General features: G+C 63.3%; 210 protein-coding genes and 1 pseudogene (2 of these 211 only partly in view). 122 read left to right on the top strand and 89 right to left on the bottom strand.

Features of this window, described 5'->3' with window-relative positions; genetic code table 11:
- On the top strand, window positions 1–1222 hold the 3' portion of the coding sequence (locus NCS00_RS22710; protein WP_250441039.1) for an MFS transporter. 221 nt of this gene lie to the left of the window's left edge; only the last 1222 of its 1443 coding nucleotides appear in the window; its start codon lies off the left edge, out of view; it ends in the stop codon at window positions 1220–1222.
- Window positions 1223–1229: 7 nt separating this feature from the next.
- Here the strand turns inward: NCS00_RS22710 and NCS00_RS22705 are convergent, their stop codons facing one another.
- Entirely contained in the window at window positions 1230–2135 is a 906-nt protein-coding gene (locus tag NCS00_RS22705) for a LysR family transcriptional regulator (protein WP_008348350.1), read from the bottom strand.
- Between the two features lie 105 nt (window positions 2136–2240).
- Here NCS00_RS22705 and NCS00_RS22700 point away from each other — a divergent pair, with 105 nt between their 5' ends.
- From NCS00_RS22700 to NCS00_RS22690, 3 genes are all read left to right on the top strand, one after another.
- Window positions 2241–5777, top strand: a complete 3537-nt coding sequence (locus NCS00_RS22700; RefSeq protein ID WP_250441038.1) for an indolepyruvate ferredoxin oxidoreductase family protein — start codon at window positions 2241–2243, stop codon at window positions 5775–5777.
- A 762-nt stretch (window positions 5778–6539) separates the two neighbouring features.
- Window positions 6540–6683, top strand: coding sequence for a hypothetical protein (locus NCS00_RS22695; protein ID WP_250441037.1), 144 nt, complete (start codon window positions 6540–6542; stop codon window positions 6681–6683).
- 31 nt (window positions 6684–6714) lie between these two features.
- Window positions 6715–7653: a Gfo/Idh/MocA family protein gene (locus NCS00_RS22690; RefSeq protein WP_250441036.1), complete on the top strand. Its 939-nt coding sequence runs from the start codon at window positions 6715–6717 to the stop codon at window positions 7651–7653.
- 10 nt (window positions 7654–7663) lie between these two features.
- Here the strand turns inward: NCS00_RS22690 and NCS00_RS22685 are convergent, their stop codons facing one another.
- The 5 genes from NCS00_RS22685 to NCS00_RS22665 form a co-directional block, all read right to left on the bottom strand.
- Window positions 7664–10129 carry a glycosyl hydrolase 2 galactose-binding domain-containing protein gene (locus NCS00_RS22685; RefSeq protein ID WP_250441035.1) on the bottom strand — a complete coding sequence of 822 codons (2466 nt, stop codon included), beginning with the start codon at window positions 10127–10129 and terminating at the stop codon, window positions 7664–7666.
- Between the two features lie 69 nt (window positions 10130–10198).
- Window positions 10199–11203 carry a DUF1839 family protein gene (locus NCS00_RS22680; protein WP_008348339.1) on the bottom strand — a complete coding sequence of 335 codons (1005 nt, stop codon included), beginning with the start codon at window positions 11201–11203 and terminating at the stop codon, window positions 10199–10201.
- Window positions 11200–12267 (bottom strand): amino acid--[acyl-carrier-protein] ligase, encoded by a 1068-nt coding sequence (locus tag NCS00_RS22675; RefSeq protein ID WP_033536223.1) that lies wholly within the window; start codon window positions 12265–12267, stop codon window positions 11200–11202. The genes NCS00_RS22680 and NCS00_RS22675 overlap by 4 nt, the downstream gene beginning before the upstream one ends.
- A 2-nt stretch (window positions 12268–12269) precedes the next feature.
- Window positions 12270–13523, bottom strand: coding sequence for an acyl-CoA dehydrogenase family protein (locus NCS00_RS22670; protein WP_250441034.1), 1254 nt, complete (start codon window positions 13521–13523; stop codon window positions 12270–12272).
- Window positions 13520–13771 (bottom strand): acyl carrier protein, encoded by a 252-nt coding sequence (locus tag NCS00_RS22665; protein ID WP_008348335.1) that lies wholly within the window; start codon window positions 13769–13771, stop codon window positions 13520–13522. Before NCS00_RS22665 ends, NCS00_RS22670 begins: the two co-directional genes overlap by 4 nt.
- Window positions 13772–14186: 415 nt before the next feature.
- Here NCS00_RS22665 and NCS00_RS22660 point away from each other — a divergent pair, with 415 nt between their 5' ends.
- Both NCS00_RS22660 and NCS00_RS22655 read left to right on the top strand, forming a co-directional pair.
- Window positions 14187–14903 (top strand): YdcF family protein, encoded by a 717-nt coding sequence (locus tag NCS00_RS22660; protein WP_175981084.1) that lies wholly within the window; start codon window positions 14187–14189, stop codon window positions 14901–14903.
- Between the two features lie 59 nt (window positions 14904–14962).
- Window positions 14963–15502, top strand: a complete 540-nt coding sequence (locus NCS00_RS22655) for an HD domain-containing protein (RefSeq protein WP_008348331.1) — start codon at window positions 14963–14965, stop codon at window positions 15500–15502.
- Here the strand turns inward: NCS00_RS22655 and NCS00_RS22650 are convergent.
- On the bottom strand, window positions 15482–18166 hold the full coding sequence (locus NCS00_RS22650; RefSeq protein ID WP_250441033.1) for an excinuclease ABC subunit UvrA: 2685 nt from the start codon (window positions 18164–18166) through the stop codon (window positions 15482–15484). The genes NCS00_RS22655 and NCS00_RS22650 overlap by 21 nt on opposite strands.
- Before the next feature lie 146 nt (window positions 18167–18312).
- Between NCS00_RS22650 and NCS00_RS22645 the strand changes: the two genes are divergently transcribed.
- Window positions 18313–18561 (top strand): hypothetical protein, encoded by a 249-nt coding sequence (locus tag NCS00_RS22645; protein WP_409017423.1) that lies wholly within the window; start codon window positions 18313–18315, stop codon window positions 18559–18561.
- Between the two features lie 30 nt (window positions 18562–18591).
- Here NCS00_RS22645 and NCS00_RS22640 read toward each other — a convergent pair whose 3' ends face one another.
- Window positions 18592–19014: a hypothetical protein gene (locus NCS00_RS22640; RefSeq protein WP_008348325.1), complete on the bottom strand. Its 423-nt coding sequence runs from the start codon at window positions 19012–19014 to the stop codon at window positions 18592–18594.
- Between the two features lie 598 nt (window positions 19015–19612).
- Here NCS00_RS22640 and NCS00_RS22635 point away from each other — a divergent pair.
- Window positions 19613–20359 (top strand): FadR/GntR family transcriptional regulator, encoded by a 747-nt coding sequence (locus NCS00_RS22635; RefSeq protein ID WP_008348324.1) that lies wholly within the window; start codon window positions 19613–19615, stop codon window positions 20357–20359.
- Between the two features lie 15 nt (window positions 20360–20374).
- On the opposite strand, the gene NCS00_RS22630 is transcribed toward NCS00_RS22635, so the two are convergent.
- Window positions 20375–20785: a hypothetical protein gene (locus NCS00_RS22630; RefSeq protein ID WP_008348321.1), complete on the bottom strand. Its 411-nt coding sequence runs from the start codon at window positions 20783–20785 to the stop codon at window positions 20375–20377.
- Window positions 20786–21328: 543 nt separating this feature from the next.
- Between NCS00_RS22630 and NCS00_RS22625 the strand changes: the two genes are divergently transcribed.
- Window positions 21329–22414, top strand: a complete 1086-nt coding sequence (locus tag NCS00_RS22625; RefSeq protein WP_033536220.1) for a glycosyltransferase — start codon at window positions 21329–21331, stop codon at window positions 22412–22414.
- Entirely contained in the window at window positions 22411–23265 is an 855-nt protein-coding gene (locus tag NCS00_RS22620) for a polysaccharide deacetylase family protein (RefSeq protein ID WP_250441032.1), read from the top strand. The genes NCS00_RS22625 and NCS00_RS22620 overlap by 4 nt, the downstream gene beginning before the upstream one ends.
- Before the next feature lies 1 nt (window position 23266).
- Here the strand turns inward: NCS00_RS22620 and NCS00_RS22615 are convergent, their stop codons facing one another.
- Window positions 23267–24094 (bottom strand): alpha/beta fold hydrolase, encoded by an 828-nt coding sequence (locus NCS00_RS22615; protein WP_081851882.1) that lies wholly within the window; start codon window positions 24092–24094, stop codon window positions 23267–23269.
- Window positions 24095–24354: 260 nt separating this feature from the next.
- Between NCS00_RS22615 and NCS00_RS22610 the strand changes: the two genes are divergently transcribed.
- Together NCS00_RS22610 and NCS00_RS22605 are read left to right on the top strand one after the other, a co-directional pair.
- The gene (locus NCS00_RS22610) at window positions 24355–25002 is read left to right on the top strand and encodes a carbonic anhydrase (protein WP_175981073.1); all 648 of its coding nucleotides are present in this window, start codon (window positions 24355–24357) and stop codon (window positions 25000–25002) included.
- An 82-nt stretch (window positions 25003–25084) separates the two neighbouring features.
- Window positions 25085–26662, top strand: a complete 1578-nt coding sequence (locus tag NCS00_RS22605) for a SulP family inorganic anion transporter (RefSeq protein ID WP_250441031.1) — start codon at window positions 25085–25087, stop codon at window positions 26660–26662.
- Between the two features lie 49 nt (window positions 26663–26711).
- Here NCS00_RS22605 and NCS00_RS22600 read toward each other — a convergent pair whose 3' ends face one another.
- Together NCS00_RS22600 and NCS00_RS22595 are read right to left on the bottom strand one after the other, a co-directional pair.
- On the bottom strand, window positions 26712–27377 hold the full coding sequence (locus NCS00_RS22600; RefSeq protein ID WP_008348315.1) for an O-methyltransferase: 666 nt from the start codon (window positions 27375–27377) through the stop codon (window positions 26712–26714).
- Between the two features lie 118 nt (window positions 27378–27495).
- The gene (locus NCS00_RS22595; RefSeq protein WP_250441030.1) at window positions 27496–28779 is read right to left on the bottom strand and encodes a LysR family transcriptional regulator; all 1284 of its coding nucleotides are present in this window, start codon (window positions 28777–28779) and stop codon (window positions 27496–27498) included.
- Window positions 28780–28923: 144 nt separating this feature from the next.
- Here NCS00_RS22595 and NCS00_RS22590 point away from each other — a divergent pair, with 144 nt between their 5' ends.
- Together NCS00_RS22590 and NCS00_RS22585 are read left to right on the top strand one after the other, a co-directional pair.
- The gene (locus NCS00_RS22590) at window positions 28924–29424 is read left to right on the top strand and encodes a universal stress protein (RefSeq protein ID WP_250436680.1); all 501 of its coding nucleotides are present in this window, start codon (window positions 28924–28926) and stop codon (window positions 29422–29424) included.
- A gap of 266 nt (window positions 29425–29690) precedes the next feature.
- Window positions 29691–30380, top strand: coding sequence for a L,D-transpeptidase (locus tag NCS00_RS22585; RefSeq protein ID WP_250441029.1), 690 nt, complete (start codon window positions 29691–29693; stop codon window positions 30378–30380).
- A 32-nt stretch (window positions 30381–30412) separates the two neighbouring features.
- On the opposite strand, the gene NCS00_RS22580 is transcribed toward NCS00_RS22585, so the two are convergent.
- The 3 genes from NCS00_RS22580 to NCS00_RS22570 all read right to left on the bottom strand — a co-directional run bounded on the left by NCS00_RS22580 (window position 30413) and on the right by NCS00_RS22570 (window position 33856).
- Window positions 30413–32170, bottom strand: coding sequence for an IlvD/Edd family dehydratase (locus NCS00_RS22580; RefSeq protein ID WP_250441028.1), 1758 nt, complete (start codon window positions 32168–32170; stop codon window positions 30413–30415).
- Between the two features lie 77 nt (window positions 32171–32247).
- On the bottom strand, window positions 32248–33078 hold the full coding sequence (locus tag NCS00_RS22575; RefSeq protein WP_250441027.1) for a siderophore-interacting protein: 831 nt from the start codon (window positions 33076–33078) through the stop codon (window positions 32248–32250).
- 13 nt (window positions 33079–33091) lie between these two features.
- The gene (locus NCS00_RS22570; RefSeq protein WP_502801595.1) at window positions 33092–33856 is read right to left on the bottom strand and encodes a PadR family transcriptional regulator; all 765 of its coding nucleotides are present in this window, start codon (window positions 33854–33856) and stop codon (window positions 33092–33094) included.
- Window positions 33857–33977: 121 nt separating this feature from the next.
- On the opposite strand from NCS00_RS22570, the gene NCS00_RS22565 reads away from it, so the two are divergent.
- The 3 genes from NCS00_RS22565 (at window position 33978) to NCS00_RS22555 (ending at window position 36067) form a co-directional block, all read left to right on the top strand.
- The gene (locus tag NCS00_RS22565; RefSeq protein WP_008348308.1) at window positions 33978–34559 is read left to right on the top strand and encodes a flavin reductase family protein; all 582 of its coding nucleotides are present in this window, start codon (window positions 33978–33980) and stop codon (window positions 34557–34559) included.
- A 106-nt stretch (window positions 34560–34665) separates the two neighbouring features.
- Window positions 34666–35265 carry a LysE family translocator gene (locus tag NCS00_RS22560; RefSeq protein ID WP_250441025.1) on the top strand — a complete coding sequence of 200 codons (600 nt, stop codon included), beginning with the start codon at window positions 34666–34668 and terminating at the stop codon, window positions 35263–35265.
- 34 nt (window positions 35266–35299) lie between these two features.
- Window positions 35300–36067, top strand: coding sequence for a class I SAM-dependent methyltransferase (locus NCS00_RS22555; RefSeq protein WP_175981054.1), 768 nt, complete (start codon window positions 35300–35302; stop codon window positions 36065–36067).
- Here the strand turns inward: NCS00_RS22555 and NCS00_RS22550 are convergent.
- The 5 genes from NCS00_RS22550 to NCS00_RS22530 form a co-directional block, all read right to left on the bottom strand.
- Window positions 36040–36492 carry an ApeP family dehydratase gene (locus NCS00_RS22550; protein ID WP_008348304.1) on the bottom strand — a complete coding sequence of 151 codons (453 nt, stop codon included), beginning with the start codon at window positions 36490–36492 and terminating at the stop codon, window positions 36040–36042. The genes NCS00_RS22555 and NCS00_RS22550 overlap by 28 nt on opposite strands.
- Window positions 36492–37289 carry a beta-ketoacyl synthase chain length factor gene (locus tag NCS00_RS22545; protein ID WP_175981052.1) on the bottom strand — a complete coding sequence of 266 codons (798 nt, stop codon included), beginning with the start codon at window positions 37287–37289 and terminating at the stop codon, window positions 36492–36494. The genes NCS00_RS22550 and NCS00_RS22545 overlap by 1 nt, the downstream gene beginning before the upstream one ends.
- Window positions 37286–38491 (bottom strand): beta-ketoacyl-[acyl-carrier-protein] synthase family protein, encoded by a 1206-nt coding sequence (locus tag NCS00_RS22540; RefSeq protein ID WP_033536216.1) that lies wholly within the window; start codon window positions 38489–38491, stop codon window positions 37286–37288. Before NCS00_RS22540 ends, NCS00_RS22545 begins: the two co-directional genes overlap by 4 nt.
- An 80-nt stretch (window positions 38492–38571) precedes the next feature.
- Window positions 38572–39294, bottom strand: a complete 723-nt coding sequence (locus NCS00_RS22535; RefSeq protein ID WP_250441024.1) for a class I SAM-dependent methyltransferase — start codon at window positions 39292–39294, stop codon at window positions 38572–38574.
- Between the two features lie 181 nt (window positions 39295–39475).
- Window positions 39476–39844 carry a hypothetical protein gene (locus NCS00_RS22530; protein ID WP_144403678.1) on the bottom strand — a complete coding sequence of 123 codons (369 nt, stop codon included), beginning with the start codon at window positions 39842–39844 and terminating at the stop codon, window positions 39476–39478.
- 353 nt (window positions 39845–40197) lie between these two features.
- Between NCS00_RS22530 and NCS00_RS22525 the strand changes: the two genes are divergently transcribed.
- Both NCS00_RS22525 and NCS00_RS22520 read left to right on the top strand, forming a co-directional pair.
- Window positions 40198–41469 (top strand): MFS transporter, encoded by a 1272-nt coding sequence (locus tag NCS00_RS22525; RefSeq protein ID WP_008348295.1) that lies wholly within the window; start codon window positions 40198–40200, stop codon window positions 41467–41469.
- A gap of 46 nt (window positions 41470–41515) precedes the next feature.
- Window positions 41516–42718, top strand: coding sequence for a mandelate racemase/muconate lactonizing enzyme family protein (locus tag NCS00_RS22520; RefSeq protein ID WP_250441023.1), 1203 nt, complete (start codon window positions 41516–41518; stop codon window positions 42716–42718).
- A 19-nt stretch (window positions 42719–42737) separates the two neighbouring features.
- Here NCS00_RS22520 and NCS00_RS22515 read toward each other — a convergent pair whose 3' ends face one another.
- The 7 genes from NCS00_RS22515 to NCS00_RS22485 form a co-directional block, all read right to left on the bottom strand.
- A complete protein-coding gene (locus tag NCS00_RS22515) occupies window positions 42738–43424 on the bottom strand; it encodes a GntR family transcriptional regulator (protein ID WP_160172879.1) in 687 nt (228 codons plus the stop codon).
- 183 nt (window positions 43425–43607) lie between these two features.
- Window positions 43608–44420, bottom strand: a complete 813-nt coding sequence (locus tag NCS00_RS22510) for a polysaccharide deacetylase family protein (protein ID WP_250441022.1) — start codon at window positions 44418–44420, stop codon at window positions 43608–43610.
- The gene (locus NCS00_RS22505; protein WP_250441021.1) at window positions 44417–46789 is read right to left on the bottom strand and encodes an MMPL family transporter; all 2373 of its coding nucleotides are present in this window, start codon (window positions 46787–46789) and stop codon (window positions 44417–44419) included. The genes NCS00_RS22510 and NCS00_RS22505 overlap by 4 nt, the downstream gene beginning before the upstream one ends.
- Window positions 46790–46796: 7 nt before the next feature.
- Complete coding sequence (locus NCS00_RS22500) at window positions 46797–47381, bottom strand: LolA family protein (protein ID WP_250441020.1); 585 nt, start codon at window positions 47379–47381, stop codon at window positions 46797–46799.
- Window positions 47382–47385: 4 nt separating this feature from the next.
- Window positions 47386–48288, bottom strand: coding sequence for a lysophospholipid acyltransferase family protein (locus NCS00_RS22495; protein ID WP_051079015.1), 903 nt, complete (start codon window positions 48286–48288; stop codon window positions 47386–47388).
- Between the two features lie 68 nt (window positions 48289–48356).
- Window positions 48357–50039 carry an ApeI family dehydratase gene (locus NCS00_RS22490; RefSeq protein ID WP_250441075.1) on the bottom strand — a complete coding sequence of 561 codons (1683 nt, stop codon included), beginning with the start codon at window positions 50037–50039 and terminating at the stop codon, window positions 48357–48359.
- 20 nt (window positions 50040–50059) lie between these two features.
- Window positions 50060–50713 (bottom strand): COG4648 family protein, encoded by a 654-nt coding sequence (locus NCS00_RS22485; RefSeq protein ID WP_250441019.1) that lies wholly within the window; start codon window positions 50711–50713, stop codon window positions 50060–50062.
- Between the two features lie 454 nt (window positions 50714–51167).
- On the opposite strand from NCS00_RS22485, the gene NCS00_RS22480 reads away from it, so the two are divergent.
- Genes NCS00_RS22480 through NCS00_RS22460 form a run of 5 tightly spaced genes read left to right on the top strand, consistent with a single transcriptional unit; the run spans window position 51168 to window position 55160 of the window.
- The gene (locus NCS00_RS22480; RefSeq protein ID WP_008348277.1) at window positions 51168–51428 is read left to right on the top strand and encodes a phosphopantetheine-binding protein; all 261 of its coding nucleotides are present in this window, start codon (window positions 51168–51170) and stop codon (window positions 51426–51428) included.
- 4 nt (window positions 51429–51432) lie between these two features.
- Complete coding sequence (gene fabG / locus NCS00_RS22475) at window positions 51433–52149, top strand: 3-oxoacyl-ACP reductase FabG (protein WP_175981033.1); 717 nt, start codon at window positions 51433–51435, stop codon at window positions 52147–52149.
- 21 nt (window positions 52150–52170) lie between these two features.
- Window positions 52171–53499 (top strand): NAD(P)/FAD-dependent oxidoreductase, encoded by a 1329-nt coding sequence (locus tag NCS00_RS22470; protein WP_250441018.1) that lies wholly within the window; start codon window positions 52171–52173, stop codon window positions 53497–53499.
- 21 nt (window positions 53500–53520) lie between these two features.
- A complete protein-coding gene (locus tag NCS00_RS22465; RefSeq protein WP_250441017.1) occupies window positions 53521–54330 on the top strand; it encodes a lysophospholipid acyltransferase family protein in 810 nt (269 codons plus the stop codon).
- Window positions 54331–54389: 59 nt separating this feature from the next.
- Window positions 54390–55160, top strand: a complete 771-nt coding sequence (locus NCS00_RS22460; RefSeq protein ID WP_250441016.1) for a glycosyltransferase family 2 protein — start codon at window positions 54390–54392, stop codon at window positions 55158–55160.
- Here NCS00_RS22460 and NCS00_RS22455 read toward each other — a convergent pair.
- From NCS00_RS22455 to NCS00_RS22440, 4 genes are all read right to left on the bottom strand, one after another.
- Window positions 55144–57138, bottom strand: coding sequence for a glycoside hydrolase family 28 protein (locus NCS00_RS22455; RefSeq protein ID WP_250436645.1), 1995 nt, complete (start codon window positions 57136–57138; stop codon window positions 55144–55146). The two genes, NCS00_RS22460 and NCS00_RS22455, sit on opposite strands and share 17 nt — an antisense overlap.
- A gap of 147 nt (window positions 57139–57285) precedes the next feature.
- On the bottom strand, window positions 57286–58617 hold the full coding sequence (locus NCS00_RS22450; RefSeq protein ID WP_175981026.1) for an ATP-binding protein: 1332 nt from the start codon (window positions 58615–58617) through the stop codon (window positions 57286–57288).
- Window positions 58614–59357: a response regulator gene (locus tag NCS00_RS22445; protein ID WP_008348266.1), complete on the bottom strand. Its 744-nt coding sequence runs from the start codon at window positions 59355–59357 to the stop codon at window positions 58614–58616. Before NCS00_RS22445 ends, NCS00_RS22450 begins: the two co-directional genes overlap by 4 nt.
- Window positions 59344–59487, bottom strand: coding sequence for a hypothetical protein (locus NCS00_RS22440; protein ID WP_167561844.1), 144 nt, complete (start codon window positions 59485–59487; stop codon window positions 59344–59346). The genes NCS00_RS22445 and NCS00_RS22440 overlap by 14 nt, the downstream gene beginning before the upstream one ends.
- A 250-nt stretch (window positions 59488–59737) precedes the next feature.
- Between NCS00_RS22440 and NCS00_RS22435 the strand changes: the two genes are divergently transcribed.
- The 4 genes from NCS00_RS22435 (at window position 59738) to NCS00_RS22420 (ending at window position 61464) form a co-directional block, all read left to right on the top strand.
- On the top strand, window positions 59738–60277 hold the full coding sequence (locus tag NCS00_RS22435) for a thioredoxin family protein (protein WP_008348264.1): 540 nt from the start codon (window positions 59738–59740) through the stop codon (window positions 60275–60277).
- Window positions 60278–60484: 207 nt separating this feature from the next.
- Window positions 60485–60703, top strand: coding sequence for a DUF4148 domain-containing protein (locus tag NCS00_RS22430; protein WP_250441015.1), 219 nt, complete (start codon window positions 60485–60487; stop codon window positions 60701–60703).
- Between the two features lie 35 nt (window positions 60704–60738).
- Entirely contained in the window at window positions 60739–61011 is a 273-nt protein-coding gene (locus tag NCS00_RS22425; RefSeq protein ID WP_250441014.1) for a hypothetical protein, read from the top strand.
- A 36-nt stretch (window positions 61012–61047) separates the two neighbouring features.
- On the top strand, window positions 61048–61464 hold the full coding sequence (locus tag NCS00_RS22420) for an organic hydroperoxide resistance protein (RefSeq protein WP_008348258.1): 417 nt from the start codon (window positions 61048–61050) through the stop codon (window positions 61462–61464).
- A 91-nt stretch (window positions 61465–61555) separates the two neighbouring features.
- On the opposite strand, the gene NCS00_RS22415 is transcribed toward NCS00_RS22420, so the two are convergent.
- Complete coding sequence (locus tag NCS00_RS22415; protein WP_008348256.1) at window positions 61556–61774, bottom strand: hypothetical protein; 219 nt, start codon at window positions 61772–61774, stop codon at window positions 61556–61558.
- A 192-nt stretch (window positions 61775–61966) separates the two neighbouring features.
- The gene (locus NCS00_RS22410; RefSeq protein ID WP_008348254.1) at window positions 61967–62170 is read right to left on the bottom strand and encodes a cold-shock protein; all 204 of its coding nucleotides are present in this window, start codon (window positions 62168–62170) and stop codon (window positions 61967–61969) included.
- Between the two features lie 233 nt (window positions 62171–62403).
- Here NCS00_RS22410 and NCS00_RS22405 point away from each other — a divergent pair, with 233 nt between their 5' ends.
- The 11 genes from NCS00_RS22405 to NCS00_RS22355 all read left to right on the top strand — a co-directional run bounded on the left by NCS00_RS22405 (window position 62404) and on the right by NCS00_RS22355 (window position 75129).
- Complete coding sequence (locus tag NCS00_RS22405) at window positions 62404–63696, top strand: NRAMP family divalent metal transporter (protein WP_250441013.1); 1293 nt, start codon at window positions 62404–62406, stop codon at window positions 63694–63696.
- A gap of 354 nt (window positions 63697–64050) precedes the next feature.
- Entirely contained in the window at window positions 64051–65337 is a 1287-nt protein-coding gene (locus NCS00_RS22400; RefSeq protein ID WP_250441012.1) for a quaternary amine ABC transporter ATP-binding protein, read from the top strand.
- Window positions 65334–66221 carry an ABC transporter permease gene (locus NCS00_RS22395; protein WP_008348250.1) on the top strand — a complete coding sequence of 296 codons (888 nt, stop codon included), beginning with the start codon at window positions 65334–65336 and terminating at the stop codon, window positions 66219–66221. Before NCS00_RS22400 ends, NCS00_RS22395 begins: the two co-directional genes overlap by 4 nt.
- 55 nt (window positions 66222–66276) lie before the next feature.
- Window positions 66277–67158: a glycine betaine ABC transporter substrate-binding protein gene (locus tag NCS00_RS22390; RefSeq protein ID WP_008348248.1), complete on the top strand. Its 882-nt coding sequence runs from the start codon at window positions 66277–66279 to the stop codon at window positions 67156–67158.
- A gap of 85 nt (window positions 67159–67243) precedes the next feature.
- Window positions 67244–68131, top strand: a complete 888-nt coding sequence (locus NCS00_RS22385) for a dihydrodipicolinate synthase family protein (RefSeq protein WP_008348245.1) — start codon at window positions 67244–67246, stop codon at window positions 68129–68131.
- A 12-nt stretch (window positions 68132–68143) separates the two neighbouring features.
- The gene (locus NCS00_RS22380; protein WP_250441011.1) at window positions 68144–69475 is read left to right on the top strand and encodes an NAD(P)/FAD-dependent oxidoreductase; all 1332 of its coding nucleotides are present in this window, start codon (window positions 68144–68146) and stop codon (window positions 69473–69475) included.
- 17 nt (window positions 69476–69492) lie between these two features.
- Window positions 69493–70986: an aldehyde dehydrogenase gene (locus tag NCS00_RS22375; protein ID WP_250441010.1), complete on the top strand. Its 1494-nt coding sequence runs from the start codon at window positions 69493–69495 to the stop codon at window positions 70984–70986.
- Between the two features lie 17 nt (window positions 70987–71003).
- Entirely contained in the window at window positions 71004–71774 is a 771-nt protein-coding gene (locus NCS00_RS22370; protein ID WP_008348239.1) for a pyrroline-5-carboxylate reductase, read from the top strand.
- A 45-nt stretch (window positions 71775–71819) separates the two neighbouring features.
- Window positions 71820–72821, top strand: a complete 1002-nt coding sequence (locus NCS00_RS22365) for a LysR family transcriptional regulator (protein ID WP_250441009.1) — start codon at window positions 71820–71822, stop codon at window positions 72819–72821.
- 7 nt (window positions 72822–72828) lie between these two features.
- Window positions 72829–73755: a LysR substrate-binding domain-containing protein gene (locus NCS00_RS22360; RefSeq protein WP_250441008.1), complete on the top strand. Its 927-nt coding sequence runs from the start codon at window positions 72829–72831 to the stop codon at window positions 73753–73755.
- A 117-nt stretch (window positions 73756–73872) separates the two neighbouring features.
- Window positions 73873–75129: an aromatic ring-hydroxylating oxygenase subunit alpha gene (locus NCS00_RS22355; RefSeq protein WP_250436619.1), complete on the top strand. Its 1257-nt coding sequence runs from the start codon at window positions 73873–73875 to the stop codon at window positions 75127–75129.
- A gap of 3 nt (window positions 75130–75132) precedes the next feature.
- Here the strand turns inward: NCS00_RS22355 and NCS00_RS22350 are convergent, their stop codons facing one another.
- Window positions 75133–75828, bottom strand: a complete 696-nt coding sequence (locus NCS00_RS22350) for a GntR family transcriptional regulator (RefSeq protein WP_250441007.1) — start codon at window positions 75826–75828, stop codon at window positions 75133–75135.
- A 155-nt stretch (window positions 75829–75983) separates the two neighbouring features.
- Between NCS00_RS22350 and NCS00_RS22345 the strand changes: the two genes are divergently transcribed.
- From NCS00_RS22345 to NCS00_RS22330, 4 genes are all read left to right on the top strand, one after another.
- Window positions 75984–77258: a glucarate dehydratase family protein gene (locus NCS00_RS22345; protein ID WP_008348230.1), complete on the top strand. Its 1275-nt coding sequence runs from the start codon at window positions 75984–75986 to the stop codon at window positions 77256–77258.
- A 41-nt stretch (window positions 77259–77299) separates the two neighbouring features.
- Window positions 77300–78616, top strand: a complete 1317-nt coding sequence (locus NCS00_RS22340) for an MFS transporter (RefSeq protein WP_250441006.1) — start codon at window positions 77300–77302, stop codon at window positions 78614–78616.
- 55 nt (window positions 78617–78671) lie between these two features.
- Window positions 78672–79904 carry a phosphatidylserine decarboxylase family protein gene (locus NCS00_RS22335; protein WP_250441005.1) on the top strand — a complete coding sequence of 411 codons (1233 nt, stop codon included), beginning with the start codon at window positions 78672–78674 and terminating at the stop codon, window positions 79902–79904.
- Window positions 79905–80011: 107 nt separating this feature from the next.
- Window positions 80012–82330, top strand: a complete 2319-nt coding sequence (locus tag NCS00_RS22330) for an FdhF/YdeP family oxidoreductase (protein WP_175981004.1) — start codon at window positions 80012–80014, stop codon at window positions 82328–82330.
- Window position 82331: 1 nt separating this feature from the next.
- Here NCS00_RS22330 and NCS00_RS22325 read toward each other — a convergent pair whose 3' ends face one another.
- On the bottom strand, window positions 82332–82916 hold the full coding sequence (locus tag NCS00_RS22325) for a hemerythrin domain-containing protein (RefSeq protein WP_250441004.1): 585 nt from the start codon (window positions 82914–82916) through the stop codon (window positions 82332–82334).
- Window positions 82917–83090: 174 nt separating this feature from the next.
- Here NCS00_RS22325 and NCS00_RS22320 point away from each other — a divergent pair, with 174 nt between their 5' ends.
- The 4 genes from NCS00_RS22320 (at window position 83091) to NCS00_RS22305 (ending at window position 85016) form a co-directional block, all read left to right on the top strand.
- Window positions 83091–83531, top strand: coding sequence for a DUF3597 domain-containing protein (locus NCS00_RS22320; protein ID WP_034470889.1), 441 nt, complete (start codon window positions 83091–83093; stop codon window positions 83529–83531).
- 181 nt (window positions 83532–83712) lie between these two features.
- Window positions 83713–84258 carry a low affinity iron permease family protein gene (locus NCS00_RS22315; protein WP_008348216.1) on the top strand — a complete coding sequence of 182 codons (546 nt, stop codon included), beginning with the start codon at window positions 83713–83715 and terminating at the stop codon, window positions 84256–84258.
- Between the two features lie 81 nt (window positions 84259–84339).
- A complete protein-coding gene (locus NCS00_RS22310; RefSeq protein ID WP_008348214.1) occupies window positions 84340–84714 on the top strand; it encodes a phage holin family protein in 375 nt (124 codons plus the stop codon).
- On the top strand, window positions 84711–85016 hold the full coding sequence (locus NCS00_RS22305) for a hypothetical protein (protein WP_008348212.1): 306 nt from the start codon (window positions 84711–84713) through the stop codon (window positions 85014–85016). The genes NCS00_RS22310 and NCS00_RS22305 overlap by 4 nt, the downstream gene beginning before the upstream one ends.
- A 21-nt stretch (window positions 85017–85037) precedes the next feature.
- Here NCS00_RS22305 and NCS00_RS22300 read toward each other — a convergent pair whose 3' ends face one another.
- The 11 genes from NCS00_RS22300 to NCS00_RS22250 form a co-directional block, all read right to left on the bottom strand.
- Window positions 85038–85217, bottom strand: coding sequence for a hypothetical protein (locus NCS00_RS22300; protein WP_175981000.1), 180 nt, complete (start codon window positions 85215–85217; stop codon window positions 85038–85040).
- 29 nt (window positions 85218–85246) lie between these two features.
- Window positions 85247–85789 (bottom strand): hemerythrin domain-containing protein, encoded by a 543-nt coding sequence (locus tag NCS00_RS22295; RefSeq protein ID WP_250441003.1) that lies wholly within the window; start codon window positions 85787–85789, stop codon window positions 85247–85249.
- Window positions 85790–85888: 99 nt separating this feature from the next.
- Window positions 85889–86905 (bottom strand): LacI family DNA-binding transcriptional regulator, encoded by a 1017-nt coding sequence (locus NCS00_RS22290; protein ID WP_250441002.1) that lies wholly within the window; start codon window positions 86903–86905, stop codon window positions 85889–85891.
- Window positions 86902–88005 (bottom strand): glycerol dehydrogenase, encoded by a 1104-nt coding sequence (locus NCS00_RS22285; RefSeq protein ID WP_250441001.1) that lies wholly within the window; start codon window positions 88003–88005, stop codon window positions 86902–86904. Before NCS00_RS22285 ends, NCS00_RS22290 begins: the two co-directional genes overlap by 4 nt.
- Window positions 88002–88763 (bottom strand): SDR family oxidoreductase, encoded by a 762-nt coding sequence (locus NCS00_RS22280; RefSeq protein ID WP_239294834.1) that lies wholly within the window; start codon window positions 88761–88763, stop codon window positions 88002–88004. Before NCS00_RS22280 ends, NCS00_RS22285 begins: the two co-directional genes overlap by 4 nt.
- A gap of 1 nt (window position 88764) precedes the next feature.
- On the bottom strand, window positions 88765–89784 hold the full coding sequence (locus tag NCS00_RS22275; RefSeq protein ID WP_008348200.1) for an NAD(P)H-quinone oxidoreductase: 1020 nt from the start codon (window positions 89782–89784) through the stop codon (window positions 88765–88767).
- A complete protein-coding gene (locus tag NCS00_RS22270) occupies window positions 89781–90317 on the bottom strand; it encodes a 2,4'-dihydroxyacetophenone dioxygenase family protein (protein ID WP_008348198.1) in 537 nt (178 codons plus the stop codon). The genes NCS00_RS22275 and NCS00_RS22270 overlap by 4 nt, the downstream gene beginning before the upstream one ends.
- 48 nt (window positions 90318–90365) lie before the next feature.
- Complete coding sequence (locus NCS00_RS22265; RefSeq protein ID WP_008348196.1) at window positions 90366–91070, bottom strand: ABC transporter ATP-binding protein; 705 nt, start codon at window positions 91068–91070, stop codon at window positions 90366–90368.
- Window positions 91054–92838 carry a branched-chain amino acid ABC transporter ATP-binding protein/permease gene (locus tag NCS00_RS22260; RefSeq protein ID WP_008348195.1) on the bottom strand — a complete coding sequence of 595 codons (1785 nt, stop codon included), beginning with the start codon at window positions 92836–92838 and terminating at the stop codon, window positions 91054–91056. Before NCS00_RS22260 ends, NCS00_RS22265 begins: the two co-directional genes overlap by 17 nt.
- Before the next feature lie 18 nt (window positions 92839–92856).
- On the bottom strand, window positions 92857–93729 hold the full coding sequence (locus NCS00_RS22255; protein ID WP_034470891.1) for a branched-chain amino acid ABC transporter permease: 873 nt from the start codon (window positions 93727–93729) through the stop codon (window positions 92857–92859).
- Window positions 93730–93812: 83 nt separating this feature from the next.
- On the bottom strand, window positions 93813–95030 hold the full coding sequence (locus NCS00_RS22250; RefSeq protein WP_175980990.1) for an ABC transporter substrate-binding protein: 1218 nt from the start codon (window positions 95028–95030) through the stop codon (window positions 93813–93815).
- A gap of 290 nt (window positions 95031–95320) precedes the next feature.
- Between NCS00_RS22250 and deoC the strand changes: the two genes are divergently transcribed.
- The 8 genes from deoC to NCS00_RS22210 are packed head-to-tail and all read left to right on the top strand — an operon-like array spanning window position 95321 to window position 104940.
- On the top strand, window positions 95321–96328 hold the full coding sequence (gene deoC / locus NCS00_RS22245; protein WP_250436587.1) for a deoxyribose-phosphate aldolase: 1008 nt from the start codon (window positions 95321–95323) through the stop codon (window positions 96326–96328).
- A gap of 26 nt (window positions 96329–96354) precedes the next feature.
- Complete coding sequence (locus NCS00_RS22240) at window positions 96355–98745, top strand: aldehyde dehydrogenase family protein (RefSeq protein ID WP_250441000.1); 2391 nt, start codon at window positions 96355–96357, stop codon at window positions 98743–98745.
- Window positions 98746–98805: 60 nt separating this feature from the next.
- Window positions 98806–99288 carry an RbsD/FucU family protein gene (locus tag NCS00_RS22235; protein WP_008348185.1) on the top strand — a complete coding sequence of 161 codons (483 nt, stop codon included), beginning with the start codon at window positions 98806–98808 and terminating at the stop codon, window positions 99286–99288.
- Window positions 99285–100217 (top strand): ribokinase, encoded by a 933-nt coding sequence (rbsK, locus tag NCS00_RS22230; RefSeq protein WP_008348182.1) that lies wholly within the window; start codon window positions 99285–99287, stop codon window positions 100215–100217. The genes NCS00_RS22235 and rbsK overlap by 4 nt, the downstream gene beginning before the upstream one ends.
- A complete protein-coding gene (locus tag NCS00_RS22225; protein WP_008348180.1) occupies window positions 100214–101257 on the top strand; it encodes an ABC transporter permease in 1044 nt (347 codons plus the stop codon). Before rbsK ends, NCS00_RS22225 begins: the two co-directional genes overlap by 4 nt.
- Before the next feature lie 52 nt (window positions 101258–101309).
- Window positions 101310–102314, top strand: a complete 1005-nt coding sequence (locus NCS00_RS22220; RefSeq protein ID WP_250436582.1) for a substrate-binding domain-containing protein — start codon at window positions 101310–101312, stop codon at window positions 102312–102314.
- 47 nt (window positions 102315–102361) lie between these two features.
- Window positions 102362–103882: a sugar ABC transporter ATP-binding protein gene (locus NCS00_RS22215; RefSeq protein WP_250436581.1), complete on the top strand. Its 1521-nt coding sequence runs from the start codon at window positions 102362–102364 to the stop codon at window positions 103880–103882.
- 38 nt (window positions 103883–103920) lie between these two features.
- Window positions 103921–104940 (top strand): ABC transporter permease, encoded by a 1020-nt coding sequence (locus NCS00_RS22210; protein ID WP_235366231.1) that lies wholly within the window; start codon window positions 103921–103923, stop codon window positions 104938–104940.
- Between the two features lie 74 nt (window positions 104941–105014).
- Here NCS00_RS22210 and NCS00_RS22205 read toward each other — a convergent pair whose 3' ends face one another.
- Both NCS00_RS22205 and NCS00_RS22200 read right to left on the bottom strand, forming a co-directional pair.
- A complete protein-coding gene (locus tag NCS00_RS22205; RefSeq protein ID WP_008348173.1) occupies window positions 105015–105737 on the bottom strand; it encodes a DeoR/GlpR family DNA-binding transcription regulator in 723 nt (240 codons plus the stop codon).
- A gap of 112 nt (window positions 105738–105849) precedes the next feature.
- Window positions 105850–106530 carry a dihydrofolate reductase family protein gene (locus NCS00_RS22200; protein WP_250440999.1) on the bottom strand — a complete coding sequence of 227 codons (681 nt, stop codon included), beginning with the start codon at window positions 106528–106530 and terminating at the stop codon, window positions 105850–105852.
- A gap of 125 nt (window positions 106531–106655) precedes the next feature.
- On the opposite strand from NCS00_RS22200, the gene NCS00_RS22195 reads away from it, so the two are divergent.
- From NCS00_RS22195 to NCS00_RS22175, 5 genes are all read left to right on the top strand, one after another.
- Complete coding sequence (locus NCS00_RS22195; protein ID WP_008348170.1) at window positions 106656–107870, top strand: YeeE/YedE family protein; 1215 nt, start codon at window positions 106656–106658, stop codon at window positions 107868–107870.
- 79 nt (window positions 107871–107949) lie between these two features.
- On the top strand, window positions 107950–108201 hold the full coding sequence (locus NCS00_RS22190) for a hypothetical protein (RefSeq protein ID WP_250440998.1): 252 nt from the start codon (window positions 107950–107952) through the stop codon (window positions 108199–108201).
- A 262-nt stretch (window positions 108202–108463) separates the two neighbouring features.
- Window positions 108464–108751 (top strand): DUF3649 domain-containing protein, encoded by a 288-nt coding sequence (locus tag NCS00_RS22185; RefSeq protein WP_175980978.1) that lies wholly within the window; start codon window positions 108464–108466, stop codon window positions 108749–108751.
- Complete coding sequence (locus NCS00_RS22180; RefSeq protein ID WP_502801594.1) at window positions 108718–110376, top strand: PepSY-associated TM helix domain-containing protein; 1659 nt, start codon at window positions 108718–108720, stop codon at window positions 110374–110376. The genes NCS00_RS22185 and NCS00_RS22180 overlap by 34 nt, the downstream gene beginning before the upstream one ends.
- The gene (locus NCS00_RS22175) at window positions 110373–110669 is read left to right on the top strand and encodes a DUF3325 domain-containing protein (RefSeq protein WP_034470898.1); all 297 of its coding nucleotides are present in this window, start codon (window positions 110373–110375) and stop codon (window positions 110667–110669) included. The genes NCS00_RS22180 and NCS00_RS22175 overlap by 4 nt, the downstream gene beginning before the upstream one ends.
- On the opposite strand, the gene NCS00_RS22170 is transcribed toward NCS00_RS22175, so the two are convergent.
- Complete coding sequence (locus tag NCS00_RS22170) at window positions 110657–111781, bottom strand: DSD1 family PLP-dependent enzyme (RefSeq protein ID WP_250440996.1); 1125 nt, start codon at window positions 111779–111781, stop codon at window positions 110657–110659. The genes NCS00_RS22175 and NCS00_RS22170 overlap by 13 nt on opposite strands.
- A gap of 22 nt (window positions 111782–111803) precedes the next feature.
- A complete protein-coding gene (locus tag NCS00_RS22165) occupies window positions 111804–112100 on the bottom strand; it encodes a hypothetical protein (RefSeq protein WP_250440995.1) in 297 nt (98 codons plus the stop codon).
- Between the two features lie 166 nt (window positions 112101–112266).
- Between NCS00_RS22165 and NCS00_RS22160 the strand changes: the two genes are divergently transcribed.
- From NCS00_RS22160 to NCS00_RS22100, 13 genes are all read left to right on the top strand, one after another.
- The gene (locus NCS00_RS22160; protein WP_250440994.1) at window positions 112267–112572 is read left to right on the top strand and encodes a non-heme iron oxygenase ferredoxin subunit; all 306 of its coding nucleotides are present in this window, start codon (window positions 112267–112269) and stop codon (window positions 112570–112572) included.
- Between the two features lie 14 nt (window positions 112573–112586).
- The gene (locus NCS00_RS22155; RefSeq protein ID WP_250440993.1) at window positions 112587–113831 is read left to right on the top strand and encodes an NAD(P)/FAD-dependent oxidoreductase; all 1245 of its coding nucleotides are present in this window, start codon (window positions 112587–112589) and stop codon (window positions 113829–113831) included.
- Complete coding sequence (locus tag NCS00_RS22150; protein WP_034470908.1) at window positions 113818–115110, top strand: aromatic ring-hydroxylating dioxygenase subunit alpha; 1293 nt, start codon at window positions 113818–113820, stop codon at window positions 115108–115110. Before NCS00_RS22155 ends, NCS00_RS22150 begins: the two co-directional genes overlap by 14 nt.
- Window positions 115111–115620 (top strand): aromatic-ring-hydroxylating dioxygenase subunit beta, encoded by a 510-nt coding sequence (locus NCS00_RS22145; RefSeq protein WP_034470910.1) that lies wholly within the window; start codon window positions 115111–115113, stop codon window positions 115618–115620. It begins immediately after the preceding gene.
- Between the two features lie 20 nt (window positions 115621–115640).
- Window positions 115641–118046, top strand: coding sequence for a xanthine dehydrogenase family protein molybdopterin-binding subunit (locus NCS00_RS22140; RefSeq protein WP_250440992.1), 2406 nt, complete (start codon window positions 115641–115643; stop codon window positions 118044–118046).
- Window positions 118043–118879 carry an FAD binding domain-containing protein gene (locus tag NCS00_RS22135; RefSeq protein ID WP_250440991.1) on the top strand — a complete coding sequence of 279 codons (837 nt, stop codon included), beginning with the start codon at window positions 118043–118045 and terminating at the stop codon, window positions 118877–118879. The genes NCS00_RS22140 and NCS00_RS22135 overlap by 4 nt, the downstream gene beginning before the upstream one ends.
- A gap of 10 nt (window positions 118880–118889) precedes the next feature.
- The gene (locus NCS00_RS22130) at window positions 118890–120080 is read left to right on the top strand and encodes a xanthine dehydrogenase family Fe-S subunit (RefSeq protein WP_250440990.1); all 1191 of its coding nucleotides are present in this window, start codon (window positions 118890–118892) and stop codon (window positions 120078–120080) included.
- 71 nt (window positions 120081–120151) lie between these two features.
- Window positions 120152–121117 (top strand): amidohydrolase family protein, encoded by a 966-nt coding sequence (locus NCS00_RS22125; RefSeq protein ID WP_250440989.1) that lies wholly within the window; start codon window positions 120152–120154, stop codon window positions 121115–121117.
- 34 nt (window positions 121118–121151) lie between these two features.
- Window positions 121152–121904 (top strand): maleate cis-trans isomerase family protein, encoded by a 753-nt coding sequence (locus NCS00_RS22120; RefSeq protein ID WP_034471022.1) that lies wholly within the window; start codon window positions 121152–121154, stop codon window positions 121902–121904.
- A gap of 11 nt (window positions 121905–121915) precedes the next feature.
- Window positions 121916–122764: an alpha/beta fold hydrolase gene (locus NCS00_RS22115; protein ID WP_250440988.1), complete on the top strand. Its 849-nt coding sequence runs from the start codon at window positions 121916–121918 to the stop codon at window positions 122762–122764.
- On the top strand, window positions 122751–123785 hold the full coding sequence (locus NCS00_RS22110) for a 2,5-dihydroxypyridine 5,6-dioxygenase NicX family protein (RefSeq protein WP_034470926.1): 1035 nt from the start codon (window positions 122751–122753) through the stop codon (window positions 123783–123785). Before NCS00_RS22115 ends, NCS00_RS22110 begins: the two co-directional genes overlap by 14 nt.
- An 18-nt stretch (window positions 123786–123803) precedes the next feature.
- A complete protein-coding gene (locus NCS00_RS22105; RefSeq protein ID WP_250440987.1) occupies window positions 123804–124427 on the top strand; it encodes an N-carbamoylsarcosine amidohydrolase in 624 nt (207 codons plus the stop codon).
- Window positions 124428–124474: 47 nt separating this feature from the next.
- On the top strand, window positions 124475–126070 hold the full coding sequence (locus NCS00_RS22100) for an MFS transporter (RefSeq protein ID WP_250440986.1): 1596 nt from the start codon (window positions 124475–124477) through the stop codon (window positions 126068–126070).
- On the opposite strand, the gene NCS00_RS22095 is transcribed toward NCS00_RS22100, so the two are convergent.
- Window positions 126071–126577 carry a MarR family winged helix-turn-helix transcriptional regulator gene (locus NCS00_RS22095; protein WP_200889168.1) on the bottom strand — a complete coding sequence of 169 codons (507 nt, stop codon included), beginning with the start codon at window positions 126575–126577 and terminating at the stop codon, window positions 126071–126073.
- Between the two features lie 290 nt (window positions 126578–126867).
- Between NCS00_RS22095 and NCS00_RS22090 the strand changes: the two genes are divergently transcribed.
- Together NCS00_RS22090 and NCS00_RS22085 are read left to right on the top strand one after the other, a co-directional pair.
- Window positions 126868–128190, top strand: a complete 1323-nt coding sequence (locus NCS00_RS22090) for an MFS transporter (RefSeq protein WP_239294831.1) — start codon at window positions 126868–126870, stop codon at window positions 128188–128190.
- 75 nt (window positions 128191–128265) lie between these two features.
- On the top strand, window positions 128266–129474 hold the full coding sequence (locus NCS00_RS22085) for a benzoate/H(+) symporter BenE family transporter (RefSeq protein WP_250440985.1): 1209 nt from the start codon (window positions 128266–128268) through the stop codon (window positions 129472–129474).
- Between the two features lies 1 nt (window position 129475).
- Here the strand turns inward: NCS00_RS22085 and ptsG are convergent, their stop codons facing one another.
- Both ptsG and ptsP read right to left on the bottom strand, forming a co-directional pair.
- The gene (ptsG, locus tag NCS00_RS22080) at window positions 129476–131260 is read right to left on the bottom strand and encodes a PTS glucose transporter subunit IIBC (protein ID WP_250440984.1); all 1785 of its coding nucleotides are present in this window, start codon (window positions 131258–131260) and stop codon (window positions 129476–129478) included.
- A 23-nt stretch (window positions 131261–131283) separates the two neighbouring features.
- The gene (ptsP, locus tag NCS00_RS22075) at window positions 131284–133815 is read right to left on the bottom strand and encodes a phosphoenolpyruvate--protein phosphotransferase (RefSeq protein ID WP_250440983.1); all 2532 of its coding nucleotides are present in this window, start codon (window positions 133813–133815) and stop codon (window positions 131284–131286) included.
- 320 nt (window positions 133816–134135) lie between these two features.
- Here ptsP and NCS00_RS22070 point away from each other — a divergent pair, with 320 nt between their 5' ends.
- Both NCS00_RS22070 and NCS00_RS22065 read left to right on the top strand, forming a co-directional pair.
- Window positions 134136–134348: a DUF6900 domain-containing protein gene (locus NCS00_RS22070; RefSeq protein WP_250440982.1), complete on the top strand. Its 213-nt coding sequence runs from the start codon at window positions 134136–134138 to the stop codon at window positions 134346–134348.
- 152 nt (window positions 134349–134500) lie between these two features.
- Window positions 134501–135412 carry a LysR family transcriptional regulator gene (locus NCS00_RS22065; RefSeq protein ID WP_008348147.1) on the top strand — a complete coding sequence of 304 codons (912 nt, stop codon included), beginning with the start codon at window positions 134501–134503 and terminating at the stop codon, window positions 135410–135412.
- Between the two features lie 9 nt (window positions 135413–135421).
- On the opposite strand, the gene NCS00_RS22060 is transcribed toward NCS00_RS22065, so the two are convergent.
- Entirely contained in the window at window positions 135422–136726 is a 1305-nt protein-coding gene (locus NCS00_RS22060) for an MFS transporter (RefSeq protein ID WP_175980928.1), read from the bottom strand.
- A 100-nt stretch (window positions 136727–136826) separates the two neighbouring features.
- On the bottom strand, window positions 136827–137636 hold the full coding sequence (locus tag NCS00_RS22055) for a class II aldolase/adducin family protein (RefSeq protein ID WP_008348142.1): 810 nt from the start codon (window positions 137634–137636) through the stop codon (window positions 136827–136829).
- Window positions 137637–137973: 337 nt separating this feature from the next.
- On the opposite strand from NCS00_RS22055, the gene NCS00_RS22050 reads away from it, so the two are divergent.
- From NCS00_RS22050 to NCS00_RS22005, 10 genes are all read left to right on the top strand, one after another.
- Window positions 137974–139206, top strand: a complete 1233-nt coding sequence (locus NCS00_RS22050) for an urea ABC transporter substrate-binding protein (RefSeq protein WP_008348141.1) — start codon at window positions 137974–137976, stop codon at window positions 139204–139206.
- Window positions 139207–139278: 72 nt separating this feature from the next.
- A complete protein-coding gene (locus NCS00_RS22045; RefSeq protein WP_008348139.1) occupies window positions 139279–140148 on the top strand; it encodes an ABC transporter permease subunit in 870 nt (289 codons plus the stop codon).
- An 8-nt stretch (window positions 140149–140156) separates the two neighbouring features.
- Window positions 140157–141239, top strand: coding sequence for an ABC transporter permease subunit (locus NCS00_RS22040; RefSeq protein ID WP_008348137.1), 1083 nt, complete (start codon window positions 140157–140159; stop codon window positions 141237–141239).
- Entirely contained in the window at window positions 141236–141946 is a 711-nt protein-coding gene (locus NCS00_RS22035; RefSeq protein WP_250440981.1) for an ABC transporter ATP-binding protein, read from the top strand. Before NCS00_RS22040 ends, NCS00_RS22035 begins: the two co-directional genes overlap by 4 nt.
- Window positions 141943–142650 carry an ABC transporter ATP-binding protein gene (locus NCS00_RS22030; RefSeq protein WP_250440980.1) on the top strand — a complete coding sequence of 236 codons (708 nt, stop codon included), beginning with the start codon at window positions 141943–141945 and terminating at the stop codon, window positions 142648–142650. Before NCS00_RS22035 ends, NCS00_RS22030 begins: the two co-directional genes overlap by 4 nt.
- Window positions 142651–142662: 12 nt before the next feature.
- The gene (locus tag NCS00_RS22025; protein ID WP_008348131.1) at window positions 142663–143649 is read left to right on the top strand and encodes an acetamidase/formamidase family protein; all 987 of its coding nucleotides are present in this window, start codon (window positions 142663–142665) and stop codon (window positions 143647–143649) included.
- A gap of 81 nt (window positions 143650–143730) precedes the next feature.
- On the top strand, window positions 143731–144885 hold the full coding sequence (locus tag NCS00_RS22020) for a transporter substrate-binding domain-containing protein (RefSeq protein WP_008348129.1): 1155 nt from the start codon (window positions 143731–143733) through the stop codon (window positions 144883–144885).
- A gap of 1 nt (window position 144886) precedes the next feature.
- Window positions 144887–145537 (top strand): ANTAR domain-containing response regulator, encoded by a 651-nt coding sequence (locus NCS00_RS22015; protein ID WP_008348127.1) that lies wholly within the window; start codon window positions 144887–144889, stop codon window positions 145535–145537.
- Between the two features lie 46 nt (window positions 145538–145583).
- The gene (locus NCS00_RS22010; protein ID WP_250440979.1) at window positions 145584–146348 is read left to right on the top strand and encodes an SDR family NAD(P)-dependent oxidoreductase; all 765 of its coding nucleotides are present in this window, start codon (window positions 145584–145586) and stop codon (window positions 146346–146348) included.
- Window positions 146349–146377: 29 nt separating this feature from the next.
- Window positions 146378–147919: an amidase gene (locus tag NCS00_RS22005; RefSeq protein WP_250440978.1), complete on the top strand. Its 1542-nt coding sequence runs from the start codon at window positions 146378–146380 to the stop codon at window positions 147917–147919.
- A 63-nt stretch (window positions 147920–147982) separates the two neighbouring features.
- On the opposite strand, the gene NCS00_RS22000 is transcribed toward NCS00_RS22005, so the two are convergent.
- On the bottom strand, window positions 147983–148855 hold the full coding sequence (locus tag NCS00_RS22000; protein ID WP_250440977.1) for a DMT family transporter: 873 nt from the start codon (window positions 148853–148855) through the stop codon (window positions 147983–147985).
- A 134-nt stretch (window positions 148856–148989) separates the two neighbouring features.
- On the opposite strand from NCS00_RS22000, the gene NCS00_RS21995 reads away from it, so the two are divergent.
- On the top strand, window positions 148990–149841 hold the full coding sequence (locus NCS00_RS21995) for a LysR family transcriptional regulator (RefSeq protein WP_008348117.1): 852 nt from the start codon (window positions 148990–148992) through the stop codon (window positions 149839–149841).
- A gap of 21 nt (window positions 149842–149862) precedes the next feature.
- Here the strand turns inward: NCS00_RS21995 and oxlT are convergent, their stop codons facing one another.
- From oxlT to NCS00_RS21955, 8 genes are all read right to left on the bottom strand, one after another.
- Complete coding sequence (oxlT, locus tag NCS00_RS21990; RefSeq protein ID WP_250440976.1) at window positions 149863–151143, bottom strand: oxalate/formate MFS antiporter; 1281 nt, start codon at window positions 151141–151143, stop codon at window positions 149863–149865.
- A gap of 101 nt (window positions 151144–151244) precedes the next feature.
- Window positions 151245–152864 carry a gamma-glutamyltransferase family protein gene (locus NCS00_RS21985; protein WP_250440975.1) on the bottom strand — a complete coding sequence of 540 codons (1620 nt, stop codon included), beginning with the start codon at window positions 152862–152864 and terminating at the stop codon, window positions 151245–151247.
- Between the two features lie 134 nt (window positions 152865–152998).
- Window positions 152999–153757, bottom strand: a complete 759-nt coding sequence (locus tag NCS00_RS21980) for a GntR family transcriptional regulator (RefSeq protein ID WP_250440974.1) — start codon at window positions 153755–153757, stop codon at window positions 152999–153001.
- 127 nt (window positions 153758–153884) lie between these two features.
- The gene (locus NCS00_RS21975; RefSeq protein WP_008348110.1) at window positions 153885–154340 is read right to left on the bottom strand and encodes a RidA family protein; all 456 of its coding nucleotides are present in this window, start codon (window positions 154338–154340) and stop codon (window positions 153885–153887) included.
- Between the two features lie 105 nt (window positions 154341–154445).
- Complete coding sequence (locus NCS00_RS21970) at window positions 154446–155540, bottom strand: SMP-30/gluconolactonase/LRE family protein (RefSeq protein WP_241484849.1); 1095 nt, start codon at window positions 155538–155540, stop codon at window positions 154446–154448.
- Between the two features lie 79 nt (window positions 155541–155619).
- Window positions 155620–156792, bottom strand: coding sequence for a zinc-dependent alcohol dehydrogenase (locus NCS00_RS21965; protein ID WP_034470938.1), 1173 nt, complete (start codon window positions 156790–156792; stop codon window positions 155620–155622).
- 11 nt (window positions 156793–156803) lie between these two features.
- A complete protein-coding gene (locus NCS00_RS21960; protein WP_250440973.1) occupies window positions 156804–157565 on the bottom strand; it encodes an SRPBCC family protein in 762 nt (253 codons plus the stop codon).
- Between the two features lie 167 nt (window positions 157566–157732).
- Window positions 157733–158881, bottom strand: coding sequence for a glutathione-independent formaldehyde dehydrogenase (locus tag NCS00_RS21955; RefSeq protein WP_239294579.1), 1149 nt, complete (start codon window positions 158879–158881; stop codon window positions 157733–157735).
- A gap of 732 nt (window positions 158882–159613) precedes the next feature.
- On the opposite strand from NCS00_RS21955, the gene NCS00_RS21950 reads away from it, so the two are divergent.
- Complete coding sequence (locus NCS00_RS21950; protein WP_175980901.1) at window positions 159614–160783, top strand: zinc-dependent alcohol dehydrogenase; 1170 nt, start codon at window positions 159614–159616, stop codon at window positions 160781–160783.
- 119 nt (window positions 160784–160902) lie between these two features.
- On the opposite strand, the gene NCS00_RS21945 is transcribed toward NCS00_RS21950, so the two are convergent.
- From NCS00_RS21945 to NCS00_RS21935, 3 genes are all read right to left on the bottom strand, one after another.
- Window positions 160903–162735 (bottom strand): hybrid sensor histidine kinase/response regulator, encoded by a 1833-nt coding sequence (locus NCS00_RS21945; protein ID WP_250440972.1) that lies wholly within the window; start codon window positions 162733–162735, stop codon window positions 160903–160905.
- A gap of 447 nt (window positions 162736–163182) precedes the next feature.
- Complete coding sequence (locus NCS00_RS21940) at window positions 163183–164622, bottom strand: aldehyde dehydrogenase family protein (protein WP_175980896.1); 1440 nt, start codon at window positions 164620–164622, stop codon at window positions 163183–163185.
- A complete protein-coding gene (locus tag NCS00_RS21935) occupies window positions 164619–165560 on the bottom strand; it encodes a LysR family transcriptional regulator (RefSeq protein WP_008348104.1) in 942 nt (313 codons plus the stop codon). Before NCS00_RS21935 ends, NCS00_RS21940 begins: the two co-directional genes overlap by 4 nt.
- Window positions 165561–165836: 276 nt before the next feature.
- Between NCS00_RS21935 and NCS00_RS21930 the strand changes: the two genes are divergently transcribed.
- The 9 genes from NCS00_RS21930 (at window position 165837) to NCS00_RS21890 (ending at window position 177910) form a co-directional block, all read left to right on the top strand.
- On the top strand, window positions 165837–167330 hold the full coding sequence (locus tag NCS00_RS21930; protein WP_250440971.1) for a UbiD family decarboxylase: 1494 nt from the start codon (window positions 165837–165839) through the stop codon (window positions 167328–167330).
- Window positions 167323–167937 (top strand): UbiX family flavin prenyltransferase, encoded by a 615-nt coding sequence (locus NCS00_RS21925; RefSeq protein ID WP_175980894.1) that lies wholly within the window; start codon window positions 167323–167325, stop codon window positions 167935–167937. Before NCS00_RS21930 ends, NCS00_RS21925 begins: the two co-directional genes overlap by 8 nt.
- Before the next feature lie 4 nt (window positions 167938–167941).
- Window positions 167942–170974, top strand: a complete 3033-nt coding sequence (locus NCS00_RS21920) for a xanthine dehydrogenase family protein molybdopterin-binding subunit (protein WP_008348101.1) — start codon at window positions 167942–167944, stop codon at window positions 170972–170974.
- Window positions 170971–171792 (top strand): FAD binding domain-containing protein, encoded by an 822-nt coding sequence (locus tag NCS00_RS21915; RefSeq protein ID WP_175980890.1) that lies wholly within the window; start codon window positions 170971–170973, stop codon window positions 171790–171792. The genes NCS00_RS21920 and NCS00_RS21915 overlap by 4 nt, the downstream gene beginning before the upstream one ends.
- 5 nt (window positions 171793–171797) lie before the next feature.
- Window positions 171798–172325 (top strand): (2Fe-2S)-binding protein, encoded by a 528-nt coding sequence (locus NCS00_RS21910; RefSeq protein WP_085955302.1) that lies wholly within the window; start codon window positions 171798–171800, stop codon window positions 172323–172325.
- Window positions 172318–173880: an AMP-binding protein gene (locus NCS00_RS21905; RefSeq protein ID WP_008348097.1), complete on the top strand. Its 1563-nt coding sequence runs from the start codon at window positions 172318–172320 to the stop codon at window positions 173878–173880. The genes NCS00_RS21910 and NCS00_RS21905 overlap by 8 nt, the downstream gene beginning before the upstream one ends.
- Before the next feature lie 6 nt (window positions 173881–173886).
- On the top strand, window positions 173887–174693 hold the full coding sequence (locus NCS00_RS21900) for an enoyl-CoA hydratase/isomerase family protein (protein ID WP_250436534.1): 807 nt from the start codon (window positions 173887–173889) through the stop codon (window positions 174691–174693).
- Window positions 174694–174726: 33 nt separating this feature from the next.
- Window positions 174727–176448 carry a GMC family oxidoreductase gene (locus NCS00_RS21895; RefSeq protein ID WP_250440970.1) on the top strand — a complete coding sequence of 574 codons (1722 nt, stop codon included), beginning with the start codon at window positions 174727–174729 and terminating at the stop codon, window positions 176446–176448.
- Window positions 176449–176533: 85 nt separating this feature from the next.
- On the top strand, window positions 176534–177910 hold the full coding sequence (locus NCS00_RS21890; RefSeq protein ID WP_008348091.1) for an MFS transporter: 1377 nt from the start codon (window positions 176534–176536) through the stop codon (window positions 177908–177910).
- Between the two features lie 15 nt (window positions 177911–177925).
- Here NCS00_RS21890 and NCS00_RS21885 read toward each other — a convergent pair whose 3' ends face one another.
- From NCS00_RS21885 to NCS00_RS21840, 10 genes are all read right to left on the bottom strand, one after another.
- Window positions 177926–178834: a LysR family transcriptional regulator gene (locus tag NCS00_RS21885; RefSeq protein ID WP_008348089.1), complete on the bottom strand. Its 909-nt coding sequence runs from the start codon at window positions 178832–178834 to the stop codon at window positions 177926–177928.
- A 125-nt stretch (window positions 178835–178959) separates the two neighbouring features.
- Window positions 178960–179313, bottom strand: coding sequence for a RidA family protein (locus NCS00_RS21880; protein WP_008348087.1), 354 nt, complete (start codon window positions 179311–179313; stop codon window positions 178960–178962).
- A 37-nt stretch (window positions 179314–179350) separates the two neighbouring features.
- Window positions 179351–180514 carry an NAD(P)/FAD-dependent oxidoreductase gene (locus NCS00_RS21875; protein WP_008348086.1) on the bottom strand — a complete coding sequence of 388 codons (1164 nt, stop codon included), beginning with the start codon at window positions 180512–180514 and terminating at the stop codon, window positions 179351–179353.
- A complete protein-coding gene (locus NCS00_RS21870) occupies window positions 180507–181922 on the bottom strand; it encodes an NAD(P)/FAD-dependent oxidoreductase (RefSeq protein ID WP_008348083.1) in 1416 nt (471 codons plus the stop codon). Before NCS00_RS21870 ends, NCS00_RS21875 begins: the two co-directional genes overlap by 8 nt.
- Window positions 181912–182280, bottom strand: coding sequence for a (2Fe-2S)-binding protein (locus tag NCS00_RS21865; RefSeq protein WP_033536269.1), 369 nt, complete (start codon window positions 182278–182280; stop codon window positions 181912–181914). Before NCS00_RS21865 ends, NCS00_RS21870 begins: the two co-directional genes overlap by 11 nt.
- Window positions 182281–182291: 11 nt before the next feature.
- A complete protein-coding gene (locus NCS00_RS21860; protein ID WP_175980880.1) occupies window positions 182292–183419 on the bottom strand; it encodes an NAD(P)/FAD-dependent oxidoreductase in 1128 nt (375 codons plus the stop codon).
- On the bottom strand, window positions 183416–184213 hold the full coding sequence (locus tag NCS00_RS21855; protein ID WP_250436532.1) for an ABC transporter permease: 798 nt from the start codon (window positions 184211–184213) through the stop codon (window positions 183416–183418). The genes NCS00_RS21860 and NCS00_RS21855 overlap by 4 nt, the downstream gene beginning before the upstream one ends.
- A gap of 16 nt (window positions 184214–184229) precedes the next feature.
- A complete protein-coding gene (locus NCS00_RS21850) occupies window positions 184230–185102 on the bottom strand; it encodes an ABC transporter permease (protein ID WP_008348076.1) in 873 nt (290 codons plus the stop codon).
- Window positions 185089–186168, bottom strand: a complete 1080-nt coding sequence (locus NCS00_RS21845) for an ABC transporter ATP-binding protein (RefSeq protein ID WP_175980874.1) — start codon at window positions 186166–186168, stop codon at window positions 185089–185091. Before NCS00_RS21845 ends, NCS00_RS21850 begins: the two co-directional genes overlap by 14 nt.
- A gap of 36 nt (window positions 186169–186204) precedes the next feature.
- Entirely contained in the window at window positions 186205–187275 is a 1071-nt protein-coding gene (locus tag NCS00_RS21840) for an ABC transporter substrate-binding protein (protein WP_008348073.1), read from the bottom strand.
- A 176-nt stretch (window positions 187276–187451) separates the two neighbouring features.
- On the opposite strand from NCS00_RS21840, the gene NCS00_RS21835 reads away from it, so the two are divergent.
- From NCS00_RS21835 to NCS00_RS21760, 16 genes are all read left to right on the top strand, one after another.
- Window positions 187452–188351, top strand: coding sequence for a LysR substrate-binding domain-containing protein (locus tag NCS00_RS21835; protein ID WP_250440969.1), 900 nt, complete (start codon window positions 187452–187454; stop codon window positions 188349–188351).
- A gap of 175 nt (window positions 188352–188526) precedes the next feature.
- Window positions 188527–189084, top strand: a complete 558-nt coding sequence (locus NCS00_RS21830; RefSeq protein ID WP_250440968.1) for a (2Fe-2S)-binding protein — start codon at window positions 188527–188529, stop codon at window positions 189082–189084.
- The gene (locus NCS00_RS21825; RefSeq protein WP_250440967.1) at window positions 189081–190091 is read left to right on the top strand and encodes an FAD binding domain-containing protein; all 1011 of its coding nucleotides are present in this window, start codon (window positions 189081–189083) and stop codon (window positions 190089–190091) included. Before NCS00_RS21830 ends, NCS00_RS21825 begins: the two co-directional genes overlap by 4 nt.
- Window positions 190088–192352 (top strand): xanthine dehydrogenase family protein molybdopterin-binding subunit, encoded by a 2265-nt coding sequence (locus NCS00_RS21820; RefSeq protein ID WP_250440966.1) that lies wholly within the window; start codon window positions 190088–190090, stop codon window positions 192350–192352. The genes NCS00_RS21825 and NCS00_RS21820 overlap by 4 nt, the downstream gene beginning before the upstream one ends.
- A gap of 168 nt (window positions 192353–192520) precedes the next feature.
- On the top strand, window positions 192521–193429 hold the full coding sequence (locus NCS00_RS21815; protein WP_250440965.1) for a PilZ domain-containing protein: 909 nt from the start codon (window positions 192521–192523) through the stop codon (window positions 193427–193429).
- Window positions 193430–193638: 209 nt separating this feature from the next.
- A complete protein-coding gene (locus NCS00_RS21810; protein ID WP_250440964.1) occupies window positions 193639–194709 on the top strand; it encodes an SDR family oxidoreductase in 1071 nt (356 codons plus the stop codon).
- A gap of 182 nt (window positions 194710–194891) precedes the next feature.
- Window positions 194892–195842, top strand: a complete 951-nt coding sequence (locus NCS00_RS21805; RefSeq protein ID WP_250440963.1) for a ketopantoate reductase family protein — start codon at window positions 194892–194894, stop codon at window positions 195840–195842.
- Window positions 195839–196231 (top strand): VOC family protein, encoded by a 393-nt coding sequence (locus tag NCS00_RS21800; RefSeq protein ID WP_250440962.1) that lies wholly within the window; start codon window positions 195839–195841, stop codon window positions 196229–196231. Before NCS00_RS21805 ends, NCS00_RS21800 begins: the two co-directional genes overlap by 4 nt.
- Before the next feature lie 2 nt (window positions 196232–196233).
- Window positions 196234–196701 (top strand): MaoC family dehydratase, encoded by a 468-nt coding sequence (locus tag NCS00_RS21795; RefSeq protein WP_250436525.1) that lies wholly within the window; start codon window positions 196234–196236, stop codon window positions 196699–196701.
- Complete coding sequence (locus NCS00_RS21790; RefSeq protein WP_250440961.1) at window positions 196701–197921, top strand: CaiB/BaiF CoA transferase family protein; 1221 nt, start codon at window positions 196701–196703, stop codon at window positions 197919–197921. The genes NCS00_RS21795 and NCS00_RS21790 overlap by 1 nt, the downstream gene beginning before the upstream one ends.
- Window positions 197921–198766, top strand: coding sequence for a shikimate dehydrogenase (gene aroE, locus NCS00_RS21785; RefSeq protein ID WP_250441074.1), 846 nt, complete (start codon window positions 197921–197923; stop codon window positions 198764–198766). Before NCS00_RS21790 ends, aroE begins: the two co-directional genes overlap by 1 nt.
- Window positions 198767–198847: 81 nt before the next feature.
- Complete coding sequence (gene aroQ / locus NCS00_RS21780; protein WP_033536205.1) at window positions 198848–199285, top strand: type II 3-dehydroquinate dehydratase; 438 nt, start codon at window positions 198848–198850, stop codon at window positions 199283–199285.
- A 77-nt stretch (window positions 199286–199362) separates the two neighbouring features.
- Entirely contained in the window at window positions 199363–200268 is a 906-nt protein-coding gene (locus tag NCS00_RS21775) for a LysR family transcriptional regulator (protein WP_008348049.1), read from the top strand.
- Between the two features lie 100 nt (window positions 200269–200368).
- Window positions 200369–203104: an ATP-dependent Clp protease ATP-binding subunit gene (locus NCS00_RS21770; protein ID WP_034470945.1), complete on the top strand. Its 2736-nt coding sequence runs from the start codon at window positions 200369–200371 to the stop codon at window positions 203102–203104.
- 136 nt (window positions 203105–203240) lie between these two features.
- A complete protein-coding gene (locus tag NCS00_RS21765) occupies window positions 203241–203963 on the top strand; it encodes a GntR family transcriptional regulator (protein WP_175980857.1) in 723 nt (240 codons plus the stop codon).
- Window positions 203964–204105: 142 nt separating this feature from the next.
- Window positions 204106–205491 (top strand): GntP family permease, encoded by a 1386-nt coding sequence (locus NCS00_RS21760; protein ID WP_250440960.1) that lies wholly within the window; start codon window positions 204106–204108, stop codon window positions 205489–205491.
- Window positions 205492–205832: 341 nt separating this feature from the next.
- Here NCS00_RS21760 and NCS00_RS21755 read toward each other — a convergent pair.
- A pseudogene (locus NCS00_RS21755) lies at window positions 205833–206879 on the bottom strand (glycosyltransferase family 4 protein); the annotation flags it as partial.
- An 896-nt stretch (window positions 206880–207775) separates the two neighbouring features.
- Here NCS00_RS21755 and NCS00_RS21750 point away from each other — a divergent pair.
- The 4 genes from NCS00_RS21750 (at window position 207776) to NCS00_RS21735 (ending at window position 214467) form a co-directional block, all read left to right on the top strand.
- Window positions 207776–210553, top strand: coding sequence for an ATP-dependent Clp protease ATP-binding subunit (locus NCS00_RS21750; protein ID WP_250440959.1), 2778 nt, complete (start codon window positions 207776–207778; stop codon window positions 210551–210553).
- A gap of 310 nt (window positions 210554–210863) precedes the next feature.
- The gene (locus NCS00_RS21745; protein ID WP_175980829.1) at window positions 210864–212159 is read left to right on the top strand and encodes a sugar efflux transporter; all 1296 of its coding nucleotides are present in this window, start codon (window positions 210864–210866) and stop codon (window positions 212157–212159) included.
- Window positions 212160–212218: 59 nt separating this feature from the next.
- Window positions 212219–213124 (top strand): LysR substrate-binding domain-containing protein, encoded by a 906-nt coding sequence (locus NCS00_RS21740; RefSeq protein WP_250440958.1) that lies wholly within the window; start codon window positions 212219–212221, stop codon window positions 213122–213124.
- Window positions 213125–213207: 83 nt separating this feature from the next.
- Window positions 213208–214467 carry an MFS transporter gene (locus NCS00_RS21735; protein ID WP_250440957.1) on the top strand — a complete coding sequence of 420 codons (1260 nt, stop codon included), beginning with the start codon at window positions 213208–213210 and terminating at the stop codon, window positions 214465–214467.
- Between the two features lie 61 nt (window positions 214468–214528).
- On the opposite strand, the gene panS is transcribed toward NCS00_RS21735, so the two are convergent.
- On the bottom strand, window positions 214529–215488 hold the full coding sequence (gene panS, locus NCS00_RS21730) for a ketopantoate/pantoate/pantothenate transporter PanS (RefSeq protein WP_008348034.1): 960 nt from the start codon (window positions 215486–215488) through the stop codon (window positions 214529–214531).
- A 314-nt stretch (window positions 215489–215802) separates the two neighbouring features.
- Between panS and NCS00_RS21725 the strand changes: the two genes are divergently transcribed.
- The 3 genes from NCS00_RS21725 (at window position 215803) to NCS00_RS21715 (ending at window position 218117) form a co-directional block, all read left to right on the top strand.
- Entirely contained in the window at window positions 215803–216312 is a 510-nt protein-coding gene (locus NCS00_RS21725) for a DUF6622 family protein (RefSeq protein ID WP_008348033.1), read from the top strand.
- A 149-nt stretch (window positions 216313–216461) separates the two neighbouring features.
- A complete protein-coding gene (locus NCS00_RS21720; RefSeq protein WP_250440956.1) occupies window positions 216462–217235 on the top strand; it encodes a DUF899 domain-containing protein in 774 nt (257 codons plus the stop codon).
- Between the two features lie 219 nt (window positions 217236–217454).
- Window positions 217455–218117 carry a hypothetical protein gene (locus tag NCS00_RS21715; protein WP_008348031.1) on the top strand — a complete coding sequence of 221 codons (663 nt, stop codon included), beginning with the start codon at window positions 217455–217457 and terminating at the stop codon, window positions 218115–218117.
- Window positions 218118–218146: 29 nt separating this feature from the next.
- Here the strand turns inward: NCS00_RS21715 and NCS00_RS21710 are convergent, their stop codons facing one another.
- From NCS00_RS21710 to NCS00_RS21680, 7 genes are all read right to left on the bottom strand, one after another.
- A complete protein-coding gene (locus NCS00_RS21710; protein ID WP_250436518.1) occupies window positions 218147–218998 on the bottom strand; it encodes an alpha/beta fold hydrolase in 852 nt (283 codons plus the stop codon).
- Window positions 218999–219001: 3 nt separating this feature from the next.
- On the bottom strand, window positions 219002–220723 hold the full coding sequence (gene poxB / locus NCS00_RS21705) for a ubiquinone-dependent pyruvate dehydrogenase (protein ID WP_033536202.1): 1722 nt from the start codon (window positions 220721–220723) through the stop codon (window positions 219002–219004).
- 302 nt (window positions 220724–221025) lie between these two features.
- Window positions 221026–221823, bottom strand: a complete 798-nt coding sequence (locus NCS00_RS21700; RefSeq protein WP_008348028.1) for a transporter substrate-binding domain-containing protein — start codon at window positions 221821–221823, stop codon at window positions 221026–221028.
- Between the two features lie 47 nt (window positions 221824–221870).
- The gene (locus NCS00_RS21695; protein ID WP_250440955.1) at window positions 221871–222599 is read right to left on the bottom strand and encodes an amino acid ABC transporter ATP-binding protein; all 729 of its coding nucleotides are present in this window, start codon (window positions 222597–222599) and stop codon (window positions 221871–221873) included.
- Window positions 222583–223236 carry an amino acid ABC transporter permease gene (locus NCS00_RS21690; protein WP_175980817.1) on the bottom strand — a complete coding sequence of 218 codons (654 nt, stop codon included), beginning with the start codon at window positions 223234–223236 and terminating at the stop codon, window positions 222583–222585. The genes NCS00_RS21695 and NCS00_RS21690 overlap by 17 nt, the downstream gene beginning before the upstream one ends.
- Entirely contained in the window at window positions 223233–223979 is a 747-nt protein-coding gene (locus tag NCS00_RS21685; RefSeq protein WP_175980815.1) for an amino acid ABC transporter permease, read from the bottom strand. Before NCS00_RS21685 ends, NCS00_RS21690 begins: the two co-directional genes overlap by 4 nt.
- Before the next feature lie 105 nt (window positions 223980–224084).
- Window positions 224085–224930, bottom strand: a complete 846-nt coding sequence (locus NCS00_RS21680) for an NAD-dependent epimerase/dehydratase family protein (RefSeq protein WP_008348024.1) — start codon at window positions 224928–224930, stop codon at window positions 224085–224087.
- Window positions 224931–225074: 144 nt separating this feature from the next.
- Here NCS00_RS21680 and NCS00_RS21675 point away from each other — a divergent pair, with 144 nt between their 5' ends.
- Window positions 225075–225836: a FadR/GntR family transcriptional regulator gene (locus NCS00_RS21675; protein ID WP_250440954.1), complete on the top strand. Its 762-nt coding sequence runs from the start codon at window positions 225075–225077 to the stop codon at window positions 225834–225836.
- Window positions 225837–225879: 43 nt separating this feature from the next.
- Here NCS00_RS21675 and NCS00_RS21670 read toward each other — a convergent pair whose 3' ends face one another.
- From NCS00_RS21670 to NCS00_RS21660, 3 genes are all read right to left on the bottom strand, one after another.
- Complete coding sequence (locus tag NCS00_RS21670; protein ID WP_008348022.1) at window positions 225880–227226, bottom strand: MFS transporter; 1347 nt, start codon at window positions 227224–227226, stop codon at window positions 225880–225882.
- 231 nt (window positions 227227–227457) lie between these two features.
- On the bottom strand, window positions 227458–228366 hold the full coding sequence (locus NCS00_RS21665; protein WP_250440953.1) for an SMP-30/gluconolactonase/LRE family protein: 909 nt from the start codon (window positions 228364–228366) through the stop codon (window positions 227458–227460).
- Window positions 228363–228959 carry the 3' portion of an NAD-dependent epimerase/dehydratase family protein gene (locus tag NCS00_RS21660; protein ID WP_250436510.1) on the bottom strand. 234 nt of this gene lie beyond the right edge of the window, so only the last 597 of its 831 coding nucleotides appear in the window; its start codon lies off the right edge, out of view — the gene reads right to left on this strand; the stop codon is at window positions 228363–228365. Before NCS00_RS21660 ends, NCS00_RS21665 begins: the two co-directional genes overlap by 4 nt.

Below are 228959 nucleotides of genomic sequence, written 5' to 3'. Positions count from 1 at the left end.
CGGCATTCTCACATCGACGACCGCGGGTCTCTTCGGCACGACGGGCGTCGCGAGCTTCATCGCCGCGCTGTTCTGCGGCTTGTTCATCGGCACGATCGCGTGCGGCTTTCTCGCCGATCGCTACGGACGTCGCGCGATCTTCACGTATTCGCTGCTCTGGTACGTCGCGGCGAATACCGTGATGGCGTTTCAGGACACGGCACTGTGGCTCAACTTCTGGCGCTTCGTGTCGGGGCTCGGCATCGGTGTGGAACTCGTGACCATCGGTACTTATATGTCCGAGCTTGCGCCGAAACATCTGCGTGGAAGGGCGTTCGCCGTGTGTCAGGCGATCGGCTTTTCCGCCGTGCCGGTGGTCGCGTTCCTTTCGTATCTGCTCGTGCCGCGCGCGCCGTTCGGCTTCGATGGCTGGCGCTGGGTCGCATTGGCGGGGGGCGTGAGTGCGCTGTTCGTTTGGTACTTCCGGCGCAATCTGCCGGAAAGCCCGCGCTGGCTCGCGAGCAAAGGCCGCATCGACGAAGCCGACGAAGTGCTGCGCCGTCTCGAAGACACGGTCGCGCTTCAGTACGGCAAGCCGTTGCCCGCGCCGGGTCCTTCCGATCCCATTGCAAGAAAGGCCGGGTTCGCCGATATGTGGAAGCCGCCGTATCGCAAGCGCACGCTCATGCTGATCGTCTTTCATATCTGTCAGACGGTCGGTTTCTACGGCTTCGCGAACTGGGTGCCGACACTGCTCGTCAAGCAGGGCGTGACAGTCACGTCGAGCCTGCTCTATACGACGGTGATCGGGCTTGCCGCGCCCATCGGTCCCTTGCTCGGCTACTGGATCGCCGATCGTTTCGAACGCAAGCATGTGATCGTGTTCATGGCGGCCGTGAATATCGTCGCGGGCCTGCTGTTCAGCCAGGCGTCGGCGGCGGTGACGATCGTCACGCTCGGCGTGTTGCTCACGCTCGCGGGCAACATCATTTCGTTCACGTATCACACGTATCAGCAAGAGCTTTATCCGACGACGATCCGCGCACGCGCTGTCGGCTTCGTCTATTCGTGGAGCCGGCTATCGGCGGTGTTCAGTTCGTTCGTGATCGCGTTCGTGCTGAAGGAAGCGGGCGTGACCGGCGTGTTCGGCTTCATCGCGGGCGCGATGCTGATCGTGATGATCTGCATCGGATCGATGGGACCGCGCACGCTCGGCCGATCGCTCGAAAGCATTTCGCATTGAGTTCGAACTAAGCACCACAGGCATGAATCAGGAACTGCTGCACGGCGGTCGACGGGGCGCTCAACGTCGCGCCCTTGCGCCAGATCATGCCTGCTTCCATATGAGGAATCGCGTCGTTGACGGGCCGCGCCTCGATGCGCTTGCCTTCGAGCGACCACGGCCGAAACACCATATCCGATAGCACGGTGACGCCGAAACCATGCGCCACGAGTCCGCGCAGCGCTTCCATCGAACTCGTGCGAAACGCGATGTTCGGTTCGATGCGCTTCTTGTGCCAGTAGCGCATCGTCGATTGCTCGCCTTCATCGACGGTAATCAGAATGTAGGGATGCACGGCGATATCCTTCAACGATACCGCGTGCTGCTGCGCGAGCGGATGCATCGGCGCGACCCACAGTTGCCGGCGCGAACGCATCAAGACCTGGCTGTCGAAACGATTCGGACGCTGCAGATTCGATAGCAGCACCACGCCGATATCGACATCGCCATTCGCGACTGCTTCTTCGATTTGCGGCCGCTCCATGTCACGCAGATCGAAATCGATGAACGGATACGTCGCACGAAAGCGCGCGAGCAGTTCCGGCAAAAAATACCCGAGCACCGTATAGGACGCCGCGATTCGCGCGACGCCGCGCATGTCGTGCGCGCGAAACGGCGGCATGTGCATCGCATCGCGCGCGGCGTCGAGCACGCGACGCGCATGGTTATGAAAATCCTGACCGTCGGGCGTCAGCGCGACGCCTTGCGGCAGGCGCTCGAACAGCTTCGTGCCGAGCGCGCTTTCGAGCGCGAGCACCGCATTCGTGATCGCCGACTGCGATACGTGTTCGTTGGCCGCCGCCATCGAGAACTGGCCCGTTTGCGCGGCGGCGACGAAGTAGCGCAACTGCCTGAGCGTGAGATCGAACGCCATCTGATTTTCAGATACCGGAGTTGTGTATTCGTGATTTTACGATCGCAAATCGGCTTCCTATACTCGGCAAAAAAACTAATTCCCGAATTCCGGAGACATGCCCTCATGAACGCACCCGATCGCGCCGCACTAGCCGCTGCAACCGTAACGCTCGACGATAAATACACGCTGGAGAAAGGCCGCGTCTATATCAGCGGCACGCAGGCGCTCGTGCGTCTGCCGATGTTGCAGAAAGCGCGCGACCGCAAGGCGGGGCTGAACACGGCGGGCTTCGTTTCGGGCTATCGCGGATCGCCGCTCGGTGCGCTCGATCAGTCGCTATGGAAGGCGAAGGCGCATCTGAAGAATAACGACATCGTGTTTCAGCCGGGCGTGAACGAGGATCTCGCGGCGACGTCGATCTGGGGCACGCAGCAGATCAATCTGTGGCCGGGCGCGACACGCGATGGCGTGTTCGGCATGTGGTACGGCAAGGGACCGGGCGTCGATCGCACCGGCGATGTTTTCAAGCACGCGAATTCCGCAGGCACCGACAAGCATGGCGGCGTGCTTGTCCTCGCTGGCGACGATCACGCGGCGAAGTCGTCCTCGGTCGCGCATCAGTCGGATCATGCGTTCATCGCGGCGGGCATTCCGGTGCTGTATCCGTCGAACGTACAGGAGTATCTCGACTACGGTCTGCACGGATGGGCGATGAGCCGCTATTCGGGCCTGTGGGTCGCGATGAAATGCGTGACCGATGTGGTCGAATCGACGGCATCGATCGATCTCGATCCGGATCGCGTGGAGATCGTCACGCCGGACGACTACGCGATGCCCGAAGGCGGCCTCAACATTCGCTGGCCAGATTCGCCGCTCGCGCAGGAAGCGCGTCTGCTCGACGAGAAGTGGTACGCGGCGCTGGCCTACGTGCGTGCGAACAAGCTCAATCGCGTCGTCATCGATTCGGACAAGCCGCGCTTCGGCATCATCACGGCGGGCAAGGCGTATCTCGATGTGCGTCAGGCGCTCGTCGATCTCGGTCTCGATGATGACACCTGCGCGCAGATCGGCCTGCGCGTGCTGAAAGTGGGCTGCGTGTGGCCACTCGATGCGCAGGACGCACGCGCGTTCGCGACCGGTCTCGAAGAGATTCTCGTCGTGGAAGAGAAGCGGCAGATTCTCGAATACGCGCTGAAAGAAGAGCTTTATAACTGGCGTGAAGACGTGCGCCCGCGCATCTACGGCAAGTTCGACGAGCGCGACAACGAAGGCGGCGAATGGTCTGTGCCGCGCGGCGACTGGTTGCTGCCGGCGCATTACGAGCTATCGCCCGCGTTGATCGCGAAGGCTATCGCGCGTCGTCTCGCGCGCGCGGATCTTCCCGAAGACGTGCGTGCGCGCATGTTGTCGCGCGTCGAAACGATCGAAGCGAAAGAGCGCGAGGCGACCAAGCCGCGCGTCGATGTCGAGCGCAAGCCATGGTTCTGCTCGGGATGTCCGCATAACACATCGACGCGCGTGCCCGAAGGATCGCGCGCGCTCGCGGGCATCGGCTGCCATTACATGTCGATGTGGATGAACCGCAAGACCGAGACGTTCAGCCAGATGGGCGGCGAGGGCGTCGCGTGGATCGGCCAGATGCATTTCTCCGGCGATAAACACGTCTTCGTCAATCTCGGCGACGGCACATACTTCCATTCGGGCCTGCTCGCGGTGCGCGCGGCGATTGCGGCGAACGCGAACATCACGTACAAGATTCTCTATAACGATGCGGTTGCTATGACGGGCGGCCAGCCCGTCGACGGCATATTGACGGTGCCGCAGATCGCGCATCAGGTCTATGCGGAAGGAGCGAAGCGCATCGTCATCGTGACCGACGAGCCGCAGAAATACGATGCGAACGTTGCGTTGCCCCAGGGCGTGAACGTGCATCATCGCGATGAGCTCGATCACATTCAGCGCGAGTTGCGCGATACGCAAGGCACGACCATCCTCATCTACGACCAGACTTGCGCGACGGAGAAGCGCCGTCGCCGCAAGCGTGGCACGTATCCCGATCCGGCGCGTCGCGCGTTCATCAACGATGCGGTTTGCGAAGGCTGCGGCGAATGCTCGGTGCAATCGAACTGCCTGTCGGTCGAGCCGATGGACACGCCGCTCGGCACGAAGCGCAAGATCAACCAGTCTTCGTGCAACAAGGATTTCTCGTGCGTGAAGGGCTTTTGCCCGAGTTTCGTCACCGCTGAAGGCGCGCAGGTTCGCAAGCCCAAGGCGGCCGCAGGCGTGAAGCCGGACTTCGATAATTTGCCGATCCCTTCGTTGCCTGCCTTGTCGAAGCCTTACGGCATTCTCGTGACGGGCGTCGGCGGCACGGGCGTGGTGACGATCGGCGGATTGATCGGCATGGCCGCGCATATCGAACGCAAGGGCGTGACCGTGCTCGATATGGCGGGTCTCGCGCAGAAGGGCGGCGCGGTGCTGAGTCACGTGCAGATCGCGCCGAAGCCGCAAGCGCTGCATGCGACACGCATCGCAACGGGCGAAGCGCGGCTCGTCATCGGTTGCGATGCGATCGTGTCAGCATCGAACGATGTGCTGTCGCGCACGCGTTACGGCATCACGCACGCGGCGATCAACAGCGGCGCGACGCCGACCGCCGAGTTCGTCACGAATGCGCAATGGACCTTTCCCGCTGCGCAGACGGAGCAGGCGTTGTCGGAGAGCATCGGCGCGGGATGCGAGTTCGTCGAAGCCAATGCGCTCGCGTTGAAACTGCTCGGCGACACGATCTATTCGAATCCGCTGCTGCTTGGTTTCGCGTGGCAGAAGGGCTGGTTGCCGCTCGAACTCGCGAGCCTCACGCGCGCGATCGAACTGAACGGCGTGGCCGTCGACAAGAACGTGCTCGCGTTCAACTGGGGCCGCTTCGTTGCGCAGAACGGCGCCGGCGATCTGCTCGAGTCCACGCAGCACGCGGTCATCGTGAAGATGCCGGAGTCGCTGGAGAACGTGATCGCGACGCGCGAAGCGTTGCTCACGGCGTATCAGAGCGAAGCGTATGCGCGTTCGTATCGCGATGTCGTCGAGCGCATTCGCGAGAAGGAAAAGCTGCTGAACGCGAAGTTACCCCTTACGCGCGCCGTCGCGGTGAATCTCGCGAAGCTGATGGCTTATAAGGACGAGTACGAAGTTGCGCGTCTCTATGCCGATCCCGCGTATCTCGACAAGCTGCGTGAGCAGTTCGAGGGCGAACCGGGCCGCGATTACAAGCTGATGTTCCATCTCGCGCCGCCGCTTTTCGCTAAACGCGACGAGCATGGCCATCTCGTGAAGCAGCGTTTTGGTGCGTGGATGCTGCCGGCGTTTCGCGTGCTCGCGAAGATGAAGGGTTTGCGCGGCACATCGTTCGATGTGTTCGGCAAGACGGAAGAGCGCCGCACCGAACGCCGGATGATCGCGGATTACATTGCGCTCGTCGATGAATTCGTTGCGACGCTCGATGCGCAACGATGCGATGCCGCGTTGAAGCTTGCGAAACTACCTGATGAAATCCGCGGCTTCGGACATGTGAAGGAGCGCAACATCGCGGCCGTCGCGAAGAAGCGCGAACGGTTGATCGAAAGTTATCGCGCGCCGGTGGAGGTGGCGGCGACTGCGTGAGCGGGCGATAGGGTATCGCGAGCTGACGAATCGGAAGCTGTATCGCGGATTCGTCACCGTAACTTCAAGTGGCGAATCAATTCGGATGGCAAAGTATTCTGTTGGCTCGCTATGTTCGAGAGTCAGAATATGCAATCGTCGTTGCCCGTATAGCACAGACGAGCCGTCGTTCGATTGGAAGCCTGCAAAGAAGCCGATTGAGGTGGGTCGCTTCGAAATCCGTCCACCGTCCGTGCCCTTCAATGCGAAGCCAATCTATGACGCGGAGCTGGATGCCGTCATTGGCTATCGCGAGGAAAACGCGGACGTATCGCGCATCTATGCGCTCGACGGGCGTATCGCGATAAGCGAGAGGCGTATAGAGTCGCCGCTTACCGTCGTTCGAGAGCGCGACTACACCATTCTTCACTTCGCTTACAGACACATCCTATGAAGCAGCCCACCGTTCATACCACGGCGCATATTGATTCCAGTGCGACAGTGCAATGGGACAGCGATTGCTTCACTGTGCGCTGCGCAATCGAGTATGCGGCTTCGTCCACTTCCGTCGAAAGACGGTCAACCTAAGCGAAGAGATCGACCGGCGCTGCGATATCCATCCGCCGGTGTATTTCATTACTGCGGGAACGCTATCGATGGTGTTAGATTCGGATAAGCGTCTCAAGGGGTTCGACCTCTACACAAATCCCGAAAAGTGGGTTGCATGCTCGCTGCCTTTGCGCGGCGCGGTTCAGGAAACGCCGCATATCGAGACGTCGTTCGATGCAAACGGTCACGGGAACGGGCATCGGGGTCGATGAGAATCTGGCGCAGATTTGCGTAGAGGATTTGTTTCTGGAAATAGCGAAGCCGAAGCATGAAACGCTTTGGGCCGCGCTGTTCGGCCGCGGTCACGCGGGAACGTGATTCGGTTCCACGGAAAGGAGGAGACATTCGCATGAAAGCCGTACACAAGCTCGCCGTCGTCGGCATCGGCAAGATCGCGCGGGATCAGCACTTGCCCGCGATAGCCGCGCAGCCGGGGTTCGAACTCGTCGCGTGCGCGAGCCGCAATGCAAGCGTCGAAGGCGTGCGCAACTATCCGGATATCGGCGCGCTGCTCGCCGCCGAGCCGTCGATCGATGCAGTGTCGCTCTGCGCGCCGCCTCAAGTGCGTTACGCGCAAGCGCTCGCCGCACTCGACGCAGGCAAGCACGTCATGCTCGAAAAGCCGCCAGGCGCGAGCGTGAGCGAAGTCGAAGCATTGCGCGACGTTGCACGCGCGAACGGCTGCTCGCTCTTCGCCTCGTGGCATTCGCGCGCGGCGAGCGCAGTCGAACCGGCGCGCGCCTGGCTCGCGTCGAAGGAACCGGGCGCGATTCGCTCGGTAGAAGTGCGATGGAAGGAAGACGTGCGGCGCTGGCATCCGGGGCAGCAATGGATCTGGGAGCCGGGCGGTCTCGGCGTATTCGATCCGGGCATCAACGCGCTATCGATCGTCACGCGCATCCTGCCGCATGAAGTCGCGCTGCGCGCCGCCACGCTCACGATGCCGGCCGATACATCCACGCCGATCGCCGCGGAACTCGATTGCGTCGCGACGAACGGCGCGCCGGTGCGCGCGGTGTTCGATTGGCGTCACGGTCCCGTCGAGGAATGGGACATCGACATCGAAACGGACGCGGGCCGCCTCTCGATGCGCGAAGGCGGCAAGCGTCTGTCGATCGCGGGCAAGGAGATCGATGTCGAAGCCGAGCGCGAATATCCCGCGCTGTACGAGCACTTTCACACGCTCATCGAAACGAAAACGAGCGATGTCGATGTGCGACCGCTGCGACTCGTCGCCGATGCATTCCTCACCGGACGGCGCATCGAAACGGAAGCATTCGGCCGCTGACGCGCGCGCATCACGAAGCGCGATACGTCGCGCTTCGAATCGCATTGATCGCGAATACATCGCCCTCGGGCGCGGCGCTCACGTTCCCGTGCCGCGCGACGAGCGGAATGCGACGCGTGCTTCCCGGCGCGAGATGAAACCAGTCGATGCGTGCGAAGTAGTTCGGATCGGCGATATGCACCCAGCGCGCGAGCTGCGCCGTTTCGACAATGAGACTGAAGCCCTCGTCGTCCTTCTCGACGGTGACGCTCAAGCCGATATCGCGCCGCTCGGCGATCGACGGATCGGGGAAGTGGAACGCTTCCGACAGCACTTCGTTCGTGTCCGCGTCGCGCAGAACGACATGCGTCGCATCGTGCGCGCGCGGGCCGAAGCGATACGCATATGCGATATCGAAGAATGCGCCGATCAGCGCATTCGACGACACACGTTGTACGCTGCGCGGTTGCAATACGACATCGCGCGAACCGCTCGCCACCTTGATCGCGCCTTCACGCAGGCACGCCAGTTCGACGCGCGCGCGAATCTCGCGCGCGGTATCGTTGACGAGATGAACGTCGAGTCCGTCGAGACCTTCATCGAGGATCAACGCCTGCACGGGTTGAAGCACGCGCGCGAGTCCATGCAGCGCGCTCTTCGGTGCGCCGAGAACGTCGATGATGCCCCAGCCCGCGCCCGGACGCACATCGAGCAGATTCCATACGATGCCCCCCGCACAACTCGATCCTTCGCGACGCCATTCCGAGAACACCGCGCCGATCACATCCGCGACGACCGCGCGCGACAGTTCCAGATAGCGCTCGGGATTTTCATAGCGCAAACGCGGCACGTCCATGCGATAGAGCGATCGCATGTAATGCTCGCGTACATCGTCGAAATCCCACGCCGAGCCGGGATCGCGCGGCACGCCTGCTTTCCAGCGCGGTTCGTGCGCGCGCGCATTCGGTATCGCGCGCAGGGCGACATCGTCGGGAACGTTGGCGAACGCGAGACATTCGGAGGCGAAGCGCACGTGCGCGCGACGCACATCGTCGAACGGGCGCTGATACGCCGGCACGCCGTAGTAATGCGTAATGCCGCCGCGCGTGCCGAAAGGCATCGACTCCTCGTCGCCGGGCGCCGCGCTCGGCGAGTTCACGACATACGCGACGTCGGGCCGCTGCGCTGCAATCGCATTCGGCAAGAGTTCGGTGAAGAGGCGCTGCTGATACGCGTCGAAGGGCAGGCCGAGCATCGCCGCCTGCTGATGCACTTCGCTTCCGCCACACAGCACCGCGAGCGATGCGAAGCGTCGCGTGCGTGAAAGGAACTGCTCGGCTTCGCGTTGCGCGCTCTCGCGAAATGCTTCGTCGTCCGGATAATCGAAGTTCGCGAACGCGAAGTCCTGCCACACGAGCACGCCGTATTCGTCGGCGAGTTGGTAGAACGTGTCGGATTCATAGAGCGTGATGCCGCTCACGCGAATGATGTTCAGGCCCGCATCGCGAATCAGGCGGAAGACGTTCTCGAGTTTCTCGCGCGGCGCATCGAGCGCGACGATGTCGGCCGATGTCCAGCACGCGCCGCGCGCGAATACAGGCACGCCGTTCACGACGAGCTGAAAGCCTCGGCCGTCCACACCACGATCGACTTCTATCGTGCGAAAGCCGACTTCGCCGAGATCGATATCGCCGAGCTTCACGGCATAGCGCGATGGCTCGCCATGCGTGTGCGGATACCACAAGCGCACATCGGGCACGCGCACGCGGCCTTTGAGCGTGCGCGCGTCGTGCCATTCCAGCGTGGCGTGCGCGTCGCCACATTCGATGCGAACCGGCGCCTGTTCCTGTGCATGAAAGTAGCGCACGGTGACATCGAGCATGCCATCGTTGCCGTCGATGCTCGTGCGCAGATCCACGTTGTCGATGCACGCGCGCGTTTCGCCGATCAATTCGATGGGGCGCCACGGACCCGCCGGTTGAATCGTCGGACACCATCCGGACATATGCCCGAGCAGCGTCGTGCGAACGTTGCGCAACGTGGCGGGTTGCGCGAGCTTCGGACGCCAGCGCGCACGTCCGCGTTTGGCGGCAAGCGCGGGCGCGATCGAACGGAAGCACAGATGAAGCATATGCTCGCCGTTGAGTTCGACGTCGAGATCGTGCGCGACGAACATCGAATCCGATTCGAGCAGCTTGCGATCGTCGAGCCATATTTCGGCGACGGTCGCGAGCCCATTGAAGCGCAAGCGCCGCATGCCGTCGCCCGCGAGCTTCACGCGATACCAATGATCGGAATGCGCGAACGGCTGCGCGAGCGCTTCATCGCTGACGCCTTGCGCGCGCAATGCGGATGCGATCGTGCCCGGCACGGGCGCGTCGATCCATTGCGTGACGGTGTCGAGCGATGCGGGCGTCGCGCATGAACCCGCTGGCGTGCTCACGCATTGCCAGCCTTCTGAAAGACGCCGCGCCGCGTGCGCGCACTGGTCGTGCATGAACCTACCTCGTCGATGGAATGCGAAGAACGACGCCAAAGCCGCGCGGCATGCGCGCGGCTTCGGCGTTCACAGAAAGCGCGCGGCGAGCGGCTCGATAACCTTGTCGTACGAAGCTTGCATCGAATCGAGGCAGTCTTCGCACAGGTCCGAGCGCGAGCGCATGCGGGCGCGCGCGAGTCGAAACTGCATGACCATCGCTTCGCTCGCGATCGCTTGAGCGCTCGTCTGAATATCGCTCGATACTTCCACGCCGTGCCGGTTCAGCCAGCCGAGATACTTCGACAGCAACTCGAAGTTCGAGCCGAGCTGACGCATCACGTTGAACGTGTAGAGGTGATAGTACGCGGGATCGCGTTCGAGCAACGCACGCAGATGCTCGGGAAATTCCGCGCGCCATTGCGCAACGGGATTCACCGCGGGACGTTCCGCGAGACGCAGCTTGAGCAGCTCGACCGAGCGTTGCACCATCGCATCGCCTTCGAGCGGCGCACGCGCGCGCTTCACGAACTCGACGTACGGGAAGAGCGCGTGCACATCGCTTGCGAGGCCCGGCATCAGACGGAACACGCCATCGTAGTCCTCGCCCGCCAACGCGAAGTAACCCGCATTATGGAAGTACGTGATGCGCTTCGCTTCCGTGTCGATGGCGTCGATCGCGATGGTCGTCTTCGTATGCGTCTGCCGATACGCGGTCGCGCGTGTGTCGGGCAGATAGTACGAGTCCATCTCGACCACCACGATCTGCCCGCGGCGCGTCTGCTCGCGCACGTGCGCTTCCAGCGTGTCGTAGATCGCGAGCTCTTGCGCCTGCAGGCCATAGAGCCGCGCGATATCGTCGAGCGAGAACTTCGGGAACGTGAACTGATCGCCCTCGAATGCCTGCGTCACCGTGAAACCGAGCGCCGCATGCGGATCGCAGCCGTAGTGATGCAGCAGCTCGATCCACAAGTCGACATAGCAGTTCGTCTCCAGCCAGACGCGCTCTTCGCGATGCAGCGCGTGCTGGATGTAGGCGGTGTCCGCAGGCATGGACGTGTCGGTCACGGCTTCTGCCGGCGAGCGTGCGTTCATGCCTTGTTTCCCAGGTTCGCGAGGCCTTCCTCGATGAGCGGCGCCTTGTCGCCCCAAAGCAACTGACGCACTTTCTCCGGCCACGCCTTGACATCGAGACCGTGGTGACGGAAGAGCGCGAGCGTCGTGCGCTCCATGCCGAAGCCGACGCACGCGGTATGCGCGACCTGATCGTCGGCCTGACGGATGTGCCACAGCTCGCCGAAGTGGTCCTGGTGATAGTTGAACGACAGGCACGCAGTCGGACGGTCGGGCGTCGCGACGGGCACGAGCAGTTCGAACTTCAGTTGCTGCGCGCGCTGGCTATCGGCGACGATCATGCCGCCGCGACCGAAGAACGGATCGTTGGCGAGATCGATTTCGAAAGGCAGTTGCAGCAGATTGACGAGCAGCGAACCGCGGTCGATCCACTTCTGACGGAACGCCATCACTTGCTCGGGGCTGCCGACGCGGATGTATTCGCGCATCCGGAACATCTGCATGCGGCCCGGATCGATCGACGGCTCGTGGCGGAAGCAGTACGAGAACGCATCGAAGATCGCGCCGTCAGCCGCGAGATTGCCGCGCTTCGCGACGAGCGGATAGATCGGATAGCACGCGGCCGGCGTGAGCACGAGGCGCGTCGGCTTTTGCTGATCCATCCATTCGTCGGAGCGCTCTTCCTCTTCACCGATATGCACGATCTTGTCGAGCGCTTCGAGCAGGCGATGATGCCCGCGATCGTTGCCCTGGAACGAGTGGATCGTGCCCGCCAGATTCGGGAAGCTCTTCAGATACTCGCTGTCCTCGAAATCGCGGCGGCGCATCGCGGGCGGAAAGCGCAGCACTTCCGCGTGTTGATCCGCGCCGAGCATCGTGATGGCCTGATTGAGCCGTTCGACGACATCCTCGAATACTTCGCTGCGGCCATAGAGACCGTCTTCGCCGGTATCGAGCAGAATGCCCGCTTCGATCAGGCGATCGCGCAAGGTCAAGTCCGATTTGTCGTACGGTGCCTGTGTCTCTTGTGATTGTGCTTGTGCTTCGGCCTGCATCATGGCGGCCTGTTCCGTCGGCATGTTCATCGTCAAATGGTCCCCGTTGCGGCGCGCTGCGCAAGCAGCAGGTTCGCCGTGTTCAATTCGATGCGATCGTTGCTGATCATGAGCGGCGCCGAATGCAGATCGCGCAGATGGCGCCCCACGCTGAACGGCGTGTCATTCTTGTAGCCCGCCATGCCGCAGATCATCAGCGTCTCTTGCACGACATGCAAAGCCGACTGCGAGATCGCCAGCTTGAGCATGTTCAGATCGGCGTTGATGCCGATCGACGCCGCGAGCGGTGCGTCGTCGTCATTGCTCTGGTTCGCCTTGCGCGCCGCGCGTTCGGTCTGCGCCGCTTCGACATTGGCGAGCGATTCGCGCAGCCGCGCCTGCATCATCTTGATGAGCGTGAGCACTTGCGAAAGGCGCGCGGCCGAAGGCGGCAACGCGGGCTTGCCGCGCGCCTGATTGCGGAAGAACTGATGCCCGCGATTCGCCGCGTCGCTCGCGATGCCGCACCATACCGACGACCACAAGGTATGGGATACGGGCAGCATGCTTTCGTCGGCGATCTTCGAGAACGGCGTCGGCAGAATCTGTTCCGCGATGCCCGTCGCGACCAGTCGATGTCCTTCGCTGCATGTCCCGCGCATACCGAGCGTGTCCCACGTCCCACGCTGCTCGAGCGTGAACGTTTCGCGCGGCGCGACGATCAGCACCTGATCGGAGGGCGGCGCGTCCGGATGACGGCGCGCCGTCACGAGAATGGCGTCGGAATACTTGCCGTACGAAATGGTCGGTGCGAGCTTCTCGATGCGAAACGCGTTGTCGACGAGATCGACCGCGCACGCGCTCGTACGCATGTTGCCGCCGATGTTCTCTTCCGACGTCGCCGATGCGAGCAGCAACTGTTCGTTGACCATGCGAGCAAGGAAAGCGCGCTGCCACGGCACGTTCACGCCATGATCGACGATGCAAACGACCTGGCTCTGATGCATCGCATAGATCATCGCGGACGATGCGCAGCCTTGCGCCAGTGCCTCGCACAAGCGCGCGACGCCGGTGAGCGACAGACCGTCGCCGCCGTATTCCGTCGGGATCATCGCGGAGAAGAGACGCTCCTTGCGCATCGCTGCAACCGCTTCGGCGGGAAAGCGCGCTTCGCGATCGACCGCGTCGGCGTACTGGGCCGCGACGGCCGCGACGCGCTTCGCGGCTTCGATCAGTTCGCTTTCGCTACGCAAGATTGCGCTCTGCGCGAGCTCGGCGACTTCAAGCTCCTGAGCGGGCGCGTTCATGCTGCCGCCTGCGAACGACGCAGTTCGTCGACCGCCGATGCGAGCGAATCGACGCTCGAAAAGAGACGGCGCGTGAGCATGTGATCGGGAATTTCGATGCCGAACTCGTCTTCGATCGCCAGCATCACATGGACCGTGGCAAGCGAAGAGAGACCGGCGGCGTAGAGATCGTCGCCGTCGGCGAGCGTATCGATGGGCACGTCGAGACGAGCGGACTCGGCGAGGATGCGGCGCAATTCAGTTTTCATTGTCTATGTTTTCCCTTGTACCCGGCCATTGGTGCAACTAACCCGGGTCGCGACGATGAGTTCTTATCGAATGTCGCTGACCCCGGTGCGAATCGGCAGTGGTGTTGTTGTTGTCTCGCGAAGACGGTTCCACGAGAGCCCTCGCACGCACTGTTTTCTTATAGCTATTGTTTGATCGTATTTAACGAATTTGCGGGCCTATGCGTCCGTGCGATGGCGCACGGAGGGCTTCGTCGAGAAAGCATCGTTTTGTGCGATATCAAGCACGTCGCGATCGGATGCGATGATTCACACTCACGTCAGCGCTTCATATTCGATAAATAGGTAACTCCTTCGCATGGTCGAATGAGTGATAAGCAAAAACGATGCGTGCACTGAAAGCATTTTGAAACGATAACTTTCCGGAGTGAATTGATTGGTTCTGATATCGCTGCTGCTTCTATTCATCGCGCTGTTCCTCGTTTGGAGAAAACGGCGCGGCATGATTCTGGTGATGACGGCTATCGTCTTCTGGGGGCTCGGAAGCTGGTTTCCGGGGCCGCTCGTGCGGCTCGCGAACGATCACTACGCGTCGATGAAGGATCCGACGTTCGGCCCGCGCACGGCGATCATCGTGCTGGGCGGGGGGACCTGGTACGACCATAACCGGCGTCTCGTGCCCAAGGGTGACGCGATGACGCGCATCGATCTTGCGGCGTCGCTCTACAAGCGTTGCGTCGAGATGGAGAAGGCGTGTTTTGTCATCATGAGCGGAGGCAACCCGCAGCATCACGAGCAAAGCGAAGCAGACTTATATGGAAGCCTGCTTCTCGACGCAGGCGTGAAGCGCCAAGATCTCATCCTCGAAAATCAGAGTCTCGACACTTATGAGAACGCGCGCAATACGGAGAAGATACTGCGGTCGCGGCCCTACGATACGTCGGTTTTGATAACGTCGTCGCTTCACATGCGTCGCGCGATGCTCGCGTTCGAAGCCTTCGGTTTGCATCCACAGCCGACCGTCGCTTATGTTCGTCCGCAGTTCATGTGGTGGCGTCCGCATCGAAGAGGATGGTTCGATTCGAACAGCGCGTTGCATGAGCTGGTTGGTATCGTGCGGTTTTATGTATGGAGGTGGGTCGGGTTGTATTGAGACTGGCGCGTCGGCGCAAGACCTATACTTCCGGTAAAGACGACACGGAAGGCCATCCAGTGAATCAACTCATCCACGCCGTCGCGTTCGCGGCCGACAAACATCGCAAGCAGCGCCGCAAGGATGCGGACGCGTCGCCGTACATCAATCATCCGATCGCGCTCGCTCATGTGCTCGCGAACGAAGGCGGGGTCGAAGACGAGCGCGTGCTGATCGCCGCCATATTGCACGACACGATCGAAGACACGGACACATCGCGCGATGAACTCGTGCGGCGGTTCGGCGCGGAGATCGGGCGCATCGTCGACGAAGTGACGGACGACAAGTCCTTGTCGAAGGCCGAAAGGAAGCGTTTGCAGGTCGAACACGCGGCGCATATCAGTCACGGCGCGAAGCTCGTGAAACTCGCCGATAAGATTTGCAATTTGCGCGATATTCTCGCCGCGCCGCCGTCCGGCTGGAGCGATGAGAGAAAGCGCGAATACTTCGATTGGGCGAAGCGTGTCGTCGATGAATTGCGCGGCACGCACCGGGAACTCGAAGCCGTGTTCGATGAGGTCTATCGCAAAGGCATCCCTTCAGGACACGTGGTCGCCTGAGGCCAGCGCGTCGCTCAAATAACGCGCCGTGCGGCTTGCAGCATGTTCGGCGATACGTTGCGGCGTGCCCGTCGCCACGATCCGGCCGCCATCTTCACCGGCGCCCGGGCCGATGTCGATGACCCAATCGGAAAGCGATGCGACGCGCATGTCGTGCTCCACGACGACGACCGTATTGCCCGCATCGACGAGCCCTTGCAGTTGCGCCATCAGGCGATCGACGTCGGCGGGATGAAGCCCCGTCGTCGGCTCGTCGAGAATGTAGAGCGTGTCGCCGCGATGCGCGCGCTGCAGTTCCGTTGCGAGCTTGATGCGCTGCGCTTCTCCGCCTGATAGCTCCGTCGCGGGCTGCCCGAGCCGCAGATAGCCGAGGCCGATTTCGCGCAACACGGCGAGCGCGCGCATGACGCTGGCTTCATCGGCGAAGAAGTCGCATGCGCTATCGACGGTCATGCCGAGCACATCCGCAATGTTCTTCCCATGCCATTCGATTTCCAGCGTCTGCGGGTTATAGCGCGATCCGTGGCATGTCGCGCACGACGTGTAGACGCTCGGCAGGAACAGCAACTCGACGCTGACGAAGCCTTCGCCTTCGCATGTCGGGCAGCGTCCTTGCGCGACGTTGAAAGAGAAGCGTCCTGCGCCATAGCGGCGCTTTCGCGCGGCCGGCGTGTCGGCGAAGAGCTTGCGAACGTGATCGAAGAGGCCGGTGTAGGTCGCGAGATTCGAACGCGGCGTGCGGCCGATCGGCTTCTGGTCGACGCGCACGAGACGCCGGATCGTCTCCATGCCTTCGACGATGCGTCCGCCCGCCGAAGCGTCGGCTCGAGCGAAGAGCGGGTCCTGCTCGTCTTCTTCTGCATCGTCGAGCGCGCGTCCGAGCCGCTCCGCGACGAGTTCCGGCAACGCCTGACTCACGAGGCTCGACTTGCCCGAGCCCGAAATGCCGGTGACGGTCGTGAAGGCGCCGAGCGGAAACGCGGCATCGATGCCATGCAGGTTATTGCGCGTGATGCCTTCGAGCCGCAACCATCCGCGCGGTTCGCGTGCGACGCGTTCGATCGTTTGCTTCGGCGCGAACAGATGCCTGCGCGTCTGCGATTCCTCCACCGATGCGAGGCCTTCCGGCGGCCCGCTATACAGCACATGTCCGCCTCGTTCACCGGCGGCCGGACCGACATCGATCAGCCAGTCCGCGCGCCGCATGGTGTTCAGATCGTGCTCGATGACGAACAGCGAATTGCCTGCTGCCTTCAATCGCTGCAACGCGGCGAAGAGCGCTTCGCTGTCGGCCGGATGCAAGCCCGCGGATGGCTCGTCGAGCACATAGACGACGCCGAAGAGCTGCGACGCGAGTTGCGTCGCGAGCCGCAATCGTTGCAGTTCGCCGGATGAGAGCGTCGGCGTCGCGCGATCGAGCGAGAGATAGCCCAGGCCCAGATCGATGAGCGTGCCGAGCCGCTCCAGCAAATCCGCCGCGATGCGCTCGGCGGCGGCGCGTTTCTCCTCGGAAAGATTGGCCGTGCGGCGCACGTCCGGCGCGGCCTTGTGCGCCGAGCCGCCTGCCGCGACGCGCTTGGCCGTCGCCGCGATGCGGTCTTTCCTCGCGAGCGCGGGAGCCGGCGCTTCATCACTGGCGGGCCATTCTCCGCGTGCGATGGGCGCAAGTAGATCGGCAAGTCGGATGAGCGGCAGACGCGCGAATTCGGCGATGTCGAGCCCTGCGAACGTCACCGATAGCGCTTCCTTCTTGAGCCGCTTGCCGTGACATGCGGGACAATCGCTGCCGACCATGAAGCGCGACACGCGCTTTTTCATGAGCGCGCTTTGCGTGTGCGCGAAGGTATGCAGCACGTAGCGGCGCGCGCCGGTGAATGTGCCCTGATAGCTCGGTTCGGCGCCGCGTTTCAGCGCGGCTTGCGTCTCTTTCGGCGTGAGACCGGCGTACACCGGCACCGTCGGCTGCTCTTCGGTGAACAGAATCCAGTCGCGATCCTTCTTCGGCAAGTCGCGCCACGGCGTGTCGACGTCGTAGCCGAGCGTCACGAGTATGTCGCGCAGATTTTGTCCGTGCCACGCGGGCGGCCAGGCCGCGACGGCGCGCTCGCGGATCGTGAGCGAGTCGTCGGGCACCATCGACTTTTCCGTGACTTCGTAGACCCGGCCGAGGCCATGGCACACGGGACACGCGCCCTGAACCGTGTTCGGCGAAAAATCTTCCGCGTACAGCATGGGCTGCTTCGGCGGATAACTGCCGGTGCGCGAATAGAGCATACGCACGAGGCTGGAGAGCGTCGTCACGCTGCCCACCGACGAGCGTGCATTCGGTGCGCCACGCTGCTGCTGAAGCGCGACGGCGGGCGGCAAGCCTTCGATCGAATCGACCTGCGGCACGCCGACTTGTTCGATGAGCCGCCGCGCATACGGCGCGACCGATTCGAAATAGCGGCGCTGCGCCTCGGCGTAGAGCGTGCCGAATGCGAGCGAGGACTTCCCGGAACCGGATACGCCGGTGAAGACGACGAGGGCGTCGCGTGGCACGTCGACATCGACGTTTTTCAGGTTGTGCTCGCGCGCGCCGCGCACGCGCACGAAACCTGCTCTCGATGCAGGCGCGGCATCGTCGCGATAGGCGGATTCGCGTTGGGTTTTGCGGGCATCCATGAGTCGGGCGGGTTGTCTGGCCGGGCGCGGCGGCGGAAGTAAGGAATTCGCATGCAGCATGCCAGATACCAGATGGCATTTTGAATTACGCATCATGCATGCGATCGCATTCAGACCCGTGGTGAACCTGATCGACGAGGGAAAAAATGAGGACAATGCCGGTGCGGGTTCCGGTCGCGCTGACGGCAGGTGTGACGATAGGCGGGTCGGGCGTTGCGATGGCGCAGTCGGGCGGCAACGGCAATGGCGGATCGGGCAGGGGCAACGCTCACGGCGCGGCAACGGCCGGGCCGACCGTCGGCGGCGACAACACGTCCACGCCCGGCAGTACGCGCCAGGGCAGCTTCCACTCCAAGCACAAAAAGAAAGCGAAGCCCGCGACGACGACCCAGTGACGGGCCGATCGTAGCGGCGGGCGTTGCCGATCAGACCGCGACGCTTTCGATGTCGATATCGTCGGTGCCGAGGCGCGAGAAGATGTCGCAAACGGCCCGCATCTCCGCTTCGTCGCGAATGCTCACGATGACGCGTGTAATGCTGCATGCCACGTCAGCGTCGCCGCCGTCCGCGCCGAACGAGGGGAGGATGTCGTCGCTCGACATGTCGAGTCCGTAGGGATAGTCGTGCGTATCTACCACGCCCAGATGTTCCCCGTGCCCCGCGTATTCCGCCGCGATCCATTGTGTCTGCGCATTGTTGCTCTGCGTTTGCGAAGTATGGAAATCCGCGAAGCCGCTCATGCTCGCCACGCGCACGCGGTCGGCCGCGATTCCTTCCGCGCGCAGGTCTTCGAGTGCTTCATCCAGCTTACGGGAGCCGTAGAACGCTCCGCTTACTTCACGCATCATTTGCTCGTCTCCTTGCCTGCCAACCTCGATGCCGCGTCTCAGTATCGCTGTGAAAATTGCGAATGTGAATACGGATGTCCACCGGTTGAGCGCCTGTCCGATGAGTGACTTGCGCGAGAGGCGAAAGACGTGTGGTGCAACGCATAGACATGCGTGGCGATTAACCGGTGAACCGCTGTGATCGGGCTCGCGACTGCGCGAGTTGATGGCGAATCCAACGGATGCGGCATGGACTCGCGAGCCGGACGATGAAGCGAACCGCCAATGCGCGGACAAAAAGGATATTTGCCGACGTGCGGCTGATGCCGTCTGGCGGGCGCGTTTCACTTCATGCGGTACATGAACTTTACGCCGCAACGAACGGTTTATCAACGCTTTGCTTTGTCCCTATTCGGACGTTTTCGATAGGGATTTCCATCATGACCGGCACAGCGTCGAACAGAGCTCGCCGCGTTATGCGGCTCGCTCAATGAAGCGATTGTTGGTTCTAGAAATTGCCTCGATGGATCGTCGAGTTTCGCGCTGAAAACGATAGTCATCGTACAAGCTGTCCCGCGCCCTATAATTGCTCATCGAGCATACAAAGATCGGCCTTTCAATGTCCCAAGCACTCGCGTCCGGCGCGCTTCGCCGCTCCCGAAATCTCACCGAGGAAGTCGTCGCCGAGTTATCGGAGCGGATTCGCAGCGGCGCGCTTCAGCCCGGCGACAAGCTGCCGACCGAATCGGAAATCATGGCGCAACTCGGCGTGAGCCGGACTGTCGTGCGCGAATCCATTTCGCGATTGCAGGCTGCGCGCCTCGTTCAGACGCGGCACGGCATCGGTACATTCGTGCTCGAAGCGGGCGATCAGGAGCGGTTCCAGATCGAGGCCGCGGGCGATCTCACCGTGCGCGACGTGATGGCGATTCTCGAATTGCGCATCAGCCTCGAAGCCGAGGCGGCCGGTCTCGCGGCCATGCGCCGCACCGATGAAAACCTCGCGCAGATGCGCCGGGCGCTCGACGAATTCGAGCGGCTCATCGAAGCGGGCGAAGGCAGCGCGGTCGCGGCCGATGTGGCCTTTCATCTCGAGCTTGCGAAGGCTACCGGTAATCGTTACTTCCATAGCATCCTGAGCCAGCTTGGCAACACAATCATTCCGCGCACGCGCGTCAATTCGGCGGCGCTTGCGCATAACGATCCTTCTGGCTATCTCGATCGCGTGAATCGCGAGCATGAAGATATTTTCGATGCGATCGAACGCCGCGATCCCGAAGCAGCACGCGCGGCCATGCGGATGCATTTGTCGAACAGCCGGGAGCGGCTGCGGCGCGCGCATGAGGCGGCATCGAAGAATGACTGATCGCAGTGGCGTCGTTTAATCTTCTTCAAGCATGATCGAAAGCGTGCCGGCTTCGCTTTGCACGCCGGCATCGAGATCGATCTCGTGCGGCGCCATCCTGGCGATCGCGCGCAGAAGACGCGGCGAGAAGCGCGCGCCGAAACGCGCGATCTCGGCTTCGCGTGTAGCGTCATCGGCATGTGAGAGCGCGCGCAACTCATTCAGCGGCAAGCCAACGAACAGATCGAGCGCGTAAGGCGGCGCATCCGAAGCGGCCGTCGTCCGCGACGAATCCGGCGCGCGTATGCGCAGGCCCGGTTGCAAATGCGATTCGAGCTCCATCGTCACTTCATAGTTCGCTTCCAGCTCGAGTGCCGCGTGCGCTTCGTTTCGTAAAAACGGCGCGACGGATTGCAAGCGGGCCAGTTCATCGTCTGAGAGCAGCATGATTTTTTCCTCCGGATATCGGTTGAAGTTATCACGCTCGAATGATGCTTGCCGGCCGAGAAAAATCGACCGAAAGACCGCGTTGCGGTTCGTTCTAAACGCGCCTAATTACTGTTTCAATGGGTTGTCGATCTATCGTCCAAAAGGCTTGCTTAAGCGCGTGCGCATCAAACGTTTGCGCAATCGGCCCAATTCTTATCGCATGCTTAAGCACCCGCATGTCCGACGGGTTAGTTCGGAATCCCCCAATTCCACGCTAGGATCCGAATAGCTAAGCTGACGAAATTGCCAGCTACGAGTCAACCGAACGCGTAAGTGAGCCGTTAGCCTTTCACGCACTCGGTTCACTTCGTCGAAGAATCGTTATCGACGGATCGCCACTTCGGCGCGCGTTCATCTGCTTGCATTCTTTCTTTCGATAAGCCTCGGTCGAGGCCATATCAAATTCCTTGCGTTTTTTTACGAATCGCCAAGGCCAGTAAGGTAATGTGAATATTACGAAATATTTCCGACAGGAATGTGTCGGACGTGGAGACCAGGCGTTTGAAGATCCTACATAGCGAGTCCTCGAAGGGATGGGGCGGTCAAGAAATACGGACGTTGAAGGAGATGGTCGCGTTGCGCGAAAGCGGCCATACCGTCGAGCTGATTTGCCCGAGCGATGCGCGGCTCGGGCAACGTTGCGCCGAACTTGGGTTCGCCGTTCACCACGCGCGCATGCGCAGTGGCGGCGACATGCGATCGATTCTGGCCATCAAAGCGCTTCTGCGTCGCCGCGCGTTCGACGTGCTCAACACGCATAGTGGCCACGACAGTCTCGTTGCCGGCGCGGCGGGGCGGCTGGCGCGCACGCCGCTCATCGTGCGTACGCGGCATCTGGCATTGCCCATCTCGTCGCTCGCAACTTATACATGGCTTCCGCATCGCGTGATCGCCGTCAGTCATTACGTGCGCCGCTATCTGATTTCGGCGGGTGTTGCGGAGAAGCGCGTGCAGACTATTTACGATGGCATTCCGAAACCTCAGCATGTCTCGCATTCGACTTTGCGCGCGGAACTCGGTCTCGGTGAGGACGCATTCGTTGCGTGCATGGTTGCGATCATGCGCGACAAGAAGGGACATGAAGATCTTATTGCGGCAGTGCGCCCGCTCGTCGACACGCATCCCAACCTGCATGTTGTGATGGCGGGCGATGGTCCTTTGTTCGAACGCATCAAGGGAATCGTCGATAGCTTCGGCCTCGCCGATCGCATTCACCTGCTGGGCTTTCGCACCGATATCCCCAATATCTTTCGCGGTTCCGATCTATTCGTTCTTCCCACGCATCAAGAAGCGCTGGGCCAGGCTTTCATCGAAGCAATGGCGGCGGGCTTGCCGGTCATCGGCACGCATGTCGATGGCGTGCCGGAACTGATCGAAGACAACGTGAATGGACTGCTCGTGCCGCCGCACGATCCCGTTGCATTGCGTGCGGCGATTGTCCGCATGATCGACGATCCGGCGTTGCGCCAGCGTCTGCGCGACGAGAGCCTTCGCATCACCGAACGTGGCTTCACCGTAAGCGATATGGCGGACGAAACGGCCAGTTTCTATCAGCGCGCATTGCACGAACGAGGTCATCGCAGATGAGCGCGAAGTATGCACGCGCCGTTCCCGTGCTGATGTACCACCACGTCAGCACATCGCCCGGCATGATCACAGTGACGCCCGATAACTTCGCCGCGCAAATGGACCACCTTGCGCGCGCGGGTTATCGCACCATCGGCGCGGCGCAACTCGCAGGTTTTCTGAGCGGCGAGGACGTGCCCGCGAAATCGTTTGTCATCACTTTCGACGATGGTTATCTCGACAACTGGGTGCACGCGCATCCGGTATTGAAGCGCCATGATTTTACGGCGCTGTGCTTTCTTGTCAGCAGTTGGCCCGGCGAAGGCGGCGTTCGTCCGAATGCATCGGACAACTTGGCAACGATGCCGAGATTGCTCGATCATCGTGCGGGGGAGCGCGCAATCGAAAATGGATACGCCGATGATGTGATCGTGCGCTGGTCCGAAATCGAAGCGATGCGTGAAGCCGGCACGTTCGAATTTCATAGCCATACGCATTCTCATGTGCGCTGGGATCAGGTTGCGGGTTCGCGCGACGAGAAACGCAAGGCGTTGCAGAACGATCTGAGCGCCGCGCGTGGGGCACTGCGCACGCGTCTCGGCGAAGTATCCGATCATCTGTGTTGGCCGCAAGGTTATTACGACGACGACTATCGGGAAGTCGCGTTGAATGCGGGATTCAGGCACTTCTACACATGCCACACTGGAACGAACGTCGGCGCGAATCCGCTGGATCGCGCTGCATCCGACGATACCGAACGCACGATCAAGCGGCTCGAAGTGCGCGACCGGCCGGCTTCGTGGCTGGCATCGCGTTTATGGGTGCATACGCGGCCCGCGATAAGCCGAGCTTATCTGAAGATCAAACGCTGATTCACTGCTGATGCGTTCGCACGAAAGCGGCGATCGCATCGTTCACTGCATCGGTCGCATCGCGATGCGGCGAGTGGCGGCACTGCGGGAGCTTGACGAGCTGCGCGTGCCCGACAGCCGCCGCGATCTTGTCGAGTTGCAGCATCGACGCATATTCGTCGTCCTGGCCTTGAATGGCGAGCAATGGCCGTTTGATCGACGATATTTGTTCCGTGATGTCCCAATGCAAGAACGCGGGATTCAGCCACGCATCGTTCCATCCGTAAAAGGCTGAATCCACATCGTCGTGATAAGCCTCGAGCTTTTCTCGGAACGACGTCGTTTCATACATTTCACGCGCCTTTGTGATGCCTTCCACGGTCATCGGTTCCACGAACAAATGCGGAGCGAGGACGGCGAGACCGGCAAGCGATTCGGGAAATGCGCGGGCGTAGAGCAGGGCGATCGTGCCGCCATCGCTATGCCCGACGAGCCACATGCGCGCACGTTCCCGTGCGTCGATGTGGAGCGCATCGAGCAATGCGGGCAATACTTTTTGCGCTTGCAGATGCAGAAACTCGACCGGCCACTTTTCTTCGGCGCGCCGTGGCGTGGATCGGCCATAACCTGGCCGCGAATAGACGAGTCCCCTGCAGTTCAGGCGATCGCAAAGCATTTGCGGCCAGCCTTTCCATAGCGCGATCGAGCCCAGTCCTTCATGCAGGAACACTGCGATAGGCGCATCGGCGCGCTCCGGATTCAGCCACTGATATTCGATGCGCACCGAGGAAGCGGCGCCATTCAGTTCGACGAAGCGCGTCGTGTCGATGCTTGCTGCAGGGTCGGTCATCTGTTTGCGAATGCTGAGCGTGAAGTACAAAGATTATCAGACGGCGCGCCTGCAGCTTTGAACCCGACTGGCGAATACATCATTGGTCCTGCGCGATCTTTCAAAAAATAAATTTATTTGTCTGTTTTTTTCTCTGGACAGCGCTGAACTTTTTCTGCGAAAGTTATTCGTAAGAATCTCGCTGCACTGCAACGCAGATGCGGCCCTTATTCGAATACTTGCGTGTGCAACTATGGCGCGCCCGTTCTGGAGAGATCTGCATGAATCGACCGAAACGAATGCTTCTGGAAAACATTGCCTGGGCACGCGAGACCGCGCACGCCGACGCGCAATTTTTTCCGCGTCTCGCCCAAGGACAGAGCCCTAAAGTGCTGTGGATAGGCTGCGCGGATAGCCGCGTGCCCGCCGAGACTGTGACGAACGCCAATCCTGGCGACCTCTTCGTACATCGCAACATCGCTAACCTTTTTTCTCCATCCGATGACAACACGTTGAGCGTGCTCGAATACGCGGTGCGCGTTTTGAAGGTCGATCACGTAATCGTTTGCGGCCATTACGGATGCGGTGGCGTGCGCGCCTCGCTCCTGCCGAAATCGAGCGACTTGCCGCATGTGAATCGCCGGATCGCGCCGCTGTGCGCGCTGGGCGAACGGCATCGGCACGAACTCGATTCATTCGGCGAGCTCGACGCGCGCGCAAATCGACTCGCCGAACTGAACGTGCTCGAACAAGTGCGGCTTTTGCGAGAACACGCCATCGTGCGAGAGCACGACGTGCCGCCACGCGTTCATGGCTGGATCTTCGGCCTGCACGACGGGCTCATCAAAGTGCTCGCTTCGGGCTATGCCGAAGAGAGCGACAGTCGCGACATTGCGAGCGCGCAGGTCACATCGCTTCGGGCCGCCTAAGCCCGCTCATTTCTAACGATCGCTTATCGATGCGAGGTCGCTTTCGCGGCATTCGCAGGACCCAACTCGTTCGAAAAAAACCATGAACTCGAATAACCGTCTAGCCACTTTTCCGCGAGACATGTTCGCGGGCACTGTCGTGTTTCTCGTCGCGATGCCCTTGTGTCTCGGCATCGCCAATGCATCCGGCGTGGAGCCGTTCGCCGGTCTGCTGTCGGGCATTATCGGCGGCCTCGTCGTCGCGTTGCTGAGTGGCTCGCAATTGAGCGTGAGCGGCCCTGCCGCGGGCTTGATCGTCATCGTCGTCGATGGCATCGCCGGGCTTGGCAGCTTCTCCGCGTTTCTGCTCGCGGTGCTGCTTTCAGGCGCGATTCAATTCGGCTTCGGCATGTTGAAAGCGGGGCGCTTCGCGGCCTATGTGCCTTCGTCGGTTATCAAAGGCATGCTCGCGGCTATTGGCCTATTGCTCGTCATCAAGCAGATTCCGCTTGCTGCGGGATTCGCGAATGCAGGCGCGCCTGCAGCGAACGGTCCGGGCATGCTCGACACGCCCTTCGGTCCGATATCCGCAGCGGCGTGCATTGTCGCCGTAGTCTCGCTTGCGATGCTCGCAGGCTGGGAAACACGCTCGATGCGTCGCTTTGCGCTCGTGCGCGCCGTGCCCGCGCCGCTCGCAGTGGTCGCGTTCGGCATCGGTGCGACTCTGCTGCTCGATCTGTTCGCGCCTGGCTTCGCACCGCCCGCGCAACATCGCGTCGCGCTGCCGTTGCTGGAGTCGTTCACCGCGTTCACGAATGCGCTCGAATTGCCGAACTTCTCGCAGTTCGCGAACCCCGATGTGTGGCGGCTCGCATTGACGCTTGCTATCGTCGCAAGCCTCGAAACGCTGCTGAGCCTCGAAGCTGTCGAGCAACTCGATCCCAAGAAGCGCGCGGCGCATCCGGATCGCGAGCTGAAAGCGCAGGGCATCGGCAATATGATGGCAGGTGCGATTGGCGCGCTGCCGATAACTTCCGTCATCGTGCGCAGTTCGGCGAACGTGCATGCGGGCGCGCAGAGCCGATGGTCGTCGTTCATGCATGGCGCATTGCTACTCGTGAGCGTGTTCGCGCTGACGAGCGTCATCAACCTGATTCCGCTGGCCTGTCTCGCGGCGATCCTGATCTTCACGGGTCTCAAGCTCGCCAAGCCTTCGTTGTTCGCAGCGGTCGCGAAACAGGGCATCGAGCGCTTCGTGCCGTTCATCGCGACGATTGCCGGCGTGCTGTTGACCGATCTGCTGATGGGCATTCTGCTCGGCATTGCATGCAGTCTTCTGCTTGCCATGCGCGCGAACCTCAGCCGTCCCATTACGATTGCGCAGCACGACGATCACTATCTGGTGTCGTTCAGAAAGGACGTTTCATTTCTTGGCAAGGTCACGCTGAAACATCATCTGCGCACGATACCCGACGGCGCGACGGTGATCTTCGACGCTTCACGCGCGGACTATATCGACCCCGACGTGCGCGAGGAGATCGACAGGTTCGTGGCCGCGGCGGCTTCGCGCGACATGCATGTCGAATGCAGAAAGCTGCCGCATCCTCGCTCGCAAAGTGGTGCGCCCGCATTGCGAGGCAGATGGCTCGGCTTGCGCAGGCAGGAGATGTCGTCGGAGTAAGAAGAAGTCGAACGAGGCGTCTCGATGCACCAACCGTTGCGGGCGCCGTTCACGAGACGATCGAGATCGAGAATCCGTCCCACCCTTTGCTGCCGACCGTTTGAATCGCCGTGGACGTCACGTGGGTATCGGCTGCGAGCATGTCGAAGAACTTGCGCACGCCGATGACGTCCGGGTCGGCGCTGCCGACGTCCGCCACGCGGCCACTGCGGATCACGTTGTCCGCGACGATCACCGTGCCGGGCCGGCTCAGGCGCAACACGAGGCGCAAATAGGCGGGATAACTTTTCTTGTCGGCGTCGAGAAAGATGAAATCGAAAGGCGGAATGCCGTCGCGCACGAATGATTCGAGCGTATCCACAGCGTCGCCGACAATCACCGACGCAACGCCCGACAATCCGGCGCGTTCAATGTTCTTGCGCGCGACGGAAGCATGATGCTCGACAGCTTCGAGCGTGATGAGCGTACCGTCCGCAGGCAGGGCACGCGCGAGCCAGATCGTGCTGTAGCCGCCGAGCGTGCCGAGTTCGAGAATGCGTCGCGCGCCGCGCAACTGCGCGAGCATCTGCAGCAGCTTGCCCTGGTTTGGCGCGACGTTGATCGCAGGCAGCCCTTCGTCCGCGCTGGATTTCAATGCGGCTTCGAGTGCGGCGTCCGGCGTTTGCGTTCGATCGCACAAGTATTCGTCCATCGCCAGCCATTGCTGTTCGTTCATGGCATCTCCTTGCCGTTGCGGTTATCGCGTTCTCTCGAACGATACAACACGAATGGAGCCCAGTACAAAACGCGTCTGCGCGATAAACAATTCAGATGACCTTGAAAGCAGTTCGCAATCAAGGTGACACATTTGCGCCGACTGTCTTGACGATACTGCGCGACTCGCGCCGCAACTCATGCCCGAGTTGATCGACGGTCAAGCGGATTGCGTCGATCAATGCACGCGCGGCCGGCGAGGGCGTGCCGCCTGCGCGCATCGTAAGCCCGATCTCGCGGCGCGTGGCTTGCAGCGGAATGTCCATTACGGTTAGCTGACCCGACTCGCATTCGTAGTGCAGTTGTTGTGCGGATACGGCAGCGAGCATGTCGGTATGCATCAGGAGCCCGCGAATGACCGCGAGATCGGCGGTCTCGACGGTCGGCATCGGCGGTTTCAGTTTCCATCGCTTGAACTGCGCTTCGAACATTCCGCGCGCGGGTGCCTGGCTACGCGGCAGAATCCATTGCGCAGCGATCAGCTCCTTGAGCGTCAGGGCACTTCGCGCTGCAAGCGGATGCCCGCGACGCGCGATCACGACGATATCTTCCGACATGAGGCGCTCATTGACGAGTCCGCTCGACGCATCGTTCTGACGTAACGCGCCGAGCACGAAATCGATATCGCCGGCACGCAGTCCCGCGACCAGCGTTTCATACGAGCTCTCATCCGTCACGACGCGCACGCCTGGATATTGCGCGGCAACGCGCGCGATCGCGCCAGGCAGGATCAACGTTCTGCCGAGCGGCAGCGCGCCGACCGTGACATAACCTTGAATCGTGCCGCGCAGCGCCGCGAGATCATCGGGAATGTGGCGCAGTTCGTTCAGCGCGCGCCGCACATGCAGCACGAAAGTTTCGCCTTCGCTGGTGAGCAGCAACCCGCGCGGACTGCGATAAAACAGTTGCATGCCAGCGCCGGTCTCCATGATGCGGATCGCGCTGCTGACGGCCGGTTGACTGAGCCCCAACGTCTGCGCTGCGCTCGGCATATGCCGATGGCGCGCGAGTGCCGAGAACAACTGAAGCCGCCGTGTATTGAGCAGAAAGGCCGGGAGCGTGCCGCCTGTCGCGGTCCGACGCCGTGACTGGCGCGTGGCGCACCACTGCGCCAGTTCTTCGAGTTCGGCGAAGATGCGCTGGCAGCGCAACAGCACAGCGCGTCCCGCAGGCGTGGGCAACATGCCCGACGGACGACGCTCCAATAAAGTTTCCCCGACCGCCGCTTCGAGTTCCTGCAGCGAGCGTGTGACCGCCGATTGCGCGCGGAACAGTGCCGCGGCGGCGCGCGTGGCGCTGCCCGTTTGCGCGACGAGCCGAAATGCGCGCAGATACGCGAGATTGAGCAGTTCCCGATTGTCCATATGAAGGTGCCCGATGCCATCAGTTTGATTTATCGCATCGTACAGGCTCGTGCGCTTCGCGCTCACTTTCCCCTAATTGTCGTCGCCGATCATGATGTCATGCATAGAGCGATGGATGTCATCGATTGATCGGAGGGTTGCGCCATGTATCAACATATCCTCGTCGCAGTGGGCCCGAGTTTCAGCGAAGCCGCTCTGTCGACCGCGATTGCGCGGGCGCGCGAAAACAACGCGCGTCTGACCGTGCTGTATGTGATCGAATCGTCGCCGTGGTGGGCGGGATGGCAGATGGAGTGTCTATCGGACCTGCCCGCGCTCGTGAATCAGCTCGCGCTCTTGATTCGCGGCAGCAGCGAGAAGATGCTTCGGCGTGCGGGCATCGATGCGGACTGGCAAACGCGCACGTTGCCGCGAGACGGGCGCAGCGTCGGCCGCATCATCGCCGATGAAGCCAATCGCCTCGATGCGGATCTCGTCGTGCTCGGTGCAAGGAAGCGCGGCGTCTTCAGCTTCGGCATGGACCGTGTTCGTAACGTGGTGTGCCGCCATACGAATCGGGAAGTGCTGATCGCAACCGTATGCGTCGCTGATTCGGCGGACGTGATGGAAATTCGCGGCGCGGCGTTGCAAACGCATCACGCCTGATGCGTTTATGCGACGGTATCGGAAACCGTTTCACCCACGCGTAGAGAAACGCGTGCTGCGATATGTCGCGGTACAACCAGAAGTGGCTGATCGACAACCCCTCGGAGAGCGTTGATAATCGCATCGCTTCAATTTTTGCGACGACTTCGTTCTAAGAGGGATAGGGAGTGCGTAGTTTCTGTTTGGGCCAGCGCCGTTGGAAATGGCTGGCTGTAGGTGTCGTAGCTGTGCTGGCGTTAGGCGCGCTAGCCGCAAGCGTCAATGTCATGCCTTCTGACGCGGCGGCAAATGTATCGATGGAAGCGGTCGCGTCGAGCCCGGTGCTCGCTTCGGATCCCTTGAAAGGGCTGTCTGTAGTCGATGCAATCGAGGTGATTCAGGCTCAGGCCAGTGCATCGTTTGCTGCGAATCCAGCCATTGAACCTCACGATGGAAAGACGGCCGGCCCCGTCGTCCCGGATGGTTTCAGCTTCGATAGGGCACCGACACCCGCATCCACGACGGTGCCTTCCATTTGCTCCAAAGCCAAGCACATCATTTGTGTCGATAAGACGACTTTCACTGCAACGGTTTATAAAAATGGCATAGCGCAGTGGTCGTATTATGTGCGTCCCGGCGATGCCCGCGGTGCGCGATATGCCACAGGCGAAGGTCGCGGACGCATAGCTTTCAAGAGCCGCCATCACGTTTCAAAGGCCTATGGAACGCCCATGCCCTATGCGATGTTCATTGCATGGGACAAGGATCAAGACAAGCACTCCGGTCAGGCCTTCCACCTCTCATACGATTTTCAGAACCAAGGATATGAGGGCGCCAGCCATGGCTGCATGGGAGTAGGATCAGAGGCAGTCATGCAGCGACTGTGGGAGACAAGTCCTGTGGGCACGCAAGTGTATGTCTATCGCAGTTCCAAAGATCCTTCGGAAGCCGTGGCTGACGGATCGAGTCCCGGTTGAAAAAAAGGCCACGCTCAAGTGGCCTTTCGAGCCTATCGGCGCGGTATCACCCCGCGGGTCTGCGTAGCTCGAAGAAAGTCGAAGTCGACGCCTTTGTCCGCCTGGGTGACGGTGTCATAGAACAGCTTGCGATAACCGCGATCCGCAGTGGGAATCGTGACCGGCGATCCTTTAGCGCGCGCTGCGAGTTCTTCATCGCTGATGAGCAGACTGATCTCGCGTTTCGACACGCTCAGGCGAATGCGGTCGCCCGTTCGAACATGCGCGAGCGGACCGCCCACCGCCGCTTCAGGCGTCACGTGCAACACGATGGTGCCGAACGCAGTACCGCTCATGCGTCCATCCGAGATGCGGACGATATCCTTGACGCCCTTTACCGCTAGCTTGCGCGGGATAGGGATATAACCCGCTTCGGGCATGCCCGGCGCACCCTTCGGCCCGATGTTCTTAAGCACGAGGATATCGTCGGGCATGACATCGAGATCATCCGAATCGATGCGGGCCGCGAGATCGGCGCCGTTCTCGAACACGACCGCGCGCCCTTCGTGTTCCATCAACTTCGCATTTGCCGCCGATTGCTTGATGATCGCGCCGCCCGGCGCGAGATTGCCGTCCAGCACCGCGATACCGCCTTGCGGATAGATCGGCTTGTCGAAGGGGCGCACGACATTCTGCGCGAAAGCGGGGCCCGCAGCATCGATCTCTTCGCCGAGCGTGCGGCCCGTCACCGTCAGCGCGTTCAGGTTCAATAGCGGCTTCAATTCGCGCAACAGCGTAGCCATGCCGCCGGCCTTGTGAAAGTCCTCCATGTAATGCGATCCGGACGGCTTCAGATCGACGAGCACGGGAGTCTCGCGTCCCATGCGATCGAGCGCTTGCAGATCGATGTCATAACCCATGCGTCCCGCGATCGCCGTGAGATGCACGATGCCGTTGGTCGAACCGCCTATCGCGAGCAGCACGCGCATTGCGTTCTCGAATGCTTCAGCCGTGAGGATCCTGTCGATGGTGAGATTCTCGCGCGCCATCTGCACGGCCTGCGTGCCAGTGAGCTCGGCAACGCGCATACGATCCGACGTCACCGCAGGCGGCGAGGCGCCGCCTGGCACGGTCATGCCGAGCGCTTCGGCGATGCACGCCATCGTGCTCGCCGTGCCCATCACGGAACATGTCCCCACGCTCGCGACGAGTTGATTGTTCACCGCTGCGATTTCCGCTTCGTCGATCTCCTCCGCGCGAAAGCGGCCCCAATAGCGCCGGCAATCGGTGCATGCGCCGACGCGCTCGCCGCGATGGGCTCCCGTAAGCATCGAGCCGGTGATGAGTTGAATCGCGGGAATGCCCGCCGATGCCGCGCCCATCAACTGCGCGGGCACGGTCTTGTCGCATCCGCCGATCAGCACGACCGCGTCCATCGGTTGCGCGCGGATCATCTCTTCGGTGTCGATCGACATCAGATTGCGCAGATACATGCTCGTCGGTTGCGAGAACGATTCGGCGATCGATATGGTCGGGAAATCCATCGGCAAGCCGCCCGCGAGCATCACGCCGCGTTTGACGGCTTCGATGAGTTGCGGCGCATTGCCATGACACGGGTTATACGCGCTGCCCGTATCGACGATGCCGATGACGGGCCGATCGAGCGCACTATCGGTATAACCCGCGCCCTTGATAAACGCCTTGCGCAGAAAAAGCGAGAAGCCATTGTCGCCATAGCTCGTCAGCGATTTGCGCAGGCCGCTCGGTTGCGCGGGTTCGTCATCGGACTTTTTCTTGAACGTGTCGGTCATGGTCGCCCTGCCGTGTGATAAGCGTTGAACGTCTCCGTGCCTCGATTATCACCGGTTTATCGTCGGGCGATCACGAATCAACCGTCGATCGTTTCGTGCACGCCTTGTTCGCCGCGTTTCCAGTAAGCCGAAGCGCGAATGCGTTTCTTGTCGATGCCGCGTTCGTCGCATAGCAGCTTGCGCACTTCGCGCATGAGCGTGGCTTCGCCCGCCGCCCACACATAGCCTTCGCCATCGGGCACATAGGTTTCGCGAAGGGCGAGCAGCAACGCGCCGCCGGGATGTGAGCTTTCGTTGCGATAACGCCATTGCGCGTACAGATCGGCGCGCGTGTCGAATTCAATACGCGCGGAAGGATCGGCCACTTCGATGAGCGTCGCGACGCGCGTGCCTTCGGGCAGTTCTTCGAGACGACGCGCGATGGCGGGCAGCGCGGTTTCATCGCCGATCATCAGATGCCAGTCGAAGTTAGTTGGGATGACGAACGAACCGCGCGGTCCACCGATACCGAGATGCTGACCGGGCGCGGCCTGCGCGGCCCAGGCCGTTGCGGGACCGGCTTCGTGGAGTGCAAATTCGATATCGAGCTCGCGCGCATCACGGTCGAAACGACGCGGCGTGAAATCGCGCGCAATCGGACGCGGTTTGGCCGGATCGAACTCGGGACCGTTCGGACCCGCTTGCGGCAGCGCGGGCAGGGTCTCGCCCGGCGCGGGGAGAAACAGCTTGACGTGATCGTCGAACGATGCGCTGACGAAATCGTCGAGCGAGTCACCCGTGAAGGTCACGCGCACGAAGTGCGGATTGAGCGCCTGGACGCGCGTGACTTTCAGCAGCCGAAACTTGAGCGCGTGGCGCACACGCGTGACTTCGAGATCGGGCCGGTCTTGCAGGATGGAATCGGTCATCGTCTTTGGCTCCTTACGCCTGCTTCGGCGCCGGGTTTTGTTCGATTTCGGCCGTCGCGCGCGCGAGGATCGCGGCGATGCGGCGTTGTTCTTCCTGCGATGCGTCGGTGCGCAAGAGCAGCGCCTTCTTCAGCGCGCGGCGAGCGACGATCAGCTCGGGCGCCCAGCCGTTGTCGGCGGCGGCGTCATCGACTTCTTCGCCCATGTACGCGCGGCGCACGAGATCCATCTTGCGGGCGAAATGCGTGAGCTTCGCGAGCATGATGTCCACGCGTTCGCGATTGGATGCGAGGTATTCGCGGCCCGCGTCGGAAAGGGCATAGCGCTTGCGGTTGCCTTCCAGCTCGACGGTCGTATAACCGAGCTCTTCGAGATAGGTGAGCGCCGGATAGACCATGCCGGGACTCGGCGCGTAGAAGCCGTTGGAGCGGTCTTCGAGCGCCTTGATGAGTTCATAACCATGACGCGGTGCTTCGGCGAGCATTGCGAGCAGCAACAGTTGCAAGTCGTCCGACGAGAACTTGCGGCCGCGCGGCATGCCGTCTTCGCCGCCGAACCCGCCCATGCCGCCCATGCCACCGGGGCCGCCGCCGAAGCGGCCGCCGCCGCCATGGCGATGACGGCCGATCATTCCCCAACGTTCGAAAGCGAATCGTTCGTGCCACTCTGGGGCGTCGAACGCAGAACCATCAAAGCCGAATGCGCGGAAACCGCCGTCACGCGCACGTTGAAAGCAGCGGGATTTCATAGGTAACACTCCAGATATGTCGTAAAACATATCTAAAGATATATATCGTAAGAGTGTCTGTCAAGAAGATCTTCTTAGGATCGATCGGCGGACGCGCGCATTTTGAACGCCGCATACAATGGCCCGCATTGTCTTTTGCACACATAAATCCATGAGCCATTTCCGTCCCGTCAAGCTGGAGCACGCCAGCCGCCTCATCAACCACGGTCCGACCGTTCTCGTCACCAGCGCGCACGGCGCGCGCCGCAACGTGATGGCCGCCGCCTGGTCGATGCCGGTGGAGTTCACGCCGCCGCGCATCGCCGTCGTGATCGACAAGCGCACCTACACGCGCGAGCTCGCCGCCGCGAGCGGCACCTTCGGCATCGTCGTGCCGGGTGCGGCGATGATCGATCTCACGTACGCCGTCGGCTCGACGAGCGGGCGCGAGATCGACAAGTTCGAGGCCTTCGGAATCGACATCGTGGAAGGGCCGGTGCTCGGTCTGCCGCTCATCGAAACGAATTGCGCGGCTTGGCTCGAATGCAGGCTGATCGACGAGAAGCACACGGAAGACGCCTACGACACCTGTTTTGCCGAAGTCGTCGCAGCCGCTGCCGATTCGCGCGTGTTCGTCGACGGCCACTGGATCATCGACGAATCGAATCAGCCGCTACACACGATTCACCATCTCGGCGCGGGGAAGTTCGTGCGCGCGTCGTCGATGGAGCAGGCGAAGCCGCTTGCGCGCTGACGCCGTCGATGCGCCCCTGGACACGGCTAGCAAACCTTGCCGCGCGGCAGAAACGGCATCGAATTATGGTATTAAGCACGTTGCATCCAATATTCAAAACCGTTCCATGCATTCGAGCTCCCAGGCCGCGCTCCTTTTGCTCGGCATCGTCATCATCCTGATCACGCCCGGACCGACCAACACACTGCTCGCGACCGCGGGCTTGCGTCGCGGCGTCAGGCGCGCCACGCCGCTCATGGCCGCCGAGCTCGCCGGCTACCTCATCGCAATTTCCGTCTGGGGCTATCTCGTCACGCACGCGGCCGGCTTTCTCACCTGGCTCCCGACATTTCTGCGCGTCGCGTGCAGCGTCTACATCGCCTATCTCGCCGTCCTGATGTGGCGCACCGCCGTCTCCCTGCCGACGTCCGCGCAAAAGACGGTCGGCATGCGCACCCTCTTCGTCACCACATTGCTCAATCCAAAGGCGATGCTCTTCGCGAGCGCGATCTTTCCGGCCAGCGCCTTCGGCAATGCCGTCGTTTATCTTCAGACGATGTCGATTTTCGCCGCCGCGCTGATTCCGATCGGCTTTCTGTGGATCACCTTCGGCGCGGCGCTCGGCACCGGGCGTCTCGCGTGGCTGAGTCCCGATCGCGTTCAGCGCGGGGCATCGATCGTGCTGGCCACGTTCTCCATCGCGCTTGCGTGGACGACGCTCCACTGAAGCGATAAAACGAACAGCGAAATCTGGAGACTGAATGACCTCTCATCGGCGCGATCCCCTCGACAAGAAAGCTCCGCACGAGCCGCTCACCTCCTACTACGCCGACGAATCGAAAAGGCGCGTCTGGCTGCGCGGCATCTTCGACCGCACCGCATCCGACTACGACGCGATCGAACGCGTGATGGCGCTCGGTTCCGGTTCGTGGTATCGAAATCGCGCGCTGCGATCGGCGGGACTCGCGCGCGGCATGCGCGTGCTCGATGTCGGCATGGGAACGGGGCTCGTCACGAGGGAAGCGGTCGCGATCACCGGCGATCCGGCGCTCGTGACCGGCGTCGATCCGAGTCCGGGCATGGTCGGCGAGGCGCATCTGCCGATCGGCGTGCAAACGCGCATCGGCACGGCGGAAGATCTGCCGTGCGAGAACGCCGCCTACGATTTTCTGAGCATGGGCTTCGCGCTGCGTCATGTAAGCGATCTTTCGAAGGCCTTCGACGAATACTTCCGCGTGCTCGCGCCTGGCGGACGGCTCTGCGTGCTGGAAATCACGCGGCCCGGGCATGGTATCGGCATCGCTGCGCTGAAGTTCTATATGCGCGGCGTCGTGCCGACGATCGCGCGCATCGTCGGCAAGAAAGGGGAAAGCGTCGAGTTGATGCGCTATTACTGGGACACGATCGAGGCCTGCGTGCCGCCCGCCGATGTGATCGCCGCGATCGAGCGCGCCGGTTTCATCGACGTGCGCCGCGACGTCGAGCTCGGCATCTTTTCCGCTTATTGCGCGACGAAACCGGCGCGCTGAGCGGCGTCGAGAATCACCGCAGCGCGGCCGCTCAGCAGCAGCCGGCCTGCGCAGTGAACGGTGAAGCGGTAGAGTACGGTGTTGTCGTCGCCGCCCATGCGTTGGGCTTCGATATCGAGCGGGGCGTCGAGCGTGTCGAGCCGGTCGATGTGCGTTTCCACGCCACGCACGCTGGTCAGCATCCCGACGCGCGGTCTCGCTTCGTTCGATGCGACGAGCGCGCCATGCGCCGCCATCGCCTGCGCCGCGTATTCGATGCCGCATACCGACGCGAGACGTCCCTTCGAGCGCAAAGGATTATCCGGCGAAACATGACTCGTCGCGGTGCAGCGGATGCGCTTTGCATCCCACGCGACGACGCCATCCAGCAGACACATGGAGCCGCTATGCGGAATGCGCGCGGCGATCCAGTCGCGGCCGAACATCATGACGGCTCGACGCTCACGGCGAGCTGCGTGCCGTCGAGATAATCCAGCACGACGTTCGCCGCCCGCCGATGCGCCAGCGCGTCGAGCAACGGCAGCGCGCGCGCGGCGGGATTCGACAGGCGCAGCGCTTCGAGATCGGCATCGGCGAAAGCGGAAGCGTCCTCGTCCGACAGATGCGCTTCGATGCGCCCGAGCGTCCGCTCGCTCTCATGCGGCGCGAGCACCAGCGCGACGCCGAACGCATCGACGATGGGACGCACCTGGCGCAACGGCTCGGGATAGTCCGTGTCGTAGGCGACGAGCAGCGTCGCGGCGCCATCGACGCTCACTTGCGCGAGGCTTTCCAGCAAGCCGGCCGCGAAGCTGCCGTCGTACGCGCACAGCACGTTCGATGCGGCCATCGCGCGTGTCGCGATGCTCCAGTAGCCCGCGGGCGCGTTGTGGACCGAGTTGTGGAAGCGCGTCGGCGAGAGCTGCGGTTCGGCGCTCGCGAGGGTTTCGCAGATCGCGTGGAAATTCCCGCCATCGCCGCCGGATGCCGCGAACACGGCAGCGAGCGTCGCGGCGTCGCGGCCGCTCTGCGCGACCGCTTCGTGCGCGGCAGCGAGCGCCGCGCGCACGACCGGCCCGGTGCGGCGGCGTTCGGCCGGCGGCAGACCGGCGGGCGCGGGCAGCACGGTTTGAGCGGCGTCGCGAACGGCGCGCTGCGTCAGCACGTCGGCGGCATGGGGCCAGCCGGCCAGGCCCGGACCAATCACGCCGATGCCTTCGATAAATGCACGCAATGGAGTCATGCCGATGCCGCTCCCTTGCGTCCGAACACGAGACTGCAGTTCGTCCCGCCGAAGCCGAACGAGTTCGACAGCACAGCCCGCAACGGCGCGGCGCGCGTCGTCAGCACGTAGTCGAGGCCGAGCGCCGGGTCCGGCTCGGTGGTATTGGCGCCTGCGGGAATCATCTGGTGCTGCAGCGTCAGCGCGGCGATCACCGCTTCGAGCGCGCCGGCCGCGCCGAGCGTATGCCCCGTCGCGCCCTTGGTCGAGCTGCACGGCACGCGCGCGAACAGGCTCGTAAGAGCGCGGCTTTCGGCGGCGTCGTTGCTGGGCGTCGCCGTGCCGTGCAGATTCACGTAGCCGATGTCGCTCGCATCGAGACCGGCGCTCGCGAGCGCCTGTTCCATCGCGATGCGCGCGCCGAGTCCCTCCGGATGCGGCGACGACATGTGATACGCATCGCTCGATTCGCCGATGCCGAGCAGGCGGATCGCGTCGTCATCGGCGGGATCGGCCAAATCGCGTTCGAGCAGCGCGAACGCCGCCGCCTCCCCGATCGAAATGCCGTCGCGCTTCACGTCGAACGGCTTGCACGGACCCGGCGCGAGCAGTTCCAGCGAATTGAAACCGTAGAGCGTCGTGAGACAGAGCGTATCGACGCCGCCGACGATGGCCACATCGATCACGCCGCTTTCGAGCATGCGCCGCGCCGACCCAAACACCTTCGCGCCCGACGAACACGCCGACGACACCGACGCCGCCGGCCCGCGCAGCCCGAAATAGGCGCGCACGAAAGCGGCGAGCGAATAGGGGTTGTGCGTGTTGGCGTAATTGAAATCGGCGGGCAGCGCGCCCGTCCGGGTGTCGCGACGCCGGTAGGCGAGTTCGGTTTCGAGGATGCCCGCCGTGCTCGTGCCCATGAACACGCCGACGCGCTCCAAGCCGTAACGCGCGATCGCTTCGCGGACGCGGTCGTCGAAGCCGTCCTGCGTCATCGCGAGTTGCGCGAGCCGGTTGTTGCGGCAGTCGAACGCGGCGAGATCCGCGGGCACCGGCGCATCCTCGATGCCCGCGACGCGGCCCGTATAAGTGGCAAGCGCGGCGCCCTCGAAGTCGCACGGCGCGAGTCCGCTGCGTGCGTCCGAGAGCGCGGCGAGCGTCGCGTCGAGCCCGCGGCCCGCGCAACTCGTCGCGGTGAAATGCGTAAGCAGAAGAGGATTCACTACGGGCTCGTTTCCCTTGAGTCGGGAGCGTTCGAAAACGATGAATTGTAACAAACGAGGCCTTTGGACGATGCTGCCAATCAGCCGGCGGGACGCGCAATCAACAGACGATTGGCGTCGTGCGCGCCATGGCCCATCTGACGGATGGAGACCGCGAATCGCAGATCGCCGAGCAGCGCGAGCCATTGCGCCTCGCTGCGGACCGTCAGACCGTTCGCGCGCCCCGAACGCGCGATCTGCATGCCGAAATCGATGGCGCGATCGAGGCGCGCGTGCCAGCCGGCGGCGGCATCGCTGACGCGCAGCAGGAGCACGCCGTTCGCCGCGAGGCTGGCGCGCGCGCGGCGGAGGATCGACACCTGCGCGTCGGCATCGACGTAATGGAGCACATCGCAGGCGACGACGACATCGGCATCGGGAAACGGCGCGGCGCGAATGTCGTCGCACACGAATCGGATGCGCGCCTCGTGCGCCTGCAACGCGATGCGCGCCCAGGCGACGTCGCGCGGCGTCAGATCGATGCCGTGAATCGAGCGCGGCACGGGCGGCGCGGGCCAGCGCGCGGGCCACGCACGCTGGGCGTGTTCGCCATGCCACGCGTGCGCGCCGACGAGGCACGCGGCGAGCAAGCCCTGGCCGCTGCCGAGATCGAGGATGCGCGCGCCATCCGGAATCAGGCCGTGCGCGAGGATATGGGCGAAGAACGGATCGCGACGCAGCTTGGCCGATGCGAAGTGCCACGCGAACCGGCCCGCCGCGCGGTAGGGGCGGCTGGCGGTTTCGATGAGCGCGGCGGGCAGCATTCGGGCGAGGGTGAGTTCACGTATGCAACGGCCCCTGACGGGTCAGCCCTCGACTATAGATTCAATCTTTCGAGAGCGCCGGAGATCGTTGAACATGTTCGAGTCTGAACACGTTTTTTTTTCCGCATCGCGACGAAGCACATCCGCGCGCGGATCGATCGTTGCGCGAAGATTTCGGCCCTCACAGACCGTCTGCGCTCGCGGGATTCTCGAAGTGATCGACGCAAAAGAACCTGACGTTTATTCCGTTTCGCGACGCGTCAAGTGCAAGTTGCACGCGGTTTTCGACGGTCCTGCTAACGGCGGTCGTTGCTTGCTCGACTGCCGCGTCTATATCCGCTTGCGCGGCCCGTTTTTGCGTGGCCAGCATCCTGAGCGAGCTCCGCAGATGCAAGAGATCCGCCTCGGCTCTTGCGAGATATCCGTGACTTTGATGCAAGCGTTCAATGATGCTGTCGAGCTCAGGCGTCGCTTCAAGTATGGCGACGGCTTTTGCGTCGAGCAAAGACGACAGCCTCGCTTCGGCGACGGCATCCGGATTCTGAACCACGTTGCCTCGAGTGCGAAGGGGCACTGGAAATCGTGATGCTTCTTGCGCTGGCACCTTTCATTCTCCTGTTTCGGTTTTGGCTTCGAAAAATTCGCTGACTGAAGGTCTTCGCTCAAATAGGACGTTGTCTATCGATCGTTCTTGGATGTTTAGAATTGCGAAGATTTAACAAAGCGAAGCGTGACACGCTACGGCACACAAATTGGTATCTCATACATCAGATACTTCGGGTTGACGGAGAAAACGCTGCTGGATACCGTGTTGTCAATATTAAATAGGTATGTTGACCATTCGATATTCGGGAGGCATTTTTGGAGCGTCAGGAATTTGGGCCGCAGGTCATTCGAACGGTGATGTGGAAGATCGTGCCGTTCGCGTTCATTCTTTACTTCTTCAACTATCTCGACCGGGTGAATGTCGGTTTCGCGGCCCTGCAAATGAATCGGGAGTTGGACATTTCCCCGACCCAGTTCGGCACGATCGCATCGATGTTTTTTGCGTCGTATCTGCTGTGCCAGATTCCGGCCAACTTCGCGCTTCAGCGCTTGGGCGCGCGCCGCTGGATCAGCTTCATCGTCATAGTGTGGGGCGCGGTTACAGCACTGACATTCTTTGCCCAGACTGCGACCCACGTCGCGATCGCGCGCCTGCTGCTCGGCGTGTTCGAAGCGGGTTTCTTCCCCGGCATGATCTTCTATCTCGCCTGCTGGTTCCCTGCTCGCGAGCGAGCCAAGGTCACGTCGTTTTTCATGATGGCGATTGCCTTTTCCTCGGTCGTCGCGGGGCCGATGTCCGGCTGGATCGTCGAGCACGTCCACATGGCCGGGTATGGCGGCTGGCGCTGGCTATTCGCGATCGAAGGCGTGCCGACCATTCTGCTGGGCGGTCTGGCTTTCTTCATTCTGGTCGACGCGCCTGCGGATGCCAAATGGCTGAACAAGGATCAAAGAGCGTGGCTCGTAGCGGAGTTGCAGCGGGAAAGAAGCGCGCAGGGCGCCGACGAACAGCCGACGCTGAAGATGGTGTTGGGCAATTCGACGATCTGGAAACTGGCGCTCTCATACATGCTGATTCAAGCGGCCTCGCAAGCATCGAATTACTGGCTTCCGGGGCAGGTGAAGGGATTCGCGGCGTCCCTGACCGATACGCAAACCGGGCTCATCATGGCGCTGCCGTATGTCTGCGCGATGATATCGATGCCGCTTTGGGGCGCGCACTCCGACCGCACGGGCGAACGCAAATGGCACGCCGCGCTACCGATGCTGCTTGCGGGTGTCGGCTTCTTCGTCATCGCGAGCGTTCCGTCCATGTCGCTTCGCATGGCTGGCATGGCGTTGTTTGGCGTTGGCATTCTGAGCTTCTACGGCCCGTATTGGGCCATTCCCCCTGCAATGCTGTCCCCGGCCGGTCTCGCGTTGAGCATCGCTTTTATCAACTCGTGCTCCAGTCTCGGCGGCTTTCTCGCGAACCAGGCGCTCGGACATGTCTCTCAGGCTTACGGATCATATGGCGTGTTCATGGTCGAGGCGGCTTTGTGCGTCGCCGCGTTCTGTGTGCTGGTCACGATGAGCATTCCTCGCCAGACACCGAAGGTCGGTCCGTCGGCGCAAACCGCGAACGCTTGACATCGTCGCATCGGGCTCCATCGAAGTCTCTCTGGAATATTGATAAATGAAAATAACGAACGTCGAAATATTCGATTGTGAAGTCAGCCGAACCGATCCGCGCATGGCGCGCTTCAATCCGGTCCTTATCCGTATCAATACCGATGAGGGAATCAGCGGCATCGGCGAAGTCGGCCTGGCCTATGGCGCGGGCGCAAAGGCGGGCGTCGGCATCGTGCGCGACCTGGCCCCGCGCATCATCGGCAAAGATCCGATGAAGGTCGAAGCGATCTGGGAAAACCTGTTCCGCGCAACGTTTTGGGGCATGGGCGGCGGAAACGTCTTCTACGCGGGCATGAGCGCGATCGATATCGCTCTGTGGGACATTCGCGGCAAAGCCCTGCGCGCGCCGGTCTATCAGTTGCTCGGCGGCAAGACAAACGAGCGGTTGCGCGCCTATGCCAGTCAACTTCAGTTCGGTTGGAGCGACACGCATCAAATGCTTACACGCCCCGAGCAGTACGCCGACGCAGCACGCAAAGCCGTCTCGCAGGGTTATACGGCGATCAAGGTCGACCCGTTGCAAGTCGACCGCAACGGCGGCCCGCCGCTCGATTGGGAAGTCAACCAGAACTACTTCGGGCTGTTACGAGCGGACCAGTTGCGCATGGGTGAGGAACGGATCGCGGCCATGCGCGGAGCTGTCGGGCCGGACGTCGACATCATCATCGAAGCGCATGCGCTGCTTGGGGTCAACGCAGCAATCCAGTTCGCGCGGACTGTCGAGCCGTACAACATCCTGTTCTATGAAGAGCCGGTTCATCCGCTCAACATGGACAACATGGCGATGGTCGCGCGCAATACGTCAATCCCGATCGCAACCGGCGAACGCTGCTATACGCGTTGGGGTTATCGCGATCTGTTCGAAAAACAGGCCGTGGCCGTGATACAGCCGGATATTTGCCTTTGCGGCGGACTGACGGAGGCGAAGAAAATCTGTGACTATGCAAACCTGTACGACGCGACGATGCAGGCACATATTTGCGGCGGGCCGGTCTCGACTGCGGCAGCGCTCCACCTCGAAGCCGCGGTACCGAACTTCATCATTCACGAGCATCACACGCACAGCCTGAAGGATTGCGTGCGCGAGTTGTGCATTCACGACTATCAACCCGAGCGCGGCGACTTCTCAGTCCCGGATTTGCCGGGGCTTGGGCAACAACTGAACGATGACGTCGTGAAGCGGTATCACGCCTTCACGATCGAATAAGCACACCACGCGCCCAGCGTTACTGCATTCGCGCGATGTCTGTCAACAGACGTCGCGTGCGCTCCGTGAAGCCACAGTTGACGTGTTCTGCAAGAATGATGCAGGCTCCGTCGACATCGTTTTCGACCAGCGCGCGGGTGACTGCACGATGCTCGTCAATCGATTTATTGATGTACTCGCGCGAGAACGTCAGGCGATTGCGCATCGCCAATACCTTCGTGCTTATCGTCGAGTAGCAATCGATCAGATAAGGGTTGTCCGAATGCCTGACGAGAATCTGATGAAACTCATGATCGAGCGCGCGATACGTTGCCAACTCGAACGTTGCGTGCAAGGCGCGTGCAGCGTCGAGGTTCCGGTTCAGTTCTTCCATGAGGCGGGCAGCGTTCTCGCGCATGGCGGAGCGAATGGCGGCCTGTTCGAGCGTAATGCGTAGCGTACTGATGTCGCAGATGTTCTTGTCCGTCAGCGAGAACACATAGGTTCCCGACCGCGCTTTTATCTCGACGAGGCCGGCAATGCTCAACCGAAGGAGAGCTTCACGGACGGGCGTTTTGCTCAAGCCAAAAAGGTCGGACAGCCTGGATTCCGTGACTTGTTCCCCAAACTCCAGTTCTCCATTGACGATCAACTGTCGTAGCCGCTCCTCGGTGATCTCCGCCAGTGACTTCGGTGCATCAAAAGCAATTCGTTCAAGCCCTCTCACAGTCACCCCTTATCTTCGTCATCCGACATATTGTTTACGGAAAAAGACACATCGCTTCGGATCCAAGCATACTTTGCGACTGTGGCTTTTCTCTTCCGGAAGATTCTTATTTGCAATCCGAAACAATAGTGTGCGCGGAGTGAATGGGGTGCTCACCAGAATCGAGCGGAGGGGCCGCGCCGTCTATCCGACGATCGCCTCGCGCAATGTGACGGTGACAAGCCCGCGATCCGCCGCCGCGCGCAACGCGGTGTCGAGCGCGGCGAGCACGATGGGCGCGCCGTTCGCGTCCCTTGCGGCGTGGCCATCGTGGACGAGCAGAATGTCGCGCGCAGCGAGTCCGTTCAGCAAACGTCGCGAAACGAGCGATGCGTCGCCGGTGCGCGTATCGAAACCGCGCCGCGTCCAGCTGGCGAGCTGCAGGCCGAGCGCGCACAGCACCGGTTCGAGAAACGGATTGCGCAAGCCCGCTGGCGCGCGAAAGAAAAGGGGCCGCGTGCCTACGATTTCCTCGAACGTGGCTTGCGCAGCGTCGATCTCGCGCCGCAACGCGCCCGGTCCCATCAGCGAAAAATCATGCCGATGCCGCTGGCTGTGATTCTCGACGGCATGTCCGCGCGCGACGATTTCCCGAACGATGTTCGGATAGGCGCGCGCCCGCTCGCCGATGCAGAAGAACGTCGCCCGTACGCGATGCGCGTCGAGCAGATCGAGCACGCGCGGCGTCACGTCGGGATCGGGGCCATCGTCGATGGTGATGGCGATGCACGCACCCGCCGATTCGGGGAGCGTCGTCCAGTTGTGGCCGAGCAGGGCGCTTCGCGGCCAGAGTCCCGCCGCCGTCAGCGCGAGATGCGACGCGATCACGCCGCCCGCCGCCCACGGCCACGTCGCGGGCGCGACGATCAGCGATGCCAGCGCGCCCGCGTGCACGGCCGCCGCGCCGCCGATCAAGGGCGTCGGCGTCCAGCGGCGCGGCTCGCCGGGCGCGTTCATCGCGACAATCCCGAGCGCGGCGCGAGAATCGCCGAGAACAGCAGCGCCAGAATCGCGCCGGGACCGACCGTCAACCCGAAGGTCTTGAGCATCGGCACGTTCGACAGCGCGAGCAGCCCGAAGCCGAGCACGGTCGCGAGATTCGCGATCACGAGCGAGACGAGCGTTTGCGGCGAAACCGCGTCGTTTTCGGCGTGCGCGCGATAGTTGAAGAAGAGCGCGTAATTCGAGCCGACCGCGACAATCAGCAGCATGCCGATCAGATGCAGGATCGTCAGCGACTTGCCCGCGAGCGCGAGGCCCGCGATCACGACGATCACCGCCGCGACGAGCGGCGCCAGCGTGCGCGCCGCGCGCACCGGTGAGCGCAGCGCGAGCACCAGCAGCACGACGATCGCGGCGAATCCGCCGAGCGACAGGCGAATGTCCTCGTGCACGTAGTTCCGGTAGAGGCGATCGGCTTCCGCTTTCATGTCGACGAAAAGCGCGTCCGGCACGCGCGCCGCCGCGACCGCCGCGCGAATTTGGTGCACCTGCACGTCCGAGCCTTCGGCCGCGCGCAAAGGCAGCATCGCGGTCCAGCGGCCGTCGCGTTCGGTGAGAAGCGAATCCACGGCGAGCGCCATCGACGTGCCGCGCAGATCGGCGCGTCGCAAGAGCGGCTGCGCGCGCGCGGCTTCGACATCGGCGATGAAAGGCTCGAAAACCTCGGGCTTTACCTGGATCGTCTGATTGCGCAAAGCGGGCGCGAGACGCGCGCGCAAGGTATCGGCATCCGGCAGGCTCGCGATGCGCGCGCGCTGCGCGGCGTCGCTCGGCAGATACGTCGCCGGGCTTTCGAAACCGGCGATCACGCGGGCATCGACGAGCGGCTGCAATTGCCGGGCGACGGCTTCGGCGCGCTCGAGCGCGGCCTGCTCGCTCGCCGCCGACACCACGACGAGATAGCGCACGTCCGGCGCGCCGACATCCGCGCGCAGGCGTTCGTCGAGATCCTGGCTCGCCTTCGGAACCGGGCTGAGCGACGACAACTCCTGGCTCCACAAGCCGTGCCGCTGCATGAGCAGCGTCGCGAGCGCGGCGAAAAGCAGCACCGCGAGCGCCACGCGCAAGTGCGACGCGCGCGCGGCGAAACGCGCGAGCACATTGCCGAGGCGCGAGACATCGCGAATCGCGAAGCCTTGCGGCAGCAGATGCGGCAGCACGAAGCGCGTGACGATGCCCGCCGTCGACAAACCGACGATCGAATACAGCCCAAGCTGCACGAGGCCCGGAAAGCCGGAGAAGAGCATCGAGGCGAAGCCGCAGATCGACGTCAGCACGCCGAGACGGATCGTCGGCCAGAAGCCCGCGACCCAGTCCTTCAGCGATTCGCGCCGTTGAACGCCCGCCGATTGCACGAAGAGATAGATCGAATAGTCGACCGCCTCGCCGATGAGCGTCGTGCCGAAACCGAGCGTCAGACCGTGGACCGTGCCGAACGCGAGGCTCACGGCGGCCACGCCCGCCGCGACGCCGGAAAGCACCGGCATCAGGCCGAGCAAGAGCGTCGGCACCGACCGATACACCGCGAGCAGCAGCACGACGATCAGCACGATGCTCGCCGCCGACAGCCAGCGCACGTCGCGCATGATCGTGTCGCGCGATTCGACGGCGATGACGCCCGGCCCCGTCAGCAGCAGGCGAAAAGGCGTCGCGCCCGGCGCGGCCTTGTCGAACGCGGCGCGGATCGCGGCCATCGCGCTCGCTTGCGCGTCGGTGTCGGAACCGGGGCTCGCGGTCTGCGCGAGCAACACGGCGCGCTGGCCGTCGCGCGATGCCCACACGCCGCCGTGCATCGCGGGCTGCGCGCCGCTGTCGAGACGGCTGACGAGCGCGGTGACTTCGCCGGTCGGATCGTGCGGCAGCAAGTCCTTCGTCATCATGCCCGCGGACGAGGCGAGCAGGTCGAGACTGTCGGCGAGCGCGTCTTTCAGGCCGGATTCGCTGAAGCGCTCGGGCGTAACCGATGGACTCAGTCGATAGCGATGCTCGAACACGAAGCGCTCGTCGTGCGCCTGTCCGACCGGCTCGCCGTTGTTGATCGCCGAAAAGCGCTTGTCCTCGCGCAGCGTCGCCGCGATTTTGCGCGACAGGCCGGCGCGCGCGTTGGCATCGCCGCCCTCGATGCCGACGAGAATCAGCCGCGACACGAGCCCGTCGCGCAACTGCTCGACGAGCACGCGCTGCTGCTCGCTCGGCGTGCGCGGAAGGAAAGCGGAGAGATCGGCGGAAAAGCTCGCGCGCGCGATGATCGCCGCGCACGCCGCGAGAAAGCACAGCCAGACGATGACCGCCGGCTGACGCAAGGACCGCGAGACCGCGCGCATGCCGCGGTCAGTGCGCCGACGCGTCTTGCAGGCGCATCAGCGAGCGGTCGCCGTCGGCCTGGCGAATCTCGACGCGCGCGAGCGCCGCGCCCGTGCCTGCGAGCGTGATCGAGCTGACTTTCTGCTGCATGCGCGAATCGATCGGCACGAGCGTCATCGTCCAGTCGTTGCCTTTGCCGTCGATCGAAACCTTGTACGCATTTTCGAGCGCGAAGCGGTTGCCCGCGAGCGTCGCGCGAATGCTTTCGATGAACGCGCCCAGTTCCGGATAGTTGCGCAGCGGGATCGTGATTTTGCGGCCGTTGCGGTCGACGGTCAGCATGTCGCCATCGACGACGAGATTCTCCGGCTTCGGACTCGTCGTGTGCTTTTCCAGATGATCGGGCGCGACGAACACGAGCTCGCCCGACGATTCGAGCGGCGCCTGCGCGATCTTCAGATAACGCGTCTCGGTGAAATGCGCGCGGCCCGATTTCTTCGCGCCGAGCGTGTTCATCAGGCGATCGAGCGTCCAGGGGGCGTCGGCGGCGACACTGATCGTCGATGCAGCCGACAGCAAGGCGGCCGTCAGAACGGCGGCGAAAATTCGCATGAGTTCAGGAATCCCTCGTCGCTTCCCGCAGCGGCGCCGCGCTCGCGGGCGCGTGGTCCTGCGCGGCGCTCGTCTGCCAGAAATCGAAATAGTTGAACCAGTTGTACGGCGCGGCGCGGCAATACTTGTCGAGCAGCGCGACATAGCGCGTGAGCGCGGCATCGACGGCGGCGGCGCGCTCGCCGCGCTCGATCGTCGAGAAATCGGCGAGCGTTTCGAAATGGATGTCGTAGCGATTGCCGCCGAGATACAGCCCCGTCATGAAGACGACCGGACGGCGCAGCACCGCCGCCATATGCAGCGGCCCGAGCGGAAACGCGGCGGGCGCGCCGAGAAAGTCGCGTTCCCTGAGCGCGTCGCCGGCCTGGGGCAGCGTGCGGTCCGCGAGAATGCCGACGAGGCTGCCCGCATCGAGCCGCTCGCGCACCTTGAGCATCGCATCGACTTTGCCGAGACCGATCACATCGTGATGCGCGGCCGGATTCACGGCGGCGAGAATCGCGTTGATCTTGCGCGCGTTCTCTTCATACATCGTGATCGCGATGCGGATATGCGGCTGCGCCCGCCCGATCGCGCGCACCACTTCGAAGCTGCCGAGATGCGCGCCCATCAAGAACGCGCCGTGTCCGCCGGCGAGCGCCGCTTCGACATCCTCGACGCCGTGCGTGCGGATATCGAACAGATCGAAGCGCTCGTTGAGCAGATAGATGCGGTCGTGAATCGTCGATGCGAACGAAAACACATGCCGATACCCGTCGCGCCAGCCCGCATGCCGCCCGAGCGCGCGATTCAGATAGCCGCGCGACGCACGCCGCGCGCGCGGCGCGAACACGACGAAATACGCGGTGATGATCCGCAGCAGCACGCGCCCGATGCGCCGTCCGAAGCGCAGCGATATCCACGTCATGAAGCGCAGCAACGCGAGGTTGCTGCGTTCCTGGCGGTCGGCCCAGTCGTCGCGGTTGCGCGGCTTGTTCACGATGCTCGAGCGTCCCCGGCGGACGGCGCCGCGAGCGCGCCGCTCGCCACCGCGCGTGCGCCCGCGCGAATCGTGAAGCGGATCGCGCCGCTCGCCGCCGTTTCGTAGGCGATATCGAGCGCCTCGCCCGGTTTCGCCGGACTCAGGAATTTCGCCGATTCGATCCTGCACGCGTCAACGCTCGTGCCGAGCGCGGCGCCGATCGCGTCGAGCGCGTGATCGAGCAGGACGACGCCCGGCACGATCGGATGGCCGGGGAAATGTCCGGCGAGCGCGGGATGATCCGGCGGCACGGTGAAGCTCAACGCCGCGCGCCGCTTGCGTTCCTGCTCGATCAGTTGCGTGAGCACGTCGCGCGGCAGCTTGCCGGTCGCGTTGCGCGGCAGCGTTTCGACGAACAGCAGCGGACGCGGCATGAACGCGGCGTCGATGCGCTCGCGCAACGCGCGCTGCAAGTCCGCCACGGCAAGCCTCGGCGCGACGACGAGCGCCATCAGACGGCGCACGGGTTCGCTGTCGGCTTCGGTTTCGTCGGGCATGTAGAACACGCCGTCGACCACGCCCGGCACCGCGTTCAGCTGATGATTCAAATACGCGAGCGACGTGCGCTTGCCCGCGATGTTGATGAGATCCGCCTTGCGCCCGTGCAGCAGAAAATGCGTCTCGTCGATGAGTTCGAGCGCGTCGCCCATCGGCACCGGCGTTTCGACGTGTCCGCCCGACGCCCACATGGTCGGTTCGCCGGCATCGTCGGCATCGTCGGCGCGTGGCGTCAGCGCGATGTCGGGAAACAATTCCCACGCGGCGGTGCGCGCAGTGCGGCGCGTCGCGATCTGGCCCGTTTCGGTGCTGCCGTAGATTTCCATCAGCGGCGCGTCGAGGCGCGCTTCGGCGTCGAGCGCGAGTTTTTCCGAAAGCGGCGCGGTCGCCGACAGCACGAGCGATGCGCGTGGCAACGCTTCGTCGTTGGCAAAGAGCGCGCGCAGATGGATCGGCGAGCTGACGAGCACGCGCGGTTCCGGCACGGCGTCGAGTTCCGCGCGGATATCGACGGGATAGAACGGCTGACGGTTGCTGAACGCGAGGCCGCCGATGAGCGCGAGCAGCACCGTCGATTCGAAGCCGTACATGTGCTGCGGCGGCACCGTGCCGATGAGCGTCGCGCGGGCTTGCCCGAGCAGGCCGAGCCGGTCGGCGGCGGCGCGCACGTTCTTCACGAGAAAGCCCCACGTCTTGCGATGCGGCACCGGCACACCGGTCGAGCCGGACGTGAACACGTACGCGACGACGCGCGCCCCGTCGATATACGGAACCTGCGCTTCGCCGGAAACGTCGACGTGCGCAACCTCCGGATAGCGAAAGCGCGGCAGATCGATCGCGCAATCGTCGCTGTCGTGCAGGCAAAACGCGTCGGGCGCGAACGAGGCGAGGGCGCGCACCATTTCCGGCGTGTGTGTCGAAGGCAGCAGGCTCGTCTTGCCCGCGACGAGCGTCGCGCACAGGCTCACCGTGAAGCGATACCGGTCCGTACACACGTTGAACACATGCCCGCCTTCGGGAAGCGCATCGGCGAGCGCGCGGACATCGGCGAGAAAGTCGCGCACGGAGACGCTCGCGCCGTCGCGCCAGGCGATGGTCTGATCCGGCGATGTGTGGAAAACCAGCGGAAAAGTCTGCATGTGCGATGAATTCGACGGCATCACTGCGCTCCGCTGCGACGCATCTGCATCGAATGCGCGTAGGCGCGAACGGCGTCCATGATGCTCGACGGCTCCATCTCCGGCAGCGCGATGCGCCGGCACGCGTATTCGGCGACGAACATGAGCCCGACGAGCGGCAGCGCGAGATAGTTGGCGAACGTGGACCACGTGACGATCGATGCGAACGCGAACAGCATCGTCGATACGAACGCGGTCGCGACGAAGAAGAGCGTCCATGCCAAGGTGACACGCCGCGTGTAGCGCGCGACGCGCGGCTCCAGCTTGCCGTGGACCATCGTCGCGAACTGCGTGCAGAGCGGCTCGCGGCCCGGTCCGAGCGTGCGGCCGAACATCCACGCGAGCGCGAGATTGAAGCTCGTGTGTTCGATCCACAGCCCCCAGCCGAAATGCGCGGTGAGCGGCGCACGCGCGAGCCAAAGCGCCATGCAGCCGAGCGCCCAGAGCGGCAAGAGCCACGCGCGCGCGCTCGAGCGCACGGCGGCGTTCAGCGCGATCAACAAAAGGGGTGCGAGCACGAGCGCGAGGCCGAGTCCGTGGGCGCCGGGCGTGGACGCGGCATGGTGCGCGCCAAGCTGATACGCGACGATCGCGGCAACGACGCCCGCCGCGCGCAGAAAGCGGGTGGCGTTCATCGGCACGCTCCCGCGGGACGCGACGGGCGCTCGAAAACCGCTGGTCGATGAAAAAAGGTACGCAACATGGGATGCGGCTGCGGCGCTCTTTAGTGAACGCTCGGTTGTTGAAGAAAACTCGGCAGTCGCCCGCCTGACGATCATTTTCCCGCGCCGGTGCGCGGGCGGTCTGTAACCGATTGTTCGATGATCTTACATTCGTCAGACGCGCGAATTTTACCCTACCGACGCAGGGGTCCCGTCACGCGGCGAACTCCCTGATTTTTCTCAAAATTACACCGGTGCCGGATGCCATGCGGCCAGTTACCTTTCCTACTAGGCGTCCCAAGGGGCATCGTCTAGAATTTCGCCACTGCAATTATCTCGATAACAGGCAGCCGACGACGTGCGGATAAGCGGGGCGCACGTTTTCCGAGCCGCCCTTGGCGCCTCCCTGCGCTGGCCTGTACACACGATGAATGAACTGGAAAGAGAGCTCGCCGAGCTGATCGTCGCCGAACTGAATCTCGAGGACGTCGATCCCAAGGCCGTCTCGGCCGATACGCGGTTGTATGAAGAAGGTTTCGGGCTCGATTCCATCGATATTCTGGAGATCGCGCTCCTGATCTCGAAGAAGTACGGCTTCGAACTGCGCTCGGACAATCCGGACAATCAGAAGATTTTCGCGAGCCTCGGCGCGCTCGCGGCGCACGTCGCCGCGCATCGCACGCGATAAGGCCATGCGCGCGCTCGTGACAGGCGGCAGCGGCGCGATCGGACAAGCCATCGGACGGTCGCTCGGCGCGGCCGGACACGAAGTCTGGATTCACGCGAACGGCGGCATCGAGCGTGCTGAAAGCTGCGTGCAAGCCATTCGCGCGGCGGGCGGCACGGCGCATGCCATCGGTTTCGACGTGACCGATCCCGACGCCACCGACGCCGCGCTCGCGCGCATCCTCGCGGACGGCCCGGTGCAGATTCTCGTGAACAACGCGGGCATCCACGACGACGCGCCGATGGCCGGCATGACGCGTGAGCAATGGAAACGCGTGCTCGACGTCACGCTCGACGGTTTTTTCAACGTCACGCAGCCGCTTCTGATGCCGATGATCCGCACGCGCTGGGGACGCATCGTCAACATGTCGTCGCTGTCGGGTTTAATGGGCAATCGCGGGCAGGTGAACTATGCCGCCGCGAAGGCCGGGCTGATCGGCGCGACGCGTGCGCTCGCGCAGGAACTCGCGTCGCGCGGCATCACCGTGAACGCGGTGGCGCCCGGCGTCATCGATTCGCCGATGCTCGGCAGCGCCTTTCCGCCCGAGCGCATCAAGCAACTGGTGCCGGCGCAGCGCGCGGGCACGGCGGAAGAAATCGCGGGCATGGTCGCGTATCTGGTGTCGGATGCGGCGGCTTATGTCACCGGGCAGGTCCTGTCGATCAACGGCGGGATCGCCTGAACAGCACACCGAGGGACGCAGATGAGTGAAACGACGCAAACCTGGGATGTCGTCGTGATCGGCGGCGGACCGGCCGGATCGACCGCCGCGACCCTGCTCGCGGACGGCGGCTATCGCGTGCGCGTGCTGGAGAAGGCGCGGCATCCGCGTTTTCATATCGGCGAATCGCTGTTGCCGGCGAACTTGCGGCTGTTCGAAAAGCTCGGCATCGCGGATGAAGTGCGCGCCATCGGCATGGTCAAGCTCGCGGCCGAGTTCGTATCGCCGCAGCACGACAATCGCATGCAGCGTTTCCTTTTCGCCGATGCGTGGGACAAGTCGATGCCGAGCGCGTATCAGGTGCGCCGCTCCGAGCTCGACGACATCCTCTTGCGCAACGCCGCGAAGCACGGCGCGCAGGTGAGCGAAGGCTGCCGCGCGCGCGATGTCGCGTTCGCGCCGGATGGTTCGAGCGCGACGATCGACGCCGAACACGACGATGGCCGCATCGAGCACGTGCGGGCGCGTTTCGTCGTCGATGCTTCGGGGCGCGACACGCTGCTCGCGAATCACTTCAAGACGAAGCGCCGCAACGAACGGCACAACTCGTCGGCGCTGTACGGCCATTTCCGCAACGCGCGCCGCAACGAAGGCGAAAACGAAGGCAACATCACCGTGTTCTGGTTCGAGCACGGCTGGTTCTGGTTCATTCCGCTCGCGGACGGCGCGACGAGCGTCGGCGCGGTCGTGTGGCCTGCGTATCTGAAGCAGCGTCCGAAGGGCACGTCGGTCGAGACGTTCTTTCGCGAGACCATCGCGATGTGCCCGCCGCTCGCCGCGCGCCTGAAGGATGCCGAACTGATCAGCGAAGTCCACGCGACCGGCAACTACTCGTACACCGGCGACATGACGCACGGACGCAACTTCCTCTTGCTCGGCGATGCGTTCGCGTTCATCGATCCGGTGTTCTCGTCCGGCGTGATGCTTGCGATGCAGAGCGCGTTCGCGGGCGCGGATGCGATCGACGCCGCGCTGACGAATCCCGCGAACGCGCAAGCCGCGCTCGCGAAGTTCGACCGCGACGTGCGTCACGGTCCGCGCGAGTTCTCGTGGTTCATCTATCGCATGACCTCGCCGACGATGCGCAATCTCTTCATGGGCCCGAGAAATCCGCTGCGCATGAAGGAAGCGCTGCTGTCGCTGCTCGCGGGCGATATCTTCGGCTCGACGCCGATCTGGCATTCGCTGCGTGCATTCAAGGGCATCTATTACATCTCGGCCGCGCTCGACTGGCGCAATTCGCTGCGCGCGTATCGTCAGCGCCGCCGCAATCTGCGCGATGCGCAACGCGCGGAGCTATCGGCCAATTGATGATGCTCGATCGGTGCCGCGATGAGTGAGGCTCATCGGAAATTCGGCGCGGCGGACGGCAAGGGTTCGCTTGCCGGCGCGCTCGAATCCGCATGGCAATGCGTGGCGTTCTATTTCGCGCTCGTCGTGCTCGCGCTCGTCTGTCTCGCGTGGTTTCCGTTCGCGTGGATTCTGCGCCGCGTATTGAGCGTCGATGCGGGCCGGCGCGTCGGACGAGCCGTCGTGCAGCGCGTGTGGCACGGCTATTTCGTGCTGCTGCGCACGCTCGGCGTATGCCGCTTCGATCTCTCCGGACTCGATGCGCTCGCGGGCCAGCCCGCGATGATCCTCGCGCCGAATCATCCGTGCCTGCTCGATGCGCTGCTGATCGCGTCGCGCGTGCCCGACACCTGCTGCGTCATGAAGGGCGATGTCGCCGGCAACGTGTTTCTCGGGCCGGGCGCGCTGCTCGCGGGTTATATCGTCAACGATACGTCCGTCGGGCTGATTCGCGCCGCCGTCGCCGAACTGCAGCGTGGCAGTCCGCTGTTGCTTTTTCCCGAAGGCACGCGCACCGAAAGCGCGGCGGTGAATCCGCTGAAGGGCGGCATCGCGCTGATCGCGGCGCGCGCGCAGACGCCGGTCCAGACGTTGATTATCGAAACGAATTCCGGTTTTCTCGGCAAGGGCTGGCAGATCTTCAGGAAGCCCGCGCTGCCGATCACCTATCGCGTGACGCTCGGCCGCCGCTTCGCGCCGCCGGGACGCGATCACGCTGCGCTGCAGGCGTTCATCGCCGAATTGCAGCGCTTTTATGCGGGCGAACTCGACGCGCATCGCATCCGCGACTGAAAGCATCGGCGTCGGCAGACTTTAAAATTCGTCGCAACTCATTCCGCTTTTTTTTTGCAATGCCTTCCACACGCGCATCGTCCACGCACTTCGTCCTCATTCCGAGCTACAACCCCGGCGAGAAAGTCGATGAAACCGTGCGCGGGGCGCGCGAGCAGTGGAATCCGGTGTGGGTGGTCGTCGACGGCAGTACCGACGGCAGCGCCGAACGCCTCGTCAAAATGGCCGAAGCCGACGACGGGCTGCGCGTGATCGTGCTGCCACAGAATCGCGGCAAGGGCGCGGCAATTCTCGCGGGCATCGACGAAGCGGCGAAGCTCGGCTTCACGCACGTCCTCACGATGGACTCCGACGGACAACATCCCGCCGCGCTGATCCGCACGTTCATGGAAACGTCGATGAAGGCGCCCGATGCAATGATCCTCGGCCGCCCGAAATTCGATGCGAGCGCGCCGCAACTGCGCGTGCAGGGACGGCGCATCTCGAACGGCTGGGCGAATCTCGAAACGCTGTGGATGGGCATCGGCGATTCGCTCTACGGCTTTCGCGTCTATCCGATCGCGCCGCTCGCCGCGCTCATGCATACGCAGACTTTCATGCGCCGCTTCGACTTCGATCCGGAAGCGGTCGTGCGCCTGTGCTGGCGCGGCGTGCGCCCGATCAACGTCGACGCGCCCGTGCGCTACTTCACGGCCGAGGAAGGCGGCGTCTCGCACTTCCACTACGGCCGCGACAACGCGCTGCTGACGTGGATGCACATGCGGCTTTTCCTCGGCTTCCTCGCGCGCCTGCCCTGGCTTGCGTGGCGTCGTTTCAGCGCGCGTCGCTGACCGTCGAGTTCATTGCGACGCCCGCGATCAGCGTGTTCGCAAGCACGATGTCGTGAACGTTGTACGCGTAGATCGGGCCGGGCGTCGTCGCCGTTGCGGGTCCGGCCGCGACCGGTGTGCCGAAATCGCAATCCGTGATCGTGACACCGGTGATCGCCGGAATCGCGGGCGTCGGCGCGGGGCCGTTGTAATCGAACGCGACCGGGCCTTGCGCGACGATTGCCTGAAAACACGATCCGCTCACGCCGTTCAGCGACACGTTGCTCGCCTTCAGGTTCGAGATGTTCACGTTCTGCACGAGCGCGGGCCGCGTGCGGATCGCGTCTTTCGACGGCTGATAGTCGCAATCGAACGTGATGATGCCGCCCTGCGCCGCCGATGGATTCGCCGCCGTCGCCGTCGCCACGCCGAGCGGCACCGTCGCGTTGATCGGGCTGCCCGCGAGCAGACTGCTGCCGTAACCGGAAGGCGTGAGGCTCACGCCGTTGGGCAGCGTCACGTTGTCGACGTAAAAGTCCTTCACGAAGCCGCCGCGATTCATGTTCGTCTTGATGCGGATCGCGATGTTCAGCGAATTCGTCGCCCAGAACTTGTTGAGCATCTGCAGGTTGCGCGCGTAGATTTTCTGCACGCCGCCGCCCATTTCGCTGCCGAGCGTGATGCCGCCGTGGCCGCTGTTCATCGTGCAGTTCTGGATGACGTGGTTCTGCGCCGGGCCGTACTGCGTGTCGAGATCCTTGCCCGACTTGATCGCGATGCAGTCGTCGCCGGTGTTGAACGTCACGTTCTCGCAGAGGACCGTGTCGCAGGCGTCGGGATCGAAGCCGTCATTGTTCGGGCCGATGCTGTCCACCGTCACGCTGCGCATCACGACGTTGCGGCAATCGGTCGGATGATGCTGCCAGAACGGCGTGTTGTTCGTGCGATAGCTTTCCATCAGCACGTTCGTGCAGCCGATGAATTCCACCATGCACGGCCGCAGATAATGGCCGATGCCGAAGATGCGCTTTTCGATGGCGACGCCCGCTTCCGATAGCGCCGGCAGATAGTTCTGGTCCTGCTGCCACGGCGTGGCCGGATCGGTGAGCTTGGTGTAGAGCGCATCGGCGATGCCGGGCACGGCGGTCTTCAGATCGACGTTGTTCGCATTGACCGATGCCTGCGATGGCGTCGACGAATTCACGCAGCCGTAGACGCCGCTATTGCCCTTCCACGTCCACCAGCACGTCGCGGTGTTGCCGCTGCCGGCGAATGGCGTCATCGCCTGGCCGTTGAGCACGGAGCTGTCGCCTTCGCCCGTCACCGCGATGTTCGTCTGATTGCGCGCGTAGACCGGCGGGCCGTAGTTGAGGCAGTCGTTCGCCTGCCAGCGGCTGTAGTAGAGCTTGCCGTTCGCGCCGCAATCGACCGGGCCATCCTTCGCGTAGTCGGCGGGATTCGGGCTGAAGTAGATCGTGCAGTTCGCGGACAGATGAAAGTCGACGTTCGACAGCAGCACGATCGGTCCCGCGCAATACCACGTTCCCGACGGCACGACGACGTGTCCGCCGCCCGCCGCGTTGCAGGCCGCGATGGCCGCGAGAAACGCGGGGCGCGAATCGAAGGAGCCGGGCGCGTGGGTCTGGTCCGCGCCGGTGCTCAGTGGCGACTTCGCCGGATCGGTGTATGGATTCGCCGCCGCGACGACCGCGCACGTTTTCGCGCCGTAATCGGTGACGAGGAACTGGCGGCTCGGAAACATCGACGTCGAGACGCTCTGCAGCGCGTTGACGATCTGCGTCGCGGAGCCGGACGGGCCCCAGATCGGGTCTTGCGCGGCGGGCGGCGTCGGCGAGCCGGAGGCGGAATCGGAGTCGTCGTGGCCGCCGCAACCGGCGAGCGCGCCGAATGTGCTCATCGCGCCGAGCAGCGGGGCGCCCGCCGACAGCCCCGCGAACTTCACGAACGCGCGGCGCGCGCGGTTTTGTGGGTGCTTCATCGATCGTCTCCTGATCGTTTATTTATCGGATGTCGTATCAGTTTGCGTACAAGGCAAACGTTATCCAAGACGCAGGAGACGCGTCAACTCGGTGCAAACGCGTAAGGAAATATAAGACGTCGTATGTGATGGATCGGAAAAAATGTCTCAAGCGGTCTTCTTGAGCGCGAGCCGCGCTTCTAGCCCGCCGCCTTCCCGATGATGCAGCGTGAGCGACGCATCCATCGCGAGCGTGAGCTGGCGCGCGATCGCGAGCCCCAGTCCGGTGCCGCCCGTTTGCCGGTTGCGCGAATCTTCGAGCCGCACGAAGGGCTCGAACACCGCGTCCAGCGATTCTTCCGGAATGCCCGGCCCGCGATCGAGCACGGAGATGACCGCGCGTCCGTCGTCGCGCGTCGAGACTTCGATTTCCGCCTCGCCGGCATACTTGATCGCGTTATCGACGAGATTGCCGATAACGCGCTTCAAGGCCTGCGGCGGCGCCATCAGTGCACCGCCGATGTTGCCCGACAACCTCACCGATTGTCCTGCATCGAGATAATCGTCGACCATGGTTTCGATGAGCGCGTCGGCATCGATGCGGCGCGGCGCTTCGTTCGTGCCGTGCAGCGTGCGCGCGTAGGTCACGCCTTCCTTCACGAGCGATTCCATCTCCTTCAGATCCTGCTGCAGCTTCGCGCCGGTCGATTCGTCGTCCATCACGTCGACGCGCAGCCGCATACGCGTGATCGGCGTCTGCAAATCGTGCGTGATCGCCGCGAGGATCTGCATGCGTTGGGCCATGTACATCGAAACGCGGTCCTGCATCGCGTTGAACGCTTTGGCGGCGCGCGCGACTTCCTCCGGTCCCGATTCCGGCAGACGCTCGGCCTTGAGATCCGGGCCGAGCGTATCGGCGGCTTTGGCGAGGCGCTTGAGCGGGCCGGTTGCGAGGCGCACCGCGAGCCAGCAGCACGCGCCGAGCACGATCAACTGCAACGTGAGCACGAGCGGGAGCCAGCCGGACATCGGCATGCCGGCGACCGGACGCATGTCGATGGTGAGCGGCGAGCCATCCGACAGCTTCAGATGCACCTGAAAACGCTCTCTGGGACCGGGAACGGCATTGACCGTCATCGGATAACGATTGGCGATGCCCGCGCCGATCGAGTTCGCGAAGCGTTCCGACAACTCTGCATCCGGCTTCGCGCCGGTCTGATCGCCCGGTCCGAGGATGAACTCGTAGCTGCGACGCGCGAGACGCGGCAGCCACTGCGCACGCTCCTCCGGCGGCAGATGATCGAGCAGCGCGACCGAGCTCGCGACCTCGCGCTCGACGTAACCGACCATCATGTTGGTCATCGATTCGTCGCGCTCGCGCATGGTCAGAAGAAACGAGAATGTCTGGGCGAGCGCGAGCCCGACGACGAGTATCAGCGCGAGGCGCGCGAACAGCGTGCGCGGCCAGTGCAGCGGTGAACTGGAGGAAACGGTGCTCATTGAGAAGACTCGACCGGTTTGACTTCGGCGGAGAAGACGTAGCCTTCGCTGCGCAAGGTCTTGATGTAACGCGGCTCGCGCGCGGTGTCGCGCAGCCGTTGACGCAAGCGCGACACGAGCAGATCGATGGAGCGATCGAATGCATCGGCTTGGCGGCCTTGCGTCAGGTTCAGCAACTGATCGCGCGTGAGCACGCGCTGGGCATTGTCGAGAAACACGCGCAGCAGACGGTATTCCGCGCCCGAGAGCGCGACCATCGTGCCTTCCGCGTCGAGGAGATGGCGCGCGGTCGTGTCGAGACGCCAGTCGCCGAATCCCAGCATCTGCGAGGTTTCGGTGACTTCCATGCCCGGCGGCAGCATGCGCGTGCGGCGCAATACGGATTTGATGCGCGCGAGCAATTCGCGCACGGCGAAGGGCTTGGGAAGGTAATCGTCGGCGCCCATTTCGAGGCCGAGAATGCGGTCGGCTTCCTCGTTGCGCGCGGTGAGCATCAGCACCGGCACATGGCGGAACTTGCCCGCGCGCAGCTCGCGGCACAGCACGAGGCCATCCTCGCCGGGCAGCATCAGATCGAGCACGATCAGATCCGGCGCGCCTTGCTGCTCCAGCACGGCGCGCATCTGCCGGCCGTTCGCGGCGAGCGATACACGCATTCCGTTTTTTTCGAGGTATTCGGCGAGCAGTTCGCGGATGCCGCGATCGTCGTCGACGATCAAAACGTGATCAGTGGTTTCCATCGATGGATCGTTGTCGTTGACGCTTGAGTTGCATCCGGCTCGGGCTGACCAGCAGACACTGAACCGGATGGGCCATTTCCGTCGCGATCCCGCCGATGAGAAAGGCGAAGACCGCCAGCATGCGTTTCATTCGAAGCTCCCGCCGATTGCGATGACTGCGTTATAGCGCGCTTCGGCGGACGTTTTGTATCGCAGTGTATCCCGCATGTCGCGCGATACATAACATTGCGCAGCGCGCCTTTATCCGACACAAGCGGGATACGCGCGCGCAGTCCAATGCGGTCATGCCGATGCGAACGTCGGCCTGCCGGAGCGGTGTGGCGATCTCACCAGCCATCTCACGCCGCTCCGATATTCACCGCATTCAAGAGGACTTCGTCATGCTCGACGCCATCAGAAACGCCGCCGTGTGCGCCGGAATCGCCGCGTGTGCGGCCATCGCGCCCGCGCAGGCCGCCGCACCCGCAAGCGCTCACACGAGCGACAACGTCGCGCCGGAGTTCGCCGGCATCGACAAGTGGATCAACAGCGAGCCGCTCTCGCTCGCGCAATTGCGCGGCAAGGTCGTGCTCGTCGATTTCTGGACCTTCGCGTGCGGCAATTGCCTCAACACGCTGCCGGCCGTGAAATCGTGGAATCAGAAGTACAAGGACAAAGGACTCGTGGTCGTCGGCGTGCATACGCCCGAGTTTCCGTTCGAGCGCGATACGAACAACGTCAAGCGCGCGATCGAACGCAACGGGATCACGTATCCCGTCGCGCTGGATAACCGCTACGCGACGTGGGCCGCGTACGGCAATCAGTACTGGCCGGCGTTCTATCTGATCGACAAGCACGGGCGCGTGGCCTACACGCATTTCGGCGAAGGCGATTACGCGCAGACCGAAGCCGCGATCGGCAAGTTGCTGGCCGAGCGCTAGGCGGGGTTCTGTATCGCAATGTATCTGCAACGTGCGCGATACAAAACATTGCACAAGACCCGCATCGCCGACACAAGCCAGATACGTGCGGGCCTTCAAATACACACAACGACGGCTCACGAGTGACACCCAAGACCGACACCCGCGATGCCCGATCGCCGTAACTCACTCAACCGACCGAATCATCAGCATTCAAGGAGAAACACCATGAAATCCACGATCGTTGCTTTCGCTCTCGTCGCCGGCGCCATGACCGGTGTTGCTCACGCCGCCGTGAAGAACGTGCCGCTGAACGTGCAGTCCCAACAGGCCGTCGCGAACCACGCGTATGCCGGCAAGACGCGCGCCGAAGTGAAGGCCGAGCTGGCACAGGCGCAACGCGATGGCGAGATCGCGGCGTTGTGCAGTCTCTATCAAGGTAGCTAATCCATTTCCTGAATCACGCAAACGAGGTTCGAATCATGATCAAGCAATTCGTCACCGCCGCAGTCTTCGCCGTCAGCGCCGTCGCCGCCGGTTCCGCCTTCGCCAGCAGCGGCTACGGCCCCGCGCCGCACTACGATCCGCTTGCCGGCGCGCCTTCGTCGCAGCGCGGCGTGAGCGCGCAGACCATCGCCAGCGAAAGCGCCGCCGCGCCGATGCAGGCATACGGCGGCATGAGCGACACGGTTTCGCAATCGGGCGCGCGCGGCGTGGCCACGAACGACGTCGCCCGGCTCTTCGCGCATCACTAAGTCAGTCAACTTTTCGAATTCAAAGAGGAACGCATCATGACCCAGATCGACACCGTCCTGTACACGGGCAAAACGCGCGTCGTCGGAGGCCGCGAAGGCCATGCGAAGAGCACCGACGGCCGTCTCGACGTCAAACTCTCGCCGCCCGGATCGGCCGGCGCGGGCACCAATCCCGAGCAGATGCTCGCGGCGGGCTGGTCGGCGTGTTTCATCGGCGCGATGGGCAAGGCCGCGGCGAAGCTGAAGACGCGTCTGCCGGCCGACACCGCCGTCGATGCGGAAGTGGACCTCGGCATGAACGGCGATGCGTATCTGCTGCGTGCGCGCCTGAACGTGAGCCTGCCGGGAATCGAGCGCGCGGTGGCGCAAGAGATCGCGCAGATGGCGCATCAAACGTGTCCGTACTCGAAGGCGCTGAAGAGCAATATCGATGTGACGATCACGGTGGTCTGACGCGTTCATCCACGCGATGCGGTCCGGTCGACCGGTGCTTGATCGATCAATCGAAAGCACTGGGCCGACACGGGCCGAATCGTTGCGGCTGTCAGCCTCGCGTGTCGATCCATTCGCGCGCCCATCGGCGCGAGAATTCGACCGCCTCGCTTTCCTTCGCGAAATAGTCGAGCGAGTAGAAGCGATACTGCGCATCCGTCGGATGTTCGCTCGAACGCTCGAGCATCAGATTGGCTGAAAACGTCTTGTCGCGGAGCCGATGCGCGGACGCGTGCACCGTATAACCACGGTAGTGATTGAGTGATGTCATTTTAGTTTTAGATGTAAATGCTTTGCGGCCAGATGCCGAAAGCGCAGGAGCGATGCGCGCTGATAACGCGATCGTCGAAAGGCTGTCAGAGCCTGGGAGAAAAGGCGGGAAACGGAGGCGGACAACAAGAGCGCGGGAACCGGCGTTGCGGTTCCCGGCGTGATGCGGATCTACAGCGCTACAGCGGCAGATTTACAGCGGCTTGATGTTCGAAGCCTGCATGCCCTTCGGGCCGCGCTTCGTTTCGAAGCTGACCTTCTGACCTTCGGCCAGCGTCTTGAAACCGTCCGAACGAATTTCCGAGAAGTGCGCGAAAAGATCGTCGCCGCCATTATCCGGGCTGATGAAGCCAAAACCCTTGGTGTCGTTAAACCATTTAACCGTACCGGTGTCCATAAAAATCCTGAAATGAATAGATAAGTTGCTCGATCGAGCGGGATGAAGCGGCAAGGAGGGGAATGGACAACGAATACCGGGGAAAATCGGACTATTGATGAGCAGCAATCGACTTCTTGTACTTCAACGACCATTATGCCAATTCCAAGAGAAATGGTCAACTATTCGTTTCGAAGCGAAGGTGAGCGGAACGATTCGTGCATCGCGTGTGCATCTCGTCATCGGGTTGGCACATGCGTTTTCGTCAGAAGAAGACGGCGCTCGACGGCCGCATGTTCGGCGCCGCGCGGCCCGCGCACTCATGGGCGGCGGACGTCGGACCGAGCCTCGTCACGATTGCATCGGATAACGATCCGAGCGGCCTCGCCACCTATACGCTCGCCGGCGCGTGGTACGGATTCGACCTATTGTGGGTGTGCGTGCTCTCGTACCCGTCGACCGTCGCGCTTCAATTGATCGCCGCTCGCGTCGCCGCCATCACGCGACAAGGCCTGACGACGAACATGCGCGAACACTATTCGCGGCTGTTCTTCTACTTTGCGGTCGCGCGTTTCGTGATCGCCAACACGTTCAATATCGCGGTCGATGTTCTCGCCATGGGCATCGCGCTCAGTTCGCTCGTCGGCGGTTCGCTCCTGTGGCTCACGCTTGCTTCGGGATGCGCTTCGCTCGTGTTGCAATGGAGCGTCGCTTATGCGCGATACGCGCGCGTCCTCAAGTGGCTGACGCTCGCGATGTTCGCGTACGTCGGCGTGATCCTGCTCGTCGACGTGCCGTGGCGACTGGTTGCCATCCGCTCGGTGATTCCACGCGTCGAGTGGACGGAGGGCTACATGTCGATGCTGATCGCGGTGCTCGGCACGACCGTCAGCCCTTACTTGCTGTTTGCGCAAGCGGAGCAGGAGGTCCGCGACGCACGAGAGAGCGGCGATCGTGGAGAAGCGTTGGAGCGGACGATGCGCGGCGTGCGTCGCGACACGCTCTGGCGAACGGCGTGCTCGAACGCGATTGCGATCTGCGTGATGATCGCCGCGGCCGCGACGCTCCATCTGCTCGACCATGCATCCGCCGGCGATACGGTCTCGATGTCGCGTGTACTCGAGCCGCTCGCGCACGGTTACGCGCGGCAGGTTCTCGCACTTGCGCTTCTCGGATCGGCCTTGCTGGCGCTGCCGCCGCTCGCGGGCTCGGCGGCTCAGGCCGTAGCCAGTTCGTTCCGCTGGAAACGCGGCGAACGGCGAGACCGGCGGATCGCGTATGTGCTCGTCGCCACGATCGCGCTCGGCACGATCGCAGCAGTGGTCCTCACGCACTATCACGTCGACCCGGTGCGCGCGCTCTACTGGAGCGCGGTGGTCAACGGCATGACCGTGACGCCGGTCCTCGTGCTGCTCGTGCTGCTCAGTTCGAAGCGCGAAGCCGTGGGCGACCTCGCCGCGCATTGGGCGCTTCGCGCGCTGAGTTGGCTCGCCACGATAGCGACCGCGGCGGCTGTGATCGCCCACTTCATACTTGAAGTGCAGTGACGGCATTCGCGTAAATCTCCGCCCCTACCATCCGAAAAAGTCATGCGAAGGGCGTCGCTTAGGGGCATTCCCTAGCGTCGCTTTCGAGCGGTCTCGCGGCAAACGGCGGCCACGCGCGCGCCCGTCGCCTGCAAAGCCGCGCCCGTGCTGGCTCTACGGCATTCACGCTGCGTTCCGTTTTTTTCAGGCATCGAATGCGACGGACACATGCATTACCAGAAGTATCGAAAAGGGCTCAGAAAATGTCGGTGGATGATCGAAATTGGCCATGTACGCTTCATTCAACGCAAAGAACGCCGGGTTGTTTCCGGCAGCGACAAACTCCTTTTTGAACCTGCTAGGTGGAATGACCCGATGATTCCCAACCTGACGCTCGCACCGAACGAAGTCACGAGCACGGCTTCCGCGCAGTCCGGCACCGTATCGCCGGCGCGTCCTGTCGCGGCATCCACGACCGAGATTCTCACGGTCAAGAACCTTTCGAAGATTTTCGGCGCGAAGCCCGAGCGCGCCCAGGAGCTCTTGAAACAAGGCCTCGGCCGAAACGAAATCTTCGCGCAGACAGGCAATATGGTCGCCGTCGACGATGTCAGCCTTGCCGTCAACGCGGGCGAGATCTTCGTCATCATGGGCCTCTCCGGTTCCGGAAAATCGACGCTCGTGCGTCTGCTCAATCGCCTGATCGAGCCGACTTCGGGGCAAGTGATTCTCGAAGGCCGCGACATCGCGCCGATGAGCACGCCCGAACTGCGCGCCGTGCGCCGCGAAAAAATGGCGATGGTGTTCCAGTCTTTCGCGCTGCTGCCGAACCGCTCGGTCATCGACAACATTGCTTACGGGCTCGAAGTCGCGGGCAAGAAAAAATCGGAACGTTATGACATCGCACGCGCCGCATTGACGCGCGTCGGTCTCGCTTCTTACGAGAAGCTGCTGCCGAGCGAGTTGTCGGGCGGCATGCAGCAGCGCGTGGGTCTCGCGCGCGCGCTGGCGGTGAATCCCTCGGTGCTCTTGATGGACGAAGCGTTTTCCGCGCTCGATCCGCTCATCCGCTTCGAAATGCAGAACGAGTTGTTGCGTTTGCAGAAGGAAGAGCGGCGCACGATCGTCTTCATTTCGCACGACATCGAGGAAGCGGTGAAGATCGGCGGGCGCATCGGCATCATGAAGGACGGCCGTCTGATGCAGGTGGGCACGCCGGCAGAACTCATCCAGTCACCCGCCGACGCCTACGTGCGCGATTTCTTCCGCAACGTCGACGTGTCGCGCTTCCTCGAAGCATCGAGCCTGATGACGAAGGTCGAGCGCGGTCTCATCGCGTGCAATACCAGCGCGCCTTCCGAGCGCTATCTGAACAGCCTCATCGACAGCGGCGCGGAGTGCGGATACGTCTGCGATGAAGCAGGGCGCTATCAGGGTTGCGTGACGCCTGCATCGCTGCACAAGAGCGGCAACCGGCCGATCAGCGATGCATTGCTTCGCGATGTCGCGGCGGTTCCGCTGACAGCCGATCTGCATCAGCTCGCATCCATTGCACTGGGGCAGGAGCACGACGTGCCGGTCACGGATGAACAAGGCAGGCTCGCGGGCGTGGTGTCCTGCCGCACGATTCTCAAGCAGGTCATGGAGCGGAGAGCAGCATGAATTCCTCGATTTTTGGACGATTCGCCGAAGACGCGGTCAACTTCCTTTTCTCGCACTTTCGCGGCGGCTTCGATGCCTTCTCGGCTGCGCTTGGCGCGGTCATCAAGCTCCTCGAAGACGGTCTCGGCGCGGTGCCGTTCATCGCGATGCTCGCGATCCTCATGGCGCTCGCGCTGTGGAGAAAGGGCGTCGTGTTCGCGGTGTTCGTCGGCGCGGCGCTCTATGTCATCAACTACATGGGCCTGTGGACGCAGACGGTATCGACGCTCGCGCTCGTTGTCGCGGCGACGTTCTTCAGTCTCGTGATCGGCGTGCCGCTCGGCATCTGGGGCGCGCGCAACAGGCGTGTCGAAGTCGTGCTGCGTTCGCTGCTGGACTTCATGCAGACGATGCCCGCGTTCGTGTATCTCATTCCCGCGGTCATTCTCTTCGGCCTCGGCCGCGTGCCCGCGGTGATCGCCACGATCGTGTTCGCGATGCCGCCCGTCGTTCGATTGACGACGCTCGGCATCCGCCAGGTGCGCGAGGAATTGCTCGAAGCCGGCCGCTCGTTCGGCAGCACCGATGCGCAACTGCTCTGGAAAATTCAGTTGCCCAACGCGCTGCCTTCGATCATGGCCGGCGTGAACCAGACCATCATGATGGCGCTGTCGATGGTGGTGGTCGCTTCGATGATCGGCGCGGGCGGCCTTGGCGAGTACGTGCTGAGCGGCATTCAGCGGCTCGATATCGGCATCGGTTTCGAGGGCGGTCTCGGCGTGGTGCTGCTTGCGATCATTCTCGATCGCCTGACGGAAAGCTTCGGCGTGAAAGCGAAGAAAAAGAAGAAGGTCATCTCCACGCCGGCAAAGCCCGCCGCGGCGCAAGCGAACGCGCAGACCTGAGCGATACGAGCATCGATTACTCAACCACAATGCTATGAAAGATACGGAGTCCGTAATGAAAAACAACCTGATCAAATCCTTGATCGTCAAGATAGTGACGCCGGCCATTGTGGCGTTCGGGGTCGGCGCGAGCCCGGCGATGTCCGCCGAGCCGATCAAAGTGGCGGTCACGAACTGGGCCGACGTGCTCGCGGTCGCCAATGTCGCGAAGTACGTGCTGGAGACGAAGCTTCAGCAGCCGGTGCAATTCGTTCAGGCGGATATCGGCATCCAGTATCAGGGCGTATCGCGCGGCGATCTCGACATCATGGTCGGCGGCTGGCTGCCGGTGACGCACGGTCAGTATGTCGCGCGCTACAAGGACACGCTCGACGACGTCGGCATCATCTATACGGGCGGCAAGAACGGCTGGGCGGTGCCCGCGTATGTGCCCGAGTCGCAGGTTTCTTCGATCGAGGATCTGAAGAAGCCTGAAGTGCAGAAGCAGCTCAACGGCGTGATCCAGGGCATCGAGCCGGGTGGCGGTCTCATGCAGGCGTCGGAGAAAACCATCAAGGCGTATGACCTGTCGGGCTACAAGCTGCAATCGGCGAGCGAGGCCGGCATGCTCGCGGCAATCCAGCGCGCATACGGATCGAAGCAATGGATCGTCGCGACCGTTTGGAGCCCGCACTGGTTGTTCCAGAAGTGGCAGATGCGCTATCTGAAGGACCCGAAGGGCACGCTCGGCGGCGAAGAGCAGGTCCATGCATTCGCCTCGAAGCAGTTCGCGGGCAAGTTCCCCCGCGCAGACGTGTTCTTCAAGCATTTCAAGCTGACGCTCGCGGACGTGGAATCGATCGAATTCGAAGGCAATTCGACCAACGACTACGCGACGGCCGCGAAGAAATTCGTCGACGCGCATCCGGACAAGGTCAAGGCGTGGCTGACACAGTGAAGGCGTATTGCAGGACGCTTGCAAAGCGCACGTTCGACGTGCGCCGCGCATGACTTCGCACGATCCATCCATCAGAGAGACAAACATGAGCTTCGAAGGCGTACATACACCGCTCGTCACCCCGTTCAAGGCCGACGGCGAAATCGATCACGACATGCTCGGCAAGCATGCTCAGAGTCTCGTTGGCCGCGTTACGGGCATGGGCGTCGGCGGCACGACCGGCGAATACTATGCGCTCAGTTTCGAAGAGCGTGTGAAGACGCTCGAGACGGTAGCGTCGGCGGTCGGCGGCAAGACCTATCTCACCGCTGGCATCAACGCGACGACGACGAAGGAAGTCGTGCGTCTCGGTAACGAAGCGAAGCGCGCGGGCTACGACGCATTGCTGGTCGCGGCGCCTTACTACGTGCAGCCGACGCAAGACGAGCTGCTCGATCACTTGCTGAAGGTCGACGACGCGCTCGACATGCCGATCATGCTCTACAACTTTCCGGCGCGCACCGGCACGGCCATTGGCGATGAAGTGCTCGACAAGCTGCTGCAACGCCCGAACTTCGCCGCGATGAAAGAGAGCACGGGCGACATCGCGCATCTGCATCATCTGGCCACGCAACTGCCGGAGCGCTTCGTTCTCAGTTGCGGCATGGACGATCAGGCGCTCGAATTCTTCGCATGGGGCGCGCGTAGCTGGGTCGCGGGCGCGTCGAACTTTCTGCCGGAAGCGCATACGGATTTGCTCGAAGCGTGCGTTAAACGCGGGGATTTCAGCACCGGCCGCAAGCTGATGACGCAGTTGCTTCCGGTGCTCGAATTGCTGGAGCGCAGCGGCAAGTTCATCCAGTACGTGCGCTATGGCTGCGAGCTCGCGGGCACGAAAGTCGGCATCGCGCGTGCGCCGCTCGGCACGTTGAACGACAAAGAACGCAGCGCCTTCGCGAGGCTCGTTCAACCCTTGCTGCGCAACGCTCAGTAACGCGATACGTGAATGGCCTCGAAACTGGATTTCATGCGGCTTCCCGCACCTGATGGCGTCAACGGATGGTGGGAAAGCCTGCCGCCCGCCGCGCCCGCGAACTGCGTGACGGGCGAGCTGCGCTTCGACTACGTAGTGGTGGGCGGCGGCATCACCGGTTTGTGCGCGGCGCGGCGGCTCGCCGAGCTTGCGCCGGATGCATCGATCGCGCTCGTCGAGGCCGATCGCATCGGGCGCTCGACGGCGGGCCGCAATTCCGGCTTCTTCGTCGATCTGCCGCACGACATCAGCAGCGAAAGCTATTCGCGCAGTGTCGAGGCAGACAAGGCGGACGTGCGCTTGCAACGGCACGGCATCGGCTATGTGCGCGATACGGTGAAGCGGCACGGCATCGATTGCGACTGGCGCGACGACGGCAAGTATCACGCGTCGGTCAACAAGAAAGGCCACACGGCGCTGACGCATTTCGCGGACGGACTCGCGCGTATCGACGAGCCGTGCGAATGGCTCGACGAAGCCGCGATCGCGAAGGTGACGGGCACGCGCTTCTATCAAAGCGCGCTCTTCACGCCGGGATGCAGCACGGTTCAGCCGGCGGCACTCATGCGCGGTCTCGCGGCCACGCAGCCGTCGAACGTGACGGTCTTGGAACTGAGCGCGGTGAAGAACATGGAAGCGCGCGGCCAGACGAAGCTGCTGACGTTCGCGAACGGCAGCATCGAAGCGAAGCGCGTCGTGCTCTGCACCAACGCGTATGCGGCGACGTTCGGCGGCCATCCGAATGGCTTGCTGCCGGTCTACACGTTCGCGTCGATGTCGCGCGTGATGACCGACGATGAAATCGCGCGGCTCGGCGGAACGGATTCGTGGGCGCTCATTCCCGCGGACCCGATGGGTACGACCGTGCGACGTCTCGCGACCAACCGTATTTGCGTACGCAACCATTTCGCGTTCCGGCCGAATCTGTCGGTCTCGGAACATGATCTGACGAAGGCGAAGCATCTGCATCGACGTTCGTTCGATCGACGTTTTCCGATGCTCGAGGATGTCGGGCTGCAATACACGTGGGGCGGCGCGTTGTGCCTCTCGGCGAACAATGGCGCGCTCTTCGGCCAGCGCGACGACGGCGTGTACGAAGCAGTCGGCTGCAACGGACTTGGTTTGAGCCGCGGATCGGCGGCGGGCAAGCTCATCGCCGAACATGTGCTCGGGCGCTCGAGCGAGCTGATCGATCAACTGCTGAAACAACCGCATCCGCGTTCTCTGCCGATGCGGCCGATCGCGGACGTGGCGGTATCGGCGGCAATCTGGATGAAGGAATTCTCGGCGGGCGCCGAGCTTTGAATCTTTGAGGACATGACATGACGACGCATCAGGAATGGAAACGTCAGGCCGAACATCTGTCGCTCGATGGCCGCGCGTTCATCGCGGGCGCACGCTGCAACGCGGCATCGAATGAAACGTTCGATACGTTGAATCCGTCGACGGGCAAGGTGCTCGCGCAGATCGCCAGGTGCGAAGCGAAGGACGTGGATCGCGCGGTCGTCGCGGCGCGCGAGTCGTTCGAATCGGGCGTGTGGTCGAAGGCCGCGCCATCGCAGAGAAAGGCCGTCTTGCAGCGTCTCGCGCAACTCATCGACGACAACGCCGAAGAACTCGCGCTGCTCGAAGCGCTCGAAGCAGGCAAGCCGATCAGCGAATGCATGGGTCTCGACATTCCGGAATCGGCGGCGTGCATTCGCTGGCATGCCGAGGTCACGGACAAGCGTTACGACGCGCTGTCGCCATCGGGGTCGAGCGTCGTGAGCATGATCACGCGCGAGCCGATTGGCGTCGTCGGTGCGGTGCTGCCGTGGAATTTCCCCGCGCTGATGCTCGCGTGGAAAATCGGGCCGGCGCTGTCCGTGGGCAATAGCGTCATCGTGAAGCCCGCGGAGCAGACGTCGCTATCGACGCTGCGTATTGCCGATCTCGCGCTCGAAGCCGGCGTCCCGCCCGGCGTGTTCAGCGTGGTGACGGGCTTCGGCGAAAGCGCGGGGCAGGCGCTCGGCACGCACGCCGATGTCGATCTCATCGCGTTCACGGGTTCCACTGAAACGGGCAAGCGCTTCCTGCGCTATTCCGCCGAAACGAACATGAAGCGCGTCGTGCTCGAATGCGGCGGCAAGAATCCGCAAGTCGTGTTGCCCGATGTCGCCAATCTCGATGCCGTCGCGGAGCAGGCCGTCGCCGCCGCGTTCTGGAACATGGGCGAGAACTGCAGCGCGGGATCGCGCATTCTGGTGCATTCGAGCCACAAGGCCGAACTGCTGCAAAAGATGCAGGCCGTGCTCGAAGGCTGGAAGACGGGCGATCCGCTCGATCCCGATGTCAAGCTCGGCTCGCTCATCGAGGAAGCGCATTACCGCAAGGTGCTCGGCCACATCGAAAAGGCGAAGGCAGAAGGCGCGCGCGTCGCTTGCGGCGGCAACGCGACGCTCGCGGAAACGGGCGGCTGGTTCGTCGAGCCGACCATCTTCGATAACGTCACGCCGGACATGAGCATCGCGCGCGACGAGGTCTTCGGCCCGGTCGTGTGCTTTATCGAATATGCTGACGTCGACGAGGCCGTGCGGATCGCAAACGATACGTGCTACGGACTCGCGGCTTCGCTGTGGACCGACAACGTGAGCCAGGCGCACAAGGTGGCGGCGCGCATCCGCGCGGGCACCGTGACCGTCAACTGCTTCGGCGAGGGCGATCTGTCGACGCCGTTCGGCGGCTTCAAGCAGTCCGGTTTCGGCGGACGCGACAAGTCGGTCTACGCGCACGACCAATATTGCGAGCTGAAGACGACCTGGCTGAAGCTCGACTGATTATCGGACGAGGCAACATGCGTATTGGCTTTATCGGCACGGGCACGATCACGGAGGCGGTCGTGACCGGCATGATTCGTTTCGATGTTCCCTTCGAGCGGGTCGCGCTGTCTCCGCGCAACGCGCAGACCGCCGCGCGTCTTGCGAAACTCGACGCGCGCATCGAGGTTTGCGTCAGCAATCAGGGCGTGCTCGATGCATCGGATGTCGTGTGTCTCGCGGTCTTGCCGCAAATCGCGGCAGACGTGCTGGGCGAACTCACGTTCGATGCGCGGCATCACGTCATCAGCTTCATCGCGGCCAAGTCGCTCGATGAGATGCGCGCCCTCGTGCGCCGCGCGGCCAAGGTCGTGCGCGCGATTCCGCTACCCGCTGTTGCGTCGGGCAAGGGCAGCACGGCGCTCTGTCCGCGCGATGACATCGCACGCGCGCTCTTCGCGCCGCTCGGCGAAGCGGTCGAAGTGGACGACGAACACCAGTTCAATGCGTTATCGGCCGCCACCGCGACGATGGCGGCGTTTTTCGCGTTGCTCGAAGAGCAGGCGTCGTGGCTCGCGCGGCAAGGCGTGCCGTATGCGTCCGCGCGTTCGTTTTTGTCGGGCTATCATGTGGGCCTCGCTCATGAAACGACGCTCGATACGCAACCCTTCTCGTCGATGATCGGGCGTGTCAGCACGCCAGGCGGCCTCAACGAGCAGCTCAATCGCGAACTGTCGGAGCGGGGCACCTACGCGCACTACTCGAAGGCGCTCGACGCGATCATGCGCCGCGTGCAAGGGCGCGAGTGAACACGAAGAACAAGCGCTGATCGCGAGCCCTCGAAGGTGAGTCACATGCAGAAGAAACAGCAGTTCGCGGACAGGCTTCTCGCCCAGATGCCGTCGCTGCGCGCGCTTCGGTGCTTCGTCACCGCGGCGCGTTACGAGAGCTTCACGCAAGCCGCCGAAGTGCTGTGCGTCACGCAGGCGGCCGTCAGCCGGCAGATCAAGGAGCTGGAGGACACGCTGGAGGTCGCGCTCTTCGAGCGCACCGGCAGGCACATCGCGCTGACCGACGCCGGCCGCATTCTCTACAACGCGTCGTATCTGTCGATCATGAACATCGCGGAGGCGGCGCAGGCGGTGCGGCGCGTCGACCGGCATGCGCTCACGCTCTGCATCTCTCATACGTTTTCGGCGCTCTGGCTCTCGTTCCGACTACCCGCGTTTCGCCAGCGTTTTCCGAACATCCGCCTGCATGTGATGGTGACCGAGCACTTCATGGAGCTCGACGATCTGATGGAGCCGGATGTCATCATCACGAAGAATCCGCCGCGCGAAGCGGAGTACGAAGTCGAGCCGCTTTTTCACGACATCGTTTATCCGGTATGTAGCGTTCCGTTTTTCGAGCGCTATTTTCATGGCCGTACGCTAAAGCCGCTCGATCTGCTCGCGCATCCGACGCTGAGCCTGTCGCTGCTCGGGCGCGCGCAGGTGTGCGAGCACGTCGACTGGCGCGTGTGGAAAAACTGGTATCAGCAAGGCGACGGTTCCGAGCGGCTCGATCAGCACGACGATTTCGAAAGCAACGACTATCGCCTGCTTGTGGCTCAGGCCGAAGCGGGCGAGGGCACCTTGCTCGGCTGGCATCACCTCGTGCATCGTCAGGTGGAGCAGAAAAAGCTGGTGCGTCCCGTCGACGATGCGCTGGTGTTCCACGATCGTCATCACTACATCATCACGCATCGCAACGCGAAAGCACGCCCGGAATACATTCAGTTTCGCCAATGGCTCGACGAGGAAATCGGCACGATGATGCACGGATGGCCGGCCGCCGAATCGAAGGCCGTTCTATGAGCGCCGCATGAAACCGGCAACCGAAAAAACGAAGGGTTATCGGCGGCTCATTCCGTCGGTGACGGCGCTAGTGGAGTTCGAGGCCGTCGCGCGGCTCGGCAGCTTCACGCTCGCGGCGCATGAACTGGGCGTTACGCAGGCCGCCGTGAGCCGGCAGGTGCGCTTTCTCGAAGAGACGCTCGGCACGCGGCTATTTCGCCGTCTGCATCGCGCGATCGAACTGACCGACGAAGGCGAGGCGCTGTATCGCGTGGTCGCGGAATCGATGCAGAAGATCGCGAGCGTGTTCGATCGCCTCGCGCGCGGGCCCGTTCAGCAGGAACTCGTGCTCGCGGCGACATCCGCGTTTTCGCATTTTCGACTGCTGCCGCGGCTTGCGTCGCTCAAGGCGTTGCAGCCCGACCTGCAGCTGCGGCTGTCGACGCAGATGTTCACGGCCGACTTGCGGCACAAGGAAATCGACGTCGCCGTGCGCTTCGGCAACGGGCTGTGGCCGGACGGCACGGCGACTTTGCTGTTCGACGAGGAGGTGTTTCCGGTCTGCGCGCCTTCATGGCTCGGAAAGCAGCCCGCGCCCGCGACGCTCGACGAACTGGCTGGCGCGGTGCTCGTCGAGTCGGATTCGACGACCGAAGGCTGGATGGGCTGGGAAGAGTGGTTCCACGCGCTCGGATGCCGGCCGATGCGCCTGAACTTCGCGCTGCGTTGCAGCCTCTATACCGATGCGATTCAGGCCGCGCGCTACGGCCAGGGCGTCGCGCTCGGATGGGGCCGGCTCGTTCAGGATTTTATCGAGAGCGGGGATCTCGTCAGGCTGGAAGTGGCATCGCTCAGGCCGACCGATTCGTACTTCGCCGTGGTGCCGCATGGCCGCGCTTTCACGCCTGCCATCGGCGGTCTGATCGAATGGCTGCGCGACGGCGCGCTCGCATAAACCAAAGTCATGCGACACCGAAAATAAAGCGCATTGACGCTATTTTTCAGCGATCCAATACTCGGAATATGGCGGGACCATTCGAAGTCCCGATACCCTGAACGTTGGAGAGCGACGATGTCCGAAGTGCAAATGAAGACGCATGGCGAACTGATCCGCAGCCGCGAGCCCGGGCATGGCTTGCCCGGCGAGCTGTTCGGACGGCAGGACGTGTTCGAGACGGACGTCGAGGTCTTCTTCCAGAAGCACTGGATGCTGGTCGGCGTGACGGCCGACGTGCCCGAGCCGGGCGATGTGTCGACCGTCGATATCGGCCGTGCTTCGATCATCATCGTTCGGGATGACGACGAGAACATCCGCACTTATCGGAACGTCTGCCGGCATCGCGGCGCGCGCCTGAAGGAACCGGGGAAATCGACCGTCGGCATGCTGGTCTGCCCGTATCACCAATGGACTTACGATCTCGACGGCAGCCTGCGCCACGCCGCGCACATGGGCAAGGATTTCGACGCGAAGTGCCGCAGTTTGTTGCCGGTGCATACGCGGATCGTCGGGACACATATTTTCGTGTGCCTCGCCGACGAGCCGCCGGCGGACATCGCGAAGCTCGAAGACACGATGGCGCCGCGCTTCGCGCCCTACGACCTCACGAACACGAAGATCGCGTTCGAATCGGAGATCATCGAAAACGGCAACTGGAAGCTCGTGATCGAGAACAATCGCGAGTGCTATCACTGCGCCGCGACGCATCCGGAACTCACTGCCTCGTTTTTGCCGGAAGATTTCGGTTTCTGTCCGGAGAATCTCAGCGAAGAATCGCTGCTCGAAATCGAAGCCTATAAAAAACGGAACGCGGCGTGTCAGGCGAGCTGGGAGAACGACGGCTTCACGAGCGCGACCGTCGAATGGCTGGACGAAGATGCGGTCACGCAATTCCGGACGCAACAACTCGTGATCGCGGGCTACGGCGAGTCGCAGACGATCAGCACGAAGGTCGCGAGCCAGAAGCTGCTCGGCAATCTGCAGCGCCGCGATCTCGGCGACACGCATCTCTGGACGCACAACTCATGGACGCACGTCATGAGCGATCATGCGGTGATTTCGTACATCATCCCGCTCGCGCCGGATAAAACGCTCGTGCGTTCGAAATGGCTCGTGCACGCGGATGCCGTCGAAGGCGTCGATTATCAGCTTCAGGATCTGACGGAAGTGTGGGTCGCGACGAACGCGCAGGACAAGCATCTCGTCGAAATCACGCACGAAGGCACGCAGGATCCGGCGTATCGGCCAGCGGTGTTCTCGCCGTTCACGGAAAGCTACGTGGAGCAGTTTTCGCGCTGGTATTCGGCGCGCCTGAGCGCGCATGGCGTTTGAACATCAGTGATCCGTGACGAAGGTCGGGTGGCGCGTGCGGATCTCGTCCACCTGACTGAGCGTGCCGGAAAGATGCTTGCGCAACGCGGCATCGGCGGCATCGGCATCGCCTTTTTCGATGGCATCGACGATTTCCGTGTGGTCGCGCACCACGGCCATCGTCTTGCCCTCGACCGGCAGATGCAGCCGCCGCAACCGGTCGATATGCCCGCTGAGTCTGCGCACGAGATCCCACAACTGCGGCACGCCCGCGGCTTCATACATCTGCCGATGAAACGCCTGATCGAGCGCTGAGAACTGCTCGACGTCCTGCGGCTCCATCCATTCCATCTGTTCCGCGATCGTCGCGCGCAGCCGCGCGATCAGCGACGCCTTATGCTCCCGCGCGAGCGTGCGCACGATTTCCAGTTCGATCGAGCGACGCAGAAAGTGCGCCTGCATCGCCGATGCCACGCTGATCTGGCTTACGACCGTCGCGTGCTGCGGAAAAATATCGACCAGTCCTTCTTCGCCGAGCTTCATCAGCGCGTCGCGCACCGGCGTCTGGCTCAGGCCGTAGCGCGTCGCGAGTTCGGTGCGCGACAGCACCGTGCCCGGTTTCAGTTCGAGCGACAGGATCATGTCGCGCAGCCGCTCGAACACCTGCGGCGCGGCATGACGAGAACGGTCCAGGCGATGCACGGAAGCGGAATTATTCATTTCGGATTGAAAGGAAGGCGACTGAAACATTAGTACTATAGCCGCGCCCATGCCCGATGAGTAAGCCGTTGGCGGGTCGGCGTTTACCCGACTGACACACTAATATATTAGTGCTTTACCATTCGGCCATTCCATTAATTTTCGGAACGCCCGACATGACCCGCGATATCGCCATCACCCAGATTCGAATCACGCCGATCGCATTCCGCGACGGTCCGTTGCTCAACGCCGCGGGCATCCACGAACCGTGGGCGTTGCGCGCGATCGTCGAACTGGAGACGAGCGACGGACGCGTCGGCATCTCGGAGACTTACGGCGACGAGCCGATGCTGCGGGTGCTCGATCAGGCGAAGGAGCTCGTCATCGGCCTGTCTCCTTTCGATCTGAATGTGATGGAAGAACGCGTGCGCGCGACGATCACCGCGACGCCCGGCGCGGTCGAATTCGAACTCGCGCCCGGCTCGCACGCCGCGAAAAACGCGCCCAAGGTCATCAGCACGCTCGAAGTGGCGATGCTCGATCTGCAAGGCCAGATCGTCGGCGCGCCGGTCGTGGACTTGCTCGGCGGCAAGGTGCGCGACGCCGTGCCCTACAGCGCGTATCTGTTTTTCAAGTACGCCGAGCACATCGACAAGCCGTATGCGCCCGATGCGTGGGGCGAGGGCATCAGCCCGGAGCAGATCGTCGCGCAGGCGCAGCGCATGATCGACCTCTACGGCTTCCAGAGCATCAAGCTGAAGGGCGGCGTGTTCGAGCCGGCGCATGAAATTGCGTGCATGCAGGCGCTCGCGAAGGCGTTCCCGGGCATGCCGCTGCGTCTCGATCCGAACGCGAACTGGACGCTCGAAACCAGCATCGAGGCCGCGCCGCAGCTCGATGAAATTCTCGAATACTACGAGGATCCGTGCCCCGGCCTCGAAGGCATGGCCGAACTGCAGAAGCACACGAAACTGCCGCTCGCGACCAACATGGTCATCACGACGATGGACGACTTCCGCCGCGGCTGCAACATGGGCTCGATCAAGGTGCTGCTTTCGGATCATCACTACTGGGGCGGCCTGCGCGCCACGCAGACACTCGCGCGCATGGCGAAGCTCTGGGGCTTCGGCATGTCGATGCATTCGAACTCGCACCTCGGCATCAGCCTCATGGCGATGACGCATGTCGCCGCGAGTGTGCCGAACCTCACCTACGCATGCGACACGCATTACCCGTGGCAGGAAGAGGAAGTCATCAAGGGCGGCCGCGTGAAGTTCGATAACGGCGCGGTGCGCGTGCCGACGACGCCCGGTCTCGGTGTCGAGCTCGATCGCGAGAAGCTCGCCGAATTGCACGAGCAGTACAAGACGTGCGGCGTGCGCAATCGCGACGACCTTTCGCAGATGCGCAAATATCAGCCGGAATTCTCAGGCAAGAATCCGCGCTTCTGAGCCATAGAACAACAACACAAGGCATTCAAGGAGACACCCTCATGAGCAGTTCCAGCGCGCTGTCGAGCGCCGTTCGCAAGATCAAGTGGCATGTGCTGCCGCTTTTCGTCGTGATGTTCATCGTCAATTACATCGACCGGGTGAACATCGGATTCGTGCGTCAGCATTTGAGCGCGGACCTCGGCATCGGCGCGGCCGCTTATGGCCTCGGCGCGGGCCTGTTCTTCGTGAGCTATGCCGTGTTCGAAGTGCCGTCGAACATGCTGATGCAGCGCTTCGGCGCGAAAGCGTGGCTCACGCGCATCATGATTACGTGGGGACTCGCGGCCGTGGGCATGGCCTTCGTGCAGGGCGAGACCTCGTTCTATGCGATGCGTCTCTTGCTCGGCGCGGCCGAAGCGGGCTTCTTTCCGGGCGTCGTGTTCTATTTCACGCAATGGCTGCCGCGCGATGAACGCGGCAAGGCGATGGCCGTCTTCCTGAGCGGTTCCGCGCTCGCTTCCGTGTTCTCCGGCCCGATCTCGGGCGGGCTGATGCTGATCGAAGGCGCGGGCCTGCGCGGCTGGCAGTGGATGTTCATCATCGAAGGCATGGCGTCGGTCGTGCTCGCCGGCTTCGTCTGGTTCTGGCTCGATTCGAAGCCGCGCGATGCAAAGTGGCTCACGCGCGCTGAGCAGGACGCGATCGTCACGGAGATCGAAGACGAGCAGCGCCGCCGCGACGCCGCGCATGTGAAGACGCCGTCGTCGTGGAGCCTGATGCGCGATCCGCAGATCCTGATCTTCTGCCTGATCTATTTCTCGGTGTCGCTGACGATCTATGGCGCGACGTTCTGGCTGCCGAGCATCATCCGCAAGATGGGGCACCTGAACGATTTCCAGGTCGGATTGTTCAACTCGATTCCGTGGCTCATTTCCATCGTCGCGATGTATCTGTTCGCAGCGCTCGCGGCGCGCTTCAAGTTTCAGCAGGCATGGGTCGCGTGCGTGTTGCTCATCGCGGCCGCCGGCATGTACGCAGCGGGCCAGGGCAGTCCGGTGCTCTCGTTCGTTGCAATCTGCTTTGCCGCTATCGGGTTCAAGGCTGCATCGTCGCTGTTCTGGCCGATTCCGCAAGGCTATCTCGATGCGCGCATCGCCGCGCCCGTGCTTGCGCTGATCAATTCGATCGGCAATCTCGGCGGCTTCGTCGCGCCGGCCACCTTCGGCTTTCTCGAGCAAAAGACGGGTTCGATTCAGGGCGGCCTGACAGGCCTCGCCGTGATGTCGATTCTCGCTGCGGGCGTCGTGTTCCTCGCTCGCATGACGCCTCGCGAAGGGCGCGACGTCGCGGCGCTGCGGCCGGGCGTGCAGAAGTAAGGGAGGCATACAAACTGCTGGCCGTCTTCGATCGGTACATCGATCGGAGACGACAATGGCGACGAATCAGCGCCACAGACTGGGCGAATGGCTCCCGCGTGAAGAGCAGGCGATCGCACGCTTTCGCGAGACATTCGCCGAGTACGCCCGGCAGCGCGCGGGCAGAACGAAACGCAACAGCGTCATCGAAGAGATGGCGGCTTTCATCCACGACGATCCGGTCGTGCGCATGGACTTCACGCGCGCGATCCGTCAGGCGCATGAAGCCGGATTCAAGCTCGGTTATGCGAGCATCGACGAATTCATCGTATTGCTCGATGCGATGCTGACGTACGCGCCGCCGTTCAGCGAATCGAGCCTGGTCCATTGCCCCATCAACGCATTGCTCGACTGGCCGATGGTCATGCCGTCGGGCTATGCGCTCTTTCACGATCCCGCATTCAACGCGCATCTGAAGCGCGTGCTGAACGTGTGGTCCGGCTTTCTCAGCGGACCGTATTCGCGCACGCATCTGAACACCGACGCGCCCGATGGCTGGTTCAGCAAAGAGGCCGATAGCAAGATCGGACTGCACCAGTTTCTCTGCGATCCGCATAAGCCGTATTGGGGCTTCGCGTCGTGGAATCATTTCTTCACGCGCGAATTCAAGCCTGGCGCGCGGCCTGTTGCAGAGCCGGATAACGCCAAGATCATCGTCAGTGCGTGCGAGGCTTCGCCCTATAACGTCCAGGACGATGTGCAACTGGAAGACTCGTTCTGGATCAAGTCGCAGCCTTATTCGCTGATGGACATGTTCACGGCGAAAGAAGCGGAACTCGCGAAGCGATTCGTCGGTGGCACGGTGTATCAGGCCTTTCTAAGCGCGTTTTTCTATCATCGCTGGCATGCGCCGGTGAGCGGCACGATCGTGAAGGCATATCTCGTCGACGGCACCTACTTCTCGGATGCCGACTCGGAAGGCGAAGATCCCGGCAGCCTCAACGATTCGCAAGGCTATATCACTGCGGTCGCGGCGCGCGCGGTCATCGTCATCGATTGCGACGATCCGGACATCGGCGAGGTTGCGTGCGTGTTCGTCGGCATGGCGGAAGTGTCGTCATGCATGATCGAGGCGTTGCCGGGCCAGCGCGTGCGCAAGGGCGAAGAGCTCGGCTACTTCCAATACGGAGGTTCCACGTATTGCCTCATCTTCAGGCCCGGCGTGATCGAAAGCTTCGAGCGCCAGAAGCCATTCGATGACGATGCGCCGCCCGTGCAGATCAACGCGCATCTTTGCACGGCGCGCTGAATTGCGGCCAGGAAACTGCGTTCGCTTAAGCAATCAGAAAGGAACGGCAATTGCTCGCGCATCAGGCAAATACATGCAGATAAACGCACAACGCGCGAGGCAAAGACATGGCCGAATCAGACAATGCCGTTCGCAAGAACGACGCTTATCCCTATTCGTCGGGCGGTTGGGGTTCGCTCAAAGCCGTCACCGGCGCGCTCGTTCACGAGAAGGTGCCGCTCAAGGCGAGCACCGTGCTCATGAAGCAGAACAAGCCCGAAGGCTTCGCGTGCGTGAGCTGTTCGTGGGCCAAGCCCGCCGATCCGCACACCTTCGAGTTCTGTGAAAGCGGCGCGAAAGCAACCGCATGGGATCTGACGGCGAAGCGCATGACGCCGCAGTTCTTCGAGCTTCATACGGTGACGCAGCTATGCGCGTGGCATGACCACGATCTCGAGGACGCGGGTCGTCTCACCGCGCCGCTGCGTTACGACGCGGCCACCGACAAGTACGTGAGCGTCTCGTGGCAGGAAGCCTTCGAGGACATCGGCCGCGAACTGCGCGCGCTCGATCCGAAAAGCGTCGTGTTCTATGCATCGGGCAGAGCATCGCTGGAAACGTCGTACATGTATCAGCTTTTCGCGCGCATGTACGGCACCAACAATCTGCCCGACAGTTCGAACATGTGCCATGAAAGCACGAGCGTCGGACTGAAGGAAGCGATCGGCGTGGGCGTCGGCACCGTCAGGCTCGAGGACTTCGAGAAGACCGACCTCATGTTCTTCCTCGGACAGAACGTCGGGACCAACAGCCCGCGCATGCTGCATCAGCTGCAGGAAGCAAGAAAGCGCGGCGTGCCGATCATCACGTTCAATCCGCTGCGCGAGCCGGGACTGCTGAAGTTCGCCAACCCGCAGTCGCCCGTCGAGATGATGACGCCCGCGCATACGCTCATCAGCACGCAATATCATCAGCTGAAAACGGGCGGCGATACCGCTGCGTTGCTCGGCATCTGCAAGGCCGTCATTCACGCCGACGACCGCGCGAAGGAAGCGAACGAACCGCGCGTGCTCGATGTCGATTTCATCGAAACGCATACCGTAGGCTTCGAAGCCTTCGCGAATTACGTGCGCGCTGCATCGTGGGACGATATCGAGCGCGTGGCGGGACTGCCGCGCGCTGACATGGAAGCCGCCGCCGACGAATACATGCGCGCGAACGCAGTGATGGCCCACTACGGCATGGGCATCACGCAGCACAGGCAGGGCGTGCAGAACGTACGCATGCTGTGCAATCTGCTCTTTCTGCGCGGCAATGTCGGCAAGCCGGGCGCGGGACCGTCGCCGGTGCGCGGGCATTCCAACGTGCAGGGGCAGCGCACGGTCGGCATCACCGAGAAGCCGGAGCTCGCGCCGCTCGACAAGCTCGCGAGCCAGTTCGGTTTCGAGCCGCCGCGCGAGAAGGGCATGAATATCGTCGAAGCGTTCGAAGCCATGCTCGATGGCAAGGTCAGCGCGGTCATCAATCTTGGCGGCAACCTCGTGCGTTCGGTGCCCGACCGCATGCGCATCGAACCGGCGTGGCGCGGTCTGAAGCTCACCGTCAATGTCGCGACAAAGCTCAATCGCAGTCATCTCGTGCATGGCGAGAAGTCGTACATTCTGCCGTGTCTGAGCCGCATCGAGATCGATACGCAAGCGAGCGGCGCGCAGGCTGTCACGATGGAAGACAGCACCGGCTGCATTCACGGTTCGCGCGGCGTCGCGGAGCCCGCGTCGCCGGATGCGCGCTCGGAGCCGTATATCGTCGCGGAACTGGCGAAGCATACGCTCGGCGAGCGATCGACCATCGACTGGGATCGCTGGCGCAACGACTATGCGCTGGTACGCGATGAAATCGCGAAGACGTATCCCGAGAGCTTTCACGACTTCAACGAAAGAATGTGGACGCCCGGCGGTTTTCCTCGCGCTCTGCCCGCGCGCGAACGCAAGTGGCAGACGAAGAGCGGCAAGGCGGAATTCTTCGTGCCGGAAACGCTCGGCGAAGACCCGGACATGCCCGAACGCGAACCCGATTCGCTGCGCCTCATGACGCTGCGCAGCGACAGTCAGTTCAACACGACGATCTATAGTCACGACGATCGCTTTCGCGGCGTCAAGGGCGATCGCATGGTGATCTTCATGTGCGAAGCCGACATGGCGCGACACGGCCTGAAGAAAGATGACCGCATCACGCTGCGCACCATTGCCGACGATGGTTTCGATCGGCGTGTGGCGGGCCTGCGCATACATCCGTATGACATACCGGAAGGATGCATCGCGGGTTATTACCCCGAGTGCAATCCGTTGCTCCCGCTATGGCATTGCGCGAAGGAAAGCAAGGTGCCGGGCGCGAAGTCGATTCCGGTGTTCATCGTCGAAGTCAACGGCGCGCCGCGCGAACACTGAATCATGCAGATCGACGGATGCGGCGCGCGGAAGCGGGCCGCAAGCAATGCGCGATCGCAAGCGCGCCAAGGGACATCACGGCGAGCGATGCGAGCGGAAACGTTCCGAACGTATTCGCCGCAATCGCAGACGGACGACTCTGTGCGACGAGTTGCATGCGGCGCTTTGTCATGCGCGCACCAAGTTCCGACAACTGCGAAGCGAGCGCGCGTTCGGCAGTGGGCAGCAAGACGGTTTCCTCATCGGCGACGTGATGCATCACTTCACGCATGAGCTGCATGAAACGCGCGTCGTAGGCGGCGTCCTGCGGACCCATCGCGCGCAGCTTCGCGATGTCTTCGCGCATCTGGTCGTGCTCGGGCTTGCTTTTGGCGAGATGCTCGTCGCCTGCCATTGCCTCGCTCAACGCGGGATAAAAGATTTCTTCCTCCAGTTGCGCGTGAATTTCAAGTGCAGTACACGCAAGCTCGACGATCGCGCGCTTTCTCCACCACGATGTCTCCGCGTGATAGCGATGAAACGCCGCCATGACATGCGTGTGATCCATGCGGATCATCGTCGTGATGGAAGGGGAACAGGAAGGCATATCCACGGTGACTCCTTGGCGGCTTTGCAGCTCTGCTGTGGTGGTGGGGAAAGACGCGTTATCGTGCTCGCTCCGGCACGACATGCGATCAGCAAGCGTTATTCCGCATCGCATGCGCGGCGGTAGCGGCACGGGACTTGCATCGTTCGTGAACTCACTTCTGAAGGAGGGGCCATGAGTATTTTTTCCAATATCCTGAACAAGATCTTCCACCACGACAGCGCACCGGCGAGCACCGGCACGGGCACGGCTGCGGGTCAGGCCGCAGCGCCGGCCGGAGGCGCTGCCGCCGCGCCGACGACGTCCACCGCCGCGTCCACGCCCGCACAACCGGCCGCACAAGCCGCCGCGCCGATGCAGGAAGTGGACGTCGAGGCCGTGCTGACGAAGATGCAGGCGAATCACGGCGAGCAGCTCAACTGGCGCACGTCGATCGTCGATCTGATGAAGCTGCTCGGTCTGGACAGCAGCCTGTCCGCGCGCAAGGAACTGGCTGCGGAACTGCACTACTCGGGCAACACGGAAGATTCCGCTGCAATGAATATCTGGCTTCATAAGCAGGTCATGCAGAAGCTCGCGGAAAACGGCGGCAAGGTGCCCGACGAACTCAAGTAAGCGACGCTTTTCATCAGACGGAAGACGCGCGCGATGGCAGGTCGAAGCGTGCGTCGTCCGCCAGACGGTCGAAACAACAAGAAAAAAACGATACGGACGACGCATTTCCGGGAAGGCACGACGCGTCCATCGAAAGGCACGGTAGCTCGAACCTTTCTTTTGCAGTATGCAGGGGAGAAACATGAACGACAGAGACCAGATTTCCGACGCGGCGCCGCTGGACACGGTGCCCAACACGTCCAGCCCGGCCTATGCGAACGCACATCCCGTCACTCGCGCGTTCGATGCTTTCGCAAGCGCAGTCACGAGATGGGCCGGCTCGCCGGTCGCGTTCGGGCTGGCGGTCATTTGCATCGTGGTCTGGCTGATATCCGGACCGCTATTCAAGTTTTCGGACGGGTGGCAACTCGTCATCAACACGGGCACGACCATCATCACGTTTCTGATGGTGTTCCTGATCCAGCAGAGCGCGAACAAGGACAGCGTGGCGATGCATCTGAAGCTCAACGAGTTGCTCGCGTCGCATCGCACGGCGAGCAATCAGCTGATCGGTATCGAAGATGCAACGGAGGAAGAACTGCGCAAGCTGGCCGCCGCTTATTTGCAACTCGCATCGGAAAAGCAGGGCGGCGAAGCTCCAGCGCGGACCGACGACGGCGCGGCCGCCGACATCGCGCGGCGTCTCGCGCGCGCTCACGCCAAGACCGCGGCCAAGCGGACACGATGAAGTTGCGTTGCGCTGGCATGCACACTGCTGTTGGTCATCGGTAACACTCCGTTTCGACAAAAACTCGCCGGAGAAGTAACGATGACAATTCAGAGAAAAATCGCCAACTGGCGCAGGGTCGGCCATTTCTGCACGAGACGCCTCGTCGACTACGGCGAGTTGATTCCGATCGAACTCGCTGAAACCAAGAAGCGCGTGCTGCATGAAGTCGTCGCGCTCGTCGCGCTCGCGATCGGCGCGCTGTTCACGCTGTCGTTCGTATCGATCGCGGTGATCGTGACGGCTGTCGGCACGCCGCATCTCGTGCTGACGGCGTGGTGCGTCGCGGCTGCGTGGCTCGCGGTTGCGGTGATCGCGGTCATCGTGATGATGTCGCGCAAGCCGGCCGAGCCGTTCCAGTTGCTGCGCAGCGAGTTGCGCCGCGACGTCGATGCCATCAAGGAGGCGACGCAATGAAGCACGCCGAAGCTCAGAGCGTCGTGCTCGCGCGCATGGCGGAATCGCGCGCGGAGCTGATCGCCGCGCATATGGCCGACGAACCGATGCGAATCGCGCGTGCGCCGCGCCGCGCACTGCCGGCGAGCGCCCGTCCCGCGCCATGGTTTCTGCGCACGCCCAATGCGGAACTCATCGCGCTCGCGCTGGTGGGTGTCGCGATTCTTGGCTTGCGTCGCACGGTGCAGACGGCGGTCGGCGCGGGATTGAGCGCGTCGACTCACCGGGCGTTCGGCGATCTGCTCAACGCGCTGCGCGAATGATCGTTCGCGGATGGATCGTGTTCAACGCCGCGCGCGCCGCTTCTTCGGCTTGCGCGGCGGCGTGAGCGCGGCCGTCAAAAGAGTCGACGCTTGCCGTTTCGCTTGCGTAGTCGCGCGGCCGCGCGTCGCCCCGATGACCGCGTTCGCACCGGAAAGCCACATGCTGAGGAAAGGGTTCTTCTTCGCCCAGGGGTTTTTCATGATTCGGCTCCGGTGCGCGCTCAAGAGCGTCAATGCAGGCGCATCGTGTTATCGCCTGCGTCCTTCGGGATTTTCGCTTCGAGCTGTTCCTTGCGCTGCATCAGCTTGCTGCCGAGCGCGTCCAGATCGGCTCCGGACTTGCGCAATTTCGGAAACAGTTCCGATTCTTCTTCTTCGATATGGTGATTCACCATTTCGGACAGCACCTTGAACGTGGCGTCGAAACCCTTGTCGGACGGCTTCAGCTGCGTGAACTTCTCGATCAGCACCTTGACGAGATAGTGCTCGACGTAAGCCTCTTCGACATCGGGCCGGTCGTCTTCGTCCAGCGCTTCCTGCGCGGCCGGGTACAACAACTCTTCTTCGATCATCGCGTGAACCGTCAGTTCTTCGCAGGCGCGGCGCACGAGCGTGGCTTTTGCGTCGAGATCGTCTTTCTCCGCTTTTTCGAACGCGTCGAACAGCTTTTGCACGGCGCGATGATCGTCGGTCAGCACCCGAATCGCGTCCTGGCTGCGGGCGGCGCCGGACGGGGCGGTGGTCGTCGGCTGGGTGGAGGGTTGGCGCGGCATCGTGAACTCCTTTTCGGAATGTGGGGTGTCACGATAACGAGCAAAGAGCGGGCCTACGACGCATCGCGGGCGATGAAACCAAAAATCGGAACGATGCGTTCAGGCCGCGGGTTTGGCCAGCGTGCCGCGTTCCACGACGGGCGCATCGAGCACGAGCTCGTTATCGCCGTCCTTGCCGTCGATCAGCGCCATGAGATGCCGCGCGGCGCGCGTGCCGATCTCCAGCGACGGAACGCGTACCGTCGTGAGCGGCGGCTGGGTGAGCCGCGCCTGTTCGATATCGTCGAAGCCCGTTACCGAAAGATCGTCGGGAACCCGAATGCCCTTCGCGCGGCATTCGTCCAGCAGACCGATTGCCTGTAGATCGGTGCCGCATATGACCACGCTGGGCCGCGCTTCGCCGTCCCACAGTTCGCGCAGCGCCTGCCTGCCGCCTTCAAAGGTGAACGGCGCTTCGACGATCCATTCGGGTCTCAGATCGAATCCCGCTTCCCTGAGCGCGGCGCGCGTGCCGGCCTGCCGTGCGCGCACGCGTTCGTTGCCGAAGGTCGAGCCGCCGCACATCGCGACATGCCGATGCCCGAATCCGACGATGCGTTTCGCCAGCCGGTAAGCCGCGTCGAAATTGGAAAAGCCCACGCAATGCGGATACTGCGTTTCATCCACCGACCACGTCAGAACATAAGGCAACGCGTACAGGCGCGTGAGTTCGAAAACTTCAGGCGGATGATCGGTGCCGACGAGCACGAGCCCGTCGACGCCGCGTTCCAGAATCGCACGGAGCAATTCGAGTTCGCGCGCCGGTTTGTATTCGTGACTCGCGATCAGCAACTGATACCCATAACCCCATAACGTCTGCTGAAGCGCCTGAATCGAATCGGCGTAAATGGGATTGTTGAGCGTGGGATAGATGGCCGCGACCGTGCGCGTCTTGCGCGAGGCAAGCGCCTGCGCCGCGCCGTTGCGCACGTAGCCGAGCTGTTCGACCGCGCGCTGCACATTGGCGAGCGTTTGCGGCTTGACCTGATCCGGCACGGACAACGCGCGCGACGCGCTGCCGAGCGAGACGCCCGCCAGCCGCGCGACATCCGCGAGCGTAGCGCGCGTGGGTTTCATGATGGGCTGCGCGCGCGTCCATAGGCATCGGCGCGGGCGATGCCTTCGATCAGCCGCGCAGCCGTCAGCGGCGGCGACATGTGCCGGCTATAGCGCGTGGCGAGCGTGGCGTTTGCGATGAGTGTTTGCTGTGCCGATGTAAGCGGGGCGTGCTGCCCCAGTTCTGCGAGCGTGAGCGGCAATCCGGTTGCGGTCATGAGCGTGGCCAACGGTTCGATCTCTTCGGGCGATGTATCTTCGACGAACAATTGTACAAGCGTGCCGAAGGCGACCAGTTCGCCGTGCATCATCGAGGCCATCGCGGGAATCGCCGTGAGTCCGCGGATCAGCGCATGCGCGAGCGACAGGCCGCCGCTCTCGAAGCCGACGCCGCTCAACAGCACGGTCGCTTCGATCACGCGTTCGACGGCATCGGTGAGTTCGCCGCGCCGGATGTCGGCGTAGGCGCGCGCGCCGTCTTCGAGCAGGATCGAGAGCGTCGCGCGCGTGAGCAGCAGCGCGCCCGGCAGCGGCGGCGTGCCGTACGAGTTCAGGCCATCGGCGCGTTGGCATTGCGCGGCTTCGTACTTCTTGCTGAGCGCATCGCCGATGCCGGCCGCGAAGAGACGCGCGGGCGCGGCGGCGATCAGCGCGGTATCGACGATCACCGCGTCCGGATTGCGCGGCAACATGTCGATGCCCGCGACGCGATGCGCGTCGTCGTACAGGATGATGAGGCGGCTCGTCGGCGCATCGCTCGAAGCGGCGGACGGCGCGATCACGATCGGCACGTTCAGCGCCCGGGCGACGCCTTTCGCCGAGTCGATCGTCTTGCCGCCGCCGATGGCCACGACGGCATCCGCGTTGAGTTCGCGCGCATCGTCGCTCAGCTTCGCGATGACCGCGGCCGTGCATTCGCCGGGAAACGTGACGATGTGCGCGTCTTCGATCGATCGCGTGACTTGCGCCGACACGCGATCGATGACCGCGCCATCGACGAGCACGAACGCGCGTCGCGCGCCGAGTTCCGCGAGCGTCGATCCGAGCGCGGACAACGCGCCCGGCCCTTGCGTGTATCGCCCCGGAAAGCCGATGGTTCTCAACGGCGCGTGCGTCGTCATGTCATCAGCCATCCGCCGGCCACGTCGATCACCTGGCCGGTGACGAACGCGGCTTCATCGGATGTGAGGAACAGGCACGTCGATGCCACTTCGTCGGGCGCGCCGAGCCGCCGCAACGGCGTTTCTTGCGCGACCTTTTCGTTGGCCTCCCGCGCGACGCCGCGAACGAGCGGCGTATCGATGCGCCCCGGCGCGATCGCGTTCACCGTGATGCCGTGCGGCCCGAGCTCCCCCGCGAGATGCCGCGTCATGCCGATCAGCGCGGCTTTCGTCGTGCTGTAATGCGCGGCGACGATGTCGAGGTACGCCTTGCCCGCCACCGACGACATCGACACGATGCGTCCGAAGCGCCGCTCCACCATGCCCGGCGCAAGAATGCGGCAGAAGTTGAAGACGCTGTTCACGTTCACGTCCATCACGCGGCGCCATTCGTCGGGCGACATCTGCCAGACGGGCATCGGCTTGCCCGCGTGTTTCGGCGAAATGCCCGCGTTGTTGACGAGCGTATCGACCGGACCGAGCGCGGCCTCGATCGCACGGCACGCGGCTTCGCACGCGGCGAAATCGCCGACGTCGGCATGGGCGAAATGCACGCGCAGGCCCGCATCGGCGAGACGTCTTGCGAGCGCCGCGCCTGTTTCTTCGTTGACATCGACGATGCCGACGGCCGCGCCATCGCGCGCATAGCGCTCGACGAGCGCCTCGCCGATGCCGCCGCTGCCACCCGTCACCAGGACCACACGCTTGTCGTGCCGCACGTTATTGGTCTCCCACTTTTAGCATGATTTTGCCGATATGCCTGCTCGACTCCATCAGCGCGTGCGCGGCCGCGACGTCGGCGAGCGGCAGCACGCGATGAATCACGGGCAGCGCGCGGCCCGCTTCGAGCAGCGGCCAGACGTGCGCGTGCAGCGCTTTCGCGATCGCCGCTTTCTGTTCGATGCCGCGCGCGCGCAGAGTCGATCCGGTAAAGGTGAGACGGCGCAGCATGATCGGCATGGCATCCAGTTCGATGCGGCTGCCTTCGAGAAACGCGATCTGCACGAGCCGGCCTTCGAGCGCGAGCGCGCGGATATTGCGCGCGATGTAGTCGCCGCCGACCATGTCGAGGATGATGTCGACGCCTTTTCCATCGGTGAGAGTCGCGATGGCATCGACGAAATCTTCGTCGCGATAGTTGATCGTATGATCCGCGCCCGCTTCGCGACAGGCCTGCGCTTTTTCCGCATTGCCGACGGTCGTGATGACGCGCGCGCCGAATGCGTGCGCGAGCTGGATCGCCGTCAGTCCGATGCCGCTCGATCCGCCGTGCACGAGAAACGTTTCGCCCGCCTGCAGGCGGCCGCGCTCGAACACGTTGGTCCAGACGGTGAAGTACGTTTCGGGCAAGGCCGCGGCCTGCAGCAGCGTGAAACCTTTCGGCAGCGGCAGACAATGCGATGCATCCGTGATGCAGTATTGCGCGTAGCCGCCGCCGGGCACGAGCGCGCAGACTTCATCGCCGGCGCGCCATTGCGTGACCTCCGCGCCCGTCGCGACGATGCGCCCCGACACCTCGAGTCCCAGATGCGGCGATGCGCCCGGCGGCGGCGGATACGAACCCGAGCGTTGCAGCACGTCGGGACGGTTCACGCCTGCGTAGGCGACTTCGATCAGCACGTCGTTCGGGCCGGGCGAGGGCAGCGGTCCCTGCGCGAGCCGCATGCAGTCGGGCGCGCCGCCCGCGCCGTGATCGACGTATTGCATCGATGCGGGAAGAGTGGATGTCATGGCGTTCATCGGATGATGGATTCGATGTAATCGGCGGGCAGACCGATCGACGCATAGTGCCGGCGCGCCGCCTCGATCTTCGTGAAGACGTCTTCGTAACCCTGCGCGACGCCTTGCGGATCGACATAGGTATAGCCGCCCGTGACATGGAACCAGGTAATCATCTCGGGCACGTCTTCGGGCACGAAGAGCGTGTGCGTTTCGCCCGCGGGCTCGAACGCATAGCCGCCTTGCTCCGCGACCCAGTCGTGTTCGAGGTAGTACCAGCGGCCCTTGAGCACCATCGCATGAACGGCGCCGCTATGACGATGCCGCGAGATCACGCCGCTGCGGCGCACGCGCAGCAGATTCACGTAATAGCCCTGGCTCGCGTTGAGAATGAGCGGCTTGAACGACACGGTTTCGGTCGCGGGCACCCACAGGTTGTCGTCTTCGAGCCAGTCGGTCATGACGCCGCCGTGCACGAGATCCTTCGACATGTACGGCACTTGCGGCAACTGATAGGCGATGACTTGTTCGTCGGGTTTCACTTCGGTTTGCATGAGTTTTAATCTCCGTGGTTTCTGGATGCGATGCGCCGGTTCGCTGAATCAATGACCGAGATAGGCGCGCCGCACGTGGGGACTATCGAGCAATTCTGCGCCCGTTCCGGAAAGCGCGATGGCGCCGTTTTCGAGCACGTATCCGCGGTTCGCGAGCTTGAGCGTGTGGAACACGTTCTGTTCGACGAGCAGCACCGTCACGCCGCGCGCCGCGACCGTGCCGACGACTTCGAACATCTGCTCGACGAGCAAGGGCGAAAGACCGAGCGACGGTTCGTCGAAGATCAGGAGCTTCGGCGCGGACATCATGCCGCGCGCGATGGCGACCATCTGCTGCTCGCCGCCCGATAGCGATCCGGCAAGTTGCGTGAGACGCTCGCGCACGCGCGGAAAGAGTTCGAGCACTTCGTCCATGCGTTCGCGCCGCGCGCTTCGTGCGGCGTGACGAAACGCGCCCATCAGCAGGTTCTCTTCGACGCTCAGGAACGGGAAGAGCTGACGGCCTTCGGGAATCATCGTGACGCCCATCGCGACGATGTCGTGCGAGGACTTGCCGACGAGTTCCTGTCCCTGAAACGTGATGCTGCCGCCGCGCGCCGCGACGATTCCGCATAGCGTCTTCAGCGTCGTGGTCTTGCCCGCGCCGTTCGCGCCGACGAGCGTGACGATCTCGCCTTCCTGCACATCGAGCGAGACGCCGCGCAGAACTTCGCTCTTGCCGTAGCCGGCCGAGACGTTATGCAGCTTGAGCATCGAGATACCCCTTGCCGAGATAGGCCTGAATCACCTCAGGATCGTTGACGACATCGGACGGCTTGCCTTCCTTCAGCATGCGCCCGGCATTGATGACGATGATGCGGTCCGACAGCGCCATCGTCGCCTGCATCATGTGCTCGATCATCAGCACGGCGATTCCTGAATCGCGGATGCGCCGCACCATGTTGATCGCGCGCGCGATGTCGGCGGGATTGAGACCGGCCATCACTTCGTCGAGCAGAAGCGCGCGCGGGCGCGTGGCGAGCGCGCGCGCCACTTCGAGACGCTTCATGCCGCCGACCGTGAGGCTGCGCGCTTCGGTATCGAGCAAGGACGTGAGATCGGTGATCTCCGCGACTTCGCGTGCGATCGATTCCGCTTCGACGCGGACCCGCGTATGCATGAACGCGCCGAGCATGATGTTCTCCAGCACCGAGAGACCCGCGAACGGCTGCGCGATCTGGAACGTACGGCCGACGCCGTCCTTCGCGAACGCATCGGGCGTGCGCGGTTCGGCCCAGGTGCCATCGGCGAGGCGAATCTTCACGATGCCTTCGTTCGGCCGGATGAAGCCCGAAAGCTGATTGAAGACCGTCGTCTTGCCCGCGCCGTTCGGGCCGATCACACCGAGAATCTCGCCGGCGTGCAGCGTGAGGGAAACATCGTCGGTCGCGACGAGTCCGCCGAAGCGCTTCTTCAGATGCTCCGCGACGAGCAGCGGCGTGCCGAGCGGCAACGCATCGGCGGGCGCGATCGACTTCGCCCGTGCGGGCGGCGGCGTGCGCGCGCCGGGCAGACGGTCGATGAAGCGCAGCACGAAGCCGCCCAGATGCCCGACGAGTCCGCGCGGAATGAACAGCACGACGAGCACCAACACGACACCGTAGACGAAGCCGTGCGTGCCGCTGCCGAACGAGCTGAGCCAGCCGCGCGCAAGCTCGGCGATCGGCAGCACGAGGACGGTGCCCGCGAGCGGCCCGGCGACGCTGCCGAGTCCGCCGATCAGCGCGAACATCGCGATCTGCACCGACAGTTCCAGCGAGAACGCCGCGGACGGATCGATGAAGGTGAGATACATCGCGTGGAAAGAGCCGATGAGACTCGTCAGCACCGCCGAGATCACCGCCGCGCCGATCTTCACCTTCACCGCGTTCACGCCGACCGCGCGCGCCGCATCTTCACGTTCGCGCACGGCGATCAGGTAGAAGCCGAAGCGCGAGCGGCGGATGAGCCACGCGGCCCACAACGTCACCAGAAGAAAGCCGAACGCGATCAGCAGATACGCCCACTTTTCGCGGAACACCATCCATTGCAGGCCGATGTTGAGCGGCACGTTCAGGCCCGCCGAGCCGCCCGTCCAGCTTTCCTCGTGCACCGTGAGCAGGCGGCACACTTCGAGGAACGCGATCGTGGCGAGCGCGAAGAACGGTCCGCGCAGACGCAGCGTCGGATACGCGATGACGATCGCCGCCATCGCCGAGATCACCGCGCCCGCGAACATGCCGAGCCACGGCGTGATGCCGAAGTTGATGACGAGCAGCGTCGCCGCGTACGAGCCGATGCCGTAGAACACCGCGTGTCCGAGCGACAACTGCCCGGCGAATCCGCCGACGATATTCCACGCCGTCGCGAGCGCGCCGAAGATGCACACGAGCACGGCCAGGTGAAACGCGAACGGCGATTGCAGCGCGAACGGCACGGCGAGCAGCGCGACGAGCGCCAGCGCGCCCATGTAGCCGCGCGGATGCAGGAGATTGGGAAACATCGAATGCCTCGCTGAACGTTATTCGGAGCCGCGTCCGAGACCGAAGAGACCGGTCGGGCGCACCACGAGAATCACGAGGAAGATCGCGAAGTAGACGACTTCCTTCATGTCGGGCGAGATGTAGTAGCCCGCGAGACTGTCGATGAGCCCGATCACGATCGAGCCGACGAGCGCGCCCGGCAAGCTGCCGAGACCGCCCAGCACGACGATGACGAACGCGGTCAGCACGAAGTACTGGCCGACGGTCGGGAACACCGGATACTGCGCGACCAGCAAGCCCGACGCGAGCCCGACCAGCGCCGCGCCGATGCCGAACGCGAGCACGTACGTCGTCTTCACGTTGACGCCCATCAGCGAGGCCGCGTAGCGATGCTGCGCCACCGCGCGAAACGCGCGACCTGTGTAGGTGCGTTGCAGGAACAGATGCAGCCCGCCCGCGACCGCGAGCGCGGCGGCAAACGTGATCAGTTGCCCGCTCACGATGTTGATGTCGCCGAACTGCAGATGCTCGGTGCCGAAGCTCACATCGACGGGATGCACGTCCGCGCCGAAGATCATCAGCGCGAGATTCACGAGCGCGGTCGACACGCCGACGGTCGCGAAAATCTGAATGTGCGCGTCGGCGGAAAGCAGCGGCTGGATGATGAAGCGCTGGATCAGCACGCCGAATGCGAAGAGCAGCAGCGCGACCGGCACCGCCGACACATACGGATGCCAGCCGAGCTTCGCGGCGAGCAGCCAGACGGCGTACATGCCGACCATCAGCAGCTCGCCGTGCGCGAAGTTGACCACGCGCACGACGCCGAAGATCAGCGTGAGGCCGATGCTGATGATCGCGTACGCGCCGCCCAGCAACAGGCCGTTGACCAGAAGTTGCAGAAGAATGGACATGCTCGTTTCCTGGACACCGCGCAGCGCGTGTCACGCGCCGCACGGTTCGAGTGAAAGAGAAATGCGGGTGAACAGCGGCGGTTTTACTGCGCCGCGACGGGCTTCGCGATCGCGACCGCTTCCGGATAGACGGTGACGAGCTTGCCGCCTTGCCACTGCATCACGTTGGTGGTCGCGAGCTGGTTCTGGCCGTTGTCGGCGAACTGGAAGCCCCAGCCAGCGGCGGTCGTGCCCGTCGGCTTCTTGTAGGCGAGCACGGCGGCGCGGATCTTGTCCTTGTCGGTGGATTTCGCGTTGGCGAGCACATCGAGGAACGCTTTCGCGCCGACATAGTTCACGAGGCTATGGCCCGAGCGCGGCGCCATGCCGAAGTGCTTCTGATATTCGGCGGTGAATGTTTCGAGGCCGGGTGCGCCTTTCTCGTTCATCGCGACTTGCGGGAAGTCGATGTCATATACGCCGTTCATTTGCGCGCCGACGGCCTTGGCCGTATCCGAGAGCGAGTAGCCGCCGCCCGCGCCGATGACCGCCTTCGGCTTGAAGCCGGCCTGCGCGGCCTGGCGGAAGAACAGGATCGAGTCGTTCTGATACGAGGTCTGCAACACGATATCGACGTCCGCGCCCTTCAGACGCAGAATCAGCGACGACAGATCGACGCTCTTCGCCGAATACGGCAGCACCTGCACGACGTTCAGACCGAGCTTCTTCGCGCCTTCCTTCTGAAAGCCGGAGACGAGCGTGCCGTACGGCCCGTCTTCCGCGATGATCGCGATCTTCAGCGTCTTCGGATCCGCCTTGAGTTGCGGCGCGACGACCTTGGTCAGCGCTTCGAGCGTGCCGTCCGCGAAGGTCTTCGTGGTCGAGTTGCTGCGATACAGATACTTGAAGCCGCGGCTCGTGATGGTGTCCGCCGTCGCGCCGAGTTCGAAGAACGGCACGCCCGCGAGCTCGGTCACTTGCGTCGCCGCCGACGACACCGCCGACGAATAACTTCCGAACACCGCCGACACGTTTTCCACCGACGTCAGACGCCGCGCTTCGCCGACGGCCTGATTGGCATCGACGGCATCGGCCTTGACGAGCACCACTTTCTCGCCGTTAATGCCGCCCGCCGCGTTGCGCTCGTCGACGGCGAGTTGCACGCCGCGATAGCTTTCGTCGCCGAGCAGCGCGAGTCCGCCGCTGAAGGGGAAGAGCGCGCCGATCTTGATGTCGGCGGCGTGCGCGGCAGTGAGACTCGATGCTGCGACGCACGCGGCGGCGAGCGCGCGCAGGACAGTGCGGGGAAAGTGCGAGGACATGCGGTGTCTCCTTGTATCGTTCGAAATTGAAGCGCTTCAAATCGAAAGCAAGAAAGTTCGGTCGCGTTGCCGAATTTGCTCTGTTTGGGTTGATCGATTGGATTTGAAGCGCTTCAAGTTTGCGTCGATGAACGCAAAGACGTCAACCGAGGGTTTGCACGGAAGAGTGAGACTCGGCGCGGTCGTCTCCGAACTTTCCCTATGTCACGATCCTAACAAGAATGCTATAAACTGAGATCAATCTATCAAAAACTGTTGTGCGTCGCACAAGACGCTGGCATACCGATCTCATGCTGGAAACTGCATCGAAGTCCATCGTCGCGTGGCCCGGCAAGGCCCAGGTTCACGCCAGCGCGCGCAATCCCGGCGTGCCGTTCGATCTCGCCTGGCTCGACGGCCTGCGCGTGAATCAGTCGGCGGTGACGCGCCGCGCGTCGACGCTCGGCACGCGCCGCGCGGTCAAGAAAGACGCGCAGGCGGCGTGGCTGCTCAAGGCCATCACCTGCATCGATCTCACGACGCTTTCCGGCGACGACACGCATGGCCGCGTCGAACGTCTCTGTGCGAAGGCGCGCCGTCCATTGCGCGACGATCTGCTCGACGCGCTCGGCATGCCGCCTCTGTCGATCAAAACCGGCGCGGTGTGCGTCTATCACCGTTACGTCAGGACGGCAGTGAACGCGCTCGAGGGCAGCGGCATTCCGGTCGCGGCCGTATCGACGGGCTTCCCCGCTGGCCTCAATCCGCACGAACTGAAGTTGCGCGAGATCGAAGCATCCGTGAGAGATGGCGCGTCCGAGATCGATATCGTCGTCACGCGCGAGCATGTGCTGACGGGTAACTGGAAAGCGCTCTACGACGAGATGCGCGATTTCCGCGCGGCATGCGGCGACGCGCACGTCAAGGCGATTCTCGCGACCGGCGATATCCGCACGCTGTCGAATGTCGCGAAGGCATCGATGATCTGCATGATGGCCGGCGCCGATTTCATCAAGACATCGACGGGCAAGGAAAGCGTCAACGCGACGCTCGACGTGTCGCTCGTGATGGTGCGGATGATCCGCGACTATCTCGCGCGCACGGGCGTCATGATCGGCTTCAAGCCGGCGGGCGGCGTGTCGACTGCGAAGTCGGTGCTCGAGTATCAGATCCTCATGAAGGAAGAGCTCGGGCGCGAATGGCTCGAAGCGGATCTGTTTCGCATCGGCGCATCGAGCCTGCTCGCGGATATCGAACGCCAGCTCGAACACCATGTGAGCGGACGTTATTCGTCGTTCAATCGCCATCCCGTCGCCTGATCCAACAGACTTCACTAAACAGCCTCATGAGCGTTGCCGAATACTTCTCTTCGATGGAATACGGACCCGCACCGGAAGACGATCGCGCCGCGCGCGCATGGCTCGATCAGCATGACGGGCGCTTCGGTCACTTCATCAACGGCGCATGGCGCGACAGCGACCACGCCGCGCGCTTCGACTCACGAGAACCCGCGACCGGCCGCGTGCTCGCATCGATCGCGCAAGGCACGGGAGCGGATGTCGATGCCGCTGTGCAAGCCGCGCACGATGCGCTCGAAGGCTGGCAAGCCATCGGCGGAGCGGGGCGCGCGCGTCATCTCTATGCGCTTTCGCGCATGGTGCAGCGGCACAGCCGTCTCTTCGCCGTGCTCGAATCGCTCGACAACGGCAAGCCGATCCGCGAGTCGCGCGATATCGATATACCCCTCGTAGCAAGGCATTTTCTGCATCACGCGGGATGGGCGCAACTGCAGGACAAGGAGTTCGCGGACTGGGCGCCGCTCGGCGTGATCGGCCAGATCGTGCCGTGGAATTTCCCGCTGCTGATGCTCGCGTGGAAGATCGCGCCGGCGCTCGCGCTCGGCAATACCGTCGTGCTGAAGCCCGCGGAATTCACGTCGTTGACGGCGTTGCTGTTCGCTGAATTGGCGCATCGCGCGGGCTTGCCGAAAGGCGTGCTCAACATCGTCACCGGCGATGGCAGCACGGGCGCGGCGCTCGTCGAACATCAACGCGTCGCGAAGATCGCATTCACGGGATCGACCGAAGTGGGCCGTCAGATCCGCGCGAGCACGGCGGGTTCGGGCAAGTCGCTCACGCTCGAACTCGGCGGCAAGTCGCCATTCATCGTGTTCGACGATGCCGATATCGACAGCGCCGTCGAAGGCGTTGTCGATGCGATCTGGTTCAATCAGGGACAAGTGTGTTGCGCGGGCTCGCGTCTGCTCGTGCAGGAAGGCATCGAAGCGCGCTTCGTCGAGAAGCTGAAGCGCCGCATGGATACGCTGCGCGTCGGCACGTCGCTGGATAAGGGCATCGACATGAGCGCGGTCGTCGACGACATTCAGCTCGAACGCATTCGCGCGCTCGTCGACAAGGGCGAGCGCGAAGGCTGCGAAGTCTATCGATCGCCGCGTGCCACGTTGCCCGAGAGCGGTGCATTCTTTCCGCCGACGCTCGTCACCAACGTCGCGCCCGCATCGACGCTCGCGCAGGAAGAGATCTTCGGGCCCGTGCTCGTGACGATGAGCTTCCGCACGCCGGAAGAAGCCGTTGCGCTCGCAAATAACACGCGCTACGGCCTTGCCGCGAGCGTGTGGAGCGAGAACATCAGCCGCGCGCTCGACGTCGCGCCGCGCCTGCAATGCGGCGTCGTGTGGATCAACGCGACCAATCTCTTCGATGCGGCCGTCGGCTTCGGCGGATATCGCGAGTCGGGCTTCGGACGCGAAGGCGGACGCGAGGGCATCTACGAATACCTGAAGCCGCGCGCATGGTCCAAGCTTCCGGTGCGCGGCGAAACGAAATCGTTGCAGGCGCAACCGGATTCGCTCGTCGATGCGCGCAATGTGAGTGCGCTCGATCGCACGGCGAAGCTCTTCATCGCCGGCAAGCAGGCGCGGCCCGACAGCGGTTATTCGCGGCTCGTGCATTCGCCCGCCGGTGAGATCGTCGGCGAAGTGGGCGAAGGCAATCGCAAGGACATACGCAATGCGGTCGCGGCCGCGCGCGGCATGACGAAATGGTCGTCGGCGAGCGCGCACAACCGCGCGCAAGTGCTGTACTACCTCGCGGAAAACCTGAGCGCACGCGCCGATGAATTCGCGAAGCAGCTCGTCACGCGCGCCGGTTCGAGCGAGCGCGATGCGAAGCGCGAAGTCGATGCATCGATCGCGCGGTTCTTCACGTATGCCGCTTGGGCCGACAAGTACGACGGCGCCGTGCATGCGCCCCCGCTGCATGGCGTCGCGCTGGCGATGCACGAAGCGCTGGGCGTGATCGGCATCGTGTGTCCCGATGAAGCGCCGTTGCTCGGGTTCGTGTCGCTCGTCGCGCCCGCGCTCGCGCTGGGCAATCGCGTGGTCGTCGTGCCGAGCGAGACGTGTCCGCTGATGGCGACGGACTTCTATCAGGTCGTCGAGACATCGGATGTGCCGGGCGGCGCGCTGAACATCGTCACCGGCGATGCGCGTTCGCTGGCGCAAACGCTCGCGCAACACGATGACGTCGATGCGCTCTGGTGCTTCCACGGCGCGGCGCTATCGGCGATGGTGGAGCGCGAGTCGATCGGCAATCTGAAGCGCACGTTCGTCGATCAGGGCCGCGTGTTCGACTGGCACGATGCCGCAAGCGAAGGGCTGCCTTTCCTTCGACAGGCGGTGCAAGTGAAGAACATCTGGGTGCCGTACGGAGACTGATCAAGGAATTGACTCGGCGCGATTCCGATACGGAACGCGCTCATGCATGGAGGAGACGCTGTGCTGAAGAACATCGATCCGCTCTTGAACGCCGATATCCTGTACGCGCTTGCCGCGATGGGCCACGGCGACGAAGTGGTGATCTGCGATGCCCATTTCCCCGCTGACTCTGTCGCGCGCAAAACGGTGCTCGGCCGCGTGCTGCGCATGGACGGCGTGAGCGCGCCGCGTGCGGTGCGCGCAGTGTTGTCGGTGCTGCCGCTCGATACGTTCGTCGACGATCCCGCGGGCCGCATGGAGATAGTTGGCGATGCAACTACCTTGCCCGCCGTGCAACGCGAAGCCCAACGCGAAGTGGACGATGCCGAAGGCCGCGCGCTGCCCTTCGCGCCGGTCGAACGCTTCGCGTTCTACGAGCGCGCGAAGAACGCATATTGCGTGATCGCGACGGGCGAAGCGCGCGGCTATGGCTGCTTCATCTTCAAGAAGGGCGTGCAACTCGCGCCGGATGCGCCCGAAGCCGCGCACGGAGGCACGCGATGAAAAGCGTCGTCATTCTCGGCATCTATGTGACGGACCTCGCGTTTCGCGCGCAACGCATGCCGCTGCTCGGCGAAACGGTCGCGGGTTCCGCGTTCCAGATGGGACCGGGCGGCAAGGGCTCGAATCAGGCGGTGGCCGCCGCACGCGCGGGCGCGGACGTGATCTTCTGCACCCGCATCGGCGCGGATGCGTTCGGCGATATCGCGCAGGCGACATGGAGCGCCGAAGGCATCACATCGCGCGCAACGGTAATGAACGATGTCGCGACGGGCGCCGCGCATATCTATGTCGATGAGAACACGGGCGGCAATGCGATCATCGTCGCGGCGGGCGCTGCGGGCACGCTCGCGCCCGAAGACGTCGATGCGATCGAAGACGATATCGCGCGTGCCGGCGTCTTCGTCACGCAGCTCGAACAACCGATTCCGGCCGCGCGCCGTGGACTCGAACTCGCGCGCAAACATGGCGTGACGACGGTGTTCAATCCCGCGCCCGCCTTGCCGCTGACGGACGATATCTATCCGCTTTGCGACTACATCACGCCGAACGAAACCGAAGCGCAGGCGCTCACCGGCATCGAGATCGCTTCGGCGGACGACGCACGCCGCGCCGCGAACGTACTGCTCCAAAAAGGCGCACGCGCCGTGATCGTCACGCTCGGCGAAGCGGGCGCGCTCTTGCATACGTCGAACGAATCGACGCTCGTGCCTGCTTTCGAATGCGGCCGCGTCGTCGAGACGGCGGGCGCGGGCGATGGCTTCACCGGCGGCTTCGCGGCGGCCCTCGCACGCGGCGAAAGCCCTGTGGATGCAGTGCGCTTCGGCTGCGCGCTCGCGAGCATTTCGGTGACGCGTCCGGGCACCGCGCCGTCGATGCCGCGTCTCGACGAAATCAACGCGCTGCTAGCGGAAAGGAGCGTCACGCAATGAAAGCGTCGAAGTGGCTCGCGGATCGCCAGTTCAACTTTCTGATCGGCGTGAACGTGCTCGTGGTGATCGTCGCAACGTGGATGTCGCACGGCCAGTTCCTCGACATCGACAATCTTCAGTCGATGGGCGGCCAGTTGCCCGAGCTCGGCCTGCTTGCGCTCGGCATCATGCTGTCGATGGTGTCGGGCAACGGCGGCATCGATCTGTCGGGCGTGGGCCTTGCGAATCTCTCCGGCATGGTCGCCGCGATGATGCTGCCGCATATGGTCTCCGCCGACGATTCGCCCGCGCTCTATACCGCGGTATTCGTATGCATCGTCATGGTGATGGGTGCGCTCGGCGGCTTGCTCAATGGCGTCGTCATCGCGAAGCTGAAGCTCACGCCGATTCTCTGCACGCTCGGCACGCAGTTGCTCTTCACCGGCATCGCGGTGGTGTTGAGCAACGGCGCATCCGTGCGCGTGGAATACGTCGATCCGCTGTCGAACATCGGCAACGGCACCTTCCTGCAAGTGCCTATTTCACTGTGGATCTTCATCGCCGCGGTTCTGCTGCTCGGCTGGATTCTGAAGCGTACGCCGTTCGGCCTGCGTCTCTATCTGATGGGCACGAACCCGAAGGCCGCGTTCTACGCGGGCATTCCGCGCGCGCGCATGCTGATTCTCACGTATGGGATGTGCGGCGTGCTCGCCTCGCTCGCGGGTCTCATCAGCGCGACGCATACGTCGAGCGCGAAGTGGGACTACGGCAATTCGTATCTGCTGATCGCGATCCTGATCGCGGTGATGGGCGGCGTGAATCCGGCGGGCGGTTATGGACGCATCGTCTGCGTGTTTCTCGCCGCGACCGTGTTGCAATTTCTGTCGAGCCTCTTCAATCTGCTCGGCGTATCGCAGTTTTTCGGCGATTGCGCGTGGGGCTTCCTGCTGCTCGCATCGCTTGCATTCGCGGGCGGCGATCGCGTGCGCGCGATCTTCGGCATCGGCGGAGCCGCGCCCAAGAGCAATGTTCCACCGCCGCCCGCATCGACCGGACGTTAGTGTTGCGTGTGATGTTCAAAGAGACCAATGGATAGATAAAGGAGACAACGCAATGAAGCTGAGCAAACTGGGCACCGCACTCACCGCGATCGCACTCGCGGCGGGCGCGATCGCAGCGGCGCAGGCCGCGACCAACGAAACCATCGTGACGGTCGTGAAAGTGACCGGCATCAACTGGTTCAATCGCATGGACGAAGGCGTGAAGGAGTTCGGCAAGGAGAATCCGAACATCAACGCATATCAGACGGGTCCGGGCCGCGCCGACGCCGCGCAGCAACTCAAGATCATCGAGGATCTGATCGCGAAGAAGGTCACGGCGATTGCGGTAGTGCCCTACGATCCGCCGACGCTCGAACCCGCGCTCAAGAAAGCAATGGATCGGGGCATCAAGGTCGTCACGCATGAAGCGGACAACGCGAAGAACACGATGGTCGACATCGAAGCCTTCGACAACACCGCATACGGCGCGGGCCTGAACGAGCGTCTCGCGAAGTGCATGAACAATCAGGGCAAGTGGGCGGTGCTGGTCGGCTCGCTCGGCTCGCGCTCGCAGGTGCAATGGGCCGATGGCGGCATCGGCAATGCGAAGGCCAAGTATCCGAAGATGGATCTGGTCGAACCGAAGCTCGAAACGAACAACGATGGCGAGCGCGCGTATCAGGTCGCGAAGGAAGTGCTGCGCAAGCATCCGGATCTGACGGGCTTCCAGGGTTCGTCGTCGCTCGACGTCATCGGTATCGGCCGGGCGGTCGAAGAGGCCGGCAAGGTCGGGAAGATCTGCGTGTACGGCACCGGCTTGCCGACGGAAGCGGCCAAGTTCCTCGAAAGCGGCGCGATCAACGGCATCGCGTTCTGGGATCCGAAGCTCGCCGGTCTCGCGATGAACAAGGTCGCGCAGATGCTCGTCGACGGCAAGGAAGTGCAGAACGGCGCAGACCTCGGCATCACCGGCTATAACAAGGTGACGGTCACGAAGGGCCCGGGCAAGGGCGTGATCGTGCGCGGCACCGGCTGGGTCGATGTCGACAAGTCGAACTACAAGCAATACAACTTCTGATGCCATTCGCGAGGCGCACTGCGGTGTGCCTCGCTCGACTACACGATATGACACCGCTCCTCGAAGTCGTCGATATCCATAAACGTTTCACCGGCGTCTATGCGCTGCGTGGCGTAAGCCTCTCGTTCGAGCGCGGCCAGATCTATCACTTGCTCGGCGAGAACGGTTGCGGCAAGAGCACGCTCATCAAGATCATCTCGGGCGCGCAACCGCCCGATGAAGGCGAGCTCGTGATCGAAGGCGCGCGTCACAAGAAGCTTTCGCCGCTCGAATCGCTTTCGGCGGGCATCGAAACCGTTTATCAGGACTTGTCGCTGCTGCCGAACATGAGCGTCGCGGAGAACGTCGCGCTGACATCCGAACTCGCGGAACATGCGGGCAAGCTCGCGCGCACGTTCGATCGCAAAGCGCTCGCACAAACCGCCGCGCGTGCGCTAGAAGCCGTCGGACTGCCGGGCGACGCGGATTTCCAGAAGACGCTCATCGAGCAACTGCCGCTCGCGACGCGCCAGCTCGTTGCGATCGCGCGCGCCATTGCGAGCGAAGCCAAGTTCGTCATCATGGACGAGCCGACGACATCGCTCACGCAGAAAGAAGTCGATAACCTCATCGCCGTGCTTGCGCGTTTGCGCGCGGATGGCGTCGCCGTGCTGTTCGTGAGTCACAAGCTCGACGAGTGCTATGCGATCGGCGGCGAAGTGATCGTGCTGCGCGACGGCCAGAAGATGGCGCAAGGTCCGATCGAAAACTATACGAAGGCGCAGATCAGCGAGCTCATGACGGGCAAGCATCTGTCGACGGAACGCTATCGCGCGGAAGGTGACGGAGGCGCGTCGCAGATCGTGCTCGACGTGCAAGGTCTCGGCCGCAAGGGCCAGTTCGCCGATGTGTCGTTCAAGCTGCACAAGGGCGAGATTTTAGGCGTGACGGGGCTGCTCGATTCGGGCCGCAACGAACTTGCGCGTGCGCTTGCGGGCGTCGCGCCTGCGGATACGGGCACGGTGACGCTCGACGGTATGCGCGTGCGTCTGCATTCGCCCGCGGATGCGAAGGCGCAACGTATCGGCTATGTGCCCGAAGACCGCCTGAACGAAGGGCTTTTTCTCGACAAGCCGATTCGCGACAACGTCGTCACCGCGATGATCGCGAGCCTGCGCGACCGCTTCGGTCAGATCGATCGCAAGCGTGCGCAAGAGCTTGCCGAGCGCACCGTGAAGGACTTGCAGATCGCGACGCCCGATGTCGACAAGCCGGTGCAATCGCTTTCGGGCGGCAACCAGCAGCGCGTGCTGATCGGCCGCTGGCTCGCGATCGATCCGCGCGTGCTGATCCTGCATGGTCCGACCGTGGGCGTCGATGTGGGATCGAAGGACATCATTTATCGCATCATGCAGCGGCTGTCGAAGGAGGGCATCGGCATCATATTGATCAGCGACGACCTGCCCGAACTGCTGCAGAACTGCGACCGTATTCTGATGATGAAGAAAGGCCGCGTCGCGAACGAATATCGCGCGGATCGCTTGAACGAGGCCGATCTTTATCACGCGCTACTTTCAGAGGCAGCATGAGCATGAGCGAATCCATCCGCCGCACGGGAAGCGAGACGATGCCGCAACACGCGGCCCAGGTCGCGCCGCGCGTGCGCAAGGGCAATCTGTATGCGCAACTGATGCGCAATCCGGAGTGGTTCACGGTCGGGCTGATCGTGGTGACGTGTCTAGTCGTGGGCAGCATCAATCCGCGCTTCTTCCAGTTCGCGACACTGTTCGACATGCTCCATTCCGCGACGACGGTCTCGCTCTTCGCGCTCGGCACGCTCGTCGTGCTGGCGTCGGGCGGCATCGACGTGTCGTTCACGGCAATCGCCGCGTTGACGATGTATTCGATCACGAAGGCTGTCTTCGCTTGGTGGCCGGAGTGCCCGTTCGTGCTGATTCTGCTTGCGGGCGCAATCGGCGGCGTGATTCTCGGCGTCATCAACGGCATGCTCGTGCATCGATTGAAAGCGCCCTCGCTGATCGTCACCATCGGCACGCAATATTTGTATCGCGGATTGTTGCTGACGTTCGTCGGCACGCAGTTCTTCATGAACATTCCGCACAGCATGGATACGTTCGGGCGCCTGCCGCTGTTTTTCTATCACACGCCGGATGGCTTGCGCGCGGTTTTGCCGGTGTCCGTGCTCGCGCTCGTGATCGCGGCGATCGTGACCTGGTGGCTGCTCAATCGCACGATGATGGGCCGCGGCGTCTATGCGATGGGCGGCTCGCTCGCCATTGCAGAACGTCTCGGTTATAACTTGCGCGCCATTCATCTTTTCGTGTTCGGCTATACCGGCTTGCTGGCGGGCGTGGCGGGCATCCTGCACGTGTCGACGAACCGGCTTGCGAACCCGTTCGATCTCGTCGGCACGGAACTCGATGTGATCGCGGCGGTGATTCTCGGCGGTGCCCGCATCACGGGCGGTACGGGAACGGTGGTGGGTACGCTTTTGGGCGTCGTGCTGGTGACGCTCATCAATAGCGTGCTGATTCTCATCGGCGTGCCGAGCACCTGGCAGAAGGTCATCATCGGCGCGTTCATTCTCGTTGCGGGGACGTTGTTCGCGCTGGGACGCAGACAGTAACGCCCTTCGAAAAGCGGAACAAAAAAGGCTCGTTCGAAACCTGAACGAGCCTTTCTGATTTTTAGCGGAACGATTCAGACGCGTTTGCGGAGCTTCTGACCTTCCTCGGTAATCACCGAATCGAACTCGGAAAGCTGCGAGAAGCGCACGGCCTTGACCTTGCCGAACTTGCTCGCATCGACGACGAGATGACGTTCCACCGAACTCGCCATCGCGGCTTGCTTGATGGCGACTTCATGAAAGTTCCAGCACGTCACGCCGCGCGCTTCATCGACGCCGCCCGCCGACATGAACGCCTTGTTGATGCCCATGCGCCGCAAGGTTTCGACGCTCTCGTCGCTGGCGAACGATTCCGATGACGGCACATAGACGCCGCCGAGCAGGATCATCCGCACGTTGGGCTTGCGCCGCAAAATTTCCGCGACATTGAGCGAATAGCACACGACAGTGAGATGCATCTCCGTGGGAATCTGCCGCGCGAGCGTGGTCAGCGTCGTGCCGCAATCGATGAAGATGGTTTCGCTATCCGCGAGCAGACGCGCCGCGTGATTCGAAGCGACCGCCTTCGCTTGCGCGAAATGGTCTTTCTCTTCCTCGATCGTGTAGCCCGCGTTGGGGACATCGGCGGCGCTGACGATATAGCCGCCGAGATAGGTGAACTGGCCGGGATGCGCGGCGATATCGCGGCGCACCGTCATCTCCGAAACGCCGAGCAGCGCGGCCGCATCGCGCAGACGCATCACGTTCTGTTTTTCGAGCGCGCCGGAAAGGGCACGCAGGCGGTCGTTCTTGGCCATCGGAGCGGCGCGAGGAATGATGTTAGCTTTTATTCGCGAGATGAAAGAATTATAACAATGGAAGCCGCATTTTTAACGGCTTGCATGCGGTGGCGCGGGTAAATCCCGAGGTTCAGGACTTGCGCGTATAGCGCAGCCAGACGACGTCGTGTTCCAGTTTTTCGATGGAATCCAGCTTGAGGTAGGCGGGCGTTTTCCACTTGTCCATCGCGACTTCGAACGACGACGTATGCGCTTCGCGTCCATCGACGAGCGGCATGATCAGCACGCTGACTTCATCGGCAAGCTGCGCATTGACGAACGCGCCCGACACATGTCCGCCGCCTTCGACGATCAGCTTCTTGATCTTCAACTCGCGTTCGAGCATTTCGACGACGCGCTTCAGTTCGATATCGTCCTTGCCGCCGAACGCATACGATGCGTCGATCGATTGCAGATACGCGAGGTAATCGTCATCGACGCTCTCGCTCAGCACTTCGACGATATGCGATTCGAGCGCCGTATTGCTCTTCCAGGCGACACGTCCCTTCGGATCGATGGAAATCGCGTACTGGCTCGCGTCGCGTTTCGCGAAATGATCGGTGCGTGGAATCGGACCCTTCGCGAGCCCGCGCGGATAGTCGCGGTCCTTGCCATGCGAGATTTCCTGCATCGTGACGCGGCCGCATACCCACGCATCGGCGTTGAAGCGCGCGGCGGTGTCTTCGTAGGTGGACGACGCGAAATCGAGGTTCCAGTTATCGGTGAGACTGCGGCCGTCGATCGACGACATCATGTGACAGACGATATGCATCTTCTTCTCCGTGCAGGAAAGGGCTTCGATGCAACGGCCGATGCAAGCGCTGTGCCGCCTGCGAAGATCAGCCAAACGCGAGAAAATAAGTAGCTCTTCCGCATTTTTTCGAAACGCTTATCGTCATGTCAGATCTCGCTACTCCTCTTGCACGCCGCGCGGATATCGATCCGAAGCCGCTCGGCATCGCCGCGTTGTTGATCGTGCTCGGCGCGGTGTATCTCGGGCAAACCGTCGGCGCGCGCCAGGCTGCGCTTTACGTGGTCGGCGCGCTGCTCGGCGTCTCGCTTTATCACGCGGCGTTCGGTTTCACGTCGGCGTGGCGCGTGTTCATTTCCGATGGCCGCGGCGCCGGGCTGCGCGCGCAAATGCTGATGCTCGCGGTCGGCGTCGCGCTGTTCTTTCCCGCGCTCGCGGCAGGGTCGCTGTTCGGTACGCCGGTGACCGGGCTCGTGTCGCCGGTAGGGACGTCGGTGGTCGTGGGCGCGTTCATCTTCGGTATCGGCATGCAACTGGGCGGCGGCTGTGCGTCGGGCACGTTGTACACGGTCGGCGGCGGCAGCACGCGAATGATCGTGACGCTCGCTGCGTTCATCGCGGGTTCCGTCATCGCGACCGCGCACATGCCGTTCTGGACCGCATTGCCGCAAATGCAACCGGTATCGCTCGTGAAGACGCTCGGCGCGGGGCCCGCGCTCGCCGTCAACTGGATCGTGTTCGCGCTGATCGCGGCGGTCACGGTCGTCATCGAGAAGCGCCGTCATGGCAAGCTCGTCGCCGCGCACGTGCAGCCGGCGCATACATCGCCATGGCTGCATGGACCGTGGCCGCTCGTGGCAGGCGGCATCGCCCTCGCCGTGCTCAACTTCGCGACGCTCGCACTGTCCGGGCGTCCGTGGGGCATCACGTCGGCGTTCGCATTGTGGGGCGCGAAAGCGGCGGCCCTGTTCGGCGTCGATACCGCGAGCTGGCCATACTGGATGAGCAAGGCCAACGCGGCCGCGCTCGCCGCGCCGATTTCTCACGACGTTACATCCGTGATGGATATCGGCATCGTGCTCGGCGCGATGCTCGCCGCCGCGCTCGCGGGCCGCTATGCGCCCGTCTGGCGCGTGCCGATGCGCTCGCTGATCGCGGCGATCGTCGGCGGCTTGCTGCTCGGTTATGGCGCGCGGCTCGCGTACGGCTGCAACATCGGTGCGTATTTCAGCGGCATCGTATCGGGCAGCCTGCATGGCTGGCTGTGGCTCGTCGCGGCCTTCTTCGGCAATGTAGTCGGCACGCGACTGCGTCCGTTTTTCGGACTCGAAGTCGAGCGCGTGCGGCCGACGGCTTGCTGAGAGTCACACCGCGCGTGACACGTTCGTTCCGTTTTTTTGCGGAACGGAGCGGTCCGCGCGATATGCGAAAATCGCCGGCATGAAAAAGACTACCTTGCTCATCGTTCCGGCCTTGCTGATCGCGCTCGGCCCGTTGGCACATGCGAGCGTCGAATCGGGCGCCCATCAGTTCAAGGAAGACGTGAAATCGGCCGGGCGCCAGACCGGACGTGCCGCGCGGGATGCGGCGCACGCCATCGGCGACGGCGCGAAATCGGCCGGACATGCCATCGCCGATACGTCGAAGCGCGGCTATCACGCGACGAAAAAGTGGGTCACGGGCAAAGAATAAACGCCGCCAGTTCGTCCATTTTGTGCTCGCCGATGCGCCACACGCGGATCGCATTCTGTTCGCGCGATCACGCCACAGCGTTCCACTTTTAAGCGTTGCTTGACAAGCTTGCGGAGCGTTATTGATAATTATTATCGTTTACGCCGCGCAACGCGCACCTCAACGCGCCTGATTCCGTCTCGTCGTTGCAGACGTGCATCCGGCCAATCTTTCGCATAAGAACGCCTTGAAAGCCTATGACGCGCCGACGCGTACACGACCAATGAGCGCGCTCGTCCGGCACGGCCCGCTCGTCTCTCGCATCGTGGCCGCGATATTCGGCGGATACGCGCTCGCCGCGCTCGCGAGCGTCGCGGCACTCGCCCTGCCGATGAGCAAGCCACAAGCCGTGCTCGCCGGCATGCTCGTGAGCTTCGTCGTCTACGTGTGCGCGGTGATCTGGGTGTTCGCGGTTCGCAGCGCGCGTCGGGCATGGAGCGGGCTCGCGTTCATCGCCGTGCCGCTGTTGATGGCCGCATGGACGGTATGGCCGGGAGGACACGTCTCGTGAGAAGCGCGCGCGATTCCAAAGCGAAAGGCCGCGGCATTCGCCAGAGCATGTCCGATCTGCATACGTGGGCGGGCCTGCTCGCAGGCTGGATTCTCTACGCGATGTTCCTTACCGGGACCGTCAGCTACTTCAAGGACGAAACGTCGCAATGGATGCGGCCCGAGCAAGCGCAGCAGCGCGACATGCCGGATGCGGCGCTCGTCGCGCAACGCGTCGTCGAGACGCTCGGCAAGATCGCGGCGGGCAGTACGCAGTGGAGCTTCGCATTGCCGGACGAACGCACGAGCGTCATCGATTCGTTCTGGCGTGCGCCGGGCACATCCAAGGGCAAGCGCGCATTCGAATCAGCCCGTTTCGATCCGGTCACGGGCGAGCGCACAACCGCGCGCGAGACCCTCGGCGGTGAATTTTTCTATCGCTTTCATTTCCAGTTTTATTACATGCCGGTGTTATGGGGGCGCTGGCTCGCGGGCCTGTCCGCCATGTTCATGCTCGTCGCGATCGTGAGCGGCGTCATTACGCACAAGAAAATTTTCGTCGACTTTTTCACATTCAGATGGGGCAAGGGTCAGCGTTCTTGGCTCGACGCGCATAACGCGCTGTCGGTATTCGGTCTGCCATTTCACGCGATGATCACCTACACCGGCCTCGTCACGTTGATGGCGATGTACATGCCGTGGGGCGCGCAGACCGCCTTCAGGACACCCGCCGAACGCGCCGCAATGACTTCGCAACTCAGCGCGTTCATTCAGCCTCGCGAGTCTTTCGGACAGAACGCGCCGCTTGCACCCGTCGATGCGATGGTGCGCGAAGCGCAAGCGCGCTGGGGCCGCGACAAGGTCGGTCGCGTGACGATCACCAATCCCGGCGACAGCACCGCGCGCGTGGCTGTTTCGCGAGGTGAGGCGTCGCGCGTGTCGATGAGTCCGCAGTACATGCTCTTCGATGGCGTGACGGGCAAGCTCATCGAATTGAAGGACAGCGTGGGCGGCGCGGCCGAAACGCGCGGCGTGCTGTATGCGCTGCATCTCGGACGCTTCAGCGATATGCAACTGCGCTGGCTGTACTTCATCGTCAGTCTCGCGGGCACGGCGATGGTCGGCACGGGGCTTGTCATGTGGACGGTCAAGCGCCGTCAGAAGCTGGCCGACCCGGCGCGGCCGTACGTCGGCTTCTGGCTCGTCGAACGTTTGAATATCGCGAGCATCGCGGGACTTTCCATCGCGATGACGAGCTTTCTGTGGGGCAATCGGCTGCTGCCGCTCGGCATCGCCGCGCGTGACGATGCCGAGGTCAATGTTTTCTTCGCGATGTGGGGCGCGACGCTGCTATATGCGTTCGTGCGTCCCGCAAGGCGCGCGTGGATCGAACTGCTTTGGCTCGCCACGGCGATGCTCGCGCTCGTGCCGGCGCTCAATGCGCTGACCACGAACCGGCCCTTGTGGCGCAGCATCGCGCAAGGCGATTGGGTGTTCGCCGGCTTCGATCTGATGATGTGGGCATTCGCCCTGCTGCATGCGGTATTGGCGATACGCGTGACACGCCATCGTCCGCGCACGAAGCCCGTTGGCAAGCGCATCGCGGCGCGTGCCGTCATGCCCGAGCGCGAAAAGGAAAGCGCATGACGCATCTCTTGAGCATCGTTTTCTGCCTGATGGCCTTCGCTTGCCTCGCGGTCTCGATGGATCGTCATCAGATGATGCTATTCGGCCGCGCGCTTCGCGCAGGGCAAACGCGCGGCTTTCGAATAGCAGGATGGTGCGGTCTCGTGCTCGCGCTGCGCTTCATCGTCGACTATCAAGGATGGGCGCTCGGCCTCGTCAGCTATAGCGGCTGCACGAGTGTTTCGGCGGGAATCGTGTTTGGCGGTCTCATCGTTTATGAGCGGCTTTCCGCTCGTCGATCTCACCAGCCGTGAAAGCGCGGCCATGCGGTGGTGCTGCCGTCGGCGGCTAACGCCTGGTACTCGGGGTATTGCGCGCCCGTCGCGCATGCATGATTCGGCAGGATGCGCAGCTTCGTGCCGATCGGAAACCGCTTCGTGATCTCATCGCGACATTCGACGGCGAGAATGCCGTGCTCCTGATTCGCACCGACGAGTTCGCAGCCTTCGAGAGGCGTACCGTCGAGCGCGCATGCAAGTCCATAACCGTAATCGTGCGTCTGCTTCGACGTGCCGCGGTCGCGGCTCATCGCCATCCATCCCGCATCGACGATGACCCAGCCCTTGTCGGGTTGATGACCGATGACGCTCGTGAGCACGCTCAACGCGATATCGTTTGCATCGCAAACACCGACGTTCGCCATCACAAGATCGAAGAACACATAAACGCCGGCGCGCACTTCGGTGACGCCTTCGAGATGCTTCGCGGCGAGCGCGGTCGGCGTCGAGCCGACGCTCACGGTCCTGCATGCGATGCCCGCAGCGCGAAGCCGTTCGGCCGCGCGCACGCATCCCGCGCGCTCCTGTTCCGCGAGCGCGGCGAGCGCTTCTTGATCGTTCAATTCGTAGCTGGAGCCAGCGTGCGTCATCACGCCGCCGACTTCGATGCCGCCTTCCTGAAGCACGCGGCCGATCTCGATGAGCGCGTCGTCATCGGGCGCGAGGCCTGAACGATGACCATCCGTATCGATTTCGAGCCACACTTCGAATATGTCGTTCGCGTGCTTGCAATACGCGACGATCGCCGATGCCGCCGCCGCGTTGTCGGCGATGATCTTCAGATCGCAGCCTTTTTGCTTGAGGGCCATCGCGCGCGGCAACTTCGCGGGCACGATACCCACCGCGTAGAGAATGTCGTCGATGCCCGCCGCGAAGAATGCTTCCGCTTCTTTCAGCGTGGATACGGTGATGCCTTGCGCGCCTGCTGCAATCTGCGCGCGCACGACGCCGGCGCATTTCGTCGTCTTCACATGCGGCCGGAACTTCACGCCGAGCGCGTTCATGCGCGTCTGCATCCGGTCGATGTTGTGCTGCATTCGCGCGATATCGATGATCGCGGCGGGCGTGTCGAGTGCTTCGAGATTCATGATGTCCTTGGTCGAGCGATGATCAGGCGATCGGTCCCGTCGGCAGCGCTATCGCCGTTGCGTGGCAGCGCCAGGTCTGTCCCCTGAAGCCGAGCCGCTTCACGCGATCGATCAGCGGGCGCTGGCCGACAGCGCACATCGCCACCGGCGGAATCAGGCCGAACAACATGCAAAAGAACGTGAGCTCGTTGGCGGGATAGCGCAGCGCGATGGCTTTCGCGAGCGGATCGACAATTGCGAGGCACAGCATCGATGCAAGGATGAAGCCAATGCTCGCGAGCGGCAGCGGGCTCGTGCGCGTGACGGCGGTGGAAGGCATGACGCTGATCGATGTGACGAATCTTCGAATCATCGCACGAACGCGTTCTTGCCGGATTCTCTACGGGAAAGCCATTATTTTTGATCGGTTGACTCGGCGAAAAGTCCTGCTAGCATACGAACAACAGATTCATCAGCATACTGATCGATTTTCGAAGGGGCGACGAATGGCACTCAAGTTCGCGGCGAAGCTCGCCGATCTAGTGGAAGACGAACCGTTCGGCGTGACGATCGGCGAAGAGCGCATCGCGCTCTATTTGCTCGACGGAGAAGTGCATGCCACGCACAACGTTTGCACGCACCAGTTCGCGCTCTTGAGCGACGGCTATATGGAAGACGGCTGCATCGAATGTCCGCTGCATCAGGGGCGTTTCGATATCCGCACGGGCGCTGCCCTTTGCGCGCCAGTCACGCAACCGATTCGCGTATACGGCGTGCAGGTGGAAGGCGGCGAGATCTACGTCGATCTTTGATGCACGCGCAAATCGTGACTCGGACTGCATTGATCATCGGAGCGGGGCAGGCTGGCGCGCGCGCGGCAGAAGCGTTGCGCACGCATGGTTATGAAGGGCGCATCGTGCTGGTCGGCGATGAGCGTCATGCGCCGTATGAAAGGCCGCCGCTGTCAAAGGATGTCCTCATCGCGAAGGACGATGACGATTGCTTCAACGGCTGGGTGCATGCCGTCGAGCGATACGGCGATGCGCGCATCGAATGGCTCAACGATCGAGTGCTGCGGCTCGATACGCAATCGTGCGTCGCGACGCTCGAACGTAATGGCGAACTGCGCTACGACCATTGCATCCTGACGACGGGTGGTCGTGCGCGGCAGTTGCCGGGCGCGCCGGAAGGTCCGCATACGTTCTATCTGCGCACGCTCGACGATGCGATGCGCTTGCGTGCGCGGCTCGCAACGGCGCAATCGGTGGCTGTGATCGGCGCTGGATTTCTAGGGTTGGAATTCGCGGCGAGCGCAAGAACGCGCGGCCTCGACGTGAGCGTGTTCGAAACGGCATCGGGCTTGCTGAGCCGCGCGCTGCCGCCCATGTTCGCCGAACGTCTGCGCATGAAGCACGAAACTCACGGCGTGCGCTTCATATTCGACGTGAAGCATCTGCAAGTCACGGAGCACGCGGACGGCGTGCAAGTCGATGCAACGCCGTTCGACTTGGGCGTGATCGCTATCGGCCAGGAGCCGAACGACGAACTCGCCAAAGCTGCGGGCATGGCGACGAACAACGGCATCGTCGTCGATCGGCATTGCCGCACGTCCGCCGAGAATGTCTATGCGGCAGGCGATTGCGCCAACTTCCCATACGGCGCAAACGGTCGCGCGACGCGTCTCGAATCGTGGCAGAACGCGCAGGAACAGGCGATCGTGGCGGCGCGCAACATCGCCGGAGAAGAGATTGCTTATGCACCGACGCCGTGGTTCTGGACCGACCAATACGACTGGAACATCCAGATTCTCGGCCTGCCCGATGGCGAGATCGATCAGTGGATCGAACGCGCGGGCGTCGATGACAAGACCGTGCTGATGGGTCTGCGCGGCGGCGTCATCGCGCATGTGCTCGCGATCAATCAAGGCGGCGAGTTGCGCGCCTTCAGAAGGCTCGTCGAAGAAGGCGTTGCGGTCGATCCCCGCATGCTCGCCGACCCCACGATCAAGCTGCGCCAGCTCGACAAGCTGGTTCGCTCAACACACTCGGGAGATCAAGGTGTACTCGTCTGAAACGATCATCGGCATTCATACGCCTCAATCGAAAAACCCGCCGATAGAAGGGCTCGTTTGGCCCGAAGAAGGGCTGCAATGCATCCCGGACTGGGTGTACACGAGCGAGGCGGTCTATACGCGCGAAGTCGAACGGATCTTCCACGGGCGCACCTGGAACTTCGTCGCGCTCGAAGCGGAAGTGCCCAATTCCGGCGATTTCAAGCGCTCGTATGTCGGCCCGACGCCGGTCGTCGTATCGCGCGCGGAAGACGGCTCGATCAACGTGTTCGAAAACCGCTGCGCGCATCGCGGGGCGGAGTTCTGCCGGCATAGCCGCGGCAACAACAAGGAGTTCGTGTGCCCGTATCACCAATGGTCGTATGACCTCAAGGGCAATCTGCAAGGCGTGCCGTTCCGGCGTGGGGTGAACAAGCTGGGCGGCATGCCGAAGGATTTCCGCAACGATGATCACGGTCTTCGCAAACTTGCGGTTGCGACGCGCAATGGGGTCGTGTTCGCATCGTTCGCGCACGACATGGAATCGCTTGAAGACTATCTCACGCCCGAGATACTCGAGGACTTCGACGCGGTGTTCAACGGCAAGCGCCTGCGCGTGCTCGGCTTCTACAAGAACGAGCTGCCGTGCAACTGGAAGATGTATCACGAGAACTTGAAGGACCCATATCACGCGACGTTGCTGCACTCGTTCCTCGTCGTGTTCGGCCTGCTCGTGGCGGGCAATCGTTCGGCGATGGTCGCGGACAGCAAATACGGCATTCACGGCACGATGGCCTCCGCAAAAAGCGATTCGCTCTACGCCACCATCGATGAAGACAAGAAGAAGGAGATGCGTTCCTTCCACGACGGCATGATCTTGCGTGACGAGCGCTTCCTCGAATTCATCAAGGAGTTCGATTCCGAATGGTCGGTGACGATGCAGACCATCTGGCCGAACCTCATCGTGCAGCGCGAGATGAATACGCTCGGCATTCGGCATATCGTGCCGAACGGACCGAACAGCATGATCATGCTCTGGACGATGTTCGGTTATGAAGACGACACGGAAGACATGGTGCGTCACCGTTTGCGTCAGGGCAATCTGATGGGACCGTCGGGCTTTCTCGGCCTCGAAGACAACGAAGCGATGAAGTTCGTTCAGGAAGGCGTGCGCCGCTCGGTGAGCGACCGCAGCATCATCAAGCTGGATGGCGACAAGATCGGAACGGCCGACAACCTGATCTCCGAAGCCGCCATTCGCGCCATGTACAAGCACTATCGTGAAGTGATGGGGTTCTAGATGCTGCCAGGATTCGAAAAACAGAACATCGCGCACGACAAGGCGCTGATCGCACGCGCGGCGGTCGAAGACTTTCATGCAGAGTATTGCGCGGCGCTCGATGGCGGGGACATCGAGCGCTGGCCTGAATTCTTTACCGAGAACTGTCTTTATCGCGTGACCGAATACGAGAACGCGGCCAATGGATTTCCCGTCGGGCTCGTCTACGCCGAAGGACGCGACATGCTGCGCGATCGTGCGGTCGCGATTGCACGCACGCAGATGTTCGCGCCGCGTCAAATGCTGCACTTCGTTTCCAACGTGCGTATCTTGAACGCGACCGACGAGGAAATCGTCGCGCAGAGCAACTACATGCTGCTGCAAACGCTCGTCGAAGGCGCGACTACGCTGCATCAGGCGGGCAGGCTTTTTGACCGCTTCGCGCGCAATGGTAACGTTCTTCTGCTGAAGGAAAGACAGGCTGTCTACGACACCGCGATGATCGCGAACGATCTCGCCTACCCTGTCTGAACATCGTTGGGAGAGAGCGCATGAGTGACACGGAACACATGGAAGCGCCAGCCGAAAGCGGTGGCGTCGGCGTGCGCGTGAGGCGGCGCGAAGACGAGCGGCATCTTCATGGCAAGGGCAAGTTCGTCGCCGACTACACGTTTCCCGATCTGCAGGAGGTCGCGTTCTTGCGCAGTCCGGTTGCGCATGCGCGTATCGTGCGTATCGGCAAGCCGGCGAGTCATGCGGCACAGGTGATCGTGCGCGACGACATGCACGACGCCACGGATATCGTCGCCGATTCGAGCCTGCCGACGTACAAGCCTTCGTCGCATCCGCCGCTCGCATCGGGCAAGGTGCGCTTCGTCGGCGAGCCGGTCGCGATGTGCTTCGCGAAGACCCGCGCGCAAGCCGAAGATATCGCCGAGGAAATCGAGCTCGATCTCGACGAGCTGCCAGCCTTCGCCAGCGCGTTCACCGCTCGCGAACGCACCGACGTGCGCGTGCACGATCACTGGACGGACAATCTCTTTCTGGACCTCAAGGCGGACATCGACTTCGACGAGCGTTCGAAGGACGCGCCCGTTGTCGTCAAGCAGAAGGTCGATCTCGCGCGTCAATGCATGGTGCCGATGGAAGGCAAGGCCGTGCTCGCGTATTGGGACCATACGCATTCGCAACTCGTGGTCATCACCTCGACGCAAGTGCCGCATATGATTCGCACGGTGCTGTCGCAATGTCTCGGCATCGATCATGCGCAGGTGCGCGTCATTTCACCCGATGTCGGCGGCGCGTTCGGCTACAAGTGCGTGTTGCAGCAGGAAGAGCTGTGCATTGCGTGGCTCGCGCTGACGTACAAGAAGCCTTTTCGTTTCATTGAGGATCGGCGCGAGCATTTGATCGCGGGCGCGAACTCGCGTCAGCATCACTACGAACTCACTGCGTATGCCGATACAAACGGCCGTCTGCTCGCGCTCGATGCGGAGCTTTTGATCGACGGCGGGGCGTACTCCGCATGGCCCTTTACGATCGGTCTTGAAACAGGGCAGGCGCTCGGCAACCTTCCGGGGCCTTACGATTTCAGCGGCTATCGCTGCCGTACGCAATGCGCCGCGACCAACAAGCCGGGCTTTCTGCCGTATCGCGGCGTAGCGCGCACGGGCGTGTGCTTCGCAATCGAACTCACGATGGATGCGATCGCGCGCGCGGTCGGACGCGAAGCGTGGGAAGTGCGCCATGACAATCTCGTGCGTGGCGCGGACATGCCTTATACCAATGTCGTGAAGAAACACTACGACAGCGGCGACTTCCAGGAGAGCCTGCGACGCGCAGTGGCGCAACTCGATGTGCCGAAGTGGCGCGCACGGCAGAAAGAGGGCGAGAAGGATGGGCGTCTCGTCGGCATCGGATTCGCGACGTTCACCGAGCAATCGGCGCATGGCACGGCCGTGTTCGCATCATGGGGCTTGCCGGTCGTGCCGGGATACGATCTCGCGACCGTGCGTATCACGGCCGATGGAGGACTCGAACTGCGCGCGGGCATCCACTCGCACGGACAAGGCATGGAGACGACGCTTGCGCAGATCGCGAACGAAGTGCTCGGCGTGCCGCTGCAAAAGATCAAGGTCGTGCATGGCGATACCGCCCTTACGCCGTATTCGACAGGCACGTATGCATCGCGCAGCATCGTCATGGCTGGCGGCGCAGTGGCCGCGACGTGCCGCGAACTCGTGCCGCGCCTGCTCTTCATCGGTGCTCATCTGCTTGGGGAAGAACAGGAGGTGGTGCGCTTCGAGAACGGTGAAGTGATCGGCGTAACGGGCCGCGTGACGATTCAGGAGATCGCGGCTGCATGGTATCTCCGTCCCGAGCGCTTGCCTGCGGGCGTGAATCTCGCGGGTCTCGAAGCGACGCAAGGCTTCAAGCCGAAGGTCGATACCGGCGCGTTCAGCTATGCGACGCACGCGGCGGCAGTCGCCGTCGATCCGAGGACAGGCGACGTCGAGATTCTCGACTATGTGATCGTCGAAGATTGCGGTCGCATGATCAATCCGATGGTCGTCGAAGGGCAGACAATCGGTGGCACGGCGCAAGGCATCGGCACCGCGTTCTATGAGGAAACGCTCTACGACGACAACGCGCAACCGCTCACGTCGACACTCGCCGACTACATGTTGCCGGGACCGACCGAGTTGCCGTCGCTGACGATCATCCATATGGAAACGCCGTCGCCTTATACGGAATTCGGCGCGAAGGGCGTGGGCGAGGGCGGAGCGATCGCGCCGCCGGCTGCACTCTTCAATGCAGTGAACGATGCGCTCACGCCCATCGGCGCGCTCGTGTCGGAAACGCCGTTGACGCCGCGCCGTTTGCTCGCCGCGATCGAGGCCGCGAAGGCTCGCAAGGCGGCGCGCAAGGAAGAACTCAGTCAGGAGGTGGCGGGATGAAAGCCGCTGCGTTCGAGTATGTAAGGGCGATGTCATTGCCCGACGCGCTCAAGGAGTTGACTCGCGCAGAGCCGATATCGGGCAGTCAGTCGATGGGCCCGATGCTTAACTTGCGGCTTGCACGACCTGGCCGCGTAGTGGATGTATCGCGGATCGCGGACCTGCGCAGTGTCTGCGACGCGGGCGATCACGTGCGTATCGGCGCGGCGGTCACGCATGCGGAGATCGAAGACGGCAAGCACGCACTGCTGCGTCATCCGTACATGCAGCATGTGGCGGGCGGCATCGCGTATCGTGCGATTCGCAATCGCGGGACCATCGGCGGCAGTCTTGCTCATGCCGATCCCGCCGCCGACTGGCCGCTTGCATTGTCCGCTGTCGATGCCCGTCTGGAGCTATCGAAAGCAGGCGGCGCGCGGCAAGTCCGCGTGAGCGAATTCATGCTGGGTGCGTTCACGACGTTGCTCGTTGACGGCGAGATCATTACCGCCGTGTTGCTGCCGAAGCTCGGTCCGACGCTTCGCTGGGGTTATTACAAGCTGTGCCGCAAGACCGGCGAATTCGCACATGCAAGCGCAGCGGCTGCATTCGATGCACGCACGGGACTCGCGCGCATCGTGCTCGGCGCGCTCGATGGCCCGCCGGCCGCACTCGATGATCTCGCACGGCAGATCGCGCAACGCGGCCCGTCTGCCGCCAACGGCGAAGCGCTCGCGCAAGCCGTGACGAGTGCGATGCCGAACGCGGATGGCATCGATCGGCAGATTCATACCGCAGCGCTCGAACGTTGTCTTCTGCAGGCGTTCGGCGTGTCGAACGCGAATACGGTTTAAAGAGACTGCCATGTCCGTCATCGAACTTACTATCAACGATCGATCCGTGCGCGAGGATGTCGAATCGCGCGTGCATCTCGGCGATTTTCTTCGCGATGCACACAACTTGACCGGCACGCACCTCGGTTGCGAGCACGGCGTGTGCGGCGCCTGCACCGTGCTCGTCGATGGCGAACCGGTGCGCTCGTGCATCACATTCGCCGTCGCTTGCGATCAGCAGAACATACGCACCATCGAAGGCTTCGAGGACGACGAACTGATGAAGCGTCTGCGTCGTGCGTTCTCGATCCATCACGGCCTGCAATGCGGTTATTGCACGCCCGGCATGCTGATCACCGCGCGGGATATCGTGCGCCGCTTTCCCGATGCGGACGAAGCACGCATCCGGCTCGAACTGTCGGGCAATCTGTGCCGCTGCACAGGCTATATGGGCATCGTCGCTGCGATCAAGGCGGTTCTCGCCGATCTGAAAGCGGAACCGATTGCGGATGCGCCTATCGCACGCGCAATAGTTAGCGATGCAACTATTTCGGCGCCAGCGTTTCAGACGTTCGCCGCTACACCGGTTGCCGCGCCGCAGGCACCCGTGGCCGCGAGCACTGCATCGACGGATCAACCCGCCGCGCAACGCAAAGGGTGGACCGCAATCGACGACAGCTTCGTCGTTCCCTTCGCGCTCGACAAGGTGTGGGCGTTCATGGGCGATCTGCCTTCGGTCACGTCGTGTCTTCCGGGCGCGGAACTCGTGGAGCACGACGGCGAAAGCGTGAAGGGCAAGATCGCGATCAAGTTCGGACCGATGTCGGCGAACTTCGCTGGCGCGGCGCGCCTGGAACGCGACGATGCCGCGCATCGCGCGGTCATGCGTGGAGCGGGGCAGGACAACATCAGCCGTTCGCGAGCGAATGGCGATGTGACATATGCATTGACGAGCGAAGGCGGGGGCGCGCAAACGCGGGTCGCGGTCACGCTCGAATACATGTTGCAAGGACCGCTCGCGCAGTTCTCGCGTTCGGGCCTCGTGAAGGATTTCGTGCGCAGGATGATCGCGGATTTCGGCGCGCGCATCACGGCGCAGCTCGGCGGTAACGCGGCGCCCGAGGCGGCGCTGTCCTCATCGTCCGCGAAGTTCAATGCGGGCAGCCTCGTGTGGAGCGTCATCTGGGCGCGCATCAAACAGCTTTTCGGAAAGGGCGATTGAGCACGCGAGATGAGCCGGTCCCGGCTCGTCGCACGATCATATCGTCAGCCTACTGATCAAATGGAGTTCAAATGAACAAGCGGATTCGCAAGATCGCCCTGGAAGAGCATTTCGACACGCCCGGTTTCCAGAGCTATTCGAAGAGCTTCACGCAGCACATCGCGCCTGAAGTCCTGCGCGATCTCGCCGCGCGCCTGACCGATTTCGACGATCAGCGCATCGTCCAAATGGATCGCGCGGGCATCGACTACACGATACTTTCGCAAACTGGCCCGAGCGTGCAGGGCGAGCCGGATGCGGCGCTCGCGATCAGCCGCGCGAAGGTGAGCAACGACTTTCTCGCGCAGCAGATCGCGCGTCATCCGTTGCGCTTCGGCGGCTTTGCGACGTTGCCGATGCATACCGCGAAGGCCGCATCCGATGAACTGACGCGCGCCGTGCGCGAACTCGGCTTCAAGGGCGCGCTCGTCAATGGTCACACACTCGGCACCTACTACGACGACCGCGCTTACGATCCCTTCTGGGCGACGATGCAGGAACTCGACGTACCTTTATATCTGCATCCGACGGATGCATTCGTGAGCCCGCGCGTGCTCGACGGTCATCCCGAACTCACCGGCGCGACTTGGGGCTGGGGCATCGAAACCGGCAGCCACGCACTGCGCCTGCTGTTCAGCGGCGTGTTCGATCGCTTCCCGAATCTGAAGATCATTCTCGGGCACATGGGCGAAGGTCTGCCGTTCTTGCGCTGGCGCTTCGACAGCCGTTTCGCGGTTTATTCGCATGGCCTGAGTCTTGAACGCGCGCCTTCGGATTACATCGGCAGCAACATCATGATCACGACCTCGGGCGTGTGCTCGGCCCCGGCGCTCATCGGCGCGATCGGCGAAATGGGCGCGCAAGCGGTGATGTTCTCGGTTGACTATCCGTATGAATCGACGGAGATCGCAGCGGACTTCATAGAACGCGCGCCGCTCGACGACGCCACGCGAGCGCTCGTCTGTCACGGCAATGCGGAACGCCTCTTCCGCCTTTGACCACCCCGAAGAACACAAGCACATGGAGCAGCACATGACCAAGCACTACCGCATCGGCCAGATCGTGCCGAGTTCGAACACGACGATGGAGACCGAGATTCCCGCGATGTTGCTCGCGCGCCAGACGATTCGCCCCGAGCGCTTCACGTTTCATTCGAGCCGCATGCGGATGAAAAAGGTCGTGAAGGAAGAACTCGCCGCGATGGATGCCGAGTCGGACCGCTGCGCGGTTGAACTCTCCGATGCGCGCGTCGATGTGCTCGGCTATGCGTGTCTCGTCGCGATCATGGCGATGGGTCATGGCTATCATCGCGTATCGCAAAAGCGCTTGCACGAGCGCACCGTCGACAACGGCGGCGATGCGCCCGTCATCACGAGCGCGGGCGCGCTGGTCGATGCATTGAAGGTGATCGGCGCGAAGCGCGTGGTCGTCGTCACGCCTTATATGAAGCCGTTGACCGAACTCGTGGTCGACTATATCCGCAATGAGGATTACGACGTGATCGACTATCGCGCGCTCGAGATTCCCGACAATCTCGAAGTCGCGCGTCATGATCCGAGCCGCCTTCCCGAGATCGTCATGTCGATGCGATATGAGGAAGCCGATGCCATCGTGCTGTCGGCATGCGTGCAGATGCCTTCGTTGCCGGTGATCGCGAAGGTCGAGGCAATGACGGGCAAGCCGGTCGTCACCGCGGCCGTCGCGACGACCTATGCGATGCTCAAGCAACTCGGTCTCGAAGCCGTCGTGCCGGGCGCGGGCGCGTTGCTGTCCGGCGCATATTGAGCGAGGGCGACATGTCGACCTATCTGTACGGCGCGAACGTTCAGGCGAATGGCATCCGTCAGCACTATCTGCGTTACGGTGGCGCACGCACGGGACTCGATCCGGTGATCATCGTGCCGGGCATTACGAGTCCTGCGGTGACGTGGGGCTTCGTCGCGGAGCATATTGGACAAGTGTTCGATACCTATGTGCTCGATGTGCGCGGACGAGGCTTGTCGTCGGCATCGGATTCGCTCGACTACAGCCTCGACGCACAAGCCGCCGATCTGGTTGCGTTCGCAACTACCTTGGGATTCGAGCGCTACAGCGTCGTCGGTCACTCGATGGGCGCGCGCATCGGCATACGCGCTGCGCGTTCGGAGCCCGCAGGCATGACGCGTCTCGCGATGATCGATCCGCCCGTTTCGGGACCGGGACGTCGTGGCTATCCGTCGCAATTGCCGTGGTACATCGATTCGATCCGGCAGTCGCGCGAAGGCATGACCGCCGACGCAATGCGCGCCTTCTGCCCCACATGGACCCATGAACAACTCGCGTTGCGCGCGGAATGGCTTCATACATGTGACGAACGCGCGATACGCGCGAGCTTTGAAGGCTTCCATACCGACGACATTCACGCCGATCTCGCGCATCTGCGGATTGCCGCGCTGCTCGTCACCGCGGGCAGAGGCGACGTCGTGCGCGACGAAGACGTCGAAGAGATTCGCGCACTCGTGCCGCATCTTCAGCACACGCGCGTGCGTGACGCTGGTCACATGATTCCGTGGGACGACGAAGCCGGCTTTCACGCCGCGCTCGGCGATTTCCTCGGGGCATTTATTCCGACGCTCGTTGAAGGAGGCAATCATGCCAGTCAGTGACTATCAGATGGTCGATGCGTGGACGAAGGTGCTCGAGCTCTCGCGTCTCGAAGCAGGGCAGACCGTCACCATTCTCACGAGCGCGTCGACGCATCCGCAAACGCTATCGACCGCACTGATCGCGACGCAAGCGATGGGCGCAATCGTCAATCGCCTCGACTTGCCGCCGGTGAACGGCGAGAAGGCGTTGAGCCGCGATTCCCTCGCGTATCTCGGCACGACGCCGTTGACCGGCAACCGGGCCGCGATTGCCGCGTTGAAGGAAAGCGATCTCGTGCTCGATCTGATGACCTTGCTGTTCTCGCCCGAGCAACTCGACATACTCAAGGCCGGCACGAAGATCCTGCTCGCGGTCGAGCCACCCGAAGTGCTTACGCGCCTCGTGCCGACACCCGCCGATCGCGAACGCGTGCTCGCCGCACGGGCGCGCATCGCGCGCGCTAAGGAGATGCATATCGTCTCCGCCGCGGGGACGGATTTTCGCTGTCCGCTCGGCGAGTTCGAACCGATCGCCGAATACGGTTTCGTCGATGAACCGGGGCGCTGGGATCACTGGCCAAGCGGATTCGCGCTGACGTTTCCTAACGATGGCAAGGCGCATGGCCGCATCGTGATCGATCGCGGCGATATTTTGTTGCCGCAGAAAAGCTATGTGCAGGAACGCATCGAACTGACCGTCGAAGGCGGTTATGCAAAGCGCATCGAAGGCGGCATCGACGCGCAATTGCTAAGCGAATACATGGCGACGTTCAACGATCCAGAGGCCTACGCGATTTCGCACATTGGCTGGGGCCTGCAGCCGCGCGCTCACTGGTCGACGCTCGGGCTCTACGATCGCGAGGCGACCATCGGCATGGATGCGCGCGCGTTCGAAGGCAACTTCCTGTTTTCGCTCGGACCGAATAACGAAGCCGGCGGCAGCCGCTCGACGACCTGTCATATCGACATTCCGCTGCGTCATTGCGATGTATTCCTCGATGGCGAAGCCGTCGTGCGCGATGGCGTGGTCCTCGACCGCTGACCCAGGAAAACCCCGCACATGTCCCACGATATCGAAACCTACAAGCGTCAGAGCTTCGGCTCGACGCTCGAACCGAAAGCGCCGGTCGGCCTTTTGATCGTCGATCTGGTGAACGGCTTCGCGAATCCCGAAGTGTTCGGCGGCGGCAATATTCCGCAAGCCATCGAGAACACCGTGCCCTTGCTTGCGCATGCGCGCGAGAAGGGCTGGCCGGTTGCGCATAGCCGTATCGTCTTCGCCGACGATGACTCCGATCACAACGTCTTCACGATGAAAGTGCCGGGCCTGCTCGCGCTGAAGGAAGATTCGCACGACAGCGCGATCGTGCCGCAGCTCACGCCGCGCGCACGCGAACTCGTCGTGCGCAAAACAGCGCCATCGGCGTTCTTCGGGACGTCGCTCGCGGCATGGCTCACGCAGCATGGCGTGCGAACGCTCGTCGTCGCGGGTGCAGTGACGAGCGGTTGCGTGCGGTCGTCCGTCGTCGATGCGATGCAATACGGATTTCGTCCATTCGTGTTGTCGGATTGCGTCGGTGATCGCGCGATTGCGCCGCACGAGGCGAATCTCTTCGACATGGCGCAGAAATACGCTGCCGTGATGAAGCGTGATGAAGCGCTCGAATTGCTCAAAGATCTTTGATCATCTCGTAGCACGGCTCGCCTGATGCCAGGGCGCATGGGATCGACATGGCCACGTCTCTTTCGGAGCGGTCGCACCGCGCAGTCACGCGTCATGAATTCACGCTAATCGTCGCGTCTTCGTTCGGTGCGTTGCTCGAATGGTATGACTTCTATATCTACGCTGCGCTAGCGGGCACGTTCAGCACGTTGTTCTTTCCGAGCGGCAACGATACGGTGGCGTTTCTCGCGAGTCTCGCGACGTTCGGTGCGGGCTTCCTCGTACGTCCGCTCGGCGCGCTCTTCTTTGGCAGGCTCGGCGATCGCATCGGGCGAAAGTACACGTTCATGGCGACCATCGTGTTGATGGGCGTCGCGACCATCGGCGTGGGCTTGCTGCCGTCGTTCGACAAGATCGGCATGCTGGCGCCTGGCTTGCTCGTTGCGTTGCGGCTCTTGCAAGGCTTCGCGCTCGGCGGCGAAACGGGCGGCGCGGCGACCTATCTCGCGGAACATTCGCCTGTGGATCGGCGCGGCTTTTATACGAGCTCGCTGCAAACGACAGCGACGCTGGGCCTGCTCGCATCGATCGCGGCGGTCAGCATCAGCCGTGCATCGATGGACGAAGCCGCATTCCAGAGTTGGGGCTGGCGCGTGCCGTTCCTCGTGTCGATCGTGTTGCTCGCGATCTCGGTGTATCTGCGCACGAAGCTCGCCGAATCGCCGGCCTTTCGTGAGATGAAGCGCGCGAACAGGTTATCGACTTCGCCGATAGGCGAGAGCTTCGGCGAATGGGCGAACCTCAAATACGTGTTGATCATGCTGTTCAGCACGGCATCGGGCGTGGGTGTCGTCTTCGGCACTGGACATTTCTACTCCATGTACTTTCTGCAGAACACGCTGAAAGTCGCGCCCAATACGGTGAACCTGTTCCTCGCGATTGCATTGATCGCGGTATTTCCGTTCTACCTCGTGTTCGGCTGGCTATCGGATCGCATTGGACGAAAGTGGATCATGATGCTCGCGTGCCTGTTGCTCGCCGCGACGACGCAACCGATCTTTCATGCGCTCACGCACTACGCGAATCCTCGGTTGGAAGCGTTTCAGAAGCGCGCACCTGTCACGGTCCACGCGGACGATTGCCGCTTTACGCTGTTCTCCGCGCCAGTGACGGAATGCGATCGCATACGCTCGTTTCTCAGCGCATCGGGTGTTTCGTATGACCGCGCTCCGTTGCAAGCGGGAGAAGCGGCATCGACGCAAATCGGCTCGATCGTCGTTCATGGAAGCGACAAACGCGAACTGGAAAAGGCGTTGATCGCCTCGGGCTGGTCGGCGCATGCGGATGCATCGAAAATCAACGCGCCAATGGTCGTATTTCTGATGTGGCTTCTGCTGCTTTATCTCGCGATGGTCTACGGCCCGATGGCCGCATTCATGGTCGAGCTGTTTCCGGCGCGCATTCGATATACGTCGCTATCGTTGCCGTTCCATCTGGGTTCGGGCTGGTTCGGCGGAATGCTGCCGTTCGTGGTGTCGGCGATGGCTGTGGCGCGCGGCAACGTCTACTTCGGGCTCTGGTATCCGATCGTGATCGCGGTAGTGTCGTTCGCGGTCGGCGCGCTCTTCGTGCCCGAAACGTACCGCCGCGATATCACGCGATAGTCAGTCGAAATGCTTGAGGGAAGTGCGGCCGTACTGATTATTGCCTTCGACGAGCTGCATCATCATTCGCACGAAATGAGCGCGATCTTCGGGGCTCAGCGGGCCAAGGAATCTGACTTGAGCTTCACGCATGCTGCCGTACATGTCCTTCATCGTGCGGCGTCCTTTCGCGGTGATGTTCGCGATCTTGAGGCGCCCGTCGTGCGGACTCGGCTCGCGCTTGACGAGTCCGCGTTCCTCCAGACGGCGCAGCACGTCGGCCATCGTCGTGCGATCGACGCCCACTTCCGCACACAGCGATGTCTGGTCGAGACCGGGCCGCTCGCTCAATGTGGTCAGCAAGCCGTACTGCACGGGCGTGATGGCGAAGTCCTTGCAGCACTCGAAGAAGAGCGCGATATGGATCTGATTGAGCCGCCGGATCAGAAACCCCGGCCGCTGCCACAAGTGTCCGGTTTCGATGCCGCCATCGGAAACAGCAGCTTTTTTATCGGCAACGGTACTCATCCTTAACCCTTTATCGAAGAAGTTTTGCCACGCAGGAATCTAAAGATTGTAGGTGCAATCACAGTTGCGCTCCCAATTTTTTCCGGATACAAATCTATCCGTCAGCGTACTGACGAAATGCTGATGGCTGGAGCGCCGGATGTCAATGATTGAAGTCAATACGCGAAGTCAATAGAACGATGCGTCGCACAGGGTCATGCGCAGGTGAAGAAGGCGCGCATGAATAATCAGCATGCTGATTAAATGGCGAATGCGTTGAACGTCACCTCACTCAGAGTTTGGAGCCAAAGATGAGTTCTACCCCGGTACAGACGGACGACGTCGCCATTCATGGGCGGTCGATGTCACGCAACGATATCAAGACGCTGATGCTGGCGTCGCTAGGCGGCGCGTTGGAGTACTACGACTTCATCGTCGCGGTGTTCTTCACGAAGCTGCTCGCCACCGTGTTCTTTCCGCCGCAGACGCCCGAATGGCTCGCGCAGCTCGAAGTGTTCTGCATCTTCGCAGCGGGTTATCTCGTGCGTCCGATCGGCGGCATCTTCTTCGCGCACTTTGGCGATCGCATCGGCCGCAAGAAGATGTTCGCGCTGAGCCTTTTTCTCATGGCCGCGCCGACGTTGCTCATCGGCTTGTTGCCGAGCTATGCGACGCTCGGCATCGTCGCGCCGTTGCTCTTTCTCTTGTGCCGCGTTTTGCAGGGTCTTTCGGTCGGCGGGGAAGTGCCGGGTGCGTGGATCTTCTGCTCCGAGCATGTGAGGCGCGATCGTATCGGTCTCGCATGCGGTCTTCTGATGTCGGGTCTTTGCACCGGCATTCTGCTCGGCGCGCTGTCGGCGAAGTTCCTCATCGGCAACATGGAGCCGGCGGATCTGAAGAGCTGGGGCTGGCGTCTGCCGTTCATCGCGGGGGGCGCGTTCGGTCTGATCTCCGTTTATTTGCGCCGCTATCTGCAGGAAACGCCGGTGTTCGAAGCGCTGCGTGCGAAGCGTGAAGCGGATGCGCGTCTGCCGCTCGCGGTCGTGCTGAAAGAGCATCGCGGCGCGGTGATCGTCTCGCTGCTGGCGACGTGGGTGTTCTCCGGCATCTTCGTGCTGTACTTCCTCTACACGCCGACGTTCCTGCAATCGCAGTTCCACTTCGCGCCGAAGGATGTCTTCACGAACAACTCGTGGTCGATCTTCGGGCTGATCGTCGGCAGCACCTTCGCTGGATGGGCAGCCGACAAGATCGGCGGCGGGCGCGCGTATGCGATCGGCAGTGTCGCGATGCTGCTCGTCACCGGCGCGTTCTACATGAACCTGAACGCGGGCAGTCAGTCCGTGTGGGCGCTGTATATCCTCGGCGGCTTCCTGATCGGGACGATCACGCTCGGGCCTTACATCATCGTGAAGAGCTTTCCGCCGGAAGTGCGCTTCACCGGTTTCGCGCTCTCGTACAACACGGCGTATGCGATCTTCGGCGGCACCGCGCCCGCAATCGCCTCGTTTCTGGTAGGGCGGCAGGGCATCACGATGGCCCCCGCCTGGTACATTGGCGCGCTTTGCGTGCTCGGCGTGATCATCGGTCTCGCATGGCGTGCGCCCGTACATGCCGAATCGACGGCGCATTGAGGCCGGCCCTTCAATCCGCAGCGTTTTCTTGCGTCGATGCCGACGCGAGAAAACGCTTCCGTTCGAGCGAGACACATGTCTGTTGGCGGCGCTTCCGATAGCGGCATCGGCCGGTCATGGCTTTTGTACTTTTCGCTTGCGTTCGCGAGCATGACCTTTTCCGCGACGGGACCGGTCGCGATCATCATCGCCGCGTCGCGCGAGGGCGGCTTGAGCTTCGCGCAGACATCGTCGTGGCTGTTCGCGTCGATCGGCATGAACGGGCTGGCGAGCATCGTCATCAGCTGGAAGACGCGTCAGCCTTTGCTCTTTCTGTGGACGATTCCCGGCGCGATTCTCGCCGCGCCGGTGATCGCGCAATACGGATTCAGCGCAGCCGTGGGCACGTATCTCGTGTGCGCCGCGGTGCTGCTCGTGCTCGGCGTGACGAACCTCGTCGCGCTGCTCGACCGATGGGTGCCCATGCCGATCGTCATGGCGATGATCGCCGGACTCTTCATCAAGTACGTGCTGGCCGTCGTGCATTCGACGATAGCCGCGCCGCTCATAGGCGCCAGCATGTCGATCGCGTTCTTCGGGCTGATGTGGCTCGAGCGACGCAACGGAGCGCCCATGCCGCCGCTCGTCGGCGCGATGCTGGCAGGCGCGGCGATTCTCTTCGCAACGGGCTTCCGTTTGCCGAGTCACAGCGGCGGCGCATGGACGGCGACGCCTGCGCTCGTCGCGCCGCGCTTCGATATTCACGCGATCTCGCAACTCTTGTTGCCGATGCTCATCACCGTGATTTTCGTGCAGAACGCGCAGGGAATCGCGGTGACGCGGGCATCGGGATATCGCACGTCGTTGCGGCTCGTGACGATCTATAGCGGCGTGCTGAGCGCGATCACCGCGCCGTTCGGCGGCTGTCCTTCGGTGCTTGCGGGGCCGAGCAATGCGATTCTCGTGTCGGGCGGCACGCATGGCCGGCATTACATCGGCGCGTTGATCGCGGGCGTCATATGCGTGGCGATCGGCGTGTTCGCCACGGCATATGTGTTTCTGCTGGCGAATCTGCCCGGCGCGTATATCGCGATTCTCGCCGGGCTCGCGATGATGGGCGTGCTCGAAAAGTCTTTCGTCAGCGCGTTTCGTTCGGCGTTGCCGCTGAGCGCGATGATCGTGTTCGTCGTTACGCTCAGCGACGTGACCTTGCTTGGTATCGGCGCGGCTTTCTGGGGCGTCGTGGCGGGGTGCCTCGCTTACTACGCCGTGGAAAAGCCGCGCTCGGGCGACGTGCCCGCGTGAATCAACGCATCGCGCCCGCAAGGCTCTCCGCTTCGAGTCCAACGATCAGATCGACTTCGCCGTTGGCAAGCGGCTGCGTCGCCGGCACGCCCGCCGCTTTCAGCGCGGCGCCGTCGAGCCGCGACGCATCGCCGAGCGCGACGCGCAAGCGCGTGGCCGCGAGCGGTTCGAGCTTGAGGATATTGGCCGCGCCGCCCAGCGCCGCGCGAATCTTTTCCGCGCGCGCCTTCTGCTGCGCTGCATCCTGCGCGGGCGCCGCACCCGGGGCGCTCATCGCGTCGGAAGCTGTGGCGGTGGATGCTGCGCCCGCCACTGGCAGATCGGCGTCGCTTCCCGCGGTCTTCAGATAGTCCTGCATGTCGGTCTTCATGTTCTCCGACAGCGGCCCGAAAATCGCCTGCACGCCGTTGCCGACGCGCACGACGCCCGCAGCGCCGAGCGCCTTCAACCTTGCATCATCGACGAGCGACGGATCGTTCACCGTGATCCGCAGGCGCGTGATGCACGCATCGAGGCTCTTGATGTTCGAGCGGCCGCCGAACGCGAGCACGAGATCGCGCGAGCGTCCGCCGACGCCACTGGAACTTACCGCGGCAGTGGCCGCCGTATCGTCCTCACGTCCCGGCGTCTTGAGATTGAAGCGCGTAATCACGAAACGGAACACGACGTAATAGATCGCCGCATAGATCGGCCCGAGGATGAACACGTACCACGCGTGCGTCGCCTTGTTGCCGATCAGGTTGAACATCAAAAAGTCGATCGCGCCTTGCGAGAACGTGAAGCCCATGTGCATGTTCAGCGTATTGGCGACGAATTGCGCCGACGCCGCGAGACACGCGTGAATGAAGTACAGCACGGGCGCGACGAACAGGAACGCGAACTCGATCGGCTCCGTGATGCCGGTGAGGAAGGAAGTCAGCGCTGCCGACACCATCATGCCGCCGACCGCAACCTTCTTTTCGGGTTTGGCGCAATGCCAGATCGCGATCGCGGCGGCGGGCAGACCGAACATCTTGAACAGGAAGGCGCCCGACAGAATGCCCGCGGTCGGATCGCCGGCGAAGAAACGGTTGATGTCGCCATGAACGATCTTGCCTGTCGTCGGATCGAGGAAGCTGCCCGCCTCGAAAAAAAACGGAACGTTCCAGATGTGATGCAAACCGAACGGAATCAGCAGACGTTCGACAAAACCGTACACGGTCGCCGCGGTGCGGGGATCGGAGACCGCCGCCCATTGCGAGAACGCCTTGATGACACCGCCGATCGGCGGCCACACGACCGACAGCACCGCGCCGAGCACGATCGCACCGATGGCCGTGACGATCGGCACGAAGCGCTTGCCGGCGAAGAAACCGAGATAGGCCGGCAGCGTGATGCGGTAATAGCGGTTGAACAGCCACGCCGCGAGACCGCCCGCGAGAATGCCGCCGAACACGCCGGTCTGAATCGACGGAATGCCCATGATCATCGTCGGCTCGACGCCTTCGAGCTTCGCGATGACGCCGAGCGTCGCCGTCATCACGAGATAGCCGATGGTCGCGGCGATTCCCGATACGCCATCGTTTTCCGTGAAGCCGAGCGCCACGCCGATCGCGAAGATCAACGGCAGATTGCCGAAGATCACGTCGCCGGCGTTCTTCATCAGTTCGAGGATGATGGCGGGCACGTAGCCATGAAAATCGGTCGCGCCGAGACCGAGCAGGAGGCCGGCGACGGGCAGCACCGCGACCGGCAGCATCAGCGACTTGCCGACCTTCTGCACCACGCCGAATGCGTTTTTGAACATTTTTTTGTCTCCGCTTGTTCCGCTTATTCCGCGTACGGGGCGAGCAGGGCGCGCACTTCGGCGGCCGTGCCCAACGTGATTACCTTTGCCGCGAGCTGGCGGGCTTCGTCCATCGTGAGGCGCGCGAGTTGCGCCTTGATCGAGCCGACGGCAGGCACGCTGACCGACAGCTCGTCGATGCCGAGGCCGACGAGCACCGGCACCGCCATCGCATCGGACGCGATGCCGCCGCACACGCCGACCCACTTGCCATGCTTGTGCGCGCCATCGACGGTCATGCCGATCAGACGCAGCACCGCCGGATGCAGCGCGTCCGCCTGTTTCGCGAGCTTCGGATGTCCGCGATCCATCGCGACCGTGTACTGCGTCAGATCGTTGGTGCCGATGGAAAAGAAATCGACTTCGCGCGCGAGCGGCTCGGCGATGAGCGCGGCGGACGGCACTTCGATCATCACGCCGACCTTGATGCTGTCGATGCGATCGCCGGCTTCTTCCTGAAGAAGCCGCTTGGCCGCGCGCACTTCCTCGATGGACGCGACCATCGGGAACATGATGTGCAGATTGCCGATCGGCGCGGCCCGCAAAATCGCGCGCAATTGCGTGCGGAACATATCGGGACGATCGAGGCTCACGCGCACGCCGCGCAGCCCGAGGAACGGGTTGTCCTCTTTCGGCAGCGGCAGGTACGACAGCGGTTTGTCGCCGCCGACGTCGAGCGTTCGCACGACGAGCGGACGCTCGCGGCCGAGCGCTTCGGCCACGGCGCAATATTCGGCGGCCTGTTCGTCTTCCGACGGCGCGGTGTCGCGGTTATCGAACAAAAATTCGGAACGCAGCAGTCCGACGCCTTCCGCGCCCGCCGCGACCGCATCGCGCGCTTCCTGCGCATTCCGGATATTTGCAACGACTTCGACGCGATGCCCGTCCGCCGTGACGGCCTGCTTGCTCGCGGCGACTTTCTCTTCCTCGCGCTTTTTCGTCTGACGGTCGATGCGCTCGCGCGCCTTGGCCAGATCGTCCGCACTGGGATTGCGCCGCAGGCTGCCGTGCGAACCGTCGAGCACGACGAGCGTGCCATCGGGCAATTGCAGCGCATCTTCGTCGATGCCGCAGATCGCCGGAATGCCGAGCGAGCGCGCCAGAATCGCGACGTGACTCGTCGCGCCGCCGGTCGTCGTGCAGAAACCGAGCACCTTGCTGCGATCGAGCGAGGCCGTGTCCGAGGGCGAAAGCTCCTCGGCGATGAGGATCGATTCGTCCGCCACGTCGATATGCGCCTGCTTTACGCCCGCGAGCAGCGCCAGCACGCGGCGGCCGACATCGCGGATATCGCCCGCACGCTCGCGCAGAAGCGCGTTGTCGACCCTCTCCAGATTGCTCGCCTGCGTCTCGAACGCGGCGCGCCACGCAAAACCCGCGCTCTTGCCGTCGCTGATGCCGGCGATGGCCGCGTCCGTGAGATCGGGATCGTCGAGCAGTTCGAGGTGCGCGTCGAGGATCTGCGCCTTGGACGGATCGGTCAGATTCGCCTTCAGCGCCTCGATTTGCTGACGCGCTTCGTGATGCGCGGCGTCGAGCCGTGCGCGTTCGCGTTGCGGCGATTCGCCCGCCTCGGCCACGTCGATGACTTCGCGGCGGAACTGCACGATCTTGCCGACCGCGAGTCCCGGCGACGCGGATACGCCCGTGAATTCGTTGGCGTTCGTGGACGGGGCGCGCGCCGGTGCGACCGGTTCGGCCGCGGCAACGGCGGGCGCGGGCGCGTCGCCGGGCTTTTCGCCCGAGCCCGACGCGAGCAGGCGCGCGAGCGCGGCGGCGGCTTCACCGGCATCGGGGCCGGCGGCCTCGACGCGCAATTTGTCGCCGAAGCTCGTCGCGAGCGCCATCAGCGCGACGACGGATTTCGCGTTCGCGCTGTCGTCGCCGCGCAGGACGCGAATGTCGGATTTGTATTTCTTGGCTTCGGCGGCAAATACCGCAGCGGGCCGCGCGTGCAGGCCTTGCGGATTCGGCAGCGTGATTTCGTCTGACCGGATGGCGCCTGCTGGGCCGCCGCTCGCGTCGTCCGCGGCGGCGCCGACGAATTCGACCGTCAACGCGACGTCCTTGCCCGCCGTGACGAGGCCCGTGGCGGGCACGTAGCGGGTCACGAGCTCACCGTTGGCGATGACCATCTGCGTGAGCAGGCTCACGGCCCGCGCGCCGACGACGACCGGATCGAAGCGGATCAGCGGCTGGCCGGTCGTGACGGTGTCGCCTTCCTTGACGAGCGGCGTGAAGCCTTCCCCGCGCAGCATCACGGTGTCGAGGCCGATGTGGATCAGCACCTGGAGACCGCTTTCGCCGGTGATCGTCGCCGCGTGCGCCGCTCGATGCAGCTGCGTGACTGTCCCCGAGAGCGGGGCGAGCAATTCGTCCGAAGTGGGATCGATCGATACGCCGTCGCCGACCATCTTCTGCGCGAAAACTGGATCGGGCACGGTGTCGAGTTGGACCATCACGCCTGACAACGGCGCCATCAACTCGATTCGTGCCAAACGTTGAGGAGCTTTCATGTGAACGACTCCTTGTCCTTTGACGATGAGCTGGAACCGGCCTGAGATCAATCATAGGCAACGGCTCCATGATTCGCTGACCGAATGGATGTGCGTTCGCAAAAGCACGCAGTACGTGCCGGAATGCCCACATCGATTCGGATTCTGAAACGCCGCGTTCTGCTTTCAAGAGCAGTGGCGGCAAAAAGCGCGCTATTGTTTCGCGGCGCAATGACGATTTCTAGAGACGACATTCGAATCGCGGCGATCCGTCGCAGGTAACGGGGGCTCGCGCTCCTAAGCTTGTTAAGTAACAAATGCAAGAGAAAGGAGCGCAAACCATGACCTACCGCAACAAGACTGAAGCTCATTGGGAGCCGCTGTTGACAATCGCGCGCGACGAGCTAGGCATTCAATCGTTCGATCCGATCGGCAAGCCGAGCGCGGACATCCGCATGTGTCGCGTCGAGGAACTCGGGCGCGCGCTCGAACGCGCTTACGACTTGGGTCTTTTGGTCGGAAACGGCGTGAAGCGCGCGGCGAGCACCGTCTGAAGACGGTTGGCGAGACGGTTTCTGAGGTCGCGAGCCCGTGCTCGAGCCGCTCGAATCGGCCGGGAATCCATACCCGTGCAACTCCCGATATAGAAGTAAGCAGCCGCTGGCTAAGATCGCTGGTTGATCATCGCTTAGGCCGCACCGAGTACATGAAGGACGAACGCCTCGTCGAAATGAGGATTTTCAAGGCCGTCGCGGAAACCGGCGGATTCACCGCTGCGGCGCTCATGCTCAACCTTCAGCAGCCGTATGTCAGCCGCGCGGTCTCGGCGCTCGAAAAGCGCCTCGGCGTCGCGCTGCTCAGGCGCTCGACGCGCAGTCTGCAGGTCACGCAGGAAGGCAACGAATATCTCGCGCTGTGCAAGCGCATTCTCGACGACATCGACACCGGCGAAGCCCAACTCGCGCGCGCGGGTCAGCACATGACCGGCAGTATCCGCGTGACGGTGGCGACTTCGTTCGGCATGGATCAGATCGTGCCGCTCATTCCGGGCTTTCTGGAGCGCTATCCCGGCCTGCGGGTGCGCCTGTCGCTGTCGGATACGCTCGCGGATGTGATCGGCGAAGGATTCGATGTCGCGATCCGCATGGGAAGCCTGCAGGACTCGAATCTCGTCAGCCGCAAGCTGTGTCATCTGCAGCGCGTCGTGACCGCGTCGCCTTCGTATATCGCGCGGCACGGCGTGCCTTCGGTGCCGGCGGATCTCGTCAACCACAATTGCCTGATGTGGGAGCCGCCGATGGATCATCTCAACCATTGGCCCTTCATGGTCGATGGCGAGCGCACGTCCATGCTCATCGACGGCAACTTTCAGACGAGCAGCGGCGTGAGCTCGGTGTACATGTGCCTCGCTGGCGTCGGCATCACGCGCATGGCCGAGCATATGGTGCTTCCGTCGATTCGCAGCAACATGCTCGTGCCGCTCTTGACCGACTTCCAGCCGAAGGACGAAACCGCGATCTATGCGCTGTATCCGCGCGACTCGTCGCTGCATCCGCGTGTGCGGGCGTTCATCGACTACGTGACGGAAAGGCTCAAGCGGCCGCCGTGGGCCGCCTGAGCCGGCGTTTCACTTGTCGTCGAGCGTCTTCGGCAGACGCATGGTCATCGCCGCGCCGAGCACGAGAAACGCGGAGATCACGTACATGCCGATTTCCGCGTGACCGACCATCACATTGAGCATGCCGACGAGATAAGGCGATACGAAGCCCGCGATATTCCCGACCGAATTGATGAACGCGAGCGCCGCCGCGACCGATGCGCCGACGAAGAGGCTCGTCGGCAGCGCCCAGAAGAGCGCGACGCACGAATAGACGCCCGCCGCCGCGATCGACAGACAGAGCGTCGTCATGATCGGGCCTGCCGAAAGCCACATGCTCGTGGCCAGTCCCACCGCGCCGATCAGCATGAAGAGGGCGAAATGCGCGCGGCGTCCGCCGGTGCGGTCGGCGCTGCGATTCGACACGAACAGCGCGATCGCCGCCACGACGTTCGGCACCGCCGAATACAGGCCGATGGACAACGGATCGGTCACGCCGCTGCGCTTGATGAGCGAGGGCATCCAGAAGCCGAGCGCGTAGAGGCCCATGATGAGGCAGAAGAAGATAGCGCAGAACCACCACAGCTTCCGGTTGGCGAGAAACGCGCGCACGCTCGGATGATCGATCTTGCCGGCGTTCTCCGCGCGAATTTCGGCCAGCACGTTCGAGCGCTCGTCCTCGCTGATCCATCGCGAGCGCGCGGGATCGTCATCAAGAAAGGCAAGCACGACGAACGCGAGCACGACGGCCGGAATCGCTTCGATCAGAAAAAGCCATTGCCACGCAGCCATATGCGCGTTGCCGGAGAATGCATGCAGGATGTAGCCGGAGATCGGACCGCCGACGACGAACGCGAGCGGCGCGCCCATCACGTAGATGGACATCGCGCGGCCGCGATAGCGGGCCGGAAACCACAGCGTGAGCAGATACATGATCGCGGGCGCGAAACCGGCTTCGGCGGCGCCGAGCAGAAAGCGCGCGATGTAGAACTGCATCGGCGTCTGCACGAAGATCATCGCCGCCGAGATGACGCCCCACGTCAGCATGATGCGGGCGATCCACTTACGCGCGCCGACACGGCGCATGATGAGGTTGCTCGGCACCTCGAAGAAGAAGTAGCCCGCGAAGAAGATGCCCGAGCCGAGGCCGTAGATCGCGTCGTCGAAACGCAGTGCGTCGAGCATCTGCAGTTTCGCAAAGCCAACGTTGACGCGGTCGAGATAGGCAACGAGATAACAGATCAGCAATAGCGGCAACAGCCGCCAGTAGGCTCGGTAGTAAGTGCGGCTCATGTCCGTCTGTCTGACGGCTTCTTCGCCATATAGCGCGTCCATGCGTGTCTCCAATATAGATTTTCTTGAGCGCTCTCGGGCGGCATGCGCGGGCAAGTTGCGACATGGCGCATGCCGCCGCCGTACCTCGCACACCGATGGGTCAGTCGAGGTAATCCGGCTCCTGCTCGTTGATTTCGTAGAGCATGGTCTGGAAATGCAGCCAGCTGATGAACGAATTGCCCAGATGGCGATGCGAATACTCCGCGAACTCCGGATCGATCTCGATCGGGCGCGACTCGGCCGCGTCCATCAGCAGTTGCATCCTGCAGCAATGATCGAGCGCGATGAACGTCCACACGGCATCGTCGATACTGTGACGGCTCGCGGTCAGCAGCCCGTGATTCTGGTGGATGATGGCCTTGTGATCGTTGAAGGCGCGCGCGATCGGATTGCCCGATTCATTCGCGACCGGCACCTTGCCCGCGCCATCGCGCACCACCGTATGGCTGCCGTAGAACATGCACGCGTCCTGCGTCACGTAGTCGAGCGGCTTGCCCATCGCGGCCCAGGCGTCGCCGTTGACGGTATGCGCGTGACACGAGCCGATGATGTCGGGGTTCTCCGCGTGAATCGCCGAATGCAGCACATAGCCCGCGCGATTCACGGCGTACTTGCCTTCGATCACCGTGCCCGAATGATCGACGAGCACCAGTTGCGATGTCTTCGTGCGCGACCACGGCACGCACATCGGATTGGTCCAGAAAAGCTCCGGATGCTCGGGATCGCGCACCGTCAGATGGCCTCCGAAGCCGAAGCTGAAGCCATGACGCGCGAAGATCCGGCACGCGGCCGCGAGATGCTCCTTGCGATAGCGGCGTTCCTCGGCGGAACTCGAAAACGTCGGTTCTTGCGGAAAAATCAGGTCGTCCTGTGTCGGACTGTAGACCGAGTCCTTGGCGTCCATCAACATCGTTTCGTCTCCTCGTGAAGGTATGGAATGCCAGTATAGAAGCGGACTTTCGGCGGATTCAGGGGCTATCCGGAATAGGATTTATGCATATCGTCCGGCCCGCCGCTTCACCGGCGCCTGTGCCGCGCGTGCGATTTCGGCCATCCGGCGATTTTTGTCCACCGTTGACAAGGAAAAATTTGACGCATTAGACTGGGCTCCATACCTCGCGGCCTGACAAAGATGTCCGCCCGAGGATCCGGCACAGAAGCCCCCTGACGAACCCGCGGTTCGTCAGGGGGCTTTTTTTTGTCCGCGTTTTTCCCCCTGTTCTAGCGCTCATTTCTGGAGAATCCGCATGTTGCTGAAGCCGTCGGGCTGGATGCGTCTCGCCCTTACCGCAGGACTTGCACTGACTTCGCTCGCATCGAGTGCCGCCGATCCCGTGAAGATCGGCCTGCTGGAAGATGCCTCGGGAAACTTCGCACTGGCGACCATTCCGAAAATTCACGCCACGCAACTCGCAGTCGATGAGATCAACGCGAAGGGCGGCATCCTCGGACGTCCGGTCTCGCTGATCGCCTACGACACGCAATCCGACAACACCAAGTTCCAGGAACTGGCACGGCGTCTCGTTCAGACCGACAAGCCCGATGTGATCTTCGGCGCATTCTCGAGCGCATCTCGCGAAGCGATTCGGCCGATCATGGACCGCGCGAAACAGCTTTACTGGTACGACAATCAGTACGAAGGCGGCGTGTGCGATACCAACACGTTCGTCACGGGCGCCGTGCCCGAACAGCAATTCTCGACGCTGATCCCGTGGATGATGCAGAAGTACGGCAAGAAGGTGTACACCATCGCCGCCGACTACAACTTCGGGCAGATTTCCGCCGAGTGGGTCCGCAACATCGTCAAGGAGAACGGCGGCACGATGGCCGGCGAGGAATTCATTCCGCTGTCGGTATCGCAGTTCGGACAGACGATCCAGAACATCCAGAAGGCGAAGCCCGACTTCGTGGTGACGTTGCTGGTCGGCGCGAATCAGGCGTCGTACTACGAGCAGCAGGCGTCGGCACATCTGAATCTGCCGATGGCGAGTTCGGTCAACGTCGGTCAGGCGTACGAGCACAAGCGCTTCAAACCGCCTGCGCTGAAGGACATGTACGTGACGGCGAACTACGTCGAAGAAGTCGATACGCCCGCCAGCAACGACTTCAAGAAGCGCTTCCACGCGAAGTTCCCGAACGAGCCGTACATCAATCAGGAAGCAGCGAACGCGTACGACGCCATCTATCTCTACAAGGCAGCCGTCGAAAAAGCCAAGACGACGAATCAGGACGCGGTGCGCAAGGCGCTCGAAAGCGGCATCTGCACGGAAGGCGCGCAGGGCAAGGTGTGCATGGACCCGAAGAGCCATCACGCGAGCCACACCATTTACCTCGTGCATGTGAAGGACGATCACTCGGTCGATATTCCGAAGGTCTGGGACGACGTCCAGCCGTACTGGCTCGGCAAGGTGGGCTGCGATCTGCCCAACAAGCCGGATCATCGCCAGTACACGCCGTCGAACCTGCCCAAGAAGTCTTGATCGTCCTGATCCGGGCCGGCGCGCGCGCCGCACATGACGGGCGCGCGCAGGTCTCTTGAACGTGGAGCATGCATGGCCACCTTTTCGGTTCTCTATTCGCTCGTCTATCAGTTCGGCGACAGCTTCGCCTATCTGGTGCTCGCGGCGCTCGGTCTCGCGGTCATCTTCGGCATGATGGGCGTCATCAATCTCGCGCATGGCGAGTTCATCATGTGCGGCGCCTACGTGACGATCATCGCGGCCAAGCGCGGCTTGCCGCTTCCTCTCGCCATGCTGCTCGGGGCGCTCGCGGCGGCGTTCGCGGGCGTGGTGATCGAGCGGCTCGTGATTCGCCACTTGTACGACCGCTTGTTCGATTCCGTCGTGGCGACGTGGGCAATCAGCCTCATCGTGCAGCAGACCATGCTGCTCGTCGCCGGACCTTCGATAGAAGGCATCGGCACGCCGTTCGGATCGTTCTCGCTCGGCGATTATTCGTTTTCGACGTACCGCGCCGTGCTGCCCGGCATCGCCCTGGCCATCCTGTTCGCGCTCTATCTGCTGTTCTTCAAGACGAACTACGGCGTCTGCGCCCGCGCGACGATCCAGAACGCCAGCATCGCGCAATGTCTTGGCCTGCGCACGGACCGTCTCTATACGCTGACGTTCGCGCTCGGCGCGGGACTCGCGGGGCTGACCGGCGCCCTCTATGCGCCGACTATGACCGCCGTGCCGACGATGGGCAGCAACTTCATCGTGCAGGCGTTCGTGTCGGTGGTCGTCGGCGGCGCGAACGTGATCGCGGGGACGACGCCCGCCGCGGCCGTGCTCGCCGTCATCCAGACCGCGCTCACGGCCTCGTATGGTCAGTTGTTCGGGCAGATCGGCTTGCTGGTGACGGTCATCGTCGTGATCCGGCTGATGCCGCAAGGTCTCGGCAACCTCTTTTCCCGCGCGCGCTAGGAGGCAATGTGAAGCAAACGAAAGAGCCTTCGCGGCTATCTCCCGCGAGCGCCACGACTCGCGCGGCGCACTACGTGCCCTGGCTCGTGGCGCTCACGCTGCCGCTCGTCGTGGATGCCACCACGAGCGGCAATCTCGCGTACTGCCTGTTGTGGGCGTTCGGCGCGGTCGGCCTCGCCGCAATGTGGGGCTATGGCGGCATCCTGTCCTTCGGGCAGACCGCCTTCTTCGGATTGGCGGGCTACAGCTACGGCATCTTCACGCTGAATTACGGCGATGCCTGGTTCGATTCGTGGCTCGGTCTCGGCGCGGGACTGGTGGTGAGCATCGTCGCGGCGGCGCTGATCGGCTACATGATCTTCTATGGCCGCATCAAGGGCGTGTTCATCGGCATCGTCACGTTGTCGGTGACGCTCGTGCTCGAAACGTTCATGTCGCAGACGGCCGGTCCGCAATGGGCGATCGGCGAAGCGCGCCTGAACGGCTACAACGGCATGGGCGGCATGCCGCCGCTCACGGTTCCCTGGCCGGGCGGACCGCTCACGCTGGAAAACGCAAGCTTCTACTACCTCGTGCTGATTCTGCTGATCGTCGTCTATGCCGCGATGCGCAAGCTGCTCGACGGCACGTTCGGCCTCACGCTCATCGCCATTCGCGAGAATCCGCAGCGCGCCGAGATGCTGGGCGTCGATATCCGCCGGCATCAGTTGCTCGTGTTCGTGCTCGGCTGCGCGCTCGGCGGATTGTCGGGCGCCCTGTACACGATCTGGGGCTCCTACATCACGCCCTCGACGATGGGCCTCACGTCCGCCGCCATGCCTGTGATCTGGGTGGCGACGTCGGGCAGAAAGAGCATCGGCGGGACCATTCTCGGCACGGCGCTCCTCGTGTGGCTTTCGCAGAATCTCGCGGTGTACGGCAGCCAGTACGCGCTGATCCTGCTCGGCGCGATCCTGTTGATCGTCGTGCTCGCGGCGCCGGAAGGTCTGCTGCCGTTCGTCGCGCGGCATCTGCGGCGCATGCAGGGCCGCGCGGGTCAGGATGCGCCTCGCGGCGGCGCATGTCTCAAACGGGAGGAGGGCAAGTCATGACCACGCTGCTGGAAACGCGCGGACTCAAGAAGCACTTCGGCGGCGCGCACGTCATCAACGGCATCGACTTCCGCATCGATGCAGGCGAGATTCGCTGCGTGATCGGGCCGAACGGCGCGGGCAAGAGCACGTTCTTCAAGCTCATCACGGGGGAGCACCGGCCGTCGGAAGGCAGCGTGATGTTTCTCGGCCAGGACATGAGTCATGTGCTGCCGCACGAACGCATTCGCATGGGCATGAGCATCAAGTTCCAGATTCCCGGCGTGTTCCCGGACCTGAGCGTGCGTCAGCACTTGCAACTGTCGCTGCATCGCGCGAAGGACGACCGCCCCGAAAGCCTCGATGAACTCTTGCAGCGCTTCATGCTGAAAAACGAGGAACATGTGCTCGCGCGCAATCTGTCGCACGGCAAGAAGCAATGGCTCGAAATCGCGATGGCCGTATCGCTGCGTCCGAAGCTGCTCTTTCTCGATGAACCCGTCGCCGGCATGTCCGTCGAGGAAACCCATGCGACCGGCGAGCTCATCAAGCGTCTGTCGGCTGCGGGTCTCACGATGATGGTGGTCGAGCACGACATGACCTTCGTCAAGCAGATCGCGTCGCGCGTGACGGTGTTGCACGGAGGAAGCCTGCTCGCCGATGGCCCGCTCGACGAAATCCTCGCACGCGACGATGTCGCGGAAGTCTATCTGGGGAAGAAGAAATGAGCGCGTTGCTTCAAGTGTCGGGCGTGGAAGCGGGATACGGCGGCGGACGCGTGCTCAACGGCGTGTCGTTGAGCGTCGGGGCGGGCGAAGTGCTGGCGCTCATCGGGCGCAACGGCGTCGGCAAGACGACGCTGATGCGCGCGTTGATCGGGCTGATCGATCTCGATGCGGGGAGCATCGAACTCGATGGCGATTCCATCGGCCACGAAAAGCCGTATGTTCGCGCGCAGAAGGGCATGGGCTACGTGCCGCAAGGCCGCGAGATTTTCGGCGCGTTGACGGTCGCGGAAAACCTGCAGGTCGGCGCGCAGGCGAATCGCGCGCAGGCGGCGCAGATGAAGGACAAGGTGGTCGGCTATTTTCCGATCCTGAAGAAGCGCTACCAGCAGAAGGCCGGAACCATGAGCGGCGGCGAACAGCAGCAGCTTGCGATCGCGCGGGCGCTCATCAGTTCGCCGAAAGTGGTATTGCTCGATGAGCCGTCCGAAGGCATCCAGCCATCGATCGTCGATCTGATCGGCGAGACGCTTCAGCAGATCGCGCGTGAAACGGGCATCGGCGTGGTGCTGGTCGAGCAGGACATGGGGATGGTCGAACGCATCGCGACGCGCTGCTGCGTGATGGACAAGGGCCGCATCGTCGAGACGCTGAGCCCCGCGCAGCTCGCGGACGAACAACTGATTCGCCAGTATCTGGCACTGTGACGGAGACGAAACATGAAATGGCTTGAAGACTCGATCATGATGAAGCGTGGCGTCGGCGCCGATCGCGAGCCGGTGGAGCACCATCTGACCGAGGAAATGCAGAAGACGTATCACTACACGATCGGCCCGTACTCGCAGCCGGTCTTGCATGTGAAGCCCGGCGATCGCGTCGTCGTGGAAACGCGCGACGCGTTCGAAGGCAAGATCAGGGAGGAGACGGACAAGCCGTCGCAAGTGCTGCAGGTGCCGTTCCTCAATCCGCAGAACGGGCCGATCATGATCGAGGGCGCGGAGAAGGGCGATGTGGTCGCCGTCTACATCGAAAAGATGGCGCCGCGCGGCGACGATCCGCACGGCTTCTGCTGCATGATCCCGAACTTCGGCGGATTGACGGGCACGGACTACACCGCGCTCCTGAACGAGCCGCTGCCCGAAGTGGTGCGCAAGATCAAGATCGACGAAGAAAACGTGTACTGGAGCAAACGCAACACGCTGCCGTACAAGCCGCATATCGGCACGCTGAGTCTTTCACCCGAAATCGATTCGATCAATTCGCTCACCCCCGACAATCACGGCGGCAACATGGACGTGCCCGACATGGGGCCGGGCAGCATCACGTACTTGCCGGTGCGCTCGCCGGGCGGACGGCTGTTCATCGGCGATGCACACGCCTGTCAGGGCGACGGCGAAGTCTGCGGCACGGCCGTCGAATATCAGAGCACGACGACCGTGCGCGTCGATCTCATCAAGAAGTGGCAGATCGACTGGCCGCGCCTCGAAAACGAAGATGCGCTGATGAGCATCGGCAGCGCGCGGCCGCTGGAAGACGCGACGCGCATCGCGTACCGTGAACTCGTGCTGTGGATGGCCGCGGAATACGGCTTCGACAAGTGGGACGCGTACATGATGCTGAGTCAGGTCGGCAAGGTTCGACTGGGCAATTTTGTCGATCCAAAATATACGGTTGGCGCAATGGTCGCCAAGCACTACCTCAAATAACGCGTCAGTCAGACGAATCCAGAGCAGTTGGTATCACGCGCGGGGCCGCCGTTCCGCGCGCATTCGAGAGCGTGTCACGAAATGGCTTTGTCCGATCCCATCCGAGTGGGCCTGTTGTGCTCGACGAGCGGCTCGACCGCGTTGCTCGAGCAGTCTCAATGGCGTGGTGCGCGCCTCGCCGTCGAAGAGATCAATGCGCGCGGCGGCATAGGCGGGCGCGAGCTCGTCGCCGTCCACTACGATCCCGCGTCCGATCCGGCTGCGTTCCGCGAGCTTGCGGAGCGTCTGATCGTGAAGGACGGCGTCAATACGATTTTCGGCGGATACACATCGACGAGCCGCAAGGCGATGCTGCCCGTCGTCGAAAAGCACAACCGTCTGCTGATTTACGCGCAGATGTACGAGGGCTTCGAGTATTCGGACAACATCATCTACAGCGGCGCGTCGCCCAATCAGAACGGCGTGCAACTCGCGGACTTCATGACGGAGACGTTCGGCGCGCGCGTGTATTTCGTCGGTTCGAGCTATGTCTATCCGTACGAATGCAACCGCACCATGCAGGAGCTGCTGCTTCAGCATCCGGAAGGCGCGATCCTCGGCGAACGCTATCTTTCGCTCGACGCCACGCGCGAGCAGTTCGAACAGGTCGTCGCGGACATCCGGCGCAAGTCGCCGGACTGGATCTTCAGCACGGTCATCGGCGCGACCGTGCCGTATCTCTACGATGCCTACGCGCACGCGGACTTCGATCCGTCGCGCATGCCGATCGGCAGCCTGAACACATCGGAGACGGAAATCCACGCGATGCAGCGTGGCATCGCGGCGGGGCACATCACGGCGGCGCCGTATTTTCAGAGCATCGACACGGAAGAGAATCATCGCGCGGTGGCGCATCATCAGTCGCGCTACGGCTCCGATACGCCGACCGACATGAACTGGGAGGCCGCGTACTATCAGATGCACATGTTCGCCGAGGCCTACGCGCGCTCGGGCTCCGACGAGATCGGCGCGATCATGCCGCATCTGCTCGGCTCGGAATACGCTGCGCCGCAAGGCCGCGTGCGTATCGATCCGGTCAATCATCACATGGCGCTGTATCCGCGCATCGGCCGCGCGAATGCCGACGGCCAGTTCACGATCCTGCGCGAGTCCAAGTTCGCCGTCGGCCCCGATCCCTACATGACGCGTCAGACGCTCGGGGACTGGGTCACGAAGCTGAGCACGCGAGAGTACTGACGTGAGCGCGCGAACAGACAGAGGCCAGCGAAGCCTGACGGGTTCGATTCTCGAGCGCAATGCGCGCGTCGTCGTGTTTCATCCCGATGACGATGACGGACTGACGCTCACGAATCATCTGAGGCGCATGGGCTTTCAGGTGGAGCGATGCTGGCCGCCCACGGACACGCTGCCCGAGAAGACCGATCTGGTGTTTCGCGCGTTGCTGCCCGAAGAGCGTGCGCCGAAGGGCGAGTGGAGCGGTCCGGATGCGCCGCCCGTCATCTGCGTGGTGGCGTATGAGAACCCGACGTTCATCGATCAGGCCATCAAGCTGGGATCGGACGGCATCGTCACGACGCCCATTCGCGCCTCCGGTCTCTTGTCCACCGTGGTGATGGCGCTCTATCACGCGAGGCGCGCGCGTCAGCATACGCAACGCATCGCGAGGCTCGAACAGAAGCTGCTCGACAGCCGGCATCTGCAGGAAGCCAAGAACATTTTGATGATCATGCATCGCGTGAGCGAGCGCGAAGCATACGACATGCTGCGCGCGCAGGCGATGGAAAAGCGCGTGACCATCGACGATATCTGCCACTCCGTCATTCAGGCGGGCGAAGTCCTGCAGATCGCGCGCGGACTTTCAACGGAGGACGGGCGCGACCGGGAGTGAGCGCGTCGTGCCGCCATTTTCATCGACGTACAAAGGAGCGACGAACATGGACCTGCAACTGAAGGGCTTGAAGGCGATCGTCACCGGCGGAACCAAGGGCATCGGTCTCGCGATTGCGCGGACGCTGGCTGCCGAGGGCGCCGACGTGGCCATTTGCGCACGCGACGCGGCCAGCGTCGCGGCGACTGCGAGCGCGCTGTCCGAACTGAGCGGCGCTCGGGCATCGGGCGCGGCCGTCGATGTGTCGGATGGCGCGGCGCTCAAGGCGTGGGTCGAGCGCGTGGGTGCGGAGTGGGGCGGGCTCGATATCCTCGTGTCCAACGTGAGCGCGCTTGCTATCGGCAACGACATCGAATCGTGGCGCAAGGAGTTCGAGACCGATCTGCTCGGCACGGTCAATCTCGTCGATGCCGCCATGCCGCATCTCACCGCGAGCAAGGCCGCTTCGATCGTCGCGATTTCGAGCGTATCGGGACGCGAGATCGACTTCGCTGCGGGACCTTATGGCGTCTTCAAGGCCGCGCTCGTGCATTACATGCAGGGGCTCGCGAATCAACTCGCATCGAAGGGAATTCGCGCGAACACGGTTTCGCCGGGCAACGTGTACTTCGAAGGCGGCGTGTGGGACTGGATCGAGCACAACGATCCGGCGCTGTTCGAACGCGCGCTGGCGCTCAATCCGACCGGCCGCATGGGCAAGCCGCAGGAGATCGCGAATGCGGTGGCGTTCGTTGCGAGTCCGGCGGCGAGCTTCGTGAGCGGCGCGAACATCGTCGTCGATGGTGCGCTCACGCGCGGCGTTCAACTCTGACAAACCGGGCAACTCAACGGGGGCATCGAATGGAAACACGCAGTGCGATCGACATCGATCTCGTCAACCTCACGGTCGAGAGCGTGCAGGACGGATTCAAGCGCGGCAAGTTCACGGCCGAGCAACTGGCGCGGGCCTGCTTCGACTGGATCGAGCGCCATAACGGCACCTATAACGCGCTGATCTTTCTGAATCCGGCGGCGCTCGACGATGCCCGCAGCATCGACGAACGGCGCACGGCCGGTGAATTATTGGGGCCGCTCGCGGGCGTGCCGGTCGTCATCAAGGACCCGATGGACATGGTCGGCTTCCCGACCACCGCGGGATGGTCGAAGCTGTACAGCAAGACGGGCGGCGTCGATCTGATGCCCGAGCGCGATGCGCCGGTCGTCGCGCGCATGCGTCGTGCGGGCGCGATTCTGCTCGGCAAGACGAACGTGCCGATCCTGAGCCACACCGGCTCGCACGCCAACGATAGCTGGGCGGGCCCCACGATCAATGTCCCAATGCGCGACCGCGTGCCGGGCGGCAGCAGCGCGGGCACGGCGTCGGCGGTGGCATCGGGCATGGCGGTGCTCGGGCTCGCCGAGGAAACCGGCGGATCGATCCAGAATCCCGCATCGGCGCAGGATCTCGTGGGCATCAAACCGACCATCGGTCTGGTGCCGAATGCGGGCGTGGTGCCGTTGTCGGGCAACCGCGATGTCGTCGGGCCGATCGCGCGCAACGTGAGAGACGCCGCGCTGTGTCTCGACGTGCTCGCCGGCTACACGAGCGAAGACCCGAAGACGCTCGCGAGCGTGGGCCGGCAACCGGAAGGCGGCTATGCGGCCGCGCTGGACGGCAACGCGCTGCGGGGCAAACGCATCGGGCTCTACGGTCCCGGGTGGCGCAATCAGCCGCTTTCCGACGAAGCCGCCGCGTTGTACGAGCGTGCGAAGGGCGAACTGGTATCGCTCGGCGCGACGCTGATCGACGATCCGTTTCAAGGCTCGGGCTTCGCCGATTTGCGCAAGACGACTGCGCCGCTGGCCAATTTCGATGCGCGCGGTCTCGAATCCATTCCCTACGATGTCGAGAAGTATCTCGAACGGCTCGGCAAGGGCGCGGCGCTGAAGACCTTCGCGGAGTTCGCGCAGGCCACGCAGGACGAAGACGCATTCGGTCCGGACGGCGTGTTGAACTTCATGCATAACCTGGCGGATTTCAAGGCCGCGCTGGCGAATCCGTCGCTGCCGCCGGAGATGCCCGAATTCGTCGCACTGAAGGCGCGCTATCTGCGTATCTTCGACAAGGTGTTCGACGAGCAACGGCTCGACGCGCTCGTCTTCCCGCAGATGCGTTGCGAGCTTCCGCCGCTACACGGCAAGGACACCATTCAGGAAACGACCGTGGGCGAGATCAATATCGCGGGTCTGCCGGGCGTCGCGGTGCCGGCGGGTTATTACGCGTCGGGCTCGCCGTTCGGCCTCATCTTCGTGGGCCGCCAGTGGGACGAAGGCGCCTTGCTCGCGTTGGCCTATGCGTATGAGCAAGGCGCGGGCAAGCGGAAGGCGCCTGTGCTCGCCTGACGCGGGTTGCACGCGCGTGCGTCGAATGGCTCGCCTTTGCGGGCGGGCCGCACGAATCCCGCGCTAGCCGCCATCGGCGCTGCTGCGATTGACGACAAGAAGTATTCCCGCGCCGGAAATCACCGTGCCGAGAGCCATCAGCCACGATAGCGGCTCGCGAAACATCGCCCATGCCCAGATCAGCGTGACGGGCGGGCTGAGGAACAGAACGCTCGTCACGCGAGCAGACGATGTCCGGCGCAGACACGCCCAGTAAAGACCGCATCCGCCGAGCGTCGCGAAGATGACGCTCCACGCGACGCTCGCCGCGAAACCGGCGGACAGCATCGGTGCAATGCGGCCTTGAGATGCTTGCAACGCGAGAAAGATCGGGCACGACACCAAGCTCTGCAGCCAGAGCATGCCGAGCGGAGTCAGGGTGCCGCAGTGCGAAGAACGTTGCTGCCAGACGGTGCCCGCCGCGAGCGATAGCATCCCCGCGACCGGCAGTCCATAGGCCCATGCGGGCGCGCTGCCGAGAGAAAGGGCATCGCGACAGACGATCAGCGTCCCGGCAAGACCGAGCCCTAATCCGGCCCACACGACAGCCGGGCTGCGCTGGCGAAAGAGACACGTGGTAATCAGCACCACGCCGACAGGCAACAAGTCCGCGATGAGGGCCGCGAGACCGGCGGGCACGCCAAGCTGCACGCCACCCGCGACGCCCGCAAGATAGCCGGCCATCGCCAATGCGCCGATGCATGATTGCCGGATCAGAACAGACTTGGGCGCATGCCGCATCTCCCGCGCCACAAACGGAAACAAGCCGATGGACAGCGCGATGAACCGCCACAACGTCACCAGATAGACCGGCGCATAGTCCGCCGAGAACCGCATTCCGATGAAGCCCGAACTCCAGGTGAGCACCATTGCCGCTTCGAGAAAAGGCAGCGGCATGGGGCTCCGTCCCGGCACGGGCTGGTCTGTGCATGTTCTCGCCATGCATCCACACTAGCGCGCCGCCGTGGATTCGAAAATCAAAATATACTGATCCGGTCGTTCAACAATGCTAAACCACCCGGGATCACACGATGAGCACAGTGCTAGACATCGAACTGCTGCGGACCTTTCACGCGATAGCGCGGCTGGGGCGCTTCCGGGCGGCGGCCGAGCACGTCAACCGAAGTCCGGCGGCGGTGAGCCTTCACATTCAGCGTCTGGAAGCCGCTGCGGGCGGCAGATTGCTGGAGCGGGACAATCAGTCGGTCACGCTGACCGTGTTGGGCAAACGGTTGCTGGCGAGCACGGGCGAGTTGCTGGCGGCTCACGACCGGATAATCGACGAGATCAAGGGCAAACGGCTGGCGGGCCGCGTCGTGCTCGGCATCCCCGACGAATACGCTGCTCATGTGATTCATGACATCCTGCCGGACTTCGCGACGAGCTGGCCCGACGTGGTGCTCGAAGTGAAGACCGCGCCGAGCTTCAAGCTGCGGGATCAGATCGCGCGCGGCAAGCTCGACTTGGCGATCTTCGTTCAGCCCGCGCACCGAAGCAGATCGGCGAACGTATTGACGCTGACGACGCCCGTCTGGGTCGGCAGTCCGACGTTCGCGCTCGACGAGTCACGTCCGGTTCCATTGGCGCTGTACGCCGAGCCGTGTCCCTATCGTTTGGCGATGACAGACGCACTGGAAGCCGCGGGGCGCAAGTGGCGAGTCGTGCTCGACAGCGCATCGACGCAGGTCATCAAGGCGTGCGTCGAATCAGGGCTCGCGGTGACGCTGCTCGACCGGGCAAGAGTCACCGCGGACATGCGCGTGATCGACGGTCTTGCGCATGTAGCCGATCACGAGGTGGTGTTGATGCGCGGTGACACCGGACGCGCAACCGAGGCCATCGATCTGCTCGCAACGGCGCTGCGGCAGCAGTTCCGGCTTTAGCGCCGCGCACGATTCGAGCATTCAAGCGCCGGCTCTTTGGAGAAACTTCGCCCGCATCGGCTTCAGCACGAACATCGCGAGCACGGCCGTCACGATGTCGAGCGTGATCCCGACGCTGAACACCGGCACCCAGCTTCCCGCGTGCTGATGCAAGAGCGCCGCGAGCGGTCCGCCGAAGATCGAACCGATGCCCTGCGAGATATACAGCCAGCCATAGTTTTCGGTGGCGTGGCGCGTGCCGAAGGTATCCGTCAAGGTGGACGGGAAGAGCGAGAAGATTTCGCCCCAACCGAAGAAGACGACGCCCGAGAGCAGCACGAAGAAGACGGCGTTGTCACGCGTCAGGAGCCACAGCGCCATCGCCACGCCTTCGAGCGCAAAGGCGAAGAACATCGTGTTTTCACGGCCGAATTTGTCGGAGACCCAGCCGAACAGCGGGCGCGTGAGTCCGTTGGTGAAGCGGTCGATGGTCAGCGCGAGCGGCAGCGCGGCCATGCCGAACACGACGACCTTCGTGATGCCGAAGTCCGCCGCGAAGGTCGCCATCTGCGATGTGACCATGAGGCCCGAGGTGGACATCATCGTCATCATGGCGAACATGAGCCAGAAGAGCGGCGACTTCATCATTTGCGAAGGACGCAGATTCGGCACGTTCGATACCGCCACCGCCGATGCCTTCGCCGGCGCTTCGTCACGCGGCACGCGCAAGCCTTGCGATGCGACGAAGCCCACGACCGCGAACGCGATGCCGTAGATCCACAGCGTCGCATCGAGACCGCGCGCCGCCAGCGAGGCCGAGATCGGGAACGTCGTCACGATTGCGCCCATGCCGTAGCCCGCGGCCACCGCGCCCGCCGCGAAGCCGCGCCGGTCGGGGAACCAGCGCACCATCAGCCCGACCACGCCGACATACACGATGCCCGTGCCGAGCCCGCCCACGAGACCGTAGGTGAGATACAGCATCGATGTGCTCGCGGCCATCGACGAGAGCACCCAACTCAGGCCCGACATGACGGTGCCGAGCGAAATCAGCAGGCGCGGACCGAAGCGGTCGATCAGCTTGCCCTGAAACGGCGAGAAGAACGTCTGCAGGATGATGAGCAGCGAGAACGTGACCTGCAACTCGGGCAGCGGCACGCCGAGCTTCGCCGACAGCGGTTTGGTCAGCAGCGTCCACACGTATTGCGGGCTGGAAATCGACATCATGCAGAGCAGGCCGAGACCGAGTTGCAGCCAGCGGTTGTGAGCGGCGATCGCGGGCGCGGCCGCATCGTCGTGCAGTGTCTGGATGCGTGTGTTCATAGGCGTTCCCCGGTTGATGTGCGGATAAAAAAGGATGAGTCGTGCCCTCCGGTTCGACGAGCGCGGAACCGGATCACTTCGAAGCAAGAGCGTGTTGAGCGTTACCAGCCGGCGGCTGAGCCGTCGCTGCGTGGATCGTGACCGGCTTCGAATAATCCATCGGGATACCGAACGATTGCGCCGGCGTGCCCCATCGCTTCGTCGTAGGCGGCGAGCACTTCGACGTCGTGACCGAGCGCGCGCAATGCGTCGATGGTCTCGTCGGGAAAGCGCGCTTCCAGCTTGAGCGAGTCGGTCGACTGGCCCCACGTGCGGCCAAGCAGCCAGCGCGGCGCGTCGATCGCGGCCTGCGGATTCCAGCCGAATCGCGCGATGCGCGAGAACACCGCACTCTGCGATTGCGGCTGGCCGTCGCCGCCCATGTTGCCGTAGACCATCGTGCGGCCATCGGCGAAACGGGCGAGCGCGGGATTGAGCGTGTGGAACGGACGGCGGCCCGGCATCAGCGGATTGAGCGACGACGGATCGAGCGAAAAGCTGCAACCCCGGTTCTGCCAGTTGATGCCCGACTGCGGCAGGACGATGCCGCTGCCGAACTCGTGATAAATGCTCTGGATGAAGCTGACGGCAACGCCATCGCCATCGATGACGCCCATCCAGACCGTATCGCCGGGACCGTGGCCACGGCCCCAGGGCGCGGCGCGCGACATCGACACTTGCCGGGCCATCGCATCGAGCGCGGCGGGATCGAGTTGCGTGACGGCATCGATGCGCATGTGGTCCGGATCGGTCACGTGTTCGTCGCGCACCTTGAAGGCGAGCTTCGTCGCTTCGACGCATGCATGGACGAACTCGGGGCCGAGCGGGTTCATGTCGTCGGTCAGCACGCGGTCCAGCACGCCGAGAATCAGCAGCGACACGAGACCTTGCGTCGGCGGCGGCATGTTGTAGACGGTGCCCAGCGTATGCGTGAGCGCGAGCGGCGTACGTTCGCGAGCCGTGTGCCGTTCGAGATCGGCGAGGGCGATGAGCGTTTCCAGCGACGACAGGTCGTGCGCGATGCTGCGCGCGAGATCGCCGCGATAGAAGTCGTCGAGACCGGCATCGGCGAGCTGTTGCAGCGTTGCGGCGAGACGCGCGTTGACGAAGCGCTCGCCGGTGCGCGGCACGCGGGCATCGGGCATGAAGGTTTGCGCGAAGCCCGGCACGTTGCCGAGTTCGCCGCACTTGCCCGCCATGCAGTCGGACTGACTGCGCGTGACGGGAATGCCCGCCTTCGCATAATGAATCGCGTCTTCCAGCAGACGCGCAACGGGTAGGCGTCCGCCGAGCGTGTTCTTCGAGAAGCGCTGCGCGAAGTCCCAACCGGAGACGGTGCCCGCGACGGTGTTGGCCGCGAGCGGGCCGCGTGCAGGAATGGCGTCGAGGCCCAGCGCGCGATACGTGCCGATGTCGGCGCGCATCGCTGCCGCACCGCACGCCTCGATGCCGATCGGCGCGTGACCCGGACGCGAGATCAGCCAGAAGCCGTCTCCGCCGATGCTGTTCATGTGCGGATAAACCACCGCGACGGTGGCGGCGGCCGCGATCATCGCTTCGACGGCGTTGCCGCCTTCTCGAAGGACGGCGAGCGCACTTTGCGATGCAAGCGCATGCGGCGCCACGGCCATGCCGCGCGAGCCGCGTGTGGGATTGAGTGCAGCAGAGACTTCCAGAGACATCGACGTTTCCTTGTATACAACGAAATCGTCAATGCGAGTTCCGTGCCAGGCGTCCGTGAAAACCCTATGGAGCCTTGCTGGCTATGCCTTGCAGCGTGGTTTGCCGCATGTTTGAAGGAAGTGCGGCGATGCCGTCAGATGGTGCGCCGCGGTCGCGCCGGTGCGTGCGCGACGCTCGAACGCCCCGCTTCGGTGCGGGCGCCGAGCAGGCGCTGCATCGTGAGGCCGCTCACGCTTGCCTGGCTGCCGCTGATATGACGAGACACCAGTTCGACGCTCGATGCCCTGTCGCCGCGACGAATGGCATCGAGAATGGCGGCATGCTCTTCATACGTCTCCGCGATGCCATCGCCCTTCACGAGATCGAGCCGGCGCACCACGCGGATACGGTCGGTGACGCGCTGCATCGTCGCGGTGAGTTCATCGTTGCCCGCGGCCGCTACCAGCGCATGATGCAGCGATTCGTCCAGTTCGACGAGCTTTCGTCCATCGACGACCCGGCGCGCACGGCCAACGCGCCAGATGCGATCGAGCGCATCGAGCAGCAAGTTAAGATCGGCTTGCGGCGTTTCGCCATTGCAGAGCTTGCGCACGGCGAAGACCTCGATCATCTGACGCATCTCGTAGAGGTCGTCGAAACGCTTGTTGTCGATGGGCACCACTTCCCAGCCGCCGCGCACATAGCCTTGCATCAGGCCATCGCTTTGCAGGCGTTGCAGCGCTTCGCGTGCAGGCGTACGCGATACGCCGAAGCGTTCCGCAATGGCGCCTTCCGTCAGCCGGTCGCCGGGCAGGATCCGCATGTCGAAGATTTCCTCGCGCAGCGTGTAATAAACATGATCCGCGCGCGACAGCGCGGCGTCTTGCGCGTTGGCAAGGCTTGCGTCGGCCATAACGGTGAGCGGGGTAGCGTGCATGGACGGGAAGCTTATCAAAGGGCTGCGCGTCGCCAGAATTGCCGGACGGCAAAAATCGCTTTGTGGATAAATGGCGCGTTCGCCAGCGAAGCTGCCACGCGATTTAACGCTTCAATTCGAAGATGCTGTCGATCTCGACCGGGATGCCCATTGGCAAAGTATGCACGCCGAGCGCGCTTCGAGCGGGAAGCCTGTCTTGTCCGAACAATGTCAGCAAGAGGTCGCTGGCGCCGTTGGCCACTTGCGGATGTTGCGTGAACGACTGTTCGGCGCGCACGTAGACCGTCAGCCGGCTGCATCGCTCGATGTTGTCCAGACCGCAGGCTTGATCGACGCAAGCCAGGATCATCAGCATCGTCAGATGCGCCGCGTGGCGCGCCGTTTCGACAGACATGTCGCCGCCGACCATTCCGACGATTGGCTTGCCGTTTTCGAAAGGCCCGAGACCGGAAACATAGACCTGACTGCCCGCAATCGACACCGTTCGATAGGAGCCGAGCGGCGCGATGGGCGCCGGCAGTTCGATCCCCGCTTGTGCAAGGCGTTCGGATACGTTCATGTTCGGCTCACCGTGATGTGATCAAAACACTAGCGTAACCCGGTCAATATCCTCGGCTATCGCGATCGCGATTTGTATTTCCAGAAGGGCGGCCCGTCCTGCGCGTCACTGCTTCGCTCCGATCCCCTCGATGCGCCACAACTGCGTCTCGAGGCGGGGGCCTGTCTCGGGCTTGAACCAGCTCATGTCCTGGATGTGGGAACTCGTAACGTAGAGGGTCCCGTCGGGGCCCTCGGAGAACGTATCGGGCCAGCGCAGCCGCTTGTCCTGCACGAGGGTCGTGATGCGATCCCCGTCACGGACTCTGACTGCGTCCTGCTCGATCGCGCTCAGATAAAGCCGCCCGCGCTCATCGATCCAAAGACCGTCGGTCGGCTCCGTCTCGGCGACACGCTCCACGCGCGCTTCGAGGTCCTTCTCCGACAGACGCGGGTTCTGCAATGCGTTTGTCGCGATGCGATAGAGCGTGCGACCGGTCAGTGCTTTCCAGTAGAGCGTGCGCCCATCGCGCGAGAGCGCGAGGCTGTCGGCGGCGAATTCGACTCCGCGTCCGTCGGGTCGGCGTAGCGGCTGCCCGTCGATCCTGACGACCACGTCCTTTTCCGGCTGCGTGCTGGGATGGCCGCCGAGCACGCGCCTGGCCTTGCCGGTCTGCAGATCCACGACCACGAGCGCTCCCTTGGCCCCGGCATCGGTCAGATAGGCATAGTGACCATCCGGCGAAAACCGCACATCGTTCAGATAGCTTCCCTGAGGCGCGACGCTCTCGTCGAAGCGGATCACCTGCGCGACCTGGTTCGCCTTGAGGTCGATCTTGACGAGCTTGGGTCCGCCCGGCACGAGCGATGCCGTGGCTGGCGCGGCCGGATCGACGACCCAAAGATTGCCGTGTGCATCGGTCACGACGCTCTGGACGCACACGAAATGATCTCCGGCCGACATCTGGTTCTTCTTCTCGTTGCGCCATGCATTCCACTCGTCGTCCGGGTAGGGTTTGATCTGGCCGTCGCGCGTCACTTCTGCAACCGAGACCGGCGCATCTTCTGTCCAGCGCGGAAAATTGACGAAGATGCGCCCATCCTTCGAAACGGTCACGCCCGTAACCTGGTGCTCGAATTTTGCGACCTGTTGCAGTTGTGGCGTATCGGATGTAGGCCCCGCGTGCTGCTGTGCGATGGATGCATTGGCGAGAAGCGTCATCGCCACGATGGCGGACGCGGCTGCGATTCGGATCATGGTCGTTTCCTTTGCATGGCGGCACTCGGGATGCGCGGCGAATTCAAGGCGCGAACACGGCGCGGACGCAGCCGTCGGTCTTGTGCTTGAACATGTCGTAGCCGCGTGGCCCGTCCTCCAGCGAGAAGCGGTGAGTGGCGAGGTAAGCAGGGTTCAGCTCGCCTTTCTGAGCGTGCGAGAGCAGCCGATCCATATAGGCTTGCCCGTGCTGCTGCGCGCTGCGCACCGTCATGCCCTTGTTCATGATGGCGCCCATCGGGAACTTGTCGATCAGCCCGTAGACGCCGAGCACCGACAGCGTGCCGCCTTTGCGGCAGGCCATCACGGCCTCGCGCAGCGCCTGGCCGCGGTCCGTCTCCAGACGCAGCGCCTGTTTGACGCGGTCATACGCGTATTGCGGCCCGGTGCCGTGCGCTTCCATTCCTACCGCGTCGATGCACGCGTCGGGGCCGCGCCCGCCGGTCATCTCCATGAGCGTTTCGAGGACGCTGTCGACCGCCGTATAGTCGATCGTCTCGGAGCCGGCGTGCTCGCGCGCCATCTGCAAGCGCTCGGGAAAGCGGTCGATCGCGATGACGCGCTCCGCGCCCATCAGACGCGCGCTTTGCTGCGCCATCAGCCCTACGCCGCCGCAGCCCCAGACCGCGACCGTGTCGCCCGGCTGGATGTTGCAGAAGTCGGCGCCCATGTAGCCGGTCGGCGCTGCATCGGAGAGGAACAGCGCCGTATCGTCCGCGACGCCGTCAGGGACTTTGAAGCAGTCGTTGTCGGCAAACGGTACGCGCACGTATTGCGCGTGCGCGCCCGCATAGCCGCCGAACGCGTGCGTGTAGCCGTAGATGCCTGCGGTCGTATGTCCGCCCAGAAGCGGTGCCTGTAGCTCGGGCTTGGGATGCGTGTTGTCGCACAACGAGTAGAGGGAGTGCTGGCAATACCAGCATTGCCCGCAAACGATGAATGAAGGAACCACGACGCGGTCGCCCTTTGCGAGGCGCTTCACCTCGGGGCCGATCTCCTCGATCACGCCCATGAACTCGTGGCCGATGACATCGCCCGACTTCATCGTCGGGATGTAGCCGTCGATGAAGTGAAGATCCGAGCCGCAAGTCGTCGACAGACTGACGCGCAGGATCGCGTCGCGGGGATTGATGATCTCCGGGTCTTTCACAGTCCCGACGCGCAGGTCGTTTACCCCGTTCCAGTACAGTGCTCGCATGCTCACTCTCCTTAACGCGTGGTTGCGCGAGCAGCGGGCTGCCGCTCAGTGGTGGGAATCTCGCCGGTCTCGACGAGGCTCTTGAAGCGCCGCAGCGCGTTGTCCGCGACCAGATTCAGCGGCGTGGTCCCGAGAAGTTGCAGCAGGCCTTCACCGAGCGCGCCGCCGGGCGGGTCGAACCGGACGTGCAGCGTCGCCACGGTGCCGCGGTCGTTCGGGGCGGGGTCGAAGCGAACGGATCCCTCGTTCGGAATGGCGGCGCCAGGCAGCGAGCGCCAGCCGACGCCTCCGCCGGGGCCGTCGACGATCTCCGATTCCCATTGGTAGGCGCGACCGAGCGGCGTCCTTATTTCCCAGCGCATGCGGCCGTCGCCCGCCGGGTGCAACGTCGCGAAGCCTGCCACGAGTTGCGGGAGCGTCCCGGGCGCAAGCCAGAGCCGACGAAGCTCGTCCGCAGTCTTGCCGATGGTGATTGCGCGCTCCACCTCCGGCGTCGCGCCGGCGATCCCACTTCGCCCCTTGTTGTCTGCCCGTCCGCGATGGAGCGGGACACCGTACCCGGCACTCGCCGCTGCCATGCCCGCGCAGGCAGTGAGCGCGAGAGCCACGGCGCCTTTCTTTCGTCCGGCGAGTCCGGACACGATCAAGGCCGCGCTGAGCGCGACGGGGATCCAGCCAATGCCTCGCATGGCTTCTCCGGCCGACATGCCCGAAGAATGGCCGCCGCGCCTCAGTGATTCGCGCGGCCGGATAGCAAGAATGTTGCTTGCCATAACAAATGCTCCAAAGGTTACTGATCGCCGTGGTGCCCGCTACGCGGTTCGTACCGTGCAGCGGGATCGACGAGACATGTTGGCGACGCTCGAGCCCATTGCACGCGTGGCAATGATTGAGCGATGAGCCCGAGCGCTCATGCAACCACGATCGCTGCGTCGCTTCGCTAACCTCCCGGATGCAAGACCACCTTGGTCCAGCCGTGGTCGCGCACGTCGAAATGCTGATAGGCGTCAGGCGCCTGGTCGAGTTTCAACTCATGCGACACGATGAACGATGGCTTCGCGCGGCCCGCGTGTATCAGATCGCGCAACTGCCGGTTGTATGCCTTGACGTTGCACTGGCCCGTGGCGATGTGCTGCCCCTTGAACCAGCACTTGCCCCAGTCGAACGCGATCTGACCTTTCTTCGCCAGTTCGTCCTGCGCGCCCGGATCCTCGGGAATGAACACGCCCACCACGCCGATCCCGCCGGTGAACTTGACCGACGACACGAGGTTGTTCATCGTGAGATTGGGGTTCTCGTGGCGTTGCGGAGCCGGATCGTGGCACTGGTAGCCAACGCATTCGCATCCCACGTCCGCGCCCATGCCTTGGGTGAGATCCATGACCCGCTGCACCGGATCTTCCTTCGAATAATCGATCGCGATCGCGCCGATGGACTCCGCGAGCTTGAGCCGGTCGGGATGGCAATCGACCACCATGACGCTGCGGGCGCCCTTGATCATCGCCGAGTGCGCGGCCATCAGACCGACGGGGCCGGAGCCGTAGATCACCACGGCGTCGCCGGGCCTCATGCCGGCGAGTTCGGTCGCGTGCCAGCCGGTCGGGAAGATGTCGGCGCACATCACGTAGTCGGTCTGCTTCTGCTGGGCGTCAGGCGGCAGCTTCAAGGACATGAAGTCGGCCCAAGGCACCCGGAGATATTCGGCCTGTCCGCCCGGCCACGGACCCATGTCCGCAAAGCCGAATGCGCCGCCGGCGATTCCCGGCTGGTTCGCGCTCAGGCAAAACGCCGTGAGGCCGCGCTCGCAGTTCATGCAGTGGCCACAACTTACATTGAATGGCAGGCACACCCAGTCGCCGGGCTTGATCCGCTCCACGGCAGGCCCGACCTCCTGAACGACGCCCAGATTTTCATGACCGAAGATGCGGCCTTGCTCGAAGTCGGTTCGGCCCTCGTACATATGCAGATCGGAACCGCAGATGTTGGTACTGGTGATTCTGACGATGGCGTCGGTCGGACGCTCGATCTTGGGATCCGGAACATTCTCGACCGTAACTTCACGAGGACCGCGATACACAACGGCTTTCATATGTTTCTCCCGAGAGTTCAACTGCGAAGAGCCTGAGCCGCGAACCTTCGGCGGCTGTCGGCGTCGGCAAACCCGCAGACCCACCTGCGGTACGTCCCTCTCTCATGCAGACCGGCACTTTGCAGACAGCGTCTGCTATTGCTGGTTGAAGCCGGACAATCTATCGCCGTCCTAAATAGTGAGTGCCATGCGCTTCCGGATTTTTGGTGACGGTGCGCGATGTAAGGGCAGCTATCCGCGTGCCCGATTCGGGTCGACAGAGGCGACTCGCGGATGAGCATCGAGATCCAGTGCGATTGATACGGCTATCTAATCGATGCGTGGGGGTGACGTGTAATCGCGTAGTCGCGGAGAACTTGCACCGGGCTGCAGATCTTGCAAGAGCGGCCTGGTTCGAGAACCGGAAGGGTCGCTATTCGGTCAGTTGACTCGCGGGCTTAACCTGCATCGCCGGTCGTTTATCGAAACACTTGTCCATGACAAAAAAGCTCGGCGCGCCCGCAGATCGGACACGGCAGCGCATAAGGACACTCATTGACATGGACACCGATGCAGGACCAGCGACTCCGATTCCCGGCCGGCGTCGATGGCCCGATGGACAACCAACGATGCGGGCAAGACAGCATGCGTTGAACGGAACGTCGAATGCTGTTTGCGTGGCGGTTGCCGCGTTGCTGTGAAGCGAAGAGGATGCCGCGCGATACAACCGCTCACTCACAATGGAGGCTAGCGATGAGAGCGCTCATCTGGGAAGGCAAGAAGGACATCCGGTGCGAGTCGGTTCCGGACCCGGTCATAGAACATCCCCGCGATGCGATCATTAAGGTAACGACATGTGCCATCTGCGGCTCGGACTTGCATCTGTTCGATGGGTTCATGCCCGGCATGGAATCCGGCGACATCATGGGCCACGAATTCATGGGCGAGGTGGTGGAAGTCGGCAACGCGAATAGCACGCTGAAGATCGGCGATCGGGTCGTCGTTCCCTTCACGATCATCTGCGGCGAATGCGAACAGTGCAAGCGCGGCAACTTTTCCGTCTGTGAGCGGAGCAATCGGAACCAGGACGTCGCGAACAAGGTGTTCGGCCACACGACTGCGGGCTTGTTCGGCTATACGCATCTCACAGGCGGCTATCCGGGCGGTCAGGCCGAATACGTGCGCGTACCGTATGCGGACAGAACGCACGTGAAGATTCCCGACGGCCTCACCGACGAGCAGGTGCTCTTCCTCGGCGACATCTTTCCGACCGGCTGGCAGGCAGCGGCTCAGTGCGACATCGAGCCGACAGACACCGTTGCGATCTGGGGCGCAGGGCCCGTCGGCCAGATGACGATTCGCAGCGCCGTTCTGCTCGGCGCGAAGCAGGTGATTGCAATCGACCGGGTGCCCGAGCGTCTCGCCATGGCGCGTGCGGGCGGGGCCACGGTCATCAACTTCGAAGAAGAGAGCGTCCTCGAGCGCTTGGCCGATCTCACACAAGGCAAGGGCCCCGAGAAGTGCATCGACGCGGTCGGCATGGAGTCGCATGCGACGCGCTCATTCGATTCCCTGTACGACCGGGCCAAGCAGGCCGTGATGTTGGAAACGGACCGGCCGCACGTATTGCGGGAGATGATCTACGTCTGCCGTCCGGCGGGCACGCTGTCGGTTCCAGGCGTGTACGGCGGTCTCATCGACAAGATTCCGTTCGGCGCTTCCATGAACAAGGGGCTGACATGGCGCATGGGCCAAACACATGTGAACCGCTGGACGGACGACCTGTTGCGGCGCATTCAGGAAGGGCAGATTGATCCGTCGTTCGTCATCACGCACACGGTGCCGCTCGATCAAGGACCCGAGATGTACAAGACATTCCGCGACAAGGAAGATGGCTGCATCAAGGTCGTGCTGAAGCCTTAGTCGGGAAGACGGCGGCTTGCCTGAATCCGCTGGTGCGGAGGTTCCGCCGTGACCGTTGAAACGGTCGCACGATCATGGACGGAAGCACCGCGAATGTCACCGCCGCAAGCCGCCTTCTTCTATGGCGCGGCGACCGCACTGTCGACGGCTTGAGTCAGTTGCGCGATATCGACCGGCTTCGTGAAGTGAAAATCGAATCCGGCGTCTGTTGTGCGCGCCCGGTCCTGTTGCTGACCCCAGCCGGTGACGGCAATGAGCGTCACGTCGTGCGTCGAGGGCGTTGCCCGTATGCGGCGCGCGACGTCGAGCCCGCTCATGCCCGGCAAGCCGAGGTCGAGCAAGATCACGTTCGGGTTGTATTCGCCGAGGAGTTCGATCGCCTCTTCGCCGGAATAGACTGTTCGTACATCGTGTCCCTGCATCTCCAGAAACGCCGTCATTGCGTCCGCTGCATCGACGTTGTCGTCGACGACCAGGATTCGGCGCTTCGGGGCCGACGCGTGAACGGCAAGCGCAGCGCGTGTTGGCGCCGGCATGGGCAACACGCGCGACGTCGCGGGCAGATGAATGGCAAAGCAGCTCCCCCGATCCTTTCCGCCACTCGACGCGGTGAGTCGGCCTCCATGCAGCTCGATGAGCGATTTGGACAGCGCGAGTCCGATGCCAAGACCGCCCTGCCGATGCTGATCGCGATTGACCTGGGAAAACATCGCGAAGATCGCCGACAGTTTGTCCGGCTCGATGCCGATACCGTTGTCCGTGACCGACAGGACGATCTCGGCGTCGTCAGCCGTCGCCGCGAGTTCGATGCGCCCGCCCGGTGGCGTGTACTTCGCCGCGTTCATCAGCAGGTTGGCCAGTACTTGCGCGAGCCGGAGCCGGTCCGCCTCGATATGCAATGGTCTGACGGGCGGCTTGATGACGAGCTCGTGCCCCTTGCCTGCGAGGATCGGTCTCGCGATTTCGACCGCTTCGTCGACGACTTCGCGCATCGCCACGGCCTCTTTGCGCAGCTTGAGCGCGCCGCGCGTGATGCGCGACACGTCCAGCAAGTCGTCGAGCAGAAGCGCCATCGCGGCCGACTGCCGGCGCAGCACGCTGATGCACCAGATCCTGCGCTCTTCCGTCAAGTTCGGCTGTTCGAGTATCTCCGCGACGTGTCGGATCGGCGCGAGCGGATTACGCAATTCATGTGCGAGCGTCGCGAGAAACTCGTCCTTGCGGCGGTCAGCCTCCGAAAGGGCCTGTTCGGCCCGCACGCGTGGCGTCACGTCTCCGAACCACGCCACGACCGAACCGTCCAGAGACGCCGCGACGACGTGAAACCACTGCTCGCCGTTTTCACCCGATACGCGTATGTCGAAGGCCTCTCTTCCCGGGCGCTGGGCGAGCGGTGTGAGCCGCTCGAGCAGCATGTTCGCCTCCCACCCGGCCGGACGCACATATGCCGTGGAACTGCCGATCACGACTGCGGCGTTCTGATTGAAAAGCTGGGCGGCCGCCTTGTTCAGATAGTCCCATCGAAACTCGGCGATGCGGCCCTCGCGAACGACCGGGGTCAGGATGACGAACGGGACGCCTGCGCTGTCCAGGGCCACGTCGAACCGGTGTCGCGCCTGGCGCTCGACCTGCAGAAGGCGATCCGTGGCCTCCTGCGTAGCGGCTTCGGCGCTTCCTGCACGCCGCGCCACCTTGGCGAGTTGCTGCCCGGCCGCCACCAGAAATGCCCCGACCAACGCGTATGCCACCAGCACGATGCGGTCGTCGTGTTGCAGAACGGCCAGACTGCCGACGGGCGGCATCCAGAGCGCGCCGAAGGCCATGCCGCTCACGAGAAGCAGCGATCCCGACCACGCGCCGAACAGCACCGTGATCAACGGAAGCGTCGCGCTGAAGAAGAGGAATGTCAGCCGTCCGTGGGCAACCATCGTCAGCGCCTGCTGAGCTGTCACGATAACGGCGGTAGCTGCAATACCGAAGACCAGGCGCTGTTTCGGTGGATATTGGGCGATGCGTACGATCATGGTCGTGACTCGATTGGGCTGGTTGTTATCCTGTCCACTGTGCAGTCTTTGTTCCTATCTTCTCGCGACTTGCAGAGCGTTGGAATCCGCTGCCGGCGGAACTCGGTGCCCCTCGCTCGGTCAGCGAGTCGGGCCCGAGTCGCCAACAAAAAAGCGCCGACTCCATTACGGGGGCGGCGCTTGAAAGTCCGTCAAAGAAGCGAGATTCCGACGAACCTGAGAGACCTGAATTCTAGGCAGAAAGGTCCACCGGTTCTAATAGCATCGCGTGATGGCTCGGATAAAACTTTCTTATATCGGGATTACACAGGATGACTCTTGCCTTTCTTTTTGGTGCCTTGGCTCGGCACGACGAAGCCGGCCCGCCACCCGCCATCACCGCAGCGGCGCGATCCCGTCCGCGACGCCGGCTGGCATGCAGATATGCTTGAGCTCGGTGAAATCCGCAAGGGCATCATAGCCATGAAGCCGTCCCAGCCCGCTTTGACGATAGCCGCCGGTTTCCGCCTCGGCGAATAGCTTGTTGTGATCGTTGATCCACACCGTCCCGTTGCGCAGCGCCCGCGCCATGCGAAACGCGCGCGGACCATCGTTCGTCCACACGCTCGCGGAGAGGCCGAAAACCGTATCGTTGGCTTTCAGAATCGCTTCCTGCTCGTTCTCGAACACCTCCAGCGTGACGAACGGACCGAATATCTCGTCCTGACAGAAGAACGCCTTGGGGTCGGCATGCTCGACGAGCGTCGGCGACAGAAACGCATGTCCCGATGGAGCACCGCGCAGCAGCACGCGATCGGCAGTCGCGCACGCACGTTCGATCGTGTGCTCGACGGAATCGCGCGTGGCGGCGTCGATGAGCGCGCCGATATCCGTCGCCGGATCGATGCCCGGCCCCACCTTCAGCGACGCGAGCGCCGACGCGAGCTTCTCGCGCATGTCCGCCGCCCGCGACGCATGAACCAGCACGCGGCGCGCCGCGGTGCATTGCTGACCCGAGATGATCGTCGCGGCCCGCGCGAGACGCGGCGCGATGGCGTCGATATCCGCATCGCCGAACACGACGCAGCACGACTTGCCGCCGAGTTCGAGCGACAGCTTCTTGATGCTGTCCGCCGCCGCGACCATGATCTTCTTGCCCGTCGCGGTCGATCCCGTAAAGCTGAGGACATCGACGCCGTGTGAATCCGCGAGCCGCTCGCTCGCCGCATATCCGCGCTCGTTGACGAGATTCACGGCGCCCTTGGGCAACGCGGTGAGCTCGAAGCAGCGCATCATCGCGGCCGTCACGAGCGAAGTCTGGGCGGCGGGCTTGACGATCGCCGTGCAACCGGCCGCCAGCGCGGGCGCGAGCGAGCGCACGAGCAACACGGCGGGCGCGTTCCACGGCACGATGATCGCGACGACGCCGGCCGCTTCGCGCAGCATCGTCGATATCGTGCCGGGCTCAGGCTCCAGCACATGCCCGGCGATATGGCGCGCAAGACCCGCGTAATAGCGCACCTCCGAGATGGCGCCCGCGATCTCGCCACGCGACTGCGCGATCGTCTTGCCGTTCTCGCGCGTGAGCAGCGTCGCGAGCGACTCGCGCTCGTGGTCCAGCGCCGCGGCCCACGCCAGCAGCACGTCCTGACGCAAACGCGCGTCCTGCGCCCACGTCGTGCGATCGAACACATGTCGCGCGGCGGCGATGGCTGCGTCGGCTTCGTGCGCGCCGCCGTCGGCATATTGGCCGATGGCTTCCCCCGTCGCGGGGTCGATGCTGTCGAGCGTCGGCGTGCCGGTCCATTCGCCGGCGATCCAGTGTCGTGCGTTCATGCGGAGCTTTCCTTGATTAAGGGGGAGGGTTCGTCACCCGAAAAGTTCGACGCCCGATGCAACTCGTCGCCGATGATCGCGATGAGCGCTTCGGCCGCCGCGCTCAACGGGCGGCGCGGATGGCTCACGCAGAGAATGTGTCGCACGATGCGCGGCGCGAGAATCGGACATGCGCGCAACGTGCCGTGCCGCGCGGCCCGCTCGACGACGATGCGCGGCAGGATCGTCGCGAAGCGCGTATTTTCGACGAGCTTGAGAATGGTCGACAGCACGTCGATCTCGAAGCGCGGCGCAAGCAGGATGTCTTCGTGCTGCGCGGCGCTGTCGAGCACGCCGCGCAGACCGTGGCGCTTGGTCGGCAGCACGAGTTCCAGTTCCGGCAGTTGCGCGAGTTCGATCGCGTGCGGCAGATCCGGTCCATGCGTCGCACTGGTGGCGAGCACCATCTCTTCGTCGAGCAGCGGGCGCGAGTCGAGCGAAAGACGCGCGCGCGGCTTGTTGATGATGGCGGCATCGAGCTGGCCGCCCGCGACCCAGTCGATGAAGGTGGCGCTGTAGCCATCGGCGACGGTGACTTCGACATCCGGGTAACGCGCGTGAAAGCGCGACAGCGAATCCGCGAGCACGCTCTCCGTCACCGATGCGATCAACCCTATGCCGACATGTCCCGTGACCACTTCGTCGCGCTGCACGAGTTGCTGCCGCGCGTGAGCCAGGTCCCGCATGATCGGCAAGAACAGGCGGTACATCAGCCGTCCCGCGGCGGTCGGCGCCATGCCGTGCGCGCCGCGCTCGAAAAGCTGCTGATGCAATTCGTCCTCGAGCTTCGCGATCTGCATGCTGAGCGCGGGCTGCACGATGTTGAGACGCTTGGCCGCGCGCGTGACCGAGCCGTCCTCGAACAGCGCGATGAAGTACTGGATTTGCTTGAGGTCCATGTTCCGTGGGGTATCAGCGATGCTAATAGGCGACCGCACCGTTATCAGACTGCTTCGATGGACCGCGCCGGGCGTTTGTTCAGGCTTGCTGCTCAAGCGCCCATTCGCGCGTGCTCCATTGATACGTGAGCGCAACAACCGTGTCATCCGGGCTAGCACCGATATAAGCACGAATGATTCGGCGCATCAATAAACAGTATTAGCCGTTATGGGGCGATCTCGCTACGCTTCATCCAATGCGCTGGCTTTGGCAGGCGCGCCCAGATGGAGACGCTGATGAACACACGCGATGCCGCAACGAACGGCAATCCCGCATTCTCGTGGGCCCCGGATCGCACCGATACCGGCTCCCTTTCGCTGCGCGACTGGCTCGCGCATCTTGCGCGGACCGGCCGCGTCGCGACGATCGACAAGCTCGTTGCGCTCGAACATGAACTCGCTGCCATCGCCAAGCGCCTCGACGGCACGCAGGCGGCGTTCTTCACGCAGCCGGGCGGTCACGCGGTGCCTGTCGTCAGCGGCTTCATGGCGAAGCGTGCATGGATCGCGGAAGCGATGGGCGTCGACGAAACCGAACTGCTCGCCCGCTTCTCGGCTGCTGCTGCTGCGCCGCTTCCATCGAAACGCGTCGAGCGCGAAAACGCGCCGTGCCAGCAAGTCGTGCATACGAACGGCATCGACCTGCACGCGCTGTTGCCGATTCCGACGCATAGCGAACACGACAACGGCCCGTACATCACCGCGGGTCTCGTGATTGCACGCAATCCGCGGACCGGCGTGCAGAACGTTTCGATCAACCGCATTCAGGTGCATGGCCGCGACCGCATGGCGATCCTGCTGCTGCCGCGCCACCTCTATGCCTTTCAGCGCGCGGCGGAAGAAGCCGGCGATGCGCTGGATGTCGCCGTAGCCATCGGCGTCGATCCGCTCACGATGCTCGCTTCGCAAGCGATCACGCCGATCGATCACGACGAGCTGGAGATCGCGGGTGCGCTGCATGGCGCGCCGCTGCCCGTCGTCGCGTGCGTGACGAACGGCGTGCATGTGCCGGCGTTCGCGGAGATCGTCATCGAAGGGCGCATTCTGCCGGACGTGCGCGAGCCGGAAGGCCCGTTCGGCGAATTCCCGAAGTACTACAGTGCAAAGGAAGCGCGCGAAGTCATCGAAGTGACGGCGGTGACGCATCGGCTCGATCCGGTCTTTCATACGATCGTGCCCGCCGAGATGGAGCATCTGCTGCTCGGTGCGATTCCGCGCGAAGCGACGTTGCTCGCGCACCTTCAACGCAGCCATCCCAACGTGAAGGACGTGCATCTTTCGGTGGGCGGCGTGTGCCGTTATCACCTGTGGGTGCAGTTCGACAAGAAGCGCGAGGGCGAAGCGAAGAACGTGATCCTCTGCGCGTTCGGCGCGCATTACGACATCAAGCAAGTGGTCGTAGTCGATCCCGATGTGAACGTGCACGATCCCGCCGAAATCGAATGGGCCATCGCGACGCGTTTTCAGGCGGACCGCGATCTCGTCGTGATCGCCGGCGCGCAGGGTTCGCCGCTCGATCCGTCGACGACTGTCGGCCAGCCCGCCGATGCGCCCGCGCATCTGCAAGGCATGAGCACGAAGATGGGCCTCGATGCGACGCGCCCCGTCGTCTATGCCGAGCACGTCTTTACGCGCGTGCGCATTCCCGGACAGGACGCAGTCGATCTGGACGCGCTCGTCGCCGCCGACAACAGCGCACTGGACGCCTACCTGGCGCGCAATCATGGCTGAGCAGAAGAAGCGCATCGTCGTCGGCATTTCCGGCGCGAGCGGCGCGGTGATCGGCGTGCGCCTGCTCGCTGCGTTGCGGCGGCTCGGCACGCACGAGACGCATCTGATCGTGTCGGCATCGGGCGCGGTGACGGCGGCGCAGGAACTCGGGCTGACGCGCGGCGACATCGACCAGCTCGCCGACGTCGTCCACAACGTGCGCGATATCGGCGCGTCGGTCGCGAGCGGATCGTATGTCAGCGACGGCATGGTGATTGCACCGTGTTCGATGAAGACGCTCGCGGCCGTCGCCAACGGCTTCGCCGACAACCTGCTCACGCGCGCCGCCGACGTGATGCTCAAGGAACGCCGCCGCCTCGTGCTCGTCGCGCGCGAAACGCCGCTCAATCTCGCGCATCTGCGCAACATGACGCTCGCCACCGAAATGGGCGCGATCGTGATGCCGCCGGTGCCCGCGTTCTACGCGCATCCGAAGAGCATCGACGATGTGGTCGATCACACGGTCGGGCGCATTCTCGATCTCTTCGGCATCGAGCATCAGGAGATCGCGCGACGCTGGAGCGGCCTCGCCGATGCATTCGGCCGCCGCGCGCAAGATGAGGAATGATGCGATGAATCAGCGCGATACCGCCTTCGCAGATATCAATGCACGCGTCGCCGACGACGCCGTTGCCACGCCGCAGCGCCACGTCGGCCGCGCCATGCAGCGCCTCGAAGATCCGGCGATTCTCACGGGCCGCGGCCGTTACGGCGATGACATTGCCGTGAAACCAGGCACGCTGCACGCCGCGATCCTGCGCTCGCCGCACGCTCATGCCGACATCGTTTCTATCGACACGGACGCCTCGTTGAAGCTGCACGGCGTGCATGCGGTGCTCACGCGTGACGATCTGCGTGCGTGGTCGCGTCCGTTCGTCGTCGGCGTGAAATCGCCGATGGAACAGTGGGCGCTCGCCATGGACCGCGTGCGCTATGTGGGCGAGCCGGTCGCGGTCGCCATCGCGGATTCGCGTGCCCTCGCGGAAGACGCGCTCGATCTCATCAAGGTCGAATACGCGACGCTCGATCCGGTCACGTCGATCGAGCAGTCGGTGCGGGACGACGCGCCGTTGCTGCACGAGCGCGTCGGCAGCAACGTCGTCAGCGACCGGCATTTCCGCTACGGCGAGCCGGAAGCGGCGTTCGAGAACGCGCCGCATCGCGTGAAGCTCGTCGCGCAGTATCCGCGCAACACCTGCGCGCCGATCGAGTGCGGCGTCGTGATCGCCGAATATCTGTCCGGCGACGAAGGCTACGACGTCACGTCGAACTTCATGGGGCCGTTCTCGCTGCACGCCGTCATGGCGATGGCGCTGAACGTGCCCGCGAACCGTCTGCGTCACAAGGCTCCGCGCGACTCGGGCGGCAGCTTCGGCGTGAAGCAGGCCGTGTTTCCGTATGTCGTGCTGATGTGCCTCGCGTCGCGCAAGGCGGGCGCGCCGGTGAAATGGGTCGAGGACCGGCTGGAGCACCTGAGCGCGGCGACCTCCGCGACGGCGCGCCTCTCGACCATCGAGGCGGCGGTGCAAAGCGATGGCCGCATCGTCGCGCTGTCCTACGACCAGCTCGAAGACGTCGGCGGTTACGTGCGCGCGCCGGAGCCCGCGACGTTCTACCGGATGCACGGCTGTCTGACGGGCGCGTATGCGATCCCGAATCTGCTCGTGCGCAATCGGGTCGTGCTCACGAACAAGACGCCGACCGGCCTCGTGCGCGGCTTCGGCGGACCGCAGGTGTACTTCGCGCTGGAGCGGCTGATTCAGCGCATTGCCATCGAACTGAAGCTCGACGTGCTCGACGTGTATCGCCGCAACTTCGTTCCCGCCGATGCGTTTCCGTATCGCGCGGCGGCCGGCGCGCTGCTCGATTCAGGCAACTATCAGGAAGCGCTGCGCCGCTCGATCGACGAAGGCGGCTACGCCGAACTCGTCGCACGCCGCGATGCCGCGCGCAGGGAAGGGCGGCTCTTCGGCATCGGCTTCGCGGCGATCGTGGAGCCGTCGGTATCGAACATGGGCTACATCACGACCGTCATGCCCGCCGACGCGCGCCGCAAGGCCGGGCCGAAGAACGGCGCGATCGCGAGCGCCACAGTCAGCGTCGATCTGCTGGGCGGCGTCGTCGTGACGATCGCATCGACGCCCGCGGGGCAGGGGCACATGACGGTGTGCGCGCAAGTCGTCGCCGATGTGCTCGGGCTGGACCCGAAGGACATCGTCGTCAACGTCGAATTCGATACGCACAAGGACGCGTGGTCCGTCGCGGCGGGCAACTATTCGAGCCGCTTCGCGGGCGCGGTAGCGGGCACGGTGCATCTGGCCGCCACGCGCGTGCGCGAGAAGCTGTCGCGCGTGCTCGCGAAGCAGTTCGGCTGCTCGCCCGACGAGATCCGCTTCGAAGGCGCGCGCATCTTTCCTGTGCACGCCGAGGATCGCGCGCTGCCGTTCGCGCGCGCCGCGAGCAATGCGCCGCACTGGGCGCCCGCGCTCCTGCCCGAAGGCGAGGAGCCGGGCCTGCGCGAGACGGTGTTCTGGTCGCCGCCGCACATGGACGCGCCCGACGAGGCCGACCGCATCAACACGTCGGCGGCGTATGGCTTCGCGTTCGACATGTGCGGCGTCGAAGTGGACCGTGCGACCGGGCGCGTGCGGATCGACCGTTATGTCACCGTGCACGATGCCGGCACGATCCTCAATCCCGCGCTCGCCGATGGCCAGATTCGCGGCGCGTTCGCGCAGGGCGTCGGCGCGGCGCTGATGGAGGAGTTCCGCTACGGCGCGGACGGCAGCTTCCAGTCCGGCACGCTCGCCGACTATCTGATGCCGACGACCTGCGAAGTGCCCGATCCGGTGATCGTGCATCTGGAGACGCCGTCGCCGTTCACGCCGCTCGGCGCGAAAGGGCTCGGCGAAGGCAACAACATGAGCACGCCGCCGTGCATCGCGAACGCGGTGGCCGATGCGCTCGGCGTCGAAGACATTCGCTTGCCGCTCACGCCGTCCAGGGTCATGGCGATGATCGGCATCGACGATCCGGAGCCGTCGCGCCCCGAATATCGCGAAGCGCCGGCGGCGAAGCCCGCGACGCCGGGCGGCGGACGCGCACTGACGGCGCAGGGAAGCGTCGATCTGCCCGCGACGCCGGAAGCCGTGTTCGCCGTGCTGCTCGATCCGAAGGCGCTCGCTAACGTGATTCCGGGCTGTCATGCGCTCGAAGAAACCGCGCCGAACCAGTATCGCGCGGACGTGACCGTGGGCGTCGGCCTCATCAAGGCACGTTTCGAGGCGCGCATCGGCTTGTCGGAGATCGACGCGCCGCATCGTCTGCGGCTGGCGGGTGCGGGCACGTCGCCGCTCGGCAGCGCGCGCGGCAGCGGTCTCGTCGAACTGAAGCCGCAAGGCAGCGGCACGCGGCTCACGTACGACTACGAAGCGCAGGTGTCGGGCAAGGTCGCCGCGGTCGGCGGCCGCATGCTCGAAGGCGCGACGAAGGTCGTGCTGAATCAATTGTTCGAATCGCTCGGGCGGCAGGCGGCGGGCAAGCCGGTGCAGACGCGCGGATCGTGGCTCGCGAGATTCCTCGCACGTTTCAGGAGGCGCGCATGAAGCCCGTAGCGTTCGATTATCTGCGCGCGCCGACCACGCAGGACGCGCTCGACGCCCTTGCGCAATACGGCGAGGACGCGCGCGTGCTGGCGGGCGGACAGTCGCTGATGGCCGTGCTCAACATGCGGCTCGCGCAGCCGAAGATGCTCGTCGATATATCCCGCACCGCCGAACTCAGTGCCGTGCGCATCGACGAGAAAGCGGGGCGGCTCGTCGTGAGTGCGGCCGCGACGCAAGGCAGCGTCGAATGGCGCGCGACGCTCGCAGAAGAAGTGCCGCTGCTCGCGATGGCCTTTCCGCATATCTCGCATTTTCAGATCCGCAATCGCGGAACGGTGTGCGGATCGATCGCACATGCGGACCCGAGCGCGGAACTGCCGCTCGTGCTCTCGGCGCTCGGCGGCGACGTGATGCTGCGCTCGAAGAAGAAGCGGCGCACGCTCGCCGCGCAGGATTTCTTTCAGGGCATGTTGATGACCGCGCGCGAGCCGGACGAACTCGTCGAAGCGGTGCGCTTTCCGCTGCGAAAAGCTGGCGAGCGCTACGCGTTCAGCGAATTCTCCGCGCGTCACGGCGATTTCGCGATCGTCGCGTGCGCGGCGGTCGTATCGGACGATGCGATTCGCATCGCGGTGGGCGGCGTCGCCGACAGGCCCGTGGTCGAAAGCTGGCCGCGTCTCGCAGGCGACGACCTGCGCGGCGCACTGAACGATTTGAGCTGGAAACTGAACGCGCAGGACGACGCGCATATCAGCGCGAAATATCGCCGGAATCTGGTCCGGCAACTCGGATGGCGTGTGATCGAGGAGGCGAAGTGAGCGACATGTCGGCAAACATCATGCGGCGGGACGAACGGCAGCGCATCGCGCTGACGCTCAACGGCCGCGAGCGCAGCGGCCATTGCGAGCCGCGCGAACTGCTGTCGGATTTCATCCGGCACGAACTGGGCGCGACCGGCACGCACGTCGGCTGCGAACACGGCGTCTGCGGCGCATGCACCGTGCACGTCGATGGCGTCGCGGCGCGCGCGTGCCTGATGCTCGCGGTGCAGGCGGACGGACGGCGTATCGATACCGTCGAAGGTCTCGCGCCCGAGCAGACGCTCGGCGACCTGCAGCAGGCGTTCCAGCGGCATCACGCCTTGCAGTGCGGCTTCTGCACGGCGGGCATCCTCATGTCGTGCGCGGATTATCTGCAACGCGTGCCGAATCCGACCGAGGAGCAAGTGCGCGAAATGCTGTCGGGGCATATCTGCCGCTGTACGGGCTACACGCCGATCGTGGCGGCGGTGCTCGACGTGGCGGCGCGCCGCCGGACGCAAGCGGACACGAGCGAGGTCGAACATGCTTGATCTCGGCCGCACCTTTCTGCAAAGCGTCGAGCGCAGTCCGAACGCGCTCGCGCTCGTCGATGGCGAACTGCAACTGACCTATGCACAGTGGCATCGCGTGATCCTGAATGTCGCCGATGGCCTGCGCGCGCTCGGTCTCGAACGCGGCGACCGGCTGCTCGTCGTGCTGCAGAACCGCTGGGAAATGGCGACGCTGCATTGGGCGGGACAATTCGCCGGCATCGTGATCGTGCCGCTCAACTGGCGCGCGAAGCCGGACGAACTCGACTATTGCGTGACCGATGCCGGCGTGAAGGCGATCGTCTACGAGCCCGTTTGCGCCGATGCCGTCATCCAGAGTCCGGCTGCGCAGAACGTGCCGCGCATCGGCCTCGACGATGCGCCCGGCCGCAACCTGGGGTTCGATGCGCTCGTTGCCGACCGCAGCGAAGCGCGCCACGACGCGACGACGCGCGCCACCGCCGACGACATCTCGCTCATCCTCTACACGTCCGGCACCACCGGCAAGGCCAAGGGCGTGCCGCGGCGTCATCGTCACGAACGCGCGGGCGCGCTCGCGCATGTCGCGCAGAACCTGTATCGGCGGGGCGAGAGAACGCTCGGCGTGATGCCGCTCTATCACACGATGGGCGTGCGCTCGCTGCTCGCGATGGCGCTCGTCGACGGCCTGTTCGTCTGCGTGCGCCGCTGGAACGCGAAGCTCGCGCTCGAATCCATCGCCGCGCACGGGCTCACGTGCCTCTACCTCGTGCCGACGCTCTATCACGACCTGCTCGCCGACAAGACGTTCGCGGCCACGGACACGTCGTCGGTCAGGAAGCTCGGTTTCGCGGGCGCGCCGATGAACGACGGCCTGCTCAAGCGCCTGTCCGCCGCCTTCGAGCCGGAACTCTTCGTCAATCACTATGGCTCGTCCGAGGTCTATACGTTCAGCATCGATCAGGACGCGACGAAGAAGCCCGGCAGCGCGGGGCGCGCGGGCATCAACACGCGGCTGCGCGTCGTGAAGCTGGATGCCGTATCGCCCGATCAGATCGCCGCTGCCGGCGAGGAAGGCCAGATCATCGCGGACCTGCTCGGCGACGAGGCTTTCGAAGGCTACTGGAATCGCCCGGACGCGAATGCGAAGTCGCTGCGCGAAGGCTGGTACTTCACCGGCGACACCGGCTACTTCGATGCCGACGGCGACCTGTACGTCACCGGCCGCGTCGACGACATGATCATCAGCGGCGGAGAAAACATCTCGCCCGTGGATATCGAATCGGTGCTGTCGCTGCATCCGGCCGTCGACGAAGTCGCGGTCGCGGGCGTCAAGGACGAGCGATGGGGCCAGCGCGTCGTCGCGTTCATCAAGCGCCGCGAGTTCGTCGATGCAGAAGCGCTCGACGGCTGGTGCCGTCAGTCCGATCTCGTCAACTTCAAGCGGCCGCGCGAATACGTGTTCGTCGACGACATACCGAAGTCTCCGGTCGGCAAGATCCTGCGCCGCAAGCTGCAGGCCGGCGAATACGCGAGCGAGACCCACGCAACCTCTACAGAGACCACCAAGGAGTAACCGAACATGAGCGATTTGAACCATCGCGGCCAGACGCTGCTGCAAGACCTGGACGGCTTTTCAGTCGAGATCGACGCCGCCCGCGAGCGCGCCGACATCATCCTGCATCGCCCGCCGTTCAACGTCATTTCGATGCACGCCCGCGACCAGTTGCGCGCTGCATTCGAGGCGCTCGACGAGGACGACCGCGTGCGCGTGATCGTCGTGCGCGCCAAGGGCGAGCACTTCTCGAGCGGCGGCGACATCAAGGGCTTTCTCGAGGCATCGCCGGAACATGTGTCGAAGCTCGCGTGGAATATCGCGGCGCCCGCGCGCTGCTCGAAGCCGGTCATCGCGGCCAATCGCGGATTCTGCTTCGGCGTGGGCTTCGAGTTGTCGCTCGCGTGCGATTTCCGCATCGTCACCGATACGACGTTCTATGCGCTGCCGGAGCAGAAGCTCGGGCAGATTCCCGGCTCGGGCGGCTCGGCGCGCTTGCAGTCGATGGTCGGCATCGGCCGCACGAAGGACATTGTGATGCGCTCGCGCCGCATTCCCGGCAAGCAGGCGTACGAATGGGGCATCGCGGTGGACTGCGTGGCCGACGCGGAACTCGAATCGGCGACGGATGCGCTCGTCGACGAACTGCGCGCGTTCTCGCCGCTGGCACAGCGCACGGCGAAGAAGCTGCTGAACGACTCGGAAGACGCGCCGCTTTCGATCGCGATCGAACTCGAAGGCCATTGCTATAGCCGCCTGCGCTCGTCGGACGATTTCCGCGAAGGCGTCGAAGCGTTCCACGGCAAGCGCAAGCCGGTGTTTCGCGGGTCCTGATCCCGCGCTTTTCACAATAAAAGGAGACAGGCGATGGAGCGCTTCGATGTCGTGATCGTGGGCGGCGGCTCGGCGGGATGCGTGCTGGCGCATCGGCTGTCGGCGGTGCCGTCGCTGCGCGTCGCGCTGATCGAGGCGGGCGCGGATACGCCGCCCGGCGCCGTGCCCGAGGCCATTCTCGACAGCTATCCGATGCCGGTCTTCTGCGGCGATACCTACATCTGGCCCGACCTGAAAGCGAAGGCCACGAAGGATGCCGCGCCGCGCGTGTACGAGCAGGGCCGCGTGATGGGCGGCGGCTCGAGCATCAACGTGCAGTCGGCCAATCGCGGCCTGCCGCGCGATTACGACGAATGGGCCGCGGACGGCGCCGATGGCTGGGCGTGGCGCGACGTGCTGCCGTACTTTCGCAAGCTCGAACGCGACGTCAACTTTCCCGGCGGCGAGATGCACGGCAGCGACGGCCCGGTGCCGATCCGCCGCATCATGCCCGACGACTGGCCGGCGTTCTGCCACGCGTTCGCAAAGGGTCTGCGCGAGAACGGGGTCGCGCAGTTGCAGGACCAGAATGGCGAGTTCGGCGACGGGTTCTTTCCCGGCGCGTTCTCCAATATCGACGATCGGCGCGTGTCCACGGCCATCGCCTATCTCGACGAGGCCACGCGCAGGCGTCCGAATCTCGCGGTCTACGCGAAGCTGCGCGTGGAACGCATCGTGATGGACGGCGCGACGGCGCGCGGTGTCGTCGCGATTGCGGAGAACGGCGAGCGCGTTCAGTTCGATGCGGACGAAGTCGTGCTGAGCGCGGGCGCGCTGCAGTCGCCGGCGATGCTGATGCGCGCGGGCATCGGCGATGCGCGCGAGCTCGCGGCGCTCGGCATCGCGTGCGAAGTGGACTTGCCGGGCGTCGGACGCAATCTGCAGGATCATCCGTCGCTGACGTTCTGTCATTTTCTCGAGCCGCGCTTTCGCATGCCGCTCGCACGACGCCGCGCCAGCATGATGGCCGCGCGTCTGAGTTCCGGCGTCGCGGGCTGCGATGCCTCGGACCTGTATCTGTCGAGCGCGACGCGTGCGGCGTGGCATGCGCTCGGCAACCGGCTCGGACTCTTCTTTCTGTGGTGCAACCGGCCGTATTCGCGTGGCCGCGTGCAGCTCGCATCGCCCGATGCGGCCGCCGCGCCGCGCGTCGATCTCAATCTGCTCGACGACGAACGCGATGTGCAGCGCCTCGCCGCGGGCGTGCGGATTTTGGCGAGCGTGGTCCACGCATCGGGACTCGGGCGCAGTTCGCGCGACTTCTTTCCGGCGGCGTTTTCTGCGCGCGTGAAGGCGCTGAGCCGGGTCGGCGAGGGCAATGCGCGCCTCACGTCCGTTCTCGGCGTGCTGCTCGATGCGCCCGCGCCGGTGCGCCGTTTCCTCATCGAACGCTTCTTCACGCGCGGACTGAAGATGGACGCGCTGCTCGCCGACGACCGCGCGCTCGCCGCGTTCATCCGCGCGAACGTGTTCGGCGTGTGGCACGCGAGCGGCACATGCCGCATGGGCGGCGCGGAGGATCGCGGTGCCGTCACGGATACCGAAGGGCGCGTGCACGGCGCGCGCGGCTTGCGCGTCGTGGATGCATCGCTGATGCCGAGGCTGCCATCGGCCAATACGAACATACCGACCATCATGATCGCCGAGAAGATCGCCGACGCGATGGTCGCGCAGCGAAGCGCGAGCATGGCACCGCCGCTCGCCGCCGCGTACTGACACTGCTCGAGCAATTTCGTTTTTCAATCGTAACAAGAGCACGCATCCATAAAAGCGTGCCTGCGGTAATCCAAAGGAGATACACATGTCCGTAGCAGCGCAAGACGGAGCCGCCGTGCTTCCGGCAAATCAGCGGCAGATCATGGGTGCAGTGATGGCGTCGTGCATCGGCTGGGCCCTCGATCTGTTCGACTTGTTCGTGTTGTTGTATGTGGCGCCGGTTGTCGGGCGTCTGTTCTTCCCGTCCGAACACGCGATGCTCTCGCTCGCGGCGGTCTACGCTTCATTCGCGGTGACGCTGCTGATGCGTCCGCTCGGCTCCGCGCTCTTCGGCTCGTATGCGGATCGTCGCGGCCGCAAGGGCGCCATGATCTTCGCGGTCGTCGGCGTCGGGTTGTCCACTGCGGCTTTCGGCGCGCTGCCGACGGTCGCGCAGGCCGGCATCGTCGCGCCGATCCTCTTCCTGCTGCTGCGTCTCGTGCAGGGCGTGTTCGTCGGCGGCGTGGTGGCGTCGACGCATACGATCGGCACCGAATCGGTCGCGCCGAAATATCGCGGCGCGGTGTCGGGGCTGATCGGCGGCGGCGGCGCGGGACTCGGCGCGCTTCTGGCATCGCTCACCTTTCTCGCGATGTCCGCGCTCTTTCCCGGCGATGCCTTCGACGTGTGGGGCTGGCGCTGCATGTTCTTCACCGGGATCGTGAGTTCGGTGCTCGGTCTCTTCGTCTTCAACAGTCTCGAAGAGTCGCCGCTGTGGAAGAAGCTCGCCGCCGAAAAAGCCGCGAAGGCCGCGGCGAATACCGAGCGCGCAAAGGCCGAAGTGGTGCGCTCGCCGATCCGCACGCTGTTCTCGCGCGAGTACCGCGGCGTGTTGTTCGTGAATCTCCTGCTGACCATCGGCGGCGGCAGCGGCTACTACCTCACGTCGGGCTATCTGCCGACGTTCCTCAAGGTCGTGAGCCACGCGCCGAACGGGGCGGCCGCCGCTATCCTGATGATCTGCAGCGTGGCGGTGGTGATCGCATCGGTTTTGGCGGGGCATCTCAGCACGTTCATCGGGCGCAAGGGCGCGTTCATCTGGATCGGCATCATCCGGCTCGTCGCCTTGCCCGGCCTCTTTCTGCTGTTGCCGACGGCAGAAAGCATCACGATGATCGGCGTCTATGCGGTGTTGTTGTCCGCGCTCGGCAGCGCCGGTTACGCGCCCATACTGATCTTCCTGAACGAGCGCTTTCCGACCGCGATTCGCGCGACCGGAACGGGCCTCTCGTGGAACATCGGCTTCGCGATCGGCGGGATGATGCCGACCTTCGTCTCGCTCGTCGCGAAGGATGCGAGCCAGTTGCCGTCGACGCTCGCGATTTTCGTCGGCGCGATCAGCGTGATCTTTCTCGTCGGCGCGTTCGTGGTGCCGGAGACGCTCGGCAAGCTCGAGAACGGCAACGCGGGCAGTCCTTCGTGACCTTCACGGCGCGCGTCATTCCGGCGCGCGCGTCGTCACGCGTCCGATCTCCTCGGCGATGATCGCGATCAATGCCTCGGCGGCCGGCCCGATCGGCCGCTTCGGATGCGTCACCTGAATGATGTGGCGCACGATGGGCGGCGCCGAGATCGTGCGTATGCGCAAGCGGCCTTCGTCCGCTTGCGCCTGCACCACGACGCGCGGCAGGATCGTCGCGACGCTGCTCTGCTCGACGAACTGCACGATGGTACTCAGCAGATCGATCTCGAACTTCGGCTGGATGACGACATCGGCCGCCATCAGGGCGGCATCGAGCGCGCCGCGCAGACCGTTGCGCCGCGTAGGCAACACGAGCTCGATGTCCGGCTGCCCGGTCAGATCGATCGTGCCGGGAAGCTCGGGGCCGTGCAGCGCGCTCGTCACCAGCACCATTTCTTCGACGAGCAACGGCTTGACGTCCAGCATCAGGCGTCCGCGCGGCTTGTTGATGATGGCCGCATCGAGCCGGCCCGATTCGACGGCGTCGATCAGTTGCGCGCTGAAGCCATCGGCGACGGACACTTCGACTTGCGGGAAAAGCGCATCGAAGCGGGCGAGCGATTCGGGCAATACGCTCTGCGCTTCCGACGAGACCATCCCAAGCGACACGCGGCCCGTCACGATGACATCGCGACGGCTCAGGTGCTCCCTTGCGTGGTCGATATCGCGCAGGATCGGCGTGTAGAGGCGGTACATCAATCGTGCGGCTTCGGTGGGCGCCATGCCGTGCGGCCCGCGCTCGAAGAGCTTCTGCCGGATCTCGGACTCGAGTTTGGCGACCTGCATGCTGAGCGCCGGCTGCGCAATGTTCAGCCGCTTTGCGGCACGCGTGACGGTGCCTTCCTCGAAAAGCGCGATGAAGTACTGAATCTGCTTCAGTTCCATGAGACGGGGTGTGCGGGACGGTCCGTGAACATAGTACCGCGCGCCGTCTTTCAGGGGGCGGCGTCGCGTCGCCAACCGGAGAATCGAGTCGCCGGTTGCCTGCAACGAGACCGCCCCGGCCGCCGTCAGCTCATCGCGATGACGGCGATCTCCACCAGCAACGCAGGCGACGCGAGCTTCGCTTCCACGGTCGCACGCGTCGGCGCGCAGCCTTCGGGAACCCACGCATCCCACACTTCGTTCATGCCCGCGAAATCACGCGCGATATCCGACAGCCACACTTGCGCCGACACGAGACGGGTCTTGTCGATGCCCGCCTTGTCCAGGAAGCCATCGATCTTTTCGAGCACCTTTGCCGTCTGCAGCTTGATATCGGGCGTCTGATCCGCGGACGTCTGCCCGCCGATGAACACGAGTCCCGCAGCCTTCACGACGCGGCTCATGCGCTGATTGGTGTCGATGCGAACGATATCGCTCATTACTTGTTCTCCTTACGAAAGGGTTGGGGAATACGGATCAGTGCGTGACGAGCGGCAACGCATCGGCGGCTGCCGACGTGGCGCGCGCATGGAAACGGTCGATGGCGAATGCATCGAGCGACAGCGACGGCTCGCCGTCGAGCATGAGTTCGGAGACGAGCTTGCCGCAGCCCGGCCCGAGCTGAAAGCCGCTGCCGCAATAGCCGAACGAGTAGTACAAATTCGACGCCGTGCGGCTTGCCGAAATCACCGGCAGTTCGTCTTCGGTAAATGCTTCGACGCCCGCCCACGCGCGATTCACGCCGAGATGACGCAGATGCGGAAAAAGATCCGTGACCGTCTGCGCGCTTTTCACGAGGCGCATGAAATCGACTTCGCCGTGACGGTTCGCCAGTTCCGCGATGCCGATCAGCTTGCCGCCGATCACGACCGTGCCGTTGTCGAATTGCTTGAAGGACAGCGGACGGCCCGTCGCGCCGAGCGTCGCGCGGCAGAAGGGCGCGACCCGGTGCGTGACCATCAGCATCAGGCCTTCGGGATGCACGGGCACCGGCTCGCCCGCCTGCTTCGACAACTCGCCGGACCACGCGCCCGACGCGATGAGCATCTTCTGCGCGCCGAACGTGCCGCGCGGCGTCTGCGCGAACCATCGCTCGCCGCGCTGTTCGATGCGTCTCACCGGCGTGCCTTCCAGAAAGCGCACGCCCAGACGTTGCGCCGCGAGCCTGAAGGCAGTCGTCGTGCGGTACGGCAACGCGTAGCCATCGCGCTCGACCCAGATGCCGCCGGTCACGTGCCTCGCGAGCGCCGGTTCCAGTTCGAGCACGGTTTCGCGATCGATGATCTTCTCGTGCGTGAAGCCATGCGACGCCAAAAGCGCGACGCGTTCGCGGCAGGTTTCGAGCTCGGCTTCCGTTTCCGCGATCTTCAGTTGCCCCGACGGCACGAAGCCGCCATCCTCGCCCAGCAGATCGGTCATGCCGTGCCATATTTCGCGCGACATCAGCGCGAGCGGAATTTCGGGCAGCGGACGCCCGAGCGTGCGCACGCCGCCCGCGTTGACGCCCGACGAATGACGCGCCACGTAATCCGCTTCGAGCACGATGACTTTCACGCCGCGCTTCGCCAGATGCAACGCGCTGCTGGTGCCGTGCAGACCGCCGCCGACGACGATCACATCGGCTTCGCTGATTTCATTCACCGGCGAGTTCTCCGAGCGTGAGCGGTTTGATCGGCGGGCGAATGCGGTAATAGCCGACCTCGGCAGGCGACACGCGCCGCGCATCCGCGATGACTTCCGTCACCGTCAGCCCGCACATGCGGCCTTGGCACGGTCCCATGCCGCAGCGCCCGAACGACTTCGCCTGGTTCGGCCCGACGCAGCCCAGCTCGACGAACTTGCGCAGCTCGCCCGCGGTGACTTCCTCGCATCGGCAGACGATGGTTTCGTTCTTCGGAATGCGGTTCACATCGCGCGGACGATACAGCGAATCGAGGAACGGACGGATGCGCAGGGCGCCCGCGAGATCGCGCCTGAGCGCCATCGCTTCGAGATCGCGCTTGCGGGTATCGATCGCGCCGAGTTGCGCCGCCACCGCGACGCCCGCGAGCGCGCCCTGCAAGGCCGCCGCCTGCGCGCCGCCGATCCCCGCGCCGTCACCCGCGACGAAGATGCCGGGCACGTCGAGCTCGCCCCATGCGTCGGTCTTCGGCGTGAAGCAGAGTTGCGCGTTATCCCAGCGATGCGTCGCGCGCAACGCCTGCGTGAACTGCGTATTCGGCACGACGCCCTGATGCAGCAGAATCACGTCCGCTTCGATGCGGTGCGCCGCGCCCTGCGTCGTGAAGCCGAGCGCGCTCGCATGCTCCACGCCGTCGGCGCCGGTGCGCGATTCGACGCGCAGGTCGTCGGCGGCCTCGAACATCGGCACGCCCGCTTCGCGCAGCGTGCGCATCAGCTGCAGTCCTTTGCTGAGATACGGCCACGCGCGCAAGGCCGACAGCATGTGACGCTTCGCGCGCCAGCGGTCTTCGTGGCGCGTCGTGTCGACGAGCGCGCGAATCGGCACGCCCGCGCGGATGTACTGCCAGCCGAGCAGATACAGAAGCGGTCCGCATCCCGCGAGAATCGGCGGCGCGGCAGGCACTTCGCCCGCGCTCTTGAGCAGGATTTGCGCGGCGCCCGCCGTCAGCACGCCGGGCAGCGTCCAGCCGGGAATCGGGAAAGGCCGCTCCATCGCGCCGCTCGCGAGAATCACGCGCTGGGCGTCGAAGCTGCCGATCCTGCCGTCCTTCAGATAGTTGATGCCGCGCTCGCGCGTGACCTGCCACACGGTCGCGCCCGTCAGATGCCGCGCGCCCGATGCCGCGAACGCCTGGGCGATCGCGCCGCCCGCCGCGTAATCGGGACCGAGAATCTCCTTGCGGCGCGCGTCCGCCCGGCCGATGCCGCGATAGATCTGTCCGCCGGCGGCGTCCTGTTCGTCGATCAACACGGTCTTGAGGCCCGCGCGCGCGGCACGCGTCGCGGCGCTCATGCCCGCGGGACCGGCGCCGATCACGACGACATCGACAGCTTCGGCATGCGACGAAACGAGTTCAGCGGCCATGTGCGTTCTCCAGCGATGCGTCAGCGGTATCGGTGCCGATCGAAGGGGGCAGATCGCGCGCGCCTTCCTGCGACCGGATGCGCATGCCGGCTTTCACTTCGACCATGCAGCTCTGGCGGCTCGGCACGCCGTCGATCTCGACGAGGCATTCGAAGCACGCACCCATCATGCAGTAAGGCGCGCGCGGTGCGCCCGAAACCGGCGTCGCGCGAAACCGCGACACGCCCGCCGCGAGCAAAGCCGCCGCGACGGAGCGTCCGCCTTGCACGGTCAGCGCCCGGTCGTTGAAGAAGATGTCGATGCTCGCGCCGTCCGCGCCCGGCAGCGGCTTGAAAAGCGTAGGTGTCGATGAAGTCATGTCGTGCGTGCTCAATGTGCGGAGATGAGTTCTTTGGCGTGCTCGAAGCGGCGCGCGGAGAAGGTGGGCAGTTCGTCGGGAACCGGTGCGCCGAGAATCCACGGAGCGATGCGCATCGCGTGCGCGGCGGCGAGCGTCACGCCGCTGTGGCAGGTCACGACGAACGCGCCGGGATGCCGCTCCGACTGGTCATAGACGGGAAAGCCGTCGGGGCTGTAGACGCGCAACGCGGCCCACATGCGGACGAGGCGCACATGCTCCAGCAGCGGGAAGGCGCGCACCGCACGCCGGGCGATATCGGCGAGGACGGGCGTGGTCGTGAAATCGTCGAAGCCCACTTCTTCCATCGAATCGCCGAATTGCAGGCTGCCTTCGTCGGTCTGACGCACGTTGAGCGTCGGATAGTGCAGGAACGGCGCGACGCGCTCGCTTACCAGCACTTGTCCGCGATTGGGCGCGACCGGCGCATTCAGCCCGACGAACGGCGCGAGCGTGCGATTGCCGAGACCCGCCGCCAGCACCACGCGTCCCGCGCGATACGTGCCGCGCTTGCCCTGCACGACGAAGCCGTTCGCTTCGGGCACGATGCGCTCGGCGCGCTCGCCGGAAACGAGGCGCACGCCGCGCGTCTGCATCGACGTATGAAGGCCGCGCAGCAGTTTCAGCGGATTCACATGGCCGTCCATCGGCGTATAGCTCGCGCCGATCACCTTCGGCCCGACTTGCGGAATGCGCTCGCGCACTTCGGCGCCGGTGAGGATCTGATACGGGTAATCGCCGAGTTCGGCTTGCAGCGTCGAAAGGCGCTTTTCGCGGTCGGCGAGTTCGGCGTCGTTGAAGCAGAAGTGGAAGCCGCCGGGCTGGCGCAGCGCCACATCGACGCCCGATTCGGCGTGAAGCGACTCCGCGAGCGCAGGCCAGCGCACCGCCGACGAACGCGACCAGCGCGCATACGGCGACAGGCCGTAGCCCTTGCCCTGAATCCACACGAGGCCGAAGTTGCCGCGCGAGGCACGCAAGCCGCCGTCGTCTTCATCGAGCACGGTCACGCGCGCGCCTTCGCGGGCAAGACCATAGGCGACGGCGGATCCGACGAGGCCGCCGCCGAGAACGAGTACGTCGGGACTAGCAGAAGTCATCGGGCTTCTCCGATCAGAATACGGTCGAGTCCGACCATGCGGTCGAGCAGAATCATCAGGAGCACCGTGCCGACGATCAGCACCGCCGAGACGCTCGCGACCAGCGGATCGATCGTCTGCGCGATCTGGTTGTACATGGCGACCGGCAGCGTCGTGGTGCCGGGCGTGGCGACGAAAATCGTCATCGTCAGTTCGTCGAAGCTCTGGATGAAGGACAGCACCCAGCCGCCCGCGACGCCGGTGCGGATCATCGGCAACACGACGCGGCGAAACGCGGTGAAGCGGCTCGCGCCACAGGACAGCGCCGCGCGTTCGGCATCGCGGTCCAGGCCGACCGCCGACGAGAGCGCGAGCCGCAGCGCATACGGCAGCACGATCACCACATGCGCGCACACGAGCGACCAGAACGATCCCGACAGATTCAGCATCGACAGGAAGCGCAGGAACGCGATGCCGAGCACGACGGCGGGAATCATCATCGGCGAGAGGAAGAAGCTCGTGAGCGCGGCGCGGCCGGGAAAGCGGTAACGCGCGATCGCCAGCGCGGCCGGCACGGCGAGCAGTACGCCGATGGTCGCCGCCGCGAACGCGAGCTTGATCGACAGCCAGAACGCCGACACGATGTCGCCGTTCTCGATGATCGCGTGGAACCAGCGCAACGATGCGCCGTCGAAGGGCATCGAAATGAAGCCCTTGTCGGTGAACGAGACGAGCATCACCACGACGAGCGGCGCGAGAATGAAAGTCAGGAAAAGCGCGTTGAATACGAGCGCGAGCGGGCCGTTCTGCTTCATGTGCGTGTCCTCGCGGTCAGTCGAAAATGTGCTTGAAGCGGCGCTCGGCGAGACGGCTGCATCCCATCACGATGGCCACGTTCGCGATCAGCAGCAACACGGCGATGCTCGCGCCGAGCGGCCAGTTCAGCGTGCCGAGAAACTCGTCGTAGGCGGCGGTCGCGACCACCTTGAGCCGCCGTCCGCCAATGAGCGCGGGCGTGGCGAACGCCGACGCCGACAGCGCGAAGACGATGATCGATCCCGACAGCACGCCCGGCATGATCTGCGGCAGCACCACGCGGCGAAACACCTTGAGCGGCGATCCGCCGAGCGAGCGGCCCGCCCATTCCACTTGCGGGTCGAGCTTCTGCATGTTGGCCCAGACGGACATCACCATGAACGGCACCAGCACGTGCGTCAGCGCGATGATCATGCCGGTCATCGTGAAGACGAGGCGGATGGGTTCCTCGGTGATATGCAGGGCTTGCAGCACGTTATTGAGCACGCCGTTGTTGCCGAGCAGAATCTGCCAGCCGAGCGTGCGCACGACGACCGAGATCAGCAGCGGCCCGAGCACGATCAGCAGACACAGCGATTGCCACGGCTTCTTCATGCGCGCGAGGATGATCGTCTCCGGCACGCCGAGCACGATCGACAGGAGCGTCACGCCCGTTGCGAGGCCCGCCGTGCGCAGAAAGATCGTGCCGTAGTACGGGTCGCTCACGACTTCCCAATAGTTCGACAGCGTGAACGCGCTGGTGATGCCGGCCGTATCGCTGAAAACGCGGAAGGAGAGGACGAGCGTGAGGATCAAGGGCACCAGCAGCAGGCCGGTGAACAGCAGCAGCGCGGGGCCGGACAAGAGCCACGGCGCAGCGCCGGGGCGAGCGTCGTCAAGCGTGGCCATGCAGCGTCTCCTTGCCGTCTTGCGTGAGCACGCGCAGGTCGTCGTCGGTCCAGTCGAGACCCACTTCGTCGCCTTCTTGCGGCGGCGGCGCGCCGTGGTTCGGCTGCGCGATGCGCAACTTGCCGAGCGCCGTCTCCACTTCGAGCAGCCATTGATTGCCGATGAACACACGCGTCGCGATACGTCCTCTGATGCGCGCGTCGCCGTTGGCGAGATGCACTTTCTCCGGGCGAATATAGACATTCACCGCGCCATCGACGTGACGGCCTTCGTGCGGCACATGCAGTTCCGTCCCGGCGACGTTCACGACCGCGCAACGCGGATTGCGCTGCAGCACTTCGCCCGCGAACGCATTCGTGCGGCCGAGAAAGGTCGAAGCGAAGGGCGTCGCCGGACGCTCGTACGCATCGTAGGGCGTGGAGAGTTGCGCGATCTTGCCGCCATGCATCACCGCGATGCGGTCGCTCATGGTCATCGCTTCGACCTGATCGTGCGTGACGAGGATCGTCGTGATGCCGAGACGCTTCTGGATCGCGCGCAATTCGATGTGCATTTCCTCGCGCAGCTTCGCGTCCAGATTGGACATCGGTTCGTCGAGCAGCAACAGTTCCGGCTGCATGGCGATGGCGCGCGCAATCGCCACGCGCTGCCGCTGCCCGCCCGACAGTTCCTTCGGATAGCGATGCCCGAGGCCCTTGAGCCGCACCAGAGCGAGCGCCTCCTCGATGCGCTCTTCGCGCTCGCGGCGCTTCACCTTGCGCATCTCCAGCCCGAAGCCGACGTTGCCCGCCACCGTCATGTGAGGAAACAGCGCGTAGCTTTGAAACACCACGCCGATGCCGCGCTTCTCCGGGCGCTCGTTGGTGATGTCGCGGCCATCGAGCAGGATGCGGCCGCTCGTCGGCGTGACGAAGCCCGCGACCATCTGCAGTGTCGTGGTCTTGCCGCAGCCGGACGGACCGAGCAGCGAGAGAAATTCGCCGCGTTCGACGGACAGATCGACATGTTCGATCGCCGTGAAATCGCCGTAGCGTTTGGAGATGCCCTGAAGCGTCAGGAATGCCATGCGCGTGACTCCTTCGACAGATGCGGATGCGCGGCTTTAGCGCTCGACCGAACGGTTCCAGCGTTCCGTCCATTCCGTGCGATGCTGGTTGATCGTCGCCCAGTCGACGGCGGTGAGCTTCGACACCTGCTCGGGACCGTAAGGCACGCGCGCGGCGACTTCCGGCGCGAGCTTCACGGTCTTGTTGACCGGCCCGAGACCGATGTTCTGCGCTTGCAGCAGTTGCACTTCGGGCGTCAGCAAGTATTGAACGAATTCCTGCGACAGCTTGGGCTGCGCGTTTTCCGCGAGCACGCACGCCGCCACTTGCAGCGCGACCGCGCCTTCCTTCGGATAGACGAACTTGAGCGGAAACCCGGTGTTCTGCAACGCGACCGCGCGACCGCTGCCGTAGGGCGCGAGAATCACGTCGCCGGATTGCATCTGGCCATCCATTTCGCCGGGCGTCGGGGCCCACGAGAGCACGTTGGGCGCGACTTGCTTGGTCATCGCCGTGAAGCCGGGGTCGATGTTCTTCTCGCCGCCGCCCGAGAGACGCGCGAGCATCACGAGGGTATGCAGGCCGTAAGTGTTGGTGATCGGCGGAACGCCGAGCTTGCCCTTGATGCGCGCATCGGTGAGCACTTTCCACGAGTCCGGCGGCGGCAGGCCGGCCTTCTTGAACGCTTCCTCGTTATAGCCGATGCCCGTCGCCACCATGCCGACGCCGATCGCCGTCGGGCCGAGTTTCGCGAGCGGATACACGTCGTTCATGATGGGCGCGTCGTCGAGCTTCGCGCACAGGTTCATCTGCATGGCCTGATACATCGGGCCGTCGTCCATCACCGCGACATTGATCTGCTGATGGCCCTTTTGCGCCTGCAACTTCGCGAGCGTGTCGCTCGAATTGCCCGCCACATAGACGACCTTCACGTTGTGCGCCTTCTCGAACGCCGGAATGATTTTCTGCCGATACAACTGTTCGTTCGAACCGCCGACATTGGCGACGTACAGCGTCGTGTCGGCCTGCGCGAGCATCGGCGCGGCAACGGCCGCCGAGAACGCGAGAGCGGCGATGACGCGACGTGCGGGAAGGGCGGACGGACGGCGATGCAACGCTTTTTTCATGACGAGGATCTCCATTGCGGGGGCGTGGGCGGGTGGGATTTGGAAGACATCTGGCCCATCGACGGATCGAGTGTCGCGCTGTCAATTCATATCGTCCAATACAAATAAAATACCTACCTATACATGGTTGATATACATTTCATCGTGTCATGGTGACTACTTAAGGGAAAGCGCGCATGAACCTGAAGCACATCGAGGCGTTTCGCGCGGTCATGGTTTCCGGGTCGATGACGGCCGCGGCCAAGGCGCTCTTCACATCGCAGCCGAACGTCAGCCGGCTCATTTCGCAACTCGAACGCGACACCGGTTTGCAGCTTTTCCAGCGCAGCGGCGTGCGTCTGATTCCGACCAGCGAAGGCACCGCGTTCTTTCGTGAAGTGGAGCGCGCGTTCGTCGGCTTGCAGGGTCTCGCGAATGCGGCGGCGCAGATCCGCAATCTCGGCAGCGGGCGGTTGCGCATCGCGGCGATGCCATCGGCCGGCATGAAGCTCGTGCCCCATGCGATCAAGCGATTTCATGCGCTGTTTCCCGACGTGACGGTCTCGCTGCATGTCAATACGTCGGGGACGGTGAATCACTGGACGGCATCGCGCTTTTGCGATCTCGGGGTCGCGGTGTATGTGAGCGAAGCGTCCGATTGCGAGGTCGAGCAGTTATCGAACGTGGCCGCCGTGTGTGTGATGCCGGCGAATCATCGGCTCGCGGCGAAGCGCAACATTCGGCCGAAGGATCTCGAAGGCGAATCGTTCATCTCGCTCTGTCACGGCGATGGCACGCGCGCCGTGATGGATGAAGTCTTTCAGCGCGCGGGAGTGCAGCGCGTGCTGGCCATCGAGGCGCAATACACGGCCATGTGCTGCGAGATGGTTCGGCACGGCATGGGCGTGACGCTCGCGCATCCGATCGTGGCGCGAGACTTCGTCGGACCGGACATCGTCATCCGGCCGTTTCAGCCGGTCACGCGCTTTCCGACGTATCTGCTGTTTCCGCCGCATCGGCCGCGTGAGCGGCTTGCATCCGCGTTCGTGGAGGTCCTGCGCGAGCTGCACGACGAACTGCTCGATGGGATCGTCTAGCCGTCGAACGGTGCTCATCGGCTCGGCGTATTCACCGCAATCCTTTCACGAAGTACGCGGTCGCCTTTCGCAAGAATCTCGATACGGGGTCTTGCACTGTCCGGCCACGCCGTGACGGCGTTTGGCTCCGCGGCACGCGGCATGCTGGCAATCAGCATTCCAGAAAGGAGATTCCATGAACACCACACCGACTGCGACGGCCCTGGACGTGGGCGCGCCGCATGCGCAGCGCGTCGCCTGTACGCTCTCGATCAACGGCGGGACGCAGACCTTCGACATCGAGCCGTGGACGACGCTGCTCGATCTTCTGCGCGAGCGGTGCCAGCTCACCGGCACGAAAAAGGGCTGCGACCACGGGCAGTGTGGCGCTTGCACCGCGCTCGTCGATGGCCAGCGCATCAATACGTGTCTCGCGATCGCCGTTTCATACGACGGCGCGGAAATCACGACAATCGAAGGGCTCGCGAGCGGCGACACGCTGCATCCGATGCAGCAGGCGTTCATCGACTGTGACGCGTTCCAGTGCGGCTACTGTACGCCGGGCCAGATCTGCTCGGCGGTCGGCATGCTCGCGGAAGGACATGCACACGACGCCGCGGAAGTGCGCGAGGCGATGAGCGGAAACGTCTGTCGATGCGGCGCGTATCCGAACATCGTGCAGGCGATTCTGCAAGTATCGAGCGCGAACGGCGTCGATGAGACCGCCGTCGAGAACGGGGAGACGCACTCATGAACCGGTTCTCCTACACGCGCGCGAACGATGTATCCGCGGCGCTCGAAGCGCACCGCGCACCGTCGGCGCCGTTTCTCGCGGGCGGCACCAATCTCGTCGATCTCATCAAGGAAGGCGTCGCGCGTCCCGAGCGGCTCGTCGATATCCGCCGCCTGCCGATAGCGGCGATTCAGCCAAGCGCGGACGGTGGCATCGAAATCGGCGCGCTCGCCACGAACAGCGCCGTGGCCTACGACGAACGCATCCAGTCGCGCTACCCGCTGCTGTCGAAGGCGATTCTGTCCGGCGCTTCGGCGCAGATTCGCAATGTCGCGACGGTCGGCGGCAATCTCCTGCAGCGCACGCGTTGTCACTATTTCTACGACACCGCCACGCCATGCAACAAGCGCCGGCCCGGCAGCGGCTGCGGCGCGATGAATGGCGTCAACCGCATTCATGCCATTCTCGGCGCGAGCGAGCATTGCATCGCCGTTCATCCGTCCGATATGTGCGTGGCGCTCGCCGCGCTCGACGCCTCCGTGCGCGTGACAGACGGCGAAGGCGAGCGCGTCGTGCCGTTCGACGCGTTTCACCGGCTTCCCGGCGATACGCCGCATATCGATACGAACCTGCGCGACGACGAGATCATCGTCGCTGTCACGTTGCCCGCCGAGGGCTTCGCCGATCGCTACGCCTACGTCAAGGTACGCGACCGCGCGTCGTTCGCGTTCGCGCTGGTGTCGGTCGCGCTCGCGCTCAAGCTCGACGGCACGCGCATCGAAGCGGTCCGCTGCGCGCTCGGCGGCGTGGCGCACAAGCCGTGGCGCAATCGCGATGCCGAAGCCGCGTTGCGGGGCAAGACGCTCGACGCTACGACGGTGCGCGATTTCGCGAGCGCGATGATGCGCGACGCGCGCGGCCTGCCCGGCAACGCATTCAAGATCGAACTGACCGCGCGCGCCATCGAGCGCGCTTTCGAGCAGGCATCGGGGATCAGCCTCGCCGCCAGAGAGGACGACGCATCATGAACTTTCCGAACGAACTGGAACGCATCGCCGAACGGGGCGCGCATGTCAGCGGCAAGCCCGTCAGCCGGGTCGACGGCAGGAAGAAGGTGACGGGCGAGGCCCGCTACGCAGCCGAATTTTTTTCCGATGCAATGACCTACGGCTTCGTGCTCCCGAGCCGAATCGCGAGCGGGCGCATCGTGTCGATCGAGTCGCGGCGCGCGCTGGAATTGCCGGGCGTGCTGATGGTGCTCACGCACGAGAACCGGCCCGAACTGCCGCTGCGCGACGCGGCGTGGCAGGACCAGTCCGCGCCGGGCGGCATGCCGTTTCGGCCGCTCTGGGACGACCGCATCTGGTACAGCGGCCAGCCGGTCGCGCTCGTCGTCGCGGAAAGCCATGAACTGGCGCGTCATGCCGCTTCGCTGATCGAAGTCACCTACGAGCGAAGCAGCCACTGCACGGATCTGCGCGAGGTGGAAGCCGAGAGCTATCCGCCATCGACCGAAAAGGGCGGCTTCGAGCCTCCGCCGCCGCCTCGCGGCGATGCCGACGGCGCGCTTGCCGCAGCCGCCGTGAAAATCGACAGCCGCTATTCGACGCCGGCCGAGTATCACAACCCGATCGAATTGCACGGCTGCACGGTGATTCCCGAAGCCTCCGGCAAGTTCGTCGTGTACGAGAAGACGCAGGGCGTGCTCAACACGAAGCAGTATCTGACGAAGCTCTTCGGCTTCGACGACGACGCGCTCGAAGTCGTCTCGCCGTTCGTCGGCGGCGCGTTCGGCTCGGCGCTGCGTCCGCAATATCATCTGCCGCTTGCCGTCATGGCCGCGCGCGATCTGAAGCGGCCCGTGCGCCTCGTGCTGACGCGGCAGCAGATGTTCACCTTCGCGCATCGGCCGATGAGCCTGCAACGCGTCGCGCTCGCCGCGAATCGCGACGGCAAACTGCAGGCGGTCATCCACGAGGCGGTGTCGGAAACCTCGCAATACGAGGACTATTGCGATGTCATGGTGAACTGGGCCGGACAGCTCTACGCCTGCGACAACGTGCGGATGGACTACAAGGTGAGCAAGCTCGACGTGCCGACGCCCGCCGACATGCGCGCGCCGGGCGCAGCGCAGGGGCTCTTTCCGCTCGAAATGGCGATGGACGAGCTCGCCGAGGCGCTCGACATGGACCCGCTGAAGTTGCGCCTCATCAACTACGCGGAGCGCGACGGGAACAAGAACCTGCCGTTCTCCAGCAAGGCGCTGCGTCAGTGCTTCGAAGAAGGCGCCGCGCGCTTCGGCTGGGACAGGCGCCCGCTCGCGCCGCGTTCGATGCGCGAGGGTAACGAGCTCGTCGGCTGGGGCATGGCGACGGGCATCTGGGACGCGATGCAGAACGAGGCTTCCGCGCTCGCGCAAATCGGGGCGGACGGACGTGTCGTCGTGGCGAGCGCCACGGCGGACATCGGCACCGGCACCTACACGGTGATGACGCAACTCGCCGCCGATGCGCTCGGCGTGCCGCTCGAGCACGTCGATTTTCGTCTGGGCGACAGCCGTCTGCCGAAGGCGCCGCTCGAAGGCGGATCGTGGACAGTGTCATCGGTCGGCAGCGCGGTGCACGCGGCCTGTACGCGTTTGCGCGGGAAGCTGACGGCGCTCGCGGCCGAACACGGCGGCGAAGCGTTCGCTCGCGCGCAGCCCGACACGATGCAACTCGATGGCGAATACGTCGTTTGCGGCGAGGGCAAGGCGCAACGCGTGTCGCTGCGGGAGCTGATGACGCGCGCCGGCCTCGACACGATCGACGCGCAGGTAACGGTCACGCCGCACGACAGGCAGCAGTCGTATTCCATTGCCACGCACTCGGCGGTATTCGTCGAAGCGCGCGTCGATGCCGCGCTCGGCACGGTGCGCGTGACGCGCGTGGTCAGCGCGGTGGCGGCAGGACGCATCGTCAATCCGAAGACGGCGGCGAGTCAGATATCGGGCGGCGTGGTTTGGGGCATCAGCATGGCGTTGCACGAGCACGGGCAGTTCGACCACGAGCTCGGCCGGCAGATGAACCACAACCTGTCCGAATACCACGTACCGGTGAACGCGGACATCCACGACATAGATGTGCTCTTCGTCGACGAGCATGACGACATCGTGAATCCGCTCGGCGCGAAGGGCGTGGGGGAGATCGGCGTGGTCGGCGTCGCGGCGGCGGTCGCCAACGCGATCTGGCATGCGACGGGCAAACGCGTACGGGATTTGCCGATCACGCTGGAGACAGTCTTCGCATGATTGGCAGGCCGGCGATCCTCGCATGGCAGAAACCGCCGCGAAGCCGCTTTCTGCAGACAATTGTGCGACGGCGCACGTCAGGCCGGTGCGCCGAGCGTTAAGTTAGCGCTTCCAAAACTGATGCGTCCCAGCGCCGCGGTGGTCCGCGATGTCTTCGGGGCAACGGACATGGCCCTCGTCAAGATCACCGCCCGCGAACTGCAAATTGGTACGCCGCTTCCGTTCGCCGTGTATTCCGCAGCCGGCAAGCTCCTTCTGGCGCGCGGATATCGGGTTCAGTCGGAGAGCCAGCGCGACCGGATTCTGGCGGCCGGGGGCTTGCGCAGCGAGGATGCGGTGACGAGTGCGGCGAGCGAAAGCGCACCCCGGCCAGCCGGAATACTTATCTCGACTGCCAGACATGAAGAGGAATCGGGCGAGGCCATCCTCGACGAGCCCATAGCGAACACTGGAATGCTGCCGAAGACGCTGGACAGCATCCAGGTGACGGTCGACGGAAGCGGAACGCTGCGTTGTCAGACCGACTTCGTTGGTTCCATTACCGGCCGCGCGCTGCTCGTGACCGCTACGGACGGACACGAGTTGTTCGAAACCGGCGCCGAGGTCGCTTGCAGTGCGCTCAGAGGGCGTCACATCCATCAGTTTCGCAGCACCGTGATCGGACGAAGCGAGACGCCGGTACGCGTCATCTATCTCGCATGGCCCGAGTCCGTGAAGACTCAGGTCGTGCGCAACCATGTGCGCGTTTCGACGGAGATGCCGGGACGGCTCATTAGAAACGACTGTATCGCCGCCGGGTTCGACATTTCGGTCACGAACGTGAGTCTGGGCGGAGTCGCCTTCCGTGCCTCCGACGCCCTCGTCAACGTCGCCGAGCACTTCCGGTTAGGACTGCGCCTGCGCGCCGGAGGTAAGTCTCACGCGGTCGTGTTCAACTGCATCGCGCGCAATGTCAGGCGCGTCGACGGCGGCGTCCTGATAGGCGCCGAGTTCAGCAGCCAACAGGCGGATACCATGGCGCTTCTGAGGCATCACATGTTCGAAGCCGCAACGGGCAGTGCCGCGCAGTTGCGCTGAACACGACGCGAATCGCGGAGCGCCGCCGACATCGACGTATCGCGCCGCCTGGGTCATCGATGAATGATGCGCGTCGCCCGAAACGGCCGACGAGCCTTGCCGCTCGTTCTCATCGGCATGAAACCAATCCAGGGCTTTTCGGTCGACCCTATGTCGATCGATAACGCGCGTCACTGCGCACGTACCTGGAAAGGCGAACCATTCACATCATGGACAAAAGAGCACTCATCATTGGAGCCACCGGCATCGTCGGCGGCAATCTGGCCGACCATCTGCTCGCATCCGGCGACTGGCACATCACCGGACTCTCGCGCGGACGTTCCGCCTTGCGTGACGGTGTCGAATCGATTACGGCGGATCTCACATCGGCCGAATCGGTGCAGCGCGCGTTGAGCGGGAAGCAATTCACGCATGTGTTTTTCACGGCATGGTCGCGACGGGCGACGGAGCAGGAAAATATCCGCGTCAACGGCGCGATGGTTCGTCATGTACTCGAGGCGCTCGGACCTTCCGGCACGCTGAAGCACGCTGCGCTCGTCACAGGGCTCAAGCACTATCTGGGGCCGTTCGAAGCCTATGCGAAGGGCAGCGTGCCGCTGACGCCGTTTCGCGAGGAGCAGGGGCGGCAGGATGTCGATAATTTCTACTACGAGCAGGAGGATCGACTGTTCGACGCCGCCAGGCAGTTCGGTTTCGGCTGGAGCGTTCATCGTCCGCATACGGTCATCGGCTTCGCGGTCGGTAATGCGATGAACATGGGCGTGACACTCGCGGTGTACGCCACGCTCTGCAAGGCGAGCGGCGCGCCGTTCATATTTCCCGGGTCCGCAGCCCAATGGAACGGCCTTACCGACATGACGGATGCCCGCCTGCTGGCGCGTCATCTGGAATGGGCGGCGACGTCACCGAACGCCCGCGACGAAGCATTCAACGTGGTCAACGGCGACGTGTTCCGCTGGAAGTGGATGTGGTCGCTCGTCGCGAATTACTTCGGAATCGAGCCGGTGGAATTCGACGGCACGATGCGTCCGCTCGAAGATCGCATGCAGGATGCGGGCGAGGCGTGGCGTGAAATCGCCGCGCGCCACGATCTTGCCGAAGCCGATATCGGCAAGCTCGCGTCCTGGTGGCACACGGACGCCGATCTGGGGCGGCCGATGGAGGTGCTCACCGATATGAGCAAGAGCCGCAAGGCAGGCTTTCTCGACTATCAAAGCACGCCCGACTCTTTCATTGCGCTATTCGATCGTTTGAAGACGCTTCGCATCATTCCCAGCTGAAGCGTCCGATATGCCGGACGTCTCGTCGTCCGGTACAAAACCGCACCGAGCGTCCTGGTACTTTCCCTTACCGAATAGCTCAGTCCACATCTGAATTGCCATAGGCAATATCGCTATTGCATTCATTGCATTGCCAGAGTGTGCGCGGAATCGTATCTTCGTCTCCATTCGAGGAGACATGTATGAAGATCGCATTTCTGGGCGCGGGCGCGCTGGGCTGCGCCATCGGCGCCGCGTTGACCGAAGGGGGTCACGAGACGTGGCTCGTCGACAAGTTCGCGGCGCACGTAGAGGCCATGTCCCGCGACGGCCTGCAAGTCGACGACGAACGCGGCACGCGCCGCGTCAAGGTGCGCGCGACGATGAACCCCGCCGACGTCGGGCCGGTGGACGTCGTGATCGTACTGGTCAAATCCTTCCACACCGATCCGGCGATGCGCGGCGCGCTCGACCTCATCGGCCCCGAGACGCTCGTGCTGTCCCTTCAGAACGGCCTCGGTCACGAAGACGTGCTGAGCGATATCGTCGGACGCGAGCGCGTGCTTGCGGGCAAGACCTACGTCGGTGGCGTGTTGCGCGCACCGGGACACATCCAGTCCGGCGTGACCGGAAAGATCACCATCATCGGCGAACTCGACGGCCGCGTGACGCCTCGCGCCCAAGCCGTGGCGGAAGCGTTCGACAGCGCGGGGCTCACGACCACGGTCAGCGACAACATCCTCGGCACGATGTGGGACAAGCTGCTGATCAACGTCGCGACCGGTGCCATCACAGGCATCACGCGTTTGACGTATGGGCAGCTTTACAGCGAACCGGTGCTGAAGGCGACCTCGCTTGCCGCCATCGAGGAAGCGATGGCCGCGGCGAAGGCGGCCGGCATCGAACTTTCCATCACGCGTGCGGAAGACGCCTGGAACATGGCCGCCGAAGGACTGCCGGCCGCGTTCAAGACCTCCATGCTGCAAAGCCTGGAGAAGTCGTCCGTCACCGAAATCGACTTCATCAACGGCGCGGTCGTGCGATGGGGCGAACGGCTCGGCGTGCCGACGCCGGTGAATTCGACGCTCGTGGCGTGCATAAAAGGCATCGAGCGTGGCATGACCGACCGCCAGAATGAGGAGCGCGCGGCATGAGCGCAACCAAAGCCTATCTCGAACACGTCGCGATCTGGGTGAAGGATATCCACTGGCACATTCGCTTCTTCGAAGAAGTGCTCGGCATGACCATGCGCGAAGTGGACGGCCCGCGCGACGAGCCGCGTCAGTACTGGACACTCGGCGGACTCCAGTTCATCAGCGATCCGACTTACGACGGTCCCGAAGGCCGGCTCGCGCATCTGGGCGTGATGTGCGAGGACCTCGAAGCCGCGCTCGCCGCCGCGCAGCCGTTCGGCGTCACGGAGATGACGCAGGGCCGCAACTGGCTGCGTCTGCCCGACGGGCTCGCCATCGAACTTATTCAGGCAAGACCCGCCACATGCGTCGCGCAGGCGCTGTCGATCAATCCACGCGCGGAGGCGTGAGCATGAGCACCATCAACATCACCGAGAAATACTGGGACGATGCGCAGGAAGGCGACGAGTGCGTCAGCCCGACCTACACCGTCACGAAGGAACGCATTCTCGCTTACGCCGATCTCACGGGCGACCATACGCCGGTGCATGTCGACGAGGACTATGCCAACGCGAGCCACTTCGGGTCGATCGTCGCGCATGGCCTGTTCGGGCTGTCGATCGCCGATGGCCTCAAGACACAGAGCGACTATCGCTTCCTGCCGGGCATGTCGCTCGGCTGGACGTGGGACTTCGTGCTGCCGATCAAGGTCAACGACGTGCTGCATGTGAAGTTTCGCGTGACGTCCATGCGCGCGAGCAAGAGCCGTCCGGGCTGGGGCATCGTCGTGTTGCCGTCCGAACTGATCAACCAGAACGGCGAAGTCGTTCAACGCGGCGAGCATCGTCTGATGGTCCCGCGCCGTCCGGGAGCCTACTGATGCAAGCCCGTCCCCTCGAAGGCTTTCGCGTCGTCGACTACAGCCACTTTCTCGCCGGTCCCTATGTCGGACGCTGTCTCGCCGCGCTCGGCGCCGAAGTCATCAAAGTCGAGCGTCCCGGCAGCGGCGATGCAGGCCGCCAGCACGCGACGATCCTCGACGACCAGCAAAGCGCCTACTTCCTCCAGTTGAACATGGGCAAGCGCGGCGTGAGCGTCGACATGAAAGATCCGCGGGGCAAGGCGTTCATGCAGCGCCTGTGCGATTCGGCGGATGTGTTCATCGAGAACTATCGCCCCGGTGCGCTGGATAAGCTCGGCCTCGGCTATGCCGCGCTCTCCGAGCGCAATCCGGGTCTCGTCTATTGCTCCATCTCGGCGTATGGTCACACGGGTCCGGACGCGCATCGCGCAGGCTTTGGGCTGATCGCGGAAGCGAAGAGCGGCATCATGCAGATGATCGGCAACCCGGGCGAGCCGCCGCCGCTCATGCGGATTTCGCTCGGCGACATGTACACCGGCATTCATGCGGTGGCCGCGATCAACGCTGCCTTGCTCGGCCGCGTGAAGAGCGGACGCGGCCAGCATATCGACATGGCGCTGTACGACACGCTGTTCTCGATGCACGAATATGCCGTCCAGTGCTACACGATGCAGGGCGTGGTCCCCGAGCAGACTGGCCATGACATGCCGACATCGACCTTATACGGCGTGTTCAGAGCAAGCGATGGCGATTTGGTCATCGCCGCGCAGGTCGACGAATCGTGGAAGCGCTTCGCCGCGGCCGTCGAGCAAAATGGCGGCCCCGCGGGCTTCGCGACCGATGCGCGCCTGCACAGCCTGAACGGGCGCAATGCGAACCGCGAGGCCATTCTCGCGGTCGTGACGCCGTGGGTCGCTGCACGCAACGTCGCCGATGTGCTCGCGCTGCTGGACAGCGTCGATGTGCCCTGCGCGAAGGTGCAACGCATCGACGAGGTCGTGGCCGATCCGCAGATCGTCGCGCGCGGCATGGTGATCGAACAGGAGCATCCGCGTCTGGGCACGCTGCGTCTGCCGAACCTGCCGTTTCGCTTCTCGGACTGCGATACGTCGATTCGCGAGGTCGGCCCCGATCTCGGGCAACACAACGAGGAAGTCGCGCGGTCGCTGGGCTTCAGCGCGGCCGAGATCGATGCGATGCAGACCGACGGCGTGCTGTTCTCGAAGCCGGGGGCATGATGAGCGATCGATACGCGGTCATCGGCAATCCGATCGGGCACACGAAGTCGCCGTTCATCCACGGCTTCTTCGCGCAAGAGACCGGCCAGGACATGAGCTATGAGGCCATCGAAGGGCCTGTGGAACCTGCCAGCGGCTTCTCCGATAGCGTCAAGCGCTTCATTGCAGCGGGCGGCCGCGGCATGAACGTGACCGCGCCGTTCAAACTCGCTGCATTCGCCATGTCCGATGAGCGCAGCGAACGAGCGCAGCTCTCGGGCGCGGTCAACGCGATGAAGTTCGAGGGCGGCCGAATCATCGCCGAAAACTTCGATGGCGTCGGACTCGTGCGCGACATCGAAGTCAACCTGCATCAGCCGATGGTCGGCAAGCGCGTCCTGATCCTCGGCGCGGGCGGCGCTGCGCGCGGCGCGTTGCTGCCGTTCGTCGCGGCACGGCCTGCCGAGCTCGTCGTCGCCAACCGGCATGTGGACAAGGCGCGTGCGCTTGTCGAACAGGTCGCCCGATCGAACACTGCTGGCGGATCGCTCACCGCGTGCGGGTATGCGGACCTGGAGGCACTGGGGCGCTTCGACCTCGTCATCAACGCGACATCCGCGAGCCTGACCGGGCAACTGCCGCCGGTGCCAGCGAGTGTCTTCAGCGCCGGCGGAAGCGCCTATGAACTCGCTTACGGGAAGGGGCTCACGCCTTTCTTGCGGCTGGCGCGCGATGCAGGGGTGGAAAGTATCGCTGACGGCGTGGGCATGCTGGTCGAGCAGGCTGCGGAGGCGTTCGCGTGGTGGCGGGGCGTGCGTCCAGAAACGCGCGCGCTCATCGAGCGGCTGACCGTTCCGCTCGATTGATCCGGCGAAAAGAGGCGCAGCGGTCGAGAAGACATCGGTGGAATGAACATTAACGGTCTGCAATTAGACTCGGACGAAAGAATGAAAACGTTTCTTATGCTGCATGGTGTCAACCACAACATGTTCGGCAAGCGAGATCCCGTTCAGTACGGCACGGCCACGCTCGCCGACATCGATGAGAAATTGCAGGCGCTCGCGAATCAACTCGGCGTAACGGTCGAAAGCTATCAGAGCAACAGCGAGGGCGACATGTGCGAACGCATCCATCAGGCGTTTGCCGACAAGGTCGATGGCGTGCTCATCAATGCGGGCGCATGGACGCATTACAGTTACGGCATCCGCGATGCACTCGCCATTCTGACCGTGCCCGTCGTGGAGATTCATATGTCGAACATCCATGCACGCGAGGCTTTCCGTCATCATTCGGTGTTCGCGGAAATCGTCAAGGGGCAGATATGCGGGTTCGGTATCGAAAGCTATTCCCTTGGTCTGCGCGCGGCGGTGTCCGCGGCAGCGTGACAAACAAAGTCAGGTCCGGTGTGCGTCATCTCTGATGCAATGGTCGCGAGAGCGACATTGCGTTCTACAATGGATGCATGACCACGCCCGATCTGCCCGACCTCAAGCTGCTTCAGCTCTTCGATCTGCTCTATGACGTTCGCAGCGTCACGCGTGCAGCGGAGCAGCTTGGACAGGCCCAACCGACCGTTAGCATCTGGCTCGCGCGCTTGCGCGAACATCTGCAGGATCCCCTTTTCATTCGCACGCCAGGCGGCATGACGCCCACGCCTCAGGCGGATGCGCTGATCGGTCCGTGCAGGGAAATCCTCGAGTCGCTTCGCAGATTCTCGTCGTGGGAGATTTCTTTCGATCCGGTCACGGCGAAGCGACGGTTTCGCATCTGCATGACCGACGCGAGTCATATCACCTTGCTTCCGCGGATGCTGGCCTATGTGCGCGCCAAGGCACCGGGCATCCGTCTGGAGGCGGCGCGGATCGACGGCAACACCGAGCGCGCGCTCGAATCTGGCGAGGCCGATCTGGCGATCGGTCATGTTCCGTGGCTCGGCGGCGGAATGTATCAGCAACAGCTCTATATGCAGGATTGGGTGTGTCTCGCCAACCCGGACCATCCGCGCGTCCGCGCGAAGCTGACACTGAAGCAATACCGCAGCGAAGGGCACGTCATCATCGCCGCAGGCACGGGTGCGCAGTTACTCGAGCAGGCATTATTGCGCGATGGAATCGAACGTGATGTCGTGCTGGAGCTTCCGGGAATGCTTGGGCTTGGATCGATTGTCAAATCAACCGACCTGATCGCGACGCTGCCGCGAAACATTGGAGAAACCTTGGCAAAAGTGAATGGCCTTGCGGTTCACTCTTGCCCGTTCCCGGTAGAGAAGTTCGCGGTGCGGCAGCATTGGCATGCGAAGTATCACGACGAAGCGGGAAACCGCTGGCTTCGCTCTGTCGTCGCTGAGCTGTTCCTCGCGAAAAACTAGACGGGCGAATAGCAATCGTCGTTCCGCCGGGCGCAGGAACAACGGTTGCAGCAAATTCCTCTCCGGGGCGGCGTGCCCTGCCACGACCTAGGAGACGAATATGGCTCACTTGTGCGACGTATGCGGCGCACGGCCCGCGACCGTGCGCCTCGCGGTGCTGCGCAACGGCCGCCGTCACGTCATCGACGTGTGCGATTTTCACTATGCGCAGCTCACGCGGCACCAGCGCGCGCTCTCGCCGCTCGAATCGCTGTTCATGGGCGGCGCGCCCGGCGAGGCGTCCGCGCCCGAAAGTGCCGCACAGCAAGAACCGCGCGATGCCGGTGTGCGGCGCAACGAAAACGAAGGCGCGAACATCGACCGATACTTCAGCGACGGCGCGAAAGAGATGCTGATGCGCGCCGCCGAGCGCGCCGTGCAATCCGGCTGCTCGCAGGTCGACACGGAACATCTGCTCTACGAGCTTGCAAACAACGCCGTCATCGAGTCGATTCTCAAGAGCATCGGCATCGATGCGGCCGAAGTCCGCGGCTTCATCGACGCCAACGCGCAACGCCGCGAGCGCGCGAGCCCGCCGCCGGACGGCATGATCGCCGTGTCGCCTCGTCTGAAGAGCGCGCTCGACCGCGCTTTTCTCGCATCGCGTCAGCTGCGGCATAGCTACGTCGCGCCGGAGCATTTGCTGATCGGCCTTGCCGATGTACCCGACAGCTTCGCGGGCCAATTGCTCGGCAAGCTCGGTGTCGATCAGCAGGCGCTCAGGCAGCAGACCGCGCAGACGGTCGGCGCGGGCGGACCGCCGCGCGGCGACGGGCCGCCGTCACGCACGCCGCATCTCGACAAGTTCAGCCGCGATCTCACCGCGCTCGCACGTGAAGGGCATCTCGACCCCGTGATCGGACGCGCGCGCGAAATCGAAACCATGGTCGAAGTGCTCGCGCGCCGGCGCAAGAACAATCCGGTGCTGATCGGCGAGCCGGGTGTGGGCAAGACCGCGGTCGTCGAAGGGCTCGCGCAGCGCATGGTCAACGGCGATGTGCCCGAGTCGCTCCGCGACAAGCGCCTCGTCGAGCTGAACATCAACTCGCTGGTTGCGGGCGCGAAGTATCGCGGCGAGTTCGAGGAGCGCGTGAAGCAGGTCGTCGATGAAATCACCGCGAATCGCGAGAAGCTGCTGCTGTTCGTGGATGAAGTGCATACCATCGTCGGCGCGGGGCAGGGCGGCGGCGAAGGCGGACTGGATATCGCCAACGTGTTCAAGCCGGCGATGGCGCGCGGCGAGCTGAACATGATCGGGGCGACCACGCTTGCCGAGTATCAGAAGCACATCGAAAAGGACGCGGCGCTCGAGCGGCGCTTTCAGCCGGTGCTGGTCGCGGAGCCGACCGTCGCGCAGACCATCAATATCCTGCGTGGACTGCGCGACCGGCTCGAAGCGCACCACAAGGTCACGATCCAGGACGATGCGATCGTCGGCGCGGCGGAACTGTCGGATCGCTATATCACCGGGCGCTTTCTGCCTGACAAGGCGATCGATCTCGTCGATCAGGCCGCGGCGCGCGTGAATCTGTCGGCCACATCGCGCCCCGCCGATATCCTCGAACTGGAGTCCGAGCTCGCGCAATTGCGACGCGAACAGGACTATGCGGCATCGCGCAAGCAGTTCGACCGCGCGCATGCTTTGGACAGCGAGATCGCGCAGAAGGAAAAGCAACTCGGCGATGCCACGGATAGCTGGAAGCAGCGCGTCGGCACGAACACGTCGACGGTGACGGTCGCGCACGTCGCCGAGATCGTCGCGACGATCACCGGCATTCCCGTGACTCAACTGACCGAGGAGGAGCGTGCCCGTCTGCTGCAGATGGAAGAGCGCCTGCACAAGCGGGTGATCGGGCAGCAAGAAGCGGTCGTTGCGGTGTCGGACGCGGTGCGGCGCGCACGTACCGGCTTGCAGGGCCGCAACCGGCCGATCGCCGTGTTCCTGTTCCTCGGGCCGACGGGTGTGGGCAAGACGGAGCTTGCGAAAGCGCTGGCGGAAGTCGTCTTCGGCGATGAAGACGCCATGCTGCGCGTCGACATGAGCGAATACATGGAGCGTCACGCGGTGTCGCGGCTCATCGGCTCGCCGCCGGGTTATGTCGGCTATGACGAAGGCGGGCAGTTGACGGAGCGCGTGCGGCGTCGGCCTTATAGCGTGATCCTGCTCGACGAGATCGAAAAGGCGCATCCCGATGTGTACAACGTGCTTCTGCAAGTCTTCGACGACGGGCGCCTGACCGACGGCAAAGGCCGCGTGGTCGATTTCAGCAACACGCTGATCATCGCGACGAGCAATCTCGGCTCTGACGTGATCGCCGGTCAGAAGCGCGCGACGCTCGGATTCACGACCAACGCGAGCGATGCGGACGCATCGGTTCAGAATGGCGTGATGAGCGTGCTGCGCCAGCATTTCAGGCCCGAGTTCCTGAACCGGATCGACGACATCATTCTGTTTTCCTCGCTCGGCCGCGATGAGGTGCGCCAGATCGTTCGGCTGATGCTCGATCAGGTGCAGCGCCTCGCGCACAGCCAGGACGTCGTGCTGGAGTTCGACGAATCCGTCGTCGATCATCTCGCGGACGTCGGCTACCGTCCCGAGTTCGGTGCGCGCGAACTGCGTCGGCAGATCAGGCAGTCGATCGAAAACCAGTTGGCGAAGGAAATGCTCAAGGGCGACGTTACCGAGGGCGCACAAGTGAAGTGCCACTACGACGCGGAGAACAAGCGGCTCGCGTTCGATGTGAAGCGCGCGGGACTGGCGAATCAGGCGGGCGAGGGCACGCCGCCCACACCTTGACCGCGAGCATCACTACGCCAAACCTCGCGTCTTTCAAGCCGACGGGCGACGGTCGCGTCATGATCCGGCAGGGTTATCCCCGATCCATTCGGAGAGAAAACATGTAATCATATATATGAATTCGATGGAGACGATCATGCAGGCCGATGGCCGCTTACCCCGTTATCAGCGCCTGCGGGATGAAATGGTTGCCCTGATCGCGGCTCGTGAATGGCGCCCGGGCGAAGCGATCCCGACCGAGCAGGCGCTTTCTCAAAGCTACGGCCTTGCTGTCGGCACAGTGCGAAAGGCCGTCGATCTGCTCGTCGCGGAAGGCATGCTCGAGCGCTTTCAGGGAAGAGGGACCTTTGTACGGCGCGCGAACTTCGACGGCTCCCTGTTTCGCTTCTTCCGCTTTCAAACACGGCAAGGCGAACGGCGCATTCCGGAGAGTCGCATACTGCGCCGGGACGTGGTCGATGCGCCATCGGCGGTAGCCGCGAGACTGCAGATATCGAGCACGGCGCGCGTGATCCAGATGTCGCGCGTGCGGCTGATCGACGGCGTTCCGATGCTCGCCGAAGAGATCTGGTTGCCCTACGCACGTTTTGCGGCGTTTGCGAAGATGGACGTGGGCGAGATCGGCGACCTCCTTTACCCGGTCTACGAGACGCAGTGCAATCAGATCGTGGCATCCGCCACGGAAACCCTTACCGTCGAAGCCATCGGCTCGCGACACGCGAAGCTTTTGAACATCGAGCCGGGGACGCCTGCCGTGGTCATCGAGCGTCTCGCCTTCGGCTACGATCGGCAGCCGCTCGAGTGGCGCCGTTCGCGCGGACCCGCCAGCGAATTCATCTATCAGGCGGAGATCCGCTAGCCAAAGAACCGCGATTGGGAGACGGCATGCGCAACCGGTTCAGGGCCGTTCGCCTGAAGCCGACGCGACCATGCTTCCCTTTCCGAGCACGATCGATTGACGAGCACGCTCGGCAAACCATTCCAAACCTAAGATTCATTCCATGACCAGTCTAGATATCGATTTGTTGCTGACCGCGCTGATCAGCGTGGTGCTGCTTGTCGCGCTCATCGTGTCGCGCGTCAAGATGCATCCGCTTCTCGCTTTGCTCGTCGTTTCAATCGGCGTAGGGTTCGCAACCGGCATGGAGCCGGGAAGCATCGTCAAGCATCTGACCAACGGCGCGGGCAAGACGTTGGGCGCGGTGGGCGTCGTCATCGCGCTGGGTGCGATGCTCGGCAAAATCCTCGCGGATGCGGGCATTACCGAGCAGATTGCCGAGGCCATTCTGAGGCGCGCCTCCGACCGTATGATTCCCTGGGCGATGACCCTCGTGGCTTTCGTGGTCGGCATTCCGATGTTCTTCGAAGTGGGGCTGGTCGTCATGCTTCCCTTGATTTTCAGCGTGGCGCGCAAGCTGGAAAGCCATGCCCGGTTCAAGGGCTCGGCCTATGTGTACGTCGGCGTGCCCGTGATTTCGGCTCTTGCCGCGATGCACGGCATGGTGCCGCCCCATCCGGGTCCTTTGACGGCTATCGCCACGCTCAAGACTTCGGTGGGGCCGACCATGCTGTACGGCTTTCTGGCGGCCATTCCCGCGATGATTCTGGGCGGCCCGCTCTATGGCGCGTTCATCTCGCCGCGCATGAGCACCAGGCCCGATCAGGCCTTGCTGGACCAGTTCACCGTCGTCGAACAGTCCGACAATGGCCACCGCGCCGGGGTCGGTCTCGGCGTGCTGGCGGCCCTGTTGCCCGCCATCCTGATGCTGGTTCATGCGGTGGCGGAGATGGTGTTGCCGAAGAACGCACCGATGCTGCACGTTGCCAGCTTCCTCGGCAATCCGCTGATAGCCATGCTGCTGGGCGTACTGTTCGCAGTTGCGGCGCTGGTCCTCGCCCGGGGCGGCGATGCCGAAAAGCTGCGTCACGCGCTCGGCAACAGCCTCAAGCCGATTGCTTCCATCATCATGATCATCGCCGGCGGCGGCGCTTTTCAGGAAATGCTGACCAGTGCGAAGGTGGGTGAGGCGATCGTGCATCTGACGCAGCACTTCGCTTTTCCCCCGCTGATCCTCGGATGGCTGATCGCGATGTTGCTGTCCGTGTCCACCGGATCGGCAACGGTGGGAATCGTCGGCGCGGCGGGTCTGCTGGCTCCGCTGGCCGGCGCCGATCCGAGCCTTAACCTGCCTTTGCTGGCCTTGTCCATCGGCTGCGGTTCGCTGTTCTTCAACTATGCGAACCACGCCGGCTTCTGGATGGTGAAGGAATCGTTCGGCATGACGATGGGCGAAGCCACCAAAACGATCTCGGTGGTTCAATCCATCGTGGCTGTGGTTGGCCTGGTGATGGCGCTGATCTTCAACGCGGCAGTCCACGTTGGCTGAACTGCAGGGAACACGCCGGCAATCAGTCATCGGAGCGCTGACGACTCCAGACGAAGCGCGTGATCACCGCGCGTGCGCAGCTTCGTGACGGCCACGGCTACAACCGTGCCCAAAGCCCAGCCTAGGGTGGCCAAGCTGCCTAGGCCTCGCAGAATGGCAAGGGCGAAGGTCCAACGATTGTCGCTGCCGATGTTCGGACCGCCGAAGCGAGCGCGTTGAAACTTTCGTTGCGGCACAGGCTCGTTGTCGTCGATGGTTTCGCAAGTCAGTGCGTCGCTTCGCTTACGGTGGGCATTCCAATGGTTTCGTCTTCCGTCCATCGCGCACCTCGGCGATTCCCAACGCGGCACGGGGCGCTTGGCGGCGTGCAGCATCGACGTATAGGCATCGACATAATTCTGCGCCATCCTGCTGGCGCTGAAGCGGCGCTCGAATTGCGCGCGGACGCGGGCGCGCGACAGCTCGTCGATCCGATGCAGTGCGCCGACCGCGTCTTGCACGTCTTCGCAGATGAAACCGGTCACGCCATGATCGATCACCTCGGGCACCGCTCCGCGCTTGAACGCAATCACCGGCGTCCCGCACGCCATCGATTCGATCATCACCAGGCCGAACGGCTCGTTCCAGTCGATCGGAAACAGTAGCGCCTTCGCACCCGACAGAAAATCCGGCTTCCGCGTTTCGCTGATTTCACCGATGAATTCGACGTGCGCCTGCGAAAGCAGCGGCTCGACAGTCGACGCGAAATACTTCTCATCAGCCTTGTCGACCTTCGCCGCAATCTTCAGCGGCAAGCCGCTTCGCGCCGCGATCTCGATGGCGAGATCGGCACGCTTTTGCGGGCTGATGCGGCCGAGGAACGCCAGATATTCCGGCTTCTTGTGCGGCTGCGGCGTGAGCAGGCCGTCCGGCAAGCCGTGATACACCGTCTTCAGCCAGTTTGCGCGAGGCAAGGGGCTACGCTGGTCGTCCGAGATCGAGATGATGTTCGCGTGCGTGAACGTCGCGAAGATCGCGCGCAGCTCGGGCAGATCGAGACGGCCGTGCAGCGTCGTGACGAACGGCGTATCGCTTTGAGAGAACAGCGGGAACGGCAGGTACTCGAGATGGAAGTGCAAGACGTCGAACTCATGCGCGCGGCGGCGAACGGTTTCGAGCAGCAGCATGTGCGGGGCAAGCGAATCGCGGATGCCCGGATCGAGCCGCAGGGCGCGCGGCCAGGCTGGTTCGAGCCTCGCGCGGGTCTGCGAATCGCCGCTTGCGAACAAGGTCACATCGTGGCCGAGGTCGACGAGTGCATCTGTCAGATACGACACCACGCGCTCAGTGCCGCCGTATAACTTCGGGGGAACCGCTTCGTGCAACGGTGCGATTTGTGCGATTCGCATAGGTTGGTTCTCCAGTGCGGCCCGCCTGCGGATTCGTGCAACGCGAGTGCTCAGACATGCTCGCGACGCTCGAGCCCATCCCTGCGGGACGTCCCCTCTCATGCAGACCGGCACCTTGCAGACAGCTTCTGCTATTGCTGGTTGAATCCGGACAATCTATCGCCATCCTAAACAGTGAGTGCCAACGACGCGCATTATTCGTGACGGTGCGCGATGAAATCGGCAGCTATCGGCGTGCCCGATTCATGTCGACAGAGTCGGCTCGCGGATGAGCATCGAGATTCGGTGCGATTGGTACGGCTATCTAATCGATGCGTGGCGCGCGACGTGTAATAGCGTAATCGCGGAGAACTTGCACTTGGCTGCAGATGTTGCAACAGCGGCTAGGTTCGCGAACCGGAAGGGTCGCCATTCGGTCAGTTGACGCGCGCGCGTAGGCAGCATCGGTGATGCCTCGTCATGAGCACGTGTCCAGGACGACGAAGCGCACCGATCTGGTGACGGGCCGCGGATCAGCCGCGGAGACGAGCCGTTTCGCGAACCGCTCACATCGCGTAGCACACGGAGATGCTTCCCCTGGCGTGGACACCGATGCAGAGCCACCGGCCACCCGTTGCCCGTGGTCGCGATGATTCAACGCGAAAAGAAGATCGGTGCAAGAGAGCAGGCATTTAACGGAACGTCGAATGCTGTCCGATACACCGCTCACTCACGATGAACGTTAGCGATGAGTCAGGCATCCGTTTCATCGCGGCCGGCGAATTAGCCGACACGCCGCACGGAGGAACACATTCGAAAGAGACTTGTCAGGAGATGACCCTCGACACCCGGCGGTTCGAAAGAACTCAGCGCTGTGCGCCATAGGTATCGAATCGCCCCAACCGGAGACGATTGATATGCCAGCCCTTTGCGAGATTTGTCATGCCCGTCCGGCGGTTGCGCAGGTAACCGTCGTGCAGAACGGCCGCCGCAAATCGATGTCGATTTGCGAGTACGACTATCGCCAGTTGATGCGGCATCAAACCATGCTGAATCCTTTCGATTCCTTACTGGGCGGCGGAGGTCTGTCGCGTCTGATGGGTGACACGGACGGCACTGGCGAGGAAGACGAGGACGATATCGTCGCTTCGGTGCCGCGCGAGTCCGTCGACGTGACCGATGCCTTCAGCGAGCAGACGATGGAACTTCTGCAACGCGCCGCCGAAAAGGCGCACGAATTGCAGAAGACGGAACTCGACACCGAGCAGGTGCTTTACGTGCTGGCCGACATGGACGTCGTGCAGGCGCTCTTCAAGGAGTTGAAGCTTTCTGCCGACGACATCCGCCGCTATATCGACGAGCACGCGCAAAAGGGCAAAGCCGCGCCCGATACGCCGGTCGAAAAGATGACGATTTCGCCGCGCTTGAAGAAGGCTTTTCAGTACGCGTTCCAGGCCTCGCGAGAACTCGGGCATTCCTATGTCGGTCCCGAGCATGTGCTGATAGGGCTTGCGTCCGTGACCGACAGCATCGCCGGGGGGCTCCTCAGAAAGTACGGCGTCACGCCCGAGGCGCTTCGCCAGAAAGTGGTGAAGGTCGTGGGCAAGGGTGCGGAAGACGGCCGCGTCGATACGCCGACCGGCACGCCGACGCTCGACAAGTTCGGCCGCGATCTCACCGCGATGGCGCGCGCAGGCAAACTCGACCCGGTGCTCGGACGCGCACAGGAAATCGAAAGTACCATCGAGGTGCTCGCGAGGCGCAAGAAGAATAATCCTGTGTTGATCGGCGAGCCGGGTGTGGGCAAGACTGCGATCGTCGAAGGGCTGGCACAGCGCATCGTGAACGACGACGTGCCCGAAGACTTGCGCAACAAGCGGCTCATCGAGATCAACATCAATTCGATGGTCGCGGGCGCGAAGTATCGCGGCGAATTCGAAGAGCGCGCAAAGCAGGTGATCGACGAGATCACTTCGAAGCAGGATGAACTCATCGTGTTCATCGACGAGTTGCACACGATAGTCGGCGCGGGTCAGGGCGGCGGCGAGGGCGGACTCGACATCGCGAACGTGCTGAAGCCGGCGCTCGCGCGCGGCGAGCTGAGTTTGATCGGCGCGACGACACTCAACGAATACCAGAAGCACATCGAGAAGGATGCGGCGCTCGAGCGGCGCTTTCAGCCGGTGCTCGTGCCGGAGCCGACGGTCGAGCAAACCATCGTCATTTTGCGCGGCTTGCGCGACAAACTCGAAGCGCACCATCAGGTCACTTTCGCCGATGAAGCGTTCGTCGCGGCAGCGGAGTTGTCGGACCGCTACATCACATCGCGCTATTTGCCCGACAAGGCTATCGATCTCATCGATCAGGCTGCGGCGCGCGTGCGAATCGGCTCGAAGTCGCGCCCGCCCGAAATGCAGGAGCTGGAAGCGGAAATCGCCCAGTCGAAGCGCGAGCAGGCCTATGCCTCGTCGCGCAAGCGTTTCGATGAAGCGAAGAACTTCGAGGAACGCATCAACGAGAAGCAGACGAAGCTCGACGACCTGACCGAGGCATGGCAGCGCAAGACCGGATCGGAGACGCTCGAAGTGACGGTTGCAGCGGTCGCGGAAGTGGTCTCGCGTCTCACCGGCATTCCGGTCACCGAACTCACGCAGGAAGAACGCGAAAGACTGCTCGAGATGGAGAGCAAGCTGCGCGAACGCGTGATCGGTCAGGACGAAGCCGTGGTCGCGGTGAGCGATGCGGTGCGGCTGTCACGCGCGGGCATGGGGCAAGCGCACCGGCCCATCGCGACGTTCCTGTTCCTCGGACCGACGGGCGTCGGCAAGACCGAGCTTGCGAAGGCGCTAGCGGAGACCGTGTTCGGTGACGAGCAGGCGGTGATCCGCATCGACATGTCCGAGTACATGGAGCGCCACGCAGTCGCGCGGCTGATCGGCGCGCCGCCGGGATACGTCGGCTATGACGAAGGGGGACAGCTGACCGAACGCGTGCGCCGCCGTCCCTACTGCGTGATCTTGCTCGACGAAATCGAGAAGGCGCATCCCGATGTGAACAATGTGCTGCTGCAAGTATTCGACGATGGCCGCCTCACCGATGGCAAGGGCCGCGTCGTCGACTTCAGCAACACCGTCATCATTTCGACCAGCAATCTTGGCGCGTCCATCATCATGGACAACCTCGAGAGAACCGAGAAGGACCGCGACACCGAGGCAGCCATGCGCGAGAAGCTCATGGACGTGCTGAAAGGCCACTTTCGCCCCGAGTTCCTGAATCGCATCGACGAAATCATCGTGTTCCACGGGCTTTCGCGCGAGAACATCCGCTCGATCGTGCAGATACAGCTGGACCGCGTCGCGCGCACGGCGGCGGCTCAGGACATCACGCTCAGGGTGCAGGACTCGGTCATCGATCATCTTGCCGATGTGGGTTATCGGCCCGAATTCGGCGCACGCGAACTGAAACGCCAGATCCGCCAGCAACTGGAGACCCGGCTCGCGAAGGAGATTCTCGGCGGCAAACTCGCTCCGGGCGACACGGTAGACGTGAGCTACGACAAGGACAAGGACGCGATCACGTTCGCCAAGGTCGAGGGCGAAGCGAAGCCGAAACAAAACAAGTCCGGTCCAGCGAGCAAGAAGAACGGGGCAAAGTCGGCGGAACGCAGCAAGGAGTCGACCAAGAGCGAACATTGAACGCGGCCGTTGCCAATGCCGTCCGAAGCGCGCACGGTCGGCTTCGACCGGGCGCCCCGCGGCACGTACGGATAGACGATTCGCTAGCTGTCGCAATTCCAAGTACGACATTTCAATTGAGCCTCGGCATCCATTCCTGCGCTAATTTGCATTATGTCAATCGCGATTAACTAATCGCTACACGCATCCTCCGACAACGATGGCAAACTGCGCAAGTTCCGCGCGTTGCCGCATTCAAAGCGGTACGCCGCTTGCGCTCAAAGCACGACCTGCCTTTTCGGCCCGAGTCTCCAAGCCGACCCACGTCCCGATGAACACACGCCTGCTCGGTCTCACCCGCATCCCGTTCTTCCTGCCGCTCTCCAGCGCGACCCTGATGCTCGGCGTCGCGATGTCGTTCACCGCGCCGTATCTGTCGCTGTTCAGCGTCGAACAGGCGGATATGAGCCCCTTGAAGCTCGGCGTCTTCATGACGGTCATCGCCGCGAGCGGCGTCGTGGCCAGCGCGTTTGCCGGAAAATGGTCCGACAGGCACGGCCATCATCGGGAATTGCTGCTCGCGGCGCTCATTGCTTCATCGCTCGGTTTTCTGTTGATGTGCGTCGTGCGCAACTACACCGCGCTGGTCGTGATCGGCATCCTGTTTCTCGGCGCAGGCGGCTCCGCGATGTCGCTCGTGTTCTCGTTCGCGCGCGCCGCGTTGCCCGTCGACGACGAAGCCGAGCGGTCCCTCGCGCTCGCCACCTTGCGAACCGTTCTTTCGATGGCGTGGGTCTTCGGACCCTCCGTCGGCGCGCTGGTGCTCGCCGGCGCCGGCTTCTACGGCCTGTTTCTGTTCGCGGCGGCCTGTTTCGTCGCGTGCGGCGCGATCGTCTGGCGCATGCACGGCTCGCCCAGGGGCGACCCGCACAGCGCACCGGCGCACTACGCCGGCGACCCGACATCGCTGCTCGAAGTCACCGCGCCCGACACCGAGGAGCTCGTCCCGCCGCACCCCGGCGCGTCGCACTCTCGCGCCGAGATCTGGCGCGCGACCGTCGCGATGACGCTCATCGGGCTCGCCGCGAGCGCTACGATGATCGTCCTGCCGCTCTACGTCGTGCACGGCATGCACGGCACGCGCATCGACGTATCGATCATGCTGGGCCTCGGCGCATTCCTCGAAATTCCGATGATGCTCGCGCTCGGCGCGCGTGCTTCGCGTCTCGACAAGCAGCGATGGCTCGCGTCGTGCGCCGTCGTGCATCTGATTTATTTCATTGCAGTGGCGGCGTCGCCCAACGTCCACTTCCTCATTCCGATGCAAGCCTTCAACGCCTTCGTCGTCTCGGTGACGTCGTGCCTCGGCATGACGTACATGCAGGATCTGATGCCGCAAAGCCCCGGATCGGCGACGGCGCTTTTCTTCAACGCGTCGCGCGTCGGATCGATCCTGTCGGGCGTTCTGTCCGGCGCGCTCGTGGCCGCGCTCGGCTATCGCGGCACGTTTCTCGTGTGCGGATGCATCGCGTTGAGCGCGGCGGTGCTGTTCGCCAATCCGCCGTTCGCGCTCATCGCGCGGCGCATTCTCGACTGGTGGAAGGCGCGGCGGCAGACATCGGCCTGACCTCTTCGCTGTCGGGGAATGGCAATATAGGCGCACCTTTCGTCGATTCCCACGCGACCATGTCTCAGCGCCTCCCGCCGCTCAACGCCCTGCGTCTCTTCGAAGCCGCCGCGCGCCATCGCAGTTTCAAGCTCGCGGCCGCCGAACTCAACGTGACGCCGGGTGCCGTGAGCCACGGCATCGGCGCGCTTGAAGCGATGCTCGGCGTCGAGCTTTTCGTGCGCGAGCCGCGCGGGCTGTCGCTCTCCGCCGCCGGCGAACACTATCTGCCGTACATCGCCGAAGCGTTTTCGCTTATCGTCGTCGGCACGCAGTCGCTGCCCGACAGGCGCAAGCGCCGCGCGATCTCGGTTACGTGCGCGCCGACGCTCGCGGCCCGCTGGCTCGTGCCGCGCCTCGCCGATTTCCGCGCGCGCTGGCCCAACATCGACGTCACCGTGGACACTTCGCGCCGCCAGGCGGGCTTTCCCGTCGACGGCTTCGACTTCGGCCTGCGCCTCTCGCGCGGCCCGGTCGATGGCGCATCGTCGTGGCAACGTCTCTTCGGCGAGCGGCTCGTGCCGGTGTGCAGCCCCGCCTATCGCGCGATGCTGACCGGCGCCGACGGCGTTCCGGATCTCACCCGCGCCGCACTCATTCACATCGATACGGCCAGTCAGGACTGGCAAGCGTGGATGGACGGCGCGGGCATCGACGGTCTCGATCTGCACGGCGGCCTTCGCTTCGATACCGTTCAGCTCGGCTTCGATGCCGCCGCGGCCGGGCTTGGCGTCGTCATCGGCAGGCGTCCGCTCGTCGATCGCGAGCTGGCGGCGGGCACGCTGGTCGAAGCGTCCGCGACGAGCGTCGAGACGCAAACCGCCTACTGGCTCTGCGAGACGCCGCAAGCGAGCGCGCGCGCGGATTTCGTCGCGTTTCGCAACTGGCTGATCGAACAAGCGGCCGGTTTCGTCGATAACGGTTGAACTGCGCTCATCCGACGGCGAAATCTTTTCGTTTGTCAGCACGGACGTTCGCCTGCGACGATGGCCGCAAGGAGGAACGAGCCATGTCGTCTTTATCGACCACACGATCGGCCACGGACCGCGCGACGACGTGGGTGCTCATCGGCGCGGCCGCGCTGATCCTGAGCGCCGCGATGGGCGTGCGCCAGACGTTCGGGCTTTTCATCGGGCCGTTTTCGTTCGATCGCGGCATGCCCGTCACGCTGATCGCCTTCGCGATCGCGCTGCACAACCTCGTGTGGGGCTTCGCGCAGCCGTTCGCGGGCGCGGCCGCCGATCGATACGGCGCAGCGCCGGTCGTCGCGACGGGCGCGGCCACGTTCGCCGCCGGGCTCGCGCTCGCCGCCGCCGCGACTTCCGGCTGGATGCTCGTGCTCGGTCTCGGCTTGCTCGTCGGCATCGGCATCAGTTGCACGAGTTTCGGCGTCGTGCTCGCGACGGTCGGACGCGTGGCGTCGCCGCAAACACGGAGCGTCGCGATGGGCCTGGCCAGCGCGGGCGGCTCGCTCGGCCAGGTGCTGATGGTGCCGTTCGCGCAGGAAGTGCGCGTGCATGCGGGCGTGCCGGCGTCGCTCTATGCCCTCGCCTTCGTGCTGCTGCTCGCCGCGCCGCTCGGCATCGCGCTCGATCGCGCGAGCCGCCGGAGCAAGGCATCTTCGGCATCGCACGAAACGCACGCGCAAGCCGCCGCGATGCCGTTGCGCGAAACGCTCGCGTATGCGTCGCGGCATCGCGGTTATCGGCTGCTGACGCTCGGCTTTTTCACTTGCGGCTTTCAGCTTGCGTTCATCGCGACACATCTGCCCGGCTATCTGATGCTGTGCCACATGCCGGTCGGACTCGGCGCGACCGCGCTCGCGCTGATCGGCCTCTTCAACATGATCGGCAGTTGGGGATGCGGCTGGCTCGGCGGACGCTGGCGGCAGCATCACGTCCTCGCGTGGCTCTATCTGATTCGGGGCGGCGCGATCGCCCTCTTCGTCCTGTTGCCGACGACGAGCGTATCCGTCGTCGTCTTCGCCGCCGTGATGGGCCTGACGTGGCTGGGCACGGTGCCGCTCACCAACGGACTCATCGCGAAGGTGTTCGGCACGCGGCATCTGGGCACGCTATTCGGCGTCGTGTTTCTCAGTCATCAGCTCGGATCGTTTCTCGGCGCGTGGCTCGGCGGCTACGTGTTCGACACGACCGGCTCGTACTCGCTGATCTGGGCCGCGACGGCAATCGCCGGACTCGTCGCGGCGCTGCTGCATTTTCCGATCGATGACCGGCCGGTCGCGGAAGCATCGCTCGCGGCGAGTTGATTTCGCGTCCGAAAAAAAACGCGCCACAATCGGCGCGTTTTTTTTCGATCGATTCACACGCTCAGCCGTGCCGCGCGACGGCGGCCTGCGCGTGGGCTTCGCGCGTCGAGCCTTTCGCCGGACGTCCCGCCCAATAGCCCGCGAGCATCGACCCCGACAGGTTGTGCCACACCGAGAAAAGTGCGCCGGGCAACGCCGCGATCGGCGTGAAATACAGCTTGCCGAGCGTCGCCGCGAGCCCCGAGTTCTGCATGCCGACTTCGATTGCCAGCGTGCGGCAGACGGCTTCGTCGAAGCCGAGCAGACGCCCGCCCCAATAGCCGCCCAATAGACCGATACCGTTGTGCAGCACCACGCCCACCGCGACGACCATGCCCACCGACGCGATGCTCTTCTGCGTGCCGCCGACCACCGCGGCGATGATGAGCAGGATCGCCACCATCGACACGAGCGGCAGCATCCACTCGATCTTGCGCACGAGCTTGCCGAACAGATGGTTCACGACGAGGCCGATGACGATAGGCAGCGCGACGATCTGCACGATGCTCATCAGCATGCCGTGCACGTCGACGGCGATGGAGGCATCGACATAAAGGCGCGTGAGCAGCGGCGTCGCGAACACGCCGACGAGCGTCGAGAGCGCGCTGATCGTGACGGACAGCGCCACGTCGCCACGCGCGAGATAGATCATCACGTTCGACGCCGTGCCGCTCGCGACGCTGCCGACGAGCACCATGCCCGCCATCAGATCGGGCGGCATGTGCAGCGCTTTCGCGATGACCCACGCGGCGAGCGGCATCACGAGGTAATGCAGCACGATGCCCGCGATGACCGGCGCGGGCCGCGTGAACACGCGCCTGAAATCGTCGATGGAAAGCGTGACGCCCATCGACAGCATGATGATCGTGAGAAGCGTCGTGACGTGCGGCGCGATGCCCGTCACGGATGAAGGCGCGCTATAGGCGGCGATGGAAACCAGCACGGCCCAGAGCGGGAAAAGGCGGGTGATGCGGGCAAGCATGAAAACGATCCTCGAATGTCGTTGCGTGTCGTGTTTGGTTCAGCGAAAGCGGCGGTGCGCGGGTTGACCGGACAGGCGCAGACGGACGAAAGCTTGCCCTCGTGGGGCGGACGCTGCCCGCGATGCCGGCGCGCGCGGGTCACGCGCGGTCTCTCTAGCCGATCGTCGGGCAGGCGCCGCATTTTACCCGTCGCGCGACGGGTTTTCGGAATTCGCTTAATTCCCGCGACGCGCGCATACGCTCGCCAACTCATTCGCGGCTAATTCTCCGGCGTCATCATGCGCATCAAACAACCACTTGCAAGGAGATGATCATGACGCCAATCGCCATCGTTCAAGGCACGCCGACGTGGGTCTGGGTGCTGCTCGCATTTCTTTTGTATCGCGGCATCAAGGCGATGCAGGCCAGCACCACCCCGCTGTCGAAGCTCGCAATCGTTCCGATTATTTTCGCGGGCATGGGCATCGCGCATCTCGTCGCGTCGCCGCTCGCCGGATGGATGGCCGTCGCCGTGTGGATCGCCACGCTGGGCGCGGGCATCGTCGGCGGCGTGTTCCTTGCGAGCCAGAGCCGCTTCATCGTCGATCCGATCGCGCGAACCGTGATGCTGCCCGGCTCCATGTTGCCGATGCTGCTGATCCTCGCGACGTTCATCGCGAAGTTCTGGCTCGGCTTCGAGATGGCGACCGTCGCCTATCTGCCCGCGCTCACGACCTATGCGGCAATCGACGCTGCCGTGTCGGGCATCGTCGCGGGCATCTTCGCGGGACGCTTCTTCACGTACTGGAAAACGATGCACGCGCTGCGCGCTTCGTGGGCTTGACCCTGATTGCTGCGGTCGCGCGTCGGGCCATCGGAACGCGCGATCGGGCAAATGGCGTCACACTTGTTACTCTCCGTTTTCCGCTATCGGAGTCAGACTGAATCACGGCAAACAACGAGCAAGAGTCCAACTCAGGAGGTTGCAAGGCCATGACTACATCCGACGAAACAGGGATGCGCACGCCGCCCGTCGTGTCGCAGGAGCAATGGGAAGCAGCGCGTCAGCAGTTGCTGGTGAAGGAGAAAGCCCAGACGCGCGCGCGCGACGCGCTCGCCGCTGAACGCCGCCGCATGCCCTGGACCGCCGTGAAGACGGACTACATGTTCGAAGGCCCCGCGGGCAAGATCGGCTTTCTCGATCTTTTCGATGGCCGGCGTCAGTTGATCGTCTATCGCGCGTTCTATGAGCCGGGCGTCTTCGGATGGCCGGAGCACGCGTGCCGCGGCTGCTCGCTGGTCGCGGATCAGGTCGCGCATCTTGCACATCTGAATGCGCGCGACACGACGCTCGTCTTCGTATCGCGCGCGCCGCAGCAGGACATCGCGCGGCTGAAGGAACGCATGGGCTGGACCATTCCCTGGTTCACGCTGACGGATCGCTTCGATGCCGACTTCGGCGTCGACGAGTGGCACGGCACGAACGTGTTCTTCCGCGAAGGCGACCGTGCATTTCGCACGTACTTTCTCAACAATCGCGGCGACGAGCAGATGGGCAATACCTGGAACTATCTCGACATCACGCCGCTCGGCCGACAGGAACTCTGGGAAGACTCGCCTGAAGGCTATCCGCAGACACCGACCTATAAGTGGTGGAACTGGCACGACAGTTATGTCGACGATGCGCCGCCCGATAAAAAATGGGTCGAAATCTCCGATGCCGGCGAAGCGGCATTCCGTGCTGAAAGCGCAAGGAACAAGGTCTAAAAACGAGCGATGTTGAATGCGGAACCGGTCATCATTTCTTGCCGGTTCCGTTCCGCATTTTTGTGGAACGATTTAGCTAAAGTTTTCAGCAAACGTTTCCGTAAACACAATCATCAACAGCGACGCCTCCGTCGCGCACGGCTCTCCCGCACCAGCCGGCACTATTCGCCGCTTTCGCCTGGACGCCCTCTCGTCCATCTCCTCCACGGATAATCTGCAATGAAGAAGTCGTTGGCCGCATGCGCGGCCGCTATCGGCACGCTCGCCGCGCTTGCCGCTCCGCTCTCGCACGCCCGCGAAATCTACGGTCAGATCGGCACCGAAGGCGTGGGCATCGGCTACTCGGAACCGCTCGGCACGCGCGACAACGTGCGCGCCGAATTCAACGGCCTGAAGTTCTCGCATAACTTCGACGCTGGCGGTCTCCACTACGACGGCACCGCGAGCATCTATCACGGCGGCTTCTATTTCGACTTTTTTCCGGCGCCGGGAACGGTCGGTTTTCGCATCACGGCTGGCGCGCTCATCGGCGGCGATCATGTCGATGGCACCGCGACCAGCATGAACGGCACCTACACCATCGACGGCATCGCTTATCCGACTTTCGGGGAAAGCATTCACGCCAAGGCTAAGTTCCCGGCCGTGCGTCCGTATATCGGCATCGGCTTCGGGCATACGCCTGTTGCCGAGAAAGGCTTTTCCGCGTTCTTCGATGCAGGCGTCGCATATGGCCGCCCGCGCGTCACGCTCGACGTTCCGGCGGATATCGTCGCGGCGGCGGGACAGGAAAACATCGACGCGGAACAGCAGGATCTGCAGAACAAGGCGGACAAGTTGCGCTTCTATCCGATCGTAAAGGTCGGCGTCACTTATCGCTTCTGATCGCGCTTCTGATAGCGCTTCTGATCGCGTTACTGGATTGCGTCCGCGAACGTCAGCCATTCGCCGACGATCGCTTCGGGCGCATCTTCCTGCATCAGATGCCCTGATCCGCGCACGCGCGTAAAGCGCGCGCCCGGAATCAGCGATGCGAGTTCGACACCGCGCTCGACCGGTATCCACTCGTCCTCTTCGCCCCAAAGAATCGATACGGGGCATTTCAATTCGCCATAGCGCGATTGCACTTCATCGGTGTAGCGCTGATCCATCTGCGCGATCTGCCGATAGAACGCGGCCTGCCCGACTTTACCTGTCCACGGCCGCGTATAGACGCGCAGCGTCTCTTGCTGCAACCGCCGATGCGCCGCACCCTGCAGATACGCATCGAGCATCGCCTGATGCATGTACGGCGGCACACCCGCAAACGCGGCTTCATGCTGTCGCACATGACGCACGAAGGGCGATCCCCACGGCGCGACGGCGACCGGATCGACGAGCATCAGCGAACGATACGCGCAGCCGTCGATCAACGCGGCTCGCAGCGATGTCGCGCCGCCGAAATCGTGTGCGAGCACATCGGGCAAGGCACCGTTCCACTCACCGCACCAGTGCGCGAGAAGCGCCGCGAGCACGCGATTCTGCACGCCGAGCGATACGTCCTGCCCCTCGCGCATCTCCGACGCACCGTAGCCCAGCAGATCGAAGTAATGCACACGCCGCAAACGCGCCGCTACCGGTGCGATGCGTCGCCACACCTGCGATGAAAACGGCGTGCCGTGCACCATCACGAGCGGCGCGCCCTCGCCGATCATGCCGTAGCGCACGGCTTGTCCTTCGTATTCGAAAACGTGATCGAGTGGCAGCGTATCGTTCGATTCGTTCATGGCTCAACGCAGATTCGTGCGCGCGAGTTCGACGATCTCATCGCCGCGCCCGCTCAGGATCGCTCGCAACATATAGAGGCTGAAGCCCTTCGCTTGCGACAGTTCGATGGTCGGCGGCATCGCGAGTTCATGCTTCGACGTGACGACATCGACGACCGCCGGTCCTTTGTGCGCGAACGCTTCGCGCAGCGCGTTTTCGAGTTGCTCCGATTCCTCGACGCGCACCGACCAGATGCCCGCGCCCTTCGCGATCTGCGAGAAATCGGTCTTGCTGAGATCGACGTTGGTGTCGAGATAGCCGCCAGCCTTCAGTTCCATCGACACGAAACCGAGCAGGCTGTTGTTGAACACGACGACCTTGATCGGGAGATCGAGTTGCACGGCCGAGAGCAGATCGCCGAGCAGCATCGACAAACCGCCGTCGCCCGATAGCGAAACGACTTGCCGTTGCGGCCGCGCGGCCTGAGCGCCGAGCGCCTGCGGCATTGCGTTTGCCATCGAGCCGTGATTGAACGAGCCGTGCAACTGGCGCTTGCCGTTCATTGTCAGATAACGCGCGGCCCACAGTGTCGGCGTACCGACGTCGACGGTGAAGATCGCGTCGTCGGCTGCGATTTCATCGACGAGCTTCGTCAGATATTGCGGATGAATCGGACGTCCCGGCGCGGATGGCGTCGCGAGATCGTCGAGGTCCTTGCGGGCGGTCGCATAGTGCTTCAATGCGTTCTCGAGAAAACGCCGCTCGTCCTTGCGTTGGAGCTTCGGCAAGAGCGCCGCGAGCGTTTCCTTGATCGTGCCGACGAGCCCCATTTCCAGCGGCGCGCGGCGTCCGAGTTGCGAGCCGCGCCAGTCGATCTGCACGATCTTCGCTTGCGGCGGATAGAACGGGCGATACGGAAAATCGCATCCGAGCAGGAGCAGCGTGTCGCACGACATCATCGCGTGATAGCCCGAACTGAAACCGATGAGCCCTGTCATGCCGACATCGAACGGGTTGTCGTACTCGATGAACTGCTTGCCGCGCAACGCATGCACGATCGGTGCTCCGAGCGTATCGGCGAGCGCGACCACTTCGTCGTGCGAGCCGGCGACGCCGCTGCCGCACATGATCGTCACCGCTTCGCAGCCGTTCAGAAGGCTCGCGAGCTTGTCGAGATCGGCGTCTGCCGGCACGATCGCGCCCGGCGCGCTCGCGGTCCAGCGCGGCTCGACGGCCGGGCCTTCGCTCAATGCGACGTCGCCCGGCAACACGATCACCGCGACGCCGCGCTGATCGATCGCGGCGCGCATCGCGCGTTCGAGCACGCGCGGAAACTGCGACGCATTCGACACCAGCTCCACGAAGTGACTGCATTCCCTGAACAATTCCTGCGGATGCGTTTCCTGAAAGTAGCCGAGGCCGATTTCCGTCGATGGAATGTGCGCCGCGATGGCGAGCACCGGTTGATGATTGCGATGACAGTCGTAAAGACCATTGATGAGATGCAGATTGCCTGGGCCGCAACTGCCCGCGCATACCGCGAGTTTGCCTGTCGCGGCGGCATCGGCTCCGGCCGCGAAAGCGGCTGCTTCCTCGTGACGCGTATGCATCCAGCGGATCGAGCCGACACGATCGAGGCTGAACGCCAAACCGTTCAGGCTGTCGCCCGTCACGCCCCAGATTCGCTCTACGCCCGCCGCCGCCAGTGTCTTCGCCAGATAGTCCGCTATCGTGCCCTTGGCCATGATGTGTCCCGTGATGAAGAGAGGATGTCCAGTGATCGACGGAGCCGCGCACGGAATGACGTGGCGCGCATCCGTGTTGGCTCAATGCATGCAGGATTCAAAACGCAAAAGGAGTGTACGCCGGAGCGCGGCGGTTTGTCCTGAACCGTGTCGAGACCGCGTGGTGCGGGCGTTCAGGATAGGCGATCGCGGTATTTTGAATGCATCATTCCGGAAGGAATCCGGTATGCGTAATGCAAACGACAACGGCGGCGGATCGATGACCCGCCGCCGTTGCGCATGACTGAAGCGAGACCCTGCGCTCAGGCGCCCTTGCGCATGTTCTCCGGCAGATCCCGTCCGTGATACTTCTTGTAGATCGTGTTGAGGTTGCCGCTCTTCATGTTCGCGCCGACCCAGTTGTTCACCCATTCCTTCAGGCGCGGCTGGTCCTTGTTCATCGCGATGCCGAGATCGAACGTCTTCTGCTCGAACTTCATCTCGATGTTGCGTTGCGGAGCGCGATCCTGCATCTCCTTCAGGTTCGAAGGCGTGCTCGAGAAGATGTCGACCTGTCCCGTGACCATCGACGTGATGAGCGTCGCATCGTCTTCATAGCGTTGAATCTGTGCGCCCTTCGCCTGCTGTGTCGTCAGCGTGTCGTTCACCGTTGCACGCGTGAGGCCGATGGTCTTGCCGTCGAGATCCGCATAGCTCTTCACGTTCGCCGTCTTCACGCCGCCAACGATGATCGAGATGACCGCATACGGGTTCGAGAAATCGACGACTTTGGCGCGCTCCGGCGTGACCGACAGCGAGGAAATCACGAGGTCCGCGCGCTTCGCCTGCAGCGTCGGAATGCGCGCGGCGTTGGTGATCTGCACGAGTTCTAGCTTCACGCCGAGATCCTTCGCAAGCGCGGCGGCAGTATCGACGTCCGATCCCGCGGGCTTCAGGTTCTGGTCGGCATAGCTGAAGAGCGGCGTGCCGATGGCGATCGCGACGCGCACGACGCCTGCCTTCTTGATGTCGTCGAGTTCATCGGCCATCACGCTGTGAACCGCGCCTGCCATCATCAACGTTGCGAGCGTTGCGCGTGCAATGATTGATTTCGCTTTCAAGTTACGTCTCCGTCGTTATTAGTGTTGCTGAATTGATGCTGCGGTTATCAAAGTCCGTTATCGAGGAATGCGCGCAATTCGGGTGTGCGCGGCGCATCGAGCATGCTTCCGTCGCCCACTTCCCAAACCGTTCCCTGATGCATGTAGATGATGCGATCCGCCACGCGCTTCGCGAAGGCCATCTCGTGCGTGACGAGCAGCATCGTCATGCCGTCGGCAGCGAGATCTTCCATCACGCGCAGCACTTCGCCCGTCAATTGCGGATCGAGCGCCGAGGTCACTTCGTCGAACAGCATCACCTTTGGCGACATCGCGAGTGAGCGCGCGATCGCCACGCGCTGCTGCTGTCCGCCCGACAATTGCTCGGGATACGCATCGGCCTTCTGTCCGAGACCGACTTGCTCCAGCACGTTCATCGCAATGCGCCGCGCTTCGTCGCGCGACATCTTCTTGACGTGACGCAGCGCGAGCATGATGTTCTCTTCGACCGTCAGATGCGGAAAGAGGTTATAGCTTTGAAACACGATGCCCACTTCGCGGCGCAACAGATGCAGATCGACCTTCGGATCATCGACGCGAATGCCGCACACTTCGATTTGCCCTTGGTCGATCGTCTCTAGCCTGTCGATGCAACGCAACGCCGTGCTCTTGCCCGAACCGCTCGCGCCGATCACGGCGATCATCTCGCCCTTGTTGACTTCGAAGGAAACGCCCTTGAGAACATGATTGGAGCCGAAGCTCTTGTGAATATCGCCGACCTTAACGATTGCTGACATTGAGCTTGTTCTCCATCGATTGGCTCCAGCGCGAAAGCGGATAGCACAGGACGAAATAGAAAGCGCCGACCAGACCGAAGATGAGGAACGGCTGGAAGATCGAGTTATTGATGATCTGCCCCGCGCGCGTCAGCTCGATGAAGCCGATCACCGAAGCAAGCGACGTCATCTTGATGAGCTGCACGAGAAACCCGACGGTCGGCGGCAGCGCGAGACGCATCGCCTGCGGGATGATGACGAGGCGCAGCGTCTGCCAGCGCGTGAGCGACAGGCATTCCGACGCTTCCCACTGCGGCTTGGGCATCGCTTCGATACAGCCGCGCCAGATATCGCCGAGATATGCGCTCGAATAGATCATCAGCGCGAGGCCGGCCGCGACGAGCGCGGGCACCTGATAGCCGTACACCGACAGGCCGAAGTACACGATGAACAGCAGGATCAGCAGCGGTATGCCCTGAATCGCCTCGATATACACGAGCGCCACGCGCGCAAGCCATGCGCGCGGCGAGATGCGCGCGAGCATCACGACAAAGCCGCCGATACCGCCGAGCACGAACGCAAGCGCGGAAAGCACGAGCGTCCAGCCGATCGATTGCACTAGATAGACAAGGTGCGATGACGTGAATCCGCCGCTCATGCCGCACCTCCGGGAATGACCGTATCGATGCGCTGCGGATCGGGCGGCGTCTTGCCGGCGCGTTTAGCAGCAAGCCGGATCGCGCGGCGGCGCTTGAAGAGATGCTCTCCCACCGCCCACGCGATGAGCTTGATGACGAGCGACAACGCCAGATACAGCGCCGCGACCACGATGTACGTTTCGAGCGAGCGGAACGTATCGGACTGCACAGTGTTCGCGACCGCCGTGAGCTCTTCGGCCGAAATCTGCGAGGCGATCGCGGAGGCCTGCATCATCAGCAGGAACTGGCTCGTCAGCGCGGGATAGACCTTTTCGATCGACGGCTGCAACATCACATGCCAGCCGATGCGCCACTTCGGAAGCCCGAGGCATTCGGCCGCTTCGATTTGTCCGCGTGGCACCGATTCGAGTCCCGCGCGGATGATCTCGGCCGCATATGCGCCGATGTTGATCGTCATCGCGAGCGCGGCGGCCGCGAACGTCGGCATGCGCAAGCCGATGCTCGCAAGACCGAAGTACAGCAGAAAGATCTGCACGAGGAACGGCGTATTGCGCACCGCCTCGATATAGACGATGCACAGGCGCGTCAGGACCGGCACTTTCGCGCGCTTCGCGAACGCCACCAGCATGCCGAGAATCAGCCCGAAGAACACAGCCACGCAAGTCATCTTGAGCGTGAGCCATGCGCCCAGCAGGAACGTCGGCCAGTACGGCAGCAGCGGTGAAAAATCGAGAGAGAACATGGCGGCAAGAGTTCCTGTCAGGTGTGTGGGCGCTAACACGCTGTGCGCCCGCTCTGGATGTATGACGACATACTACGAGCGCCGTGATACTGCATTTCGCATGCATTAAACCGGATCGAACGGGCCAGTCGTCGTGAAGGCACCGCCCTGCAGCACCGCCACCGGATCGGTGGGCGCCGGCGGCGGCGTCGCTTCAACCTTTTCGCGGAACTGCTCGGAGGAGTCACGCGGAACGAAGCCGAGATGCGCGGCGCAGCGGTTGTCCCACCATGTATGCGCGTTCGCCGACATGCCGAAGACGATCGTGTGGCCGACGTCTTTCGTGAAGAGACTGCGGCGCAACAGGTCATGAAAATCGTCGTAGCTCATCCAGCTCGCCATCATGCGGCGGTCCTTCGGCTCCGGAAACACGGAGCCGATACGAATGCTCACCGTCTCGATGCCGTACCGGTCGAAATACATTTGCGCCATGTCCTCGCCGAAGGACTTCGACAAGCCGTAGTAGCCATCGGGGCGCTTGCGCGCAGTGGCGTCGATTCGTTCGTCCTGCCGATAGAAACCCGTGACGTGATTCGAGCTTGCGAATACGATGCGCTTTACGCCCTGACGGCGCGCCGCTTCGTAAAGATTGAAAACGCCCTTGATGTTGGCTTCGAGAATCTCTTCGAACGGACGCTCGACCGATACCCCGCCGAGATGAATGATCGCGTCGCAGTCCATCGCAAGCGCATCGACGGCGTCGCGGTCGGCGAGATCGCAAGGAGCGATCTCTTCGTGAGGCGCGGCGTCGCCCTGCAACACGCCAGGCAAGTCGGAGATCCGCACATGCCGCGCGAACTCGGCGACGCGATGCCGGATCGCGCGGCCGATTCCGCCGGCGGCGCCCGTCAGCAACAGACGATCGAATTGCGCATCTTCGTCGGCGGACGGCGTGCTGGTTTGTTGTTCCATCGTGTTGTGTCTCCTGAAGGCTGTCGTCGCTAGGGATTACCCTGCGCGCATCTTCTTGTACGTTGTCATATCACTGCATGACGCATATCATCATTTGCCGAACGATTTGTCAATGTGTGTAAAACCCACGCCAACGAGAATACCGTGACGCTATCGCCCGATCTTCATGCCGGCACCGACGCATCCTCGATTGCATCGCCGCAAGCGCGACGCAGTCTGACCGCGCAACTCGTCGACGCCTTGCGCGCTCAGATCGATGCACAGGAACTGAAGGGCGGCAGCAGGCTCGCGACGGAAGCGGAAATGGTTCAGCGCTTCGGCGTGAGCCGCACCGTCGTGCGTGAGGCGCTGTCGCGTCTGCAAGCGGCAGGACTCGTGGAAACGCGGCATGGCATCGGTACGTTCGTGTGTGAAGCGGGCATGTCGCCTCTTCTGCAACTCGATCCCGCCGATGTCGCCGGTTCGATGGATGCGCTCGCCATCCTCGAATTGCGCATCAGTCTCGAAACCGAAAGCGCGGGACTTGCCGCAATGCGTTGCGATGCCGCGCGTCTTGCGACGATGCGCTCGACGCTCGCGGACTTTTCAAGAAATGTGGGCGAAGCAAGCGATACCGTATCGCCCGATCTGCGCTTTCACATGGAGATCGCGCATGCAACGGGCAATCGCTATTTCGTCGAGATCATGGAGCATCTGGGCACGCGCATGATTCCGCGCACGCGCATCACGGCGACGCCGATTCCGCGCGATCAATACGCGGATTACCTGATGCGCGTGAATCGCGAGCATGAACAGATCGCGGACGCCATTGAACGCGGCGATGCCGATTCGGCGCGCACCGCGATGCGTCTGCATCTGATCAACAGCCGGGAGAGATTGCGACGCGCGCAGTCGTCGCTTGAATGAATACGCGAGTACCGCGCGTTGGCGCGGTACTCGCGATGCAACATCAACGCGCCATGTTCGGCTCGCCATCCTCGACGTCATGCGCGCCGGAAATCGTCTCCAGTGCCTGATCGTGATGCAGCAGCAGGACCGCCGCCACGCCGACCATGCCCGCCCCTGCCAGGCACAGCAGGCCCGCGCCGAAGCCGCCCGTGCTGTCCTTGATCCAGCCCATCGCATAGGGACCGAAGAAGCCCGCGAGATTGCCGAGCGAGTTGATCGCCGCGATGCCGCCCGCCGCCGCCGCACCCGAAAGGAACGAGGCCGGCAGCGTCCAGATCACCGGCAGGCAACCGAAGATGCCGAAGCCCGCGATCGACAGCGCGATCATCTTCATCACCGGATCGTCGAGGCCCGCCGATGCCGCGATGCCGCCCGCCGCGACCATCAACGCAATCGCGACATGCCAGCGCCGTTCGAGCTTGCGATCCGAATGACGGCCCCACAGCACCATGCTGATCACGCCCACGGCATAGGGCAATGACGTGACGAAGCCGGTCTGCAAGTTGGAAAGACCGAACGATTTGACGATCTGCGGCAGGAAGAAGCTCAGCCCATAGTTCGTGGCATTCGCGCCAAAGTAGATCAGGGCAATGGCGAGCACGCGCGGATTGAAAATGGCTTCCTTCACGCTGAACGCATGCACGGATTCGCGATGCGCGCGCTCTTGCGCCTGACGATCGACGAGCCAGTCACGCTCTTCTTTTGCAAGCCAGTGTGCGTCGGAAGGCTTGTCGGTCAGATAGAAGTACACGACGAACGCGAGCAGCAACGCGGGAATCGCTTCGATCAGATACAGCCACTGCCAGCCCGCCATGCCGTTGATGCCGTCCATCTGCAAGAGCGCGCCGGAGATCGGTCCGCCGATCACGGTGGACAGTGGAATCGCCGCCATGAAATAGCCGACGACGCGGCCGCGATACTTCGCCGGGAACCACAAGGTCAGCAGAAAGATGATGCCGGGAAAGAAGCCCGCTTCCGCGACGCCGAGCAGGATGCGCAAGCCATAGAACACGTATGCGTTGGAGAGGCCCGTCGCCTGCGCGATATGCGGAATGTAGGCCATCGCGGCTGCGAGGATGCCCCACGTGAACATGATGCGTGCGATCCAGCGGCGCGCGCCGAATCGTTCGAGCAGCAGGTTCGAAGGAACCTCGAAAAAGAAATAGGCGATGAAGAAAATGCCGGCGCCGAAACCGAACATGCTCGCAGTGAAACCGAGCGCCTTGTTCATCTGCAATGCGGCAAAGCCGACGTTGACGCGGTCCAGATATGCGATGAAGTAACACAAGATCAGGAACGGCACGAGGCGAACCATCACGCGCTTCATGGTGCGAGCTTCAAGGTCCATCAATGTCTCCTCCGGATTAGAGAATCTGTTGATCGCGGGTGCTTGAGATACCTGCGGAGACTACTCTTTCAGAAGGACTTGCAGCATTGGTGTTTGTGCTTGGTATCGGTTCCGAAGGGGGACGTGTCCATCATTTCGATGCGCGCCAATAAAGTGCGCTCGAATCGTTTGCGTCCCAAATCATGCGAAAAAATGCGGACGGGGCGAATGATCGCCCCGTTTTCGTGAAGTTTATGCTACCGGTAACAGTGCGGCGTACTCCGGCTCCGGTAATCCTTGCACGCCTGGGTTCAATGCGAACACGTGACCGTCGTCGTCAGTGGCATTCATTGCCGGACGAATAGTCGTGACATAGAGCGTTTTCAGATCGCTGCCGCCGAACGCGCACATCGACGGCTTGCTCGCAGGTAGCACGATCTCGCGATCGAGTTCGCCGCGCGGTGTGAAACGCAGCAGGCGGCCGGCGTCGTTCGCACACGTCCAGTAGCAGCCGTCCGCATCGACCGCGGCGCCATCGGGACGGCCCGCGTAGTGATGCAGATCGGCAAATGCGCGCTGCGCGTGCGGCGTGCCGGTGTCGGGGTCGAAGTCGAATGCCCAGATCATGCGCCGTTGCGGATGCGAGTCCGACAAATACATCGTTCTGCCATCCGGCGACCATGCGAGGCCGTTCTGCGTGATCAGACCATCGACGACCGGCTCCGACAAAGCGCCCTTCTCATCGAAGCGATACAGCGCGCCGACGGCACTCGCGAGCGACATGTCCATCACCATCGTTCCGGCCCAGAAGCGCCCTTGCCTGTCGCAGCGGCCATCGTTGAAGCGCATGCCCGTCGCGGGAAACGAAGGCGCGGCGAGCTTCACGGCGTGCGCCTGGTTCGCGTCGGCGAGCGTCACGCCGAACATGCCGCTTTCCATGCCCGCGACGACGCGCCCAGCCTTGTCGAACGCAAAGCATGCGACCTGTTCGTCGAACGCCCATTCGGTACGTCTCGCGCTTTCGATCTCGAGCCTGACGATCCCTCGCGCGGGAATATCGACCCAATACAGCGCGCCCTCTTGCGCGCGCCATACCGGACATTCGCCGACCGTCGCGCGCCCGGCCGCGTCGATGCGTTCCGCGCGCACGGCGGCGCTCATCGCTTGCGCTCCATCGGCTCGCCCAATACGAACGGGCCGCCCTGGAAGCGCTGCGCCGGATCATCGCGATCGGCGCTCGGTCCGGTCACCGGAAAGAGCCCGTCGAACTGGGCCGAGCTGTCTTGCGGATTGAAGCCGAGGAAGCCCGCCTTCGAGTTGTCCCACCACTTCACCGGATTGTCAGAAGCGCCGTACACCACCGCATGACCGACGCGATTCGTGAACAGCGAGCAGCGCACGAGCTCGATGAAATCGCGGTAGCTCAGATACGTGACGAGCATGCGCGGATTCTTCGGCTCCTCGAACGACGAACCGATGCGCAGGTTCACCGTCTCGATGCCGAAGCGATCGAAGTAATAGCGCGACAGAGATTCGCCGAAGCACTTGGTCACGCCATAAAGACTGTCCGGGCGATGGGGCGAATCGGCGTCGAGCACTTCGGTGACTGGGTGAAAGCCGATTGCATGGTTCGAGCTCGCGAACACGATGCGCTTCACCTCATGACGGCGCGCCGCTTCATAGATGTTGTACGTACCGCGGATATTCGCTTCGATCAGATCGTCGAACGGCGCGTCGATCGAGATGCCGCCGAG

The sequence above is a fragment of the Caballeronia sp. AZ1_KS37 genome, from assembly GCF_023631165.1.
GTDB lineage: Bacteria > Pseudomonadota > Gammaproteobacteria > Burkholderiales > Burkholderiaceae > Caballeronia > Caballeronia zhejiangensis.
Note: the sequence above shows the minus strand (reverse complement) of the source record. Positions and strands in the feature narration are given on the sequence as shown.

What these genes read in the sequence shown, in the direction of transcription:
- NCS00_RS22705 (WP_008348350.1), bottom strand. Translation starts at nt 2,135, where the DNA reads ATGGCGTTCGATCTCACGCTCAGGCAGTTGCGCTACTTCGTCGCCGCC.
- NCS00_RS22700 (WP_250441038.1), top strand. Translation starts at nt 2,241, where the DNA reads ATGAACGCACCCGATCGCGCCGCACTAGCCGCTGCAACCGTAACGCTC.
- NCS00_RS22695 (WP_250441037.1), top strand. Translation starts at nt 6,540, where the DNA reads ATGCAAACGGTCACGGGAACGGGCATCGGGGTCGATGAGAATCTGGCG.
- NCS00_RS22690 (WP_250441036.1), top strand. Translation starts at nt 6,715, where the DNA reads ATGAAAGCCGTACACAAGCTCGCCGTCGTCGGCATCGGCAAGATCGCG.
- NCS00_RS22685 (WP_250441035.1), bottom strand. Translation starts at nt 10,129, where the DNA reads ATGCACGACCAGTGCGCGCACGCGGCGCGGCGTCTTTCAGAAGGCTGG.
- NCS00_RS22680 (WP_008348339.1), bottom strand. Translation starts at nt 11,203, where the DNA reads ATGAACGCACGCTCGCCGGCAGAAGCCGTGACCGACACGTCCATGCCT.
- NCS00_RS22675 (WP_033536223.1), bottom strand. Translation starts at nt 12,267, where the DNA reads ATGAACATGCCGACGGAACAGGCCGCCATGATGCAGGCCGAAGCACAA.
- NCS00_RS22670 (WP_250441034.1), bottom strand. Translation starts at nt 13,523, where the DNA reads ATGAACGCGCCCGCTCAGGAGCTTGAAGTCGCCGAGCTCGCGCAGAGC.
- NCS00_RS22665 (WP_008348335.1), bottom strand. Translation starts at nt 13,771, where the DNA reads ATGAAAACTGAATTGCGCCGCATCCTCGCCGAGTCCGCTCGTCTCGAC.
- NCS00_RS22650 (WP_250441033.1), bottom strand. Translation starts at nt 18,166, where the DNA reads ATGGATGCCCGCAAAACCCAACGCGAATCCGCCTATCGCGACGATGCC.
- NCS00_RS22645 (WP_409017423.1), top strand. Translation starts at nt 18,313, where the DNA reads ATGAGGACAATGCCGGTGCGGGTTCCGGTCGCGCTGACGGCAGGTGTG.
- NCS00_RS22640 (WP_008348325.1), bottom strand. Translation starts at nt 19,014, where the DNA reads ATGATGCGTGAAGTAAGCGGAGCGTTCTACGGCTCCCGTAAGCTGGAT.
- NCS00_RS22635 (WP_008348324.1), top strand. Translation starts at nt 19,613, where the DNA reads ATGTCCCAAGCACTCGCGTCCGGCGCGCTTCGCCGCTCCCGAAATCTC.
- NCS00_RS22630 (WP_008348321.1), bottom strand. Translation starts at nt 20,785, where the DNA reads ATGCTGCTCTCAGACGATGAACTGGCCCGCTTGCAATCCGTCGCGCCG.
- NCS00_RS22620 (WP_250441032.1), top strand. Translation starts at nt 22,411, where the DNA reads ATGAGCGCGAAGTATGCACGCGCCGTTCCCGTGCTGATGTACCACCAC.
- NCS00_RS22615 (WP_081851882.1), bottom strand. Translation starts at nt 24,094, where the DNA reads ATGACCGACCCTGCAGCAAGCATCGACACGACGCGCTTCGTCGAACTG.
- NCS00_RS22610 (WP_175981073.1), top strand. Translation starts at nt 24,355, where the DNA reads ATGAATCGACCGAAACGAATGCTTCTGGAAAACATTGCCTGGGCACGC.
- NCS00_RS22605 (WP_250441031.1), top strand. Translation starts at nt 25,085, where the DNA reads ATGAACTCGAATAACCGTCTAGCCACTTTTCCGCGAGACATGTTCGCG.
- NCS00_RS22600 (WP_008348315.1), bottom strand. Translation starts at nt 27,377, where the DNA reads ATGAACGAACAGCAATGGCTGGCGATGGACGAATACTTGTGCGATCGA.
- NCS00_RS22595 (WP_250441030.1), bottom strand. Translation starts at nt 28,779, where the DNA reads ATGGACAATCGGGAACTGCTCAATCTCGCGTATCTGCGCGCATTTCGG.
- NCS00_RS22590 (WP_250436680.1), top strand. Translation starts at nt 28,924, where the DNA reads ATGTATCAACATATCCTCGTCGCAGTGGGCCCGAGTTTCAGCGAAGCC.
- NCS00_RS22585 (WP_250441029.1), top strand. Translation starts at nt 29,691, where the DNA reads ATGCCTTCTGACGCGGCGGCAAATGTATCGATGGAAGCGGTCGCGTCG.
- NCS00_RS22580 (WP_250441028.1), bottom strand. Translation starts at nt 32,170, where the DNA reads ATGACCGACACGTTCAAGAAAAAGTCCGATGACGAACCCGCGCAACCG.
- NCS00_RS22575 (WP_250441027.1), bottom strand. Translation starts at nt 33,078, where the DNA reads ATGACCGATTCCATCCTGCAAGACCGGCCCGATCTCGAAGTCACGCGT.
- NCS00_RS22570 (WP_502801595.1), bottom strand. Translation starts at nt 33,856, where the DNA reads ATGTTTTACGACATATCTGGAGTGTTACCTATGAAATCCCGCTGCTTT.
- NCS00_RS22565 (WP_008348308.1), top strand. Translation starts at nt 33,978, where the DNA reads ATGAGCCATTTCCGTCCCGTCAAGCTGGAGCACGCCAGCCGCCTCATC.
- NCS00_RS22560 (WP_250441025.1), top strand. Translation starts at nt 34,666, where the DNA reads ATGCATTCGAGCTCCCAGGCCGCGCTCCTTTTGCTCGGCATCGTCATC.
- NCS00_RS22555 (WP_175981054.1), top strand. Translation starts at nt 35,300, where the DNA reads ATGACCTCTCATCGGCGCGATCCCCTCGACAAGAAAGCTCCGCACGAG.
- NCS00_RS22550 (WP_008348304.1), bottom strand. Translation starts at nt 36,492, where the DNA reads ATGTTCGGCCGCGACTGGATCGCCGCGCGCATTCCGCATAGCGGCTCC.
- NCS00_RS22545 (WP_175981052.1), bottom strand. Translation starts at nt 37,289, where the DNA reads ATGACTCCATTGCGTGCATTTATCGAAGGCATCGGCGTGATTGGTCCG.
- NCS00_RS22535 (WP_250441024.1), bottom strand. Translation starts at nt 39,294, where the DNA reads ATGCTGCCCGCCGCGCTCATCGAAACCGCCAGCCGCCCCTACCGCGCG.
- NCS00_RS22525 (WP_008348295.1), top strand. Translation starts at nt 40,198, where the DNA reads ATGTGGAAGATCGTGCCGTTCGCGTTCATTCTTTACTTCTTCAACTAT.
- NCS00_RS22520 (WP_250441023.1), top strand. Translation starts at nt 41,516, where the DNA reads ATGAAAATAACGAACGTCGAAATATTCGATTGTGAAGTCAGCCGAACC.
- NCS00_RS22510 (WP_250441022.1), bottom strand. Translation starts at nt 44,420, where the DNA reads ATGAACGCGCCCGGCGAGCCGCGCCGCTGGACGCCGACGCCCTTGATC.
- NCS00_RS22505 (WP_250441021.1), bottom strand. Translation starts at nt 46,789, where the DNA reads ATGCGCGCGGTCTCGCGGTCCTTGCGTCAGCCGGCGGTCATCGTCTGG.
- NCS00_RS22500 (WP_250441020.1), bottom strand. Translation starts at nt 47,381, where the DNA reads ATGCGAATTTTCGCCGCCGTTCTGACGGCCGCCTTGCTGTCGGCTGCA.
- NCS00_RS22495 (WP_051079015.1), bottom strand. Translation starts at nt 48,288, where the DNA reads ATGACGTGGATATCGCTGCGCTTCGGACGGCGCATCGGGCGCGTGCTG.
- NCS00_RS22490 (WP_250441075.1), bottom strand. Translation starts at nt 50,039, where the DNA reads ATGCAGACTTTTCCGCTGGTTTTCCACACATCGCCGGATCAGACCATC.
- NCS00_RS22485 (WP_250441019.1), bottom strand. Translation starts at nt 50,713, where the DNA reads ATGAACGCCACCCGCTTTCTGCGCGCGGCGGGCGTCGTTGCCGCGATC.
- NCS00_RS22480 (WP_008348277.1), top strand. Translation starts at nt 51,168, where the DNA reads ATGAATGAACTGGAAAGAGAGCTCGCCGAGCTGATCGTCGCCGAACTG.
- fabG (WP_175981033.1), top strand. Translation starts at nt 51,433, where the DNA reads ATGCGCGCGCTCGTGACAGGCGGCAGCGGCGCGATCGGACAAGCCATC.
- NCS00_RS22470 (WP_250441018.1), top strand. Translation starts at nt 52,171, where the DNA reads ATGAGTGAAACGACGCAAACCTGGGATGTCGTCGTGATCGGCGGCGGA.
- NCS00_RS22465 (WP_250441017.1), top strand. Translation starts at nt 53,521, where the DNA reads ATGAGTGAGGCTCATCGGAAATTCGGCGCGGCGGACGGCAAGGGTTCG.
- NCS00_RS22460 (WP_250441016.1), top strand. Translation starts at nt 54,390, where the DNA reads ATGCCTTCCACACGCGCATCGTCCACGCACTTCGTCCTCATTCCGAGC.
- NCS00_RS22455 (WP_250436645.1), bottom strand. Translation starts at nt 57,138, where the DNA reads ATGAAGCACCCACAAAACCGCGCGCGCCGCGCGTTCGTGAAGTTCGCG.
- NCS00_RS22450 (WP_175981026.1), bottom strand. Translation starts at nt 58,617, where the DNA reads ATGAGCACCGTTTCCTCCAGTTCACCGCTGCACTGGCCGCGCACGCTG.
- NCS00_RS22445 (WP_008348266.1), bottom strand. Translation starts at nt 59,357, where the DNA reads ATGGAAACCACTGATCACGTTTTGATCGTCGACGACGATCGCGGCATC.
- NCS00_RS22440 (WP_167561844.1), bottom strand. Translation starts at nt 59,487, where the DNA reads ATGAAACGCATGCTGGCGGTCTTCGCCTTTCTCATCGGCGGGATCGCG.
- NCS00_RS22435 (WP_008348264.1), top strand. Translation starts at nt 59,738, where the DNA reads ATGCTCGACGCCATCAGAAACGCCGCCGTGTGCGCCGGAATCGCCGCG.
- NCS00_RS22430 (WP_250441015.1), top strand. Translation starts at nt 60,485, where the DNA reads ATGAAATCCACGATCGTTGCTTTCGCTCTCGTCGCCGGCGCCATGACC.
- NCS00_RS22425 (WP_250441014.1), top strand. Translation starts at nt 60,739, where the DNA reads ATGATCAAGCAATTCGTCACCGCCGCAGTCTTCGCCGTCAGCGCCGTC.
- NCS00_RS22420 (WP_008348258.1), top strand. Translation starts at nt 61,048, where the DNA reads ATGACCCAGATCGACACCGTCCTGTACACGGGCAAAACGCGCGTCGTC.
- NCS00_RS22415 (WP_008348256.1), bottom strand. Translation starts at nt 61,774, where the DNA reads ATGACATCACTCAATCACTACCGTGGTTATACGGTGCACGCGTCCGCG.
- NCS00_RS22410 (WP_008348254.1), bottom strand. Translation starts at nt 62,170, where the DNA reads ATGGACACCGGTACGGTTAAATGGTTTAACGACACCAAGGGTTTTGGC.
- NCS00_RS22405 (WP_250441013.1), top strand. Translation starts at nt 62,404, where the DNA reads ATGCGTTTTCGTCAGAAGAAGACGGCGCTCGACGGCCGCATGTTCGGC.
- NCS00_RS22400 (WP_250441012.1), top strand. Translation starts at nt 64,051, where the DNA reads ATGATTCCCAACCTGACGCTCGCACCGAACGAAGTCACGAGCACGGCT.
- NCS00_RS22395 (WP_008348250.1), top strand. Translation starts at nt 65,334, where the DNA reads ATGAATTCCTCGATTTTTGGACGATTCGCCGAAGACGCGGTCAACTTC.
- NCS00_RS22390 (WP_008348248.1), top strand. Translation starts at nt 66,277, where the DNA reads ATGAAAAACAACCTGATCAAATCCTTGATCGTCAAGATAGTGACGCCG.
- NCS00_RS22385 (WP_008348245.1), top strand. Translation starts at nt 67,244, where the DNA reads ATGAGCTTCGAAGGCGTACATACACCGCTCGTCACCCCGTTCAAGGCC.
- NCS00_RS22380 (WP_250441011.1), top strand. Translation starts at nt 68,144, where the DNA reads ATGGCCTCGAAACTGGATTTCATGCGGCTTCCCGCACCTGATGGCGTC.
- NCS00_RS22375 (WP_250441010.1), top strand. Translation starts at nt 69,493, where the DNA reads ATGACGACGCATCAGGAATGGAAACGTCAGGCCGAACATCTGTCGCTC.
- NCS00_RS22370 (WP_008348239.1), top strand. Translation starts at nt 71,004, where the DNA reads ATGCGTATTGGCTTTATCGGCACGGGCACGATCACGGAGGCGGTCGTG.
- NCS00_RS22365 (WP_250441009.1), top strand. Translation starts at nt 71,820, where the DNA reads ATGCAGAAGAAACAGCAGTTCGCGGACAGGCTTCTCGCCCAGATGCCG.
- NCS00_RS22360 (WP_250441008.1), top strand. Translation starts at nt 72,829, where the DNA reads ATGAAACCGGCAACCGAAAAAACGAAGGGTTATCGGCGGCTCATTCCG.
- NCS00_RS22355 (WP_250436619.1), top strand. Translation starts at nt 73,873, where the DNA reads ATGTCCGAAGTGCAAATGAAGACGCATGGCGAACTGATCCGCAGCCGC.
- NCS00_RS22350 (WP_250441007.1), bottom strand. Translation starts at nt 75,828, where the DNA reads ATGAATAATTCCGCTTCCGTGCATCGCCTGGACCGTTCTCGTCATGCC.
- NCS00_RS22345 (WP_008348230.1), top strand. Translation starts at nt 75,984, where the DNA reads ATGACCCGCGATATCGCCATCACCCAGATTCGAATCACGCCGATCGCA.
- NCS00_RS22340 (WP_250441006.1), top strand. Translation starts at nt 77,300, where the DNA reads ATGAGCAGTTCCAGCGCGCTGTCGAGCGCCGTTCGCAAGATCAAGTGG.
- NCS00_RS22335 (WP_250441005.1), top strand. Translation starts at nt 78,672, where the DNA reads ATGGCGACGAATCAGCGCCACAGACTGGGCGAATGGCTCCCGCGTGAA.
- NCS00_RS22330 (WP_175981004.1), top strand. Translation starts at nt 80,012, where the DNA reads ATGGCCGAATCAGACAATGCCGTTCGCAAGAACGACGCTTATCCCTAT.
- NCS00_RS22325 (WP_250441004.1), bottom strand. Translation starts at nt 82,916, where the DNA reads ATGCCTTCCTGTTCCCCTTCCATCACGACGATGATCCGCATGGATCAC.
- NCS00_RS22320 (WP_034470889.1), top strand. Translation starts at nt 83,091, where the DNA reads ATGAGTATTTTTTCCAATATCCTGAACAAGATCTTCCACCACGACAGC.
- NCS00_RS22315 (WP_008348216.1), top strand. Translation starts at nt 83,713, where the DNA reads ATGAACGACAGAGACCAGATTTCCGACGCGGCGCCGCTGGACACGGTG.
- NCS00_RS22310 (WP_008348214.1), top strand. Translation starts at nt 84,340, where the DNA reads ATGACAATTCAGAGAAAAATCGCCAACTGGCGCAGGGTCGGCCATTTC.
- NCS00_RS22305 (WP_008348212.1), top strand. Translation starts at nt 84,711, where the DNA reads ATGAAGCACGCCGAAGCTCAGAGCGTCGTGCTCGCGCGCATGGCGGAA.
- NCS00_RS22300 (WP_175981000.1), bottom strand. Translation starts at nt 85,217, where the DNA reads ATGAAAAACCCCTGGGCGAAGAAGAACCCTTTCCTCAGCATGTGGCTT.
- NCS00_RS22295 (WP_250441003.1), bottom strand. Translation starts at nt 85,789, where the DNA reads ATGCCGCGCCAACCCTCCACCCAGCCGACGACCACCGCCCCGTCCGGC.
- NCS00_RS22290 (WP_250441002.1), bottom strand. Translation starts at nt 86,905, where the DNA reads ATGAAACCCACGCGCGCTACGCTCGCGGATGTCGCGCGGCTGGCGGGC.
- NCS00_RS22285 (WP_250441001.1), bottom strand. Translation starts at nt 88,005, where the DNA reads ATGACGACGCACGCGCCGTTGAGAACCATCGGCTTTCCGGGGCGATAC.
- NCS00_RS22275 (WP_008348200.1), bottom strand. Translation starts at nt 89,784, where the DNA reads ATGAACGCCATGACATCCACTCTTCCCGCATCGATGCAATACGTCGAT.
- NCS00_RS22270 (WP_008348198.1), bottom strand. Translation starts at nt 90,317, where the DNA reads ATGCAAACCGAAGTGAAACCCGACGAACAAGTCATCGCCTATCAGTTG.
- NCS00_RS22265 (WP_008348196.1), bottom strand. Translation starts at nt 91,070, where the DNA reads ATGCTCAAGCTGCATAACGTCTCGGCCGGCTACGGCAAGAGCGAAGTT.
- NCS00_RS22260 (WP_008348195.1), bottom strand. Translation starts at nt 92,838, where the DNA reads ATGTTTCCCAATCTCCTGCATCCGCGCGGCTACATGGGCGCGCTGGCG.
- NCS00_RS22255 (WP_034470891.1), bottom strand. Translation starts at nt 93,729, where the DNA reads ATGTCCATTCTTCTGCAACTTCTGGTCAACGGCCTGTTGCTGGGCGGC.
- NCS00_RS22250 (WP_175980990.1), bottom strand. Translation starts at nt 95,030, where the DNA reads ATGTCCTCGCACTTTCCCCGCACTGTCCTGCGCGCGCTCGCCGCCGCG.
- deoC (WP_250436587.1), top strand. Translation starts at nt 95,321, where the DNA reads ATGCTGGAAACTGCATCGAAGTCCATCGTCGCGTGGCCCGGCAAGGCC.
- NCS00_RS22240 (WP_250441000.1), top strand. Translation starts at nt 96,355, where the DNA reads ATGAGCGTTGCCGAATACTTCTCTTCGATGGAATACGGACCCGCACCG.
- rbsK (WP_008348182.1), top strand. Translation starts at nt 99,285, where the DNA reads ATGAAAAGCGTCGTCATTCTCGGCATCTATGTGACGGACCTCGCGTTT.
- NCS00_RS22225 (WP_008348180.1), top strand. Translation starts at nt 100,214, where the DNA reads ATGAAAGCGTCGAAGTGGCTCGCGGATCGCCAGTTCAACTTTCTGATC.
- NCS00_RS22220 (WP_250436582.1), top strand. Translation starts at nt 101,310, where the DNA reads ATGAAGCTGAGCAAACTGGGCACCGCACTCACCGCGATCGCACTCGCG.
- NCS00_RS22215 (WP_250436581.1), top strand. Translation starts at nt 102,362, where the DNA reads ATGACACCGCTCCTCGAAGTCGTCGATATCCATAAACGTTTCACCGGC.
- NCS00_RS22210 (WP_235366231.1), top strand. Translation starts at nt 103,921, where the DNA reads ATGCCGCAACACGCGGCCCAGGTCGCGCCGCGCGTGCGCAAGGGCAAT.
- NCS00_RS22205 (WP_008348173.1), bottom strand. Translation starts at nt 105,737, where the DNA reads ATGGCCAAGAACGACCGCCTGCGTGCCCTTTCCGGCGCGCTCGAAAAA.
- NCS00_RS22200 (WP_250440999.1), bottom strand. Translation starts at nt 106,530, where the DNA reads ATGCATATCGTCTGTCACATGATGTCGTCGATCGACGGCCGCAGTCTC.
- NCS00_RS22195 (WP_008348170.1), top strand. Translation starts at nt 106,656, where the DNA reads ATGTCAGATCTCGCTACTCCTCTTGCACGCCGCGCGGATATCGATCCG.
- NCS00_RS22190 (WP_250440998.1), top strand. Translation starts at nt 107,950, where the DNA reads ATGAAAAAGACTACCTTGCTCATCGTTCCGGCCTTGCTGATCGCGCTC.
- NCS00_RS22185 (WP_175980978.1), top strand. Translation starts at nt 108,464, where the DNA reads ATGAGCGCGCTCGTCCGGCACGGCCCGCTCGTCTCTCGCATCGTGGCC.
- NCS00_RS22180 (WP_502801594.1), top strand. Translation starts at nt 108,718, where the DNA reads ATGGACGGTATGGCCGGGAGGACACGTCTCGTGAGAAGCGCGCGCGAT.
- NCS00_RS22175 (WP_034470898.1), top strand. Translation starts at nt 110,373, where the DNA reads ATGACGCATCTCTTGAGCATCGTTTTCTGCCTGATGGCCTTCGCTTGC.
- NCS00_RS22170 (WP_250440996.1), bottom strand. Translation starts at nt 111,781, where the DNA reads ATGAATCTCGAAGCACTCGACACGCCCGCCGCGATCATCGATATCGCG.
- NCS00_RS22165 (WP_250440995.1), bottom strand. Translation starts at nt 112,100, where the DNA reads ATGCCTTCCACCGCCGTCACGCGCACGAGCCCGCTGCCGCTCGCGAGC.
- NCS00_RS22160 (WP_250440994.1), top strand. Translation starts at nt 112,267, where the DNA reads ATGGCACTCAAGTTCGCGGCGAAGCTCGCCGATCTAGTGGAAGACGAA.
- NCS00_RS22145 (WP_034470910.1), top strand. Translation starts at nt 115,111, where the DNA reads ATGCTGCCAGGATTCGAAAAACAGAACATCGCGCACGACAAGGCGCTG.
- NCS00_RS22140 (WP_250440992.1), top strand. Translation starts at nt 115,641, where the DNA reads ATGAGTGACACGGAACACATGGAAGCGCCAGCCGAAAGCGGTGGCGTC.
- NCS00_RS22135 (WP_250440991.1), top strand. Translation starts at nt 118,043, where the DNA reads ATGAAAGCCGCTGCGTTCGAGTATGTAAGGGCGATGTCATTGCCCGAC.
- NCS00_RS22130 (WP_250440990.1), top strand. Translation starts at nt 118,890, where the DNA reads ATGTCCGTCATCGAACTTACTATCAACGATCGATCCGTGCGCGAGGAT.
- NCS00_RS22125 (WP_250440989.1), top strand. Translation starts at nt 120,152, where the DNA reads ATGAACAAGCGGATTCGCAAGATCGCCCTGGAAGAGCATTTCGACACG.
- NCS00_RS22120 (WP_034471022.1), top strand. Translation starts at nt 121,152, where the DNA reads ATGACCAAGCACTACCGCATCGGCCAGATCGTGCCGAGTTCGAACACG.
- NCS00_RS22115 (WP_250440988.1), top strand. Translation starts at nt 121,916, where the DNA reads ATGTCGACCTATCTGTACGGCGCGAACGTTCAGGCGAATGGCATCCGT.
- NCS00_RS22110 (WP_034470926.1), top strand. Translation starts at nt 122,751, where the DNA reads ATGCCAGTCAGTGACTATCAGATGGTCGATGCGTGGACGAAGGTGCTC.
- NCS00_RS22105 (WP_250440987.1), top strand. Translation starts at nt 123,804, where the DNA reads ATGTCCCACGATATCGAAACCTACAAGCGTCAGAGCTTCGGCTCGACG.
- NCS00_RS22100 (WP_250440986.1), top strand. Translation starts at nt 124,475, where the DNA reads ATGGCCACGTCTCTTTCGGAGCGGTCGCACCGCGCAGTCACGCGTCAT.
- NCS00_RS22095 (WP_200889168.1), bottom strand. Translation starts at nt 126,577, where the DNA reads ATGAGTACCGTTGCCGATAAAAAAGCTGCTGTTTCCGATGGCGGCATC.
- NCS00_RS22090 (WP_239294831.1), top strand. Translation starts at nt 126,868, where the DNA reads ATGAGTTCTACCCCGGTACAGACGGACGACGTCGCCATTCATGGGCGG.
- NCS00_RS22085 (WP_250440985.1), top strand. Translation starts at nt 128,266, where the DNA reads ATGTCTGTTGGCGGCGCTTCCGATAGCGGCATCGGCCGGTCATGGCTT.
- ptsG (WP_250440984.1), bottom strand. Translation starts at nt 131,260, where the DNA reads ATGTTCAAAAACGCATTCGGCGTGGTGCAGAAGGTCGGCAAGTCGCTG.
- ptsP (WP_250440983.1), bottom strand. Translation starts at nt 133,815, where the DNA reads ATGAAAGCTCCTCAACGTTTGGCACGAATCGAGTTGATGGCGCCGTTG.
- NCS00_RS22070 (WP_250440982.1), top strand. Translation starts at nt 134,136, where the DNA reads ATGACCTACCGCAACAAGACTGAAGCTCATTGGGAGCCGCTGTTGACA.
- NCS00_RS22065 (WP_008348147.1), top strand. Translation starts at nt 134,501, where the DNA reads ATGAAGGACGAACGCCTCGTCGAAATGAGGATTTTCAAGGCCGTCGCG.
- NCS00_RS22060 (WP_175980928.1), bottom strand. Translation starts at nt 136,726, where the DNA reads ATGGACGCGCTATATGGCGAAGAAGCCGTCAGACAGACGGACATGAGC.
- NCS00_RS22055 (WP_008348142.1), bottom strand. Translation starts at nt 137,636, where the DNA reads ATGTTGATGGACGCCAAGGACTCGGTCTACAGTCCGACACAGGACGAC.
- NCS00_RS22050 (WP_008348141.1), top strand. Translation starts at nt 137,974, where the DNA reads ATGTTGCTGAAGCCGTCGGGCTGGATGCGTCTCGCCCTTACCGCAGGA.
- NCS00_RS22045 (WP_008348139.1), top strand. Translation starts at nt 139,279, where the DNA reads ATGGCCACCTTTTCGGTTCTCTATTCGCTCGTCTATCAGTTCGGCGAC.
- NCS00_RS22035 (WP_250440981.1), top strand. Translation starts at nt 141,236, where the DNA reads ATGACCACGCTGCTGGAAACGCGCGGACTCAAGAAGCACTTCGGCGGC.
- NCS00_RS22030 (WP_250440980.1), top strand. Translation starts at nt 141,943, where the DNA reads ATGAGCGCGTTGCTTCAAGTGTCGGGCGTGGAAGCGGGATACGGCGGC.
- NCS00_RS22025 (WP_008348131.1), top strand. Translation starts at nt 142,663, where the DNA reads ATGAAATGGCTTGAAGACTCGATCATGATGAAGCGTGGCGTCGGCGCC.
- NCS00_RS22020 (WP_008348129.1), top strand. Translation starts at nt 143,731, where the DNA reads ATGGCTTTGTCCGATCCCATCCGAGTGGGCCTGTTGTGCTCGACGAGC.
- NCS00_RS22010 (WP_250440979.1), top strand. Translation starts at nt 145,584, where the DNA reads ATGGACCTGCAACTGAAGGGCTTGAAGGCGATCGTCACCGGCGGAACC.
- NCS00_RS22005 (WP_250440978.1), top strand. Translation starts at nt 146,378, where the DNA reads ATGGAAACACGCAGTGCGATCGACATCGATCTCGTCAACCTCACGGTC.
- NCS00_RS22000 (WP_250440977.1), bottom strand. Translation starts at nt 148,855, where the DNA reads ATGCCGCTGCCTTTTCTCGAAGCGGCAATGGTGCTCACCTGGAGTTCG.
- NCS00_RS21995 (WP_008348117.1), top strand. Translation starts at nt 148,990, where the DNA reads ATGAGCACAGTGCTAGACATCGAACTGCTGCGGACCTTTCACGCGATA.
- oxlT (WP_250440976.1), bottom strand. Translation starts at nt 151,143, where the DNA reads ATGAACACACGCATCCAGACACTGCACGACGATGCGGCCGCGCCCGCG.
- NCS00_RS21985 (WP_250440975.1), bottom strand. Translation starts at nt 152,864, where the DNA reads ATGTCTCTGGAAGTCTCTGCTGCACTCAATCCCACACGCGGCTCGCGC.
- NCS00_RS21980 (WP_250440974.1), bottom strand. Translation starts at nt 153,757, where the DNA reads ATGGCCGACGCAAGCCTTGCCAACGCGCAAGACGCCGCGCTGTCGCGC.
- NCS00_RS21975 (WP_008348110.1), bottom strand. Translation starts at nt 154,340, where the DNA reads ATGAACGTATCCGAACGCCTTGCACAAGCGGGGATCGAACTGCCGGCG.
- NCS00_RS21970 (WP_241484849.1), bottom strand. Translation starts at nt 155,540, where the DNA reads ATGACGCTTCTCGCCAATGCATCCATCGCACAGCAGCACGCGGGGCCT.
- NCS00_RS21965 (WP_034470938.1), bottom strand. Translation starts at nt 156,792, where the DNA reads ATGCGAGCACTGTACTGGAACGGGGTAAACGACCTGCGCGTCGGGACT.
- NCS00_RS21960 (WP_250440973.1), bottom strand. Translation starts at nt 157,565, where the DNA reads ATGGCAAGCAACATTCTTGCTATCCGGCCGCGCGAATCACTGAGGCGC.
- NCS00_RS21955 (WP_239294579.1), bottom strand. Translation starts at nt 158,881, where the DNA reads ATGAAAGCCGTTGTGTATCGCGGTCCTCGTGAAGTTACGGTCGAGAAT.
- NCS00_RS21950 (WP_175980901.1), top strand. Translation starts at nt 159,614, where the DNA reads ATGAGAGCGCTCATCTGGGAAGGCAAGAAGGACATCCGGTGCGAGTCG.
- NCS00_RS21940 (WP_175980896.1), bottom strand. Translation starts at nt 164,622, where the DNA reads ATGAACGCACGACACTGGATCGCCGGCGAATGGACCGGCACGCCGACG.
- NCS00_RS21935 (WP_008348104.1), bottom strand. Translation starts at nt 165,560, where the DNA reads ATGGACCTCAAGCAAATCCAGTACTTCATCGCGCTGTTCGAGGACGGC.
- NCS00_RS21930 (WP_250440971.1), top strand. Translation starts at nt 165,837, where the DNA reads ATGAACACACGCGATGCCGCAACGAACGGCAATCCCGCATTCTCGTGG.
- NCS00_RS21925 (WP_175980894.1), top strand. Translation starts at nt 167,323, where the DNA reads ATGGCTGAGCAGAAGAAGCGCATCGTCGTCGGCATTTCCGGCGCGAGC.
- NCS00_RS21920 (WP_008348101.1), top strand. Translation starts at nt 167,942, where the DNA reads ATGAATCAGCGCGATACCGCCTTCGCAGATATCAATGCACGCGTCGCC.
- NCS00_RS21915 (WP_175980890.1), top strand. Translation starts at nt 170,971, where the DNA reads ATGAAGCCCGTAGCGTTCGATTATCTGCGCGCGCCGACCACGCAGGAC.
- NCS00_RS21910 (WP_085955302.1), top strand. Translation starts at nt 171,798, where the DNA reads ATGTCGGCAAACATCATGCGGCGGGACGAACGGCAGCGCATCGCGCTG.
- NCS00_RS21905 (WP_008348097.1), top strand. Translation starts at nt 172,318, where the DNA reads ATGCTTGATCTCGGCCGCACCTTTCTGCAAAGCGTCGAGCGCAGTCCG.
- NCS00_RS21900 (WP_250436534.1), top strand. Translation starts at nt 173,887, where the DNA reads ATGAGCGATTTGAACCATCGCGGCCAGACGCTGCTGCAAGACCTGGAC.
- NCS00_RS21895 (WP_250440970.1), top strand. Translation starts at nt 174,727, where the DNA reads ATGGAGCGCTTCGATGTCGTGATCGTGGGCGGCGGCTCGGCGGGATGC.
- NCS00_RS21890 (WP_008348091.1), top strand. Translation starts at nt 176,534, where the DNA reads ATGTCCGTAGCAGCGCAAGACGGAGCCGCCGTGCTTCCGGCAAATCAG.
- NCS00_RS21885 (WP_008348089.1), bottom strand. Translation starts at nt 178,834, where the DNA reads ATGGAACTGAAGCAGATTCAGTACTTCATCGCGCTTTTCGAGGAAGGC.
- NCS00_RS21880 (WP_008348087.1), bottom strand. Translation starts at nt 179,313, where the DNA reads ATGAGCGATATCGTTCGCATCGACACCAATCAGCGCATGAGCCGCGTC.
- NCS00_RS21870 (WP_008348083.1), bottom strand. Translation starts at nt 181,922, where the DNA reads ATGGCCGCTGAACTCGTTTCGTCGCATGCCGAAGCTGTCGATGTCGTC.
- NCS00_RS21865 (WP_033536269.1), bottom strand. Translation starts at nt 182,280, where the DNA reads ATGACTTCATCGACACCTACGCTTTTCAAGCCGCTGCCGGGCGCGGAC.
- NCS00_RS21860 (WP_175980880.1), bottom strand. Translation starts at nt 183,419, where the DNA reads ATGACTTCTGCTAGTCCCGACGTACTCGTTCTCGGCGGCGGCCTCGTC.
- NCS00_RS21855 (WP_250436532.1), bottom strand. Translation starts at nt 184,213, where the DNA reads ATGAAGCAGAACGGCCCGCTCGCGCTCGTATTCAACGCGCTTTTCCTG.
- NCS00_RS21850 (WP_008348076.1), bottom strand. Translation starts at nt 185,102, where the DNA reads ATGGCCACGCTTGACGACGCTCGCCCCGGCGCTGCGCCGTGGCTCTTG.
- NCS00_RS21845 (WP_175980874.1), bottom strand. Translation starts at nt 186,168, where the DNA reads ATGGCATTCCTGACGCTTCAGGGCATCTCCAAACGCTACGGCGATTTC.
- NCS00_RS21840 (WP_008348073.1), bottom strand. Translation starts at nt 187,275, where the DNA reads ATGAAAAAAGCGTTGCATCGCCGTCCGTCCGCCCTTCCCGCACGTCGC.
- NCS00_RS21835 (WP_250440969.1), top strand. Translation starts at nt 187,452, where the DNA reads ATGAACCTGAAGCACATCGAGGCGTTTCGCGCGGTCATGGTTTCCGGG.
- NCS00_RS21830 (WP_250440968.1), top strand. Translation starts at nt 188,527, where the DNA reads ATGAACACCACACCGACTGCGACGGCCCTGGACGTGGGCGCGCCGCAT.
- NCS00_RS21825 (WP_250440967.1), top strand. Translation starts at nt 189,081, where the DNA reads ATGAACCGGTTCTCCTACACGCGCGCGAACGATGTATCCGCGGCGCTC.
- NCS00_RS21820 (WP_250440966.1), top strand. Translation starts at nt 190,088, where the DNA reads ATGAACTTTCCGAACGAACTGGAACGCATCGCCGAACGGGGCGCGCAT.
- NCS00_RS21815 (WP_250440965.1), top strand. Translation starts at nt 192,521, where the DNA reads ATGGCCCTCGTCAAGATCACCGCCCGCGAACTGCAAATTGGTACGCCG.
- NCS00_RS21810 (WP_250440964.1), top strand. Translation starts at nt 193,639, where the DNA reads ATGGACAAAAGAGCACTCATCATTGGAGCCACCGGCATCGTCGGCGGC.
- NCS00_RS21805 (WP_250440963.1), top strand. Translation starts at nt 194,892, where the DNA reads ATGAAGATCGCATTTCTGGGCGCGGGCGCGCTGGGCTGCGCCATCGGC.
- NCS00_RS21800 (WP_250440962.1), top strand. Translation starts at nt 195,839, where the DNA reads ATGAGCGCAACCAAAGCCTATCTCGAACACGTCGCGATCTGGGTGAAG.
- NCS00_RS21795 (WP_250436525.1), top strand. Translation starts at nt 196,234, where the DNA reads ATGAGCACCATCAACATCACCGAGAAATACTGGGACGATGCGCAGGAA.
- NCS00_RS21790 (WP_250440961.1), top strand. Translation starts at nt 196,701, where the DNA reads ATGCAAGCCCGTCCCCTCGAAGGCTTTCGCGTCGTCGACTACAGCCAC.
- aroE (WP_250441074.1), top strand. Translation starts at nt 197,921, where the DNA reads ATGAGCGATCGATACGCGGTCATCGGCAATCCGATCGGGCACACGAAG.
- aroQ (WP_033536205.1), top strand. Translation starts at nt 198,848, where the DNA reads ATGAAAACGTTTCTTATGCTGCATGGTGTCAACCACAACATGTTCGGC.
- NCS00_RS21775 (WP_008348049.1), top strand. Translation starts at nt 199,363, where the DNA reads ATGACCACGCCCGATCTGCCCGACCTCAAGCTGCTTCAGCTCTTCGAT.
- NCS00_RS21770 (WP_034470945.1), top strand. Translation starts at nt 200,369, where the DNA reads ATGGCTCACTTGTGCGACGTATGCGGCGCACGGCCCGCGACCGTGCGC.
- NCS00_RS21765 (WP_175980857.1), top strand. Translation starts at nt 203,241, where the DNA reads ATGCAGGCCGATGGCCGCTTACCCCGTTATCAGCGCCTGCGGGATGAA.
- NCS00_RS21760 (WP_250440960.1), top strand. Translation starts at nt 204,106, where the DNA reads ATGACCAGTCTAGATATCGATTTGTTGCTGACCGCGCTGATCAGCGTG.
- NCS00_RS21750 (WP_250440959.1), top strand. Translation starts at nt 207,776, where the DNA reads ATGCCAGCCCTTTGCGAGATTTGTCATGCCCGTCCGGCGGTTGCGCAG.
- NCS00_RS21745 (WP_175980829.1), top strand. Translation starts at nt 210,864, where the DNA reads ATGAACACACGCCTGCTCGGTCTCACCCGCATCCCGTTCTTCCTGCCG.
- NCS00_RS21740 (WP_250440958.1), top strand. Translation starts at nt 212,219, where the DNA reads ATGTCTCAGCGCCTCCCGCCGCTCAACGCCCTGCGTCTCTTCGAAGCC.
- NCS00_RS21735 (WP_250440957.1), top strand. Translation starts at nt 213,208, where the DNA reads ATGTCGTCTTTATCGACCACACGATCGGCCACGGACCGCGCGACGACG.
- panS (WP_008348034.1), bottom strand. Translation starts at nt 215,488, where the DNA reads ATGCTTGCCCGCATCACCCGCCTTTTCCCGCTCTGGGCCGTGCTGGTT.
- NCS00_RS21725 (WP_008348033.1), top strand. Translation starts at nt 215,803, where the DNA reads ATGACGCCAATCGCCATCGTTCAAGGCACGCCGACGTGGGTCTGGGTG.
- NCS00_RS21720 (WP_250440956.1), top strand. Translation starts at nt 216,462, where the DNA reads ATGACTACATCCGACGAAACAGGGATGCGCACGCCGCCCGTCGTGTCG.
- NCS00_RS21715 (WP_008348031.1), top strand. Translation starts at nt 217,455, where the DNA reads ATGAAGAAGTCGTTGGCCGCATGCGCGGCCGCTATCGGCACGCTCGCC.
- NCS00_RS21710 (WP_250436518.1), bottom strand. Translation starts at nt 218,998, where the DNA reads ATGAACGAATCGAACGATACGCTGCCACTCGATCACGTTTTCGAATAC.
- poxB (WP_033536202.1), bottom strand. Translation starts at nt 220,723, where the DNA reads ATGGCCAAGGGCACGATAGCGGACTATCTGGCGAAGACACTGGCGGCG.
- NCS00_RS21695 (WP_250440955.1), bottom strand. Translation starts at nt 222,599, where the DNA reads ATGTCAGCAATCGTTAAGGTCGGCGATATTCACAAGAGCTTCGGCTCC.
- NCS00_RS21690 (WP_175980817.1), bottom strand. Translation starts at nt 223,236, where the DNA reads ATGAGCGGCGGATTCACGTCATCGCACCTTGTCTATCTAGTGCAATCG.
- NCS00_RS21685 (WP_175980815.1), bottom strand. Translation starts at nt 223,979, where the DNA reads ATGTTCTCTCTCGATTTTTCACCGCTGCTGCCGTACTGGCCGACGTTC.
- NCS00_RS21680 (WP_008348024.1), bottom strand. Translation starts at nt 224,930, where the DNA reads ATGGAACAACAAACCAGCACGCCGTCCGCCGACGAAGATGCGCAATTC.
- NCS00_RS21670 (WP_008348022.1), bottom strand. Translation starts at nt 227,226, where the DNA reads ATGGACCTTGAAGCTCGCACCATGAAGCGCGTGATGGTTCGCCTCGTG.
- NCS00_RS21665 (WP_250440953.1), bottom strand. Translation starts at nt 228,366, where the DNA reads ATGAGCGCCGCCGTGCGCGCGGAACGCATCGACGCGGCCGGGCGCGCG.